The sequence below is a fragment of the Vibrio plantisponsor genome, from assembly GCF_013041605.1.
GTDB lineage: Bacteria > Pseudomonadota > Gammaproteobacteria > Enterobacterales > Vibrionaceae > Vibrio > Vibrio plantisponsor.
On sequence record NZ_JABEQC010000002.1, the window covers coordinates 1 to 230,686 of the forward strand.

At 44.1% G+C, this 230,686-nt stretch carries 202 protein-coding genes, 15 tRNA genes, 1 rRNA gene, 1 other RNA gene and 1 riboswitch (1 of these 220 cut by a window edge); of the genes, 134 read left to right on the forward strand and 85 right to left on the reverse strand.

Annotated features, from left to right (window positions below; translation table 11 throughout):
- Positions 1-165 precede the first annotated feature (165 nt).
- Both rrf and HKI82_RS03375 read left to right on the forward strand, forming a co-directional pair.
- Positions 166-281: ribosomal RNA gene (rrf, locus tag HKI82_RS03370) — 5S ribosomal RNA — on the forward strand.
- Positions 282-311: 30 nt separating this feature from the next.
- Positions 312-388 (forward strand) — tRNA-Asp (locus tag HKI82_RS03375).
- A 668-nt stretch (positions 389-1,056) separates the two neighbouring features.
- On the opposite strand, the gene HKI82_RS03380 is transcribed toward HKI82_RS03375, so the two are convergent.
- Positions 1,057-2,388 (reverse strand): cation:proton antiporter, encoded by a 1,332-nt coding sequence (locus tag HKI82_RS03380; protein ID WP_171137220.1) that lies wholly within the window; start codon positions 2,386-2,388, stop codon positions 1,057-1,059.
- Positions 2,389-2,584: 196 nt separating this feature from the next.
- Between HKI82_RS03380 and metH the strand changes: the two genes are divergently transcribed.
- On the forward strand, positions 2,585-6,265 hold the full coding sequence (gene metH / locus HKI82_RS03385; RefSeq protein ID WP_171137221.1) for a methionine synthase: 3,681 nt from the start codon (positions 2,585-2,587) through the stop codon (positions 6,263-6,265).
- Between the two features lie 70 nt (positions 6,266-6,335).
- Here the strand turns inward: metH and lysC are convergent, their stop codons facing one another.
- A complete protein-coding gene (lysC, locus tag HKI82_RS03390) occupies positions 6,336-7,688 on the reverse strand; it encodes a lysine-sensitive aspartokinase 3 (RefSeq protein ID WP_171137222.1) in 1,353 nt (450 codons plus the stop codon).
- A 117-nt stretch (positions 7,689-7,805) separates the two neighbouring features.
- Positions 7,806-7,983, reverse strand: a riboswitch (Lysine riboswitch).
- A gap of 267 nt (positions 7,984-8,250) precedes the next feature.
- Here lysC and HKI82_RS03395 point away from each other — a divergent pair.
- Positions 8,251-9,372, forward strand: coding sequence for a pyridoxal-phosphate-dependent aminotransferase family protein (locus HKI82_RS03395; protein ID WP_171137223.1), 1,122 nt, complete (start codon positions 8,251-8,253; stop codon positions 9,370-9,372).
- Between the two features lie 43 nt (positions 9,373-9,415).
- Here the strand turns inward: HKI82_RS03395 and HKI82_RS03400 are convergent, their stop codons facing one another.
- The 4 genes from HKI82_RS03400 to HKI82_RS03415 all read right to left on the reverse strand — a co-directional run bounded on the left by HKI82_RS03400 (position 9,416) and on the right by HKI82_RS03415 (position 15,929).
- Positions 9,416-11,182: a PglL family O-oligosaccharyltransferase gene (locus HKI82_RS03400; protein ID WP_171137224.1), complete on the reverse strand. Its 1,767-nt coding sequence runs from the start codon at positions 11,180-11,182 to the stop codon at positions 9,416-9,418.
- A gap of 105 nt (positions 11,183-11,287) precedes the next feature.
- The gene (uvrA, locus tag HKI82_RS03405) at positions 11,288-14,110 is read right to left on the reverse strand and encodes an excinuclease ABC subunit UvrA (protein ID WP_102942765.1); all 2,823 of its coding nucleotides are present in this window, start codon (positions 14,108-14,110) and stop codon (positions 11,288-11,290) included.
- A 155-nt stretch (positions 14,111-14,265) separates the two neighbouring features.
- Positions 14,266-15,135, reverse strand: a complete 870-nt coding sequence (gene galU, locus HKI82_RS03410; RefSeq protein WP_171137225.1) for a UTP--glucose-1-phosphate uridylyltransferase GalU — start codon at positions 15,133-15,135, stop codon at positions 14,266-14,268.
- Positions 15,136-15,281: 146 nt separating this feature from the next.
- Positions 15,282-15,929 carry a LuxR C-terminal-related transcriptional regulator gene (locus HKI82_RS03415; protein ID WP_171137226.1) on the reverse strand — a complete coding sequence of 216 codons (648 nt, stop codon included), beginning with the start codon at positions 15,927-15,929 and terminating at the stop codon, positions 15,282-15,284.
- A 291-nt stretch (positions 15,930-16,220) separates the two neighbouring features.
- Between HKI82_RS03415 and HKI82_RS03420 the strand changes: the two genes are divergently transcribed.
- The 27 genes from HKI82_RS03420 to HKI82_RS03550 all read left to right on the forward strand — a co-directional run bounded on the left by HKI82_RS03420 (position 16,221) and on the right by HKI82_RS03550 (position 47,488).
- A complete protein-coding gene (locus HKI82_RS03420) occupies positions 16,221-16,745 on the forward strand; it encodes a single-stranded DNA-binding protein (protein WP_102942762.1) in 525 nt (174 codons plus the stop codon).
- Between the two features lie 136 nt (positions 16,746-16,881).
- A complete protein-coding gene (csrD, locus tag HKI82_RS03425; protein WP_171137227.1) occupies positions 16,882-18,873 on the forward strand; it encodes an RNase E specificity factor CsrD in 1,992 nt (663 codons plus the stop codon).
- Between the two features lie 6 nt (positions 18,874-18,879).
- A complete protein-coding gene (locus HKI82_RS03430) occupies positions 18,880-20,328 on the forward strand; it encodes an MSHA biogenesis protein MshI (RefSeq protein ID WP_171137228.1) in 1,449 nt (482 codons plus the stop codon).
- Positions 20,325-20,966, forward strand: a complete 642-nt coding sequence (gene gspM, locus HKI82_RS03435; RefSeq protein ID WP_171137229.1) for a type II secretion system protein GspM — start codon at positions 20,325-20,327, stop codon at positions 20,964-20,966. Before HKI82_RS03430 ends, gspM begins: the two co-directional genes overlap by 4 nt.
- Positions 20,967-20,973: 7 nt before the next feature.
- Positions 20,974-21,303: a hypothetical protein gene (locus tag HKI82_RS03440; protein ID WP_052404631.1), complete on the forward strand. Its 330-nt coding sequence runs from the start codon at positions 20,974-20,976 to the stop codon at positions 21,301-21,303.
- Between the two features lie 14 nt (positions 21,304-21,317).
- Complete coding sequence (mshL, locus tag HKI82_RS03445) at positions 21,318-23,021, forward strand: pilus (MSHA type) biogenesis protein MshL (RefSeq protein ID WP_171137230.1); 1,704 nt, start codon at positions 21,318-21,320, stop codon at positions 23,019-23,021.
- A gap of 5 nt (positions 23,022-23,026) precedes the next feature.
- The gene (locus HKI82_RS03450) at positions 23,027-23,869 is read left to right on the forward strand and encodes an ExeA family protein (protein WP_171137384.1); all 843 of its coding nucleotides are present in this window, start codon (positions 23,027-23,029) and stop codon (positions 23,867-23,869) included.
- Positions 23,869-25,047 carry a tetratricopeptide repeat protein gene (locus tag HKI82_RS03455; RefSeq protein ID WP_171137232.1) on the forward strand — a complete coding sequence of 393 codons (1,179 nt, stop codon included), beginning with the start codon at positions 23,869-23,871 and terminating at the stop codon, positions 25,045-25,047. The genes HKI82_RS03450 and HKI82_RS03455 overlap by 1 nt, the downstream gene beginning before the upstream one ends.
- The gene (locus HKI82_RS03460) at positions 25,037-26,761 is read left to right on the forward strand and encodes a GspE/PulE family protein (RefSeq protein ID WP_171137233.1); all 1,725 of its coding nucleotides are present in this window, start codon (positions 25,037-25,039) and stop codon (positions 26,759-26,761) included. Before HKI82_RS03455 ends, HKI82_RS03460 begins: the two co-directional genes overlap by 11 nt.
- Before the next feature lie 24 nt (positions 26,762-26,785).
- Positions 26,786-28,009 carry a type II secretion system F family protein gene (locus tag HKI82_RS03465; RefSeq protein ID WP_171137234.1) on the forward strand — a complete coding sequence of 408 codons (1,224 nt, stop codon included), beginning with the start codon at positions 26,786-26,788 and terminating at the stop codon, positions 28,007-28,009.
- A gap of 117 nt (positions 28,010-28,126) precedes the next feature.
- Complete coding sequence (locus HKI82_RS03470) at positions 28,127-28,696, forward strand: prepilin-type N-terminal cleavage/methylation domain-containing protein (RefSeq protein WP_171137235.1); 570 nt, start codon at positions 28,127-28,129, stop codon at positions 28,694-28,696.
- 30 nt (positions 28,697-28,726) lie between these two features.
- Entirely contained in the window at positions 28,727-29,227 is a 501-nt protein-coding gene (locus HKI82_RS03475; protein ID WP_171137236.1) for a type II secretion system protein, read from the forward strand.
- A gap of 13 nt (positions 29,228-29,240) precedes the next feature.
- Positions 29,241-29,711 (forward strand): type II secretion system protein, encoded by a 471-nt coding sequence (locus HKI82_RS03480; RefSeq protein WP_171137237.1) that lies wholly within the window; start codon positions 29,241-29,243, stop codon positions 29,709-29,711.
- Entirely contained in the window at positions 29,711-30,253 is a 543-nt protein-coding gene (locus HKI82_RS03485) for a type IV pilus modification PilV family protein (RefSeq protein WP_171137238.1), read from the forward strand. Before HKI82_RS03480 ends, HKI82_RS03485 begins: the two co-directional genes overlap by 1 nt.
- Positions 30,253-30,951, forward strand: coding sequence for a PilW family protein (locus tag HKI82_RS03490; RefSeq protein WP_171137239.1), 699 nt, complete (start codon positions 30,253-30,255; stop codon positions 30,949-30,951). Before HKI82_RS03485 ends, HKI82_RS03490 begins: the two co-directional genes overlap by 1 nt.
- Positions 30,941-31,390 (forward strand): MSHA biogenesis protein MshP, encoded by a 450-nt coding sequence (locus HKI82_RS03495; protein WP_240956644.1) that lies wholly within the window; start codon positions 30,941-30,943, stop codon positions 31,388-31,390. Before HKI82_RS03490 ends, HKI82_RS03495 begins: the two co-directional genes overlap by 11 nt.
- 470 nt (positions 31,391-31,860) lie before the next feature.
- On the forward strand, positions 31,861-35,016 hold the full coding sequence (locus HKI82_RS03500; RefSeq protein WP_171137240.1) for a DUF6701 domain-containing protein: 3,156 nt from the start codon (positions 31,861-31,863) through the stop codon (positions 35,014-35,016).
- A gap of 149 nt (positions 35,017-35,165) precedes the next feature.
- Positions 35,166-36,209, forward strand: coding sequence for a rod shape-determining protein (locus tag HKI82_RS03505; RefSeq protein ID WP_042489310.1), 1,044 nt, complete (start codon positions 35,166-35,168; stop codon positions 36,207-36,209).
- Between the two features lie 49 nt (positions 36,210-36,258).
- Positions 36,259-37,146, forward strand: coding sequence for a rod shape-determining protein MreC (gene mreC / locus HKI82_RS03510; RefSeq protein WP_171137241.1), 888 nt, complete (start codon positions 36,259-36,261; stop codon positions 37,144-37,146).
- Complete coding sequence (gene mreD, locus HKI82_RS03515) at positions 37,136-37,624, forward strand: rod shape-determining protein MreD (RefSeq protein ID WP_042489304.1); 489 nt, start codon at positions 37,136-37,138, stop codon at positions 37,622-37,624. Before mreC ends, mreD begins: the two co-directional genes overlap by 11 nt.
- Before the next feature lies 1 nt (position 37,625).
- Positions 37,626-38,225: a Maf family protein gene (locus HKI82_RS03520; RefSeq protein WP_042489301.1), complete on the forward strand. Its 600-nt coding sequence runs from the start codon at positions 37,626-37,628 to the stop codon at positions 38,223-38,225.
- A gap of 25 nt (positions 38,226-38,250) precedes the next feature.
- Positions 38,251-39,720, forward strand: a complete 1,470-nt coding sequence (gene rng / locus HKI82_RS03525) for a ribonuclease G (protein WP_042489298.1) — start codon at positions 38,251-38,253, stop codon at positions 39,718-39,720.
- 11 nt (positions 39,721-39,731) lie between these two features.
- Entirely contained in the window at positions 39,732-43,628 is a 3,897-nt protein-coding gene (locus tag HKI82_RS03530) for a YhdP family protein (protein ID WP_171137242.1), read from the forward strand.
- Between the two features lie 29 nt (positions 43,629-43,657).
- A complete protein-coding gene (locus HKI82_RS03535) occupies positions 43,658-44,491 on the forward strand; it encodes a carbon-nitrogen hydrolase family protein (RefSeq protein WP_171137243.1) in 834 nt (277 codons plus the stop codon).
- A gap of 27 nt (positions 44,492-44,518) precedes the next feature.
- The gene (gene tldD, locus HKI82_RS03540) at positions 44,519-45,964 is read left to right on the forward strand and encodes a metalloprotease TldD (protein WP_102942745.1); all 1,446 of its coding nucleotides are present in this window, start codon (positions 44,519-44,521) and stop codon (positions 45,962-45,964) included.
- Between the two features lie 211 nt (positions 45,965-46,175).
- Entirely contained in the window at positions 46,176-46,595 is a 420-nt protein-coding gene (rraB, locus tag HKI82_RS03545; protein WP_102987659.1) for a ribonuclease E inhibitor RraB, read from the forward strand.
- A 98-nt stretch (positions 46,596-46,693) separates the two neighbouring features.
- Entirely contained in the window at positions 46,694-47,488 is a 795-nt protein-coding gene (locus HKI82_RS03550; protein WP_171137244.1) for a glycosyl hydrolase 2 galactose-binding domain-containing protein, read from the forward strand.
- A gap of 43 nt (positions 47,489-47,531) precedes the next feature.
- Here HKI82_RS03550 and HKI82_RS03555 read toward each other — a convergent pair whose 3' ends face one another.
- The 5 genes from HKI82_RS03555 to argR form a co-directional block, all read right to left on the reverse strand.
- Positions 47,532-47,918, reverse strand: a complete 387-nt coding sequence (locus tag HKI82_RS03555) for a DUF2061 domain-containing protein (protein WP_102942742.1) — start codon at positions 47,916-47,918, stop codon at positions 47,532-47,534.
- Positions 47,919-48,061: 143 nt separating this feature from the next.
- Positions 48,062-48,499, reverse strand: coding sequence for a universal stress protein (locus HKI82_RS03560; protein WP_102942741.1), 438 nt, complete (start codon positions 48,497-48,499; stop codon positions 48,062-48,064).
- A gap of 62 nt (positions 48,500-48,561) precedes the next feature.
- Entirely contained in the window at positions 48,562-51,141 is a 2,580-nt protein-coding gene (locus tag HKI82_RS03565) for a TRAP transporter permease (RefSeq protein WP_171137245.1), read from the reverse strand.
- A 142-nt stretch (positions 51,142-51,283) separates the two neighbouring features.
- On the reverse strand, positions 51,284-52,252 hold the full coding sequence (locus HKI82_RS03570) for a TAXI family TRAP transporter solute-binding subunit (RefSeq protein ID WP_171137246.1): 969 nt from the start codon (positions 52,250-52,252) through the stop codon (positions 51,284-51,286).
- Positions 52,253-52,620: 368 nt separating this feature from the next.
- Positions 52,621-53,091, reverse strand: a complete 471-nt coding sequence (gene argR, locus HKI82_RS03575; protein ID WP_042489268.1) for a transcriptional regulator ArgR — start codon at positions 53,089-53,091, stop codon at positions 52,621-52,623.
- Between the two features lie 323 nt (positions 53,092-53,414).
- On the opposite strand from argR, the gene mdh reads away from it, so the two are divergent.
- Positions 53,415-54,347, forward strand: coding sequence for a malate dehydrogenase (gene mdh, locus HKI82_RS03580; protein ID WP_102942738.1), 933 nt, complete (start codon positions 53,415-53,417; stop codon positions 54,345-54,347).
- Positions 54,348-54,415: 68 nt separating this feature from the next.
- Here mdh and ispB read toward each other — a convergent pair whose 3' ends face one another.
- Positions 54,416-55,387: an octaprenyl diphosphate synthase gene (gene ispB, locus HKI82_RS03585; protein WP_171137247.1), complete on the reverse strand. Its 972-nt coding sequence runs from the start codon at positions 55,385-55,387 to the stop codon at positions 54,416-54,418.
- A 268-nt stretch (positions 55,388-55,655) separates the two neighbouring features.
- On the opposite strand from ispB, the gene rplU reads away from it, so the two are divergent.
- From rplU to folA, 6 genes are all read left to right on the forward strand, one after another.
- The gene (gene rplU / locus HKI82_RS03590; protein WP_042489259.1) at positions 55,656-55,967 is read left to right on the forward strand and encodes a 50S ribosomal protein L21; all 312 of its coding nucleotides are present in this window, start codon (positions 55,656-55,658) and stop codon (positions 55,965-55,967) included.
- Between the two features lie 21 nt (positions 55,968-55,988).
- On the forward strand, positions 55,989-56,246 hold the full coding sequence (gene rpmA / locus HKI82_RS03595; protein WP_004409945.1) for a 50S ribosomal protein L27: 258 nt from the start codon (positions 55,989-55,991) through the stop codon (positions 56,244-56,246).
- A 222-nt stretch (positions 56,247-56,468) separates the two neighbouring features.
- Positions 56,469-57,644 carry an Obg family GTPase CgtA gene (cgtA, locus tag HKI82_RS03600; protein WP_102942736.1) on the forward strand — a complete coding sequence of 392 codons (1,176 nt, stop codon included), beginning with the start codon at positions 56,469-56,471 and terminating at the stop codon, positions 57,642-57,644.
- Between the two features lie 129 nt (positions 57,645-57,773).
- On the forward strand, positions 57,774-58,535 hold the full coding sequence (locus HKI82_RS03605) for a threonine/serine exporter family protein (RefSeq protein WP_171137248.1): 762 nt from the start codon (positions 57,774-57,776) through the stop codon (positions 58,533-58,535).
- Between the two features lie 2 nt (positions 58,536-58,537).
- Positions 58,538-59,011, forward strand: a complete 474-nt coding sequence (locus HKI82_RS03610; RefSeq protein WP_171137249.1) for a threonine/serine exporter family protein — start codon at positions 58,538-58,540, stop codon at positions 59,009-59,011.
- 44 nt (positions 59,012-59,055) lie between these two features.
- Positions 59,056-59,538, forward strand: coding sequence for a type 3 dihydrofolate reductase (folA, locus tag HKI82_RS03615; protein ID WP_171137250.1), 483 nt, complete (start codon positions 59,056-59,058; stop codon positions 59,536-59,538).
- Positions 59,539-59,594: 56 nt separating this feature from the next.
- Here the strand turns inward: folA and apaH are convergent, their stop codons facing one another.
- The 6 genes from apaH to lptD form a co-directional block, all read right to left on the reverse strand.
- The gene (gene apaH, locus HKI82_RS03620) at positions 59,595-60,413 is read right to left on the reverse strand and encodes a bis(5'-nucleosyl)-tetraphosphatase (symmetrical) ApaH (protein WP_171137251.1); all 819 of its coding nucleotides are present in this window, start codon (positions 60,411-60,413) and stop codon (positions 59,595-59,597) included.
- Between the two features lie 11 nt (positions 60,414-60,424).
- Complete coding sequence (gene apaG / locus HKI82_RS03625; RefSeq protein ID WP_171137252.1) at positions 60,425-60,808, reverse strand: Co2+/Mg2+ efflux protein ApaG; 384 nt, start codon at positions 60,806-60,808, stop codon at positions 60,425-60,427.
- A gap of 63 nt (positions 60,809-60,871) precedes the next feature.
- Positions 60,872-61,699 (reverse strand): 16S rRNA (adenine(1518)-N(6)/adenine(1519)-N(6))-dimethyltransferase RsmA, encoded by an 828-nt coding sequence (gene rsmA, locus HKI82_RS03630; RefSeq protein WP_042489242.1) that lies wholly within the window; start codon positions 61,697-61,699, stop codon positions 60,872-60,874.
- 13 nt (positions 61,700-61,712) lie between these two features.
- Positions 61,713-62,705 (reverse strand): 4-hydroxythreonine-4-phosphate dehydrogenase PdxA, encoded by a 993-nt coding sequence (pdxA, locus tag HKI82_RS03635; RefSeq protein ID WP_171137253.1) that lies wholly within the window; start codon positions 62,703-62,705, stop codon positions 61,713-61,715.
- Entirely contained in the window at positions 62,695-63,990 is a 1,296-nt protein-coding gene (gene surA / locus HKI82_RS03640; RefSeq protein ID WP_102942729.1) for a peptidylprolyl isomerase SurA, read from the reverse strand. The genes pdxA and surA overlap by 11 nt, the downstream gene beginning before the upstream one ends.
- Positions 63,991-64,036: 46 nt before the next feature.
- On the reverse strand, positions 64,037-66,391 hold the full coding sequence (gene lptD / locus HKI82_RS03645) for an LPS assembly protein LptD (protein WP_171137254.1): 2,355 nt from the start codon (positions 66,389-66,391) through the stop codon (positions 64,037-64,039).
- Positions 66,392-66,538: 147 nt separating this feature from the next.
- Between lptD and djlA the strand changes: the two genes are divergently transcribed.
- Positions 66,539-67,399, forward strand: coding sequence for a co-chaperone DjlA (gene djlA / locus HKI82_RS03650; RefSeq protein WP_102942727.1), 861 nt, complete (start codon positions 66,539-66,541; stop codon positions 67,397-67,399).
- A 137-nt stretch (positions 67,400-67,536) separates the two neighbouring features.
- Here djlA and HKI82_RS03655 read toward each other — a convergent pair.
- The 13 genes from HKI82_RS03655 to mutY form a co-directional block, all read right to left on the reverse strand.
- Positions 67,537-67,612 (reverse strand) — tRNA-Asn (locus HKI82_RS03655).
- Positions 67,613-67,647: 35 nt separating this feature from the next.
- A tRNA-Thr gene (locus tag HKI82_RS03660) sits at positions 67,648-67,723 on the reverse strand.
- 36 nt (positions 67,724-67,759) lie between these two features.
- Positions 67,760-67,835: transfer RNA gene (locus HKI82_RS03665), tRNA-Asn, on the reverse strand.
- Positions 67,836-67,876: 41 nt separating this feature from the next.
- Positions 67,877-67,952: transfer RNA gene (locus HKI82_RS03670), tRNA-Thr, on the reverse strand.
- Between the two features lie 47 nt (positions 67,953-67,999).
- Positions 68,000-68,075 (reverse strand) — tRNA-Phe (locus tag HKI82_RS03675).
- Positions 68,076-68,326: 251 nt separating this feature from the next.
- Positions 68,327-69,952 (reverse strand): methyl-accepting chemotaxis protein, encoded by a 1,626-nt coding sequence (locus HKI82_RS03680; RefSeq protein WP_102942726.1) that lies wholly within the window; start codon positions 69,950-69,952, stop codon positions 68,327-68,329.
- Between the two features lie 297 nt (positions 69,953-70,249).
- Positions 70,250-70,325: transfer RNA gene (locus tag HKI82_RS03685), tRNA-Asn, on the reverse strand.
- A 46-nt stretch (positions 70,326-70,371) separates the two neighbouring features.
- A tRNA-Phe gene (locus HKI82_RS03690) sits at positions 70,372-70,447 on the reverse strand.
- Positions 70,448-70,454: 7 nt separating this feature from the next.
- A tRNA-Thr gene (locus HKI82_RS03695) sits at positions 70,455-70,530 on the reverse strand.
- Positions 70,531-70,585: 55 nt separating this feature from the next.
- Positions 70,586-70,661, reverse strand: a tRNA-Phe gene (locus HKI82_RS03700).
- A gap of 109 nt (positions 70,662-70,770) precedes the next feature.
- Positions 70,771-71,898 (reverse strand): membrane-bound lytic murein transglycosylase MltC, encoded by a 1,128-nt coding sequence (gene mltC, locus HKI82_RS03705; RefSeq protein WP_042489227.1) that lies wholly within the window; start codon positions 71,896-71,898, stop codon positions 70,771-70,773.
- A gap of 158 nt (positions 71,899-72,056) precedes the next feature.
- The gene (locus HKI82_RS03710; protein ID WP_042489224.1) at positions 72,057-72,329 is read right to left on the reverse strand and encodes an oxidative damage protection protein; all 273 of its coding nucleotides are present in this window, start codon (positions 72,327-72,329) and stop codon (positions 72,057-72,059) included.
- 16 nt (positions 72,330-72,345) lie between these two features.
- The gene (gene mutY / locus HKI82_RS03715; RefSeq protein WP_171137386.1) at positions 72,346-73,395 is read right to left on the reverse strand and encodes an A/G-specific adenine glycosylase; all 1,050 of its coding nucleotides are present in this window, start codon (positions 73,393-73,395) and stop codon (positions 72,346-72,348) included.
- A gap of 188 nt (positions 73,396-73,583) precedes the next feature.
- On the opposite strand from mutY, the gene trmB reads away from it, so the two are divergent.
- From trmB to HKI82_RS03730, 3 genes are all read left to right on the forward strand, one after another.
- Positions 73,584-74,303, forward strand: coding sequence for a tRNA (guanosine(46)-N7)-methyltransferase TrmB (gene trmB / locus HKI82_RS03720; protein WP_171137255.1), 720 nt, complete (start codon positions 73,584-73,586; stop codon positions 74,301-74,303).
- A gap of 115 nt (positions 74,304-74,418) precedes the next feature.
- Positions 74,419-75,339: a glutaminase B gene (gene glsB, locus HKI82_RS03725; RefSeq protein WP_042489217.1), complete on the forward strand. Its 921-nt coding sequence runs from the start codon at positions 74,419-74,421 to the stop codon at positions 75,337-75,339.
- Between the two features lie 20 nt (positions 75,340-75,359).
- Positions 75,360-75,983 (forward strand): DNA-3-methyladenine glycosylase family protein, encoded by a 624-nt coding sequence (locus HKI82_RS03730; RefSeq protein WP_171137256.1) that lies wholly within the window; start codon positions 75,360-75,362, stop codon positions 75,981-75,983.
- Here HKI82_RS03730 and hemW read toward each other — a convergent pair.
- The 7 genes from hemW to HKI82_RS03765 form a co-directional block, all read right to left on the reverse strand.
- Positions 75,980-77,152: a radical SAM family heme chaperone HemW gene (hemW, locus tag HKI82_RS03735; protein ID WP_171137257.1), complete on the reverse strand. Its 1,173-nt coding sequence runs from the start codon at positions 77,150-77,152 to the stop codon at positions 75,980-75,982. The two genes, HKI82_RS03730 and hemW, sit on opposite strands and share 4 nt — an antisense overlap.
- Positions 77,152-77,751, reverse strand: coding sequence for an XTP/dITP diphosphatase (locus tag HKI82_RS03740; RefSeq protein WP_171137258.1), 600 nt, complete (start codon positions 77,749-77,751; stop codon positions 77,152-77,154). The genes hemW and HKI82_RS03740 overlap by 1 nt, the downstream gene beginning before the upstream one ends.
- Before the next feature lie 24 nt (positions 77,752-77,775).
- The gene (locus HKI82_RS03745) at positions 77,776-78,207 is read right to left on the reverse strand and encodes a DUF4426 domain-containing protein (protein WP_171137259.1); all 432 of its coding nucleotides are present in this window, start codon (positions 78,205-78,207) and stop codon (positions 77,776-77,778) included.
- Between the two features lie 66 nt (positions 78,208-78,273).
- Positions 78,274-78,564, reverse strand: a complete 291-nt coding sequence (yggU, locus tag HKI82_RS03750; protein ID WP_102955634.1) for a DUF167 family protein YggU — start codon at positions 78,562-78,564, stop codon at positions 78,274-78,276.
- Complete coding sequence (locus tag HKI82_RS03755; RefSeq protein ID WP_167413112.1) at positions 78,564-79,121, reverse strand: YggT family protein; 558 nt, start codon at positions 79,119-79,121, stop codon at positions 78,564-78,566. Before HKI82_RS03755 ends, yggU begins: the two co-directional genes overlap by 1 nt.
- Before the next feature lie 28 nt (positions 79,122-79,149).
- Positions 79,150-79,968 (reverse strand): pyrroline-5-carboxylate reductase, encoded by an 819-nt coding sequence (proC, locus tag HKI82_RS03760; protein WP_102942717.1) that lies wholly within the window; start codon positions 79,966-79,968, stop codon positions 79,150-79,152.
- Positions 79,969-80,063: 95 nt separating this feature from the next.
- Complete coding sequence (locus tag HKI82_RS03765) at positions 80,064-80,768, reverse strand: YggS family pyridoxal phosphate-dependent enzyme (RefSeq protein ID WP_102942716.1); 705 nt, start codon at positions 80,766-80,768, stop codon at positions 80,064-80,066.
- A gap of 44 nt (positions 80,769-80,812) precedes the next feature.
- Here HKI82_RS03765 and HKI82_RS03770 point away from each other — a divergent pair, with 44 nt between their 5' ends.
- Together HKI82_RS03770 and HKI82_RS03775 are read left to right on the forward strand one after the other, a co-directional pair.
- Positions 80,813-81,850, forward strand: a complete 1,038-nt coding sequence (locus HKI82_RS03770; RefSeq protein WP_171137260.1) for a type IV pilus twitching motility protein PilT — start codon at positions 80,813-80,815, stop codon at positions 81,848-81,850.
- Between the two features lie 11 nt (positions 81,851-81,861).
- A complete protein-coding gene (locus HKI82_RS03775) occupies positions 81,862-82,968 on the forward strand; it encodes a PilT/PilU family type 4a pilus ATPase (protein WP_171137261.1) in 1,107 nt (368 codons plus the stop codon).
- Between the two features lie 53 nt (positions 82,969-83,021).
- Here the strand turns inward: HKI82_RS03775 and ruvX are convergent, their stop codons facing one another.
- The 8 genes from ruvX to metK all read right to left on the reverse strand — a co-directional run bounded on the left by ruvX (position 83,022) and on the right by metK (position 89,752).
- Complete coding sequence (gene ruvX, locus HKI82_RS03780) at positions 83,022-83,447, reverse strand: Holliday junction resolvase RuvX (RefSeq protein WP_042489189.1); 426 nt, start codon at positions 83,445-83,447, stop codon at positions 83,022-83,024.
- Positions 83,448-83,519: 72 nt separating this feature from the next.
- Positions 83,520-84,083 (reverse strand): YqgE/AlgH family protein, encoded by a 564-nt coding sequence (locus HKI82_RS03785; RefSeq protein ID WP_042489186.1) that lies wholly within the window; start codon positions 84,081-84,083, stop codon positions 83,520-83,522.
- A 26-nt stretch (positions 84,084-84,109) separates the two neighbouring features.
- Positions 84,110-85,066 (reverse strand): glutathione synthase, encoded by a 957-nt coding sequence (gene gshB / locus HKI82_RS03790; RefSeq protein WP_171137262.1) that lies wholly within the window; start codon positions 85,064-85,066, stop codon positions 84,110-84,112.
- A 12-nt stretch (positions 85,067-85,078) separates the two neighbouring features.
- Positions 85,079-85,810, reverse strand: coding sequence for a 16S rRNA (uracil(1498)-N(3))-methyltransferase (rsmE, locus tag HKI82_RS03795; RefSeq protein ID WP_102942712.1), 732 nt, complete (start codon positions 85,808-85,810; stop codon positions 85,079-85,081).
- A 286-nt stretch (positions 85,811-86,096) separates the two neighbouring features.
- Positions 86,097-86,798 (reverse strand): endonuclease, encoded by a 702-nt coding sequence (locus tag HKI82_RS03800; protein WP_171137263.1) that lies wholly within the window; start codon positions 86,796-86,798, stop codon positions 86,097-86,099.
- A gap of 136 nt (positions 86,799-86,934) precedes the next feature.
- A complete protein-coding gene (locus HKI82_RS03805) occupies positions 86,935-87,438 on the reverse strand; it encodes a SprT family zinc-dependent metalloprotease (RefSeq protein WP_171137264.1) in 504 nt (167 codons plus the stop codon).
- 129 nt (positions 87,439-87,567) lie between these two features.
- Complete coding sequence (locus tag HKI82_RS03810; RefSeq protein ID WP_042489172.1) at positions 87,568-88,365, reverse strand: DUF2189 domain-containing protein; 798 nt, start codon at positions 88,363-88,365, stop codon at positions 87,568-87,570.
- A 232-nt stretch (positions 88,366-88,597) separates the two neighbouring features.
- Positions 88,598-89,752, reverse strand: coding sequence for a methionine adenosyltransferase (metK, locus tag HKI82_RS03815; protein ID WP_102942709.1), 1,155 nt, complete (start codon positions 89,750-89,752; stop codon positions 88,598-88,600).
- 319 nt (positions 89,753-90,071) lie between these two features.
- Here metK and tkt point away from each other — a divergent pair, with 319 nt between their 5' ends.
- From tkt to mscS, 5 genes are all read left to right on the forward strand, one after another.
- Positions 90,072-92,069: a transketolase gene (tkt, locus tag HKI82_RS03820; RefSeq protein ID WP_171137265.1), complete on the forward strand. Its 1,998-nt coding sequence runs from the start codon at positions 90,072-90,074 to the stop codon at positions 92,067-92,069.
- 150 nt (positions 92,070-92,219) lie between these two features.
- Entirely contained in the window at positions 92,220-93,245 is a 1,026-nt protein-coding gene (gene epd / locus HKI82_RS03825; RefSeq protein ID WP_102942941.1) for an erythrose-4-phosphate dehydrogenase, read from the forward strand.
- 147 nt (positions 93,246-93,392) lie between these two features.
- On the forward strand, positions 93,393-94,556 hold the full coding sequence (locus HKI82_RS03830; protein ID WP_102942942.1) for a phosphoglycerate kinase: 1,164 nt from the start codon (positions 93,393-93,395) through the stop codon (positions 94,554-94,556).
- 162 nt (positions 94,557-94,718) lie between these two features.
- A complete protein-coding gene (fbaA, locus tag HKI82_RS03835) occupies positions 94,719-95,795 on the forward strand; it encodes a class II fructose-bisphosphate aldolase (protein WP_171137266.1) in 1,077 nt (358 codons plus the stop codon).
- A 315-nt stretch (positions 95,796-96,110) separates the two neighbouring features.
- Entirely contained in the window at positions 96,111-96,974 is an 864-nt protein-coding gene (gene mscS, locus HKI82_RS03840) for a small-conductance mechanosensitive channel MscS (RefSeq protein ID WP_102942943.1), read from the forward strand.
- 79 nt (positions 96,975-97,053) lie between these two features.
- On the opposite strand, the gene HKI82_RS03845 is transcribed toward mscS, so the two are convergent.
- Positions 97,054-97,686, reverse strand: coding sequence for a LysE/ArgO family amino acid transporter (locus HKI82_RS03845; RefSeq protein WP_102942944.1), 633 nt, complete (start codon positions 97,684-97,686; stop codon positions 97,054-97,056).
- Positions 97,687-97,798: 112 nt separating this feature from the next.
- Here HKI82_RS03845 and HKI82_RS03850 point away from each other — a divergent pair, with 112 nt between their 5' ends.
- The 3 genes from HKI82_RS03850 to HKI82_RS03860 all read left to right on the forward strand — a co-directional run bounded on the left by HKI82_RS03850 (position 97,799) and on the right by HKI82_RS03860 (position 101,525).
- Positions 97,799-98,695, forward strand: a complete 897-nt coding sequence (locus HKI82_RS03850) for a LysR family transcriptional regulator ArgP (RefSeq protein WP_171137267.1) — start codon at positions 97,799-97,801, stop codon at positions 98,693-98,695.
- Positions 98,696-98,790: 95 nt separating this feature from the next.
- Entirely contained in the window at positions 98,791-99,486 is a 696-nt protein-coding gene (locus tag HKI82_RS03855; RefSeq protein WP_102942946.1) for an oxidative stress defense protein, read from the forward strand.
- Between the two features lie 155 nt (positions 99,487-99,641).
- A complete protein-coding gene (locus HKI82_RS03860; RefSeq protein ID WP_171137268.1) occupies positions 99,642-101,525 on the forward strand; it encodes a sensor domain-containing diguanylate cyclase in 1,884 nt (627 codons plus the stop codon).
- A gap of 421 nt (positions 101,526-101,946) precedes the next feature.
- Here HKI82_RS03860 and pykF read toward each other — a convergent pair whose 3' ends face one another.
- Positions 101,947-103,359, reverse strand: a complete 1,413-nt coding sequence (gene pykF, locus HKI82_RS03865; RefSeq protein WP_171137269.1) for a pyruvate kinase PykF — start codon at positions 103,357-103,359, stop codon at positions 101,947-101,949.
- Between the two features lie 427 nt (positions 103,360-103,786).
- On the opposite strand from pykF, the gene HKI82_RS03870 reads away from it, so the two are divergent.
- The 3 genes from HKI82_RS03870 to HKI82_RS03880 all read left to right on the forward strand — a co-directional run bounded on the left by HKI82_RS03870 (position 103,787) and on the right by HKI82_RS03880 (position 109,011).
- Positions 103,787-104,548 carry a DeoR/GlpR family DNA-binding transcription regulator gene (locus HKI82_RS03870; protein ID WP_042480695.1) on the forward strand — a complete coding sequence of 254 codons (762 nt, stop codon included), beginning with the start codon at positions 103,787-103,789 and terminating at the stop codon, positions 104,546-104,548.
- 102 nt (positions 104,549-104,650) lie between these two features.
- Positions 104,651-106,483: a glutamine--fructose-6-phosphate transaminase (isomerizing) gene (gene glmS, locus HKI82_RS03875; RefSeq protein WP_102942948.1), complete on the forward strand. Its 1,833-nt coding sequence runs from the start codon at positions 104,651-104,653 to the stop codon at positions 106,481-106,483.
- 254 nt (positions 106,484-106,737) lie between these two features.
- Complete coding sequence (locus HKI82_RS03880; protein WP_171137270.1) at positions 106,738-109,011, forward strand: penicillin acylase family protein; 2,274 nt, start codon at positions 106,738-106,740, stop codon at positions 109,009-109,011.
- Between the two features lie 95 nt (positions 109,012-109,106).
- Here HKI82_RS03880 and HKI82_RS03885 read toward each other — a convergent pair whose 3' ends face one another.
- Positions 109,107-111,695 carry a pectinesterase family protein gene (locus HKI82_RS03885; RefSeq protein ID WP_171137271.1) on the reverse strand — a complete coding sequence of 863 codons (2,589 nt, stop codon included), beginning with the start codon at positions 111,693-111,695 and terminating at the stop codon, positions 109,107-109,109.
- 164 nt (positions 111,696-111,859) lie between these two features.
- Positions 111,860-113,143: an enterochelin esterase gene (gene fes, locus HKI82_RS03890; RefSeq protein ID WP_171137272.1), complete on the reverse strand. Its 1,284-nt coding sequence runs from the start codon at positions 113,141-113,143 to the stop codon at positions 111,860-111,862.
- Between the two features lie 98 nt (positions 113,144-113,241).
- Between fes and fepB the strand changes: the two genes are divergently transcribed.
- From fepB to HKI82_RS03920, 6 genes are all read left to right on the forward strand, one after another.
- Positions 113,242-114,177, forward strand: coding sequence for a Fe2+-enterobactin ABC transporter substrate-binding protein (fepB, locus tag HKI82_RS03895; protein ID WP_240956645.1), 936 nt, complete (start codon positions 113,242-113,244; stop codon positions 114,175-114,177).
- Positions 114,178-114,182: 5 nt separating this feature from the next.
- Positions 114,183-115,202 carry a FecCD family ABC transporter permease gene (locus HKI82_RS03900; protein WP_102942952.1) on the forward strand — a complete coding sequence of 340 codons (1,020 nt, stop codon included), beginning with the start codon at positions 114,183-114,185 and terminating at the stop codon, positions 115,200-115,202.
- Positions 115,199-116,254, forward strand: coding sequence for a FecCD family ABC transporter permease (locus HKI82_RS03905; RefSeq protein ID WP_171137273.1), 1,056 nt, complete (start codon positions 115,199-115,201; stop codon positions 116,252-116,254). Before HKI82_RS03900 ends, HKI82_RS03905 begins: the two co-directional genes overlap by 4 nt.
- Positions 116,255-116,265: 11 nt before the next feature.
- Complete coding sequence (locus HKI82_RS03910) at positions 116,266-117,096, forward strand: ABC transporter ATP-binding protein (protein ID WP_171137274.1); 831 nt, start codon at positions 116,266-116,268, stop codon at positions 117,094-117,096.
- Between the two features lie 150 nt (positions 117,097-117,246).
- Entirely contained in the window at positions 117,247-119,289 is a 2,043-nt protein-coding gene (locus HKI82_RS03915) for a TonB-dependent receptor (RefSeq protein ID WP_171137275.1), read from the forward strand.
- A gap of 84 nt (positions 119,290-119,373) precedes the next feature.
- Positions 119,374-120,192 carry a siderophore-interacting protein gene (locus HKI82_RS03920; RefSeq protein WP_171137276.1) on the forward strand — a complete coding sequence of 273 codons (819 nt, stop codon included), beginning with the start codon at positions 119,374-119,376 and terminating at the stop codon, positions 120,190-120,192.
- 62 nt (positions 120,193-120,254) lie between these two features.
- On the opposite strand, the gene HKI82_RS03925 is transcribed toward HKI82_RS03920, so the two are convergent.
- Genes HKI82_RS03925 through HKI82_RS03950 form a run of 6 tightly spaced genes read right to left on the reverse strand, consistent with a single transcriptional unit; the run spans position 120,255 to position 124,960 of the window.
- The gene (locus HKI82_RS03925) at positions 120,255-121,094 is read right to left on the reverse strand and encodes a heme ABC transporter ATP-binding protein (RefSeq protein WP_102942957.1); all 840 of its coding nucleotides are present in this window, start codon (positions 121,092-121,094) and stop codon (positions 120,255-120,257) included.
- Positions 121,094-122,134, reverse strand: a complete 1,041-nt coding sequence (locus HKI82_RS03930; protein WP_102942958.1) for a FecCD family ABC transporter permease — start codon at positions 122,132-122,134, stop codon at positions 121,094-121,096. Before HKI82_RS03930 ends, HKI82_RS03925 begins: the two co-directional genes overlap by 1 nt.
- A gap of 60 nt (positions 122,135-122,194) precedes the next feature.
- Complete coding sequence (locus HKI82_RS03935) at positions 122,195-123,064, reverse strand: heme/hemin ABC transporter substrate-binding protein (RefSeq protein ID WP_102942959.1); 870 nt, start codon at positions 123,062-123,064, stop codon at positions 122,195-122,197.
- A complete protein-coding gene (locus HKI82_RS03940) occupies positions 123,064-123,483 on the reverse strand; it encodes an ExbD/TolR family protein (protein ID WP_102942960.1) in 420 nt (139 codons plus the stop codon). The genes HKI82_RS03935 and HKI82_RS03940 overlap by 1 nt, the downstream gene beginning before the upstream one ends.
- A complete protein-coding gene (locus HKI82_RS03945) occupies positions 123,483-124,166 on the reverse strand; it encodes a MotA/TolQ/ExbB proton channel family protein (RefSeq protein WP_171137277.1) in 684 nt (227 codons plus the stop codon). Before HKI82_RS03945 ends, HKI82_RS03940 begins: the two co-directional genes overlap by 1 nt.
- An 8-nt stretch (positions 124,167-124,174) precedes the next feature.
- Positions 124,175-124,960: an energy transducer TonB gene (locus HKI82_RS03950; RefSeq protein WP_171137278.1), complete on the reverse strand. Its 786-nt coding sequence runs from the start codon at positions 124,958-124,960 to the stop codon at positions 124,175-124,177.
- Between the two features lie 212 nt (positions 124,961-125,172).
- Between HKI82_RS03950 and hutW the strand changes: the two genes are divergently transcribed.
- The 4 genes from hutW to HKI82_RS03970 all read left to right on the forward strand — a co-directional run bounded on the left by hutW (position 125,173) and on the right by HKI82_RS03970 (position 130,001).
- On the forward strand, positions 125,173-126,519 hold the full coding sequence (gene hutW, locus HKI82_RS03955) for a heme anaerobic degradation radical SAM methyltransferase ChuW/HutW (RefSeq protein WP_171137279.1): 1,347 nt from the start codon (positions 125,173-125,175) through the stop codon (positions 126,517-126,519).
- A gap of 26 nt (positions 126,520-126,545) precedes the next feature.
- Positions 126,546-127,067: a heme utilization cystosolic carrier protein HutX gene (gene hutX, locus HKI82_RS03960; RefSeq protein ID WP_102942964.1), complete on the forward strand. Its 522-nt coding sequence runs from the start codon at positions 126,546-126,548 to the stop codon at positions 127,065-127,067.
- Complete coding sequence (gene hutZ, locus HKI82_RS03965; protein ID WP_102942965.1) at positions 127,064-127,639, forward strand: heme utilization protein HutZ; 576 nt, start codon at positions 127,064-127,066, stop codon at positions 127,637-127,639. The genes hutX and hutZ overlap by 4 nt, the downstream gene beginning before the upstream one ends.
- 211 nt (positions 127,640-127,850) lie before the next feature.
- Positions 127,851-130,001: a TonB-dependent hemoglobin/transferrin/lactoferrin family receptor gene (locus tag HKI82_RS03970; protein ID WP_171137280.1), complete on the forward strand. Its 2,151-nt coding sequence runs from the start codon at positions 127,851-127,853 to the stop codon at positions 129,999-130,001.
- 52 nt (positions 130,002-130,053) lie between these two features.
- Here the strand turns inward: HKI82_RS03970 and HKI82_RS03975 are convergent, their stop codons facing one another.
- The 8 genes from HKI82_RS03975 to rpsU form a co-directional block, all read right to left on the reverse strand.
- A complete protein-coding gene (locus HKI82_RS03975) occupies positions 130,054-131,805 on the reverse strand; it encodes a lysophospholipid acyltransferase family protein (protein ID WP_171137281.1) in 1,752 nt (583 codons plus the stop codon).
- Between the two features lie 197 nt (positions 131,806-132,002).
- Positions 132,003-132,440, reverse strand: coding sequence for a hypothetical protein (locus HKI82_RS03980; protein WP_171137282.1), 438 nt, complete (start codon positions 132,438-132,440; stop codon positions 132,003-132,005).
- Positions 132,437-133,897: a methyl-accepting chemotaxis protein gene (locus HKI82_RS03985; protein WP_171137283.1), complete on the reverse strand. Its 1,461-nt coding sequence runs from the start codon at positions 133,895-133,897 to the stop codon at positions 132,437-132,439. The genes HKI82_RS03980 and HKI82_RS03985 overlap by 4 nt, the downstream gene beginning before the upstream one ends.
- Positions 133,898-134,356: 459 nt before the next feature.
- A tRNA-Ile gene (locus HKI82_RS03990) sits at positions 134,357-134,432 on the reverse strand.
- 156 nt (positions 134,433-134,588) lie between these two features.
- The gene (gene rpoD / locus HKI82_RS03995) at positions 134,589-136,454 is read right to left on the reverse strand and encodes an RNA polymerase sigma factor RpoD (protein WP_102943017.1); all 1,866 of its coding nucleotides are present in this window, start codon (positions 136,452-136,454) and stop codon (positions 134,589-134,591) included.
- A 97-nt stretch (positions 136,455-136,551) separates the two neighbouring features.
- The gene (dnaG, locus tag HKI82_RS04000) at positions 136,552-138,315 is read right to left on the reverse strand and encodes a DNA primase (RefSeq protein WP_171137284.1); all 1,764 of its coding nucleotides are present in this window, start codon (positions 138,313-138,315) and stop codon (positions 136,552-136,554) included.
- A gap of 107 nt (positions 138,316-138,422) precedes the next feature.
- Positions 138,423-138,866 (reverse strand): GatB/YqeY domain-containing protein, encoded by a 444-nt coding sequence (locus HKI82_RS04005; RefSeq protein ID WP_102943019.1) that lies wholly within the window; start codon positions 138,864-138,866, stop codon positions 138,423-138,425.
- 28 nt (positions 138,867-138,894) lie between these two features.
- Positions 138,895-139,110 carry a 30S ribosomal protein S21 gene (gene rpsU, locus HKI82_RS04010; protein WP_001145625.1) on the reverse strand — a complete coding sequence of 72 codons (216 nt, stop codon included), beginning with the start codon at positions 139,108-139,110 and terminating at the stop codon, positions 138,895-138,897.
- 240 nt (positions 139,111-139,350) lie between these two features.
- Here rpsU and tsaD point away from each other — a divergent pair, with 240 nt between their 5' ends.
- Positions 139,351-140,367 (forward strand): tRNA (adenosine(37)-N6)-threonylcarbamoyltransferase complex transferase subunit TsaD, encoded by a 1,017-nt coding sequence (gene tsaD / locus HKI82_RS04015; RefSeq protein ID WP_102943020.1) that lies wholly within the window; start codon positions 139,351-139,353, stop codon positions 140,365-140,367.
- A 75-nt stretch (positions 140,368-140,442) separates the two neighbouring features.
- On the opposite strand, the gene plsY is transcribed toward tsaD, so the two are convergent.
- The gene (plsY, locus tag HKI82_RS04020) at positions 140,443-141,039 is read right to left on the reverse strand and encodes a glycerol-3-phosphate 1-O-acyltransferase PlsY (RefSeq protein WP_102943021.1); all 597 of its coding nucleotides are present in this window, start codon (positions 141,037-141,039) and stop codon (positions 140,443-140,445) included.
- A gap of 236 nt (positions 141,040-141,275) precedes the next feature.
- Here plsY and folB point away from each other — a divergent pair, with 236 nt between their 5' ends.
- The 11 genes from folB (at position 141,276) to rpoS (ending at position 148,940) form a co-directional block, all read left to right on the forward strand.
- On the forward strand, positions 141,276-141,629 hold the full coding sequence (gene folB, locus HKI82_RS04025; protein WP_102943022.1) for a bifunctional dihydroneopterin aldolase/7,8-dihydroneopterin epimerase: 354 nt from the start codon (positions 141,276-141,278) through the stop codon (positions 141,627-141,629).
- Positions 141,626-142,117, forward strand: a complete 492-nt coding sequence (gene folK / locus HKI82_RS04030; protein ID WP_102943023.1) for a 2-amino-4-hydroxy-6-hydroxymethyldihydropteridine diphosphokinase — start codon at positions 141,626-141,628, stop codon at positions 142,115-142,117. Before folB ends, folK begins: the two co-directional genes overlap by 4 nt.
- A gap of 9 nt (positions 142,118-142,126) precedes the next feature.
- Entirely contained in the window at positions 142,127-142,930 is an 804-nt protein-coding gene (locus HKI82_RS04035; protein ID WP_102943024.1) for an undecaprenyl-diphosphate phosphatase, read from the forward strand.
- 125 nt (positions 142,931-143,055) lie between these two features.
- Positions 143,056-143,337: a cell division protein FtsB gene (gene ftsB, locus HKI82_RS04040; RefSeq protein ID WP_042480612.1), complete on the forward strand. Its 282-nt coding sequence runs from the start codon at positions 143,056-143,058 to the stop codon at positions 143,335-143,337.
- Entirely contained in the window at positions 143,337-144,032 is a 696-nt protein-coding gene (ispD, locus tag HKI82_RS04045; protein WP_171137285.1) for a 2-C-methyl-D-erythritol 4-phosphate cytidylyltransferase, read from the forward strand. The genes ftsB and ispD overlap by 1 nt, the downstream gene beginning before the upstream one ends.
- 2 nt (positions 144,033-144,034) lie before the next feature.
- Positions 144,035-144,511, forward strand: coding sequence for a 2-C-methyl-D-erythritol 2,4-cyclodiphosphate synthase (ispF, locus tag HKI82_RS04050; RefSeq protein ID WP_102943026.1), 477 nt, complete (start codon positions 144,035-144,037; stop codon positions 144,509-144,511).
- Positions 144,512-144,521: 10 nt separating this feature from the next.
- Positions 144,522-145,568 (forward strand): tRNA pseudouridine(13) synthase TruD, encoded by a 1,047-nt coding sequence (truD, locus tag HKI82_RS04055; protein WP_102943027.1) that lies wholly within the window; start codon positions 144,522-144,524, stop codon positions 145,566-145,568.
- The gene (gene surE, locus HKI82_RS04060) at positions 145,561-146,328 is read left to right on the forward strand and encodes a 5'/3'-nucleotidase SurE (RefSeq protein WP_102943028.1); all 768 of its coding nucleotides are present in this window, start codon (positions 145,561-145,563) and stop codon (positions 146,326-146,328) included. The genes truD and surE overlap by 8 nt, the downstream gene beginning before the upstream one ends.
- Positions 146,321-146,947 carry a protein-L-isoaspartate(D-aspartate) O-methyltransferase gene (locus HKI82_RS04065; protein WP_102943029.1) on the forward strand — a complete coding sequence of 209 codons (627 nt, stop codon included), beginning with the start codon at positions 146,321-146,323 and terminating at the stop codon, positions 146,945-146,947. Before surE ends, HKI82_RS04065 begins: the two co-directional genes overlap by 8 nt.
- Positions 146,947-147,870, forward strand: a complete 924-nt coding sequence (locus HKI82_RS04070) for a peptidoglycan DD-metalloendopeptidase family protein (RefSeq protein WP_171137286.1) — start codon at positions 146,947-146,949, stop codon at positions 147,868-147,870. The genes HKI82_RS04065 and HKI82_RS04070 overlap by 1 nt, the downstream gene beginning before the upstream one ends.
- Before the next feature lie 71 nt (positions 147,871-147,941).
- Positions 147,942-148,940, forward strand: a complete 999-nt coding sequence (gene rpoS / locus HKI82_RS04075; RefSeq protein WP_102943031.1) for an RNA polymerase sigma factor RpoS — start codon at positions 147,942-147,944, stop codon at positions 148,938-148,940.
- 83 nt (positions 148,941-149,023) lie between these two features.
- Here rpoS and mutS read toward each other — a convergent pair whose 3' ends face one another.
- Positions 149,024-151,609, reverse strand: coding sequence for a DNA mismatch repair protein MutS (gene mutS, locus HKI82_RS04080; protein WP_171137287.1), 2,586 nt, complete (start codon positions 151,607-151,609; stop codon positions 149,024-149,026).
- 201 nt (positions 151,610-151,810) lie between these two features.
- A complete protein-coding gene (gene cysM, locus HKI82_RS04085; RefSeq protein WP_171137288.1) occupies positions 151,811-152,701 on the reverse strand; it encodes a cysteine synthase CysM in 891 nt (296 codons plus the stop codon).
- Between the two features lie 213 nt (positions 152,702-152,914).
- On the opposite strand from cysM, the gene cysP reads away from it, so the two are divergent.
- The 22 genes from cysP to luxS all read left to right on the forward strand — a co-directional run bounded on the left by cysP (position 152,915) and on the right by luxS (position 174,743).
- Complete coding sequence (gene cysP, locus HKI82_RS04090) at positions 152,915-153,916, forward strand: thiosulfate ABC transporter substrate-binding protein CysP (RefSeq protein WP_102943034.1); 1,002 nt, start codon at positions 152,915-152,917, stop codon at positions 153,914-153,916.
- Positions 153,917-153,997: 81 nt separating this feature from the next.
- Complete coding sequence (gene cysT / locus HKI82_RS04095; protein ID WP_171137289.1) at positions 153,998-154,867, forward strand: sulfate/thiosulfate ABC transporter permease CysT; 870 nt, start codon at positions 153,998-154,000, stop codon at positions 154,865-154,867.
- A gap of 14 nt (positions 154,868-154,881) precedes the next feature.
- Complete coding sequence (cysW, locus tag HKI82_RS04100) at positions 154,882-155,760, forward strand: sulfate ABC transporter permease subunit CysW (protein ID WP_171137290.1); 879 nt, start codon at positions 154,882-154,884, stop codon at positions 155,758-155,760.
- Positions 155,757-156,887 (forward strand): sulfate/molybdate ABC transporter ATP-binding protein, encoded by a 1,131-nt coding sequence (locus HKI82_RS04105; RefSeq protein ID WP_102943037.1) that lies wholly within the window; start codon positions 155,757-155,759, stop codon positions 156,885-156,887. Before cysW ends, HKI82_RS04105 begins: the two co-directional genes overlap by 4 nt.
- A gap of 128 nt (positions 156,888-157,015) precedes the next feature.
- Complete coding sequence (gene pncC / locus HKI82_RS04110) at positions 157,016-157,498, forward strand: nicotinamide-nucleotide amidase (protein ID WP_102943038.1); 483 nt, start codon at positions 157,016-157,018, stop codon at positions 157,496-157,498.
- Between the two features lie 157 nt (positions 157,499-157,655).
- Complete coding sequence (recA, locus tag HKI82_RS04115) at positions 157,656-158,705, forward strand: recombinase RecA (RefSeq protein ID WP_171137291.1); 1,050 nt, start codon at positions 157,656-157,658, stop codon at positions 158,703-158,705.
- 101 nt (positions 158,706-158,806) lie between these two features.
- Complete coding sequence (gene recX / locus HKI82_RS04120) at positions 158,807-159,262, forward strand: recombination regulator RecX (protein WP_171137292.1); 456 nt, start codon at positions 158,807-158,809, stop codon at positions 159,260-159,262.
- Positions 159,263-159,451: 189 nt separating this feature from the next.
- Complete coding sequence (alaS, locus tag HKI82_RS04125) at positions 159,452-162,034, forward strand: alanine--tRNA ligase (RefSeq protein WP_102943041.1); 2,583 nt, start codon at positions 159,452-159,454, stop codon at positions 162,032-162,034.
- 189 nt (positions 162,035-162,223) lie between these two features.
- The gene (locus tag HKI82_RS04130) at positions 162,224-163,411 is read left to right on the forward strand and encodes an aspartate kinase (protein ID WP_171137293.1); all 1,188 of its coding nucleotides are present in this window, start codon (positions 162,224-162,226) and stop codon (positions 163,409-163,411) included.
- 90 nt (positions 163,412-163,501) lie between these two features.
- A complete protein-coding gene (gene csrA, locus HKI82_RS04135) occupies positions 163,502-163,699 on the forward strand; it encodes a carbon storage regulator CsrA (RefSeq protein ID WP_021712262.1) in 198 nt (65 codons plus the stop codon).
- 181 nt (positions 163,700-163,880) lie between these two features.
- A tRNA-Ser gene (locus HKI82_RS04140) sits at positions 163,881-163,973 on the forward strand.
- Positions 163,974-164,015: 42 nt separating this feature from the next.
- Positions 164,016-164,092: transfer RNA gene (locus tag HKI82_RS04145), tRNA-Arg, on the forward strand.
- A gap of 46 nt (positions 164,093-164,138) precedes the next feature.
- Positions 164,139-164,231: transfer RNA gene (locus tag HKI82_RS04150), tRNA-Ser, on the forward strand.
- Between the two features lie 66 nt (positions 164,232-164,297).
- A tRNA-Arg gene (locus HKI82_RS04155) sits at positions 164,298-164,374 on the forward strand.
- Positions 164,375-164,756: 382 nt separating this feature from the next.
- A complete protein-coding gene (locus HKI82_RS04160; RefSeq protein WP_171137294.1) occupies positions 164,757-165,041 on the forward strand; it encodes an oxaloacetate decarboxylase subunit gamma in 285 nt (94 codons plus the stop codon).
- A 19-nt stretch (positions 165,042-165,060) separates the two neighbouring features.
- A complete protein-coding gene (oadA, locus tag HKI82_RS04165; RefSeq protein ID WP_171137295.1) occupies positions 165,061-166,845 on the forward strand; it encodes a sodium-extruding oxaloacetate decarboxylase subunit alpha in 1,785 nt (594 codons plus the stop codon).
- A gap of 9 nt (positions 166,846-166,854) precedes the next feature.
- Positions 166,855-167,985 carry a sodium ion-translocating decarboxylase subunit beta gene (locus HKI82_RS04170; protein WP_102940502.1) on the forward strand — a complete coding sequence of 377 codons (1,131 nt, stop codon included), beginning with the start codon at positions 166,855-166,857 and terminating at the stop codon, positions 167,983-167,985.
- A 160-nt stretch (positions 167,986-168,145) separates the two neighbouring features.
- Positions 168,146-169,093 (forward strand): NADP-dependent oxidoreductase, encoded by a 948-nt coding sequence (locus HKI82_RS04175; protein ID WP_102940501.1) that lies wholly within the window; start codon positions 168,146-168,148, stop codon positions 169,091-169,093.
- Positions 169,090-169,545 (forward strand): YqaA family protein, encoded by a 456-nt coding sequence (locus HKI82_RS04180; RefSeq protein WP_102940500.1) that lies wholly within the window; start codon positions 169,090-169,092, stop codon positions 169,543-169,545. Before HKI82_RS04175 ends, HKI82_RS04180 begins: the two co-directional genes overlap by 4 nt.
- 19 nt (positions 169,546-169,564) lie before the next feature.
- Positions 169,565-172,420, forward strand: a complete 2,856-nt coding sequence (locus HKI82_RS04185) for a M16 family metallopeptidase (protein ID WP_171137296.1) — start codon at positions 169,565-169,567, stop codon at positions 172,418-172,420.
- 125 nt (positions 172,421-172,545) lie between these two features.
- Positions 172,546-174,111, forward strand: a complete 1,566-nt coding sequence (gene gshA, locus HKI82_RS04190) for a glutamate--cysteine ligase (RefSeq protein WP_171137297.1) — start codon at positions 172,546-172,548, stop codon at positions 174,109-174,111.
- Positions 174,112-174,224: 113 nt separating this feature from the next.
- Entirely contained in the window at positions 174,225-174,743 is a 519-nt protein-coding gene (luxS, locus tag HKI82_RS04195; protein ID WP_042480533.1) for an S-ribosylhomocysteine lyase, read from the forward strand.
- 70 nt (positions 174,744-174,813) lie between these two features.
- Here luxS and HKI82_RS04200 read toward each other — a convergent pair whose 3' ends face one another.
- Positions 174,814-176,088, reverse strand: coding sequence for an HlyC/CorC family transporter (locus HKI82_RS04200; RefSeq protein ID WP_171137298.1), 1,275 nt, complete (start codon positions 176,086-176,088; stop codon positions 174,814-174,816).
- Between the two features lie 100 nt (positions 176,089-176,188).
- The gene (locus HKI82_RS04205) at positions 176,189-176,983 is read right to left on the reverse strand and encodes a cytochrome C assembly family protein (RefSeq protein WP_102940496.1); all 795 of its coding nucleotides are present in this window, start codon (positions 176,981-176,983) and stop codon (positions 176,189-176,191) included.
- 246 nt (positions 176,984-177,229) lie between these two features.
- On the opposite strand from HKI82_RS04205, the gene ffh reads away from it, so the two are divergent.
- The 5 genes from ffh to rplS all read left to right on the forward strand — a co-directional run bounded on the left by ffh (position 177,230) and on the right by rplS (position 180,863).
- Positions 177,230-178,615 (forward strand): signal recognition particle protein, encoded by a 1,386-nt coding sequence (gene ffh, locus HKI82_RS04210; RefSeq protein ID WP_102940495.1) that lies wholly within the window; start codon positions 177,230-177,232, stop codon positions 178,613-178,615.
- Positions 178,616-178,866: 251 nt separating this feature from the next.
- Positions 178,867-179,115, forward strand: coding sequence for a 30S ribosomal protein S16 (rpsP, locus tag HKI82_RS04215; RefSeq protein ID WP_102940494.1), 249 nt, complete (start codon positions 178,867-178,869; stop codon positions 179,113-179,115).
- 27 nt (positions 179,116-179,142) lie between these two features.
- On the forward strand, positions 179,143-179,697 hold the full coding sequence (gene rimM / locus HKI82_RS04220; RefSeq protein ID WP_102940493.1) for a ribosome maturation factor RimM: 555 nt from the start codon (positions 179,143-179,145) through the stop codon (positions 179,695-179,697).
- 25 nt (positions 179,698-179,722) lie between these two features.
- The gene (gene trmD / locus HKI82_RS04225) at positions 179,723-180,469 is read left to right on the forward strand and encodes a tRNA (guanosine(37)-N1)-methyltransferase TrmD (RefSeq protein ID WP_171137299.1); all 747 of its coding nucleotides are present in this window, start codon (positions 179,723-179,725) and stop codon (positions 180,467-180,469) included.
- 40 nt (positions 180,470-180,509) lie between these two features.
- Positions 180,510-180,863, forward strand: coding sequence for a 50S ribosomal protein L19 (rplS, locus tag HKI82_RS04230; protein ID WP_102940491.1), 354 nt, complete (start codon positions 180,510-180,512; stop codon positions 180,861-180,863).
- A 105-nt stretch (positions 180,864-180,968) separates the two neighbouring features.
- On the opposite strand, the gene degS is transcribed toward rplS, so the two are convergent.
- From degS to zapG, 3 genes are all read right to left on the reverse strand, one after another.
- On the reverse strand, positions 180,969-182,030 hold the full coding sequence (gene degS, locus HKI82_RS04235; RefSeq protein WP_102940490.1) for an outer membrane-stress sensor serine endopeptidase DegS: 1,062 nt from the start codon (positions 182,028-182,030) through the stop codon (positions 180,969-180,971).
- 308 nt (positions 182,031-182,338) lie between these two features.
- Positions 182,339-183,706, reverse strand: coding sequence for a Do family serine endopeptidase (locus HKI82_RS04240; RefSeq protein ID WP_102940489.1), 1,368 nt, complete (start codon positions 183,704-183,706; stop codon positions 182,339-182,341).
- Between the two features lie 142 nt (positions 183,707-183,848).
- Positions 183,849-184,289 carry a Z-ring associated protein ZapG gene (zapG, locus tag HKI82_RS04245; protein ID WP_102940488.1) on the reverse strand — a complete coding sequence of 147 codons (441 nt, stop codon included), beginning with the start codon at positions 184,287-184,289 and terminating at the stop codon, positions 183,849-183,851.
- Positions 184,290-184,440: 151 nt separating this feature from the next.
- Here zapG and zapE point away from each other — a divergent pair, with 151 nt between their 5' ends.
- The 8 genes from zapE (at position 184,441) to sspB (ending at position 190,734) form a co-directional block, all read left to right on the forward strand.
- Entirely contained in the window at positions 184,441-185,544 is a 1,104-nt protein-coding gene (gene zapE, locus HKI82_RS04250; protein WP_171137300.1) for a cell division protein ZapE, read from the forward strand.
- Positions 185,545-185,756: 212 nt separating this feature from the next.
- The gene (gene rplM, locus HKI82_RS04255) at positions 185,757-186,185 is read left to right on the forward strand and encodes a 50S ribosomal protein L13 (RefSeq protein WP_020330462.1); all 429 of its coding nucleotides are present in this window, start codon (positions 185,757-185,759) and stop codon (positions 186,183-186,185) included.
- Between the two features lie 15 nt (positions 186,186-186,200).
- Positions 186,201-186,593, forward strand: coding sequence for a 30S ribosomal protein S9 (rpsI, locus tag HKI82_RS04260; protein ID WP_042480501.1), 393 nt, complete (start codon positions 186,201-186,203; stop codon positions 186,591-186,593).
- A gap of 330 nt (positions 186,594-186,923) precedes the next feature.
- Complete coding sequence (petA, locus tag HKI82_RS04265; RefSeq protein WP_102940485.1) at positions 186,924-187,517, forward strand: ubiquinol-cytochrome c reductase iron-sulfur subunit; 594 nt, start codon at positions 186,924-186,926, stop codon at positions 187,515-187,517.
- Positions 187,517-188,782, forward strand: coding sequence for a cytochrome b (locus tag HKI82_RS04270; protein ID WP_042480494.1), 1,266 nt, complete (start codon positions 187,517-187,519; stop codon positions 188,780-188,782). The genes petA and HKI82_RS04270 overlap by 1 nt, the downstream gene beginning before the upstream one ends.
- Complete coding sequence (locus HKI82_RS04275; RefSeq protein WP_102940484.1) at positions 188,779-189,516, forward strand: cytochrome c1; 738 nt, start codon at positions 188,779-188,781, stop codon at positions 189,514-189,516. Before HKI82_RS04270 ends, HKI82_RS04275 begins: the two co-directional genes overlap by 4 nt.
- A gap of 99 nt (positions 189,517-189,615) precedes the next feature.
- Positions 189,616-190,251 carry a stringent starvation protein SspA gene (sspA, locus tag HKI82_RS04280; RefSeq protein WP_102940483.1) on the forward strand — a complete coding sequence of 212 codons (636 nt, stop codon included), beginning with the start codon at positions 189,616-189,618 and terminating at the stop codon, positions 190,249-190,251.
- A 12-nt stretch (positions 190,252-190,263) separates the two neighbouring features.
- On the forward strand, positions 190,264-190,734 hold the full coding sequence (gene sspB, locus HKI82_RS04285) for a ClpXP protease specificity-enhancing factor (RefSeq protein ID WP_171137301.1): 471 nt from the start codon (positions 190,264-190,266) through the stop codon (positions 190,732-190,734).
- 70 nt (positions 190,735-190,804) lie between these two features.
- Here the strand turns inward: sspB and HKI82_RS04290 are convergent, their stop codons facing one another.
- Genes HKI82_RS04290 through HKI82_RS04305 form a run of 4 tightly spaced genes read right to left on the reverse strand, consistent with a single transcriptional unit; the run spans position 190,805 to position 194,151 of the window.
- A complete protein-coding gene (locus tag HKI82_RS04290) occupies positions 190,805-191,377 on the reverse strand; it encodes a BON domain-containing protein (protein ID WP_171137302.1) in 573 nt (190 codons plus the stop codon).
- Between the two features lie 16 nt (positions 191,378-191,393).
- Entirely contained in the window at positions 191,394-191,984 is a 591-nt protein-coding gene (locus tag HKI82_RS04295) for a phosphoheptose isomerase (protein WP_102940480.1), read from the reverse strand.
- A gap of 3 nt (positions 191,985-191,987) precedes the next feature.
- Positions 191,988-192,359, reverse strand: a complete 372-nt coding sequence (locus HKI82_RS04300) for a YraN family protein (RefSeq protein ID WP_171137303.1) — start codon at positions 192,357-192,359, stop codon at positions 191,988-191,990.
- Complete coding sequence (locus HKI82_RS04305) at positions 192,331-194,151, reverse strand: penicillin-binding protein activator (protein ID WP_171137387.1); 1,821 nt, start codon at positions 194,149-194,151, stop codon at positions 192,331-192,333. Before HKI82_RS04305 ends, HKI82_RS04300 begins: the two co-directional genes overlap by 29 nt.
- 70 nt (positions 194,152-194,221) lie before the next feature.
- Here HKI82_RS04305 and rsmI point away from each other — a divergent pair, with 70 nt between their 5' ends.
- The 16 genes from rsmI to lpxC all read left to right on the forward strand — a co-directional run bounded on the left by rsmI (position 194,222) and on the right by lpxC (position 212,403).
- The gene (gene rsmI, locus HKI82_RS04310) at positions 194,222-195,085 is read left to right on the forward strand and encodes a 16S rRNA (cytidine(1402)-2'-O)-methyltransferase (RefSeq protein ID WP_102940478.1); all 864 of its coding nucleotides are present in this window, start codon (positions 194,222-194,224) and stop codon (positions 195,083-195,085) included.
- Between the two features lie 91 nt (positions 195,086-195,176).
- An RNA gene (gene rnpB / locus HKI82_RS04315) (RNase P RNA component class A) lies at positions 195,177-195,606 on the forward strand.
- A 186-nt stretch (positions 195,607-195,792) separates the two neighbouring features.
- A complete protein-coding gene (gene rsmH, locus HKI82_RS04320) occupies positions 195,793-196,743 on the forward strand; it encodes a 16S rRNA (cytosine(1402)-N(4))-methyltransferase RsmH (RefSeq protein WP_102940477.1) in 951 nt (316 codons plus the stop codon).
- A 7-nt stretch (positions 196,744-196,750) separates the two neighbouring features.
- Positions 196,751-197,068: a cell division protein FtsL gene (ftsL, locus tag HKI82_RS04325; protein WP_042480467.1), complete on the forward strand. Its 318-nt coding sequence runs from the start codon at positions 196,751-196,753 to the stop codon at positions 197,066-197,068.
- A 71-nt stretch (positions 197,069-197,139) separates the two neighbouring features.
- Complete coding sequence (locus HKI82_RS04330) at positions 197,140-198,822, forward strand: penicillin-binding transpeptidase domain-containing protein (RefSeq protein WP_390632421.1); 1,683 nt, start codon at positions 197,140-197,142, stop codon at positions 198,820-198,822.
- A 20-nt stretch (positions 198,823-198,842) separates the two neighbouring features.
- Positions 198,843-200,327 carry a UDP-N-acetylmuramoyl-L-alanyl-D-glutamate--2,6-diaminopimelate ligase gene (murE, locus tag HKI82_RS04335; RefSeq protein WP_171137305.1) on the forward strand — a complete coding sequence of 495 codons (1,485 nt, stop codon included), beginning with the start codon at positions 198,843-198,845 and terminating at the stop codon, positions 200,325-200,327.
- Positions 200,324-201,685: a UDP-N-acetylmuramoyl-tripeptide--D-alanyl-D-alanine ligase gene (locus tag HKI82_RS04340; RefSeq protein WP_171137306.1), complete on the forward strand. Its 1,362-nt coding sequence runs from the start codon at positions 200,324-200,326 to the stop codon at positions 201,683-201,685. Before murE ends, HKI82_RS04340 begins: the two co-directional genes overlap by 4 nt.
- The gene (gene mraY / locus HKI82_RS04345; RefSeq protein WP_171137307.1) at positions 201,682-202,764 is read left to right on the forward strand and encodes a phospho-N-acetylmuramoyl-pentapeptide-transferase; all 1,083 of its coding nucleotides are present in this window, start codon (positions 201,682-201,684) and stop codon (positions 202,762-202,764) included. The genes HKI82_RS04340 and mraY overlap by 4 nt, the downstream gene beginning before the upstream one ends.
- A 74-nt stretch (positions 202,765-202,838) precedes the next feature.
- Complete coding sequence (gene murD, locus HKI82_RS04350) at positions 202,839-204,167, forward strand: UDP-N-acetylmuramoyl-L-alanine--D-glutamate ligase (RefSeq protein ID WP_171137308.1); 1,329 nt, start codon at positions 202,839-202,841, stop codon at positions 204,165-204,167.
- 37 nt (positions 204,168-204,204) lie between these two features.
- Entirely contained in the window at positions 204,205-205,395 is a 1,191-nt protein-coding gene (gene ftsW / locus HKI82_RS04355; protein ID WP_171137309.1) for a cell division protein FtsW, read from the forward strand.
- A complete protein-coding gene (murG, locus tag HKI82_RS04360; protein ID WP_102940471.1) occupies positions 205,385-206,449 on the forward strand; it encodes an undecaprenyldiphospho-muramoylpentapeptide beta-N-acetylglucosaminyltransferase in 1,065 nt (354 codons plus the stop codon). Before ftsW ends, murG begins: the two co-directional genes overlap by 11 nt.
- Positions 206,450-206,459: 10 nt before the next feature.
- Complete coding sequence (gene murC, locus HKI82_RS04365) at positions 206,460-207,920, forward strand: UDP-N-acetylmuramate--L-alanine ligase (RefSeq protein WP_171137310.1); 1,461 nt, start codon at positions 206,460-206,462, stop codon at positions 207,918-207,920.
- A 215-nt stretch (positions 207,921-208,135) separates the two neighbouring features.
- On the forward strand, positions 208,136-208,885 hold the full coding sequence (locus tag HKI82_RS04370) for a cell division protein FtsQ/DivIB (RefSeq protein WP_102940469.1): 750 nt from the start codon (positions 208,136-208,138) through the stop codon (positions 208,883-208,885).
- On the forward strand, positions 208,878-210,140 hold the full coding sequence (gene ftsA, locus HKI82_RS04375; protein ID WP_102940468.1) for a cell division protein FtsA: 1,263 nt from the start codon (positions 208,878-208,880) through the stop codon (positions 210,138-210,140). The genes HKI82_RS04370 and ftsA overlap by 8 nt, the downstream gene beginning before the upstream one ends.
- A 30-nt stretch (positions 210,141-210,170) precedes the next feature.
- The gene (gene ftsZ, locus HKI82_RS04380; RefSeq protein ID WP_102940467.1) at positions 210,171-211,388 is read left to right on the forward strand and encodes a cell division protein FtsZ; all 1,218 of its coding nucleotides are present in this window, start codon (positions 210,171-210,173) and stop codon (positions 211,386-211,388) included.
- A gap of 97 nt (positions 211,389-211,485) precedes the next feature.
- On the forward strand, positions 211,486-212,403 hold the full coding sequence (gene lpxC, locus HKI82_RS04385; protein WP_102940466.1) for a UDP-3-O-acyl-N-acetylglucosamine deacetylase: 918 nt from the start codon (positions 211,486-211,488) through the stop codon (positions 212,401-212,403).
- Positions 212,404-212,499: 96 nt separating this feature from the next.
- Here the strand turns inward: lpxC and HKI82_RS04390 are convergent, their stop codons facing one another.
- Positions 212,500-212,958, reverse strand: a complete 459-nt coding sequence (locus HKI82_RS04390; protein WP_102940465.1) for a DUF721 domain-containing protein — start codon at positions 212,956-212,958, stop codon at positions 212,500-212,502.
- 332 nt (positions 212,959-213,290) lie between these two features.
- Here HKI82_RS04390 and secA point away from each other — a divergent pair, with 332 nt between their 5' ends.
- From secA to HKI82_RS04420, 6 genes are all read left to right on the forward strand, one after another.
- Positions 213,291-215,984 carry a preprotein translocase subunit SecA gene (gene secA / locus HKI82_RS04395; protein ID WP_171137311.1) on the forward strand — a complete coding sequence of 898 codons (2,694 nt, stop codon included), beginning with the start codon at positions 213,291-213,293 and terminating at the stop codon, positions 215,982-215,984.
- A 68-nt stretch (positions 215,985-216,052) separates the two neighbouring features.
- Positions 216,053-216,451 (forward strand): 8-oxo-dGTP diphosphatase MutT, encoded by a 399-nt coding sequence (mutT, locus tag HKI82_RS04400; RefSeq protein WP_171137312.1) that lies wholly within the window; start codon positions 216,053-216,055, stop codon positions 216,449-216,451.
- 99 nt (positions 216,452-216,550) lie between these two features.
- The gene (dapB, locus tag HKI82_RS04405; protein ID WP_102940462.1) at positions 216,551-217,360 is read left to right on the forward strand and encodes a 4-hydroxy-tetrahydrodipicolinate reductase; all 810 of its coding nucleotides are present in this window, start codon (positions 216,551-216,553) and stop codon (positions 217,358-217,360) included.
- 481 nt (positions 217,361-217,841) lie between these two features.
- Entirely contained in the window at positions 217,842-218,981 is a 1,140-nt protein-coding gene (gene carA / locus HKI82_RS04410) for a glutamine-hydrolyzing carbamoyl-phosphate synthase small subunit (RefSeq protein ID WP_102940461.1), read from the forward strand.
- A gap of 16 nt (positions 218,982-218,997) precedes the next feature.
- Positions 218,998-222,228, forward strand: a complete 3,231-nt coding sequence (carB, locus tag HKI82_RS04415; protein WP_171137313.1) for a carbamoyl-phosphate synthase large subunit — start codon at positions 218,998-219,000, stop codon at positions 222,226-222,228.
- A 220-nt stretch (positions 222,229-222,448) separates the two neighbouring features.
- Positions 222,449-223,228: a TSUP family transporter gene (locus tag HKI82_RS04420; RefSeq protein ID WP_171137314.1), complete on the forward strand. Its 780-nt coding sequence runs from the start codon at positions 222,449-222,451 to the stop codon at positions 223,226-223,228.
- Here the strand turns inward: HKI82_RS04420 and HKI82_RS04425 are convergent.
- The 8 genes from HKI82_RS04425 to gltB all read right to left on the reverse strand — a co-directional run.
- On the reverse strand, positions 223,179-224,024 hold the full coding sequence (locus HKI82_RS04425; RefSeq protein ID WP_171137315.1) for a LysR family transcriptional regulator: 846 nt from the start codon (positions 224,022-224,024) through the stop codon (positions 223,179-223,181). The two genes, HKI82_RS04420 and HKI82_RS04425, sit on opposite strands and share 50 nt — an antisense overlap.
- A gap of 128 nt (positions 224,025-224,152) precedes the next feature.
- Positions 224,153-224,773 (reverse strand): TRIC cation channel family protein, encoded by a 621-nt coding sequence (locus tag HKI82_RS04430; RefSeq protein ID WP_102940458.1) that lies wholly within the window; start codon positions 224,771-224,773, stop codon positions 224,153-224,155.
- A 66-nt stretch (positions 224,774-224,839) separates the two neighbouring features.
- Positions 224,840-225,664 (reverse strand): vitamin B12 ABC transporter substrate-binding protein BtuF, encoded by an 825-nt coding sequence (gene btuF / locus HKI82_RS04435; RefSeq protein WP_102940457.1) that lies wholly within the window; start codon positions 225,662-225,664, stop codon positions 224,840-224,842.
- Positions 225,665-226,618 carry a cobalamin biosynthesis family protein gene (locus HKI82_RS04440; protein ID WP_102940456.1) on the reverse strand — a complete coding sequence of 318 codons (954 nt, stop codon included), beginning with the start codon at positions 226,616-226,618 and terminating at the stop codon, positions 225,665-225,667.
- Between the two features lie 13 nt (positions 226,619-226,631).
- Positions 226,632-227,342, reverse strand: a complete 711-nt coding sequence (gene mtnN, locus HKI82_RS04445) for a 5'-methylthioadenosine/S-adenosylhomocysteine nucleosidase (protein WP_102940455.1) — start codon at positions 227,340-227,342, stop codon at positions 226,632-226,634.
- 124 nt (positions 227,343-227,466) lie between these two features.
- Positions 227,467-227,901 (reverse strand): DUF1499 domain-containing protein, encoded by a 435-nt coding sequence (locus tag HKI82_RS04450; RefSeq protein WP_315972711.1) that lies wholly within the window; start codon positions 227,899-227,901, stop codon positions 227,467-227,469.
- A 199-nt stretch (positions 227,902-228,100) separates the two neighbouring features.
- Positions 228,101-229,513, reverse strand: a complete 1,413-nt coding sequence (locus HKI82_RS04455) for an FAD-dependent oxidoreductase (RefSeq protein ID WP_171137316.1) — start codon at positions 229,511-229,513, stop codon at positions 228,101-228,103.
- 18 nt (positions 229,514-229,531) lie between these two features.
- Positions 229,532-230,686 carry the final stretch of a glutamate synthase large subunit gene (gene gltB / locus HKI82_RS04460; protein WP_171137317.1) on the reverse strand. The gene runs 3,309 nt beyond the window's last position, so the window shows 1,155 of its 4,464 coding nt (coding positions 3,310-4,464); the start codon falls outside the window, past its right edge — the gene reads right to left on this strand; the stop codon is at positions 229,532-229,534.

The window sequence follows — 230,686 nt, forward strand, 5'->3', positions numbered from 1 at the left end:
CACCCAAGGGGTTTTGTGGGCTCAAATAAGAACATAAACTTGATTGTGTATAAGAACTGAAAACAGCTTTCTAGATTTAGGAATTGAATTTATCAACTACATCCTTGTAGTTGACCCTTCGGGCCGCACTAAAGTGCGTTAAATTTTGTTCCATACAAAATTTTGCTTGGCGACCATAGCGATTTGGACCCACCTGATTCCATGCCGAACTCAGAAGTGAAACGAATTAGCGCCGATGGTAGTGTGGGGTTTCCCCATGTGAGAGTAGGACATCGCCAGGCTTTTATTTAGCACCAAGCGCTAACCAATGCGGAGCGGTAGTTCAGTTGGTTAGAATACCGGCCTGTCACGCCGGGGGTCGCGGGTTCGAGTCCCGTCCGCTCCGCCACTTATTGAGAAGCCTCGTCAGAAATGATGGGGCTTTTTTACGTCTGAAGAAAAGTGACCAATGCGAAGCGGCAATTCAGTGGGTTGCTCTTGGTTTAAAAGAAAGCCGGCTTGTCACTACAGGTGCGCCAAGCTGAGTATTAGAAAGTCCCGTCCGTTCCGCTACTTGTTCCTTAGAATAGATAGATAAGCGTCGTCAAAAATGACGGTCTTTGAAAAATATGAATCATATAGATTGTGACTTAAGCTAGCGTCACACATCGATAGAACATCAAAGTAATACATGTGAATTACTTTTTTACTTTAAATATATGTTCTCTTCTGCTCATGAGGCAGAGCGGTTGTTTTCATTATTCCTTACTCCCTCTCTCCCACACACACTCAAATATAAAGCTATGCTAAGGCTACGTACTTAAGGATGCGTTCGTTGATGAGTCTACGTGGATTAGTGCTTACTGCTCTCTATAAATAATCGCTAGTTAGACTCATACAAGCTCATAGAGCTGAGACTATTACGTGCTTATGGGGAAGGAGATGAACGGAATAAAAGTGGGGAAATTCTGGATAGTAAAAGAAGGGAGCTTAGGCAAATTCGCCATGCTGCTTTGGTGCATAACAAATGGAATAAAAAGCAGCAACCGAGGTTGCTGCTGTTCTAAAGATTAACGCTTAGACATTCTGTTGTTGGCTCTCTTGTATGTCGCTGTGTTGAGCATTCTCTTCTTCCATCTCTTTCTCTTTCAGTTTGGCTTTTTCAATCATCGGAGTGATTGTAGAACCTTGAATCAGGATAGAGAACACGACCACAGCGTACGTCATTACCAGAATCAGCTCTTTAACGTCGATAAGCTTATCTGGGATGACCATCATTCCTGAAGGAATTGATAGTGCCATCGCTAAAGCTAATCCTCCGCGTAGCCCGCCCCAAGTTAAGATCTTTACCGACCAAGGGTTATATTTACGGTAACGCTTGAAGCCTATATATGAGACAAACACGCTAGAGTAACGGGCTGCTAGTACTAGCGGTACAGCAAAAGCCATTAGGATCCAGTCTTCTTCGTGGAATTCGAAAAGAAGCATCGACATACCGATCAACAGGAACAAGACGCCGTTTAAGAACTCATCCACCAACTCCCAGAAGTGATCTAGGTGTTCTTCACTCTCTTTCGAGAAACCAATAAAGCGAGTCCAGTTACCAATCATGATTCCTGATACCACCATGGCTAATGGGCCTGACACGTGGATAACGTCTGCAAATACATAACCCGCGGTTGGTACACCGATAGTCAGTAACAGTTCCATCGAGTGGTCGTTGGTTGCGCTAATCAAGTAGTGGAACAGTAGCCCTAGTAGGAAACCGTAAATGATGCCGCCAATCGCTTCTTGAGCAAATAATGCAATTACACTTCCTACTGTTGGCGCTTCTTTGCCGAATGCGACGGTAAAGATAGTTACGAATATGACTAAACCGAAGCCATCGTTAAACAGCGACTCACCTTCGATTTGGGTCGAGATTCGTTTAGGTGCGTTGAGCTTTTTCACGATAGCCAATACTGCTATTGGGTCGGTAGGTGAAATCAACGCACCAAACAGTAAGCAGTAAACAAGATCTAAATGAATACCGATGAAGTAACAGAAGCCGTAAAGACCAAATCCGATGAAGAAGGTAGAGAACAGAGTCGCGCCTAGTGCGAGTACAGTAATCTCCCATTTTTGATCTTTTAAGTGAGGGAGTTTAATACCTAGGCCGCCAGCAAAAAGAAGGAAGCCTAAAATGCCTTTTAGCAGAAAGCTCTCAAAATTTATGCTGGTAACTGTTTCCGTTGCGATTTGAGTGAGGTGGAACCAGTCATTCTGACCAGCAATAAGGATTAATAATGAGAGCACCATAGAGCCAGCAGTAATGGCTATTGTGGTTTGCATTTTACCTATCTTGCTGTTTAAAAAAGCAATCATCATTGCAGCAGCAGATAGAAAGCACAGAGTATAGTAGACCGACATTTTCTTCTTCAAATGTAACTAAATGTGAGCGAAATTGTCCTTTGATGATGAACAAATAGCAAACACTTTTTACCTATAGATTTATCAATTTTATAACGAACGCATTTGTGGTAATTAGATGTTTTAGACGTCTAGATTTCTAATCAATGTATGATAGGATGTCGAACAAGCAATAAAGGAATAATGAGGCTGTACTGTGGGTAGTAATCTAAAGCACCAGATCGAAGCGCAATTGAAGCAACGTATTATGTTGATTGATGGTGGCATGGGCACCATGATCCAAGAGCATAGATTGCAAGAGGAAGATTATCGTGGTGAACGTTTTGCCAATTGGCATTGTGATCTAAAAGGAAACAACGATCTCTTAGTTCTCACTCAGCCTCAGTTAATTAGGGGAATTCACTCTGCTTATTTGCAAGCAGGCGCTGACATCCTTGAAACCAATACCTTCAACGCGACCACGATTGCAATGGCTGATTACGACATGCAGTCTTTGAGCGAAGAAATTAACTTTGCCGCAGCCAAACTGGCACGTGAAGTTGCGGATGAATGGACGGCAAAAACACCGGATAAACCTCGTTATGTAGCAGGTGTTTTAGGTCCGACTAACCGTACTTGTTCTATCTCTCCAGATGTAAACGATCCGGGTTATCGCAATATCGAGTTTGATCAGCTAGTCACCGCTTATTCTGAATCTACACGCGCTTTAATTAGAGGCGGCAGCGATCTGATTCTGATCGAAACCATTTTCGATACTTTGAATGCGAAAGCGTGTGCTTTTGCGGTTGATGCTGTGTTTGAAGAACTCGGCATCGAATTGCCTGTCATGATCTCAGGTACTATCACTGATGCATCAGGTCGAACTCTGTCCGGCCAAACTACAGAAGCATTCTATAACTCCCTGCGTCATGTTCGCCCAATCTCCTTTGGTTTGAACTGTGCTTTGGGCCCAGATGAGCTGCGTCAATACGTCGAAGAGCTTTCTCGAATTTCAGAAAGTTATGTCTCAGCTCACCCGAATGCGGGACTACCAAATGCATTTGGTGAATATGACTTATCACCAGAAGATATGGCGGAGCACATTGGCGAATGGGCTCAAGCTGGGTTCCTCAACCTAGTTGGTGGTTGTTGTGGTACCACCCCTGAGCATATCGCAGCTATGGCTAAAGTGGTTGAAGGAGTAGCTCCTCGCGCTATTCCGGAGATCAGCGTAGAGTGCCGACTGTCTGGTTTAGAGCCTCTGAGCATTGCCCCAGAAACATTGTTCGTTAACGTTGGTGAGCGTACTAACGTTACCGGTTCAGCTCGTTTCAAACGTCTTATTAAAGAAGAACTCTATGATGAGGCTTTAGATGTTGCTCGTGAGCAAGTCGAGAATGGCGCACAGATCATTGATATCAACATGGATGAAGGCATGTTGGATGCGATGGCGTGTATGGAACGATTCCTTAAGTTGTGTGCATCAGAGCCAGAGATCTCGAAAGTACCAATCATGGTTGACTCTTCGAAATGGGAAGTGATCGAAGCGGGTCTGAAATGTATTCAGGGTAAGGGCATCGTAAACTCTATCTCGCTAAAAGAAGGCGAGGAGAAATTTATTCATCAGGCAAAACTGATTCGTCGCTATGGTGCAGCTGTTATCGTTATGGCCTTTGATGAAGTAGGGCAAGCAGATACTCGTGAACGTAAGATAGAAATCTGTCGTCGCGCCTATCACATTCTTGTCGACCAAGTGGGTTTTCCTGCGGAAGATATTATTTTCGACCCGAACATCTTTGCCGTCGCAACCGGTATTGATGAACACAACAACTATGCTCTCGATTTCATCAACGCCGTTGCAGATATCAAACGCGAACTTCCACATGCAATGATTTCAGGTGGTGTGTCTAACGTCTCTTTCTCTTTCCGTGGTAACAACTACGTACGTGAGGCGATTCATGCGGTTTTCCTATATCACTGTTTTAAGAACGGTATGGATATGGGCATCGTAAACGCGGGTCAGTTAGAGATATACGACAACGTACCAGAGAAACTGCGTAATGCGGTAGAAGATGTCATTTTGAACCGCGATGACGGTGCCACAGAGCGTCTGTTGGAAATCGCTGAAGAGTATCGTGAGAACGCTGTTGGCAAAGAGGAAGATGCATCTTTGCTGGAATGGCGCACTTGGCCAGTTGAAAAGCGTTTAGAGCACGCGCTTGTTAAAGGTATTACCGAATTCATTGTTGAAGATACTGAAGAAGCGAGAGCTAAAGCGACCAAACCTCTTGAAGTTATCGAAGGTCCTTTAATGGACGGCATGAATGTCGTCGGTGACTTGTTTGGTGAAGGGAAAATGTTCTTGCCGCAAGTGGTGAAATCAGCCCGCGTGATGAAGCAGGCGGTGGCGTACCTAGAGCCCTACATTAATGCGCTGAAACAAGAAGGGTCGACAAACGGTAAGATCCTGTTGGCAACCGTAAAAGGTGATGTTCACGATATCGGTAAGAACATAGTTGGCGTTGTACTGCAATGTAATAACTATGAAATTATCGACCTTGGTGTGATGGTACCGTGCGAGACAATTTTGAAAGTCGCTCGCGAGCAGAAGGTCGATATTATCGGCCTGTCTGGTTTGATTACACCGTCTCTGGACGAAATGGTTCACGTAGCAAAAGAGATGGAGCGCCAAGGCTTTGAGTTACCACTGCTGATTGGTGGCGCAACAACCTCTAAAGCGCATACCGCTGTGAAGATTGAACAGAACTATCACCAGCCAGTAGTGTATGTAAACAATGCGTCACGTGCGGTAGGCGTATGTTCAGCATTACTTTCTGATGAGCGTCGTCCTGAATTTGTTGAACGTCTGAATCTTGATTACGAAAGAACGCGTGAACAGCACGCACGTAAAAAGCCGAAAAGTCGACCTGTGACTTTAGAGCAAGCCCGAGCAAACAAGGCTGCAATTGATTGGCAGACATACACACCACCGGCACCTGCGAAACCGGGTATTCATGTGTTTAAAGATTTTGATGTTTCTGTCTTACGTCAGTACATCGACTGGACGCCATTCTTTATGACTTGGTCGCTGTCTGGAAAATATCCTGCAATTCTTGACCATGAGTTGGTCGGAGAAGAAGCTCGTAAACTGTTCAAAGATGCGAATGACTGGATTGACCGTATCGAAAGCGAAGGACTTATGAAGGCAAACGGTATTTGTGGTCTGTTCCCAGCGGCAAGTGTGGATGACGACATTGAAGTGTATGCGGATGAATCACGCCAACAAGTGATTAAAGTGCTGCATAACTTGCGTCAGCAAACCGAGAAGCCAAAAGGTGCGAACTACTGTCTGTCCGATTTTGTGGCGTCTAAACACAGTGGCAAACATGACTGGATTGGTATGTTTGCTGTGACAGGCGGTATTGGTGAGCGTGAACTGGCTGACGACTTTAAAGCCAAAGGTGACGATTATAACGCTATCATGGTTCAAGCGGTTGCTGACCGTTTGGCAGAAGCATTTGCTGAATATCTGCATATGAAAGTGCGTACTGAGATTTGGGGTTATGCTCCTGATGAAAACCTAAGTAATGAAGATTTGATTCGTGAGAAGTATCAGGGTATTCGCCCAGCTCCGGGTTATGCGGCTTGTCCTGAGCATACGGAGAAAGGTGCAATTTGGGAGCTATTAGGCGTTCAAGAGAAGATTGGTATGGAACTGACAACCAGCTACGCCATGATGCCGGGTGCATCTGTTTCTGGCTGGTATTTCTCACATCCCGATTCTCGCTACTTTGCCGTTGCTCAGATCCAAGATGATCAAGTTCAGAGTTACTCACAGCGTAAAGGTTGGGATATCCTTGAAGCTGAAAAATGGTTGGGTCCTAACATTAACGGTTAGGATTACCGAACATAGAAACGAAAAAAGGTCACCGCTTGGTGACCTTTGTTTTACATGATGAGTTATCTGATTATCGGTTCTCGAACAGATCCAAATGCAGCTTCTGAATCACTGCTTTAGATTCAGGGGCATCGACAAGGAAGCAAAGGTTGTGGTCGCTTGCTCCGTAGCAGATCATACGCAAGTTAAAATCACCTAAGGTGCTGAACACTTCTTTCGCATAGCCTTTGGTTTCCATGTGGTTACCAATCAATGCTACTAGGCAAAGGTTATGTTCGACTTCTACAGTACAAAGCTCTTGTAACTCTTCTCTTGCTTCTTGTGGCAGCTCAGGCGCTCCGCCTGATGTGTCCGTTTTGTCTAGTGTCAGAGACACACTGATTTCAGAAGTGGTAATAAGGTCTACCGAGATTTTGTATTTTGCCAAAACTTCGAATACTTTTGCTAAGAAACCATACGCATGGAACATCTTCGCACTGCGTAACGTCACCATAGTTTGATTGCAGCGCAGTGCTAGCGCTCGGAACTGCGGTGAGTTCTCGACTTGTTGACGAATCCAGGTGCCACCTTTTTCTGGTTCTTTTGAAGAACCGACGAATACAGGGATTTCATGACGAAGCGCAGGCACCAGTGTTGAAGGATGTAGAATCTTCGCACCAAAGTTCGCCATTTCAGAGGCTTCACTAAAGCTGATCTCTGGAATTGGCGCAGCTTTAGGTGCAATGCGAGGATCGGTTGTGTAGATTCCTGGTACATCGGTCCAAATCTCTAAGCCGGAAGCTTTTACCGATTCAGCAATCAGCGCTGCTGAGTAATCACTGCCGCCACGACCAAGTGTTGTGGTATTACCTTGTTCATCGGAACCGATGAAACCTTGAGTAACAACCACATATTCCGCACAAAGTGGGGCAAGTTTTTCTTGAGCCAGTTTCGCGATCTCTTCGATTTGTGGTTCAGCTCGGCCGTAATGGCTGTCTGTTCTTAATACTTCACGAATATCAAAGCGAATGGCATTAACACCGCGCTCACGCATTAACTGGGTCAAGATATAGGTCGACATCAGTTCGCCGCAAGCGACCAAATGATCTGTCAGCTTTTTGCTGGACTGAAATGATGCAGCTTCGGCAGCGCTAGCGATGCTATCTAGCATCGAGTGAACTTCTTTTTCTACTTGGGTCGGTTCAGACAATTGGTCGATAATCGAATCATGAATATCAGCCAACTGTTTCATGATGCTTAATCTTTGGTCTGCATCCTGAACGCCATTAGCAAGTTCAACAAGTAAGTTCGTTACGCCAGAGCAAGCACTGCTGACGACTAATCGTGTTTGTGGGTTATTTTCGATAATTGCAGAGCAACGGCTCATTGCTTCAAAATTTGCAACACTTGTTCCACCAAACTTGGCGACATTGAATGCGCTCACTACATTTCTCCCGGACTTCCTAGAAATAAAAAAGGTTGGTAATCCAACTTCCAATGTTTTGAAGAGAGTTTCTTAGAGCAAAATAGAGGGGAGTAACAACAGGCAGGTTGTATAAAATTCCTCAGAAGCTCTTCATCAGCATAGCACCGATGACAGTTGAAGGGATTCAACCCTGACAACCGATAAACCAAATCCACAACTTTGATTTATCTCGGCACTGCTCCCCCTGAATGTTTTGTTTTGGAGTTGAGGCTCCACAAAACATCTGCCTGGGCAGTGCTCCTCTTCTGTTATCCCATCCTGCTTAGTGTTGTATCTGTGCGGTTACGATTTGTGCTCAAATCAACAGGCGCTTACAACCCTAATGAGTAAGGGATAAATAGCTCACTCATTGAACGGTTTTGTGAAACTGTTGTCAATTGTAAATTTGTGATAAATGAAAATAAATGTGTCGAAATTGTCAGGCAGCATAGACCTCTGTCGAATTGCTGTCGTCTTGATTCTGCCGTACTCTACATTTTCGTCCGTGAAAGCTTATGACTAATAATAACTGGGAGCACCTATGACTATACAAAGCTTCATCCCTCCGCACCGAATTCTTATGGGACCTGGTCCTTCGGATATCTCTCCTCAAGTATTACAGGCTCTAAGCCGTCCAACAGTCGGGCATTTAGACCCACTGTTTGTCGCTATGATGGATGAGCTAAAGGTGCTACTTAAATATGCTTTCCAGACTGAAAACGAGTTCACCATTGCGGTATCAGCACCGGGTAGTGCGGGTATGGAGGCGTGTTTCGTCAATTTGGTTGAGCCCGGCGATAAAGTAATTGTTTGCCGCAACGGTGTCTTTGGCGAGCGCATGCGTGAAAATGTTGTCCGTTGTGGCGGTATTGCTATCACAGTGGATGATGAGTGGGGAACGCCCGTCTCTGTTAGCAAAGTTGAACAAGCCATCAGCCAGCATCCCGATGCTAAAATTCTAGCTTTTGTCCATGCTGAAACATCGACAGGCGCTTTGAGTGACGCGCAAACACTTGGCGCTTTAGCTAAGCAAAATAATATGCTGACGATTGTTGATGCCGTAACTTCATTAGGTGGCGTTCCACTGCTGGTGGATGAATGGCAATTGGATGCGGTTTATTCTGGAAGTCAGAAGTGTCTTTCTTGTGTGCCGGGTTTGTCCCCTTTGACTCTGTCAGCAAAAGCGATCGAAAAGATCCAAGCGAGAACGACGCCGATCCAAAGTTGGTTTTTAGATCAGAGTTTAGTGTTGGGGTATTGGAGTGGCGGTAATAAACGCAGCTATCATCATACTGCACCCGTGAACAGCTTATACGCACTTCACGAAGCATTGCTGATTTTGAAAAATGAAGGATTGGAAAATGCTTGGTCTCGTCATCAAGCGATGCATGAAAAACTCAAGCTTGGTTTAGAACAAATGGGTTTCAAATTTGTGGTGGAAGAAGGATATCGCTTACCACAACTGAATGCGGTGTATATTCCAGAAGGTGTTGATGACGCTAAAGTTCGTAGCCATCTTCTCAATGAATACAATTTGGAAATTGGTGCAGGGCTTGGTGCGTTAGCTGGTAAGGCGTGGCGTATTGGTGTGATGGGTTATGGCGCCCGTTCTGAAAATATCGCTTTGTGTCTCAGAGCGCTGGAAGAATCTCTGACCCAATAAAACTCGGGTTGATAAAGAAAGGTGGCCATTGCCACCTTTCTTTTTATTCCACATCGGTCTCAGTTTGTTCCGAGTTATCGATTGAGCCTAGGTATTGAATATGGCTAAAATCTAATTCGGGAAACAAGAACGCGGCCTCAGTTCTTGTTTGCTCTGCTCGGCTGGTATCGCCCATCGCTTGATAAGCCAAGATCAACTTCTCATACAATCCGGGTCTCGGTTTAGTTTGAATAATCTTCAAAGACCAGTCGATATAAGGCTGGATGTATTCGTATTTCTTCTCGTTTAACCCTAGATCTAAATAAGTGCTGTACATCTCCCAATCCAATCGGTCTTTGATTAGCACTGGATTGATGACTTTATTCAAGATATCCAGTTGCTTTGGGGTAGATGTTTCAAATTTAGTGAGGTAGAAATTGGTATGCAGCACACTCACCATATAAAAACAGGTGACGATTGGCAGAATTAAACTGGTGATTCGTAATAGTGTTCTGCTGAGTTTGCTAAAACGAAACACACGATATTTCGCTACACGCTGATCAATCCAGAACAGTAAAATCATAAAGGTTAACCAGTGAATGCTCGACTGGTAGAAAGGCGCATCAACGAGGCTGTGAATGACAATTGGCAGTAACAAAGCGAACATGGCCAATCGGGTACCTTTTTTCGCTGAGTATATGCGAACTAATACAAAACTCGCCGCTAAAGCCATTCCTAGTACGGGTAATAATCCGCCTTCAATTCCCCAAAATAGAAACTCATTGTGAGGATGTTCCATTGATGGAATGCCTACTTTGTAGTTTGGATTGAGCTGATGTTGTCTGGCGGTATACAGGATATAACTCGACTCAAACTTGCCGTAACCATAGCCTGTAAATGGCTTTTCAATCAGCATATCAATGGCTTGGGGGAGAACGCTACTATAAGGAACGGATGAAAGGTAAGGCTCTAGATCGCGATTTTGATTATGGTGTAAATACAGTGCGCCTAAGCCAATGATTAATCCGCAAACAGTGGCTAAAACCCAGTTTATAAAACGCTGGCGAGGTGAAAAACGATACAGATACGGCAGAATAAGTAACACACCTACTGCCGCAGATATCCAACCAACCAGAGAATGCAATAGGATTACTAGCGGGATTGATACTACAGGTGTGATGTACAGTAAGCTTACTTCACTGAGCTTTTTATTATATTTTTTCGGTTGACGAGCCAGTAGATACCCTGAAAGCACCAGACCAGTAGTAAGGAAGCTGGCCATGGCATCAGGGTGCTGAAAGATGCCGTAAGGCAGGTTCTTTACCGTGTCATAGTTAAAGATATTGCCAGTGTGTAAGACACTGTATTGATAAATACCAAACAGCGCTTCAATGAGGCTGGCAAAGACAACGTACAGAAGTAATTTCTGTTTGCTTTTATTGCTGAAATGAAACTGTTGCAGTACTAAGAAAAGTGAAAATCCAGCCCATAAACCAATGATTCTGGTCAGTTCGCTATACCACTGTGCGTTGGCAAAAAACAACGGAAGCGTCATGATCACACAACAGACCCAAAGACCGATAGTCAGTTTGGAATATCGCAAACGTCGGTAGCTGCTCATTTGATATAAGCCGAGAGCTAAGGGAATACTGATTGCAATCCAAGTTGTGGCATTGAAGGGGAGCAACAATCCATCGCCACCTAAATTTGGCATAAAAACGTGCATTGCTATGAGATAAACAAAGCCAACCGTTATCAGGAACGGTTTGTTTTTAGGCACACTCGGTGCTTGTGGTTCAAGTTGTGTTCCGCTTAACAGCAAGGTTGCCATAGGGGGTTCAATGTCCTTTGCGAAGAAACCTGCTTTATTGGAGCAGGCAAATTAGGGCTGACAGACCCTAATTTACCGTTTTTTTTCAGTTTCTACAGATCTTTTCTATTTCAACATCGGTTTTAAGAAACGAGCGGTATGGGAAACTTTGCTTTTCGCCACATCTTCAGGTGTACCTTCCGCAATAATTTCACCACCACCTTGTCCTCCTTCGGGACCCAAATCTACTATCCAGTCTGCGGTTTTAATCACGTCAAGGTTGTGCTCAATAACCACAACTGTGTTCCCGTGGTCACGCAGACGGTGCAATACATTGAGTAGTTGTTGAATATCATGGAAATGCAAACCTGTGGTGGGTTCATCCAAAATATAAAGTGTTTTACCCGTGTCACGTTTAGACAGTTCTCGCGACAGTTTGACCCGTTGAGCTTCACCACCCGACAATGTCGTTGCCGACTGACCAAGGCGGATGTACGACAAACCTACGTCCATTAGCGTTTGCAGTTTACGTGCTATCACAGGTACAGGTTCAAAGAACTCATGAGCGTCCTCAACGGTCATGTTAAGGACTTCATCGATCGTTTTACCTTTGTAACGAACTTCCAATGTTTCGCGGTTGTAGCGTTTTCCTTTACATACATCACAAGGAACGTACACATCGGGTAAGAAGTGCATTTCGACTTTGATTACGCCATCGCCCTGACACGCTTCACAGCGACCACCTCGGACGTTAAAACTAAAGCGTCCCGGCTTGTAACCGCGTGAGCGAGATTCTTGTGTGCCTGAAAACAGCTCACGAATTGGAGTGAAAATACCGGTATAGGTCGCAGGGTTTGAGCGAGGTGTACGGCCTATAGGGCTCTGGTCGATATCGATAACTTTATCGAAATGCTCTAATCCTTTTATCGACTTGTATGGCGCAGGTGTTGATGTGGTTGCGCCATTTAATGCGATATGCGCGATATTAAAGAATGTATCGTTGATCAGTGTGGATTTACCTGAACCGGAAACCCCTGTTACACAAGTAAATAATCCGACTGGGATAGAAAGATTGACATCTTTTAGGTTGTTGCCAGATGCACCAAGAAGCTCGACGGTTTTCTTCGCGTCTTTTGGTGTTCTCTGTTTAGGTATTTCAATTTCCTTCACACCACTTAGGTATTGACCTGTAAGGGAGTTCGGGTTGTTGATGATATCCGTAACATTACCTTCAGCCACCACGCTACCACCATGTACACCAGCGCCAGGGCCGATATCAATCACATGGTCAGCCATGCGAATGGCATCTTCATCATGCTCAACCACAAGAACGGTGTTCCCCAAATCGCGCAGATGTTCTAGGGTTTTTAACAATCTTTCGTTATCTCGCTGGTGGAGACCGATGGATGGTTCATCGAGTACATACATCACTCCAACCAGTCCCGCGCCAATTTGGCTCGCTAAGCGGATTCGTTGCGCTTCACCACCGGAGAGCGTTTCTGCACTGCGCGATAAATTTAAATAGTTCAAACCAACATTGACCAAAAACTGCAAACGATCATTCACTTCTTTCATAATCTTTTCTGCAATTTGAGCTCGCTGACCTTCGAGTGTCAGAGATTGGAAAAACTGTAGAGCATCAGCGATGCTGAGTTCTACAACTTGCGGTAGTGGCGTGTCATTGACGAATACGTTGCGAGCTTCAAGACGTAAACGTGTACCCTCACAATGGCTGCACGGTTTGTTAGAAATGTATTTCACTAACTCTTCACGAACCGAATTGGATTCAGTATCACGATAGCGACGCTCGAGATTATTGAGAATTCCTTCAAACGGATGACGCTTAACTCGGATGTCACCTCGGTCATTGATATAGTTAAATTCTATTTCAGTGCGGCCAGAGCCATGAAGAATGATCTCTTGGATTTTTTTGCCCAGTTTGTTGAAAGGCGTTTGCAAATCAAAGTCGTAATGGGCAGCTAAAGAGCTGAGCATCTGGAAGTAATAGTAGTTCTTTTGATCCCAACCGCGAATTGCGCCTTCAGCCAAACTCAGTTTCTCATCCTGAATCACTCGGCTTGGGTCAAAATACTGTTGTACACCAAGACCATCACACGTTGGACATGCACCAGCTGGGTTGTTGAATGAGAACAATCGAGGCTCAAGTTCACGCATGCTGTAGCCACAATGTGGACAGGCAAAGTTGGCTGAAAATATTTGCTCTTCGCCTTCCTCATCCATTGGTGCAACCACAACGTTGCCGCCAGAGAGTTCCAGAGCTGTCTCAAACGATTCGGCTAGACGTTGTTGCAAGTCTGAACGCACTTTAAATCGGTCAACTACAACTTCAATGGTGTGCTTTTTATGCAGTTCAAGCGTCGGTGGATCGGACAAATCGCAAATATCACCATCAATTCGTGCGCGAATAAAACCTTGAGCCGCTAAATTTTCCAGAGTTTTAACGTGTTCACCTTTACGCTCTTTCACGATAGGAGCAAGCAGCATCAATTTCGAGCCTTCAGGAAGCTCTAATACTTTGTCTACCATCTGGCTGATTGTTTGAGCGGCAAGTGGAATCTTATGTTCTGGACAACGAGGTTCGCCAACACGAGCAAACAGCAAACGCAGATAATCGTAGATTTCGGTAATGGTACCCACTGTTGAACGTGGGTTGTGTGAAGTCGACTTTTGCTCAATAGAGATAGCTGGCGACAGACCTTCAATATGGTCTACGTCGGGCTTTTCCATCAAAGACAGGAACTGGCGAGCGTAGGCGGAGAGAGATTCAACATAACGTCTCTGACCTTCGGCATATAGAGTATCAAAGGCTAAAGAGGATTTCCCTGAACCAGAAAGTCCGGTAATGACGATCAGCTTGTCACGGGGAATCGTGAGATTGATATTTTTCAGGTTATGGGTTCGAGCACCACGTACTTCAATTTTGTCCATTTGATTTGCTCTGTCTTTGGCTTTGTTAAAGGCTAAGTCGAGCAAGTATTACATAGAGTGAGAAATGTGCAAGAAATACTGGATATAAAAACAGTTGATCAATAAAAAAAGAGCTGTTTGATTGCAGCTCTTTTGAAGATTACTTGCGATGAGTATTAGCTCTTATGTGTAGAGTGTTTTGCTAAAGAAACTTGTTGTTCGTTTTTCTTGTATAAATTTTCAAAACAGTAGTTTGTCGCTTCGATATAACCTTCTACGCTACCGCAGTCAAAGCGCTTACCTTTAAATTTATAGGCCAAAACGCAACCTGATTTTGCTTGTTTTAATAGCGCGTCAGTGATTTGGATTTCACCGCCTTTACCTGGCTCAGTTTGTTCGATTAACTCGAAAATATCAGGTGTCAGGATATAACGACCAATGATGGCCAGATTGCTTGGTGCTGTGCCCGGTTCAGGTTTTTCAACCATGTCATCTACGCGGAAAAGATCGTCTTTAATCATTTCACCCGAGATCACACCATACTTATGTGTTTCATCTGCGGGAACTTCTTGTACCGCAACGATTGAACAGCGGAACTGGTTGTACAGTGCTACCATCTGTGCCAGAACACCTTTCTCTTCATTGACACAAAGGTCATCCGCCAAAACAACAGCAAAGGGTTCGTCACCCACAAGCTCTCTGCCTGTGAGAATCGCGTGCCCTAAGCCTTTCATTTCTCGTTGACGAATGAAAGTAAAGTTAGCAGTTTCGATAATGTCTCGGATATCAACCAGTAGGTCTTCTTTGTTCGTTCCTTGGATCTGATGCTCAAGCTCGTAGTTCATGTCAAAGTGATCCATGATCGAATGCTTACCTCGACCCGTCACAATACACATCCCATTCATTCCCGCCTGAATTGCTTCCTCTACGCCATATTCAATTAGAGGTTTGTTTACTACAGGCATCATTTCTTTTGGCATTGATTTGGTTGCTGGTAAAAAACGAGTGCCGTAACCAGCTGCCGGAAATAGGCATTTTTTGATCATTTTGTCGCCCTGCTAAACTATCTGTTATTGTCTTAAAACGGAGTTGTTATGTTTAAACATAGATTTAATGCAGACTTTAGCATGATACTTTCGTGAGATTCAGCACATTCTGTGTCATGAAAATGAAAATGTGCTGAAAGGCGCATTTATGAAAGCAGATTTTGATTTGCCCAACTGATCGCTTGAACTCTGTTTTTCACCGATAGCTTTTTAAATATCTGATACAAATGAGACTTGACTGTAAACTCGCTGATAAAAAGACTTTCTGCCATCTGCATATTTGATGCCCCCGTCTGTAAGCAACGCAAAATCTGAATTTCTCTCGCCGTGAGGTCAACCGAAGCTTGTGCGTGGTGGGCCTGAAAATGATATCGGTAATAATGTAGAAGCTGGCTTGATGCATGACGTGGAAGCCAGTTTTGCCCGTTAATTATTTCGCCCAAGCCTTCGCAGATACTCTCGGGGGTATCATCCTGATAAAAGAGTCCTTTTAAGTTACCGAAGGTAAGTAATTCCTCTGTATGCAGCCTCTTATCAACGTTAAACAGAATCGTTTCAAAGTGAGGGCTTGTAATTTTTAACGCTTTTAAATTTTGTCGAATAAGATGATGTTCCTGATAGTTAATCAGCAAAATTTTGTGTTTATCTGTGTGATAATTTCGCAGTAACTGTTCGGGGAGTATTTGAGGGATTGGCAAAGCAAGAAGTTCTAGCGCTTTTTCCAATTCTTCAGGGACGCATGTATCGTCCATGCAAAGAAAATATATGGTTCTGGCATAGTTGTGTTTTGACATGGATTATTCCTTTGTAGGATGCGGTGAAATGCCTCAACAATGCCTAAAATTAAAAGGTAGAGCGAATTGGGATAGCGAGTTTGCGTGGGAATTCAATCGATTGAGTAAATGAGTTTTATATCAAATTGCAAATGGAAGATTTCCCCCGAAAATTAGAAGCTTAAAAGTGAAAACGGAATGAGTTTTTGATAACAATTCGACCGGACATTTAAGCTCGAGAAAAAGCGTGTTATCCTAACTGACTATTTGAAATTTTTTCAAAAATTATACGATTTAAAGACGGAGCGAAACATGGCAAGCCGTGGCGTGAATAAAGTAATTTTGGTTGGCAACTTGGGTGGAGATCCTGAAGTTCGCTATATGCCAAGTGGCGGTGCTGTTGCGAACATCACCATTGCAACGTCAGAAACATGGCGTGATAAAGCAACGGGCGAACAGCGTGAGAAAACTGAGTGGCACCGAGTTGCTCTGTATGGAAAACTTGCAGAAGTAGCGGGTGAGTACCTGCGTAAGGGTTCTCAAGTTTACATTGAGGGTCAACTGCAGACTCGTAAGTGGCAAGACCAAAGTGGTCAAGATCGTTACTCAACAGAAGTTGTTGTGCAAGGTTATAACGGCATCATGCAAATGCTTGGTGGTCGTCAACAACAAGCTGGTGGCGCGGGTCAAGGTCAACCACAGCAGCAAGGTGGGTGGGGACAACCTCAACAACCTGCGAGACAGAGCCAACCTGCATATCAGCCAGCTGCTCAACAAGCTCCTCAGCCTCAATACAATGAGCCACCAATGGATTTTGACGACGATATCCCGTTTTAATTGTCTCGATTCTAAAAAAGCCGCAATTTTGTGGCTTTTTTTATATACTTAGCGCACTGTTTGCATAGTTTTTGCGAGCAGCTTTCTTCGATGAATAATGCCACCCATCGATAAATTGAAAGGGAATTCAATTTCTATGCGCTACACGCCCACTCTAAAACTCAGTACACGTTTAGTGGTTTTCGTCACCCTGATTGTGACCAGTGCGATGTTCATTCTGTTTATCGGCGGAACTTTATCCTTTCAGCGCTTAGGGCAGGAATATCTCAACCACTACATGCAGGGCATAGTGGAAGTGGTGGACAAAGAGATGGAAGATCCAGATGCTGCCTATTCTATGCAGCGTTGGATGCCCAAGATGCTGCAAGCAAGTAATATTGTTGAGATGGAATTGTCATCTCAAGCTGGCATTATTTATCGTTTTAAAGATACCTCCTCAAAAATCGACCCCGCACGTCTTTATCAAGCGGATTTTCCTTTGCAACGCATTCAAGGTTATTCGGTGCACTTTAAAGTCGTACCGCCTTATGTTGGCTTTAGCTATTCCATCGGTGCTATGTGGTCGATAACAGTCGCTGTTTTATTCATTGTTTTCTGCTTGGTACAGAGTGTTAAGTGGTTGCGTTTTCAGCTTTTGGGATCGGAAATGCTGGAAGAGCGTGGGCGAATGATCTTGGCCGGCAGAGTTGAGCAATATGCAAAAGGCGATGACAGAGAGTGGCCATATACCGCCAGTGAAGCTCTAGATGTTCTGATCGAAGAGTTACAAGATGCACGTCAAGAACGTAGCCGTTTTGATACTTTTATCCGCACACAGACATTTCTTGACCAGTTAACGGGTACGGCAAACCGAGTCCTGTTCGACAGCAAATTAGAATCAGCGTTGCAGGAGAGTGGCGCTCAAGGTGGCGTTCTGATGCTACGTATTGATGATCTTGATGTAGCGAAAGAAGAAAACGAGAAACGCGTCATTGACGATTTTGTGGTTGAAGTCGGTCAGTGTATCTCAAACGTCATTGCTCGCTATCCAGACGTAATTTTGTCTCGTTACTATGATTCTGTATTTGCTCTCTTTATGCCACACCAAACGGCAAAAGATGTCTCTCATGTTGCTTCTCAATGCCTGAAGTTTATTGAACGTCTAACGCCGCCAGAGCCACTAGATAAAGATAATTGGTTCCACATCGGTGTGAGTATGTACAAGGAAGGTGAGCGTAGAGGCCGAATTATTGATGAAACAGAAACGGCTTTGAAAAGTGCTCAGTTGCAGAGAGTCAATGCTTGGAGTCGCTTTGAAAAAGCGGCGGTTGCCGAAGACAGAGGCAGCGTACGCTGGCGGACTCTATTCGATAAGGCTCTTATTGATGACAATATCATCCTATTCCGACAGGCTTGCTATTTGTCCGGTCGTTCTAATCAATTAGAATTATTGCATAACGAATTGTTCGCTAGAATTAATGACCCTGACAAAGGTGTGTTGAAGGCGTCTCGATTTAGTTCAGCTATAGAAACCGTTGGCTATGAAGCTGTCCTAGATAAAGCTGTGATGAGAAGAACGTTACAACTGATTAAATCTTCAGTTAACGAATCCGCATTGTCGGTAAACCTGTATGTACTTCCTTTTTCTGATAAACAATATTTTCGCTGGTTCCGTAGTGAGTTAATGCAGTTAACTTTCCGCCAGCGTGGTCAGTTATCGTTTGAATTTACCGAAGGGCATTTAGTTCAACATCTGGATTATATGCGCCCGGTACTTAGAACAATATCCGCACTCGGGTGCGAGTTGATAGTCGGACAAGCAGGGCGAACAATCGTTGCAACCCACTATATCAAAGACTTAAAGATCAACTATCTTAAATTACATCGAAGCTTGATAAAGCAAATCGATCAAAGACATGAAAATCAGTTGATAGTGCGCAGCCTGTTAGGGGTCTGCAAAGGAACACAAACAAAAGTCATTGCCGTGGGGGTTGAAAACCAGTCAGAGTTACAGGTTTTGCATAATCTTGGGGTTGATGGTGTTCAAGGGCGGTTATTTGATACTGAACAACCACTAAATCCGAGCAAGTTGCCTGTGGCGGAACGTCAAGTTAAACCCGGTAAACGAAACCGATGGCGCACAAAGTAGAGATAAATGAAGATTGAAGCATTGTTAAAGCGGTTCACCAGAAAAAAATCTAAGCAGATGGCAGTGTTTGCGGTGGTTCAACCTGATGCGATTTATTTCTCGTCATCAGAATCCCTTGCCTTGCCTGAACATTATCCTTTGGCCAATAATACTTGGCCTCATGCCTTAGTGAATGCACTTCTTACCGCCGGAGCGAAAGGGTTGAGTGTTCACGTGGTGTTGCACGCCCAACTGTTTCAAAGCTATCAAATTGATAAGCCATCTATTCCTCAGCAAGAGTGGTCAAGTGCGCTGCCATTCTTGTTAAAAGACCTGATTACCGAAAAATCTTCAGAAGTAATTGCGGATGCGTATCCGCTCGAAGGCGGCAATAAAGCGCAAGCCTACGTGATTAACAAAAAGGTCGTTTTAGAAGCGAGCAGTTTACTTGAGAGTATGGGGTGTAGCCTTGAGAGTGTTGTTCCTGAACAAGAAGTTTGGGGTCGAAACAATGGTGAGCTGAAAAACTACTTATTAGTGCAACGCAGCAAAGGCAGCCATTTTAAATTAGAAGCCTTCGTCAATGAGCGTTGTATTTTCCAACGTACACTGCGTGGTGTTGTCGCTCCGATTACAGGCGTTGCCAGTACAGCGCTGCAACTTGACGGTCTTGCATTAGAGCTGCAACGTTCAATCGACTATTTGTCTTCTCACTTCAAAGGCACCTCTCTGCATCAGCTAAAAGTGTGTTGTGATGAAGAAGAACACGCTGAACTCGTCCAAGCATTGGGTGAGCGTTTAAGTGTCAAGGTTGCCCCTCTGGTTGAAGGTGCTGAGCATATCGTTTCTGGCCAAGTGTTGGCAGAAAAAGCACCGTTTGTTCCAGCTGATGCGATCAACTTTTATCAAGAGCACCTGAAGCCAAAGAAAGAGTTGATGACGTTATCATCCATCACTGCTTTCTGGGGGGCTGTTGCTGTTGTTATGCTATGCTTCTTCGCATGGTTTCAATTTCAAAATATTCAATATCAGCAACAACTTAAACAAGCCAATCAACAAAATACCCAACTGACGGCGCAACTTGGAGAGCTGAAACAAAAGCATGCGGCGCATCTGCCTTCAGCAGAAAAAGTGGCGGCTTCAGCTCGTTTAAAGAAAGAGATTGAATCACAGCAAGCATCACTAGTTGCGATTGGTCAGTATGACGCTTCTCGACAGTTGGGCTATTCCGGAGTGATGGATGGTTTAGCAAAACTTTCCCGCCGTGATATTAGCTTAAGTGAGATTGAGATAAATGAAGCAACGTTGGATGTAAAAGGTATGGCGAGAGATGCCAACGTAATACCAACATGGATTGCGCAATTTAAAGATGAAGTGAGTTTGACCGGACGTAGTTTCGAACAACTCACAATTGGTCGTGACGAGCAAGACATAGTGACGTTTGAATTGAAATCAAAGCGAGGTGTGGAGAAATGAACGAACGCTGGCAGAAATGGAGTCAACAGTTCGAAGGCAGAGCTCCGCGCGAAAAGTGGTTAATCGCCATTTGTGGTTTGATTGTGATTACGATGGTGTTGCAGACACTGTTAATCGACCCACTATTGCAGCAGAGAAAAGACGCCCAACAGAAGTTAATGTCGCAGCAATCCGCTAATCAGCGAATGGAAAGTGAAATCATCATTTTGCAGCGCGAACTGGCTAAAGATCCTAACGCAGAGATAAATAAAGAGTTAGAACAACTGCAACAGCAGAGCCAGGAGCTGTCTATGCAGCTTTCTGAAGTTATGAGTAATTTGGTCTCACCATCACAGATGGCTAATTTGCTACAAAACGTATTGGATCATAGTGCTAAATTGAAATTAGTGAGCTTGACATCATTGCCAGCTAGTCCAATTAATGAGACAGATAGCAATGCCGAATATTTCCTACATCCGGTTCGGATGGAACTGAATGGCACTTATTTCGCTATCAGGGATTATTTGCACGCGTTAGAAAGCCTGCCAGTGAAATATTATTGGCGTAGTTTTCACTATCAAGTTGAAACCTACCCTAATGCCAAGTTGGTATTAGAAGTCTACACACTTGGAACCCGTGAGGAGTTTATCGGTGGCTAGGATATCGATGCTAAATAAGGCATGGTGGTTAATGATACTTGCTGCAGTTTCGGTTTCTGTCTCGGCGAGCCAAGAACAAGATCCAACCGCGCCATTAGGTTGGATGAAAACAGAACAAGTTAAAAAAGCAAAAAGAAACGTACCTGTACCTGAACTGCAAAGCATTGTTTGTAAAGATGATAATCAATGCTATGCCATTTTAAATGATAAGGTCGTGGACAAGGGCGATAGTGTGTCAGGCTATAAAGTGTCTAAAGTCACGCCATCGCAGGTCGAACTTAAGCAAGGCAGTAAAAGTTGGACTTTGAAGCTGTTCTCTCTGGACATTAAGAAATAAGGTTAAGAATTCATATGCGTAATATGATCATCGGCGTAGTGATGGTGAGTTTAGTGGGCTGCTCTATGGGGCATCGTGACCCAGTGGAAGCCAAACAATCGCTGAATCAGGCTATTAATGAAGCGAATAGCCGCAATTTAGAAAATCTACCGCCATCGGTAGAAGCGGATCTTATGCCTGAAATGGACGGAGCTATTGCAACCACAGAGCACAATCTAAAGCGTTTTCGAATTCAGGCCAATGGTGTTCAAGCAAAAGCGTTTTTTGCCAGCTTAGTGAAAGGTACTGAATACAGCGTTGCTATTCACCCAATGGTAGAAGGCACAGTCACGGTCAATTTATCTGAAGTCACACTTGATGAAGTGTTAGATGTGGTTCGCGATCTTTACGGTTACCAAATTGAAAAAGTCGGCAAGGTTATCCAAGTTTATCCTGCGGGCTTGCGCACTGTGACTATACCCGTTGATTACCTGCAATTTAAACGAAGTGGTCGCTCACTGACGACTATAACTACAGGTACGATTACCAATACCGACACCAGTTCAAGTGATAGTTCATTGTCGAGTAATCGTTCAACTAGCTTCAGTCGTACAAGTGATGGAAGTAATGTTAATTCTGATAGTAAAACAAGTAGTGACCGTGGTGGTACAGAGATTGAAACGCTGAGCGAGAGTGATTTCTGGCCTCAGCTACAAACCGCCGTTGCTCAGTTGGTTGGTTCTGGTCGTGGTCAAAGCGTAGTTGTAACACCGCAAGCGAGTGTGATTACGCTGCGTGCGTATCCAGATGAGATTCGCGAAGTTCGCCGCTTTTTAGGTATTTCTCAAGAGCGTATGCATCGCCAAGTGATTATGGAAGCGAAGATTCTAGAGGTCACTTTAAATGACGGCTACCAGCAAGGAATTAACTGGAACAAGATGTTCACTTCAAACGGTGTAAATTACAGTATTGGTGTAGGAGACACATCGTCGGCGGGTACTGTCGTGAACTCTGGTTTAGGTAGTTTGGGCAGCACAGTTGCGGCTCTACCCGGTATTGGCACCATTGGCACGCTACTCGGTGGGCAAACCAACATTGTGATGTCGAGTGGCAGCTTTGAGTCGGTATTGAGTTTTATGGCAACGCAAGGCGACCTGAATGTGCTATCAAGTCCTCGCGTTACCGCTGCAAATAACCAAAAAGCCGTGATCAAAGTGGGGACGGATGAGTACTACGTTACTGATTTATCCAGTGTGGTAGGCAGTGGCGATAATTCTGAAGCGTCTCCTGATGTGGAACTAACACCATTTTTCTCGGGTATTTCACTGGATGTGACCCCTCAAATCGATGACAAAGGCCACGTGCTATTACATGTGCATCCTGCGGTTATTGAAGTTGAGCAACAAAATAAGACCATCACATACAACGACAAGGTGATCTCTCTGCCTTTGGCGAGAAGTTCGATTCGTGAATCAGACTCTGTAATTCGTGCCAAAGATGGTGATGTGGTGGTGATTGGTGGTTTGATGAAAACCAATACCTTGAACCAAACATCGAAAGTCCCGTTTTTAGGCGACATACCCGTGTTAGGCCACGCGTTTCGCAACACATCTCAAGTGACACAGAAAACTGAATTGGTCATCTTGCTAAAACCTACGGTAGTTGGTGTCAACACGTGGCAAAAAGAGTTGGAGCGCTCACGTGATTTGTTGCAGGAGTGGTTCCCTGACTCTGAGTAATGAATATGTATTTGGAGCACTTTGGTCTTACACAACAGCCTTTTCAATTAACGCCTGATACTGGTTTGTTTCTGGGGCTAGACCCGCATTATGAAGCAATTCAAACCGTCAGCGCGGCTCTGCAGATGGGTGAAGGTGTCATTAAAGTAACCGGTGAAATCGGAACCGGTAAAACCATGGTGTGTCGAATGCTGCTCACTCATCTCAAAGAGTATGTCCAGCTGATATATTTACCCAATCCAGCCTTGAGTGGTGACGATTTACGTACGGCGATAGCAAAAGAACTGAACATTAATGAATGTTCTAAAGTGGGTTTGGTTGAAGCTATTCAGGCGCGACTTATTGAATCCCATCTCAGTGGAAAACGAGTGGTAGCTTTGCTGGATGAAGCCCAAGCGCTATCAGACGAAGCGCTTGAAGTGCTGCGGCTGTTCGGCAATTTGGAGACAGAGCAAACCAAGTTATTACAACTGGTATTGATTGGGCAACCAGAGTTGGATGAAAGACTCGAACAATACCATTTAAGGCAGTTTCGTCAGCGAATTACCTTTAGTGCCAAGTTAAGACCATTAGATATGGCGGAAACCGTTGCTTATATTGACAATCGACTGTCTAAATCAGGCTATCAAGGTGAGCTGTTCAGTTTGAATCAGAAGAAAGCGATTTGGAAAGCGTGTCAGGGAACCCCTCGCCTTATCAATCAGGTGTGTCATAAAACCCTGTTGCTTGCTTTCTACGAAAAGACCCTGCGGGTGAGAAACCAGCAGCTATACGCCGCTATTCACGATACGTACGATACTTGTAAACCCAAACATAAAACTCCAGTTATCTGGGGATGGAGCCATTGATGAGTGTTATGAACAAAGCTTTATCTCAACTTGCCGATAAGCAGCAATCATCACTTGACCCGATCGAGAAAGCGCACGTTGAGCCAATCAAAACACGTCCAATTTGGGTATGGATGATGGCAGGGTTTGGTCTGAGTTTAGCGGTTGGCGGTTGGGCTGTGTCGCAGCAAGCGCCGGAAGTACAGAATGCCCAAGTCAGCATTCAACCAATGCAAGTAAAGGCGTTTGTTGAACCTGCTCCCGTTGTTGCTTCACCAACACAGAAAGTAAATCAGGCATCAGTGGTGGTTTATCACTCCGCGCCGATTGAAGAGCCTCTATTGGAATCTCATCTAGTTAGAGAAGAAGCAACAGACGCTACCAATTTTGCACAGCCTGTTGAACCAGTAATCACAACGCCAAAGGTCATTGCTTCAAATGAGGCGGCAGGGAATCAAACACGCATTCAAAAGCCTGTGTTGTTAGCGAGCAATACCACTTCTGCACCAGTGAACTCAGGTTCAGCAACTCAGGCGCCTGTAACGGTTTCTTCAGAATCGAAAAGCGTACAAGAGAACACAGTAACCATTGAGCAGGTAGAAATGAGCCCTGAAAAACTGGCAGAAAAAGCAATTTCCCGAGCAAATAAAGCAATGGATTCTAGCGATTTTCAAAATGCGGTCAGTGCTTACAGCGAGGCTCTTCGTTATACGCCGGATAATGAATCTGTACGTCAAAAATTGGCGGCGTTGTATTACGGTAAAGGTGAAGTGCGCAAAGCATTTGATCTGATGCAGCGTGGTATCGAACTAAACCCTGAAGGTGAAACTTTGAGAATTGCGCTGTCAAAATTGTTGATGAAAGAGCAGCAAGCAGAAGCGGCATTAACACCGCTCGCTTATTTACCTGCATCGGTAAGTGTGGAGTATCTTTCATTACGCGCGGCGTTGGCGCAAAAAGTGAAACAGAATGAAATTGCACTAGAAAGCTATCAGAAGCTAACTGAGAAAGAGGCGAACAATGGCCGCTGGTGGCTGGGTTTAGCGATTCAGCAAGAGCGTTCGTTTTTGTTAGAAGAGGCGAAAGCGTCTTATCAAAAGGCGTTAACAAAGGTTGGGGTATCGATTCAGTCACAAGCCTTTATTCGTAATCGTCTAGATGTGCTGAATCACCTAGAGGAGAACAACAATGCAAATTAAGTTAAGAAAACGACTGGGTGACTTGCTGGTCGAAGAGGGCATTGTTACTGACGAACAGATTGGGCAGGCATTGTCAGCTCAGAAGAATACTGGTCGTAAGCTGGGTGATACCTTAATTGAGTTAGGCTTCTTATCTGAACAGCAAATGCTGAGCTTTTTGTCTCAGCAACTGGCGATTCCGCTGATTGATTTGAGCCGTGCGACGGTCGATATTGACGCGGTACAGCTGCTTTCCGAAGTTCATGCACGCCGTCTGCGTGCACTCGTGATTGGCCGCAATGGCGATACTCTGCGTGTCGCAATGAGTGACCCTGCGGATTTGTTTGCTCAGGAGTCCCTCCTCAACCAACTGTCTCAGTACAGCTTTGAGTTTGTTATCGCACCAGAGAAGCAACTGGTGGATGGTTTTGACCGTTATTACCGCCGTACCAAAGAAATTGCCTCTTTCGCTGAACAGTTACAGGCTGAACACCAAGTTACAGAAGCGTTCGACTTTGATATTGCTAATGATGACAGTGAAGAAGTGACGGTTGTTAAGCTGATTAACTCGCTGTTTGAAGATGCGATTCAGGTGGGGGCGTCGGATATTCACATCGAGCCAGATTCAAAGATATTGCGTATTCGTCAGCGTGTGGATGGCATTCTTCATGAAACGGTTTTAAACGAAGTGGGTATCGCATCAGCGCTCGTTTCGCGACTAAAGCTAATGGCTAATCTCGATATTTCTGAAAAACGTCTGCCGCAAGATGGCCGATTTAACATCCGAGCTAAAGGACAGTCGGTTGATATTCGTATGTCGACAATGCCTGTGCAATATGGTGAATCGGTTGTAATGCGTTTATTAAACCAGTCCTCTGGTATTCGGGAGCTGGATAAATCAGGTATTCCTGACGAGCTGTTACTGCGCTTCCGACGTCAGCTTAAGCGCCCGCATGGTATGATCCTCGTCACAGGGCCGACAGGTTCGGGTAAAACAACCACTTTGTACGGCGCGCTAAGTGAACTGAATGAAGTGGGCAAAAAAATTATTACGGCAGAAGACCCTGTGGAATACCGACTGCCGCGAGTCAACCAAGTACAGGTGAACTCTCGAATTGGTCTGGATTTCTCGACTTTATTGAGAACCTTCTTACGTCAGGATCCCGATATTATCCTGATCGGTGAGATGCGTGACCAAGAAACCGTGGAGATCGGTTTGAGAGCCGCACTAACTGGTCACTTGGTTTTGAGTACCTTGCACACCAATGATGCTGTGGAAACCGCATTACGTTTAATTGATATGGGGGCTCCTGGCTATTTAGTCGCGAGTGCTGTTCGAGCTGTGATTGCTCAGCGATTGGTACGTAAAGTCTGCCCAGATTGTAAGACGCATGATGAGTTGGATGAAGCTCAGAAGCAGTGGCTTGCGGTTCGTTTTCCTAACCAAGTTAATTCACAATTTGTGCATGGTCGAGGCTGTCAGAACTGTAACCTAACGGGTTATAAAGGTCGTATTGGTGTCTTCGAAATGCTGGAGCTTGAGCACCATATGATGGATGCATTGCGCGCTGATGATTCTATCGGCTTTGCCAAAGCCGCCCGAGCTTCAGAGAACTATAAGCCATTGCTCGCATCAGCGATGGAGCTGGCAGTTAAAGGTATCGTCAGTATTGATGAAGTCATGGCGTTGGGTGAAGGTGAAGCTCACGCAGCCGCTGAGCCTATTTATCTGTAAGGCCAATTATCTGTAAGGAAAGGTATGCCGACTTATCAGTACCAAGGACGCAATTTAGATGGCAGCGTTACGAAAGGCAGCTTAGAAGCCGTTAACGAAGATGTTGCTGCTGAAACATTGATCAATAAAGGGATTATCCCTACTTCTATTAGTGAAGGGGCATCCGGTGTTGGTATGGCCACTATTGATTGGAAAGAGTTGTTTGCTCCAGTTGTCCCACTGGAAGTATTGGTGATTTTTTGTCGCCAGCTGTACAGCTTAACCAAAGCAGGCGTGCCTTTACTGCGTTCAATGAGAGGTCTGGCGCAGAACTGTGAAAACAAGCAGTTAAAAGATGCATTGGAACAGATTTGTAGTGAAGTGACCAATGGTCGCAGTCTTTCCGCTGCGATGCAGATGCATACGAAAGTGTTTAGCTCACTGTTTGTATCTATGGTTCATGTGGGCGAGAACACAGGTCGATTGGATCAAGCTCTGCTGCAATTGGCGAACTACTATGAACAAGAAGTGGAAACCCGTAAGCGAATTAAGACTGCAATGCGTTATCCCACTTTTGTTATTGGCTTTATTGTTATTGCTATGTTCATTTTGAACGTCAAAGTAATACCGCAGTTTGCGACTATGTTTAATCGCTTTGGTGTGGACTTGCCTTTGCCAACCAGAATTTTGATTGGTATGTCGAACTTTTTCGTCAACTATTGGATGTTTATGCTGGTAGCAATGGCGATAGCGTTTTTCGGTTTTCGATCTTGGTTGGGGACATCAAAAGGAAGAGAGCGCTGGGATAAGTTTCGTTTGCGAATGCCGATAGTTGGTGGAATCGTCAATCGAGCACAGTTATCTCGATTCTCACGTACGTTTTCTCTGATGTTGCATTCAGGCGTTCCGTTAAATCAGTCTTTGGCATTGTCAGCTGAGGCTTTGGATAATAAATTCCTCGAAGCTCGCTTAATGGAAATGAAATCTGCAATTGAAGCCGGTAGCAGCGTTTCATCAACGGCCATTAATGCCAATATTTTTACGCCTCTGGTGATTCAAATGATCTCTGTAGGCGAAGAAACGGGACGAATTGATGAGTTGTTGCTGGAAGTCTCGGATTTTTATGACCGAGAAGTGGATTATGACTTAAAAACCTTAACCGCTCGGATTGAGCCGATTTTACTGGTGATTGTTGCTGATATGGTATTGATTCTGGCTTTGGGTATTTTCTTACCTATGTGGAACATGATGGATGCGATGAAAGGATAACTTATTTAATAAAAATCCTTTAAAAACATTGGCTTTAATGTTTTATTGACGTAGCGCATGCGATATTCCGTATGAGGGTAGGTATAATTCCTCTGCTGAAGAGGTATTGGTTCTAAAATGAATAAGAGAGTGCCGGGTTTTTCTTTACTCGAATTAATCATTGTTGTCGTTATTGTCGCCTTATTAGCTGTGACGGCTTTACCTAGGTTATTAGGTACGATTGATGATGCAAGAGAGGCGAGTATTCAAGGTGTTGCCAGTGGTTTTTTATCTGCTGTTATGGCTGCGCGAACTCAATGGGAAGCTCAGGCAAGGCCGTCGGTAATATCTGGTGGTGAAAAATATAACCTCGTCGACTATGACGGTGTGGAGTTTTGGCTCACTCGTTCAAAAACGAGTGCAGGCAGCAGTACGGGATTCAGTGATGGTTATCCGCTAGCTTTAAGACAAAGCGTTTATTCGGAAACGATTACTGATCAAACCTGTGTGGATTTGATGGAGAACTTGCTTCATAGCTCTCCAAAGGTAGGGACAGCCGCTGAAGTAAGTAGTGATGCCTCACTGCAATATTCAGCCATCGCTGATAATGCCAATGCTAGTTGTACCTATATACAACAAGAAAAGAGCAGTGCACATCAGTTTGTTTACAACATAAAAACTGGTCGCGTAGCGGTCACTTTCAATTAATTTTTAGCTTGTTAGAAAGAGAGATAGTTCATGAAAAGACAAGGTGGTTTCACCCTTATCGAATTGGTCGTAGTCATTGTAATTCTGGGTATCCTTGCAGTGACAGCTGCTCCTCGTTTCCTAAACCTACAAGGTGATGCTCGCGTTTCTGCGCTACAGGGGTTAAAAGGCGCAATGGATGGTGCAGCTGGTATTGTTTATGGTAAAGCAGCGATAGCTGGAATAGAGAATCAGGCATCAACAGCGACTACTCCACCTACTGTTGGTGATGAAAATATCACTACTAACTATGGGTATCCTACTGCTGATGAAGATGGAATTGTAGCCGCTGTTAAAGGGTTTGATGACGATTGGGCTTATGCACAGGTGGGTGATCCTGCAACGAGTTTAGTTGCAACATTTTTAACAGATAGCATTACTGATAGCTCAGATTCTGCCGCCATTATAGCGACAAAATGCTATGTTACATACACTGCTGCAACATCTGCTTCTGAAGCCTCAACAGCTGTCACGGACACTGATGGCTGCTAATATTGGTGAGTAAATGCAAAGAGATCAAGAGGGTTTTACATTAGTTGAACTGATAGTCGTGATCCTTTTGGTCTCTTTTCTTTCTATCTACGCTGCCAGCCGTTTTTCCGGTGTTTCCAGTGTTTCTGCGTTTGCCGCACAAGAGCAAATCATCTCTATTATTCGTCAAATTCAAATTGACCGAATGCAATCCAACTTATCTTCCACTTCGGCAAACAGTGATTATGCTTTGCAAATAACCAACCACTGTATCGGCTCAGTACAGGCATGCAGCTCTGCTAATGATGACCGAAGAAGTGACTTGTTGCGGAATGATGAACTCACATTCACCAGCTCGCCTTCTCTTTCCGTTATTGAATTTAGCTTGTTGGGCAATCCTTTAGGTGGTGCGTCTAATGGCGTGACAATCAATATTGCCTCATCTGCAAACTCGACATCACTATGTTTGAACTCGGAAGGCTATGTGGCGAAAGGAAGTTGCTGATGAAACGTAGCAACGGATTTACGCTGGTTGAAAGTATTATGGCTATGGTGATCCTTGGGTTTGCCATGGTGACTCTCGTGAGTTTTCTTTACCCTCAAATTGAGCGTTCTGCGACGCCGCATTATCAAACTCGTGCTGCTAACTTAGGGCAAAGTCTGATGAGTCAAATTCTTGCACGAGGCTTTGATAACAACAGCGATTTTGATGGTGGGCAATATCGCTGTGATGAACCGGATAGGAATGGGGTAGTTAACCCATGTTCTACTACATTGGGACGTGATTCAGGCGAAAGTAACCCCGCTCAGTTCAACGATGTTGACGACTACATCGGTTGCTGGTGGACAGACAGCACGAACGATTGTGGAGGTTCAGGGTACCCTCTTAGCAATATTCTGGGCACTGAGATAGCGAGTAAGTATGCGCATTTCACGGTAACAATCGATGTTAGCTACGACACCGCGACCATGAAGAAAATCCAGATCAAGATTGATACTGGGCGTTACGGTGAGTTCGATTTCACTGGTTTTCGAGGAAACTACTAATGAAAGTTCGTGGTTTCACTCTGGTTGAAATGGTCTTGACCATGGTGGTGGGCGCTATTTTGGTTTTGGGTATTGCGGGGTTTGTGGAACTGGGCAGTAAAGGCTATTCCGATACCGTAGCAAGGCAAAGATTGCAGACTCAAGCCAAATTTGTATTAGAAAAAATGACCCGTGAAATTCGCCACGCAGTACCAAACAGCTTTGCTGTTAGTAGTTCTGCCGGACAGCAATGTTTATCGTTTTATCCTATTGTTTATTCTGGTTTTTATGCTTTGTCCGGCAGTGACAATAAGATTCTGAGTTTTATTGTCGGAAATACACCGGCTCCCTCTAGTTTTGATGGGCTAAGGATGATTATTAATCCGTCGAGACAAACGGATTTTGCTGTGGGGCAAAATACGAACTTCCCATTGAGCGGTAGCAACACCACTTTTACTCTTTCTTCTCCGTTACCGAGTCAGTCGGTTGCCCAAAGGCTGTTCATATACAAAGATTTGGTGAGTTATTGCTTAGACTTTTCTGCACAAAGCGTGACTCGTAATGGTATCCAAGTCGCCGATAGCGTTAATTCGGGAGAGTTCAGTTACGCACAACCCACTCTGCAAAGAGGTGGCGTGGTGTATCTGGCATTAACTTTTGCTCAAAATGGCGAATCCAGCCACTTTGATATTGATGTGCAGGTGCTGAATGTTCCATAGAAAACGTATGTTCCCTAGCGCTAAAAAGCAGGCTGGCAATCTCTATATCGTCGCTATCTTTGTGATTGTGGTGATGGGCTTTCTTGCCAATGCGCTTGCTCGTATGGAATGGTCAAACCGAGATGCATTATCGAAAGATCTTTTGGGAACAAGAGCATGGTTTGTTGCTCACTCAGTTAATGAGTTAGCACTTACTCAGTTGTATCCATTGAACACAGCTAACAGCGTGGTTGCTAATGTGTGTCTTAGCAATTGGGGAAATGTGCAAACTAAGGCAAATAATTTGATGACTCAATTTGCAGGTTGTTCTGTGAATACTCAGTGCTATTCACTAATCCCATTAGATTCAGTGAATTATTACAAAGTTGAGAGCGTCGCTGTTTGTGGCAGCGGGCAATATCAGGTTGAGCGTAAGCAAGAAGTTTGGGTGAAGGAGTGATCAGAGTGAGATTAGGACGAATATTGAACTCTCTACTTGTATTGTTTGCATGTTGGTCTAGTTTTGCGATGGCTTTTGATGCTGCTACGTGTTCAGCTTTAAAGTCGAATAATAATTTCAGTATAAAATATTCTATTTCAGAGGCTAAGCTCCGAGAAGTTATCTATGTGGAGAAAGGTGTGGGGAATGCTAAGGCTTCAGCATCTCCTATTGCATTGTGGACTAATAGCCAGCTAATTTCCTCTCCTGTTATAAAGGATAAAGTCACTGAAAAAGATAAAAGTTATAATATCTGGTTAACTTATGACACCGAAGATACAGCCAATAAACAGGGTATACTTTATTATTATCTTCTTCAGGACGGTAGTTGGCAATTAATTGAGAGTACCCTTGCGGATTTAACGGATTTAGACTCTGTTAATATAGATATTCTTGGGTCTCAAGTATCAAACTTGGAATGTGAATCAGCTTTGACCCTTCCCCCACTACCAGAAGCACCAACTCCTCTCGGAGTATGTGATTTTTTCCCGCAACCAGTTCAAAGTTGGATTACAAAAGATACTAATTATTCTGTGTATGACGATTATCCTTCAAGTGAGCTGAACTTATCGGACGTCACTGCTTCTATTTCCGGATGGTCTGACAATTATTTAGCCGATAGCCAAAATATATATACTCACAGCCAAGACTGGCCTTGGCCAGATGGACTGTCATGGCCTAATTTGAGGGTCGGTTTTGATAAAACCACGGATACTTGGATCTCTTATGTAAATTCTGAAGCTAGTGGTTGTCAGGGGATGGGGTGCTATCCGGGAGATGATGATGGTTATTTATCGCAGCGTAAAGCGGCAACACCTGAACCCTTAAATGTTACTTTTGACGCTTCAACGTCTTTAGAGATGATTAGCCCCGATAACTATCGAAATTTATGTGATGGTGATGTGTGTGATTATGACGATAGTGGTAGTCAAATAGTAATAACGATTAAACGCGATCTAAACAATTTATCGGTTAATGCCCATACCGGAAAGCCGATAGTATTTAAGTTTTATGGCGGCAGAAAAGTCACCAAACTAACTCTAGGCAATAATTCTGGGCTTTATCTTACTGAATCTGCGAATGTTTATTTTGGTCAAATTATTGTCGACGGGGGTGGAGATACGACTCTGTCTTTCGAAAGCGGAGTGCGATTAAATATCGTTGGAGATGGAACTGATGCTGTCAAGGTAGAAGACGCAGATTTTCAAATGGGTAACCCTATAACATTCAGTTATATAGGGGCTGGCAGTGATTATGTTATTCCCACTTTTTATGGTCCTACGGCAAGTATGCACCTTAAATCTAAAGGTGTATTAAAAGCGTTTATCTTAGCGAAACAAGCGTATTTTGACGTTGATGTATCGATCGAAGGCTCGGTCACTGCAAACTACCTCTGGGTGAACAGTGGTATTCGTGTATCCAGAACTACTGTATCGAAGGATTGTTGGCAGTCCGAAGATCCAGAAGATGACTACACTTTGGTTCTTTCTCCAACCTCAGATATTGCCCTTGTATGTAAGGAGCTTTCGCCAACACTCTCAGTCTTGTCTGATGGCGTTGTTGCCACTGATTTTAATGGTACAGCTAAGGTCAATATTGATGGGATTGTAACCAGTGTTTCTTTTATTAATGGTAAAGCAACGATAGACCTATCCAGTGGAGGGGCGAGTAAGACGATCTCCATCAATGCAAGTTTGGATGGTTATTCGGATGTCAATTCTGTATCAGGCAGTTACCAGTTCGTCCCGTTTAAATTTGCAGTTGAAGATCAATTCGTCATTGCCAATAAACAACAACTGGCCACTGTATCCACGTTGGCGTGTAGTAGCGGAGAACAAGTGGATGTTGGTTTTAATGGACAACCTAATGTGAGCTGGCAGTGGGAAGAACCTAGCAACGGCGTAGGTGTTTTAACTTTCTCTCCAGTTCTGGAGGAAGGCATTTCAACTGCATCAAGTAGTGGTTTGATGCTAGAAGATTCAGGCACAGTGACTGTAACTCTTACCGATGATAGTTTTGATTGTGCCGAATTGGATGATTGCCCAATTGACGGAAATGGTACGCTAAAAGGCCAGTTTACGGTTTACTCCCGTCCTTGGACATTCGCAATTTGTTCGCCAAATAATGCGCCCATGAACGGTAATATTAGTAATGCTTCCAGCGCTGGCTTTACCTCAGCGGGTAATGCGTTTGCGCTAAATGTTCGACCACTGCGTTGGGTTTCAACGGGCAATGACAGTGATCCCGTCAGTGGTATCGAAGCCATAGAAACGTCGAGTTACTGTAGTTCTCCCGTTACACAGAATTTTTTCATTGCAGGTAGTGAGCTGAAATCCACTGTTGAACTAACTCATGCTGTTGCCCAACCAAGTGGCGGGGTCGATGGAACATTGTCAGGAAAGCTCGTGCTTAGCAATAGTGAAAGCGTTAGCAATAGTTACTTGCCATTTAGCGGTTTAGCGTGGAGTGAAGTCGGTGTTCTACGTGTAAATGCTGATACTCAGGCAAGCTATTTTGGCATGAATATCAATCAGGGATATCGAGACATTGGCCGTTTCTATCCAGCGTGGTTATCGCTTATCAGCAACAACTGGAACTACTCATCAAACCATGATGAATTTATGTATATGGGACAGCCCATTGCCTATGATTTTGTCGTTGAAGCACAAAATATGCAGGGCGGGGCGACGACCAACTACAGCAGTTTTAGTCCGAGCCTGATTGCGGATGTGAAGCTTCTTTCGGTTAACACTTCTGATGACAACAGTGAATTCGGTTCTCGTGTCGAAGATTATGATCTGCATTTCTGGGATGGCAGCAGTCAATGGTCTGGTGCTCAGTTGCAGGTGAGTGATGCACCATTTCAATTTAATAAGTTACAAACTACCTCTAGTCCTTTAATTACCCGTGCAGACGGCCCGTATGAAGATGGTTTTGGACTTCGTGTGACTGCAAATTCATCAGGTGTGAAAGTCGATGGCGTGGATTTCAAAACATCAGAAGCACCTAATTTAGAGCTCAACAGTTCAGGCGTTACCTTGGACACTGGTAAGCCATTTTCAGCTCAACCCGATATCCGTTACGGTCGCATGGTACTCGATGATGTGGGCGGAACCTCAACCAGTACCATTTATATTCCTCTGCGCACCGAATTCTGGAATGGCTCACGGTTTATCGAAAACGAGCAAGACTCCGGTTCTACGTTTGTCTCTCTGGGCGGGTATGTGTGTCAGCAAACGGTTTGGTCCGGTTCTGGCTCTGCTTCGAGTGCATCACTTCAAGGTGCGGATTCTGCCGTTGCGGTAACAAATGGTGTTAGCAATAAGCTTTCTGCTAAGCCGCATTCTAATGTGGATGCCAGCTCTTTGAGGGAGCAAATCCGTTTTTGGCTCAGAATGTCAGATACTTCACCACAATTATCAGAAATGAATGTAAGCTGTGGTACAAGTTATACAAATCAACCTTGGTTACAATACAACTGGCGCGATCGGGGCGATGAAGATCCGTCCGCCGTTGTAACTTTTGGGGTCTATCGTGGCAATGACCGCATTATTTTCCGAGGTGAAAGTGGGCTAACAGGACAATAGCAAGCAATTTTTCTTAACCTAAGTTAGGAATATGTTAGAAATTGCGTGTTTGAGTCCATGTTTATGCGTCAATGCCTTGCTGTGACGGCAAGGCATTGGTACATTTAGTGCAATTTTTATCTTCAATTCTTGCAGGATGAACGAAGAATATGTTCAAAAAACTTCGTGGCATGTTTTCAAACGACCTATCAATTGACTTAGGTACTGCCAACACTCTTATTTATGTTAAAGGTCAAGGCATTGTCCTTGATGAACCATCTGTAGTTGCTATTCGCCAAGACAAAGGCCGTGGTGGAAAAACTGTAGCGGCTGTCGGTCATGCAGCTAAGCAAATGTTAGGTCGTACGCCGGGTAATATCTCTGCAATTCGTCCAATGAAGGATGGTGTTATTGCTGACTTCTACGTGACTGAAAAAATGCTTCAGCATTTTATCCGTCAAGTGCATGACAACAGTTTCCTAAAACCAAGCCCACGCGTGCTCGTTTGTGTTCCTTGTGGTTCCACTCAAGTTGAGCGCCGTGCGATTCGTGAATCTGCACTAGGTGCAGGCGCACGCGAAGTGCACCTTATTGATGAACCAATGGCAGCAGCAATTGGTGCTGGCCTACGAGTTTCTGAACCAACAGGTTCAATGGTGGTCGATATCGGTGGTGGTACAACTGAAGTTGCAGTTATCTCATTGAACGGTGTTGTTTACTCTTCTTCTGTTCGTATCGGTGGTGACCGTTTTGATGAAGCTATCATCAACTATGTTCGTCGTAACTACGGCAGCTTAATCGGTGAAGCAACCGCTGAGAAAATTAAGCACGAAATCGGTTCGGCTTACCCTGGCGATGAAGTGATGGAAATTGAAGTTCGTGGTCGTAACCTAGCTGAAGGTGTTCCACGTAGCTTTACTCTAAACTCAAACGAAATTCTGGAAGCGCTGCAAGAGCCGCTAACGGGTATCGTTTCTGCTGTGATGGTTGCGCTTGAGCAATGTCCACCAGAACTGGCTTCTGATATCTCTGAAAACGGTATGGTTCTGACTGGTGGTGGTGCACTGCTAAAAGATCTTGATCGTCTATTAACTGAAGAAACCGGCATTCCAGTTGTTATCGCTGAAGAACCCCTAACTTGTGTGGCTCGTGGCGGCGGTAAAGCTTTAGAAATGATCGATATGCATGGCGGTGATCTGTTCAGCGATGAGTAATGGCTTGTCAGGCACCTTGTAATGAGGTGCCCAATAGGATTGTTATAAGATGAAGCCAATATTTGGTCGAGGACCATCTCTCCAACAACGACTGTTCTTCGCAGTCATGTTATCAGCCAGCCTCATGCTGGCTGATAGTCGTTTAGGAGCATTCGCAAATGTACGTTATTTGCTCAATAGCCTAGTAGCGCCTATTCAGTATGCTGCGGATTTGCCGCGTACCATGTTTAACGATTTTTACTCTCTGTTCAGCACTCGTGATCAACTGTTGAGTTCGAATCAAAGTCTGAAACGTGAAGTAATGACGCTTAAAAGCGACTTAATCCTGCTTGATCAATACCGTGAAGAAAACCAGCGTTTACGTAAATTGCTTGGTTCTGAGTTTGTCCGTGATGAGAAGAAAGTTGTTACAGAAGTAATGGCTGTTGATACATCACCATATCGCCATCAGGTGGTGATTGATAAAGGCAGAACGGACGGTGTCTACGAAGGTCAGCCTGTTATCAATGAAAAAGGTATTGTCGGACAGGTGACGTTTGTTGCCGCACACAACAGCCGTGTATTACTGCTTATCGACCCGAACAATGCTATTCCGGTGCAGAATATCCGTAACGATATTCGAGTGATCGCTTCCGGTAACGGACAAAGTGACGAAATCCAGTTAGAGCACATTCCAACCAGTACTGATATCGATGTCGGTGACATGCTGGTAACGTCTGGTCTTGGTGGTGTCTATCCGGAAGGATATCCGGTGGCTTACATTACCGATGTTGATAAAGATACACGTCGCGAATTTGCTTCGATAAAAGCGAAGCCAGTGGTCGATTTTGATCGCTTACGTTACTTGTTATTGATTTGGCCGAATGAAGACCGCCAACAAAAAGTATTACTCGCAAACCCAGAAGATATTGAAGAGGGCGTAACAGATGGGCAGTAGTGATTGGGGAGGCCGATTTGTTATTTGGGGCTCTTTCCTGTGTGCCTTAATTTTCCAAACGATCCCTTGGCCGGGTTCCCTTGATCTGTTGAGGCCATCATGGATCTTGTTGGTGACCTGTTATTGGGTTCTTGCTCTGCCTCACCGTGTCAATGTGGGTTCTGCTCTGGTGCTAGGGCTTCTCTGGGATTTGTTATTAGGCTCGACTCTCGGTATCCGAGGGATGATGATGTCCATCGTGATTTACATTGTCGCCATGAACTTCCTAGTGATGCGAAATATGGCACTTTGGCAGCAAGCTTTTGTGGTTGGTCTGCTTGCTATGGCGCTTGAAGTGTTGATTTTCTTTGGAGAGTATCTCATTCAGGATGTCACATTTAACCCATTATCTCTCTGGAGTGGTTTAATTAGCTGTATACTTTGGCCATGGATGTTTTTATTGCTGCGTCGAGTTCGACGTCATTGGCACATAAAATAGAATGAACAAACAACGATTAATTCTGGCGTCTGGTTCACCTAGACGCCGAGAACTACTCTCTCAATTGGGATATCAGTTTGATGTGTTAGTCCCAAATGTTGAAGAGAAGCGTTTAGACGGTGAATCTCCCGTTCAATATGTAGAACGTTTGTCCCGCGATAAGGCTTTAGCTGGCCTAGAACTGGCTAAGCAAAACGCGGCTAATCTTAATGTGAACGAGCAGGACTATGTGGTTTTAGGCTCGGACACAATAGTGGTTCAAGACAATCGCGTATTAGAAAAGCCACAAAACTTTTCTCACGCCAAAGAGATGCTTGAGTATCTTTCGGGGACTCAGCATCAAGTAATGACGGCCGTGACGGTCGCTGCAAAAGAAAAACATCGTTCTGTGGTCGTGACCACAGATGTATGGTTCAAACCCTTGTCAGAGCAAGAAATAGAACAATATTGGCAAAGTGGTGAGCCTTGCGATAAAGCTGGCAGTTATGGCATTCAAGGATTGGGTGGGCGATTTGTAACTAGGATTGAAGGTAGCTACCACGCAGTGGTGGGATTACCGCTCTATGAAACTGATCAGCTCTTGCACGAATTTATATTTTAGTATTATTAAAAATTGAGGTGCGCTCATGAGTGCAGAGTTGATCTTGAATGTCACACCGAGTGAAACACGGGTGGCAATGATCGAAGGTGGAGTCCTTCAAGAGATCCATATTGAACGTGAAGCAAAAAGAGGCATTGTCGGAAACATCTACAAGGGTAAAGTCAGTCGAGTTCTACCCGGTATGCAAGCGGCTTTTGTGGATATTGGCCTAGACAAAGCAGCTTTTTTACACGCTTCAGATATCGTTCCTCACACAGAATGTGTGGCGGAAAACGAAAAACAACAGTTCCAAGTACGCGATATTTCTGAATTGGTTCGCCAAGGTCAGGATATTGTTGTGCAAGTCGTGAAAGATCCTTTGGGAACCAAAGGTGCCCGTTTAACCACAGATATTACTTTACCATCGCGTTATTTGGTCTATATGCCGGGTTCTGCGCACGTAGGTGTTTCTCAGCGAATTGAAAGTGAAGCTGAACGTAATCGCCTAAAAGCAGTGGTGGCACAGTATTGCGACGAGAATGGTGGATTCATCATTCGTACCGCGGCTGAAGGTGCTGACGAAAAAGAATTGGCGCAAGATGCGGCTTTCCTTAAACGCCTCTGGGTTAAAGTGATGGAGCGTCGTGCGAAATACAAAACTCGTTCAACGCTGTACGGTGAACCAGGGCTGTCTCAACGTATTATTCGTGATTTTGTCGGCACAGAACTGACCAGCATCTTGGTTGATTCACGTCTAGAGTTCGAAAATCTCAAAGAGTTCACGTCTGAATTCGTTCCAGAGCTGACCGACAAACTTGAGCTATACGAAGGTGATAAACCCATTTTCGATATGTACGACACGGAGAACGAAATTCAACGTTCTTTGGAGCGTAAAGTCGAGCTTAAATCTGGCGGCTATCTGATTATCGATCAGACAGAAGCCATGACCACGGTTGATATCAACACCGGCGCTTTTGTCGGCCGCCGTAATCTCGAAGAGACCATCTTCAATACCAATATCGAAGCAACACAAGCGATTGCTCGTCAGCTGCGTCTGCGCAATCTTGGCGGAATTATCATTATCGATTTTATCGATATGGCTTCCGATGATCACCGCAAGCGAGTACTTGCTTCGCTGGAAGCAGCGCTCAGCAAAGACCGAGTCAAAACGAATATCAACGGATTTACGCAGTTGGGATTAGTTGAGATGACTCGTAAACGTACACGAGAAAGTATTGAACATGTTCTGTGTTCTACTTGTCCAACTTGTGAAGGTCGTGGAGCGGTGAAAACCGTTGAAACGGTTTGCTTTGAAATACTGCGTGAAATTACGCGAGTGAACCGAGCCTACGACTCAGACAAGTTTGTTGTGTACGCATCTCCGGCAGTGGCAGAGACTTTGCAAGGAGATGAGTCTCATGCGCTTGCTGAGCTGGAGCTGTTTATTGGTAAAGAAGTTCGTATTCAAGCGGAACCTCTGTATATCCAAGAACAATTTGATGTTGTGATGATGTAAAAGGATATTGAGTGAGCTCAACCTTTACCCGCCTTGGGCGATTTATTTTATGGCTTATTGTTAGCCTATTGGTGTTATTGGCTGTTGTGGTAACTGCTTTGCGGGTACTGCTGCCTGAAATGAATCGCTACCAAAGTGAAATCGAGCGCTGGGCGACTCAGCAAACCAACATACAGTTTAAAGTGACCGATGTGCGTGGTTTTTGGAAAAACACGCACCCTTCACTCGCTCTTAAAGCAGTAAGAGCGGAACTTCCTGTAAGCAGTAAAATCCACATATCTACTCAGCAAATTGATATCGAATTTGACTTATTTCAGTCTCTGCTCAATCGCCAGCCGGTGATAGCGGATATGAACATTCATGGCATGAAGTTGGATATCAGCGCCATTGACTGGAACCGTATTGCTGATTCTGAGCGCGACGATAGTTCTGACGCAAACTCTGAGGCGAGCAATGAAGGACAAGTTGTGCAGCTGTTGGACGACCTGTTCCTACGCCAGCTTGATAATTTTTCGCTTCTTAACTCAACCATTTTGTACCAGACAATGGCCGGCGAAATTCGTCAGCTTGATATCGCTAAGCTGCGTTGGCGAAACAAAGGCTCTCACCATTTTGCCGAAGGTGAAGTGAGCTTGGCGGACGCCAATATCAACTCTCTGTTAGTGAATGCTGACTTTGAAGACCATGGCTCGCTGCTTGATATTTCTGGTGATTTCTACGCCAGTGCCGACAATCTTCGTGTTACCCCTTGGTTAACTCGATATCTGAAGGAAGAAACAGGTATTGAGCGCGGAAGAGTAAGCTTTAACGCGTGGATGACCCTGAACCACAATCAACCTGTTGATGGGTATGTTGAACTGAAACCGTCAGAGCTTATCTGGGGGGAAGAAGGCAGTTCCAACGAACTATTGCTGGAGTCAGGCATAGTTAAGTTAATGCCTGCTGATAAAGGGTGGCAGGTTAATGCCCACTCTTTACAGCTACGTACCAATGATACGGCTTGGCCAGACCTCGATGTTGCTCTTGATTGGCAACCAGAAGGCTGGACGTTAAATCTTTCTCAAATTGATGTAGAAACGCTCTTGCCTCTGGCGGCTTTGATGCCAGATTCTCAGCAATCAACCAAGCTAATTCATGACCTGAAACCGGGCGGACTATTGGAAGATATCCGAGTTTCTATGGGGAAAACCATAGACTCCCTGCGTTATTCAGCGCAGCTGACAGATGGCCGAATCGCACAATGGTACTTACTTCCTGAAGTGCATCAACTTCAGGCAAAGATTAGCGGTTCTGCCGATATTGCAAACATCCATGCTACCTTGATTGATGATACCTTGCCGTATGGTGATGTATTTCAGGCGCCACTGAACATTCGCCATGGTGATGTGAATTTGGTTTGGCAAATGGGCAGTGACGGTTGGTCGCTTTGGGCTGATAAAGTCACTGTTGCGACTCCTGACTTGCAGGCATTAGGCGCATTTCGTCTCGATTTCCCACACGATAAAAGTCCATTCCTGTCATTTTATCTAGAAGCGGATGCTTATAACGCGGGTGAAACTTGGCGTTATTTGCCAACTCTTGCGCTGGGCGATGATTTGACTGACTACTTGTCTACCGCCATTCAAGGTGGGCGAGTCGATACCGCCAAACTGATTTGGTATGGCGATTTAGGCTCATTTCCATATCAGGATAATAATGGTGTATTTCAGGCATGGGTCGGGCTGAAAGAAGGTAAGTTTAGTTTTGACACCGCTTGGCCGACGATCACTAATCTACAATTGGATTTGTTATTCGAAAACGATGCCATGTATTTAGATTCAAATGCGGCAACGTTAATGGATGTGAACGCCAAACGAATCACAGGGCGCATCCCAAGTTTAGCGCCGGATGGTCATATCGAGATTGAAGCCAGTGCTGTGGCGGAGGGGAATGCCGTTCGAGCGTATATGACGGCGACCCCGTTGGTTGATTCTGTGGGTGCGGCGCTTAACGCCGTTCAAGTGAGCGGTGAAGTTACTTCTGAATTTCAGTTAAATATTCCGTTTACCCGAGACAAAGAACCTCGCGCTTGGGGTTGGGCTGAGTTGTCAAAAAATCATGTGGATATTGATGCTCCACCAATGATGTTGGATTCGGTATCCGGTCGCATTAACTTCGACAACGATGTGATTACCGCTGCGGGCTTGTCATCCAAGTTGTTAAAGCAACCGATCTCCTTTGATTTTCAGGGTGAGAGTACGCCTCAAGGTTATGCGGTAAACATTGATGTTATCGGTGACTGGGATGTGAAACCTCTGGTGCCTTATGTTGGAGAACGTTGGCTCAAGCGTCTGAAAGGTCACGCACCGTGGCAAACCAGTGTGGCTTTGCAGTTAAACGATGTTGGCTTTACTTACCAGATAGACAGTACCGCAGACCTGAAAATGGTTGCGAGTGAATACCCGTACCCATTGGCAAAGAAAACGAAAACAGCGGGCAAAGCGCATCTGCAGGCTTCGGGAAATCAGGAGTCGATTACTGCGCGTCTTCAGCTTCCTCAAGCCAAGTATCAGGCTGAGATTGATATCAGACCTAAAACCCCGGTGTTAACAGCGACCAACTTGGTGCTTGGACAAGGTGGTTTTAAAATCAGTCCCGTGGTTGGGCACCATGCTCAGGTTCGCCTTGACCGATTTAATTTAGATGAATGGATCGCTGTGATGAATGATGTGCCTGTTGCTAAAGCAGGCAAGTCAAGTCTAGATAAAATGAACACTCCGGAGATTCCAGTTCCGCAACGTGTCGATCTAAAAACTCAAGAACTGACCCTTGCCGAGATTGAGTGGCACGATGTTGATTTTAATGCTCGCCAGAAAGGCCTGGGCTGGGTTATGAACTTGGAAAGCCAAGAAGCAAAAGGGCAAGCCAATTATATTCAGCCTTATGATCTATCAGTCTCATTTGACCGCCTGCATGTATTCGTTCCATCTTTGGATGAAGAAAAGCCGAAGCCTTTGCTGACATCACACACTAAACAATCTGACCCTCTGATTTCCGAGTTTGATCGCGAGTTTCATCGCCTGATGCCGAATCTAACTCTGGTGATTAACGACTTTTGGCTGCAAGGTTATAAAGTTGGCAAAGTGAATATGGATTTCCAGCGCAGAGGCAACACTCTGGAGTGGAAAAAAGTGGATGTGGTGAGTGGTACCAATACCGTTCATATGAGTGGCGACTGGACACTGACTGACACAACCAGCCACACTAAGCTAAAGTTTGAAGTTCAGGGTGAAAACAACAGCGACCTGATGGAACGATTCGGTATCAGTTCAGGAATTCAAAAAGCCTCGTTCAACATGTGGAGCGATTTGCAATGGGATGGCGCTCCTTGGTCGATGAAGGTTAACACCGTTCAAGGCAGTGTAAAAACAGAGCTGGGTAAAGGGGTGATATCCGATGTCAGCGGCGCTGCGAAGCTCTTGGGTCTGTTCAGCTTAGACTCTATCATTCGTAAAATGCAGCTCGACTTCAGTGATGTATTCGATAAAGGTATGGCCTTTGATTCGATCACTGGCAGCGGTGAAGTTGATAAAGGTATTTTTGTTACTAATGATATAAAGATGGATGCCATTGCTGGTGACATGACCATTAAAGGATTAGCGGATCTCAACACTCGTACCGTAGATGCAGAAGTTAACTTTGTACCGGACATTACTTCTGGTATTCCGGTACTGACCGCATTTGCGGTAACGCCGCAGACGGCGTTATATGTGTTGGCGATTACCACTGTGATAGCACCTGTGGTCGAAGTTTTCACCGAAGTAAATTATGAGGTGAAAGGTCCGATGGATTCACCGACAGTAAAAGAACTCTCTCGTAGTCGCGGTGAATTTAAGCTGCCGAAAAAACTTAGAGATCTCGCAAAATAAGTCAGACAAAAGTAGGTTGGGCTATTTACATGGAACGTATTGGTTTAATTCAAATGACATCCAGCTCGGATGTGAATGAGAATCTCACTTATATTGAACAGCAAACCACGCTACTGGCAAAGCAAGGCGCTAAATGGGTGGTTACCCCAGAAAATGCGGTAGTGTTTGGTAACAAAGAGAATTACCACAACAGTGCTGAAGAACTGGGTGATGGGCCTGTTCAGGAAAGAATTTCGCGCTTAGCTACAGAGCAGCAGGTTTGGATTCTTATCGGTAGTATGCCGATTCGCCGAACTTCAGCGGAGAATCAAGGTGTGACTACCACATCTGTTCTGTTTAATCCGCAAGGTCAAATTGTGGCTCACTATGATAAGCTGCACATGTTTGATGTTGATGTTGCTGATGGCCACAAGCGTTATCGTGAATCAGAAACGTTTACGCCGGGTAACGATATCGTTGTGGCAGAAACGCCCTTTGCTAAGCTGGGATTGTCCATCTGTTACGATGTTCGATTCCCTAATCTGTATGCAGAATTACGTCGATTAGGAGCTCAGATATTGTTGGTACCTGCGGCGTTTACAGCCGTAACCGGTAAGGCGCATTGGGAAGTGCTTCTAAGAGCTCGTGCGATAGAAAGCCAGTGTTGGGTTATCGCAGTTGGTCAAGGTGGCCATCATGCTTGCGGACGAGAAACGTGGGGGCACTCAATGGTGATCAGCCCTTGGGGTGAGATCATTGCTTCATTAGATCAGGATGCCGCAAGTCTGGTTGTTGATATCGAGTTAGAACAAATAGAGAGTGTGCGTGCTGCTATGCCTATTAGTGCTCACACACGCTTTCGCAATCAATTTATTCTTTCATAAGCAATTTATAGAGAAAAAGAGCTAAACATGAGTATAACCCGCATTGAAGAAGCATTATTAAAACCGGCAGGGCTTACTGAGCAAGACATTGCCGATACTCTGTCGAGCATCGCAACCCGCCAGATTGATTATGCAGATATTTATTTCCAGTCTAGCTGGCATGAGTCTTTGGTTTTGGAAGACAGCATTATTAAAGATGGTTCATTCAACATCGACTGTGGTGTGGGGGTGCGAGCTGTCACTGGCGAGAAAACAGGTTTCGCCTATTCCGATCAAATCCAGTTAGAAGGTTTGCAGCAAAGCGCGATTGCTGCGCGCGGTATTGCGCAACAAGGGCAGAATGCATCGGTACAAGCCTTTAAACGCAATAGTAACCAAACCTATTATGCGGCTGTTAACCCATTAGAAAGCTGGGAAAAACAGAAGAAAACAGAATTACTACAGCAGATAGATGCTTACATCCGCACCAAAGAACCACTCGTTCAAGAAGTCTCTGTAAGCCTGAGTGGCGTGCATGAACAAGTATTAGTTGCGGCGACAGACGGTACTTATGCTGGCGATATTCGTCCATTAGTTCGTTTATCTATCAGCGTATTAGCGCAACGTGGCGATCGCCGAGAACGTGGCAGTGCTGGTGGCGGTGGCCGTTTTACCTACGACTATTTCTTAAATGAAGAGAACGGACAGAAGATCGTTTTTGCTTATGCAGATGAAGCGATCCGTCAGGCGTTGGTTAACTTAGAAGCCGATGCAGCACCTGCGGGTACTATGCCAGTGGTATTAGGCTCTGGTTGGCCGGGTGTTCTACTGCATGAAGCGGTAGGCCATGGTCTAGAAGGCGACTTCAACCGTAAAGAGTCATCAGTATTCTCTGGCAAAATCGGACAGAAAGTGACCTCCGATCTTTGTACTATTGTTGATGATGGCACTTTGAAAGATCTTCGCGGTTCCCTGAACGTGGACGATGAAGGTGTGAATGGTCAATACAATGTTCTTATCGAGAACGGCGTTCTTAAAGGCTATATGCAAGATAAACTCAACGCGCGTTTAATGGGTGTTGCACCTACGGGTAACGGCCGCCGTGAGTCTTACGCGCATCTGCCAATGCCTCGTATGACCAACACTTACATGCTGCCGGGTCAACATACGCCTGAAGAGATCATCTCTACGGTGAAGAAAGGGGTCTATGCGCCTAACTTTGGTGGTGGTCAGGTTGATATCACTTCCGGTAAGTTCGTGTTTTCAGCATCAGAAGCTTACTTAATTGAAAACGGTAAAGTTACTCGCCCAATTAAAGGTGCAACCTTAATTGGCTCTGGTATTGAAGCGATGCAGCAAGTTTCAATGGTAGGTAATGACCTGAGCATTGACCGTGGTGTTGGTGTGTGCGGCAAGGCTGGACAAAGTGTGCCAGTAGGTGTTGGTCAGCCAACACTGAAATTGGATGCGTTGACCGTAGGTGGCACGGAATAACCGTGTCTCCCAACTAGAAGCATTACAGCAAAGCTTATGGATGCTGTAGGCTTTGTTGCTGGTTAGCATAGAATGACTTGTTAGCAGTACAGTGGTTATTACCAGAAAGATCGTTTTAAGATCGTCATGCAGGTGGTAATTCACAACGATCCGTGCGATATTGCGCGCAATTAAATTGATACCCTTTTTGTACACTTTGGAGCACATTTTTATGCCTCAACAAGATGATTATCTATCAGTGGAAGACTTCCTAGAAATTCAAAAGGAAGATACTCGCGAAATCATTCAAGCACTGCTGGAAGATGGCAGTGATCCTGAAGCGCTGTATGAGATTGAACACCACTTTTTCGCTGAAGATTTCGATAAGCTAGAAAAAGCTGCTGTTGAAGCTTTTAAAATGGGCTTTGAAGTTCTTGAAGCTGAAGAAGCTGAAGATGAAGACGGCAGCAAGCTACTGTGCTTTGACGCAACAATGCAGTCTGCTCTTGATCCAGTAGCGATCGATGCTCAAGTTGAAAAACTGGTTAATCTGGCTGAAAAATACGACATCATCTATGACGGGTGGGGTACTTACTACGAGGGCGAAGATGCCTTGTACCCTGACGAAGATGAAGACGATGATGAAGAGTAAGTCTTAATATAGATACCAGCCTAGGCTGGTATTTTTTATTGTCACTATGTTTAAATAGTCACAACTCTTCTAAAAGAAAATCATTCAATAAGAATATTATGCAGCTTTCTCTCGCCGGTTTATGGCAACTTTCACCGCTCACCGATTTATCTATACCTCAGGACGATATCACGTTTCCGTCACCACTCAGTGCAGTGTTACCGCAAACTTTGTCTGAAGACGAGATTGCACATCAGGAATGGCACCTCATGCACGATGTTGAAGTCGATGAAAGCATGTTGAACTTCGGAGCCGTCGACCTTGTTCTGGAAGGTATCGATTACCATGCGGAAGTTCGTTTGAACGGTGTCGCTCTGTTTGACTGTGACGGCTCTCAGAAGGTCTATAGAAAAGATATTCTTCCGCAACTGACACTGGGAAGAAACCGTTTTGAGATCCTCTTTCTGGAACAAGATGAAGATTGGCTGTTGGATGAAGAAGACGTTGAAGTCTGTTTATTGAGTGAAGAAGTGAAAAAGTACGATGACAGAATTGGCATATGGCGTGAGCCTTATTTGCAGTTCATCCGCCACGTACGTTTAGGTGCTGTTACTACAGAACAAATCTGGCACTACGGTGGTGGTTGTGAGTTGCTGGTGAATTTGCACTTCACTCCGTTCTCTCCGGGCCTAGTTTCAGCAGCGGTTAAGTTTGATGGCATGACGTATCAGTTGCCAATTGATATCCGTAGTGACCATGTCAGTGCACTGTTTCAGGTCGATGCCCCGAAGTATTACGATAAAGCTAATCCAAATCCGAAAGATCTTTATGAGTTAAGCATCCAGTTAGATGGGCAGAGAAAAGTGTGTCAACTCGGTCTATCTAGAGAGTTCTGCGTGACTCACTTCGTATAGAGTAGAAACCAAAAGCCCCAGCTCTCAGAGTTGGGGCTTTTTCTTAGTGAGCACATTGCCAATGATTATGATGGGCTTTGTTCTGCCAGAATTTTTCATGGAAGTAGTAAGCACAAGTATTAAAACTTGGTTCAATCAGTGCCATCACTCCACCAATTAACCAGCTGCCTGTTAGCATGTATGCCACATTAAATGCGACTGTGTAGTGAATAACAGCAAAACTCATGGTTTTGATTCTTGGGTTATGAGCATAGCGCTGTAGCGGAGCGTATCTGTCCCAAACTTTCTCGTGGAAGTAGAATGCTACAGTGTTCACCATTGGCTCAAGCATTGCGATCAGGCTGCCTAGAATGATGTCGCCTGTCAGTACGTATGCAACGGTAAAAGCAATGCTGAAGTGTAATGCTGCAAAACTGATAGTCTTTTTCATAATGTGCCCAACCTTGTTTCTCTTTGTTGGGGTTATTATTGATAACTATTCGCATTATCGCTAGTGGTATTTTTGAATTATTGTGATAGGTAAAAACTAACAAAAAAGGCACATTAAGCGCCTTTATCAATTTTAAGCTTTTATCAACCTGCTGGTTTTATAACCAGAACATTGACTGGTGAGTTCTCAACAACTTTGCTTGCAACAGAGCCTAGTACCACTTTATCGATTCGAGAGCGTTTGTGACTTGGCATGATAATCAAATCTGCGTGAACCTTTTTAGCGTAATCAAGAATGGTGCTGTAAGGTTTACCTTCCGCAACATACACTTCAAATTCAACGCCGTCAGTGCTGAACTGTTGTGCAAATTTTTTCAGTTGCTGTTTCACATCTTCTTTCATTTGCTTTGCTGCTTCTTTAGGGAAGTAGGTAGCAACCATCGACATGTGGATGCCAGGCAGAACATTAAGCAGATGAACTTTAGCGTTGTTCTGTTTTGCATGCCAAACCGCATGTTCAACAGCCTTGTCACAGAAACCGTGTTCATTTAAATCAACAGGAACAAGAATGTGTTTATACATAATGTTATTTCTCTGAGTGATAATGTCTGGCTATTCCCTTATTGGACTAGCCAGACGAAGGGTTAGGCTATAACTTGCTCTTTTTTCGCTCTTCTTCGTTGATTCCAGCCAAGTAGCACTGTCAGTAGTAGAGCAGGAAGGAATACCCATTCTTTCATTGGTCGTTCACTATCAATAATGATCGATTCAATTTCCCATCCAAAATCGATACCCGCTGATTCTGCTGGGCTGCCGAACTCCACCATATCAACGATCATTTTCTCACCATCATTGTTGAGCATTAGACCCATAGAAGAAATGCGTTCTTCTGGAGTCGCTGCTCTGTCATCAAATGGCAGTAGCACCGTCTTAGATACGAAGTCACCGTCAATGGTCTCACCGGCAACCAGCAGCTGTACAGGTTCACCAATAGGCGTTTGTTCTACGATTTGAGCAAGCTCAACACCCGGATGCACTTCTTGTGCAGGGTAAACCATATCCCACCAGAAACCAGGGCGGAAGAAAGTAAATGTTAAAGCTAGCAGAGCAACAACTTCCCACCATTTTGTCTTGGTAAACCACCAACCTTGTGTCGCGGCTGAGAACAGCAACATAGCAATAATGGATGAGATGATGGTTAACCCTAGATGCCACCAAGTATCAATCCCCATTAGCAGTAGCTGGGTGTTGAACACAAACATAAACGGCAAAATGGCGGTTCGTATGTCGTAGGTAAAACCTTGAATACCGGTACGAATTGGATCGGATTTCGCAATCGCAGCGGCGGCAAACGCTGCCAGACCTACAGGCGGTGTATCATCAGCCAAAATACCGAAATAGAACACAAATAAGTGAACGGCGATAAGTGGGATGATTAATCCGTGCTGAGCACCAAGGGTGACGATAACCGGAGCCATCAGCGTTGAAACCACAATGTAGTTTGCCGTTGTTGGTAAGCCCATACCTAAAATCAGGCTGATCACAGCAGTAAACAGTAGCATCATAATCACGCTACCGCCTGAGATGAACTCAACGAAGTCTGTCATCACAAGGCCAATACCTGTCAGCGTTACCACACCAACAACCGTGCCGGCAGCTGCTGTTGCAACCCCGATACCAATCATGTTTCGAGCACCAGAAACTAAGCTTTCAAGTAAATCGACAACACCTACTTTTGCTTGTTCAGCCGCATCATTTGATTGGTTAAATACAGCCATCAATGGGCGCTGTGTCAGCAGAATGAACATCATAAAGACGGTTGCCCAAAATGCCGATAAGCCCGGAGAAAAACGTTCAACGGTTAAACACCAAACTAAAACAACAATCGGCAATAGAAAGTGCAGGCCAGATTTTACTGTTGGGCCCACATCAGGGATCTCCTGAATATCTTCATCAAGATCAAACCCGCCTTCTTTGGCATGCTTTGCCGATACCTTAACCAGTGCAACATAGGAAGCAAGTAAGGCGATGCCCACTAGCACTGTCGCTGCTGAGCCGAAAACATCTTTTGTCCAACCAATTCCGTAATAAACCACCGCACTAATGACGCAGATAGCCAGAATAGTTCCGGTGAAAGAGAGCATGCTTTGTAAGAATGTCGAAGTGTGTCGTCTTGGCAGACCTTGCATGCCTGCTTTACACGCTTCTAAGTGAACAATGTAGATCAAAGCGATATAAGAGATTAGTGCAGGTAAAAGTGCAGCTTTGATAACTTCTACATAAGAAATGCCGACGTATTCCACCATTAAGAATGCAGCCGCACCCATGATTGGCGGCGTGAGCTGACCATTAGTTGAGGCCGCAACTTCTACAGCACCAGCTTTTGACGCCGGGAAGCCGACTTTCTTCATTAGAGGAATAGTAAACGTACCCGTTGTCACAACGTTGGCAATCGACGAACCAGAAACCAATCCAGATAAACCTGATGCAACAACCGCCGCTTTCGCAGGACCGCCACGCATGTGTCCTAATAAAGAAAAGGCAACTTTAATGAAGTATGCACCGGCACCTGCTCTTTCCAGCATTGCACCAAACAATACAAATAAGAATACGAATGACGTTGAAACGCCTAAAGCAACACCAAATACACCTTCGGTGGTTAACCACAGGTGTGACATCGCTTTATTTAAACTCGCGCCTTTGTGAGCGATAACCTCTGGCATATATGGGCCAGCAAAGGTGTAGAGCAAGAATACTGCAGCCACGGCCATTAAAGGTGGACCAAGCGCTCGTCGAGTGGCTTCCAAAAGCAATAGCATACCGGCAGTTGCGGTAACTACATCAAGCGTTGTTGGTGCACCAGAGCGGCCAGCTAACTGTGCGTAAAACAAATAGATGTATGCAGCACAAAAGCTACCTAAAAGAGCGAATACCCAGTCAATAAGTGGGATTCGATCTCGAGAGGAGTTCTTTAAAGCCGGGTAGGCGGTAAAGGCAAGAAAGACAGCAAACGATAAATGAATCGCTCTTGCTTGAGTATCGTTAAGTACGCCGAAATTAAAAACGAACGGTAACGGAGATGCGTACCAAAGTTGGAACAATGACCAACATAGTGGCACAAACCACAAAATGCGACCCGGAATACCACTTGGGTTTCTGGCGCCTGTATCCGCTTGTGCGACCATCTCTTGCACATCTTGAGACGGAGAATTTGTCTGCGTCATGTACATTATCCTTTTAATGATGGTAAAGAGTTACAACGAAGAGAGGTTTTCTAAATTTGAGTGAAAACCCAAAATATTGAACGTAAATAGTGATTAACAATAAGGAGGCACTAAGCCTCCCTATTGTCGGAGTTGCCAGTAATTATTTTAGCAGACCGATTTCTTTGTAGTACTTCGCAGCACCTGGGTGAAGAGGGATAGAAAGACCCGCTTTAACCATGTCTTCTTTCTTCAAGTTTGCAAATGCAGGGTGCAAACGAGTGAAAGTTTCGAAGTTTTCGAATACTGCTTTTGCAACGTTGTAAGCGACTTCGTCTGAAACATCAGAGGTTGTTACTAGAGTCGCTGCTACACCGAAGCTCTTCACATCTTGCTCTGTACCACGGTACATACCAGCTGGAACTGTGCTGTAAGCGTAGTATGGGTTGCCCGCAACGATCTTGTCGATCTGTTCGCCAGTTGCTGGAACTAGCTTAGCGTCACATGATGTTGTTGCTTCTTTGATTGAGCCATTTGGGTGACCAACCATGTAGATGAATGCGTCTATTTTGTTATCGCACAATGCTTGAGAACGCTCAGAGCCTTTTAGCTCAGAAGCCAATGTGAAGCTATCGTTCGTCCAGCCAAATGCATCCATAACCACTTGCATAGTCGCACGGTCACCAGAACCTGGGTTACCAATGTTTACACGTTTACCAGCAAGATCGGCTACACCATTAATGCCAGAATCAGTGCGAGCGATGATGTTAAAAGGTTCTGTGTGAAGAGAGAACATCGCGCGTAATTTTTTGAATGGGCCTTGTTCTGCAAATTCACTTGTTCCGTTGTAGCCGTGATATTGCCAGTCAGACTGTACGATACCGAAATCAAGCTCGCCTGAGCGAATTGTATTTACGTTGTAAATAGAACCGCCGGTAGATTCTACAGAGCAGCGAATGTTGTGTTCTTTACGGTCTTTGTTAACAAGCTTACAGATTGCTCCACCAGTTGGGTAATAAACACCAGTGACAGAACCAGTACCTATTGTGATGAACTCTTGCGCGTTAACAGCGCCTGCACCAAGGATTGTTGCAGCAATAGCGCCGACCTTTATAATTTTATTCAATGCCATGAATTTCCCTTCCTTCATTCATAATTACCCAAAACAAGTGTAGCTGCTTTGGTCGTTTCTTCATGAGAAACAGTAGCTTTTTCAATCCTTATGTTGAAAAAGTGTCAGGATAATAGCAAAAAAACATCACATAATAATAGTGATGTTTAAAAATGTAGTCATAAAAGCTAAGTATTACCACTAACTTAGAATGAATTGTTTCATCATGTTTCAATTTTGTAATTCACGGGTTGCATTAGTTTTGAGTGAGCAAACAATTGTTGATTTTGAGGATTACAGATAGAAAAAAGTCACGTACTGATCCCAGTACGTGACTTCTAGAAAAGTAATAATGTATAGCGATTAATGAGTTACACTCAGATAGCTATTTAACCAGCGTACTCAAACAGTTCACAAACAGAGGTAAATAGCTGCTTAGTTGTAATGTTTAGTGTAGGGGTAATGAAGATAGTATCGTCACCAGCGACAACGCCAAGGATACCTTCAGATTTACCTAGAGAATCAAGTAAACGAGCGATAAGTTGAGCAGCGCCTGGGCCTGTATGGATAACCACGAGCGCATTGTTGTAGTCAACATCCAGTACGAGTTCTCTCAGAGAGCTTGATACAGTTGGGACGCCTAATTCAGCAGGTAAGCAATAGACCATCTCCATTTTTGCGTTACGTGTGCGCACAGCACCGAACTTGGTAAGCATACGGGAGACTTTAGATTGGTTAATATTGTCAAAGCCTTCATTTTTAAGAGCGTCAACGATATCGCCTTGAGAGCCAAATCGTTCTTCTTTTAATAAAGCTTTAAAAGCGCGGACTAGGTTGTCTTGTTTATCTGCACTACGCATATTTTTTGTTACCACTAATTCAATAATGGTGCATATTCTCGCATAGATATTCACTTGCAGGCAAATTAAGGTTTAAAACTGTCTAAAAGGTCACTTTAAATAAATACAATTTGGGCTCAGGGACAGAGAAAAAGGAAGATTTAAGGGCGCAAGGGATATGCCATTACTCAGATAACGATTTGCGAATTGGCTAGGAAGTGTTCGAGGTCGCAAAGCTAGCGTTAACTGTTTGTAATCAACTTGTGATTACTATAATTTTTTGGTCAGATATTACACTACCCTACAAAACATAAATAAGACAAAAACTCACAAGGAGAACGATAATGAAAGTCTCTGTAATTGGCGCCGCTGGCGGCATTGGTCAAGCCCTCGCTTTATTGCTTAAAAACCGTTTACCGGCAGGATCAGATCTTGCCCTGTATGATATTGCTCCGGTAACACCTGGTGTTGCTGCGGACTTAAGTCATATACCAACCCCTGTATCTATCAAAGGCTATTGTGGTGAGGATCCAACTCCTGCCCTTGAAGGCTCTGATGTTGTTTTAATTTCCGCTGGTGTTGCTCGTAAACCGGGTATGGATCGTGCGGATCTATTTAATGTGAATGCTGGCATCGTAAGATCTCTGGCTGAACGCATTGCAGTAGTTTGTCCAAATGCGTGTGTGGGTATTATTACCAACCCAGTGAATACTACTGTTCCTATCGCTGCTGAAGTTTTGAAAAAAGCAGGTGTCTACGACAAGCGTAAACTGTTTGGTGTTACTACTCTGGACGTTATTCGTGCTGAGACTTTCGTTGCTGAACTGAAACAGAAAGATCCAGGTGATGTTCGAGTTCCTGTGATCGGCGGCCACTCTGGTGTGACGATTCTTCCTCTTCTTTCTCAAGTAGAAGGCGTTGAATTCACAGATGCAGAAGTGGAAGCATTGACTAAGCGCATTCAAAACGCGGGTACAGAAGTTGTAGAAGCAAAAGCGGGTGGCGGTAGTGCAACGCTATCTATGGGACAAGCGGCTTGCCGATTTGGTTTGTCTCTAGTGAAAGCTCTACAAGGTGAAGATGTTATTGAATACGCGTACGTTGAAGGTAACGGCGAACATGCACCTTTCTTTGCTCAACCAGTTAAGTTGGGTAAAAACGGAATAGAAGAAGTCTTGAGCTACGGTCCGCTTAGCCAGTTTGAAAAAGCTGCGTTGGATGGCATGTTAGAAACACTTAACGGCGATATTCAAACTGGTGTTGAGTTCGTTAAGTAGTTCTGTGTTTAAACTATTTTCTAGCCGCTCCTAGATGGAGCGGCTTTTTTATGGCTACTTATTTATGATTATTTACTGCGATTTACTGCCATATGGGCAAGAGTAACTAATGCTTGCTTATATTCGCTCTCTGGTAGAACTTCTAATTGTGCAATCGCTTTATCCGCTTCTTCCAATGCTTTGTTCACTGTATAAGTGAGAGAGCCTGCTTCTTCCATTGCAGCGAGAATGTCATTCAGACGTTCCATACCGTTTGCATGCTCAATTGCGTCGCGAATCATTTCAGCTTGCTCAGCAGTACCATTGCGCATTGCATGTAGTAGTGGAAGGGTAGGTTTGCCTTCTGCTAGATCGTCACCAACATTCTTACCCATTTCTTCGCCGTCAGAGGTGTAATCCATGACGTCATCAATAAGCTGGAATGCGGTACCTAAATATTTACCGTAGTTCTGTAAAGCTGTTTCTACTTCTTCAGGTGCATCAACTAAAATCGCGCCGATTTGAGTTGCCGCTTCGAACAGACGGGCAGTTTTAGAATAGATGACCTGCATATACAGTTCTTCAGTGGTATTAGGATCGTTACAGTTCATTAGTTGTTGAACTTCACCTTCCGCAATCACGTTTACTGCATCGCTCATAAGCTTAAGGATCTTCATTGATCCTAGCTCTGTCATCATCTGAAATGAACGAGTGTAGATAAAATCGCCCACTAACACGCTAGCTGCGTTTCCAAATGCCGCATTAGCGGTTTCTTTACCGCGGCGCATGTCCGATTCATCGACGACATCGTCGTGCAACAGGGTCGCTGTATGGATAAATTCAATAAACGCTGCTGCAGTTGTGTGAGCAGTCCCTTCATAGCCAAGAGCTTTTGCTGATAACACAGCTAGCAAAGGTCTTAGACGCTTGCCACCACTACCGACAATGTAGAAGCCGAGTTGATTGATCAAAGAGACATCAGAGTTGAGTTGAGCTTGAATTGTTTCATTCACTTTTGCCATGTCATCGGCAGTAAGCGCTTGGATAGCTTTAAAATCCATTGTACATCCGGCTGAAGTTAGAGCTTGTAAGGCATTTTGTCTTCTAGAATTGTTGAATAATACACTAAAAAGCATTGATTAATACACGCCATAAAGGCATGATTGCGGCACTTTTGTTTGGCGATTAGCTTTTCGCCAATTTTTTTAAAATATGGCTTGTCATAGGACCATCATTCACGTAGAATCTGCGCCCTATTGATGATTAGTTTAGCGCACACCCTCATTGCTCACATATGGCATAGGCTGTGCGGAAAGAGCGGAGTAAAATATGTACGCTGTTTTCCAATCTGGTGGTAAACAACACCGTGTAAGCGAAGGTCAAACTCTTCGTTTAGAGAAATTAGACGTTGAAACTGGTGCAACTGTTGAATTTGATAAAGTTCTTCTAGTTGCTAACGGTGAAGAAATCACTGTTGGTGCACCTCTTGTTGAAGGCGGTAAAATTACTGCTGAAGTAGTACAACACGGCCGTGGCGATAAAGTTAAAATCGTTAAGTTCCGTCGTCGTAAGCACTCTCGTAAACAACAAGGCCACCGTCAGTGGTTCACTGAAGTGAAAATTACTGGCATCAACGCTTAAGTAACTTAGGAGAGTTTAACAATGGCACACAAAAAAGCTGGCGGTTCTACTCGTAACGGCCGTGATTCAGAAAGTAAACGTCTTGGTGTTAAGCGTTTCGGTGGTGAATCTGTATTAGCAGGTAACATCATCGTTCGTCAACGTGGTACTAAGTTCCACGCTGGCACTAACGTTGGTATCGGTAAAGACCACACTCTTTTCGCTCTTACTGAAGGTAAAGTGAAATTTGAAGTTAAAGGTCCTAAAAACCGTAAATTTGTTAGCATCGAAGCTGAATAAATTTAATACCTAACTGAATTCAAAAGCCCTACCGTTACGGTGGGGTTTTTTATTTATGCAGAACAAAAAAGAAGGGGTTCTTCAGTCGAAGAATTAGAGTCTCTCCTTATCTGTTCCAATATGTAGGTTTAGATCTCTCGTCAACGCGATGAATCTGGATCTGCTAAAATTTATATCACTGGTAATAAGTGATATTGCAACGCAAGTAATGCGGAGTAAGTAATGAAATTCGTTGATGAAGCGGTAATTAAAGTCGAAGCGGGCGATGGCGGTAACGGCGTTGTTAGCTTTTGGCGTGAAAAATTCGTAACGAAAGGTGGCCCTGACGGCGGCGACGGCGGCGATGGTGGCGATGTCTACATCGAAGCTGATGAGAACTTGAATACACTGGTTGACTATCGTTTCCAGCGTTTTTACGCAGCTGAACGTGGCCAAAATGGTGGTGGCGGTAACTGTACTGGTAAACGTGGTAAAGATATTACTCTGAAAGTACCTGTAGGTACTCGCGCAGTGGATATTCACACTAACGAAATCGTTGGTGAAGTAGCTGAACACGGCAAGAAAGTGATGGTCGCTAAAGGTGGTTGGCACGGCCTTGGTAACACTCGTTTTAAATCATCTGTAAACCGTGCTCCACGTCAAAAGACCATGGGTACGAAAGGTGAGGTTCGTGAACTTCGTCTTGAGCTATTGCTGCTTGCTGATGTAGGTATGCTAGGTTTACCAAACGCAGGTAAATCGACCTTTATTCGCTCTGTATCAGCTGCGAAACCGAAGGTAGCGGATTATCCGTTTACGACATTGATCCCAAGCTTGGGTGTAGTGAGTGTTGTACCTGAGAAGAGCTTTGTTGTTGCTGATATCCCAGGACTTATCGAAGGTGCAGCAGAAGGTGCTGGTCTAGGTATTCGTTTCTTGAAACACCTAGAGCGTTGTCGCGTACTGCTTCACATGATCGACATTTTACCTATTGATGGAAGTGAGCCTGCGCAAAATGCTCTGACCATTATGGATGAGCTTGAGCAATACAGCGAAAAACTAGCGAAGAAGCCAGTTTGGTTAGTGTTTAACAAAGCGGATCTGATGCTTGAAGAAGAAGCGGATGAAAAGATCCAAGAGATCTTGGAAGCGCTAGCTTGGGAAGGTCCATACTTCAAGATTTCAGCAGTAAACAAACAGGGCACTGCTGAGCTTTGTCGCGAACTTGCTGACTTTATGGAAACTCTACCTCGTGCAGAAGAAGAGTTAAGCGAAGAGCAAAAAGTTGAGTTTATGTGGGATGATTACCACAAAGACGCAATGGCAGGTCGCAATGTTATCACTGAAGATGATGATGACGATTGGGATGACTGGGACGACGAAGAAGATGACGGCCACGTTATCTACGTACGTGAATAGTTCTGCTTACTGACATTAGCCGCAATGATTTATTGCGGCTTTTTTGTGTCTAAATCATATTTCACGATATGATTTTCATGCACACTAGTGCTTCACAGTTTTTACCCTTAGGACGTTAGGAAAGGAATCATGGCATCCAGACAGAGAGCCGTATCGAGGTTAATCGCACAAGCAGGTCAAATGTTACTGGCTCACGGCGCTGAAAGCGCCTTAGTGGTTGGGATCATGGAAAGGATGGGGCGTGCCTGTGGCATGACAGAGGTGGAAGTTTCACTCTCAGCGGGATCTTTGGTTGTCACGACACTGGAAAGTGATCACTGTATTACGACCACCAGACGCTGCGCTGATCGCGGTATCAACATGCGCGCTGTAACTCAGATTCAACGTATTTGCATCATGATGGAAAAAGGTCTTCTGGATCACTCCTTAGCGCAGAAGAAACTTAACCAGATTAGCCCTGAACGCTACAACCGTTGGTTAGTGGTGTTGATGATTGGCCTGTCCTGTTCCTCTTTTTCCCGCCTCGCCGGCGGTGACTGGACGGTATTTGCTATTACCTTTGTTGCTTCCGCTGTCGGTATGTTCGTTCGTCAGGAAATCGGGCATCGTCATTTCAACCCGCTGTTGAACTTTGCGGCGACCGCTTTTGTCACGTCAGTCATTTCCGCTCAAGCAGTGATCTATCAACTCGGTAATAAGCCAACCATCGTTATGGCATCTTCGGTGTTGATGCTGGTACCCGGCTTCCCGTTAATAAACTCAGTTGCTGATATGCTCAAAGGCTATGTAAACGTCGGTATTGCCCGTTTTGTTATGGCAAGCTTGCTGACGTTAGCAACTTGTCTGGGAATCATTGCTGCCATGAGTATTACTGGCGTGTGGGGGTGGTAGAGATGTTAAGTTGGCAATTACTGTTTGGTCTTATTAACGACATGTTCTTTGCTGCCATTCCGGCGGTTGGTTTTGCTCTGGTTTTTAACGTCCCTGTTCCGGCACTGAAATATTGTGCACTGGGTGGCGCTATAGGCCATGGCTCTCGCTATTTAATGATGCAGTTTGGCATTCCTATTGAGTGGGCAACCTTCTTTGCTGCCACAATTGTCGGCATGATAGGTGTTCACTGGTCGCATAAGTTTCTGGCGCATCCTAAAGTGTTTACTGTCGCCGCACTTATCCCAATGGTGCCCGGTGTTTTCACTTATAAAGCGATGATCGCTATGGTGGAAATCAACCATTTAGGTTTTCGACCAGAACTGTTAGAGACTTTATTTGAGAACTTTCTCAAGGCGATGTTCATTATCGCCGGCCTAGCGGTTGGTCTTGCGGTGCCGGGGCTGTTATTCTATCGCCGAAAACCCGTGGTTTAACAAACGGACAGTTTGAAGAAGTAATCGTCTAATAGGGAAGAATAATGATCATCAGTATGATTGCCGCGATGGCAAATGATCGAATTATTGGCAAAGATAACCAAATGCCTTGGCACTTACCTGCTGATTTCGCTTGGTTTAAGCGTTGTACTTTAGGTAAGCCCGTTATCATGGGGCGTAAAACTTACGAATCGATTGGACGCCCTCTACCGGGACGGCAGAATATTGTGATCAGTCGTGATCCTAGCCTGAACATTGAAGGTGTAAAGGTGACTACTTCAATTGAAGAAGCGATTAAGCTAGCTGGTGACGTTGAAGAGGTGATGATCATCGGTGGTGGCAGTGTGTATGCGACTTGTCTGCCTAAGGCTGACCGTCTGTATGTTACCTATATTGATGCTGATATCGAAGGGGATACGCAGTTCCCAGATTGGGGAGATGGTTGGCTGGAAAGCCATAGCGAAACCTATTCGGCTGATGAAAAGAATGCCTACAATATGAAGTTTGTGATTCTAGAACGTCACTAAATCATTGGATAAAAAACAAAGCCCAGCATTATCGCTGGGCTTTGTTTATTTGAATTCTATTCAACGGCGGCGCTGAGTGCATCCTGAGTGAAGAATTTCTTTTCTTCCCAGTGCAGCAGGGTCAAATGTCCACCCCACACACATCCTGTATCAAGTCCAATCACATCTTTGCCGTGATAGCCTTCCAATGCCGCCCAGTGCCCAAACAGAACGGTCTTTTCAATTGGTACTCTGTTTTTGAGGTCGAACCAAGGTTGTAGCAGATTACCGCTGACTTCCGACGGAGGAAGTTTACACTTCATATCCAGTCTTCCATCGATAAAACAGAATCTCATGCGAGTATAAGCGTTAATGATATAGCGATAGCGATCCAGATCTTTAAGATCAGATCGCCATTGATCTGGTTGGTTGGAATACATGTTTTCAATCAGCCACATCCAACGATCACTTTGCAGTATGGATTCGATCTCTTTTGCACATTCACGCGCAGTGTCTAAATCCCACTTAGGTGAGATACCCGCATGACAAACAACAAACTCATCGTGCTCTAAAAGCAGTGGCTGTTCACGTAACCAGTGCAGGAGTTCATCTCTGTCTTCTGCTTCTAATATTGGTCGTGTTTTATCTTTGCTTTTAATTGGATGAATGCCACAGGCGACAGCCAGGAGATGCAAATCGTGATTGCCTAAAACGACTTTTGCTGCATCACCCAACGAGCGAATGAAGCGCAACGTTTCTAAAGACTTAGGACCACGAGCAACGAGATCACCCGCTACCCACAAGATATCTTCTTGCGGATCGAAATTAACTTGTTCAAGCAGTAACTGAAGTTCGTCAAAACAGCCTTGGATATCACCAACAATATAATTCGCCACTGTTACTCCGGTTAGTTTAAAACGTTAGGGACGGCCAAACGGAAAGGCTCGATATTGGCGATGAACTCTTTACCCTCATGATCTTGCATGATGTAGTGCCCTTGCATTACGCCAACAGGTGTTTCAATTGCCGTTCCACTGGTATAGGTGTACTCATCGTTGGCATCAATAAAAGGTTGTTCGCCGACCACGCCATCACCTTCTATAACCAGTTGCTTGCCATTGGCATCGGTGATTAACCAACGACGGCTGATGAGTTGTACAGTTTCAGGGCTCAGGTTTTTAATGGTAATCAGGTACGCGAATACGTAGCGCATCTGCTCAGGAGTCGATTGTTCAGGGATATATTTGGTATGAACTTGAATCTTAATACAAGGCGCAGAGACATCATCCATGTGAACTCCTTATCAAGATAGGAAAAACAACAGGACGAGCTATGTCGTCCTGTTTTTAGTTTACTACTCGTCGCTCTTATTGCTATCAGAAGCATTTGCGTCTAGCCAGTTTGCCATCGCAACAAACTGAGGCAGAGTCAGGTTTTCTGGACGCATGGAAGCGTTCACTCCGAGCTCTTCTAATACTTCAAGCGGCATTAGTGCTTTGTAGCAGTTACGTACAGTCTTACGACGCTGGTTGAAACCTTCACGAACTACGCGGTCTAGCCATTTCAGGCTCGTCGCTGGGTGAGGCAATTCTTCATAAGGAACCAAGCGTACAACTGCTGAATCTACTTTTGGTGGCGGAACAAATGCTGTTGGTGGCACTTCAAGTACTGGCACAACTTTGCAGTAGTACTGAGCCATAACTGTTAAGCGGCCATACGCTTTGCTACCTGGGCCTGCTGCAAGACGGTTCACCACTTCTTTTTGTAGCATAAAGTGCATATCTTGAATGTCTTTATGATATTCAAACAAGTGGAACATCAGTGGGGTAGAAATATTGTATGGCAGGTTACCAAAAATACGCAGTTTGTTGTTTGGCTTTACTAACTGAGTAAAGTCAAAACGCATGGCATCACCTTCATGAATGGTCAGTTTATCTGCCAATTCAGGATGGTTACGCAGACGTTCGGCCAAGTCACGGTCTAGCTCGATTACTGTGAACTTATCTACTTCACGACCAACGGGCTCTGTGATAGCGCCAAGACCCGGACCGATTTCAACCAAGTTTTGACCCGGACGTGGATTTATTGCTGAAACGATACCGTCGATAATATAAGGATCGTTTAGAAAGTTTTGACCAAAACGTTTACGCGCTTTGTGTCCTAAGTGGACATCATTTCTCATAGTGTTCTCGAAGTTAATTCGTTTTCTTATCAACTAATTCAATAGCTTGAGCGAGTGCTGTTCTGAAACTACCAATATCGGCTGTACCTGTAGCAGCAAGGTCTAATGCTGTGCCATGGTCGACAGACGTTCGGATAAAAGGCAGACCTAATGTGATATTCACCGAGCGACCAAAGCCTTTGTATTTCAATACAGGGAGAACTTGATCATGGTACATACCTAAAACGGCATCCGCTTTTTGCAAGTATTTGTCGTTGAAGATGGTGTCTGCTGGCAGTGGACCAATCAGATTTATGCCATCTTGCTGACGTAATTTTTCCAATGTTGGAGTAATGGTATCGATTTCTTCTCGACCCAACACGCCATCTTCACCTGCATGAGGATTAAGGCCGCATACATATATAGTAGGCTGCTCAATCGCAAATTTCTCAACGAGATCCTTGTGGAGAATATGAATGATCTTTTCTAGACGCTCACTGGTTACCGCTTTAGAAACGTAAGCCAATGGTATATGCGTGGTTACAAGTGCAACTCGTAATCCTTCCGTTGCCAGCATCATCACCACCAGTGGTGTATTAGATTGCTCGGCAAAAAACTCAGTGTGGCCACTAAAGGCAACACCGGCTCGGTTGATCACCCCTTTGTGTACAGGGCCGGTGACAATAGCATCAAATTCATTATTCATACAGCCCAAAGCGGCTCTTTCTAATGTTTTTAATACGTAATGTCCGTTTTGTTCATCGAGCTGACCTGCAACAACAGGCGCTGTGGTCGCGATGTGGTCAACAACCAGTGTGCCTGCTTTTTGCGGTTGTGGCGTTAGTTCAGCATTGTAATCAAGCAGTTCAACATTGATGCCGAGCGCTGTCGCTCTTTCCGCCAACATGTTTTTATCCGCACAGACAACGATTTGATGTGTCCAGTCTTCTTTGGATAGCGCTAAAACAAGATCGGGGCCAATACCCGCAGGCTCACCAGCGGTAACCACGATGCGTTTAATTTTCATCCTGATCACCTTTTAACTCTTCAACAAATGCACTTGCTCGCAGTTCTTGTATCCAAGCACCGGCTTCTTCGTTGAATTTACGGTTGAACAGAATACCGTAGGCTTTGTTCTTCAACGCAGAGTCTGTTCGGTCTACTTCGCGTCTATCAAGGACTTCTACTATGTGCCAGCCGTGTACAGTTTTAAACGGTTCACTGATTTGTCCGACTGGTAGTGTTTCAACCTGATGTTTAAATTCTGGAACGTACAGATCTGGCGTTTGGTAACCTAGCTCACCGTGTTGTGCGGCAGAGCCTGGGTCTTGGCTGTATTGCTGTGCTAGGTCGCCGAAGTTGGCTTTACCCGCTTTAATCTGCTCGATAAAGCCTTCAAGTTGCTTCTTCGCGCCTTCATCACTCAGAATAATGGTTGGCTTGATCAAAATATGGCGAGTATTTACTTCAGTTACCGCAACGGTTTCTAAGCCTTTTACATCATCGATTTTTAAGATATGAAAACCAACACCGCTGCGGAATGGTCCGATAATGCTACCTTTGTTTTGCATCTTGATTTGGTCGGCAAAAATGGTTGGCATCTCTTCTTTACGCATCCAACCCCAGTTACCGCCTTCCAGTGCTTTTGGCCCTTTGGAGTAGCTGTACGCCATTTTACTAAAGTCAGCACCGGAATTGAGTTGTTCAACCAGTTCATTAGCTTGCTTTTCTAACTGAGTTTTATCTTGGTTATCATTGAAGCGCAGTTGAATATGGCTGATTTTATATTGAACGGTTGCGTTGGTTTCTTGAGCAAGGAGCTCAGCTAATGTATCGACTTCTGCTGGCAAAATATTGATACGACGGCGAACCATGGCATTTCGGGCTTCACTGACCGACATCTCTTTTCGCACTTGTTCGCGAAATTCAGCATAGGTGAGGCCTTGTGCGCTTACTGAAGCTTGCAGCTGTTCTAATGTTTGATTGTTTTGTTTGGCAATATTACCAATAGCATCGTTTAGTCGAGCATCGTCAATACGCACGCCAATGCGCTCAGCTTCTTGTTGTTGTAGCGTATCAATGATGAGTTTTTCTCTTACCTGATCACGCAGAACCGATTCTTCTGGCAAAGATTGATCATTACTACTGGCATTTACTTTGACCGTTTTTAATGCACTGTCGATGTCACTTTGTAAGATAACACCACCGTTTACAATGATGGCAACGCGGTCGAGTTCTACTGGTGCAGCATTAACATTGCTCATGCTTAGAGCTGCGACTAAACCTAAGAGGGTGTGTTTCCACAAGTTCATTTAAATTCCTATTATCTTAATAACTTATCGTTATCTAAGTCGTAAATTAGTTATTCAAGAAGAATGGACGACCATAGCTTAGAGAACTACTCGCACCAGAGAGACCTGTTGAATCTGACCCTGCACCAGTTTTGGTTCCAAATCCTATGATTCCGAAATTAAAAGTGAAGTTATTCTCATAAAATGGGTCGCTATAGTATCTGGTTTTCCCTTCAGTGGTTATGGTATCCCAATATTTGAGTTGTTTACTGTAAGTGAATCCCATATACCAGCAGTCTGAGGTGTATGTGAGGCTAGCTAGCCATTCGAGTGCTTCGTTAGTTGTTAAGTCGTGAAAATACTGCGCTTTAGTTGACCATTTGGGGGAAAGTTTATACGCGCCTAATATGCCTGCTTGTGATATTCCATCCTGAGTTAAGTTGGAAACATTTAAGCTTTCACCTACAGTATCTTCAATATAATCTTTTGTTACATAACGATAGTTAGTTTGAATGTAACCACCGGTGAACTGATATTCCAACGTACTATTAGCTAATTGTAATGCACTACTATCAATATCATACTGAACCCCACCGTGATAAAAGAGGAAATCATCATAGTTGAAATCCATTTCAACAGCCCAAGCCGAGTAATTAGTTTGTTCATCATTATCTGTTGAGTTATCAGGATCTTTTAAACTTTTGTCTAGATAGAATATTTGACCGAAAGAGATGTTTAGGCGTTCTTTATAAGCTTCATCAAAGAAGCGACTAGAAGCACCGTAACTAAATTGGTTTGCTGACACGATCCTATCAACGCCACTATATTTGCGACTCCGAAATAAGCCATAATAATCTGTTTGCAATAGGGTTGTATCATAGCTAGCTATATTATTCTGATTTTTATCTGGAACGTATAAGTACTGCACTTGTGGTTCAAGCGTCTGAGTATAGTCATCAAACAAGACTGTATCTCGTTCTAAAACGATGCCGGCGTTTGATCTAAATTCAGGAATGACACGAGTAACAGATTCGTCATAATCTGTTGAAGTTACACCATCAAGATCTTGTTGATAATATGTGCCTAATAAGCGAGCTTCCGTAGTCCAGCTGCCCCAAGTATTAGCCAGTGGGATCTTGAATCCTGGCTCAATGTGTAAGCGAGTGGCCGATGGTTTTCCTTCACCGTCGGTCTCGAAACGCGAGATATGGCTTTTCAGATCAAAGTCCAAATAGCGCATTAGTTCAGGAGCATAGTAGTTAAATGCTATCTGAGGCATTAAACGATAAGGCTGGTTAGCGCTGGTTTGGTCTGCCAGTAACAATTGGAATTGCCTCACCAGAATGGACGTATCCCAGTTTTGACTGCGATAAGTTACTTGGCCTTCTTGAATAAGCTGACCATCCTCACGGTTACCAATGCTGGAATCCAAATCTGAGAAGTAATCTGTATCACTGACTTTTGAATAATCAACCTCAAATTTCCAAGCTTGTTGGAAAATACCACTGTGTTGATACTGGTAACCCCAGCGAGCCCCTTGTTCTAAGTACAACTTATCTCGGTTCATATATTCAGATTTTATCGAGCCCACGCCCAAGTCTGTCAGGTAACGGAGCTCGCTGTTGAGTTGATGCCCTCGATTTTCCATAAAGTGGTAGGTTGTTCTTAAGTCGTAATTAGGAGCTAGGTTCCAATAAACAGGTACCTCATACTCTAAACCGTCACGTGTACCAAAAGAGACTGTTGGATACAAGAAACCTGTTTTACGCGTATCACCAATTGGAACGGTTAAGAACGGCAAATAAAAAACGGGAACGCGTTGAATTTCTAAACGAGGGTTATAGAAGGTTGCTTGTTCTTCGTTTTGGTCGATATCAATACTGGATGCGCGTAAACGCCAAGAGTTATCATCTTCAGGACAAGAGGTGATAGAACCGTCTTCGATTTCATAAACCGCTTTACCTGTTTTGGCTACATATTTAGCATCACCACGGCCTGGCTCACACAGGAACTTATATCGAGTGTTTTCTAGCGTCATCTCATCATTGTTGAGATTATTGACCGCCTTATCCGCTACGGCTTTAACTTCACCATCACTGAAATTCACGTTTCCTTCAGCAACCGCGATGTTGTCTTTTTGGTGCAGAGTGACGTTATCCGCTTCTATGCGCTTCTTACCTTGCACAACCACGACGTTACCAGAATAAGTCGCTTTATCGCCATTAATTGCTTCTAGATTATCCGCTTCGACATTGATAGGCTGTTCGTTCGGATTAACCGGTTCAGGTTCATTGATAAGACACTGATCGATAGCAGGCAACTTTTGCGCACTGTCATCTAGCGTATCTTCTGCATGGATTTGTGGTGCAAACAGTGCAGCGCTAATGGAAACAGCTAAAAATGAGCGGGAAAAAAGTGACATTGAATTGTACTATCCTGTTGAACTTGTGTAATTCCAATATTGGGAGCAAATGCTAAATGATAACGTTCGATATCATAAAGGAAATTCACTCTCCCGGCACTATCAGACCGCTTTACTCCTAAAAAATTCATAGATTGAGAGCACATAATGCATATTTTTGGCAAAATTCTTGGCGCTTTCTTCGGCTTTCTGTTCGGAGGACCCGTTGGCGCCATTTTTGGTCTATTTCTTGGACATCAATTTGATAAAGCTAGACGTTTAAATCAAGCGGGTTTTCATACAGGATCGTTTGGTTCTGGTCCAAGCCAAGCAGAAAGACAAGAAGAGTTCTTTAAAGCGGCATTTTCCGTGATGGGACATGTTGCGAAAGCAAAAGGCAAAGTCACAAAAGAAGAGATCCAGCTCGCGAGCATCATGATGGATCGCATGAGTCTGCATGGTGAACAAAGGTTGGCGGCACAGAATGCTTTCCGTGAGGGGAAGGACGCAAATTTTCCTTTGGAAAATGTTCTCGAGAAAGTGCGTATCTCCACTGGTGGCCGATTTGATTTAATGCAGTTCTTCTTGGAACTACAAATATCAGCTGCTTTTGCTGATGGAGATATTCATCCAAGCGAACGAAATGTACTGCATAAGATTGCGCGAGGCTTAGGGTTTTCTTCCGAGCAACTAGAAAGTCGCTTACGTATGCAAGAAGCGTCTTTCCGTTTCCAGCATGGTGGTGGATTTGGCGGGCATCAACATCAGCAACATTCTTCTGGGGGAGGGCAGTGGCAACAAGCGTCAACTAAAGATAGATTGGCGGATGCCTATTCTGTGCTTGGTGTGAGTGAAAGTGCCGATGATAAAGAGATTAAGCGCGCTTATCGTAAGTTGATGAATGAACACCACCCAGACAAATTGATGGCTAAAGGCTTGCCACCAGAGATGATGAATGTTGCCAAAGAAAAGTCTCAGGAAATTCAACAGGCTTACGATTTAATCAAAAAAGAAAAAGGCTTTAAGTAAATTGAATCGAAATCAAAAGGGTAAGCAGAGCTTGCCCTTTTTTTACCGCTATTGGAAGCTGTCGCTATCTTAAATGACAGACAGACAAACAAATTGCAGATAGAAAAAAGCCAAGTCTTTCGACTTGGCTTCAAAAGTGGCTCCCCCTGCAAGACTTGAACTTGCGACATACGGATTAACAGTCCGCCGTTCTACCGACTGAACTAAGGGGGAATTGCTTTTACATATCTTAGATATGTTTTTAATAATGGTGCCGACTACCGGAATCGAACTGGTGACCTACTGATTACAAGTCAGTTGCTCTACCTACTGAGCTAAGTCGGCTTTATCAACAAGTATAAATATACTCATCAATGAAAGTGGCTCCCCCTGCAAGACTTGAACTTGCGACATACGGATTAACAGTCCGCCGTTCTACCGACTGAACTAAGGGGGAATTGTTTTTTTTTACTTATCGAGGTGACAAGTTTGAAAGAATGGTGCCGACTACCGGAATCGAACTGGTGACCTACTGATTACAAGTCAGTTGCTCTACCTACTGAGCTAAGTCGGCCCAAATTTTCTTTCTGTTGCTCGTTCTAAACACCAACAACTTAAATATGGTGCCTCGAGGCGGAATCGAACCACCGACACGAGGATTTTCAATCCTCTGCTCTACCGACTGAGCTATCGAGGCAACGGGGTGTATTAAAAGGTTTTTCGCATTTAACGTCAACACTAAATTGCAAAAAAAATATCGTTTGTTGCTTTTCTATACTTAGTGGCTTGTTTTTGCCCATTTTCGTTAATAAATAGCGGGGATATCTGTTAATAAAGCCTTATTAGTGAAGGGATGATGTGGTGGGTATTTGCGGCTTAGAATAGGTAGAAGCTTTGAAGAGTAAAAGCTTCTACCGTGACTATTTAGATATTGCTAAGTAAGACGGATCAATGCTTAACAGTGAATTTGTTCACCCACTGTTCAAGTTCGTTTGAGAGTGTGTCCAAAGTTTGGGTACTGCTGTTACTTTCGTTTACTACTCGACTTAGTTGTACCGAGCTTTCTTCTATCATATTAATTCGTTTAGCGATGTCATCACCGACTTGTGTCTGCTCTGCCGCTGCCGTTGCAATCTGGTGAGTCATTTGCGAAATTGATTCCAGAGCAATGACGATCTGTTGTAGCGCATCTGAGGCATGTTCTGATTCTACAACGGTGTTTTGGCTTGTTTCAGCACAGATTTGCATTGCTTTAATGGCATTCTGGGAACCTGATTGTAAATTGCTGATCATTTTTTGAATTTCTTTCGTGCTTTCTTGCGTTCTTCCTGCAAGGTTGCGAACTTCGTCAGCAACTACAGCAAATCCTCGTCCTTGTTCGCCAGCCCTAGCTGCTTCAATAGCAGCGTTTAATGCTAGAAGGTTGGTTTGCTCAGCTATATCACCTATAACATCCAGCACTTTAGCAATGTTATTTACATCATGGTCTAGTTCTGAAACGGCATTACTTGCACTTTCAAGCTGTTTTGCCAGCCCTTGAATATTATTTACAGTGTGATGGATTAGTTCTTGGGTGTGCTGGCTCTGCTGATCGGCTTGATCTGTGTTTACTGCTGTATCTTTTGATGATTCTGCCACGTGATTTGCCGATGAAGCCATTTCAGTCATTGCAGTTGCAATCATCGCTGTAGATTGGTTTTGTGTGTCAGTTAGCTGTGTAATGGATACAGAGCGTTGTTCTAGATTAGTGAGCTCATTGCGTAATGCATTCATTGATGTTTCTAAGTTATTGACGAGAAGAGCAAGAGACTGGCTCATTTGTTGAACGGCTTGATAGATGCTTCCTGCTGGGGCATCTTTTTCGAAACTGGTTTGAATACTGCCTTTAGCAACGTCTTGAACAGCATTGAGTACATCTTTTGGTTCTCCGCCAAGAAGTAGCAGCATTTTTCGAATTGCGTAGATAAGCAGTGAAAGAATGAAGGCTGCAATAACAACACAAAGCGTCAGCTGCCATTGGGCCGTTGACCAAAAACGAGCATTTGCTTCATTAAAGCCGATACCTGTCCCAACAACCCAACCCCAGTGCGGTGTTTTTTGGGCAATAGAGAGTTTTTCTTCGATGGAGCCGTCTGCTTGCTTTTGAGTCCACGTGTATTCGACTATGCTTTTCGTTTGATTACCCAAGACTTTTTGAATCAAAGCGCCAACACTCTTTCCATCCCCATCTTTAAAGTCGTTGAAACTTGTTCCATGCAGCTGTGGGTCAAGTGGTGTCGCCACAAAATTCATTTTTTCATCAGCAACATAAACGTACTCATTGTCTTTATAGATATTGTTACGAAGAAGACGTGTAGCGAGTTGTTTGGCTTCTGTTTCTGGCATTAAGCCTTCTTCTGCCATCTTTTCTACTTCACGCAAAATGCTGTAGGCACTTTTAAACAATTCAGTTACGCGAGCTTTGTTGTCTAAGTTACTCGCTACTTTCAACGTCCATAAGCCTGAAATTGTTAGAGCTAAAAGCGCGGCGAGGATAATTCCAGACAAAAAGTAAGCTTGTGTTTTTAATTTCATGAATAGATTCTCATCCAGTTGAGTAGCAAGATAACTGACATAAAAGTTGATTATTGGTATTCGTGAATCATAGACGGTTAACATCTATGTGGGTAAGCCCAAATGCTCAAACTATGAGATTGATTAAATTTTCGGCGCAAAATAAGTTATGAACGAATGGACGAATAGTATTGGTTAAGCAGATCACAGAAAAACCTATAGTGCTGTCGTGAAAGGAATGGAAGGGGAGATTAGGGGGAATCGATTTATAAATGACAAAAATGAAAAAAGCCAAGTCTTTCGACTTGGCTTTAAAAGTGGCTCCCCCTGCAAGACTTGAACTTGCGACATACGGATTAACAGTCCGCCGTTCTACCGACTGAACTAAGGGGGAATTATTTGTGTGTATTCCTAACTAAAGGAATAATCGCACCAAATAATGGTGCCTCGAGGCGGAATCGAACCACCGACACGAGGATTTTCAATCCTCTGCTCTACCGACTGAGCTATCGAGGCAAAAGAATGGTGCCGACTACCGGAATCGAACTGGTGACCTACTGATTACAAGTCAGTTGCTCTACCTACTGAGCTAAGTCGGCACACTAATATTCTTTGCTAACGTATTGATGTCTTAAGACACCAACAATCAAATTGTGGTGCCCGGAGGCGGAATCGAACCACCGACACGAGGATTTTCAATCCTCTGCTCTACCGACTGAGCTATCCGGGCAACGGAGCGCTATTAAACGGATTTTCCCTCTCTGCGTCAACCTGTTTTTTATAAAAAAACTAAAAATCGTGTTGATCGCTGTTGTTTTGAGCTAATTGACCGTTTTTTATCACTGTGCGTTGAATTCTTTCTTATATTTCGTCACTTTTTCCAGATAACGGCGCGATTCAGAATTAGGATGTTTTTTTGTCAGCGCCCAATAAACTTGATTTGGTTGCAGTGAATTCAGATCAGACATCGCTCTTTTTCTGTCTCTGCTAAAGGTGTTAAGCACACCACCAGTGCCACCGTTGTAGGCAGAAATCATGCTGTATTCAAGAGACGTAGGGTTGCGAACATCTTTTAAATAACGATTTTTTAGGATGTAGAAATACGCAGTACCCGTATCAATGTTGTTTTCCGGATTAAACAAATACTCTGGCGATGGCTGACCAGACTTGTTTTTCACCAGTTTATACACGTCTCGCCCAGCCGTTTTGGGTACCACCTGCATCAAGCCATACGCATTGGCCCAGCTGACTGCGTAAGGGTTAAAACTGCTTTCTGTTTTGATGATGGCGTAAATGAGATCCTCTGGAATGTCATATTTGCGCGACGCCTTTTGTACTATGTTGGCGTATTGATAACTTCGGATCTGAATCTGATCCTCCACCATAGGAATCTCAACGTAGTAGGCTTTTTTGAAATCTACTTGCTTCACTTTGATCTTGTTCGCAATCAGATAATCGGCAAAACGGTTCGCCCGCCAGCCCCATTGGATAGGCTGTTTGTCTTGATCTAATACTTGATTGTATAGAAATGGTTGTCCTTTTAATTCAATCTCTTGCGAAGAAAAAAGGTCAACGTTCATTGGATCATCTGGGGTGAGTAAGGTCGTAACAATCGCTCGTTTTAAGTGCCCTTCAGGATCTGTCGGGGAGACAGTCTCAACAATAATTTTGCCTTGTTGGAAGTTTACTTCGGCTCGGCTGAGATAATTATCTATATATTTTACGTAGTTACTTTTACCGGCAACTTTAATTTCTCGGCTACCCCAACGCTTTTCAATGTTGCCAGAAAAGCTACTGATGAGCGCATCAAGTGCTGCTGTATCTTTTTCAAACTGCCCCGGAAGCTGGGCTAAATTTTTTGCGAAACGGTTAGTTGGTTCATAGTTCACATCGTAAATACTTTCGACGAATTCGCGACTACATCCAACCAGCATTAGGGCAATAACACAGTAAGCAAGCTTTCTCATGCGCTCCTCATAGCAGCCTCAAACTGATTTCTATTCCGTTTGATGGGCTTAAATAAAAATGACATCTCAACCTAGAATCGACAGACTCCGAGCTAATGATGTCATTTATTTTCCTTCGATAAAATAGGGTTTTTCTTTATCTACTGTTGGCCAATCGGTTATTTGCTTGGCGGAGTATAGCCTTCGATATGGACATCTTTGCCTTCGAACAAGAAGTTCACCATCTCTTGTTCAAGTAATTTACGATGCTCAGGATCCATCATGTTGAGCTTTTTCTCGTTGATCAACATGGTTTGTTTTGCTTGCCATTGACCCCAAGCTTCTTTGGAAATGTTGTCGAAAATACGTTTACCGAGTTCACCTGGGTAAAGCTGAAAATCCAAACCATCAGCTTCTTTTTCTAGTCGAGCACAAAATACCGTGCGGCTCATAAGGATTTCCTCTTAGTTAAATCTCATACAGAAGGCTTTGTAATAACTGTTTTACTGGTGCAGCTAAGCCAACTTGTTCAGGTTTGTTTAAGTTATACCAAAGACCTTTGCCAGCTTCCATTATCATCTCCGGTTTGGAGGATAACTCTAGCAAAACAGGGGTGATATCGAGGTGATAGTGACTAAAAGTGTGGCGAAAAGCGATAAGTTGCTTCTTAGATAGAACTTGCTTGTCGTGAATAGCTCTTTTATCCAAAGCGTTTTCAATCTTTGAATCACTGTTTTCTGGAAAGCAAAAGAGTCCACCCCAGATACCGCTTTGAGGACGTTGTTCAAGCCACACTTCGTTGCCATGACGTAGAATCACAAACCAAGTCTCTTTTTCAGGTTTGGTTGTTTTGGGTTTTTTACCCGGATAATCCAAAGGATTACCTTGTTGTTTTGCCTGACAAAACTCTTCAACTGGGCACAAGCTGCATTTCGGCTTTGAGCGAGTGCAGATCATCGCCCCCATATCCATCATGGCTTGATTGTATTTGTCGACATCTTGCTTTGGCGTATGCATTTCAGCGTATTGCCAAAGTTGATTTTCGACGTTTTTCTTTCCAGGCCAACCTTCAACAGCGAAGCTGCGGGCCAAAGTACGCTTCACGTTTCCGTCTAGAATAGCGTGTGGCTGTTTGTGAACTGACGATAGAACAGCGGCAGCGGTAGAGCGACCAACACCGGGCAGAGCATTCATTGCTTCAATATCCGTTGGAAATTCACCGTTGTATTGCTCAGCCACCGTTTTGGCTGCTTTATGAAGATTACGAGCTCGCGCGTAGTAACCAAGCCCTGTCCAGTAATGGAGAACTTCATCTTGTTCTGCATTCGCCAGATCTGTCACCGTAGGAAAGCGCTGCATAAATCGCTCGTAGTAAGGGATCACGGTAGCAACTTGCGTCTGCTGGAGCATAATTTCCGACAGCCAGACGCTGTATGCGGTTTTATTTTGCTGCCATGGCAGATTTTTACGACCGTAGCTGTCATACCAAGTGAGAATTGCCTTAGCGAAAGGGGTCACGACTTTACTCATCTATATTTATTAAAATAATGGGGCAAAATTGCACCACATAATGCTCAGGATGTAAAACAGACAAAAACTACGGGTATTTGTGTTGATTTGAGCAACAATAATGCTTGCACCTAAAGTAATTCTTTGGATAATCACAGCCCTCAAACTCAAGACTAAATTTTATACAGGCAATATCAATGAGTGAAGTAACCACTAACGAGTTCACAGAAGATGGCAAAATCGTTCGTCGAATTCGCAGTTTTGTTCGTCGCGAAGGTCGTCTGACTAAAGGCCAAGAAGCAGCGATGAAAGAATGCTGGCCAACTATGGGTATCGAATATCAAACGAGCCTGCTCGATTGGAATCAAGTATTTGGCAATAACAACCCAGTGGTTTTAGAGATCGGTTTTGGCATGGGCGCATCTTTGGTTGAGATGGCAAAGAATGCTCCAGAGAAAAACTTTATTGGTATTGAAGTTCATAGCCCAGGTGTTGGTGCATGTTTGTCTGCTGCTCGTGAAGCGGGTGTAACTAACCTGCGTGTTATGTGTCACGACGCAGTAGAAGTGTTCGCGCATATGATTCCTGACGACAGCCTGCATACATTACAGCTGTTTTTCCCAGATCCTTGGCACAAGAAACGTCACCACAAACGCCGTATTGTTCAGCTGGAGTTTGCTGAAATGGTTCGTCAAAAGCTGATTGTGGATGAAGGTATCTTCCATATGGCAACTGACTGGGAAAATTACGCAGAACACATGATTGAAATCATGAATCAAGCACCTGGTTTTGCAAATATCGCCCAAGAAGGTGATTATATTCCTCGTCCAGATGAGCGCCCACTGACAAAATTCGAACAACGTGGACACCGTCTTGGTCACGGAGTTTGGGATATTAAATACAAGCGTGTGAGCTAGTTTTTTATATCCATTCAATGAATCTTGAAAATGCCAACATTGCTGCAATGTTGGCATTTTTTAACCTTTGCGTTTGGATATCGATCTGGCGCTTTGACACCGATAAGTGGATTCGATGAAACCGACATCAGAAATACTTACAAACATACTGGATGACGTTCGACATTTGATTGGCCAAGGAAAAGTCGCTGACTATATTCCTGCGTTGGCAGAGGTACCAAACACCAAATTAGGTATCGCAGTCTATACCAATCAAGGTGAAGTGATTAAAGCTGGAGATGCCGATGAAGGTTTCTCAATTCAATCCATTTCAAAAGCACTGAGTTTGACGCTGGCGATGGGGCTTTATCAACCCGATGAGATTTGGAGTCGCGTTGGCAAAGAACCTTCAGGCCAAGCATTTAACTCTCTTATTCAGCTCGAAGTTGAACAAGGCATACCTCGCAATCCGTTTATTAATGCCGGCGCGATTGTGGTCGCCGATATGCTCAGCAGTCGCCTGTCTGCGCCTCGTCAACGTTTGCTCGATTTCGCACGTCAACTTAGCGGTGAACAGCATATTCTTTACGATAAGGTCGTTGCCGCATCGGAAATGATGCATAGCGATCGTAATGCGGCCATTGCTTACCTTATGCGCTCGTTTGGTAACTTCCACAACGATGTATTACCAGTGTTGAACAACTACTTTCACGCTTGTGCGCTTAAAATGAGCTGTGTTGAACTGGCAAAAACCTTCAGCTATCTTGCCAATAAAGGGGTATCCGTTCACACCGGTGAAGAGATTATTAGCCCGACGCAAAGCAAACAGGTTAATGCGCTGCTGGCAACGTGTGGCTTGTATGATGGGGCGGGTGAGTTTGCTTACCGTGTCGGAATGCCGGGTAAATCTGGCGTAGGTGGTGGTATTGTGGCTATCGTTCCGGGGGAGATGACCATTGCAGTCTGGTCTCCAGAGCTGGACGCTTCCGGCAACTCATTGGCAGGAACACGGGCGCTTGAGTTGTTAGCGCAACGTATCGGCCGCTCAATATTCTAATACTCTGAGAGGTAAGGAAGATGTCACAAGCCGTTCATCAAACATTATTGCAGCAAACAAGTGCGCTTCCTTACTTACAACAATTACTGCAAGCTAATGGTATTCAACAACTCGCCCAGCAAGGTGAAGAGGACTTCTTTCCCTACTTGGCTCGCTCAGTCGCAGGGCAGCAACTTTCGAATACTGCCGCTCGCACTATATGGCAACGGGTTGAATCTTTGTTAAGGGCAGAGCAGCAGCTATACGATTTATTTGTGGAGTCGAACCGCGAAGCGCTGCGCGGGTGTGGTCTGTCGAACGCCAAAATCAAAACGATTTGTGGTGTGAGAGAGGCGCTGGAGCAGAGAGTGATTGTTCCTGAAGAACTCGCCATAATGCCGGAATCTGAGATAGTTAAAACACTGACTCAGCTTTGGGGGATTGGTCCTTGGACAGCCGAAATGACGGCGATTTTCTTTTTTGGATTACCGGATGTGTGGTCAAAAGGGGATGTGGCATTAGCCAGAGGTCTTGCTTTGATTGCAGAAAAAGAAGGTGTGAGTGAACAAGAGATTTTGTCGACAGTCACACCTTATCGTTCTTATTTTGCGCTACATGTATGGCAGAGTCTGGATACCGACCTTTTCACTACAATGGCGAATTAATCTTCTTCTGTCATAAATGCTTCAAGCAGATCATTGAGGAACAATTTGCCCTTTTCTGTGATTTGCCAGTGTGTAGCATCTTCGCTCAAATAACCTAAATCCAAAGCCCAGTTAATGGTGGGTTGAATCACGTCCAGTTCTAAGCCTGTGGTTGTGACGAAGTCGGCTTTCGGACATGGCTCCATTAATCTGAAGCGATTCATAAAAAACTCAAAAGGACGGTCTTCGTCGGCCACTAGCTGCTCTGAATCCAAGTATGGCTTGGTCAGGTTCTGGAATGCCGCCAGATAGCCTTTCGGGTGCTTCACTTTAGTTGTGCGAACAATGCGCCCATCACTAAAGCTAAGCTTGCCGTGAGAGCCACAGCCAATCCCCAAGTAATCGCCAAAGCGCCAGTAATTCAGGTTGTGCTGACACTGATACCCCGGCTTGCTGTAGCCAGATATCTCATATTGCACGTAACCCGCTTCAGTGAGCTTCTTATGCCCTAATTCAAATATGTCCCACAGGGCATCGTCATCGGGCAATGTAGGCGGTTTGAAATAGAATAAGGTGTTTGGCTCAATGGTGAGCTGATACCAAGATAAGTGCGGCGGATTCAATGCAATCGCTTGATCAAGGTCTGCCAAGGCTTCTTCAATGGTTTGATCGGGTAAACCATGCATCAAATCTAAATTGAAGCTTGTGAGTCCAATGGTATGCGCCAGATTCGCCGCACGCAAAGCTTCATCTTTACCGTGAATCCGACCTAAGCGTTCTAATTTTTCAGGTGCAAAACTTTGCACACCGATGGAGATACGAGTAACACCTGCTTTTCTGTATCCGGCAAATCGTTCAGCTTCAATCGTGCCCGGATTGGCTTCCATGGTGATTTCAATATTCGGTTTAAACGCTATTCGCTCTTCAATACCTTGCAGTAAGCGCTTTATCCCCTCAGCAGAGATCAAACTTGGTGTACCACCACCAATAAAGATCGAATGCAGTTTACGAGGATTATCCGCAAGCTTATAACGCTCGATATCGGTATCAAGATCTTCAAGCAGAGCATCAATGTAGTGATCTTCTGGGATCTCAGCTTTTAGTGCGTGAGAGTTGAAATCACAATATGGGCATTTTTGTACACACCAAGGGATGTGTACATAAAGGCTAAGATCAGGAGGTGTCAGCATTATTGATTTTGCTCTTCGATCGCTTGGAACAGTTTCTTCAGTGCTTTGCCACGGTGAGAAAGCTGCTTTTTACGGGCAGGCTCTAATTCAGCGGAAGCGCAATTGTCTTCAGGGACAAAGAACACAGGATCGTAGCCAAAACCGTTGGTGCCGTGTGCTTGCTCTAAAATGCGACCTTCCCATTTACCATGGCAGACAATCGGTGTTGGATCGTTTTCATGGCGCATCAGAACCAATACGCAGTGGAAACGTGCAGTACGCTCTGCTTCAGGAACCCCTTGCATTGCGTTAAGCAGTTTTTCTAGGTTCTCTTGGTCAGATGCGCCTTCGCCAGCGTAGCGAGCGGAATAAATGCCCGGTGCGCCTTTTAAGAAATCAACTTCTAAACCAGAATCATCAGCAATCGCTGGTAAGCCAGTTTCTTTCGCCGCATGGCGTGCTTTGATAATCGCATTCTCAATGAAAGTGGTGCCTGTTTCTGCCACTTCAGAAACATTAAATTCGCTTTGAGCGACAACGTCGAAACCAAAATCAGCCAGCAAGTCAGCCATTTCACGAACTTTGCCTTGGTTGCCAGTCGCTAATACAATCTTTTTCATTTTCTGTTATCTCTATGTTCGACGTTATTCTTCAACATAAAATTTTTGGGTGAATTTAACTTTGCCAGCGCCTTTATTGCCAGCATTAACGTCGATATCAAACATTAAATCTTCTTCGTTGTTAATCGGAAATTCAGCCAAGTAGTAGATGGCTTCGCCTTCCTTGATTTCAGTAAACTCAAGGTCGCGAATGTTACCTAATAAACTTCTCACATTCCCTGACACTTTTGCCTCAACTGCTGGTTTGCCAAGAGATGAAGTGTCTAACACGCTAATATTCAGAATGGCAGAATAACCATTGCGAGTGAGTTTATAGCTGCGTGCGACTTGAGGGGTTAAAAACGTCGAATTAAAAGCAGAGTAGTGCACTTCAATATCTTTGATGTTGTGAAACTGCTCTGCTGAGCTTGGCAGAGCGACAAAGGTAAGTAGCAGAGCTATCATCCACTGGCGCATGGTCGTTTCCTTGTTGATCTAGACTAAAAACATTCCCCACATAGGAGTGGGGAATGAAAAGTTTGGTTATTGAATAATGGCTTGAATTTCTTTAGGTATTTCAGCAGGCGAAATAATTCTGATCTGTTTATGCCTGCCAAGTTCGCCTTTTTCTATTTCTATCAGCCCTTTAGCCACTTTGCATTGTTTGGCTAAATACTTGGTGAGATGGGCATTGGCTTTACCGTCAACGGGTGGAGCTGTTATTGCGATTTTTAGCTCTTCACCATGCAGACCAACAATGCTGTCACGACTGGCTTTTGGCTGAATATAGAGCCGTAAAATTAAGTCGTCACCATCAAACCAAGCTGCTTTCATTATAGTTGATACCAGATAGGACCGATGATATCGCCCATCAGGAAGTTGGCAAACTGCAACACAATAAACAGTACTAACACGCTAAGATCGAAGCCACCCATAGGAGGCAGAATACGACGAATTGGTGCCAGCATTGGTTCTGTCAGTTGATGAAATACATACTCAATTGGGCTACGACCTTGGCTAACCCAGCTTAGAATCGCGCGAAGTAGTAGTACCCAGAACAGTAAACCGCCCGCTGCTTTTATCAGCGACAGAAGCCCAAGGAACAGGAAGTCAGTACTGAAGCTGACTGCACCGCCTGATGCGATAAGAATCATTGCCACAAATTTCAAAACACACAGTACGTAGGCAAACAGCACTGTCGCCAAATCAACACTACCTACTGATGGAATAACACGGCGTAGTGGAGCTACGACAGGTTGGGTTGCTTTAACAATAAATTGAGAAAATGGGTTGTAGAAATCTGCACGTGCTGCTTGTAGCCAGATACGTAGGATCACGACCATGATATAAAGGTCAAACACTGTGGAGATTAGAAAACTCATAGAATTCATAGAGAGCCCTTAGTTTGAGTTGCGCTAATTAAAATAGTTTTTCCATCTCTTCAGCTCTTGAAACCGCAGCTTGCATCGCTTTGGCAACAATCTCTGAAAGATGATTTTCGTTAAATGTACGGATAGCTTCAGCTGTCGTGCCACCTTTAGATGTCACTTGTTCGCGTAGTGTTGCCAGTGACACATCAGGGTTGGCTTGTACCATTTCCGCAGCGCCCAGAGCCGCTTGTTGGACAAGCAGACGCGCTGTTTGTTCATCAAAGCCTTGAGCCATAGCTTCTTCTTGCATCGCTTGCATGAAGAGGAAGAAATAAGCTGGCGCACTACCTGCCGCAGCAATCACACTGTTGATGCCAGACTCTTGTTCTACCCAACACACTTCGCCTACCGCAGACATCAGTTCTGACGTGAAATCCTTGTCTTTTTGAGAAACAGATTGTGCTGCATACAGACCTGCCATGCCTTTGTTTACCAACGATGGCGTATTCGGCATCACGCGAACAAGTTGCAGTTCAGTTGCCAGCATTTCATTGAAACGTGCCACTGAAATACCCGCAGCAATGGAGATCACCAATTTGTTTGAATAGTCTACCGCTTGTAGAGGTGCGCACACATCAGCCATTAACTGAGGTTTAACCGCCAACACAACCACATCCGCTTCATTTGCTGCTGCAAGGTTATCGCTGGTGGTACGAATGCCGTATTTCTCTTCCAGTGGCTTGCGACGCGTCTCTGACGGCGCTGTTGCAATGATTTTCTTTGCATCATAACCGCTGGCTACAAGACCTGCGATAATCGCATGAGCCATATTACCCGCACCAATAAAAGCGATTGTTCTCTGTTCCATGTCTGCTCTTCTATCCAAAAATTTTAGTGTTAGTTTTTTTGTTAGCGATTGCCATTTTTGTTAATGGCTGTCTTTTGTTTACGGACTGTCTTTTGCTAATGACTATAGTCACGCTGACCAAATACAGCGGTACCGATACGAACTATGGTGCTGCCTGCTGCAATCGCTGCTTCCATATCGCCACTCATCCCCATAGATAGGGTGTCGATATTAGGGAATCGTTCAGCCAGTTTTACTTTTAAATCCGCCAGTTTCTTAAACGCAGCAAACTGGGATTCATAGTCTGAAACGTTCTCAGGAATCGACATCAATCCTCTTAACATGAGGTTTGGTAAGCCAGAAATCAATTCAGCCAGTTCAAATACTTCATTTTCGGAAATGCCTGATTTGGAAGCTTCTCCGCTGGTGTTAACCTGAATCAATACTTGTAATGGCGGTAGATTCGCTGGTCTCTGCTCACTGAGGCGTTGCGCAATTTTGGCTCGGTCAATGGTATGCATCCAATCGAAATTTTCAGCAATAAGACGAGTCTTATTCGATTGCAGCGGTCCAATGAAGTGCCATTCTAGCTTAAGCTCGGGATGATTGTGCTGAAAATACTGAACCTTTTCGACGCCTTCTTGCACGTAGTTTTCACCGAAACTGCGTTGCCCGGCTTGCGCCGCTTCTAGAACTGCCTCGACAGGTTTGGTTTTACTCACTGCGAGAAGTTGCACTGAGTCTGGAGTACGTCCACACTTTTGTTGTGCGCGCTCAATTTGTGAAATGATATCTTTGATATTTTGTTGAATACTACTCATAGCCTGACTTTATTTGGTCTACAGACCCTAAGGAAAATAAATAAATGAATATCGCTGAGTTACTGGATTTTAGTGTAAAGCATAATGCGTCAGATCTACATCTTTCTGCAGGTGTTCCGCCTATGGTACGTATAGATGGCGAAGTAAGAAAGCTTGGCGTGCCTGCTTTTACCCATGCAGATGTTCATCGTCTAGTGTTTGAAGTGATGAATGATGCTCAGCGCAGTGAGTTTGAAGAAAAACTCGAAGTGGATTTTTCTTTTGAACTGCCGGATGTAGGGCGCTTTCGTGTGAATGCATTCCACCAAGCCCGCGGCTGTTCTGCTGTGTTCCGTACTATCCCGACAGTCATTCCAACTCTTGACCAGTTAGATGCTCCCGAGATTTTCAGAAAAATTGCCAACTATGAGAAAGGTCTGGTTCTGGTGACAGGCCCAACAGGTTCTGGTAAATCCACCACTTTGGCTGCGATGGTCGATTACATCAACAAGAATCACAACAAGCATATTTTGACCATTGAAGATCCAATCGAGTTCGTTCATAGCAACGATAAGTGTTTGATCAACCAACGCGAAGTTCATCGCGATACGCACAGTTTCAAGAATGCACTGCGTTCAGCACTGCGTGAAGATCCAGATGTCATTCTGGTCGGTGAGTTGCGTGACCAAGAAACCATTAGCTTAGCTCTGACAGCTGCGGAAACAGGACACCTTGTCTTTGGTACGCTGCACACTAGTTCGGCAGCAAAAACCATTGACCGTATTATTGATGTGTTTCCGGGCAACGATAAAGATATGGTGCGTTCTATGTTGTCTGAATCCTTACGCGCGGTGATTGCACAGAAACTGCTAAAACGTACTGGCGGAGGTCGAGTTGCTTGCCATGAGATCATGCTGGCGACACCTGCAATTCGTAACTTGATCCGCGAAGACAAAGTGGCTCAGATGTATTCGATCATCCAAACCGGTGCTGCTCACGGAATGCAAACCATGGATCAAAACTCCAAACAGCTGATTGCTCAAGGTTTAGTGGATCCCGCTGAAGTACAGAAGAAGATTGAGTCTGAAATCTCTACCTTTTAAGAGCGAATGAAATGGAATTGAATCACTACCTTGAAGCGATGACCTCGCTCAAAGCGTCGGACTTATATATTACTGTCGGTGCACCGGTATTGTTGCGTGTCGATGGCGAGATGCGTCCGCAAGGGGAGAAGCTTTCACAGCAAGAGGTACTTTCTTTATTACATGAAATGATGGATGAAGAGCGTAAGGCTGAGTTTAACGCATCGCACGAAGCGAACTTTGCCATCGTAAGAGGAAATGGACGTTTCAGGGTGAGTGCTTTTTTCCAACGTGAGCTGCCGGGTGCAGTTATTCGACGTATCGAAACGCAAATTCCGACATTTGAAGAATTGCACTTGCCTGCTGTTTTGCAGGATCTTGCGATTGCAAAGCGAGGCTTAGTGCTGGTCGTGGGGGCTACGGGTTCGGGTAAATCCACCACCATGGCAGCTATGACGGGGTATCGTAATCGTCATCGCAGTGGACATATCTTAACGGTTGAAGATCCGATTGAGTTCGTACACGAACATCAAAAATGCATCGTCACTCAGCGAGAAGTGGGGTTAGATACCGAAAGCTACGAAGTGGCACTGAAGAACTCTCTTCGCCAAGCGCCAGACATGATTTTGATTGGTGAAATCCGCAGTCGTGAAACCATGGAATACGCGATGACCTTTGCTGAAACAGGGCACTTGTGTATGGCAACCCTGCATGCGAACAATGCTAACCAAGCGTTAGAGCGTATTCTTCACCTAGTACCTAAAGAACAAAAAGAGCAGTTCTTGTTTGATTTGTCGATGAACTTACGTGGCGTGGTAGGGCAGCAACTGATTCGTGATAAAAATGGTAAAGGTCGCCACGGTGTGTTTGAGATCTTACTCAATTCACCTCGCGTTTCAGATTTGATTCGCAAAGGAGAGTTACACGAGTTGAAATCGACGATGGCTAAATCGAAAGAGATTGGTATGCAGACGTTTGATCAAGCGTTGTATCAGTTACTAGTGGAAGACAAGATCACTGAACAAGATGCAATGCACAGCGCCGATTCTGCCAATGATTTGCGCATGATGTTAAAAACTCAGCGTGGAGACACTCCGAGTTCAAGTTCACTGGCTAATGTGAAAATCGATATGAACTAATAAAAAACGCGCTGATGAAGCGCGTTTTTTGTCTCTGCTTTCAGCGTAGAGTTTTATTCACCCCACTGGCTTTCAAACCAGCTTTCTAAGATGATTACCGCGGATTGGCAGTCAATATTGCCTTTACTGAGCGCTTTGTATCCGCCCATCGAGAAAAGCTCAGCTCGCGCTTCCGCTGTTGATAAACGCTCATCGTGCAGTTCAACCTGAACGCCAAAGCGGCCATGAAGACGCTGAGCAAACTTTTTAGCTCTTGGGGTAATGGTTTCTAGATCTTTACCATGTAAGTCGGTCGGCAAACCAACCACGACAAGATCAGGTTTCCACTCTTTAAGCTGCTTTTCGATATCATCCCAATTCGGAATACCATCATTGGCTTTGAACGCTTTCAGTGGTGAGGCGGTGCCAGTAATTTCCTGACCGATGGCGCTACCAATACTTTTGGTGCCGTAGTCGAAGGCCATAATAGTTCGCGACATGTAAAACTCTTTTGAAACTTTGTTTAAATAAAAACAGAAGCGCTCAATTGACATTGAGCGCTGTTAATTGGGCTAGGCGTGACCAGCTTCACCAGATAACTGGATAGGGTCGATTCCCAGTTTTTGAATTGCTTTGTTCCATTTATCTCGGGTCGGAGTATTGAAAATCAGATCCGAGTCAGCCTCGATGGTCAACCAAGAGTTTTCCGATAGCTCGCTTTCTAGTTGACCCGCTTCCCAGCCCGAATAGCCAAGGGCGACGAGATAACCTTTGGGTTCTGCGTCAGTACCTAAAACCGTTAGGATATCTTTGGAAGTGGTCACTGCGATATCGTCTGTCATGCGAATGCTGGATTCATAATGATCTTTGGGTCTGTGTAAAATAAACCCGCGATCTTCTGAAACCGGACCGCCATTGAAAACAGGCTCTTTAAGGCTTTTACTTTGCGACTGTGGGTAAGCAGGCTCTATCTCAACCTGCTTCAACATTCCGCCGACAGTAATATCTATGGGCGCATTAATAATAAGCCCCATAGCACCTTCTTCATTATGTTCACAGATGTAAATCACACTGTGTTTGAAGTAAGGATCTTTCATACTCGGCATCGCAACGAGAAAATGATTTGTAAGATTCATAGTGTCTCCAACCTCAAAGATTGGTATTACATCGCCATTGCTTTTATGCGTGTCTCAATGGCATCCATTAACTTGCCAGTGATAGAAATATCGTAAGCCGCTTCAATTTCACGAATACAGGTCGGGCTGGTTACGTTAATCTCAGTCAGCTTGTCTCCAATCACATCTAGGCCTACAAAAATTAGACCCTTTTCTTTTAGTGTTGGTGCCACGGCAAGTGCAATTTTTTTATCCGTATCACTCAGTGGACGAGGTTCACCACGACCGCCTGCTGCCAAGTTACCGCGCGTTTCCCCTTGTGCTGGAATACGAGCTAAACAGTAAGGCATCGGCTCACCGTCTACAACCAGAATACGCTTGTCGCCATTGCTAATATCTGGAACGAAGGTTTGCGCCATACAGTAGTTTTGGCCGTGATTAGTCAGTGTTTCGATAATCACAGAGACGTTTGGATCGCCTTCTTTCACTCGGAAAATTGATGCACCGCCCATACCATCTAGCGGTTTTAAGATCACATCACCATGTTGTTCTCTGAATTGCTTAATTTTTTCCGCTTTACGAGTCACGATTGTGGTTGGAGTCAGCTCTGGGAACCATGCAGTAAACAATTTTTCGTTACAGTCACGAAGACTCTGTGGCTTGTTGACGATCAGCGTACCTTCATCTTCTGCACGCTCTAGAATGTAAGTTGCGTAAATGTATTCAGTATCAAAAGGTGGATCTTTACGCATTAATACAGCATCTAGCTCAGATAACTTAATAGTTTGCTCAGATTTGAACTCGTACCAACCGTTTGGATCTTCTTTCAGAGTGACGATTTTTGTATCTGCGATAGCCACACCTTGATCTAAGTTTAGATCATTCATCTCCATATAATGAATTTCGTAGCCGCGACGCTGCGCTTCTAACATCATCGCGAAGCTAGAATCTTTCTTGATATTAATGGATGAAATTGGATCCATTACGATGCCGAGTTTAATCATTGGAAGTCTCCGTTATCCAAGATCGCCAAAACGAACTTGTAAAGCTGTAATTGCGGTTAACGCTGCGGTTTCTGTACGCAGGACGCGAGGTCCAAGCAACGTTTCTTCAAAGTTGTATTTGGTGGTCATATCGATTTCTTTTTCAGAAAGACCACCTTCCGGACCGATTAACAGACGCACTTTAGTAACCGGTTCAGGAAGTGTATTAATTGAGTATTGAGCGCGAGGGTGCAGGTTGAGTTTCAGTGCATCACTTGGCTCTGCACACCACTGTTCTAATTCCATCACAGGACGAATTTCGGGTACCACGTTTCGACCGCACTGCTCACAAGCGCTGATGGCGATTTTTTGCCATTGCTGAAGTTTCTTCTCAAAGCGTTTCTCATCCAGCTTTATGCCACATCGCTCTGACAACAATGGAGTGATTGTGTTTACACCCAACTCAACAGATTTCTGAATGGTGAACTCCATTTTGTCGCCACGCGAAATCACTTGCCCTAAATGCAAATCAAGTGGTGATTCGCTGCTGGATTCGACACGCTCTGTAACTTCAACCGTCACATGTTTTTTGCCACTTTCGCTGATGACTGCTGGAAACTCTGCACCGCTACCATCAAACAGAAGGATTTGCTGTCCTTCTTTCATGCGCAGTACTCGACCGATGTGGTTTGCTGCATCATCATCGAGGTTAATTTTGCCTAACTGCGTAATGGGCTGCGGATGATAGACTCGGGGAATACGCATGTGTTGTTTCCTAATCAAAATATACTCTTCCTACTTGAAGCTGCAGCGGTGTTGACTACGCTCGTTCACCCCAATCACATAGTTTATCTATGCTCATGGGGATTCACTCACTTGCCGCCTACCTGCAACTTCAAGTAGCTTGAGTATTGCTATTCAATAGCGTGGGATATCTCGCACCTAACATGGATGCTTTGTGCCGAAAAAACAAGGGGGAAATGTGAATCCCCCCTCATTTATCGGTCTGGGTTTATATGCCTAGATAGGTTCTGATAGTTATCGTCAGGCTTTACTTTGAGCACTGTTCATAGACAAATGGGTTTCTGTTGCCTTGAACTTTGAATATTCGCCTTTCTCTTTCGCATTCCCACTCATCGACGGGGTAGGTTTTGTTCCACGCCTGCATCAATTTGGTTTGTGAGCTGGAAAGTTTAAAACCATGCTCAGCACTCATATAAAGGTAAGTGCGTGCAATGGCACCGCGAGCTCTTTCGGGAGGCATCGCTTTACGCCCTTTGAAGTTGACCTGCATTTCGCATTGTCCATAAGTGACGCCATCTAACCCGTTCCACTGACTAAAGTTAAAGTTTGAACGGTCGCCGTTAACTTCACCAATCGCTGGAGTTAAATTGTGTAGATCTGCTTCCATGCGGCGAAACACTGCATCGCTGTTGCTACAGAGTTTACGTCCGCCTTCTTGCCAGCATTGACGCTGGTGGCCAAATTGCCAGGCTGGCACAACGTGCTCCCATTCGATTCGGCTAGCTCGGGTTTGTTGTTTGCGGACTTTATATCCACAGCTCTCTAAGTCAGGAATGCCTTTCTTACCCTGCCACGAAATATCGCAGCCGCAGTAAAAAGAGGTTGGGTGATCTTTATAAATTTTCAAAGCTTCGTTTTTAGCGCTGGAAAAAGAGCTTGGAAAATCGGCGAAAGAAGTGTGAGAAACAAGCAGCAAAGCTGCCGTGAGCAGAAAGCGATAATTAAGCATATGTTGAACTGTATTTTATTATTTTTTACAGTCTAACATTCTCTAAGTTGAAATCTAGTTGAGAAATTTATCGCTATCTATGGTTAAAAATCTATGGGTGACTCGCAGTTGGTTGGCCACGATTTTTCATTCGCACTTATCCGGTGAGCTGAATGCCAGTAAACGTGAGCGTTTGTTTACACTGTTGGCAGCGGTAAGTGGCCTGTTTACGCAATACTTTATTGTGGCGACGAACGGATAGAGGATATTGGCTACAGGAGCATTGGTAGGCAAAGGTTTTTCCCTGAACCGATTCAACAGACATCTTGTGAGTGGTTTCAGCAGGCAAATTGAATACTTGATTCATGACTGTTTGCCACTCAGCGCCATGAGGTTTTACTCGTCCATAGATAGCATAAGTGATGAGATGGGCTATTTCGTGGGGGATCACTTCATTCAAAAAAGCTTGTTGATTTTCTTTGAATAAAACGGGATTTAAGCGGATTTCCCATAGTTGCAGATAAGCTTTACCCGCAGCTTTCCCTCTGAGTCGGTAGCTGATTTCTGGCAGATCGAACTGGCGATTGAAGTATCGAGAAGCAATGTCTACACACTTTTTTACTTGTGATAATGCTTGGTATTGCAGTTGAAAATCGGTCAAGTCTGGCTCCAAAAAATATCCCCACTATTACCTATAGAGTCAGGTAATAGCGGGGAGATTATAACATCAAACCTCTTTTTATCATTGAGTAGAACTTCGAGCCAAGATGATAAAAAGAAGGAGGAGACCCTATGGTTGATGTTTTCTCTTAATCGTTGCTTGGTAACCATGCCATGTGGCATATCCGAGTATCGGCATAGTAAAGAGCATGCCGATTCCGTAAGTTGCAAAGCCGATTAAAATACCGCCGCAGATAATTGCAGCCCAGACAATCATGGCTGAGATGTTGGATTTTACTGCGTTAAAACTGCTGAAAATGGCTGTCATCACATCGACACGTCTTTCCATCATTAAAGGAATTGAAAACGCGGAGATGCTGAAAATGACACTGGCAATAATGAAGCCAATAAGAGAGCCGATGACTAAGAATGGGAGGAAGTCGGTCAGTGGGGCTCCTTGCACCGATGGATAGAGTGCGTGCAAGAGCGCAGCGATTCTCATCCAGAAAATCATCGCAACAGCCAGTGCGACCGCAAACATCCACTGTGATGTGCTATTACGCGTAATAGCTTTCATCGAATGTAATAAGCTACTTTCTTTGCCTCGTTCTCGCTGCCAAGCTGCATCATAAAGGCCAAGTGCTAGGAAAGGGCCAATTAACATGTAAACCACTAGAGCTGGCATCACGACAAGATGAGTGCCTTGCCATTGAATAAGCAGAACAATGCCAACAGCAGCAGCCATAAAGCAGAGTCCATAAAAGGCGCTGATTAAAGGTAAGCGAATAAAGTCGTGTAAGCCAAGAGCAAGCCAGTGAAGAGGTGCGGAGATTTCCACTTTATTGCAAGGCAGTGTGCGAGCATATTCCTGATGACTGACTTCTTTGTCTTTTTGCTTGAAGTCAGAAGGGTCTATTGTACGAGGCATAAATCCTCCCAAAACAATATGGCAGTGAATTAAGAAGTTGAGCCTTTCCTAGGATCCCTAAGAAAACGACCGTGTTTGTAACATTTTATTAACTATTACTTTATTAACTATTGTAGATAAGGTTGGAAAATACAAATCGCCAGATGGAAATTTAAACCGCAACGGATTTAGGAAGGTTGAAAAAGAAAAGCCCCCGCCAGTTGGCGAGGGCTTGTCAATAAAGCATTTTGAATTACTTGATGTTTGCGAAATCGCGTAGTAATTCAACTTTGTCAGTTGCTTCCCAAGGGAATTCTTCACGACCAAAGTGACCGTAAGCAGCTGTTTTCTTATAAATAGGTTGAAGTAGGTTCAACATCTCTTGCAGACCGTATGGACGTAGGTCGAAGAATTGGCGAACTGCTTCGATGATGATGTCGTGAGATACTTTTTCAGTACCGAACGTTTCAACCATGATAGATGTTGGATCTGCAACACCAATTGCGTATGAAAGTTGGATTTCACAACGATCAGCCATACCAGCAGCGACAATGTTTTTCGCTACGTAGCGCGCTGCGTATGCTGCAGAACGGTCAACTTTTGATGGATCTTTACCAGAGAATGCACCGCCACCGTGACGAGCTGCGCCGCCGTAGGTATCAACAATAATCTTACGACCAGTCAAACCACAGTCACCCATTGGGCCACCGATTACGAAACGGCCAGTTGGGTTGATGAAGAATTTAGTCTCTTTGCTCAACCATTCTGCAGGAAGTACAGGTTTGATGATCTCTTCCATCACGGCTTCACGAAGATCTGGAGTAGAGATTGAATCACAGTGTTGAGTTGAAAGAACGACTGCATCGATACCAACAATCTTACCTTGGTCGTATTGGAAAGTTACCTGAGATTTTGCATCTGGACGTAACCAAGGTAGCGTGCCGTTCTTACGAACTTCAGCTTGTTTTTGAACAAGTAGGTGAGAGTAAGTAATTGGTGCTGGCATCAATACGTCAGTTTCGTTTGTTGCGTAACCGAACATGATACCTTGGTCACCTGCGCCTTGCTCTTTAGGATCAGCTTTATCAACACCTTGGTTGATGTCTGGAGACTGTTTACCAATGGTGTTTAGAACTGCACATGAGTTAGCATCGAAGCCCATATCTGAATGGACATAACCGATTTCACGAACAGTCTCACGAGTTAGTTCTTCAATATCAACCCATGCTGAAGTTGTGATCTCACCACCAACCATAACCATGCCGGTTTTTACGTAAGTTTCACAAGCAACACGTGCTTTAGGGTCTTGTTCCAAAATAGCATCTAGAACCGCATCTGAGATTTGGTCTGCGATTTTATCCGGATGTCCCTCTGATACTGACTCAGAAGTAAACAGGTGCTTAGCCATGATAGCTCCAATATAAATAGTCAAAAAGTAGCAAAGAATTCGTCCTTCACTACTTTGAAAAGTGTTCATTATGTAGGCGTTTCTACATCTAGACGGCTATTTTAGTTTTGAATGCTTAAATTACAAGCTCTTTTTCACTTTTAGATATAACCAAACGTTTGCTTGTGTTCTCTCTTTAACTTGCAATCTTATCCGTGCACATCCGACAAAATTGCTTCAACGGTCAAGTAAACGATTGCAGTGAACTAGGGGCTTTGTAACAATACCTCCCATTATAGATGGGTATATTTCACTTCGCTTAAATCAATCAGGAGCTGACATGGCGTCTCGCAAACAATTGGCAAATGCAATCCGTGCTCTGAGCATGGACGGTGTTCAAAAAGCTAACTCTGGCCACCCAGGTGCCCCAATGGGTATGGCGGATATCGCTGAAGTACTTTGGCGTTCGCACCTAAACCACAACCCACAAAACCCTAACTGGGCTGACCGCGACCGTTTCATCCTTTCTAACGGTCATGGCTCGATGCTGATTTACTCACTGCTTCACCTGACTGGTTACGAGCTTTCAATGGAAGATTTAAAGAACTTCCGTCAGCTTCACTCGAAAACTCCGGGTCACCCAGAATACGGTTATGCACCAGGTGTTGAAACTACGACTGGTCCTCTAGGTCAAGGTATCACTAACGCTGTAGGTATGGCGCTGGCTGAGAAGGCTCTTGCTACTCAGTTCAACAAAGAAGGCCATGAGATTGTCGACCACTACACGTACGCGTTCATGGGCGACGGCTGTATGATGGAAGGTATCTCGCACGAGGCGTGTTCTCTTGCGGGTACTCTAGGTCTGGGCAAACTGATTGCATTCTGGGATGACAACGGTATTTCTATCGATGGTCATGTAGAAGGTTGGTTCGCTGACGATACACCAAAACGTTTTGAAGCGTACGGCTGGCACGTTATTCCTGCGGTTGATGGTCACGATGCTGACGCAATCAATGCAGCGATTGAAGCGGCAAAAGCAGAAACAGGTCGTCCAACTCTAATCTGTACTAAAACCATCATCGGTTTTGGTTCACCAAACAAAGCGGGCTCACACGACTGTCACGGTGCTCCACTAGGCGCTGATGAAATCAAAGCTGCACGTGAATTCCTAGGTTGGGAATACGCACCGTTTGAAATCCCAGCAGATATTTACGCGCAGTGGGATGCAAAAGAAGCGGGCGCAGCGAAAGAAGCAGCATGGGATCAAAAGTTCGCAGCGTACGCAGCGGCATACCCAGAACTAGCAGCAGAATTCAAACGTCGTGTGAACGGCGACTTACCAGCAGAGTGGGAAGAAAAAGCAAACGCGGTTATCGCTGAGCTTCAAGCTAACCCAGCCAACATTGCATCACGTAAAGCATCGCAAAACGCACTAGAAGCGTTTGGTAAAATGCTACCTGAATTCATGGGCGGCTCGGCTGACCTTGCACCTTCAAACCTAACCATGTGGTCTGGCTCCAAGTCAATCACGCCAGAAGATGCATCAGGCAACTACATCCATTACGGTGTTCGTGAATTCGGTATGACGGCTATCATGAACGGTATCGCGCTACACGGCGGTTTCGTTCCTTACGGCGCAACCTTCCTGATGTTCATGGAATACGCACGTAACGCACTGCGTATGGCGGCACTGATGAAAGTGCAAAACATCCAAGTGTACACGCACGACTCTATCGGTCTTGGCGAAGATGGTCCAACTCACCAACCGGTTGAGCAAACCGCTTCTCTGCGTCTGACTCCAAACATGAGCACATGGCGTCCATGTGACCAAGTTGAATCAGCTGTTGCTTGGAAACTGGCTATCGAGCGTAAAGATGCGCCAACAGCGCTTATCTTCTCTCGTCAAAACCTAGCACAGCAACCACGTTCAGCAGAACAAGTGGCTGACATCGCTAAGGGTGGTTACATCCTGAAAGATTGTGCAGGCAAACCTGAGCTAATCCTGATTGCAACAGGCTCTGAAGTTGAACTGGCTGTGAAAGCGGCTGAGCAACTAACTGCTGAAGGCAAACAAGTACGCGTAGTTTCAATGCCATCAACAGACGCATTCGACAAACAAGACGCGGCTTACCGTGAAGCAGTACTTCCTGCTGACGTAACTGCTCGTATCGCTATCGAAGCAGGTATTGCGGATTACTGGTACAAGTATGTTGGTCTAAACGGCAAAATCATCGGTATGACCACATTCGGTGAGTCTGCACCAGCAGACCAACTGTTCAAGATGTTCGGTTTCACTGTTGAAAACGTCGTTGAGAAAGCAAACGAGCTGCTTGCTTAATCAAATACGATAAAGAATAGAAATCCCCGTCATTGTGCGGGGATTTTTTTGAGGTGAAATAAATGGTTGGATCACCTCTGTTAAGGGTGCGCTTTACGCTGTCATCGGTTAATATCTGTGCCACGAAATTTTAGTCGGTTGATGGTACGGATGTTAAGAGTCGCAATAAATGGATTCGGGCGAATAGGGCGTAACGTTTTACGCGCTGTTTACGAAAGTGGCAAAGCTCAGCAGATAAAAGTGGTTGCTGTGAATGAGTTGGCTCAGCCTGAGGCTATGGCGCACTTATTACAGTACGACACCAGCCATGGTCGTTTCGGTAAAAAGATTTCTCACGACCAAGAACACTTATATGTTCATCATGATAATGGTGAGTTTGATAGCGTTAGAATTCTTCACTCTTCAGACATTCATCTATTGCCTTGGCGAGATCTTGAAGTCGATATCGTTTTAGATTGTACAGGCGTCTATGGATCCAAAGCCGATGGTGAAGAACATATTGCTGCGGGTGCGAAAAAGGTACTGTTTTCTCATCCAGGTTCGGCCGATCTTGATAACACTATTATTTACGGTGTGAACCATGAAACGTTGACCGCACAGCATCATATTGTTTCCAACGGTTCCTGTACCACTAACTGTATTGTCCCGATAATTAAAGTGTTAGATGAAGCCTTTGGCATCGAATCTGGCACGATTACAACGATTCATTCTTCTATGAATGACCAACAAGTGATCGATGCTTACCACAGCGATTTGCGTCGTACCCGATCGGCAAGTCAATCTATTATCCCTGTTGATACAAAATTACATAAAGGGATTGAAAGAATATTTCCGAAATTTTCTAACAAATTTGAGGCGATTTCGGTACGAGTTCCAACAGTAAATGTTACCGCGATGGATTTGAGTGTCACTATTAACGCAAATGTGAAAGTTAATGACGTAAATCAAACCATGATAGAGGCATCTCAGTGTACATTACACGGCATTGTTGACTATACTGAATCACCACTCGTATCCATCGATTTTAATCACGATCCACACAGTGCGATTGTTGATGGCAGCCAAACTCGAGTGAGTAACGGACATCTAGTGAAGATGCTCGTTTGGTGTGATAACGAGTGGGGATTTGCTAACCGAATGCTTGATACCGCGTTAGCAATGCAGGCTGCAAAGTAGTTACTCTTTGGCGGCAAAATTATTTATTTTATAACTTGAAATAAATATCTAGTGCCCCATATTAGTATGCAGTTTATGATTTTACAGGCTCGGCAGGATAGCCGGGCTTACAGAAACTTTTCTTTTTAATATTTGAGAGGACAAACCATGTCTGTAATCAAGATGACTGACCTGGATTTAGCAGGTAAACGTGTATTTATCCGTGCTGACCTAAACGTACCTGTTAAAGACGGCAAAGTAACGTCTGATGCACGTATTCTAGCTTCACTGCCAACTATCAAACACTGTATTGAAGCTGGCGCTAAAGTAATGGTGACTTCTCACCTAGGTCGTCCAACTGAAGGCGAATATGCTGAAGAGTTCTCTCTACTACCAGTAGTTAACTACCTAAAAGATGCACTAGAGTGCGAAGTGAAACTTGCTAAAGATTACCTAGATGGCCTAGAGCTAAACGCTGGTGAGCTTGTTGTTCTTGAAAACGTTCGCTTTAATAAAGGCGAGAAGAAAAACGAAGAAGAACTATCTAAGAAATACGCTGCGCTATGTGACATTTTCGTAATGGATGCATTCGGTACAGCACACCGTGCTCAAGCTTCAACTCACGGTGTTGGTATGCACGCACCTGTAGCTTGTGCTGGTCCTCTTCTTGCTGCTGAGCTTGAAGCATTAGGTAAAGCAATGGACAAACCAGAGCGTCCACTAGTTGCTATCGTTGGTGGTTCTAAAGTTTCTACTAAACTAACAGTTCTAGAATCTCTTTCAAAAATTGCTGACCAACTTGTTGTTGGTGGTGGTATCGCGAACACATTCATCGCAGCAGCTGGTCACAACGTAGGTAAGTCTCTATACGAAGCAGACCTTATCGAAACAGCTCAAAAACTAATGAAAGAGTGTTCAATCCCAGTTGCTACTGACGTTGCATGTGCGAAAGCATTCGACGAAAACGCAGAAGCTGAAATCAAGAACGTTGCTGATGTTCAAGATGACGACATGATCTTCGACCTAGGTCCAGATTCAACTGCTGCTCTTGCTGAAATCATTGGCAATGCTAAAACTATCCTTTGGAACGGCCCTGTAGGTGTATTCGAGTTCAAGAACTTCGAAGCAGGTACTAAAGGCATTTCAGAAGCTATCGCTAAATCTGCAGGTTTCTCTGTAGCAGGCGGTGGTGACACGCTAGCAGCTATCGACAAGTTCGGTATCAAAGCTGACGTTTCTTACATCTCAACTGGTGGCGGTGCATTCCTTGAGTTCGTTGAAGGTAAAGTGCTTCCTGCAGTAGCGATGCTAGAAGAGCGCGCGAAAGCTTAATCATCATGATTTATTAATAAAGCGGAAATTAGTTTTCCGCTTTATTGTTTGCTGCGCAACTAGCTTGGTTCTGTTAAACTTCAAGTGTTGTGAGCAGACGTATGAAAGAATTCAAACTCACCGTTTTTATTTATTAAAACGACAGAAAATAGGATCAAATCCATGTCTAAGATCTTCGATTTCGTAAAACCTGGTGTTATCTCTGGTGATGACGTACAAAAAGTATTTCAAGTAGCTAAAGAGAACAACTTCGCTCTTCCAGCAGTTAACTGTGTTAACACAGATTCTGTGAACGGCGTACTAGAAGCGGCTGCTAAAGTTAAAGCTCCTGTTATCGTTCAATTTTCTAACGGTGGCGCTGCTTTCTTTGCAGGTAAAGGCGTTAAACTAGAAGGTCAAGGTGTACAAATTCTTGGCGCTGTAGCTGGTGCAAAATACGTTCATGCTGTTGCTGAAGCATACGGTGTGCCTGTAATTCTTCACACTGACCACGCAGCTAAGAAACTACTACCTTGGATTGACGGCCTACTAGACGCGGGTGAAGAGTTCTTCGCTCAAACTGGTAAGCCACTATTCTCTTCTCACATGCTAGACCTTTCTGAAGAGTCTCTAGAAGAGAACGTTGAAATATGTGCTAAGTACCTAGAGCGCATGGCTAAAATGAACATGACAATCGAGATCGAACTTGGTTGTACTGGTGGTGAAGAAGATGGTGTTGATAACTCAGATATGGATTCTTCTGAGCTATACACTTCTCCTGAAGATGTTGCATACGCATACGAGAAACTAAACGCTGTTAGCCACCGTTTCACTATCGCAGCTTCTTTCGGTAACGTACACGGTGTTTACAAGCCTGGTAACGTTGTTCTTACTCCAACTATCCTACGTGACTCTCAAGCATACGTTTCTGAGAAATTCGGTCTTCCAGCGAACTCTCTAAACTTCGTATTCCACGGTGGTTCTGGTTCAACTGAAGCAGAAATCAAAGAGTCTATCTCTTACGGTGTTATCAAAATGAACATCGATACAGATACACAGTGGGCAACTTGGGACGGTATCCGTAAGTACGAAGCAGAAAACCACGATTACCTACAAGGTCAAATCGGTAACCCAACTGGTGAAGATGCTCCGAACAAGAAATACTACGATCCACGCGTATGGCTACGTGCTGGTCAAGCTTCTATGGTTGCTCGTCTTGAGAAAGCATTCGCTGACCTTAACGCTGTAGACGTACTGTAATCTGAATTGATTATTTGAAAAGCCCGCTCATTGAGCGGGTTTTTTTTGTTTCTCGGTTCTGGAACAGAAAAAGCTATTTTTTTCAAAGCACTGGCAGAATGTGTATTTATTGCTTAATCTGATACAGGATCTAAGTAGATGGGGTAACTTTTTGCTTTGTTGTTTGCAAAATGCTGACTTTGCAAAAAGTTATACGTCATATCATATAAAGCCCACAATGAGTGAAAATTAGCAGTGCAGTTTTGTAATGCCAGACAAACTCAGTGAGTCAAATAGTCGGTTGTTAAAATTAAGAGTTTTAGAGGGTAAGAAAGTATGGCTGGTGAATCGTTGGATATGGATGCTCCAATTGCTGATGGATTAAATAAAATGAGTGATTGGCTTAGTAGTAATTCAGATTTGTTAATTCAGTACGGGGTAAATATTGTTTCGGCAGTTCTTATCCTGATCATTGGTAATATGATTGTTAAGGCTGTAGCGGGCAGTGTCGCGAAAGTTCTTAAGAAGAAAGAGATGGATAAGGCGGTTGTCGAGTTTATCCATGGTCTTGTTCGTTACGTTTTATTCGTAATCGTATTGATTGCAGCATTAGGCAGAGTAGGTGTAGAAACCGCTTCAGTGGTAGCTGTTATCGGTGCAGCTGGTTTAGCGATTGGTTTAGCTCTACAAGGTTCTCTTTCTAACTTTGCTGCAGGTGTATTGATTGTTGGATTCCGTCCGTTTAAATCTGGTGACTATGTTGAAGTTGCAGGTGTGGCTGGTTCTGTAGAAGCGATTCAAATCTTCCAAACGATTTTAAAAACACCAGATAACAAAATGGTCGTAGTGCCAAACGGTGCGATTATCGGTGGTTCAATTACAAACTATTCTCGCCATTCAACTCGTCGTGTTGATTTGGTGATTGGTGTGTCTTACAAGTCTGATTTGAAAAAGACCAAGCAAGTTATTCGTGAAACTTTAGAAAAAGACTCACGTATTTTGAAAGATCCAGATATCACGATTGGGGTGTTGGCACTAGCAGATTCTTCAGTGAACTTCGTGGTTCGTCCTTGGTGTAAAACTGAGGAGTATTGGGGTGTGTACTTCGATTCAATGCAAGCAATTAAAGAAGCGTTGGATGCGAACGGTATTGAAATTCCATTCCCACAGATGGACGTTCATCTCAACAAAGTCGATTAATATCGATGATGAATTTAAAAGCGGAGGCAATAGCCTCCGTTTTTTTATGCCTAAATTTTTCACATAAGTTGCTAGTTTTTTAGCTGAACCATTGAGTATAAAGACTTTTGGCTAAAGCAAAGGCGATGATAAACATCATGGTAGCAACGATTAAATCGATGATTTTCTTTGTTTTAGGTTTGGATAGTACAGGAGCTAGTTTAGCTGCGCCGATAGATAATCCATAGAACCAAACAAAAGAAGCCATCATGGTGCCCAAAGCAAAGGAGATGCGATCGCTTCCCTCAAATTGTCCGCCTATTGAACCCAGAATCACTACTGTATCTAAATAAAGATGTGGATTCAGTACGGTAACCGCTAGAGCACCTAATATCACCGCTCGTCGGCCTCGTGCCAGTTTTTGAGGTTGGCTCTCCTGCTGGTCAGAATGTTGAAGAGCTGCTCGAAGTGAGAGCCAGCCATAAAAAGTCAGAAATGCAATTCCACCCAGAGTAACCACGGTCAGTAGCGTCTCATTCTGAGAAAGTAGCGCACCACCACCAAAAATACCTAAAGAAATAAAGAACACATCCATCACGCTGCAAATTGTTGCTGTAGTGAGGTGATGGTTTCGCTTGATGCCTTGGTTCAACACATAAGCATTTTGTGCCCCGATGGGGATAATCATTGTTGCACCTAGGCTAAACCCTTGTAGCAGTATCCAAAAATTCATAGTCGTTCTTTAAGGTCTAAGTTAATAAATGTTGCATGAAAAATACGCCATAGATAATTAGAAATAAAACTAATAATATTAATGTGTCATTAGATTAACTTATGGTGAAGCGGTGCGTGGATTAGATTACCGATGGCTTGAAGCTCTAGATCAGATTATTTTGCAAAGAAGTTTTGAGAAAGCTGCAGCCGTATTATGCGTCTCGCAATCAGCGGTCTCACAAAGAATTAAGCAGCTAGAAAAATGGCTTGCTCAGCCTGTACTTGTAAGAGAGAACCCGCCAAGAGTAACACCTGCAGGGCAGAAGTTACTTGGGCTCTATCGTCAGGTTTGTGTTTTGGAGCAGGATATTTTGCCAGATCTCAGCAACGATATTGGTGAAAAGCCCATTTCCATTTCAATTGCAACCAACGCAGACAGCTTGGCTACATGGTTATTGCCTGCTATTGAAGAGGCAATGAAACAAAGTAATTTGGAAATTCATCTGGTTGTCGATGATGAACGTAGAACACTGGACAAGCTGAAAAACGGAGAAGTGATTGGCGCGATCAGTCAGTCACCTAGAACTTTGCCTGGTTGTAACGCAGTTTTGCTCGGTGATATGCCTTATTTGTGTGTGGCTTCGCCTGATTTTTATCGTCGCTATTTCCCTCTAGGAGTCAGCATACAAACCTTACAAGCGGCACCAGCAGTTGCTTTCGACAGGCAAGACTTCATCAATGAACGCTTTGTTTACGACAATTTTGGTTTTGAAATGGTCAGTGAAATTAAACATACCGTGGGTAGTTCTGAAGCCTGTGTAAAAGCTGCAGTAGCAGGATTCGGTTATTGTATGATTCCGAAGATCCAAATCGCTGAAGAGCTGGAAAAAGGGTTACTCATGGATATCACGCCAGGGATGTATATAGACCAGAAACTTTACTGGCATCATTGGCAGTTAGAAACAGGAAGTTTGAAGAAATGTTCACAGGCTTTGGTTGAGTATGCGAGAAAAAACTTGCCACAGTGAGCATGTCAAGATTGTGTGATTTACATACACTGACGCTGGGACTGAAATATTTTTCATCTATTATTGAGCAATAGGTTTTGAATTAGGGGAATGAAATGAAAGCACTTTCTGTAATAGTTCTAGCGGTATTGAGTATGTTTTCAATGGCGGCACAAGCTCAGGAATTCGACTTTCCGCATGTGGCAACGTCTGGTTATGGTGAAGTTATCGCGACGCCAGATATGGCGGAGTTTTCGGTAAAGGTCGTCGAAATCACAATGAATGCGGAACAAGCGAAAGAGAGTGTCGATAATATAGTCACTTCGTTTATCAAGCGCCTTACTCAAGCAGGTGTCAAAGAATCTCAAATAACCAGTTCAAACCTCTACTTAACTCCCCAGTATCATTATCCTAAAACGGGTAAGCCTGAACTAGTAGGGTATCGTGCCATTAGAAATGTCTCTGTTGAAGTGGATGATTTGTCTAAGTTGAATGAGTACTTGGATATCGCTTTGGAAGAGAAAATTAACCAAGTCGACGATATTCAGTTGAAAGTCCGCGATGAAGAAAAATATCAGCAACAAGCACGTATGGCTGCCATTAAAGACGCTCAACAGAAAGCGCAATCTTTAGCTGAGGGTTTTGGGCGTAAATTAGATGGTGTGTGGCGTATCGACTACAATGCACCAATGAGAAAAGCGGTACTGACCCGAGCAGCAACATTTAGCGAAGACTCAGCAGTTAGCAACAGCTACCAAGATTCTACATTGATCATTCGAGATAATGTAAGCGTTATCTATAAGCTGAATTAAATAGTAACTATTTGATAATTATCGTAATAATATGCGACGTTTTTAACACTTTTTATTCTGTGTATTTTATTTAGGCGCTACTTTTTTATTCAGATTACTAGCAATGGTGATATAATGCGCGCCTTTGCTTTTGCCGCTATTTGTCAGTCTGGGTTATGAGATATTCTAAAATTATTGTCGCTTTTCTCATAACCTGTGCCCTTATCACAGCTGGTATCGTCACGTTTTACTCTTATCGATACGATCAAGTTCAGGCGGCAAGCAATCAACGTTCTATACGTGAAGCCATTAATCAACTCTCTTATAGCGAACAAGAGTATCGCAATTTAAGAGATCAGGTCTTTTCGACTATCTCTCTCTTAAGCCATGGGCGTAGCGCGTATAACTATGTAGAATCGCCAAACTTAGTTACTCGTAATCAGTTACAGCTAGCTTTAGCGTCAGCAGCTAATGGCCAGAAGTGGTTTGATGGTGTTGGCTTTATTGATGTTAAAGGCATCGATACTGTTCATGTTGATTACCTACCAAGCATTCATAAAACCAAAGCGTTAGATGGCGTGGTAGACATTTCACAAACACCATTTTTCCAATACGCACAGTCGCTAGAGGAAGAGCAAATCGGTGTTTGGGCCGCAGAGTTGGTCAACGCCCCAGACTCTTTTACTAAGCCATATACACCAATGATACAAGTCATCGCTCCAGTCTCTGTGCTTGGTGTTCGGAAAGGATATATCGTGATTTCAGTCGATATGTCGATGATGGTTGATAAGCTGAATTACTCTCCGAAAAATGATTTAACGCCAGCTATCGTCGGTAGTAACGGCTATATGGTGACAGGTAAGAATATGTTGCCTTTTTATGGTGATGTGTCCAATCAGTATCACGGATTCGACCTCGCTACTTTTTTCCCGAAAACTTGGGAAATAATGCAAGCTCAAACACCGGCTCACAACTATCTGATGGAAGATATGAATCTTATCGTCTTTAAGCCGATCGATAAGTTTTTTGGCCAAAGCATCCATCTGGTGATTCGTTTTACCCCTAAGCAACTCAATGACCGAGCGAGACATGAGCTGAATGATGTGGTCAAAGAGGGCTTCTTCGTCTTTATGATCATGTTGGTCTTTGCTCTGCCGACGATATCCATGTCACTGCATTATTATCACCGCAATATCGAAAGTAAGCTCGCTAGAGCTGCGCTGGATGGTATGACTGCGGTGATGATCTCAGACAAGTCTCATCAAGTTATTATGGTTAACAAAGAGTTTGAAGCCATGATTGGCTTAACCAGTAAAGAAGTTCGTGGACACAACGCTCTTAAAACCTTGCTCAGCCACAATGGCATGGAGTTTATTCTTAATGTCCTCGAGCAAGTTGATCAGAATAACCTTTGGGAGGGTGAAGTTGAGTGTGTGACTCCTGAAGGGCAGATGCTGACAACTATTATGCGGATTCAGGCGATCATTGAAGCCGGAAAAGTCAGCTACTATATCACCTCGATTGTAGATATTTCCGAGCGCAAAGAGCTGGAGAACAGACTCAGAGAATTGAGTGAGAAAGATTCACTTACTCATCTCTGGAATCGCCGAAAATTCGAAAGAGAACTGATGCTACAGACTCAGCTGGTTGAACGATACCCAAATGATTATTCGGTCTGTCTATGCTTAATTGATATTGATTACTTTAAACGAGTCAATGATGAGCAAGGACATGATCAGGGGGACAAAGTGATCGTAAAAGTCGCAGATGTGCTCTCTGAAAAACTTCGAGCGACAGACTTTCTTGCTCGAATCGGCGGAGAAGAGTTTGCAGTGATCATGCCTCATACTTCAACCCCTGAGGCGCAGGTGGTTGTTGAACGTTTAAGACAAGCTATTGAGTTAGACGAAGGTCTAACTATTACCATAAGTGCCGGTATTTCTGACCTTTCTCAAGACAGCACTCGTTCTTATAAATGTGCCGATATTGCCCTTTATGAGTCTAAAACATTGGGTCGAAATCAAGTTTCTCTCTGCCTCACCACTGATGAGGTGGCTTGATGTCACGTTTTTATTACGCTTAGACTAAAGTCTAATTTTATTTTTTACTTGAGCTAAACTGTACAATAAGTAAACTGTTGTTTTTTTCATCAGTAGTGATCCGGTTTTCCTCTTAATGGTTTTTACTCAGCTTGACTCAGTAAAAATAAGGAAGCTAAAACACTCTGGCAACATGAGGCAGGGTATGGTTAATCATTTTCTAGTGAGGCTAACAATTAGCTTTTTATTGGTACTCGGAATTAAATTAAGCGCGCTTTATTTTCTTCCTATGGTGTTACTGCTTAACACTCACCATAAAGAGTTTTTTGGCTGGTAATTTTCAGCGTGAATTAGCGAACGGATAAAGCTAAAAGCGTTAAAAATATGAGATATAAAAAAACCAGAGCCTAAGCTCTGGTTTTTAGTATCTGGGGTTCTGTTATTAAAGAACGTGAACAGATGCAGTGTTAGTAGTACCTGAAGCAACTAGTGCACCAGAAACCATAACAATGATGTCGCCTTTCTTGCCTAGGCCAGAAGATAGAGCGATTTCTTTACCTTGGCGGTAGAAATCATCAGTACTTTCGTAAGCATCAACAACAACAGGAGTAATACCTTTAGAAAGAACAAGCTGTGCAGCAGTCTTAGCGTTAGTTGTTACAGCGATGATGTTCGCAGTTGGGAAGTATTTACGAACTGAACGAGCAGATTTACCAGCTTCAGTAGCTACAACGATAAGTGGTGCAGCTAGTTTTTCAGCTGTATCTACAGCACCTTTACAAACTGCTTCAGTGATACGTAGACGTGGGCTGTCTAGACGAGAACCTAGTTCAGCTTTAAGTACAGAATCAGTACGTTTAGCGATTTGCGCCATGATAGTTACCGCTTCAACTGGGTATTTACCTTTTGCTGTTTCGCCAGAAAGCATTACTGCGTCAGTACCGTCCATGATTGCGTTCGCAACGTCACCCGCTTCTGCACGAGTTGGACGAGGGTTTTTGATCATAGAATCAAGCATTTGAGTTGCAGTAATTACAACTTTACGTGCACGGTTACATTTCTCGATCATCATCTTCTGAGCGAAGATTACTTCTTCAGCTGGGATTTCAACACCTAGGTCGCCACGTGCAACCATGATGCCGTCAGATAGCTCAAGGATTTCGTCAAAATTGTCCACGCCTTCTTGGTTTTCAATTTTAGAGATGATTTGGATGTTTTCGCCGCCGTTTGCAGCAAGAACTTCGCGGATTTCTTTTACGTCAGATGCTTTACGAATGAAAGATGCTGCTACGAAGTCAACGCCTTGCTCACAACCAAACTTAAGGTCGCCTTTATCTTTCTCAGATAGAGCTGGTAGGTTAACTGAAACGCCAGGTAGGTTAACACCTTTGTTTTCACCTAGTGCGCCGTTGTTCAGAACTTTACAGATAACGTCAGTATCAGTTGTAGAAACAACTTCCATCTCGATTAGACCGTCATCAACAAGGATAGTGTTACCCACGCTTAAGTCTTTTGCGAAACCTGCGTAAGTTACTGCTACTTTATCTTTGTTACCAACTACAGAAGTATCAGTTGTAAAAGTGAACTCTTGACCAGCTACTAGCTCAACATCATCACCGTTTTCTAGCTTGATAGTACGGATTTCTGGACCTTTAGTATCCAAAAGGATTGCCAGTTGTTTACCAGTGTTTTCCATAACTTTACGGAAGTTAGCGATACGAGTACCGTGCTCTACGAAGTCTCCGTGAGAAAAGTTAAGGCGCATTACGTTCATGCCTGCATTAACAAGTTCTGTTAATTTTTCTACAGATTCAGTTTTAGGGCCAATCGTACATACGATTTTGGTCTTTTTCATGGAAGAGTCTCTCCGGTGAATATTATCAATTTGAAAGTTAATATATAGCTTAAGAATGGCCTCGATGGCGGCAAATTTATCTCTTCGTTACCACATTTCTTTGTCGAGTACTGCGCACTCCAAAACTGAAAGTCTTACAACAGGTTTAGTCATTTTATGACTACCTATTGATGGCGTATCTTCGTTTTAGTGTGATCTATGTCACCATGATTGGTGAAAATTACAAAAGTATCACACACCATTCTGTAATTTTTTTTCTTTAGGGTGCGAATTCTAACACCTAATCATTACAATATCACTGCTTAAGAATTGTCTTAGGACAAGGTTTTAGCCAGAAATATTAATTTTTTAGATCGAAATAAATAGACGAAAAACTTTCGTTTTGAATAGAATATCTTTCGTTTCGTAACTTATTCTTGTGGATGTCATGTCAAAACGTAATACTCAGCTAAGAAGACACACGATTGTTAACCTAGTTAATCAATTAGGTGAAGTCAGTGTTGAAGAGTTATCTACTCAGTTTGAAACTTCAGAAGTCACTATAAGAAAGGACTTAGCATCACTAGAACAGAATGGCCTATTATTGCGCCGTTATGGTGGAGCGATTGCTTTGCCTAAAGAAGTGGTGAATGACGAACTGAATTCAAAAGTTTCAGTTCGAAAGGAAGCGCTAGCCAAAGCTGCTGCAAAACTGATTCGAGACCATAACCGTATTGTTATTGATAGCGGAAGTACAACCGCAGCACTGATTAATCAGCTCAATGATAAGCATGGGTTAATCGTGATGACCAACTCTCTGAATGTCGCGAATGCGTTAAATGAGCTTGAAAGTGAACCTACACTGCTCATGACCGGCGGTACTTGGGATACACATTCTGAGTCATTTCAAGGCAAAGTGGCTGAATCTGTTCTTCGTTCCTATGATTTTGATCAGTTGTTCATCGGTGCGGATGGCATCGATCTAGAACGTGGTACTTCGACATTTAATGAATTGGTCGGTTTGAGCAAGGTCATGGCTGAAGTGTCCAGAGAAGTGGTTGTTATGGTTGAGTCCGACAAAGTCGGCAGAAAGATCCCGAACTTAGAACTGCCATGGGACGACATTGACGTTCTGGTAACCGATAAAGGGTTGTCTGACGAACTGGTTGCAAAAATAGAATCTCATCAGGTTCGAGTAATTCGAGCCTAGACTGGGTCATTAAGACCCCAAAAAATTTAAATCCGCCTCTACTTTAAGGCTTTGCTTGCAGCCGTAGAGTGCACTAGATAAAAAAGAAATTGGAGTAATAACATGTGTGGAATTGTTGGCGCTGTTGCGCAGCGTGATGTAGCTGAAATTCTGGTAGAAGGTTTACGTCGTCTAGAGTATCGCGGTTACGACTCAGCGGGTGTTGCGGTTGTTGATGCGCAGAGCAACTTAACCCGTATTCGCCGTTTAGGTAAGGTTCAAGAGTTAGCCGACGCTGTTGATTCTGCACAAGTTAGCGGTGGTACTGGTATTGCACATACTCGTTGGGCAACCCACGGTGTTCCTTCTGAAGTGAATGCTCACCCACATGTTTCTGGTGATATTGCTGTTGTACACAACGGTATTATTGAAAACCACGAAGAGCTTCGTACTTTGCTTCAAGAGCGTGGTTACGTATTCGTATCTCAAACCGATACAGAAGTTATTGCTCACCTTGTTGAATGGGAATTACGCACATCAGAAACTCTGTTAGAAGCACTACAAAAAACAGCTACTCAGCTTGATGGCGCTTACGGTACTGTGGTTCTTGATCGTAAAGATCCAAGTCGTATTGTTGTTGCGCGTTCAGGAAGCCCAATTGTTATCGGTTTAGGTATTGGTGAAAACTTCCTAGCTTCTGACCAACTTGCTCTTTTAAGTGTTACTCGTCGCTTTATGTTCCTAGAAGAAGGTGACGTTGCTGAAATAACTCGTCGCAATGTGACAATTTACGACCAAGCGGGCAAGCTTGTTGAGCGTGAAATCATCGAATCAAACATCGAACACGATGCTGGTGATAAAGGTCAATACCGTCACTTCATGCAGAAAGAAATTTTTGAGCAACCAATGGCGCTGAAAAGCACAATGGAAGGTCGAATCACACATAACTCTGTAATCACTGAAAGTATTGGCGTAAATGCAGTTGAGATTCTGAAGAAAGTAGAACACGTACAAATTATCGCGTGTGGTACCTCTTATAACTCAGGTATGGCTGCTCGCTATTGGTTTGAGGACATCGCAGGTGTTAGCTGTGACGTAGAGATCGCTTCGGAGTTCCGTTACCGTAACTTTGTTACTCGTCCAAACAGCTTGCTCATTACGCTTTCTCAATCAGGTGAGACGGCAGATACACTTGCTGCGCTGCGCATTGCTAAAGAGAAAGGCTATATGGCGGCAATGACCATCTGTAACGTATCTGGATCTTCGCTAGTTCGTGAATCAGACATCGCATTTATGACTCGCGCAGGTACTGAAATTGGTGTGGCGTCTACGAAAGCATTCACTACTCAACTTGCAGCAATGTTGATGCTGGTTACCGCGATTGGTAAAGAACAAGGTCGCGTTGATGCAGCTAAAGAAGCGGAAATTGTTGAAGCAATTCATGCACTGCCAGTGCAGATCGAAAGTGCATTAGCATTTGATAAACAGATTGAAGCATTAGCAGAAGATTTTGCTGATAAGCACCACACCTTGTTCCTAGGTCGCGGTGAGTACTACCCAATTGCTATGGAAGCAGCACTTAAGCTGAAAGAGATCTCTTACATTCACGCTGAAGCTTATGCTGCTGGTGAACTGAAACACGGTCCATTGGCTTTGATTGACGCTGATATGCCAGTTGTAGTTATCGCGCCAAACAACGATTTGCTTGAAAAGCTTAAATCAAACGTTGAAGAAGTACGCGCTCGTGGTGGTCTGCTATATGTATTTGCAGATGAAAAAGCAGGCTTTGAAGCGGACGATACTTTGAAAATCATCCCAATGCCGCACGTTAGCGAAATCACAGCACCAATTTTCTACACAGTGCCAATGCAGCTACTTTCTTACCATGTAGCGCTAATTAAAGGCACCGATGTTGACCAACCTCGTAACCTTGCAAAAGCGGTTACTGTTGAGTAATCAATAGGTTAATTAAGTTTATCTATAAATGGCAGCCAGACTCACGTCGCTGCCATTTTCTTTTTCTATTCCAGCAATATCCCAGCTTTTCTCTAGTTTTCATTTCTTAACGTTGTCCATAAATTGATGTAGGTCTTTACTTGTTTTGAATTGTTTATGTAATAATGCAAATCATTATTATTACTATCTGTAGGCGCTTTTCTTGGATATATTACGTTGCAAGAACAGCCTATCGATCAAAACAGGCGTTATACATGCTCAAAAATGACTTAGCAGCTGCCAAAATCCGTTGGACAGAAAATGATGTTCCCCATATTGAAGCTGACAATTATGAATCTCTTGGTTTCGGTTATGGTTATGTTCATGCTCGAGATCGTTTAGCCGAAATATCGGCACAAGCTATAGTGCTGCGTGGCGAACGCTCCAAGTATTACGGCGCAGAGCAGTTTTCGACGATTGGCTTTCTAAAAACGACTAACTTGAATTCAGATTTGATGTTCCGCTTACGTATGCCAACGGAATGGGCAAAAGAAGAGTTAGCAAATCTCAGCGATGATGCGCGCGCCTATGTTTGTGGTTATGTGAAGGGCTTAAATCACTTTGTTCAATCTATGACAAAGGATGAATGGAATGAAAGAAACAGTGCTGAGCCTTTGATTACTTTTGAGCCAGAAGATGTGATTCGTTCTGCAATGCGATTTGGCATTATGAAAGAGTTAATTGAAATCGGTCCTTACCTTGTTGCCTCTTCTGGGGCATGGCGAACTGATTTGGGTACTAATCATCACTCCTGCCACGGTGAAGATGTGGTAGTTGAAGGCGGTTTTGGTAGTAATGCATGGGCATTCGGAGGCGATGTCGTAGAAGGTGAGGGATCTATTTTGTTGGGGAATCCTCACTCAGCTTGGCAAAGAACTCCACATCAGCAGCGTATTTACATGCACCAGTATCATCTTACGATTCCCGGTGAATTGGATGTGGCTGGCACTTCATTTCTTGGCTTCCCACTTCCTCTTACTGGTTACAATGGCGATGTATCATGGTCTATTCTGGATGCGGCAACAGTCACCTCATTTGTTCTTCAACTGATGAAGATTCAAGAATCGGCGCTCAACCCCACTTATCTTATGGATGGTGAGCAGAAGCCACTTGAGATAAAAGAGATCAGCATTGATGTACTTGAAGATCATGGAGACGTTGAAACTCGCCGCTATCATTTCTTGCACTCCGAACTTGGTTATTTGTTCAAGCTTCCGCAAAGACCGGGTAAGCCTGAGGGATGGTATGCAATTACTAACCCTGGCGAGCGTAATGCTCGTGGTATTAATCAGTTTTTAGCGGCTGCGAAAACTTCAACTACGAAAGAATTTGTTGAAGCAATATCGTCTCATCGAGGCATTTTATGTCAGTTGATTGTTGCGGATCGACACGGTGACATCGCCTACGTGATGGCTGGAAATGTACCACCGATGACTGATGAACAAATGTCACAAGGTCATATAGGTGATCAGCAAGTCGCATTTAATGTGCTGGATGGTACTCGCAGTGAATATTCATTGAGAGGGAAGGATCAAAGACCATTAACTGCGCCGAAGTCTTTTTATCCGAATGTGTTTTCTCGTGGAATTATTCACAACGCGAACAATAGCTATAAATACACGGAATATGGTGTTTGTCAGCCAGATTTTCCTTCTGTGTTTGGTCAGCATAAGCCTGAGCATCAAGTCGCGAAAAGTATCGCCGCTGGTCTTAGATATGACCCTCGACTAGCTATGTCGGCAATTCGAATGAAAGAGCTAACCAAAGCGCCTGCTATTATGATATCGAATGCATTGGAGGTGCTGTTTGATAACCGAAACTATGCTGCTGAAACTTTCTTGTCCGATATTCTTATACATTTGCAACCGACTTCATCGGCTTCTGTCCAAGCAGCAGCGAAGGTATTAGCTAATTGGGATAGAAAGAATAACTCGGATAGCCGTGGAGCTCTGCTATTTCATCTTTTCTGGAGTAAAGTGGTACAACTGAATTTGTTGACTGTGCCAAGTAGCGGCGATCCTGCTCTAGGGACTCAATTAAACATCAATGCCGATAGTATTGAGAAAATTCAGCAAGCATTGAATGAGAGCATTGCAGAATTACAGCAGTTTGGCTTTGAGTTAGATACAGCTTGGGGACATGTTCTATGTAAGACCGAAAATGGTGAGACAATTCCACTTCATGGCGGTTCATATTTAGAAGGTGTACTCAATGGTGAAATGCCCGCACCTTTAGAAAAATCAGGATTTCCTTATATCTTATTTGGAACCGCTTATATTCAGCTTTCACGTTGGGAAAAAGGGGAAATCATCGTAGAGGGTTTATTGAGCCACGGGCAAAGAGATGGTGTTATTTCTGAAGGTAGGACAAGACAATTAAAGATGTTTTCCAATAAAACGTTGGGTGTGATTCCCTTCTTACCTCATCAGCTAAAATCATATAAACAATATGGGCTACTGACTCTGTATCCAGCGAAAGCGAACCATTGAGTGTTCAGTTTTATGTGAAACTCAGTTCTAGCCAAAACAGCCACTAGATAGTGGCTGTTTTGCTATAGGTTAAACTGACTGAGGAGAGGTAAAAATTACTTAGCAATCACTTGGCTCAATTTAGACAGTGATTTCTGAGCTTTGATCTCTTCTAACACTAAATCAGCAATAGCTTCAGCACCTTGTTTTTGGAAGTGTGTGACGTCTGGCTTTTCAATTGAGCCAGTTTTCCCTTGATAATACGGGTACTGATTAGGATCGACCGCTAACCATAGGTTTTGCCACTCTCCAGCCACCTTGTTGTTCGCCATCTCGATAACACTGGTTTGCATGTCGAGAAGTGGAACTTTGTTGGCTTGAGCTGTTTGACGAACGGTTGCGGTGTAATCACCAAAGAAGCGGTAGCCGTTATCGCCGTTTTGCGCTGTAGTGTGTTGTTCTGTGTTAATTGGCGTGCCTGCTTTATTGTCTGCGGTACGAGCTCTTGGTACTGAAGTTAGCATCACCGGAGTTAGCTGGTGTTGTTTTGCAAAGCTTAAGTAACGTTCAAGTGAGTATTGGAAAGAGTATTCCTGCTCACCTTGAGGGAACTGAAGCTTGCCATCAGCACTGTTAGGGTAAGTACACAAAGTACCGACATCTAGCGGACCACGTCCTTTAGCGGCGCCATTACATTTTTCATCATTGTGACTGAACTGAATAAACAGATAATCGCCCGGTTTAACCAAAGGCTCGATGAAACTCAGCCATCGCCCATTGATGAAGTCACGAGAACTACGACCTGATTGAGCAGCGTTCACAACCACAAATTGCTCATTGTTGAACTTAGCTGCAAAAGCTTGCCCCCATCCCATGCGAGGAAACACATCTTGCGAGTAGTTCGATGCTGTTGAATCACCCACAATGAACAAACGAGTTTTCTTCTCAGCGACGGCTTTAGCTGCTTGAGCTAATTGTCCGTCTTTAAGCTCGTAGCGAGGAATGGTGTCTAGGCTGACAATAGGATTGAAAGCTAAATCAGATAAGAAGGTTTTGGAAAGTTGTCCTGTACGAGTGTTGTGTCCAAGGTTATGAATAACTTGAGACGCTAACTCATTCATCACTGGTTGGTAATTGCTGCTGTAGTTAACAGGGTTCCACTCTTTTGTAGCATCTAACCCATGAGCTTTAACAACGCTTTGGAATGCTTTGCTGAAGTTGCTGTTTGCATCTAGCCAAGCTTGATGTGAAAGAGCCGGAAGGCGCGGTAAAGCTGCAAGAATTTGTGGTCCATCAATGTTCTCGTTATCTGCCAGGCCGGAGACAATAAGGTCAGTGAAAGGGTTTACGTTCGCGATTGTTACTTCGTTACTATGTGCTTCAGCTACTAACGCCGTTACACACACTGAGCGTTTGGTGTCACTGTTGATACAGGTGTTGCCACTTTGATCATCCACAGACACTAACAACGGAGGAGTCATTGAAGCGATGGATAGCTGATAGTGACCTTTATTGTCGGTATTAGTTGTTGCTACCTTGCCTAAGCTGTCTTTGACATTGACCACTGCTGGGAAACTCACGCTTCTATGAGTGACTTGACCAGTCAGTTGACTATTTGCTCCAAGAGAAATGTCCGGCTCCCAGTCAGATAGAATATTTTTAGTGGTGTAGTTTGCTGCTTCGGATTCCGCCAACTGTGGGCGCTCTGTTGTTTTTGTTCCGCTACCTGTATTAGCAAACTCCCAGAAGCGTGAATCTTTTGGATAGAACCAAATTTTCTCGCCTTTGATGTCCTTACCACTCATGCGATCCCATCCGTAGATATGATCGTCCATTTGGCAATTGATGAACGCCGCATGTCCAATAGCATTAGGATCGGCATAACGACCGTCAGCAAATGTGGTGGTTGGGTGCCAAGGGCGGCCTAAGCCATAGCTACCAGCCGGTACTTGATCTTCTTTGGTGAGACGACAGTTTTTAAAGACCAGACCAAATGGTGAATTAATGTCTGTTGCCGGAGCGCTAATGTAGCCAAGCGGTTCATTTTCTTCGTTGTCACTTCGGTAGCGAGCAATGATGTCGCTGTTTTCTATCAAAGCAGTCCCGTGTCCAAAAATGAAGTCGACAGTGCCACTGACTTGAGATTGATCGAAGTAAGAGCGACCTGCACGAAGATATAAGGTGTCTTGGTAGCTAACGAGGTTAACGTTTTTAAACTGAGCTTTGTCACCGTTATGTGAAACAAGCAAAGCCACTGCTTGAGTGCCTTTTTGACGAGTAGGATCATCGACTGCTTTGGCTTGGTTTGCTGGGAAATCAAAACCGTTTTCAATCGTTAGCGAGCGAGCTTTGAAATCAACGGCATCGACGCTAACGGTTCGGCTACCGAAAGTTCCGAAGTTTTTCCCATTCTCATCTTTCATACTGTTCGCAGTTGTTGCTGTAATGATCGTTTTGTCACGATCTTCGCCAATCAGGTAGATATTAGGACGAGTAATATGCAGTTTCTCTTGATAAACACCATTCTTGATATAGATAACGAATGGTTGGTTATTGTCAGGAGCACTGTCGATAGCTTGTTGAATAGAAGCGTAATCAGCAGAACCATCGAGAGAAACTTTCACATCGTAAAGAGAAGTGGCAGAGGCAGAAGAAAGGTAGAGTAAAGCTGCAATCCCTAGCCCGTTTGCTACAGACTTATTCATTTTATTTTCCTTTATGAAATATCGAATCTTTTAAATAGAAACGCGGTTTCATTATAGGAATTAGAAGTTGTTAAACAGTGATCTGATTATAAAAAGGATATATGCATCCGTTTAGATAATGGAGGCAGGTCACTGTTTTGCAAATTATCTAACAGGTGATGAGGTTATTTGTTCATTAACCAAATCAGTCCTTTAATAATGCCTTCTCGCCAAATCAAACGGTCATGTCCTCCGTCATATAACTCTATGATCGTATTGTGATTATTCATTTTTAGTTTGCTGTGAATATGTTCGGCAAGAGGAACCATCACTTTTTCTCTTATTCCCACTTCCATGTAAATATTGAGCCGATATTTTTCTCCGAGCGCTTCTATATCGTTATCAAGATAAAGAGTCTCTGGTATAGATTGAATAATGTCTGCTTGATGTGAATTGTGCATTAAAGACATATTCGGCCACCAAAATGATCCTGATTGAGATAGAGCATTACTGAAATGTTCTGGCCAGTTAAGCGCAGCATAAAGAGCAGATAAACCGCCATAGCTCTGACCAACAACCGTGACTTTATCTTTGTTCGAAGATACAGAGTAGTGCTCGGCAACCATTGGAATGATCTCTTCGATCACAGCTTGCCAGAATATCGGGCTACAGGTGAGATCTTCGCCTCTTTGTTGAACTGAAATGGCGTCGATCATCACATAGACCGCTGGGGGAAGAAGATCATGTTCAGTACAGAAATTAAGTGGGCCCATCACTGGCATCGACTCAACCCAAAACTCACCATCCAACAGAATGACTAAAGGTAGATCATCATGATTTTCCTCAGCTGTTGAATAGGTCCAAAACCGTCGATTCTGTTGTAACAGCTTACTTTTATATAGATGCGTTCGACACAAAGATGCCCAATCTTGGCTGGCACTGTTTTGGTCGTAATCCGTCCATGCTGGATGTATTACACTTGGGGCAAGGTAAGATCTAGAGTGTGATGTTGCCCATTGACCATAATGAAGATTCATTTTATTGAAAGGATCAGCAATATGATGTTCTCGACGTTTCATGATCCAGTCACGGTGCTGAGTTATTTGTTGTTGTTTATCCCCTAGATAAGCGGGCTGCATCGCTTCTTGGAACACTGGGATTAGTGCATATGTTCCGTTCCAACTGCTTTCAATGTTGCAAACATAGTAGTAAACATCGGTGCCCAAATAACGAGTAAGTTCGGCGGCATTAAAATCGTGATGATTTACCACGCCATTGATTTCAATATAAATCGCTTTGTGTTCTGACTCATGACGTTGTTCCTGCCATAAAAAAATCAGGTCAGTGGTGCCGTTGCTACGAGGGATTTGTATGGGCGTCCCAACAGAAGAAACATGTTCCCACCATTGAGCACTACCGATGACAAATTGATTGAGTTTGGTGTGTCGAAGTAAAACTTGCAGATCCACGCTTATCTCCAGAAGTTGTCTCTTTCAGATAATACTGAGTGTTTATCTGAACAAATTATGTGTTAGGATACCGAAAAATCTTACTAATGGTAATTATTATGATACGTATTATCATTTGCTTGCTGGTGTCTGTACTGAGTGTGACGAGTTCATTTACGACGAACGCGAGCGATGAGCAGTGGCCTAGAACCTTTGTTAATTCGGATGGAACGACTACTGTCATTCCACATAAACCGAAAAAAATTCTTTCTACTACGACAACGGTAACAGGAACACTCATCGCTATTGATGCTCCTGTTGTGGCAAGTTCAGTTGCGGGTGATGGGCGTTTTTTCGCTCAGTGGGAAAAAATCGCTAAACAGAGAGAAATTCAGCCACTTTGGGCCGTAGGTAGTGTTGATACAGAAATGGCATATGCGGTAATGCCTGACCTGATTGTGGTTGCGGCGACGGGGGGCGACTCTGTTTATGATCTTGTATCTGAACTTCAGCTAATTGCCCCTGTAATTGTTGTTGATTACGGAGCACAAACATGGCAACAGTTGGCTGAAAAGCTCGGTTTTGCGACAGGGAGAGAAGCTTTTGTCGCACAAAAAATTGCAGAATTTAATGACTACTTGAAAGACGTTCAGCTCAAGTTACCAGACACTAAAGCCAACATCATTGCTTACAATGGTCCAGGAATCGCAAATGTGATTGCAAAAGTAACAGGACCACATAGCGAGCTGCTGCATGCACTTGGTTTCGAGATTGAAGGTGCGAAAGATGAATGGGAAACTTTTAGTGATAAACGCAGTGACTTTGTACGAGTGCATTTTGAAACGCTGACGATGCTTAAAGCTCCTGTCACTTTCGTCATTGTTGCAGATGAGAGTAAAGCTCAGAAAGTGATGAATGATCCGGTTTTAGTCAATCTGCCTTCTGTGCAAAACCACCAAGTTTACCCGTTGGGTTTGAACTCTTTCCGTATTGATTACTACAGCAGTATAGAGATTGTTGAGCTATTGAAACAACAGTTTGGTGTGGTTAAGTAGTCCCAATGCCAGTGTTAAACCACCATAAATCCTCAACCTGCTATTGGGGATTGGCGTCATTGCTCATTGCTACGGTTATTTGTGCGTTTATTGGATTGTTCTTTGGTTCGAGAGATATCGCTCCTGAGGTGACTTGGCAAGCCCTCACTCATTATTCCGCAACCAATAGTGAGCATTTAATCGTCCATCACCTTCGATTACCAAGAGCCCTGCTCGCTATTGTTGTCGGTTTGGCTATCGGTGGGGCTGGCGTATTGATGCAAACTCTCACTCGTAACCCATTGGCTGAACCAGGTTTACTTGGCGTGAACTCGGGAGCAACGTTCGCAGTAGTCGTAGCGATTGCGGTATTCGGTCTCACTGATGTTCATCACTATATGTGGTTTAGCATTATTGGAGCAGCCATCGCAGGAGCTATCATTTATTTGCTAGCAGGTTTGAGCCGTGGCGTTAACCCTGTAAAAGTTGTTTTATCCGGCATAGCTCTGTCTGTGATACTGCTCTCGCTGACGCAAATCATTACCGTCAATAGTCAAGAAGAAGCCTTCAACCAATTTCGTCATTGGGCGGTGGGGTCGTTGCAAGGTCGTGGATTTGATGTGCTTTATCCCATTTCTATCGTGGTATTGATAGGGTTAATTTACACCCTTTTCTTATCAAAGGAATTGAATACTGTTTCATTGGGGCGCGATGTTAGCCAATCGCTTGGCGTCAATCAGCGAAGTGTTTGGTTGCGCTCATCTATCGCAATTACAGTTTTAGCTGGTTCTGCAACCGCTGCGGTAGGTCCATTAAACTTCATAGGATTAACCGCACCGCACATTGCTCGTTTTTTCGTTGGCACTGAACATAAGTGGTTGTTACCGTATTCCATGGTGATATCAGCTTTACTTGTTTCTATTGCGGATACTGCGGGCAAGATTCTGGTCTCTCCTGATGAAATTAGTGTTGGCATTATGACAGCATTGCTCGGTGGTCCTATTTTTGTTCTGTTGGTCAGAAAATGGAGGATTACTGAACTATGAGTAAGTCTTTTAATTCAGCGGTGCTCAGTGATCAACTGTTTCAGTTTAAAGGAGTTACTCTTCGCTATTCACGTCGGGAATGGTTGTTTGTTGGCGGGGCTATTATTGCTTTGGTTTTGATGAGCTTATATCTGCTGACGGTTGGCTCATTCCCACTGACTTTTGAAAAGTTGTTCACTGTTCTTTCTGGTCAAAGTAATGAACCTATCGCTGAACGCATTGTATGGAACATTCGTCTACCAAGAGTCGTGACAGCCCTATTTGTCGGCATTGCGTTAGGTGTATCAGGTGCTGTTTTTCAATCTGTATCTAAAAACGCCTTAGGTTCTCCAGACATAATTGGTTTCACAACTGGTGCGGCGAGTGGTGCACTCATTCAAATTATTGTATTTCAAAACTCAACTCAAGCAGTGATGCTATCCGCTGTGCTTGGGGGAATGGCAACAGCCGTAGTAGTGTATTTTCTTGCTAGAAAGCATGGAGTCGTTGGAGGCTATCGACTCATTTTGATTGGTATTGGTATCGGCTCAATTTTAAATGCACTGAACGGTTTAATGTTAGTTAAAGGCAATTTGGACCAAGCAGTGATTGCCAACTTATGGTTAGCTGGTTCTCTAAATGCGAGAAACTGGAATCATGCGATACCCGTGATGGTCGGCGTGCTCGTCATCGTGCCTATTGTTATCTATAAAGCAAGAACACTGCATTTGCTTGAAATGGGTGACGATATGGCGGCACAAATTGGTGTATCTGTTGAAAGAGAAAGATTAGTCATGACTTTTCTTTCAGTAGCATTATCAGCATTAGCTGTGGCGGCTGCGGGTCCTATTGGATTCATCGCTTTAGCTGCTCCTCAGCTGGTGGTTCGAATTCTGCGAGTTGGTCATATACCTGTTGCAGCTTCGGCTGTAATGGGGGCTGGACTACTGCTGCTGGCTGATATGATTTCCCAAACCAAACCCTTTGGTTTCAATTTACCAATTGGGCAGTTAACCAGCCTTGTTGGTGGTGCATATCTACTTTGGTTACTTACTCGAAGTAAGAGTTTTTAAGTCGTTACTTTATGAATAATAAACAGAAATTTGATTTGGTTGATTTAAAGGTTCAAGACGATCATGCTCGTCTGTCTGGTTTTGATTTGAGCTTAAGTTATGAATCCGCACAAATTTTTTCCTCGTTGGATGTGTCCATTCCAGACAATAAATTTACCGTTATTATCGGTCCAAATGGTTGTGGTAAATCGACACTGCTTCGTATGTTGTGTCGCTTGTTAAAGCCAAATGCAGGGAAGATTGAATTAGATGGAAAGGACATTTATTCATTGCATCCTAAAGCGCTGGCAAAGCAAATTGGTCTTCTCCCTCAAAGGGTTAATGCTCCTGAAGGCATTAGAGTGAAAGACTTAATTTCTCGTGGTCGCTATCCATATCAAAAGCTGTTTCAACAATGGAGCCCTGAAGATGAGCAAGCTGTCCGTGAAGCGATGCAGCTTACTGATACTGAGCACTTATCTGAAAGGTTGATTGAAGAATTATCTGGCGGTCAACGCCAAAGAGTGTGGATTGCTATGGTATTAGCGCAACAGACGCCAATACTGTTTCTTGATGAACCGACGACTTATCTCGATATAGCACATCAAATTGATCTTCTGGAGTTGTGTCGCGATTTGAACCGACGTAAAAATTTCACGATAGTGGCTGTACTGCATGAGCTGAACCAAGCGTTTCGCTATGCCGACCATATTATCTTGATGACAGAGGGCAATATTGCGGCTCAGGGGAGCCCGAAAGATATCGTTTCTAGCGAAGTCATCAAGCAAGTCTTTGACTTGGATTGTTTGATTATGGATGACCCGGTTTCACACACACCGATGGTTATTCCTTATGGTAAGTAGTCTATTTGAACCCACTTAATCTACTATCTTAAGCCTTGTTTCCTTGTAATTAGTTATGACTCTTTAAAATTAAATTGAAATTACAAATGATAATTAATATCATTGTGATTAAGTTTTAAAGTAAAGCTCATTATAAAATTAGGGAACAGGATGAAATCGTTACAAGCAAAAAGGATGAATTACCTCAGCTATAGCATCGCAGTGGCTATCGGCATGACAGTTTCTTTACCAGCAGTAAGCGCAGAAAACTCTCAAACAGAAACAATCGTGGTGACTGGTGAGAGAATGGATAAGAGCCTGAAAGATACCACAACGGCAGTCACTGTCATTGGTGAAGATCAGCTAGCTAATGGCGAGAAAACATCAATCAACGACATCGCAACGTCAGCGCCAAACGTGGTTACCGCTGGATTTGAATCAATTAGTATTCGCGGTATTGATGGCGCAGGTGTTGCGACGGGCGGTAATGCATTTTACAGCGGTGGTAAAGCTCGTGTTTCTACTATCGTAGACGGTGTTGCTCAAGCTTGGCTTGGACAAGGATATACGCCAAGCAGATCATGGGATGTTAAGCAGGTTGAAGTATTACGAGGTCCTCAATCAACCAGTCAGGGTACAAACTCGATTGGTGGTGCGCTCGTGGTTCAAACTAATGACCCGACTTATTACTGGGAAACTAAGTTGCGTGCAGGTTTTGAAACCTACGAAAACGGTAATGTGAAAAATAACTTAGCGATTATGACGTCTGGTCCTCTAATTCAAGATGAGCTTGCATTTCGTTTAGCACTTGATGGCAATAAAGGTGATGGCTGGATGAATTATACCCAGTCAACAAATGAACTCGAAGGTGCTACTGATGTGGAAGAGGCTGAAAATATCAATGCTCGATTAAAGCTACTGTGGGAACCATCGGCAATACCTGGCTTAAGTGCTAAGTTGACTTACAACCGCCATACCTATGAAGGCGAGTATCTGTCTTTTGCTTCTGTAGATTATGTTAATGATCCAGCGTTGATTTTAGGGGCTGAAAACACACGACTACAGGATTCTCTGGCACAGAGTGTAGCGCTCGATATTGATTATGATTTTGATAATGGTATCAGTAACTCTCTACATATTGCTTACCTAACTTCTGATGTTGAGTTTGATCAGTACCCTTCAGCCTTCAATGTGGTTTCGGATGTGGATAACCTCACAGTAGAAAACCGCTTGCTCGTACAAAACCCCGGCTCGGATTTCTCGTCTGTATTAGGACTTTATTATTCAAAGGCTGATACTAAAACAGAACTGAGTACAGGAACTGATATTGATGGGACAACAACAACCTCAGCGGCTTATGGTGAAACAACATACACGTTAAACCCTGCGTTTAAACTTGTTGGTGGTGTTCGTTTTGAAAATGAAGATTTTGAACACAGAGGAACTGATGTTCAAAGTCGAAACGGTTTATTTGATGTCGAAGATAACCGCAACAACAATATCTTCTTACCAAAAGTTGGCGCAATTTATTACTTCGATGACACAACTACGGTTAATGCTTCTGTCCGTAAAGGTTACAACTCGGGTGGTCATGCGCTAGATTTTACTGCGCAAGAGTATTATGACTACGATCAAGAGACGGTTATCGCTTATGAAGCTGGACTGCTTAAAGAGTTCAAGGGTGGCCAGTTTAGTACTAACTTGTTCTACAACGATTACTCAGGTTATCAAGCTTATGTAGACAGCCGTTTCGATAATATCGAAGAGTCTCGAACCTACGGTGTTGAACTAGCTGGCTCTATCTGGGTAACTACAAGCACACAACTTCGTGCAAGTGCTGGTTACCTAGAAACGAAAATTGTTAAAGATGACGTAGCAGAAAGTGGTTTAGAACTACCGAATGCGCCAAGTTCTAACTTGTCTGCAGGTTTCACTCAATATATAGGTCAAAACTTCTCCGTAGGTGCTGACGTGACTTACGTAGGTAAGTACTACTCTGATTTAGAGAACAGCGAAGATTACACCGCTGGTGATTATGTTACTGCTGATGCTCGTCTTCAGTACACGATTGGCGATTTTACTCTTGATGGCTACGTGACCAACTTAACGGATGAAGATGTGGTTTACCAATATCAAGTGAGTTCAAGAGGCACAACCAAAGCGTCTGTTGGTCAAACAAGAACCTTTGGTCTAAATGCAACTTACCGCATGTAGTTTCAACCATAGATAACATTATTGAGCTCGGCTTCTTCTAGAGAAGTCGAGCTTTTCTGCTTTTATCAAAAACGAGTCAGTCGTATGAGCGAACAAGTAATCTATCCAATCAAAGCTAAACTAATTGTTTGCAAGCGTAAGCAATACATAACCCCACATCTTATTCGAGTTACTTTTACTGGTGATGAACTTATCGGTTTTGCTGAAAATCGAAATGGTGCACACATTAAAGTGTTTTTCCCTAATCAGGAATCAGGCATTTTACAACTTCCTGTTCGCTATGAAGACCGTGTTGAATATCCAGAGCACAAACCTGTGCCACGTGCATATAGCGTAAGAAAGTACCATCCTGAGAGCAATGAGCTTGATATCGATTTTGTCGCGCACGGTGAAGACAGTGTTGGTTCTGGTTGGGCTATTGCTGCGCAAGAAGGTGATGCATTAGGTTTGATTGGTCCAGCCGGTCCCGATCCGCTACTTCAGCCTTCAGATTGGCATATTTTAGCGGGTGATCTCACGGCTGTTCCTGCGATCTGCGCCATTTTAGAAGAGATGCCAGCCGATGCGAAAGGCGCTGCATTTATTGAAGTGGAGTCATTCGATGACGTTCATGAAATAAACCACCCACAAGGTGTCTCTTTAACGTGGTTGAAAATTGATGATGAACAAGGTTCATCGGTTTTAGTTAATGCGATTAAAACAACAGGTCAGCCAGAAGCTGAATGTTCAGTTTCTGCATTTGTCGCAGGGGAAAACCGCAGTGTGATTAACTGCCGCAAATATTTGGTGGATACATTTCAACTGACGAAAAAAGAGCTTTATGCCGTACCTTATTGGAAACGAGGCAATACGGAAGAGGCTTATCATGAAGAGCGTCATCGTATTATGGATGAGCAAAACTGATAAACAAAAAACCTCCCGAAAGGAGGTTTTTGCTTTTAGAGCCCTGCTAACATCGAATCGAATTAACAAGCGATAACAACTGGATGGCCATAAGTCGGATGCGCAATGATATCGACTTTATGGTGGTAAACCGCTTCTATGATTTCAGGTTTAAGAGCCTTCGCCGGAATATCGTCTGCGGCAATTTTGCCTTGGTTTAGAATAACGATTCTGTCAGCGTATTGAGCCGCCAAATTAAGATCGTGCAGTACAGCGATAACCGTAGCGCCTTCATTTGCTAACTTGCGTGCTAAAGCTAATGTTGTGTGCTGGTGGTGAATATCTAACGCAGAGGTGGGTTCATCCAGTAGCAAAATTTTGTTGTGATCACTTTGCTCCAGTTGGGTGAGCACACGAGCGAGATGCACTCGCTGTTTTTCGCCACCTGAGAGAGTAGGGTATGAGCGAAAACGTAAGTGTTCAACATCCGTTTTACGCATATGTTTTGCCACCACATCTTCAAGTTGCCGATTAGACATTGTTAACCCAATACCGCCCAACTCAATTACTTCTTTAGCCATAAAGTTGAACGACAAAGAACTGCTTTGCGGCAGTACACCCAAATGTTTTGCTAGCAAAGGTGCTGGCCATGAATCTCGGTCTTGACCAAAAAGTGCAAACTCGCCTTGTGTGTTTATTTCACCGGTTAGTGCTTTTAACAAGGTACTTTTACCAGTGCCATTAGGGCCAAGCAGAACCGTAAACTCGCCACGATTCAGTGTAAGGTCAATATTATCCAGTACGGTTTTATCACCAAGAGTCACAGACAAATGGCGTATTTCGACCGTTTTAATACCGGAGTATTCAATCGATTCTTGCGTTGCGTTTGATGAGGCAAATTTCGAAGATAAGAGAGACAGCATCAGATTCGCCCCTTTTGCTTAATCAAAAGCCAAACAAAGAAAGGTGCGCCAAGCAATGCGGTGACAATACCAACGGGCATATCTAAAGGCGCGACCACCGTTCGAGCTAGCATATCGGAAATCAGTAATAACAGTGCGCCGAGAAAGAGGGTTACTGGCAATAGTGAACGATAGTTTGGGCCAATGATCATACGGGCTAAATGAGGAACGATAAGTCCGATAAAGCCAATCATACCGCTCAATGCGACGGTGACTCCGACACCAAAGGCTGCCAACACAATCAAACGGCGCTTTAATGCCTGAACATTAATACCCATATGACGCGCTTCCGCTTCACCTAATAACATGGCGTTGAGCTTATCGGCATCACGATAGTAGGCGATGAACAAAATGATGAGCGTGGCAAAAGCGAGCCATAGACCTTTTTGATTGGCGCCCGCCAATGATCCCATAGTCCAAAGAGACAGGTCTCGCAGAGCTTGGTCATCGGCATAATAGTTAAGCAAACCCAATGCCGCACCTGCCAGTGCTGAAATAGCGACACCGGAAAGTAGCATCATAGTGACGGAAGTTCCGTTACTGCTAGTACCAAGGCGATATACTGCAAATGTCGTAAAAGCACCGCCGATACAGGCGAAGATAGGGACAGTGCCAAAGAGTAATAAGTTTGGATATTGGTGAGCAAGATCGCCAAACACTACGATTGCTAACGCCGCACCTAATGCAGCGCCAGAAGAGACACCAATAATGCCCGGATCAGCGAGTGGGTTGCGAAATAGTCCCTGCATTACAGCACCACTAATCGCTAGAATCCCTCCAACAGCAATGGCCAACAAAGTACGAGGTAAACGTACTTGTTGAACAATCATAGTGACATGCGCGGGAAGATCATGGCTGCCAAGTGGTAAAAGGGATTTCAAGCTGTCAGATAAACTGATGTTCATCGCACCCATACTTATGGAAGCAACAGTCGCGCAGTAAAGCGCAATCGCCGCCACTATGCACAGAGTTTTAGCCGAAACCATTCTTGAATCTGTCATCGTTTAATTTTTACCTATTCTTTTGGTGGATAGGATTCTGGTTGTTATCTGTGAAAATGCTTAGTTGATCTTTTGGAAGGCTTTATATAACTCGTCAGTCAGTTCTAAACTTTCAAGTCCAAAGCCGCCAATGATGGCGCTACTACTTACAGGGATAATGCGGTCTTTGCCAGCAACAGGTGTAGCAGCCAGAAGAGGGAATTCTTTCAGAATGCCTTCATGCCCACCTAATGCTTCCCAAGCGCGAGCACTGACTAATAAGACATCAGGCTGCATTTGTACGATGGCTTCCGGAGATAGTGGTTTGTATGAACTCATTTCTGATTTTGCCGGATTTTGACCGCCAGCAAGGTTGATGATCACATCGATAGTGGTTTTATCTCCAGCGATAGTGGCTGGTCTGCCTTTGGTCAGCATAGCAAACAGCACTTTTGGTGGATGTGCGAGTTTACGAGCTTTCATTGCGTTCAACTGCTCATCAATCGATGCTTTAAGTTCTTTCGCTTTCTCCTGCTTTCCTGTGATTTGCGCGATTTTATCGATACGGCCAAACAGGTCTTCTTCTGTATCTCCAGAAGGCACTGTCTCGACTTTTATTCCGCCACTTTTTAGTAGCGTTAAAGTATTCTCAGGTCCCATTTCATGTGAGCCAATTAAATGAGTCGGTGAAAGTGCCATTAAGCCTTCAGCAGATAACTGGCGGTGATACCCTACTTGCGGCAAGGCCTCATCAGTGTTGTATTTTCGGCTTGTCACATCCACAGCGATAAGCTGGTCTTTCGCGCCTAGCGCAATCAGTAGCTCGGTAATGCTTGAGCCTGCACTAATGATGCGATTGTTTGTCTGTGTTTCTTGTTGAGCGTAAGCCGATTCCACTGTTAAAAAAGGAATCGATAAAAATAGACTGAATGCCAAAGCGAGTTTTTTCATTATTGTTCTTCCATAACGATATTAGTGGCGAAAATTTGGTGTTTTTGCATAAATGCAAAGAGGTTGAGCATGGATTCCACATCGGCTTTCTTGTCTGCGGCAATCACAAAAGGTTTATCTGGGTAGGTGCTGCGAGTTTTCAGTAGTTCTGTAGTGAAAGCGTTCCAATCACTAAATTTCACGCCATCTAATGCCCACTTTTCCTCTTCACTGTGTAAGATGCCGATTGAGATAACGGGTTTATCTGGCGAGGAAAGCTGGCTGGCTTCTTCCGTTTTTGGGATGTCGACATTCAGTGTTTGAACACTGACATTTGCAGTAAGCAGAAGAAACACCATCACAATAAAGATGATGTCGATCATCGGTGTGAGATCTGGCTTAAATTCGTCTTCGCTATAACGAGAGTGTGACTGGATCATTACAGCACCTCGTCAGTGGTAACGGTATATGCGCTTTGAGTGCCAGAGAAAGGATCAACCACAATACCTTCAATATGCAGATTGCTGTGATTTAGAGTGTACTCAATCTTGGCAAGCGTCTTTTCAACCCACATGCCTAGAAGTTGTGCACCTGTAATTGCAGGTAACGCGATGATCAAACCTGCGGCCGTGGTGCTCATAGCGAGACCTAAACCATCCGCTAACGTCGCTGGTGAAATAACGGCAGTGGCATCTGTCATACCACTAAACATTTCCATTAATCCCAGTACTGTACCAAGTAATCCAATCAACGGGCTGATGACACCTATCATCGACAGCAATCGAATACCTGAACGAAACTGCTGACGTTTTTTAAATAGCCAGATACCAACCGCTTCTTCTCTAAGTGGTTTTGTGAAGTGTCTATGTCCTAGCAGCATTCGCATGGATTGGAAAATCAGTTGTCGACCTTTTAGCTCGTTTTGGATGAAGGCATCCACTTCCTGAGGGCGAGAAAAATCCAGTTTATGGATGCTTCTAAGTATCGCTGTTGTATGTGTGCGGCTGTTAAGCAGCATGTAGATAGTACGCTCGATCAAGATAGCGATAGTAAGGAATGACATGATGATGAGTGGCCATGTCATGATGCCGAGCTGACTATGTATATTGGTTAATATTTGCATGATAGCGACTACTGTAATTGGAAATTAATCGGAATTTGTACGCGATGAGCAATGGCTTGCCCTTGCTCAACTTGATGTGAAAAACGCCATTCTTTGATTGTGCTAAGTGCACGTTCATCAAGGACGCTGTGACCACTCGATTCAAGCAATAGTTGCTTGATTTGATTGCCTTGTTCATCTAGCCAAACCTCGATAAGCACTTTGCCTTCTAATCCTTGTTTTCTTGCGATTCTTGGGTAGCTCACTGGCGTTGGTTTTGCGCTGAACTTAGGTTTTTTTACTAGCATCGGCTTACTGTCTTGCGCACTCACTTTGGCTGGTGGCGCTGTCTCTTGTTGTTCAGTTTTACTTGTTTCTACTTTCTTTTTTTCTGTTTTGGCTACAGCTGGCTCTTCGATCTTGGCGATCGTTTTTTGTGGTTCTATTTCTGTATTCTGTTCAGCGATTGGCGCCTTTGGTTTTGTCTTGGAAAGCTCTTTTTTAGGCTGAACCTTTTTTAGTGGCTCTTTATCCGGAGCTACGGTTTTACTCTTTTTCTCTACAGGTATGGATTCTTGTTGAACAGGTTTCTGCTCAAGTGGTTTAGCTTCAGCTTTAAGTTCTTTAGCAACCTTTTTCTCGATGACGGGTTCTACCGGTTTACTTGCCGAGATGGTCATAAGCTGAATTTGAAGTGACTGAGCACCATCCTCGGTTGATACATTGATGGTGTTTTTCTGTGGGGTATACGACAGCGCAATACCATGTATTAGGCATGCGATTAAGCCAGCGATGAGATAACGAAGCCTTGTCATTTTTGTCCACTAATCAGTATATTTTTCAACCATTTTTTTCACAGCCTTACAAATAATAATGAGATCGAATATCATTTGCATTATCGTTTGTGATCGGTATTATATCGAACAAAATCCTAATTACAATTTTATAAGCTAATAATTTGTTGCTGATTTGAAGGTCATTGATGAAAGCTCGGCAGCGATATTTTTAATTAAGGCATGAGTGATTTATGAAGCCGGTGATTTTTGACAGTACGGATGAATTGATTGTTGGTAAGGACACGCCAGATCCTTTGCGTTTTGCATTTGCTGCCAAGCGCGGTGCTCACGCCGGTGGAGCGATGAAGCCTGTAAATCCTACGCTAACTCAATCGGTTTTATCAGGAGCGTTGAGTCTCTCTGGCGAAGCGAGCGGACGTTGCTTATACATTCATATTCCGTTTTGTCGTGTTCGTTGCACTTATTGCAACTTTTTCCAATACGCTTCGAGCGAAAAACTGATTGCAGATTATTTCCAAGCGTTAGTGACGGAAATAAAGAGAAAGTCAGCATTAAAGTGGACACAAAGTTATCCATTTCAAGCTGTCTATGTGGGTGGCGGTACGCCAACTGACCTCAACGCAGCGCAGTTGAAACAGTTAGGTGAGTTGATTCGTCAGTATTTTCCTTTAACACCTGATTGCGAAATCACGCTTGAAGGTCGTGTAAATCGTTTTAATGAATCGAAGTTTGAAGCGGCACTAGAAGGTGGATTCAATCGTTTTTCTTTTGGTGTGCAGAGTTTTGATAGCAAAGTCCGCCGTAGTGCCAAGCGTCTGGATGATGGCGAAGTGGTGATGAACACTTTGCAAAAACTAGTGCGTTATAACGCAGCTCCGATAGTGATCGATCTTTTATATGGATTGCCTCATCAGACACTAGACGTTTGGCAGAAAGATTTAGAAGCCTACATTGAATCGGGTGTTGATGGTGTCGATCTCTATCAGTTGCTTGAGTTGCAAAATTTGCCAATGGCGCGTCTGGTGGAACAAGGCAAATTGCCCAACCCTGCTGACACTGCAACTAAAGCCACTATGTATGAGATGGGGGTGGCATTCATGGCAAAGCATCACCAGAGACGTTTAAGTGTTAATCACTGGGCTTCGGGCAACCGTGAGCGCAGCATTTATAACAGCCTAGCGAAAACCAATGCACAGGTATTACCTATAGGTGCGGGTGCAGGAGGCAACTTTAATGGTATTAGCACTATGCAGCATCGTGAAATGGATGCTTACATTAAAGCAATAGAAGCGGATGAGTTTCCAAGTGCCATGGTGTTTCAATCAACATCTAGTGAAAGCATTCAGAGTGATCTTAAAGCGTCTTTTGACCGTGGTGTCTTACTCAAACATGAATTAGGTGAGTGGTTTGAAGCACTTATGCCTCTATTCACAGTGTGGCAAAAAAGAGGATTAGTAAATATCACGCCTTTCGCTGTTGAACTGACTCTGGCCGGACAATTTTGGTCTGTGACTTTAGCGACGAATGCGATTCAAGTGATTCAGAATCAAACTCAAGCGATGCTTAAAAGCGCTTGAATAAAACAAAAATATTAGGAGTAACTATGTACACCACTTGTTCAGAGACAGAAGTACAACAAAAAGTGACAGCGGCGTTAGCGGAAGATTCAGCAACACCTGTCTCAACAATGTCTGAGCAACTAGGCTTATCTGAAGGTGCTATTACATTAGCTTTGCCAGACGAAATGATGACTCGTATCGATGGCAAACATGCGCAAACCGTTTTAGAACAACTACCAGAGTGGGGACCAGTAACTACGATAGTTCACTCTTTCGGTTCTATTTTTGAAACGAAAGCCAATTTCCCTAAGGGCAAAGAAGCACACGGCTACTATAACCTGATGGGGAGAGACGGCGAACTGCATGGTCATCTACGCTTAGATTTAGTGGAACACATTGCTTTTGTTAGCAAGCCATTTCGAGCTATGGAAAGTCACTATATCGGTTTCTTCAATGCGAATGGTGATTGTGTTTTTAAAGTATACGTAGGCCGAGATAAGAAACGTCAGCTTTTCCCACAGCAGGTAGAAGCGTTTATGCAAATGAAAAAGGAGTTTGCCGCGTGAATATAGAAAGTCAGCCACAAGAAAATGCTCAACGAGAAGAAGTTCGTCGCGAACGATTACAAGGCCGATTAGAGCCTGAGGTTCGTGAATTCCGAGATTCCCGTAAAACGTTGCAGTTAGCAACGATCAACGCTGCTGGTATTCCAAACGCCACATACGCTCCATTCGCTTTTGATAGCAAAGCTTATTACATCCTCGTGAGTGACATCGCCGCTCATGGGCAAAATTTAAAAACGAACCGTAATGTTTCGATTTTAATGATCGAGGATGAAAGCGAATGTAAGAACATTTATGCACGTAAACGACTGACTTTCGATACACGTGCTGAACTCGTTGAAAAACAAACACAAGATTGGAGCCAAGGCGTTGCCGCGCTAAAAGCGCGATTTGGTGAAATTATCGATAATTTAAGCCAGCTTGGTGACTTCAATCTTTATCGCTTAGTGCCTGAGTCAGGACGTTACGTCAAAGGATTCGGACAAGCGTTTGTCATTTCCGGTGATGACATGCTCGATTTTGTTCATTTAACAGAAGGGCACGTTAAAGCTGAAAAAGAGCGTATGGAGCAATAACCACTACTTAATAACAAGCGTTTAATAACCAGTGTTTAATAAATGCTGATTAAGTAAAAATTTAACCTAAGAATCAGCTCAACTAATAACAATATCCTCATCGATTTGATGCTTCAAAGCGGCTCGCATGCGAATGCCGCTTAGATTCTTGCACTTCAAATTTGAGGCAAAACCATTGAGCTCACTTAAACATTTAAACATGGATATGATAATGATTAAGCAAACTCCGCTTGCCATAGTTATTGGCGCGTTGCTATCAGCGCCAGCAGTCGCTGAAGAAACTACCTACTCATTTGATGAAGTTGTTGTGTCGGCAACTCGTATTGAACAGGATAAAAAGGACGTATCTTCATCTGTTGAAGTTGTTGATCGTGAAGAACTTGATGAAACGATGACTTCAAATTTGAAGGATACGTTCAAATATACACCAGGTGTTGATGCACAAGCTGATGGTCGATTTGGTGTTTCAGGTTTCAATATTCGTGGTATGGAAGATAGCCGCGTGAAAGTGATGGTTGATGGCGTTCAACAGCCAGTACCTTACAACCCAGGTGCTAGTCAGCAGCGTAAATATCCTAATACCATTGAGCTAGATACCTTAACATCGGTAGAAGTGAATAAAGGACCATCTTCAAGTTTGTTTGGTTCCGATGCGCTTGGCGGTGTGGTGTTGTTCCGTACTAAGAATCCAGAAGATGTTTTAGTTACAGAGGGCGATGAGCACCGTTTTGGTATTAAGAGTAGCTACTCATCAGTGAATAGTGAGTTCAAAAATACCCTGACTTGGGCTATGCGCAAAGGTGACTGGGAAACGATCACTATGCTGACTTATGCCGATGGCAGTGAATACAAGACCCATGGTGATGGAGCGGATGTTGAAGGTACCGATCGTGGTGCTGCAGATCCGGCTGATACACAATTGATGAATGGTTTAGCGAAAGTCTTTTACCAAGCAAACGAGGCTCATCGCTTTGGTCTAACGTTTGAATATTATGACTATCAGAATGATTCATACCTAGCGTCTCAGGAAGGTTCTGGAATTAACATGGGGGCAATGGGGACGTTAGTTTATAACGACTCATCAGTACAAGATGAGAATACCCGCATGCGCGTTGGTTTTGAGCACGACTGGAAAATGGATGCAGCGTTGGCTGATGAGTTATTGTGGAAATTGAGCTACCAAGCGACAGAAAGCGAATCTGATAACTATGATACAACCAACTGGGGAAGTATTTATGTTGACCGTATGCGTAATCGTCAGCGTATTTCTAGTGATGATTCCATCCAGTTCGATGCCCAAGTCAACAAACTGATTGAAGCTGAAACGCACTATCATCAGTTAACCTATGGGGCGAGTTATCTTCAGAATGATTTCTCATTAGAGAATACAGACTATATTCTGAGCAGTGGTACACAATCTTCAGGTAGTACTGGTTTGCCGAATGCAGACGTGCGCCAATGGGGTATGTTTATTCAAGATCAGCTATTCCTATTTGATGAAAAGTTAGTCCTTTCAGCGGGTCTTCGTTACGACTCCTTTAAAACAACACCTGAAACCACAGAAGGTTATGATACTGAACAGGTTGGCAGCAGTAATGATGCTGTAACAGGTCGAGTTGGTGCTGTTTATCATGTTGCTGATATGTTCAGCCCGTATGTGCAAATCAGTCAAGGCTTTAAAGCGCCAACGGTTTATGACTTGTACTACAGCTACAGTGAAGGGGTTATTTTCGAAGGTAATCCTAATCTAGAAGCAGAAACCAGCCTGTCTTATGAGCTTGGTTTCCGTGGTGAGAATAAGTTCCTCCAATACGAAGCAAGTGTTTTCTACAACGACTACAAAAACTTCATTACTGATGAAGTAGTCGGTGAAGATGCAAGTACAAGTAAAGACATCATTACGATGAAAAATATCGATGAAGCACGTATTTACGGTGCTGAACTTGCTGCAACTGTGCTTGGGCCAAAAGGTATCTACAGTCGTTTAAGCTTGGCATATGCTGATGGTGAAGATAAAGCTACTGGTCGCGAGCTAGATTCTATAGCTCCATTTACTGCAAATGTTGGCTTAGGTTATAACTCAGCAGATCAAAAATACGGTGCGTTGGTTAACTACAAGTTTGTTGCTAAGAAAGATGACTGGGAAGATGAAGATAATATCGAAGCGCCTTCTTACAACATTGTTGATTTAACGGCTTATTACCGTCCAATCAGAGACATGACTGTTCGCGCAGGATTGTTTAACGTGTTTGACGAGAAATACTGGGTATTCTCTGACCTAAGTGGTGAAAGTGATGGTTTAAGTGATTTTGATTCACAAGCCGGTCGTAACTGGGGTGCAAGCGTGGAATATAACTTCTAACCGTGAACTCTAGTTGAAAAAAGGGCGCTTAGCGCCCTTTTTTATTGTTAGTCTAGTTAGCTACTTTTAAATACTCTTCCGCTTCTTTCACACCCATATAGCGACCTAAGGTTTTCATCGGTACATCATGTAAGTCCACTACGATCAAACCATCTAAGGCATCGTTGAAGGCAGGGTCAACGTTGAAGCTGACCAATTTTCCATTCAATCCTAAATACTGACGTAATAGCACAGGAATGCCTTTGCCTTCATCAATACGAGCAATCACTCGCGAGAGCAGTTGTAAGTCGGCTAAAGAAGTTAACAAACTGGCATTCCATTGTGCTTGCATCATAGGTAATGGGTTGGAAGCTGCGACAAAGTTTGCTTGCTCGTTGTCGTAGAAGTGGAGTGTCATGGTGTCTGCCAGCAAACGTCTGGCTTGTTCGCTGTAATCATTGCTGATACTGACCGGTCCAAACAGGTGAGTGTATTGAGGGTTTTTATGAATAAATGCGCCAATCCCTTTCCATAGCAGAAGCAATGGAGCCATGCTTTTCTGGTAGTACTCATCAATGACTGAGCGCCCTAGCTCTATGGCGTTACCCATATTTTCTAGAAAGCGTGGGTCGTAGTTAAACAATGTACTTGAGTAGAGACCTTGAATACCTTGGGTTGCCACAATTTTGTCTACTAAGCCTAGGCGATAAGCGCCAACCATTTCATCGCGTTCTCTGTCCCAAATGAAAAGATGCAAATACTCGCGGTCAAACTCATCCACATCTAACGCCATCCCTGTCCCTTCGCCTACTTGGCGAAAGTTCTTCTCACGTAAGCGTCCAATCTCATGCATTAAAGAAGGGATATTCTCGGAATGAGTACAGTAAACATCAAACTCATTTAGACTGAGCAGGTGTGCTGATGAAGGAAGTGCTTCAAGATCTTCAAGCAGTTCAACAAGCGGTAATCTGTCCGCAATAGCTTGTGAAGTGTCATCTAAGTTAGTTTTATCTCGGGAAAGTGTTTTTTTTGCACCAAGCAGATAGGTGTTCAAGCGCAAGTAATTGACCAGCTGTTGATCGCAAAGATGTTGCATCTCTTTGTAGTGAATTGCGTCGCTAATAGAGATGTCGATACAGGTTTGTTTTTTATTCAGTAATTCGCGGCCGAGCATTACAGTGCGGAGCAGCGGATGTATTTTCCCTGCCATATAAAAACGAGTCGAGTTGTGACCTTCGATATAAACGGGTACTGCTGCCGCTTTATGTTTTTTGATCAAGCGGCTGACCGATTGACTCCACTCTTTATCTTCCAATCGATGTTGTTTGCTGTCTACCAATTGGGAGACTTCACCAGCAGGGAACATGAGTAACAAACCGCCTTGCTCTAAATGTTTATGAGCCTGACGCATCGCTTGAAGGTTTGCTTTCCGTGATTTATCCGTCTCAAAGACGTCAACGCCGATAAAGAGGGAATCCAGTTCAGGAACAGTTTTTAAGTATTGGTTTGCCAGTATTTGTACATCAGAACGAATCGTGAGTAGCATCTCTGCCAATATCACGCCTTCAACACAGCCTAGTGGGTGATTGGCAACTACAACGGTTGGCCCCATAACCGGAACATTGTTGAGAGAGCCTTTAATAAGTTGGTAATCAATGCCTAAAATTTCGAGCGTAAAGCGAAGAAATTGGCGAGTGTCGCACCCAGCAGGGCGCTGTGCGTAGAATTTATCAAGTTGACTTAAACCCGTTGCCCATTCCGCTAGGTTTTCACCTAAACCAAATGGTGTTTTTCGTGGCAGTTTAAAAGGGCTCTTAGACAGCATGTTAACCTCACAATACTTGTATTATGAGCCCATGCTAGAAGGCGAATATTTCACCTACGCTGCAGTTATATGAGTCTTTGATGGCGGATTTTTTGCAAAATGATGAATGTGGGATGGGGTAGGAAGGAAAGGTATAAAGAAGGCACGGTTATGACGAGCCTTCTTAAATAATCACATCCGCTATTGTGAAGAGAAAATCAACTGAGTTGAGATAGGTTATTAATTACTAGTCCTTTTTGTGTGCTGCTATCGATTATAATTATCTGCATCACAGGATTTCCACAGTAGGGAATGAGTACTTTATGTAGATTGGGAGCATTCTCCATTCTTTGGCTGATGATGGTGCCAAAAATCTCATCGTCAGAGGTGATCAATACTTCTGACTGGATGTAATTGTCGTCTTTAGTAAGCTGGAAAGTTGTTTGTTCCATGGTGGAAAAAGTACCTTTAACCAACTCCAGCTTATAGCCCTGCACTAAGCATTGATTGTTAATCAGCGTACAGTCGAGTCGCTCATAGTTATCCTGTGTCTGAGTAAACTGCATCTTGTTTTCGAATTGCAGCAGGCTTGGAATCAAATAGCCTACTGCAAAAATAACAGCGACAACGGCAGTTTTAATTAGGATGGATTTCACAACACAAATCGCTGGGTTAATTCAGACAGTTGATTCATCGATTCGGATAACTCTCTGATCGACATCTTCTGACTTTCTGATTTCTCTTCCATGATTTGAGTCGATTCTTTCACACCGGTCATATTCTGATTGATTTGATCAAGTGCCGAACCCTGTTGCTGAATTGCAGATGCCACATAATCCATTTGCGAACTTACTTGACTGATATTCATAGAGATCTGTTCTGTGACTTCAATAATGGTATCAACCGCAGAGGACACATCATCAGAATAGTCCGCCATATTGCTAATGTTGTCGGTCGAAAGCTTGATATTTCGATCTAAAACGGCGAGAGAGCGAGTTATTTCTTCAACACTGCTACTGGTTCTGTTTGCTAGCTGACGCACTTCATCAGCCACAACTGCAAATCCGCGTCCGGCTTCACCTGCTCGAGCCGCTTCAATTGAAGCGTTAAGAGCAAGTAAGTTGGTTTGTTCAGAGATCCCAGTGATCGCTTGAAGGATTTTATGAATGTTTTGCGTATCCCCTACAACGTTTTCGACATTGTTTCGAGTTTCAGAAACAGCTTGCTTGAGCTTAGCAAGGTTATCTTGGCATCGAGAAGATTGTTCCAAAGCGTGTCTGCTTAGCTGGTTGGCTTGCTGTGTACCTTCATTACATACTCGTGTTGAATCGGAAACATTATTAAATGAAGAACCCAGTTCACCGATAGCTCCCGCGACCATTTCTGTATTTGATGCGTTGTGGGAAATCTCGTTATCAACCGATTCAACGTTTTCAATAAGGTTATTTGAAACCATTTTGAGGTTTGATATCGCTTGGTTTTGAACTTGTGCTGTGTTTTGCAACTGCATGATGATCTGGTTGAAACGAACAAAAAACTCGTCATTAGACTTGAGCTCAACATTCAAATGCAATTTGTCTTTTTTAACGATGTTCGCCACCATTTCATTCACATAGTTCATTCTCTTCATGCTTTTATCCAATACTAAACAAGCATAGATAGAGACACTGGCTTGAAAAATGGCGTATAAGCAGTGCTCGATAACCAAGGTATAACTGCTGTTTGGCGGGAAGATGAAGATAGGCATTCCCGACGATTGCATCCAGAAAAAGAAAATATGATGCAAAGCAGCAGCAACCAGACCGTGCAGTACCATCAGCCAGTCGTTATACAACATCAAAAGTGCCAACATTATGAACACTTCAAAGTGCAACATGATATCGCCATAGGCTTGGTGGATATGCAGAGCAACAAAACCATAAAGCACATAAGGTAGAACGACTCTAAAACTGCGTTTGTTCAGTAAGAATGAAAGTGCTGCCAGTGCAAGAGTGATAAGCAGATCTGCAGTCGCATAGCCGTAACGGGCGAAATAAATAAAAGAGAGCAGTGTCATTGGAATACTGATGACATAGGTCTTCTCTGAAAAAGATAGTTCTCGGTCAAATTGCATATCAGTACTTCTATATTGGTTATTAGGAATTTTTATGTTGTTGAATTGGCGTTTAAAAGATTCAAACATCATTCATCTAAATGCTTATTTTTTAAACCGACAAGGAGTTAAAGCTAAAAAGTGCCTTAGGACGGTGATGAACCATGTTGTTCTAACGTCTGGGTTAAAAGGATTTGTTGGCTGAAGAGAAACATATTTGCCTCATACTTATTTTGTTGGGAGGAAGTGAATGACAAATAATATGATTAGCGACATTCTGAACGGTCGCTTTTAATGAACGATACCAACTGTGCCGTACGGTAAGTGTACATCATTCTTATCTGAATAGACAAAATATTTGTACAATATTTTTATTTGTATCGATATTTGTTGTTATCGATGAAGAAGACTGTGAATCTTCCAACAAGGTGAACAAATGAAAAAAGCCTGATGAGTTTCCTCATCAGGCTTTCTGATATCTGGTGGCCCCTCCCAGACTTGAACTGGGGACCAATCGATTATGAGTCGACTGCTCTAACCACTGAGCTAAGGGGCCGAATAGGTCAATGATTATAGGTGAAGGGGTGGGGTGTGTCTAGACGCAAAGTAGGGTAATAGCGCTTAGTTTTTATCCACTTAGAACTACAGATAATAAAAAAGGCGAGCTGTCGCTCACCTTTTATTCAATGCTTTATGAAAGTTTGCTGTTCCGTTATTCGTCTAGGAAGCTGCGCAGGGTTTCTGAACGGCTTGGGTGACGAAGTTTACGCAGCGCTTTAGCTTCGATCTGACGGATACGTTCACGAGTTACGTCGAACTGCTTACCAACTTCTTCCAAAGTGTGGTCAGTGTTCATATCGATACCGAAACGCATACGAAGTACTTTTGCTTCACGAGGAGTTAGACCACCTAAAACGTCACGAGTTGCTGCACGTAGGCTTGTTGCCGTTGCAGAATCTAGTGGTAGTTCTAGTGTTGTATCCTCGATGAAATCACCTAGATGCGAATCTTCGTCGTCACCGATTGGTGTCTCCATTGAGATTGGCTCTTTAGCAATTTTCAGTACTTTACGAATCTTATCTTCCGGCATTTGCATACGTTCTGCCAATTCTTCTGGCAGAGGCTCGCGCCCCATTTCTTGTAGCATTTGGCGAGAGATACGATTCAGTTTGTTGATCGTTTCAATCATATGAACAGGGATACGGATCGTACGAGCTTGGTCTGCAATTGAACGAGTAATTGCCTGACGGATCCACCATGTTGCATAAGTCGAGAACTTGTAACCACGACGGTATTCAAACTTGTCTACTGCTTTCATCAGACCGATGTTACCTTCTTGGATTAGATCTAAGAACTGTAGACCACGGTTTGTGTATTTCTTAGCAATAGAAATAACCAGACGTAAGTTCGCTTCAACCATCTCTTTCTTCGCACGGCGAGCTTTCGCTTCACCGATAGACATGCGACGGCTGATATCTTTAATACGGTTTACCGTTAAAGATGTTTCTTGTTCGATAATACGTAGTTTCTGAATTGAACGACGAATATCTTCTTCATCTTCACGGATCTTCGCTACGTATGGCTTGTCAGATGCAAGAATTTGGTCAAACCAAGCTTCATCAGATTCATTGCCAGTAAATACCGAGATAAATGATTTCTTCGGCATCTTAGCTTTTTCAACAACAGCGCGCATGATCAAACGTTCTTGTGTACGTACGCGATCCATAGAATTGCGTAGCGTATTTACAAGATGGTCGAACTGTTTTGGTGTTAGACGGAATTCACGGAAAACCGTTAATACAAGTTCAGTCGCTTCTTGAGCCTTACTGCTTGTATCACCATGTTCGTTGATCGCAAGTTGAAGATTTTGGTACTGATTACGCAGTTCCGTGAACTTCTCTAAAGCAAGTTCAGGGTCGATACCAACTTCTTCTTCATCGCTGCTATCGTCGTCGCCATCTTCATCTTCGTCTTCATCGTCATCGGTATCGTCTTCGTCATCTAGGTCTGAACCTGTTAACTCTGAACCGATGTGCGTTGCTGTTGGTGCTTCACTTTCCATATCATCTGGGTTTACAAAACCACTAATGATATCGGTTAGGCGAAGTTCTTCAGCTTGAACTTTGTCAAATTGCTCAAGAATGTATGGAATAGTTCCAGGGTATTCAGCAACTGCACTTTGTACTTGGTTAATACCATCTTCGATACGCTTCGCGATATCGATTTCACCTTCACGAGTTAGTAGTTCTACTGTACCCATTTCACGCATATACATACGAACAGGGTCAGTTGTTCTACCGATCTCGCTTTCTACGCTAGACAGCGCAGCAGCAGCAGCTTCAGCTGCATCTTCGTCGGTGATGGTTTCATCATCATTAAGAGCTAGATCATCAGCGTCAGGGGCAGTTTCTACAACTTTGATACCCATGTCGTTGATCATCTGAATAATATCTTCTACCTGTTCAGAATCTACGATTTCTGCTGGTAGGTGGTCATTTACTTCGGCGTAGGTCAGATAGCCCTGCTCCTTGCCGCGAATGACAAGTTGCTTAAGCTGTGACTGCGGATTTTGATCCATAGACGGTATCCAACTTCGTATCTGGTGAAGGAATAGTATGCGAAATGCAAACCACGGATAATAACAAATTAAATTGTTGCTGACTATTCAAACTGGGTTACGCTTTAAATTCTAGCATTAACGCTACTAGCTCCCTTTTTTCGTCGCTTGATAAACCGACGTTTCTTTCTTTAACCAGCAATTGTTCAATTTGTTTTTCTACGCACTGGGCAAGAATTTTGTCCAATGAGTCATAAAATAGTTCTTGTTGATCTTCAGCAAACGGGATCTCCCAGCTTGCAAGGCGAGACAACAGTTCCTGTGTTTTTGTACCGCGCCAATGCTCTAACAATTGACCCGTTTTTATATGGGGTTGTTGTCTGCATTTTTCAAGCACTTCTGTCAACAATTTCAACCCTGGAATCTCCAAACCTTGAGTAGTTGAAAGGTCTGGCACCATATCAGCATAGCTCGGATTCTGTAGAAGCAAAGCAATGACATCTCTCATCGGTGTTCGCTTTATTTCTTTATGCGGCTGAGGCTTTGTTTCATTTGTTTTTAATAACGAGTTTAAAAACTTTTCTAGTTGAAAGTCGCTCCACCCAGTACCTCGTAATATCTCACTCCATATATATGCTTTTAAAGATGCTTCAGTTGTTTTGTTCAATAACGGAGCAGCGTTTGTCGCTACATAGACCTTCCATTTTGTAGTGTCACCATCTGGAGCATCTTTCTTGATTTCAGAAAGCAGGAAATCAATAAGAGATAAGGAATTATCTATTTCGGCTTCTAGGCCATCCTTCCCATATTTTCTAACAAAGCTATCAGGATCTTCACCATCAGGCAGAAATAGCACCTTGAGAATTTTATTTGGGTTTAGATATTCAAGTGCATTTTCCATTGCGCGTCTTGCCGCTTCGCGCCCCGCTCGGTCACCGTCGTAACAGCAAATTATAGTATTGGTTTGACGGAAGAGAGTTTGAATATGGTCGCCAGTGGTTGATGTTCCTAGAGATGCAACGGAATAATCAATGCCATATTGCGCCAGAGCCACGACATCCATATAACCTTCGACCACGAGGATTTGTGGTGGTTCACGGTAGGCCTGTAAAACTTCATAAAGCCCATACAGCTCTTTGCCTTTATGGAAAATAGGTGTCTCTGGTGAGTTCAGATACTTAGGTGTACCTTCACCAATAACACGGCCACCAAAACCAATCACTCGGCCTCGACGATCCCGAATAGGGAACATAACGCGGCCACGAAAACGGTCATAGCGTTTGCCGTTGTCGTTTTCAATCAACATGCCGCCTGAAACCAACATGTCTTGGGCATGTTTTTGTTGTCCGAAATTCTTACGAACTAAATCCCATTCGTCAGCCACATAGCCAATACCGAACTTCTGAACTATCTCGCCGGATAAACCACGATTTTTTAAATATTCAATGGCATGACGGTTAGCAGGAACTTTAAGTTGTTGACGATAAAACTGAGCAATGCTGCCCATTAAATCGTAAAGATTACGTTTTTCGTCGCTGCTAACTTTTGGTGTATTACTTTTGAAACCACTATTTGAGCGTTCTTCTCTGGGTACTTCTAGTCCGAGAGAGGAAGCTAACTCTTCAATCGCTTCAGGAAACTCAAGACGCTCATACTCCATCATGAAGTCGATGGCGTTACCATGCACGCCGCAGCCAAAACAGTGATAGAACTGCTTTTCTTGGCTTACGCTAAATGACGGGGTTTTTTCATTGTGGAATGGACAACATGCACCGTAGTTTTTGCCCTTTTTTTTAAGTTTCACACGTGCGTCGATAACATCGACAATATCAAGTCGAGCTAGGAGGTCATCGATGAAGCTACGAGGGATCTGTCCTGCCATAAAACCTAAAAAAAAGATAAAAACGAATGTGCAAGGTCAACAGACCTTAGATACAAACAAGCCGTGCATTCAAAGAATAGCACGGCTTGCTGCAATAGAGTTCTGGATTAAGCCAGTTTAGCGCGAACTAAACCGCTGACTTTACCCATATCTGCACGCCCTTGAATTTGTGGTTTCAAGATAGCCATCACTTTACCCATGTCTTGCATGCCCGCTGGAGAGGATTCTGCGATTGCACTTTCAATCAGTGCTAACACTTCTTCTTCGCTCAGTGGTTGAGGCATAAATTCCTCAAGGATGGTGATTTCTGCTTGCTCCACTTCAGCTAAATCTAAACGATTTGCTGCTTCATATTGCGATACAGAATCGCGACGTTGTTTAACCATTTTGGTCAGCACAGCAACGATATCGTCATCGGTCAGAGTAATCTTCTCGTCAACTTCACGTTGTTTGATTGCTGAAAGGGCTAAACGAATAGTGCCAAGGCGCGCTTTGTCCTTGGCTTTCATCGCTAATTTTTGCTCTTCTCTGAGATTATCAATAAGAGCCATAACTTAATCCTTAATTAGGAAAAAGCTATTAGTACAGGCGAACGCGACGAGCGTTTTCGCGAGCAAGCTTCTTAGCGTGACGCTTTTGAGCTGCTGCTTTAGCGCGTTTGCGAACTGTAGTTGGTTTTTCGTAGTGCTCACGACGACGCACTTCAGAAAGGATACCTGCTTTTTCGCAAGAGCGTTTGAAACGACGTAGTGCAACGTCGAACGGTTCGTTTTCACGTACTTTAACTACTGGCATATGCCTTTCACCTCAGGGGTTATTCGTTAATGCTGATATTCAGTGACCAAATCAACAAGGTTTCTTATTCGTTTGGTCTTTAATCAGCTAGATCAAAAATGGTGCGGAATTTTAATCCGATCGTTGTGCCTTTGTAAAGTACTTTGTCGTTTAGCCTCTGTACAAAATTTGTTTGTGAAGCGAAGCCGTTGTAACATTGCGCCAATTTGAAATTTTAGATGGCAGTGTGCTGAGAAAAATATGCGTATTATTGGTATTGAAACCTCTTGTGATGAGACGGGTATAGCGATTTACGATGACGAGAAGGGATTGCTGTCACATAAGCTTTATAGCCAAGTTAAACTTCACGCTGACTACGGCGGTGTTGTGCCAGAACTGGCTTCGCGTGACCACGTTAAGAAAACCATTCCACTGATTAAAGCAGCAATGGCTGAAGCGAATTTAACGCCGAAAGACATTGATGGGGTCGCTTATACAGCAGGACCCGGTCTTGTTGGAGCTCTATTAGTTGGCGCAACTATTGGACGCAGTATTGCTTATGCTTGGAACGTTCCGGCTGTTGCGGTACACCATATGGAAGGACACTTACTCGCTCCGATGTTGGAAGACAACCCACCTCCGTTCCCATTTGTTGCACTGCTTGTTTCAGGCGGCCACAGCATGATGGTTGAAGTAAAAGGCATTGGTGAGTACCGCATTCTTGGCGAATCTATTGATGATGCGGCTGGTGAAGCGTTTGATAAAACTGCGAAACTCATGGGGCTGGATTACCCAGGTGGCCCTTTGCTTTCACGCTTAGCTGAAAAAGGTACTCCGGGGCGCTTTAAGTTTCCGCGTCCTATGACGGATCGACCAGGGCTGGAAATGAGCTTCTCTGGTCTGAAAACTTTCACGGCTAACACGATTGCTGCAAATGGTGACGATGAACAAACTCGTGCTGATATTGCCTATGCATTCCAAGATGCTGTTTGTTCAACGCTGGTGATTAAGTGTAAACGTGCGCTGGAAGAAACTGGCATGAAGCGAATTGTTATTGCCGGTGGTGTAAGTGCAAATAAACAGTTACGCGCAGATTTAGCTAAGCTGGCAGAAAAAATCGGTGGTGAAGTGTATTACCCACGTACTGAGTTTTGTACCGATAATGGCGCTATGATTGCGTTTGCTGGTATGCAACGCTTGAAGAATGGTGATGTGACAGATTTGAGCGTTGAAGCTCGTCCTCGCTGGCCAATTGATCAATTGACTCCTATTGAGTAATTAAAGCCGAATAAGAAAAACGGTCGCAATAGCGGCCGTTTTTTTATGTTTGGAGTTTGTGGAATCGCTAAGTGATTAAGCTTTCTTTTTCTCGCCGACTTTAGGTTCTGTTCCGGCAAAAAGACGCTTAATGTTTTGATGATGGCGCAAGATAATTAAGCAGCAGAGCATGGCTACTGGCAGAGTGTATTGGGGTTTGACCAGCCATGTATAAAGAGGGGCAAGCAACACGGTGACTATCGCGGCCAAAGATGAATAACGGAAAATGACAGCCACAAATAGCCAAGTCGCCATAATCATGGTTGTTAAATCTAATCCGATAGGGGCGATAGCACCTAAAGCGGTAGCGACCCCTTTCCCACCTTTAAAGTGGAAGAAAATAGGGTACATATGACCAAGGCATGCCGCGATGGCAACCAAACCCAAAATAAGAGGATCTATTTTTAGAAAGTAACCCGCCCAAACCGGAATTGTACCTTTGAGCATGTCGCACAGTAACACAGCCGCCGCTGCTTTTTTGCCACCAATTCGTAAGACGTTTGTCGCACCCGGATTATTTGAACCCACACCTCTAGGGTCTGGCAGGCGTAATAAACGACAGATCAGCACCGCACTGGAGATCGAACCCAGTAAATAAGCGGAAATTATCATTATTAGTGCCAATGGCGTCATTATTGCCTCAATACGGTGAGTTTTTTGAACTGGGCTTTACATTGTTTTGTTATACCCATGCGACTAGTAACTTCAAGCTGGCATGAGTGTCTTTAAGTAAAAATTCTGTTTGGTTTACCCATCTAAACGCGGTTTCGTATATGATATCGCGATTGGCGACGATAGTACGTTTTTTTACTCAATATAGGTATCCGACCTGTAATTGAGTTTAACTGTTGGAAGGAATTCGATAGAAGATGGATAAAGTCTTTATAGAGCAGCTAGAAGTCATTACCACAATAGGGGTTTATGACTGGGAACAGACCATTAAACAAAAACTGGTTCTCGATTTGGAAATGGCTCATGACAATAAGCCAGCAGGCAACAGCGATGATGTTGCGCATGCTCTAGACTACGCTCAAGTCAGCCAAGCTGTGATTGAACATATTGAATCAGGCCGTTTCTTATTGGTTGAAAGGGTGGCAGAAGAAGTCGCTAGCTTAATCATGCAACGCTTTAGTGTGCCTTGGATTCGTATTCGACTAACAAAGCCGGGTGCAGTTCCGCAGGCGAAAGGTGTAGGAGTGATCATCGAAAGAGGATCATTATGATCACTGCCTATGTTGGCGTAGGTTCTAACATAGAACGACGCCGTCATATTGAAGCTGCAATTCAAGAGCTGAGCTTAGTGGGAAGCGAATTACGTCTTTCAACGATATATGAGTGCCCAGCTCAAGGGTTTGATAGTCATCCTTTTTTCAATTTAGTGGTGGAGTTAAAAACTTCATTGTCTCTACACGATTTTCAGCAGTGTTTAAAAGACGCAGAGTATCGTTGGGGGCGCGATATTGATGCGAAAAAGTATCAAGATCGAACTCTGGATATGGATATTATTCTGTTTGGTGATGTCATATCCCCAAGCTCACCTGTTGTCCCGCGTCCGGATATTTATCAATATCCATTTGTGATACAGCCTTTGTATGAGTTATGCCCCGAACTCAATATTCCGGGAACAGATTTGTCTATCGAAAAGGTCTGGCAAAACGCTGAACTTTTAGAACAACTAAAACCAGTTCCCCTCTGGTTTAGTATCAAGTAAGAGAAAATAATGAGTTATTTCGAGTCTTTTATGTTGGCTTTAATTCAGGGTTTTACTGAATTTTTGCCAATTTCCAGCTCTGCACATCTTATCTTGCCATCGGCAGTATTAGGTTGGGCTGATCAGGGTTTAGCGTTTGATGTGGCGGTTCATGTCGGCACCCTAACTGCGGTTGTGATTTACTTTAGAAACGAAGTTAAAGCACTGTTAAGCGCATTTTTTGCTTCTATTTTCAAAGGAGATCGAAGCAAAGAAGCCAACTTAGCTTGGTGCATTATTTTAGCGACTATCCCAGCTTGTATCTTTGGCTTAGTGATGAAAGACGTCATTGAAGTCTACTTGCGTAGTGCATGGGTGATTGCCGCTACTACCATTATTTTCGGCATTCCTCTGTGGTACGCCGATAAAACGGCTAAACAGAATATTAATGAGTATCAAGCGGGTTGGAAGAAAGCGCTCTTCATCGGTTTCGCACAAGCGGTAGCCATGATTCCTGGAACTTCACGTTCAGGAATTACCATTACTGCGGCTCTTTATCTTGGTTTTACTCGTGAAGCGGCAGCGCGTTTTTCGTTTTTAATGTCGATTCCGATTATCGTACTGGCGGGAAGCTACCTAGGTTTGAAGCTGGTTACCAGTGGTGAACCAATCCATCTAGGATTCTTGATGACAGGTATTTTGACGTCATTTGTTAGCGCCTATATCTGTATTTTCTTTTTCTTAAAGCTTATTTCTCGAATGGGTATGACCCCATTTGTAATTTACCGTTTGATTTTAGGTGTCGGGTTATTTGCCTTTCTATTAAGCCGTTAGTCGCCTGAAAAGGGGGCTTATGGTATAAATAGGGCGTTTCTACCCAAATTGACAAAAAGGCCGTTTTTATTCGGCCTTTCTTCTATATACACCGATTTTTATCAATATTGACGAGTGTGAAAGTAATGCGAGTACTTGCGGTGACCTTAACCCTGCTGCTTGGTTTTCTACAATACAGCTTATGGCAGGGGAAGAACGGAATATCTGATTATCATGCTGTTGCGGCAGAGATAGAAGTTCAAGAGCAAGTGAATACTAACTTACATCAACGTAACCAAGAGATGTTCGCGGAAATTGATGACTTGCGACAAGGGCTTGATGCGATTGAAGAAAGAGCTCGTCACGAATTGGGAATGGTGAAAAGTGGAGAAACTTTTTACCGTATTACCGGAGAGGATAATCGTTAATGGATAAATCAATCATTGCGGTTGTACCTGCTGCGGGCGTTGGCAGTCGGATGCAGGCCGACCGTCCGAAACAATATTTAAAACTTTTGGGAAAAACCGTACTTGAGCACACCGTGTCCAAACTACTGGCACATCCTAAAGTCTCTAAAGTGGTTGTTGCCGTCAGCGAAGATGATCCTTACTTTTCTACGTTAGCACTTGCTAACCACCCTCAAGTTATCCGAGTTAACGGCGGCAAGGAACGAGCAGACTCCGTTCTTTCAGCATTGAATTACATCTGTAAACATGAAGTCAGCGAATGGGTTCTCGTTCATGATGCGGCTCGCCCCTGTTTCACAGAGCAGGATGTTACACGACTCATCGAATGTGCTGAAATACATTCTGTTGGCGCCATTCTCGCGGCTCCAGTCAGAGATACGATGAAGCGTAGCGATGAGCTGCAGAATATAGACCATACGGTTGAACGTTCGAATCTCTGGCATGCTTTGACGCCACAAATGTTCCGCACTCTACCTTTGCGCGAAGCTTTGATTGATGGGTTAGCGAGTAAAGCGAATATCACCGATGAAGCATCCGCATTTGAACGACTGAATTTAAGCCCGGCTCTAGTTAATGGCCGAGCAGATAACATAAAAATTACTCAGCCAGAAGATCTCGCGTTGGCTGAGTTCTATTTGAGCCGAAATAAGGAATAAGCATGATACGAATTGGCCATGGTTTTGATGTGCATAAATTTGGTGGTGAAGGCCCTGTCATTATTGGCGGAGTTGCCGTTCCTTATGAACAAGGTTTAATTGCGCATTCTGATGGTGATGTTGCTTTGCATGCGTTATGTGATGCGCTGCTCGGCGCGATTGCTGCGGGTGATATTGGTAAGCACTTTCCGGATACTGATGATAAATGGAAAGGAGCAGATAGCCGTGAACTGTTGAAAGATGTTTATCGTCGAGTAAAAGAGTCGGGCTATCGCCTAGGAAACGCTGACGTCACCATTATTGCTCAGGCACCTAAAATGGCTCCTCATATAGAAGCGATGTGTGCGTCTATTGCTCAGGATCTAGAGACTGATATTGGTAATATCAATGTCAAAGCAACGACTTCTGAACGTTTAGGTTTCACTGGCCGCAAAGAAGGCATTGCGTGTGAAGCCGTTGTACTACTGATGAAAGCATAAAGAGTCGAAAATGACAGATATTTTATCTTCACTCGCTTACCTGTGCGGTAAACCTACAGCGAAAGGCAAAATAAAAGCTAAACCAGAAGATTTTAAAGTGGTTGAAAATCTGGGGTATGAGTTTACGGGTAGCGGTGAGCACCTCATGGTTTCTATTCGTAAGACGGGTGAAAATACCAGCTTTGTTGCCAATGAACTGGCGAAAGCGTGTGGCGTAAAGTCAAAAGATGTTAGCTGGGCAGGTTTGAAAGACCGTCATGCTGTGACAGAACAATGGTTAAGTGTTCATTTACCTAGCGCGGGATTTCCGAATCTTGCGCTGTTTCAATCACAACATCCGAGCATTGAAGTGCTAGCGATGACTCGCCACAACAAAAAGTTACGTCCGGGTGACTTAGCGGGTAACTACTTCGAAGTCACTATGTCAGAAGTCACTGATGTTGAAGAAGTGGTTAAACGTTTGGAAGTGGTGGCACAACAAGGTGTGCCCAATTACTTCGGTAATCAGCGTTTTGGTAAAGATGGTAACAACTTAGAAGAATCTCGCCGTTGGGGGCGTGAAAACGTCCGTACTCGTAACCAGAACCAACGCAGTCTTTATCTGTCTACTGCTCGTTCATGGATATTCAACCGCATTGTTTCTTCGCGTATTGAGCAAAACTGTTTCTATCGTTTCATCGACGGTGATATCGCTCTGGTTAACGGTGAGCAAACGTTGGTGAGTGCAGATAAGACTTCTGAATTCAACCAATTACTTGAGCAAGATAAAGCGCAGATTTCTGCGGCGTTAGCTGGTGATAACGAACTGCCGACACAAGCAGAAGCGCAGAAGATTGAACAGCACTTTATCGATGCTGAAGAAGACTTGATGAAGCTAATTCGCGGTAATCGCATGCGTCATGATCGCCGAGCAATAGCGTTGAAAGCCCAAGATTTGAGTTGGCAAGTGGACGGTGATTCTATTACGTTAAAATTCGCTCTTGATGCGGGCAGTTTTGCGACTTCGATAGTGAGAGAACTAATAGAAGAGATTCCTGTAGAGCGTGTTTATGAGTGATAAAAAACTAAAAATACTATTAAGCAATGATGATGGCGTGTTTGCCGATGGTATTCATGCTCTAGCGGCTGCCATCTCGGATCTCGCAGAAGTAATTATTGTTGCGCCAGACAGAAACCGCTCTGGAGCGTCGAACTCGCTGACATTGGAACAGCCACTGCGTGTTTCTCAAGTCGCGCCGAATACATACTCAGTTCAAGGTACGCCAACGGACTGTGTCCATTTCGCTTTGAATGAACTGCTCAAAGACTCAATGCCGGATCTGGTGTTAACCGGAATCAACCATGGTGCGAACCTTGGCGATGACGTTCTTTACTCTGGTACTGTTGCCGCTGCAATGGAAGGTCACTTCCTCGGTGTTCAGTCGATTGCTTTTTCATTAGTTGGAAACCAACACTTTTCTACAGCAGGAAAAATTGCCCGCCAATTGGTAGAGCAACATCTGCGTCGACCTATTCCAACTAATCGTTTATTGAACGTGAATGTTCCAGATGTCCCATTTGAAGAGCTTACTGGTACGCAAGTGACGCGTTTAGGTGCTCGTCATCACGCAGAAAGCATGATTAGGCAGAAAGATCCTCGAGGTCATGATATTTATTGGTTAGGTCCTCCGGGCAAAGAGCAAGATGCCGGTGAAGGTACCGATTTCTATGCTATTGAGCATGGATTTGTTTCACTGACTCCATTGCAAGTGGATCTCACTGCGCATGAGTCTTTAGGTAGTATGGATCATTGGTTAAAGGACAGAACTGATGGCTAATCCAAAAGCCGATAAATTAATTCAGTTTTTATTAGCAAACGGTATTACTGATCAGCAAGTGTTGCAGGTAATACATCAATTGCCTCGTGAATACTTCGTTTCTCAAGCTATGGTTCATCAGGCGTATGACAACAATGCTCTGCCGATTGGCCAGGGGCAAACTATCTCTCAGCCGTATATTGTTGCAAAAATGACTCAAATGTTGGAATTGCAGCGAAATAGTCGAGTGTTGGAAGTAGGGACTGGCTCTGGTTATCAGACGGCTATCTTGTCTCACTTAGTTGAGCATGTGTTTTCTGTTGAACGGATTAAATCTTTGCAATGGGAGGCGAAACGTCGTCTCAAGCAGCTCGATATTTATAACGTCTCGACGAAACATGGCGACGGATGGCAGGGCTGGGCAGCAAAAGCCCCATTTGATGCGATCATAGTGACGGCTGCGGCTCAGAAAGTGCCACAAGCTTTGCTCGATCAGCTTGCTGACGGAGGACGTTTAGTTATTCCTGTCGGTGAAGATGAACAGCAGCTCTATAAAATAATTCGTAAAGGTGATGAGTTTATTTCTCAGTTAATAGAAACGGTACGGTTTGTACCTTTAGTCGCTGGTGACTTAGCGTAATGAAGGGTTTTCAGCTAAAGACATTGTTAGCGTGTGGACTGTGTGGCCTATTGTTAGGCTGTGCAGCAAGCTCTCCTGCGCCAGTGTCTGGGTTGAAGAAAGACTACCGAGATATACAACGAGGCAGTTATCGCGGCAGTTACTATGAAGTGAACCGTGGCGATACGCTGTATTTTATAGCTTATGTCACAGACAAAGATGTAAATGACATCATCAGTTACAATAAATTAACCCCGCCTTACACCATTCACCCAGGTCAGAAGTTAAGACTTTGGCGTCCTGCATATACAGCACCTGCTTACGGTGGTACAGGGGCTGGAGCAGTGGTTGCTACTACATCTAGTGTTCCAACAGTGGCAGCAGCCACATCAACCTCGGTTTCTCCCCCGAAATCGAGCAAAAATTCTAATGCTGCTCAAGCTAACAAATCGGCAAATTCGGTCAAAAAAGATCCAAATAAGGCGATTGATCAATCGAAAACAAAGGAGTATGTTGGTTCTAATACTCAACAAAACGTTAACAAAACTGTAAGTAAACCTAAACCACAGAACGATAAAGTCGACAAGTGGTTATGGCCAACGAAAGGGAGAGTTGTTAAAAACTTTTCAGCAGGAGATCAAGGAAATAAAGGTATCGACATTGCAGGACAGCGAGGTCAATCCATTACTTCTACTGCTGCAGGAACCGTGGTCTATTCGGGTAATGCATTACGAGGTTACGGCAACTTAATCATCGTGAAGCATAATGAGCATTATTTAAGTGCTTATGCCCATAATGACCGGCTGTTGGTTAAAGAAGGACAAAGTGTTAAAGCTGGCCAAAAAATAGCAACAATGGGCAGTTCCGGTACGAACAGTGTTCGTCTGCACTTTGAAATTCGTTATCAAGGTAAGTCTGTGAATCCAAAACGGTATTTACCTTAAATATACTTGTTAAGAGTTATGTAGTGACATATTGAGTAGTAATGTCTTGCTAGCTCGCCGGGGGAGGCGCTATGAGTATCAGCAATACAGTAACCAAGGAAGAAGAGTTTGACTTAGATATTGATTCAACAGATGTTGTTGAAGTGGATGCTAAGCTAACTGCCGAAGACGATGACATTGACCAAACGGAAGATATCCGTGAAGAGTTCGATGCGTCAACCAAAAGCTTAGATGCAACGCAAATGTATCTCAGCGAGATTGGTTTCTCACCTCTTTTAACCGCCGAAGAAGAAGTTCTTTATGCTCGCCGAGCACTTCGTGGAGACGAAGCTGCAAGACGACGCATGATAGAGAGCAACCTGCGTCTGGTGGTGAAAATATCCCGTCGTTATAGCAATCGTGGTCTCGCTTTACTGGATCTTATTGAAGAAGGTAACTTGGGCTTGATCCGTGCGGTTGAAAAATTCGATCCAGAACGTGGATTCCGCTTTTCAACCTACGCTACTTGGTGGATCCGTCAAACGATTGAACGTGCGCTGATGAATCAAACTCGTACGATTCGTCTACCAATTCACGTAGTTAAAGAGCTCAATATCTATCTACGTACCGCACGTGAACTTTCGCAAAAACTCGACCATGAACCAACAGCGGAAGAGATCGCCTCTGAACTGGATAAACCGGTTGATGATGTCAGCAAGATGCTGCGTTTAAATGAACGCATCAGCTCTGTAGATACACCTATTGGTGGTGACGGGGATAAAGCGCTACTCGATATTATTCCAGACATTAACAACTCCGATCCTGAAGTTTCGACTCAAGACGATGACATCCGTGATTCATTGATTGCGTGGCTTGAAGAGTTAAATCCTAAACAAAAAGAAGTGTTAGCACGACGCTTTGGTTTGTTAGGTTATGAGCCATCAACGTTGGAAGAAGTTGGACGTGAAATCAACTTGACTCGTGAACGTGTTCGTCAGATTCAAGTAGAAGGTTTACGCCGTTTGAGAGAGATTCTGATGAAACAAGGTTTGAACATGGAATCTTTGTTCAACGTGGAAGTGGAAGCTTAATTACCTCATTTTTAAGCACAATTTTTATTTAGTAAAAAGGCACTCTATGAGTGCCTTTTTGTTATTGAATCCAGCAAAGATAGTTACAGCAATTTCTTCAGACGATACAACTCTTCTAACGCTTGGCGTGGGGTTAAATCGTCAGGATCTATGGCAGCCAATGCATTCTCAACTTCACTTGGCTCAGGGATCAAACTTAGTTGGTTGGCGATATCCACTCTGGAGCTTGATGCCGAAGAAGGTTGCCCCGTTTGCTGTAGACTGTGCTGCTCTAATTGAGTCAGCTTGCTGCGCGCATTTTTGATCACCGTTTTCGGTACACCAGCCAAACCTGCAACGGCCAAGCCATAAGATTTGCTGGCAGCGCCTTCTTGTACCGCGTGCATGAAGGCAATGCTGTCACCATGCTCAACCGCATCTAAGTGAACGTTCGCCAAATTCGGCAACACATTCGGCAGTTCAGTGAGTTCAAAATAGTGAGTCGCAAACAGGGTTAAAGCACCGATCTGTTTTGCCAACCACTCGGCACTTGCCCAAGCCAGTGAAAGACCATCATAAGTACTGGTTCCACGGCCTATTTCATCCATTAACACTAAGCTTTTCTCTGTTGCGTTATGCAGGATATTAGCTGTTTCTGTCATTTCCACCATGAAGGTTGAACGTCCAGAAGCGAGATCATCCGAAGCGCCGATACGGGTGAAGATTCTGTCTAACAAACCGATTTGCGCCGATTCCGCCGGAACATAGCAGCCAATGTGTGCAAGCAGCGCAATTAACGCTGTTTGGCGCATATAAGTGGATTTACCGCCCATGTTTGGACCTGTGATGATCAACATTTTACGCTGAGCGTGCAGTTCTATTGGGTTAGCAATAAACGGATCATTCATTACTTGCTCAACCACAGGATGACGACCTGACTGGATATGAATCCCCGGTGCTTCGGTAAGAGTTGGGCGGCAGTAATCTAAACTTTCTGCGCGCTCAGCTAAGTTTTGCAGTACATCCAGTTGTGACAAAGCGGATGCAAGGTTCTGCATTTGTTCAAGATGAGGCTGTAATAAATCGAACAGTTGATCCCAAAGTTGCTTCTCCAAAGCCAGTGCTTTCGATTTTGAGTTCAGCACTTTATCTTCGTGTTCTTTCAACTCTGGAATGATGTAGCGTTCAGCGTTCTTCAAGGTTTGGCGACGCACATAATGTGGCGGAACAAGGTGACTTTGTCCTCGGCTTACCTGAATAAAGAAACCATGAACCGCGTTGTAACCGACTTTAAGCGTGTCGATACCGTGACGGTCACGTTCATCCGCTTCCAGTTTTTCCAGATATTCGGTTGCGCCAGTGGCGAGATCTCGCCATTCATCAAGTTCAGCGTTATAGCCTTCTGCAATCACTCCGCCATCACGAATGACCACTGGTGGGTTTTCCTTGATAGCTCTTTCTAGCAGGTCACACAGTTCATCCATAGGTTGGGTGTAATCGCGTAACTTCGCCAGATAAGGATGCGACAGCTCAGTCAATGTATCGCTCAGTTCAGGAAGCTGCTGCATGGCATTACGCAGGCGAGCCAAATCTCTTGGTCGGGCAGAGCGTAGTGCCAGACGCGCTAAAATGCGTTCTATGTCGCCGATTTGTTTCAATACAGGATGAAGATCGGCGAATAGACCTTGTTGCTTGATCTCACCAATCGCATCCAGACGTTGGTTCAGTGTCTTAATGCAACGCATAGGCTGGTGGATCCAACGCTTGAGCATACGACTGCCCATAGGTGTTGCACAGTGATCAAGCACTTCCGATAATGTGTTGTCTGTACCGCCGGCGAGGTTTTGCGTCAGCTCTAAATTGCGGCGTGTTGCTGCATCGAGAATCACCGACTGATCTTGGCGATCAAACGTTAGTGAACGGATATGCGGTAGCGCAGTGCGCTGAGTATCTTTGACGTACTGGATCAAACAGCCCGCAGCACATAATCCCAATTTTGCATTTTCAACCCCAAAGCCGACCAGATCACGAGTGCCAAATTGTTGGTTAAGTTGCTGTTTCGCGGTATCAAGTTCAAATTCCCAAATAGGGCGACGACGATTAGCCTTGCGGCTCGCCATTAGCTGAACTGGTGTGAAATCTTCAGGGAAAAGCAGTTCACGAGGCGCGGTTCTTTGTAACTCTGCCGCCATTGCTTCTTCGGTTTCAGGTTCACTCAGTTGGAAACGACCAGAAGTGATATCCAAAGTGGCGTAACCAAACTTGCCGTCGTGGTGATAAATCGCAGCCACAAGGTTATCAAGGCGTTCAGATAGCAGTGCTTCGTCAGTGACTGTACCCGGAGTAACAATTCGTACTACTTTACGTTCAACAGGACCTTTGCTGGTGGCAGGATCGCCAATCTGTTCGCAGATTGCGACAGACTCACCCAACTGAACTAATTTCGCTAAGTAACCTTCAACCGCGTGGAATGGAACGCCCGCCATTGGAATCGGTTCTCCGGCAGATGCGCCTCGTTTGGTCAGAGAGATATCCAACAGTTGCGACGCGCGTTTAGCGTCATCGTAGAAAAGCTCATAAAAATCCCCCATACGATAGAACAGTAATATCTCAGGGTTTTCAGCCTTGAGTTTCAGGTACTGCTGCATCATTGGAGTGTGGTGCGAAAGAGACTCGCTCGATTGATTCATGGCGTTACATCACTTGTTGGTATCGTTGGCAGTCCTTTTGCTCTAACTATCAGATAAATAGTCATGAGCTAAGTCACGCGTAAGGTCACTTGAAAACGGTGAGTGATGATAACAAATCAAACAACGACAGAGCAATTATCCCCTTACATCGCGAATGATAAGGGGATGAATACGAGACAAAAGCTACGAAAGGAAGAGGCGCTAAGAGAAAAGACCTGAAGAGAGGTAACGATCGCCGCGATCACAGATGATCGCAACCACCACCGAGCCCGGATTTTGTTTTGCAATTTCAATCGCTGCGAATACTGCACCACCAGAGCTTACGCCTGCACAGATGCCTTCTTCACGCGCCAGTGTTCTGGCTGTATTTTCTGCATCTTGTTGATCAATATCTATCACTTGGTCAACGTCAGCGGCATTGAAGATGCCCGGTAAATACTCTTGCGGCCAGCGGCGAATACCCGGAATAGCACTGCCTTCTGAAGGTTGCAGACCAACAATATTAATTTCAGGGTTCTGGATCTTTAGGTAGCGAGATACTCCCATAATGGTTCCCGTTGTTCCCATGCTTGAAACAAAGTGAGTGATCTTGCCTTGGCTTTGTTGCCAGATTTCTGGACCCGTAGAGTGAAAGTGCGCATCAGGATTGTCTGGGTTGTTGAACTGATCGAGAACCTTACCTTTGCCTTCACTTTGCATTTTCAGAGCTAAGTCGCGTGCACCTTCCATCCCTTGCTCTTTACTCACCAGAATCAGCTCTGCGCCATAAGCACGCATGGAATCCTTGCGCTCCTGAGTAGAGTTATCCGGCATGATAAGAATCATCTTGTAGCCTTTGATCGCAGCCGCCATCGCCAGAGCGATACCTGTGTTGCCGCTTGTCGCTTCAATAATGGTGTCACCTTGTTGAATAGTGCCACGAGCTTCGGCTTGGATAATCATATTCAGTGCAGGGCGATCTTTAACTGAACCAGCAGGGTTATTTCCTTCCAGTTTCACGAGCACGGTACTTTGGCTGCCCGCTGCTAGACGTTGTAGTTTCACCAGAGGCGTTTGGCCTACATAAGCTTCAATGGTTGGAAAGTCAGACACGTTATCAGCCTTTTATTGTTAGTCTTTTAAGTGCTGCTATTGTCTAATTCTTCTCCACTCCAACACAAGTCTCTATTAGTGATGAGCATACAATTTATTGTTTGATATTATTCCAAAAGGTTCTATTTATAACCTTTGTTATAATCGTTTTATGCACATACTCTAGTCTAAAAGGAAGCCATATCGGCAAGATGATTTTGGAGTATGAACATAATGAAAAAGATGAAGTCAGCACTCGCAGCTTTATTAATTGCGGGATCATTCAACGCCTCAGCAGCAGATCAAACAATCTTGAACTCTTCTTACGATATTGCTCGTGAGTTGTTTGCTTCATATAACCCGTTGTTTGCAGAGCACTGGAAAGAAAAAACAGGCAAAACGATTGAGATTAAGCAATCTCACGGCGGTTCATCTGCGCAAGCTCGTTCTATTCTGCAAGGTCTGTCTGCGGATGTGGTGACTTTTAACCAAGTTACAGACGTACAAGTACTGCACGACAAAGGCAAATTAATCCCTGCCAACTGGCAAGATTTGCTACCAAACGCAAGTTCACCTTATTACTCAACAACGGCATTCTTGGTGCGTAAAGGCAACCCTAAAAATGTACAGGATTGGGGTGATTTAGCACGTGAAGATGTATCATCTGTTTTCCCTAACCCGAAAACTTCAGGTAACGCACGTTACACATATCTTGCCGCTCTAGGCTACGCTCAGAAAGCGTTTGGTAAAGATAACGAAGCGAAACAAGATGAATTCCTGAAGCAATTTCTAGCAAACGTTGCGGTATTTGATACAGGCGGTCGTGGTGCAACAACTTCTTTCGTTGAGCGTCAGTTAGGCGACGTTCTTATCACGTTCGAATCAGAAGTAAACAACATCCGTAAACAGTACGGTGAAGATAACTACGAAGTTGTAGTACCGAAAACGTCAATTCTTGCAGAGTTCCCTGTGGCAGTAGTTGAGCGTAATGCAAAACGTAACGGTACAACTGACGTAGCAACTGAGTATCTTTCATACCTATACAGTGAAGATGCACAACGTATGTTGGCTGGCTTTAACTACCGTGTACACGATGAAACAGTAAAAGCAGAATTTGCTGACCGTTTCCCTGAAGTAGAACTACTGACTGTTGAGCAGATCATCGGTGGTTGGGATCAAGCAATGAAAACCCAATTCGCTAATGGTGCTAAGTTAGATCAATTACAACGTCGTTAATCGATAAAGGCCGTCTCTTCCTCTGCTAAGCAGGGCTGAGAGGCGGTTATCTTCCTGTTTGATAAGTTAGATTGAGAGTTTATGAGCGGATCTGTTGTGACATCTCGCCCGAAACATCATGGAGTACCTAAGAAAACCCGTGTTTTACCGGGATTTGCAATTAGCTTAGGTATCTCATTGTTGTTTGTTAGCTTGATTTTGTTGCTCCCAGCAACAGGTCTGGTAATGCAAACCAAGGGAATGTCTTTTAGTGAATATTGGCAGGTGATTGCTGACCCTCGCGTGGTAGCAAGTTACAAAGTGACCGTGATATCCGCATTTGTCGCATCACTGTTTAACGGTGCTTTTGGCCTATTACTGGCTTGGGTTCTGGTTCGCTACACCTTTCCGGGTAAACGAATTCTTGATGCACTAGTTGACCTGCCTTTTGCGCTGCCTACAGCGGTTGCAGGTATTACCCTTGCAACATTGTATTCAAGCCACGGTTGGATAGGCAGTGTACTGGAAAGCATAGGTTTGAAAGTGGCGTATACCCCTTTGGGCATTATTGTCGCTATGGCGTTTACCAGCATTCCTTTCGTTGTTCGTACGGTACAACCAGTGCTCGAAGAAATTTCCCGTGAGGAAGAAGAAGCGGGTATGACGCTTGGCGCTTCTGACAGCGCAGTATTCTGGCGTGTGATAATGCCTTCGCTTTGGCCTGCTTTGTTGGTGGGCGTTGCTCTGTCATTCACTCGTAGTTTAGGCGAGTTTGGCGCGGTGATATTCATTGCGGGCAACATGCCTTATGTCAGTGAAATTACTTCTCTGATGATCTTTGTTCGCTTACAGGAATTTGATTTCCCTGCGGCGAGTGCGATTGCTTCAGTCGTCCTTCTTACCTCGTTGTCACTTCTGCTAGTGATTAACCTGTGGCAAGGCGCGTACTTACGCCGAATTCATGGTCGATAGGGAGTCTATTCGTTATGTCTAGTCAAAGAGCAGCAAATCAAAGACCTTTACGAGTCGGTGAACAGCCTTGGGTTAAATGGAGTTTAATCTCTCTGGCGTTATTTTTTGTGGCAGTGTTGTTGTTGATTCCACTGCTAAGCATTTTCCAGCAAGCCTTTGCCAGTGGCCTAGAAACTTACATTACTAACCTTAGTGAGCCAGATACTTTACATGCAATCGGCTTAACCTTGGTGGTGGCGTTACTGACGGTGCCGATTAACTTAGTTTTTGGTGTGATGCTCGCGTGGTCTGTAACTCGTTTTGAATTTACAGGGCGTAAATTTCTTACGACGTTAATTGATATTCCATTCGCGGTATCGCCTGTTGTTGCAGGTCTGCTTTACCTGCTGCTTTATGGCAGCAGCGGTTGGCTCGGTGAATGGTTGTATGAACACGATCTGCAAATCATGTTTGCTTGGCCGGGCATTGTACTTGTAACCGTGTTTGTGACCTGTCCGTTTGTTGCCAGAGAATTGATTCCTCTGATGCAACAACAAGGTCGTAGCGATGAAGAAGCGGCGGTGATCCTTGGAGCCTCTTGGTGGCAACTGTTTCGTCGAGTCACACTGCCAAACATTAAGTGGGCATTGATTTACGGTGTGATCCTAACTAATGCACGAGCTGTGGGTGAATTTGGGGCAGTGGCGGTTGTGTCAGGTAATATTCGTGGTGAAACCAACACATTACCTTTACATGTACAGCTTCTTTATGAGGATTACCAATCAGAAGCGGCATTCGCGAGTGCGTCACTTTTGGCTTTTATCGCTTTATTAACTTTGATTTTGAAAGCCTTTGTTGAATGGCGACAAGAACGAAATCATGTCATTGAACAAGAGCAGCAAGGAACGTTATGAGTATTCGTTTAGACAATATTTCGAAGCATTTCGGAAAATTTCAGGCACTTTCGCCACTCTCCTTGCATATTGAAGATGGCGAAATGATTGGCTTACTTGGACCGTCAGGTTCAGGTAAAACAACGCTACTGCGTATTATTGCGGGTTTGGAAAGTGCCAATTCTGGAACGATTCATTTTCGCGATCGCGATGTGACTAACGTACATGTACGTGACCGCCGAGTCGGCTTTGTTTTCCAAAACTATGCACTGTTCCGTCACATGACAGTGGCTGACAACGTGGCGTTTGGTTTACAGGTAATGGAACGTTCACAACGTCCTTCTCAAGCTGAAATCAATAAGCGAGTAAAGCAACTGCTGGAAATTGTGCAGCTTGGGCATTTAGCCGGTCGCTACCCTGAGCAGCTTTCTGGCGGGCAAAAGCAGCGTATTGCACTTGCGCGAGCGCTAGCAACCAAGCCAGAAGTACTTTTACTTGATGAACCTTTCGGTGCATTGGACGCAAAAGTACGTAAAGACTTGCGTCGCTGGTTACGCAGTCTGCACGATGAGCTGGGCTTTACCAGCGTATTCGTGACTCACGATCAGGATGAGGCGTTAGAGCTATCTGATCGCGTGGTGGTGATGAGTAATGGTCGTATTGAGCAGGTAGATTCACCGGTTGAACTGTATGCACATCCGAATAGCCGTTTTGTGTTTGATTTCTTTGGTAACGTCAACCAGTTCAAAGCGAACTGGCAGCAAGAACAGTGGAAGAATGGCGAAGCGTTTGTTTTGCCACCATTTAATGAAGCAACACAGAAAAACGGTCAGCTTTACATACGTAGCCATGAGCTGAGCCTATCGACAAAAGAAAACAGCCAAGCATCATTGCCTTGTGAAGTGGTGTCTATCAACCCTGTTGGGGCTGAAGTGCGTGTTGAATTATCACCAATTGGTTGGCAAACCGATGAACTTTGGGAAGCGAAACTTTCTCACCGTTCTCTCAATGAGCAATCTTTAAAGCGTGGCGATCAGGTTTTCGCTTTGCCTCAAGTAGGGTACTTTTTTGCTGATGATTCCCATCAAGCACCGGAAGTAATACGCTGGCCGTTCTTGGCTCCGGGCAACTTAATGTTCGAGATTTAATTGTTCTATATGTCTGAACAAACGCTAAAGATAAGAGTGCCTGTTGGCACTCTTATTGTTTCTGCGGTTGGCAATTGGTTGACTATCAGTTAGCTTTATCTGATTGATAAAAGGTTAGGTGTTTTCTCATGAATTCCGTAGAACAATTAAGCCAACAACTGGGCGAGTTATTACTTAAGCACAAACAGGTTTTAGTGACGGCTGAGTCTTGTACCGGTGGTGGCGTCGCCAATGCAATTACTGAAATTGCAGGAAGTTCTGCATGGTTTGATCGGGCTTTTGTTACCTATAGCAATGAAGCAAAACAAGAAATGATTGGCGTTGAAGGGCAAACACTCGCGGAGTTTGGCGCGGTATCTGAACCCGTTGTGATTCAAATGGTGCAAGGAGCTCTTAACAATTCCAATGCTACTATCGGTGTTTCGATTAGCGGCATTGCTGGCCCTACGGGTGGAAGTGAAGAGAAACCAGTAGGGACAGTGTGCTTTGCTTGGGCAGATAAATCGGGCTGGCTTAAAGTAGAAACTCAACACTTTGCTGGCGATCGCAGTGCAGTTCGAACCCAAGCTGTGATCCATGCCTTAGAAACAATTAAGGAGCATTTGTCTTAAGTCTCTGACTTTTCGGCAAGTGACAACTTTTTTCCATACAGGGGTGGACACTGTATGAATCAACAGTATAATGAGCAGCATTCGACGTAATTAAGTCAAACCAATTTCCAGGGTCAACGAACCCTAACATCACGCAAGTGACAGTCTGGAGAAAGTAATGGACGAGAACAAACAGAAGGCGCTAGCCGCAGCCCTAGGTCAAATTGAGAAACAATTCGGTAAAGGTTCGATTATGCGCCTTGGTGACAACCGTACTATGGATGTAGAAACCATCTCTACGGGTTCACTTTCTTTGGATATCGCGTTAGGTGCTGGTGGCTTACCAATGGGTCGTATCGTAGAAATCTACGGTCCAGAATCTTCAGGTAAAACAACGCTGACTCTTGAACTGATTGCCGCTGCACAACGTGTAGGTAAAACTTGTGCCTTCATCGATGCTGAGCACGCGCTAGACCCAATCTACGCTCGTAAGCTAGGCGTTAATATTGATGAGTTATTGGTTTCTCAGCCAGACACTGGTGAGCAAGCGCTTGAAATCTGTGATGCATTGGCTCGTTCTGGTGCGGTAGATGTTATGGTTGTCGACTCAGTTGCAGCACTAACACCGAAAGCAGAAATTGAAGGTGAAATGGGCGATAGCCACATGGGTCTTCAAGCTCGTATGCTTTCTCAAGCGATGCGTAAGCTAACGGGTAACCTGAAGCAGTCAAACTGTATGTGTATCTTCATCAACCAAATTCGTATGAAGATTGGTGTGATGTTCGGTAACCCAGAAACAACAACGGGTGGTAACGCTCTTAAATTCTACGCGTCTGTACGTCTAGATATTCGTCGTACCGGTTCTATCAAAGAAGGCGATGAAGTTGTCGGTAACGAAACACGTATCAAAGTGGTTAAGAACAAGATCGCTGCACCATTTAAACAAGCAGATACGCAAATTCTTTACGGCCAAGGCTTTAACCGTGAAGGTGAGCTGATTGACCTAGGTGTTAAACACAAGCTGGTTGAGAAGTCGGGTGCTTGGTATAGCTACAACGGTGACAAGATCGGTCAAGGTAAAGCTAACGCATGTAAATACCTACGTGAGAACCCAGAAGCAGCAGCAACAATTGACGCTAAACTTCGCGAGATGCTACTAAACCCTAGCTTAGAAGCACCTGTATCGGCTGATGTAGCTGAGCAGTCTATCGAAGAAGAAGAGTTTTAATCACTACTGGTTTTTAACCGATACGGTGATAGTGGTTTCAGAGCCCTGCTGATTAGCGGGGCTTTTTATTATTGAGATTTAGTTGTGAGCTTTGAGGTGATATGTATTCAAGCCCCAATAAAATGAGCTGTAAAGAACGCGCTTTGTATCTGCTGACAAGACGTGATCATGGCGAGTTTGAACTTTGGCAAAAGTTACTGTTGAAAGGCTTTGAAGAAGAGGAAGTTCAACAAGCTGTCATCTATTGTAAAGAGCAAGGTTACTTGGATGATCAACGTTTTGCTCGAAGCCAAGTTAGACAACATATTGCAAAAGGGCATGGTGAAAGGCGAATTCGTCAGGAACTGCAACAAAAACGTGTTGAAAATAATGCGGTTAATAGCGCATTAGAACAAGAAGAAGTCGATTGGTTTGAGTTAGCGAAGCAAACGGCAGAAAAGAAATTCAAATACGTTATGACTCAAGACCAAAAAGAGTACGCGAAGAGAGTAAGATTCCTTCAGTACCGTGGCTTTAACTTCGACCAAATAAACTACGCTTTGAGTAGCGATGAATAAGGTGGTCACTGAGAACTAATTGTTCTACCGCTTGCTGTCACTCGTCTCAATTCTATTCGTCATTTAACTTCATGACATTCCGCTAAATTTCAATTCTTGTTCGTCTTTTCTTTAAGAAAACTAGGCGAACTCTTATCCATGCTTTACAATAGCGCAAAATTCTAACTTGAGTATTTCAGGAAGAGCTGCATGTACATGAGCACGGATGAGGTTCGCCGCGCGTTCCTCTCATTCTTTGAAAGTAAAGGCCACCAAATCGTCGAAAGTTCGTCTTTGGTGCCTGCTAACGATCCTACCTTGCTGTTCACTAACGCAGGGATGAACCAGTTTAAAGATTGTTTCCTAGGTTTAGAGAAACGAGCATACACTCGCGCCACAACAGCTCAACGCTGTGTTCGTGCTGGTGGTAAACACAATGACTTGGAGAACGTGGGTTTCACTGCACGTCACCACACATTCTTTGAAATGTTGGGTAACTTCAGCTTTGGTGATTACTTCAAAGAAGATGCCATCAAATTCGCATGGGAATTTCTGACTGAAGTTCTGCAACTACCAAAAGATCGCCTGCTAGTAACGGTTTACCAAACTGACGATGAAGCATTCGATATCTGGAACAAACAAGTTGGTATTCCTGCTGATCGCATTATTCGCATTGGCGACAAGCCAGGCGGTAAAGCGTATGAATCAGATAACTTCTGGCAGATGGGCGATACTGGTCCATGTGGTCCATGTACAGAAATTTTCTACGATCACGGTGATCATATCTGGGGCGGTCCTCCGGGCTCTCCAGAAGAAGACGGTGACCGATTCATCGAGATTTGGAACAACGTATTTATGCAGTTCAACCGTCATGCTGATGGCACGATGGAACCACTACCTAAGCCATCTGTGGACACGGGTATGGGTATTGAGCGTATCTCTGCAATTATGCAAAACGTACACTCAAACTACGAAATCGATGTATTCCAAACACTAATTAAAGCAGCCGCTGAAGTGACAGGTCATGAAGATCTTTCTAACCAGTCATTGCGCGTTGTTGCGGACCATATCCGTTCATGTGCATTCTTAATCGTAGATGGCGTTATGCCTTCTAACGAAGGCCGTGGTTATGTACTGCGTCGTATCATTCGTCGTGCAGTTCGTCATGGTAACAAACTGGGTGCTCAAGGCTCTTTCTTCTACAAACTTGTTTCTGTACTGGCTGATGTTATGGGTACAGCAGGTGAAGAGCTTAAGAAGCAACAAGCTGTGGTTGAGAAAGTACTTCGTATTGAAGAAGAAAACTTCAGCCGCACACTAGATCGCGGTATGGCAATTCTAAATGAAGCACTGGATAACCTAGAAGGCAATGAGCTTGACGGTGAAACAGTATTCAAACTGTATGACACTTACGGTTTCCCTGCTGACTTAACTAACGACGTTGCTCGTGAACGTAACTTCACAATCGACGAAGCTGGCTTTGAAGCGGCAATGGAAGAACAACGCCAGCGTGCTCGCGAAGCGGGTCAATTCGGCACTGATTACAACACGCTAATCAAAGTTGATGGTAGCACTGAGTTCTGTGGTTATAGCGCGACAGAAGGTCAAGGCACTATCACTGCTATGTTCGTTGAAGGCAACGAAGTTGATTCATTGTCTGCGGGTGACAAAGCGATTGTTGTACTAGACGAAACACCTTTCTATGCAGAATCTGGTGGTCAGTGTGGAGATGCTGGTGTTCTAAAACTTGAATCAGGTTTGTTCAAAGTCGAAGACACTCAGAAACTAGGCAATGCTTTTGCTCATCACGGTGTGCTTGTTGAAGGTGTATTTGCTAAAGGCGATAAAGTTACTGCGGTTGTCGATGCTAAACGTCGTCAAGCAACGTCTCTTAACCACTCAGCGACTCACCTGTTACACGCAGCACTACGTCAAGTATTGGGTGAACACGTAACGCAGAAAGGTTCTTTAGTGAAACCTGAAGGCCTGCGTTTTGACTTCTCTCACCTTGAAGCGGTAACTGCTCAAGAGCTGAAAGAAGTAGAGCGTTTGGTTAACGAACAAGTTCGTCGTAACCACGTGATTGAAACGAACATCATGGACATCGAATCAGCGAAGAAGAAAGGTGCAATGGCACTGTTCGGTGAGAAATACGATGACCAAGTTCGTGTGCTTTCAATGGGTGAATTCTCAACTGAGTTGTGTGGTGGTATTCACGCATCAAATACGGGTGATATCGGTCTGTTCAAGATCACATCTGAAAGTGGTATCGCAGCTGGTATCCGTCGTATTGAAGCGGTTACTGGTGAATCAGCACTAGATGTTATCGATGCTCAAACACGCAAGTATGAAGAGAAGCTTGTTGAAGCGGCTAACAAAGCGAAAGCGTTAGAGAAAGAAATCCAGAAGCTGAAAGATAAAATGGCAGCGGCTGAAAGTGCCAACATCATGGGCAAAGCTCAAGTGATCAACGGCACTAAAGTTCTTATCGCTGGTCTTGAAGGCGCAGACAGTAAGAATCTAAGAACCATGGTTGATGATATTAAGAATCAACTTGGTAGTGGTGTTGTTCTACTGGCCAATGTGGCGGACGATAAAGTCGGCCTTATTGCTGGTGTAACTAACGACCTGACTGGCAAAGTTAAAGCAGGTGATTTAGTTAAAATGGTTGCAGAACAAGTTGGCGGTAAGGGCGGCGGTCGCCCTGATATGGCTCAGGCAGGTGGTACCGATGTATCAGCTTTACCTGCGGCTATGCAAACTGTTCAGCCTTGGCTAGAAGAACGCTTATAAATTAATTAGCTACGTCAGTTTCATCTTAAACTGGCGTACGTTTAATTCCATTGACCAAGTGGTTTAATTGGGTGGAGTTTTCCGCTCAGTTATCTGCTTGGTTTTGTTTTTGTTATTACTAAACGAATTTATCGGTTGGATAAACGAGTTGGTGCGTATGAGACTTCGGTCTTGGGAAGGTGAATACTGGTGAAAAAGTCCCTTATCGTGCAAAAGTTTGGCGGAACTTCTATGGGTTCAATTGAAACAATCCATATTGTAGCTGAACACATCATAAAGGCGAAAAATGATGGTAATCAAGTTGTTGTAGTTGTATCTGCAATGGCGGGTGAAACGAATCGATTAGTGGCATTAGCCCAACAAATCGATAGCGTACCAACTGCAAGAGAACTTGATGTTTTGCTCTCTGCTGGTGAACAAGTGTCTATGGCACTGTTAGCAATGACTTTAAATAAATTAGGTTTTGCTGCCCGTTCACTAACCGGAGCTCAAGCGAACATAGTGACAGATAACCTGCACAATGACGCGACGATTAAGTACATTGATACACGAACGATTAACGAGCTACTAGAACAAGATCAAATCGTGATAGTAGCTGGTTTTCAAGGTGTTAATGACAATGGGGACATCACCACGTTAGGGCGCGGTGGCTCAGATACAAGTGCTGTGACACTTGCCGGAGCTCTCAAGGCTGACGAATGCCAAATCTTTACTGATGTAGATGGTGTGTACTCTTGTGATCCAAGAGTAGTACCTAATGCTCAAAAACTAGATGTTGTAGATTTCCCATCTATGGAAGAAATGGCTCGTAAAGGTGCAAAAGTTTTACATTTACCATGTGTTCAATACGCATGGGATAATGCGGTTCCACTTCGTGTCTTGTCTACTTTCGATGTTAATGAAGGTAGTCTGATTAAAGGGGAACAGGGAACCAAACCTGTCTGTGGTATCGCCATTCAAAGAGATATGGCTTTAATTACCATTGAACATGAAGCGCTTTCAAGCCTGCAGAAACATTGCCAAATGTTAGGTATTGAGGTGTGGAGTGTGATCGAGGATACAGATTGGGCAGGAGTGGTCATAAAACTTGATGCTTGTGCTAAGTTGAAGCTGGTGTTCAGTGACAAAATCCGTAATAGTGAGCATGTGAGTTTATTGACCACAGTAGGTTTACAAGCCCCGAGCTTCGTTGACCGTTCTTTTGCATTACTGGCTGAACACGACATAAATATTCATTATGTTTCAACGACTTCACAATCATTCATGCTTATGTTAAGTCCAGAAAGTGTTAATTCAGCAGCTAATATTTTGCATGAGGCTTTTATAACTTCTGACGAACTATTAGATTTTCAACCTAGGCAAGTATCTTTAGGTTAATAAACTGTCGACAGAGTTTACCAAAATATAACTTCTGTTGGATAATTGTGTAACTGCAAGATAATTCAGAGATTACTCAAGGAGCAAAGAATGCTAATTTTGACTCGTCGTGTTGGCGAAACTCTAATGATCGGTGATGAAGTCACTGTTACTGTTTTAGGCGTAAAAGGTAACCAAGTACGTATTGGTGTAAATGCGCCGAAAGAAGTATCTGTTCACCGTGAAGAAATTTACATGCGCATTCAAGCTGAAAAGGGCAATGGTAACGTTGCAACTGGCAACTACTAATTTTCAAAAGAGCTGGCTTATTCGCCAGCCTTTTTTGTTTTTAAGAGATGCTTTTTTTAATAAAAGTGTAATTTCATAGCGCTTTGATTAAATAGGCAACGATTGACTTGGTTTTTGCTATTTTTGCCAAGAAAATGTTTGACATATTTTTGGTAAATCGTAATATGTGCCTCCGCAAGACGGTGAGGTGGCCGAGAGGCCGAAGGCGCTCCCCTGCTAAGGGAGTATGCGGTTTGTAGCCGCATCGAGGGTTCGAATCCCTCCCTCACCGCCATTCTTGCCTTGTTTGGGTTAGCAGCCAAACAAAGAACAAAGTGCGTCCTTAGCTCAGCTGGATAGAGTACCTGGCTACGAACCAGGCGGTCGGAGGTTCGAATCCTCCAGGACGCGCCATATTCTTTTCCTTGTTTTATAACAAGTTATTGAATGTGAATAATGCGGTGAGGTGGCCGAGAGGCCGAAGGCGCTCCCCTGCTAAGGGAGTATGCGGTTTGTAGCCGCATCGAGGGTTCGAATCCCTCCCTCACCGCCATTTATTGACCAACGGTCAATTTTTTTGTTCTGAAATAAACTTAGTGTGATATGCTTCACACCCTGCGCGTCCTTAGCTCAGCTGGATAGAGTACCTGGCTACGAACCAGGCGGTCGGAGGTTCGAATCCTCCAGGACGCGCCACTATATAAAGCCTCGCATCACGCGAGGCTTTTTCTTTTCCTCAAAAACAATTCTTGTTTATCTGTAAGTAGTAAGTCACTGTTCTATATCGAAGCTGGATGACTTTACCCTCTGAATTCCAAATTTCATTTCAATATTTCACTATTCCAATCGTAATTGACACAAACACATTGCCTATACGCTGACTCGCTTACAATCGGTTTGCGTGGTTTTGTTAGCTATGCCATAAATCTGACACTCAATATGTGTTGCTTCTAGAAGAGTCTCTTCAACTAAATTGACAATTTTTAATCAATTGAGATAATTTTTGCTCACTTGTCATAACGAGGAATCTCGTATTTTTTGACGATTGTTGTCAGGATGACAAAAGAAAGGAAGCAACATGACAAACATTGGAAGCCTGCTAGTAGACGCGGCCACCCTGATGATTACAGGGATGGGCTTCGTTTTTCTATTCCTAACCCTATTGGTCTATCTCGTTCGGTTAATGTCAAATTTGGTACCCCAAGAAGTACCTCAACCGATCAGTACACCTATCAAAAATAAAAAAGTACCAGTGAAATCTGGGGCGTCAAACCAACAAACGGTTAGCCCACAGGTAGTTGCGGCTATTTCTGCTGCGGTACATCAACACCGTACTCTAGCTGCTGCGAAAGGTAGTAAATAATTAAAAGGAGTTAATAAGCATGTCTAAACCACTTGCCATAACCGATGTGGTTCTTCGCGATGCCCATCAATCTTTATTTGCTACGCGCATGCGTATCGAAGATATGCTGCCGATTGCAGCAGAGTTGGACAAAGTTGGCTACTGGTCTCTTGAAACTTGGGGCGGAGCAACATTTGACGCCTGTATTCGATTCTTGGGCGAAGACCCATGGGAGCGTCTACGTGAGCTGAAAAAAGCAATGCCTAATACACCAATGCAAATGCTTTTGCGTGGTCAAAACTTGCTGGGTTATCGCCACTATGCCGATGATGTGGTGGAGAAATTTGTTGAGCGAGCGCATAGCAACGGTATGGATGTATTCCGTATCTTTGATGCGATGAACGATGTTCGTAACTTTGAGAAAGCGGTAAAAGCAACGATTGATGTCGGTGCTCATGCTCAAGGTACGCTCTCTTATACCACCAGCCCTGTTCACAACGCCAATACTTGGGTTGACCTTGCTAAGCGATTGGAAGATTTAGGTTGTCATTCTTTGTGTATCAAAGATATGTCTGGCCTACTAAAACCATATGAAGCTGAAGAGCTGATCACTCGCATTAAAGAATCTTGTAATGTTCCGCTCGCACTTCACTGTCATGCAACTACGGGTTTATCAACCGCTACGGCTGTAAAAGCAGTGGAAGCTGGTATCGACATTCTTGATACTGCAATTTCTTCAATGAGTCAGACTTACGGTCATACGCCAACAGAAACGGTTGTTGCGATGCTGCAAGGTACTGAACGCGATACTAATTTGAAGCTTGAGCAGATCGAACCGATAGCGGCTTACTTCCGTGAAGTACGTAAGAAATACGCGAAGTGGGAAGGGCAGCTAAAAGGCGTCGATTCTCGTATCCTTATTGCTCAAGTTCCTGGCGGTATGTTGACCAATATGGAAGGTCAGCTTAAAGAACAAGGCGCGGCTGATCGTATCGATGAAGTTCTCGAAGAGATCCCTCGTGTTCGTAAAGATCTTGGTTACATTCCTTTGGTAACACCGACATCACAAATCGTCGGTACTCAAGCTGTAATCAACGTTCTGACTGGCGAGCGCTATAAGAGCATCACTAAAGAAACGGCGGGTTTATTGAAAGGCGAATACGGTGCGACTCCTGCTGAAGTAAACACGGAACTGCAAGCTCGTGTTCTTGACGGTGCGGAAGTGATCACCTGTCGTCCTGCAGATCTACTGCAAGACGAGATGGAACACCTGACGACTGAACTGCTAGAGAAAGCAAAAGCGGAAGGTATTTCTTTGGCAGAAGACACCGTTGATGATGTTCTGACATATGCGCTGTTCCCTCAGGTTGGTTTGAAGTTCCTGAAAAACCGTCACAATCCAGAAGCTTTCGAACCAGCACCGGGTAAAGAAGTGGCTGCTCCAGTTGCAGCTAAACCAGCTGCGGCTGCGGTTGGTGGCATCGAAACTTACAGTGTTAAAGTTGATGGGCATGTGTACGATGTGGAAGTCGGTCCTCAAGGCCAGCTTACTTCGGTTACGCCAGCGCAAGCTAAACCTGCGGCTGCGGCTCCAGTTGCTAGTGCAGATAACGCTGAAGATGTTCCAGCGCCACTAGCCGGTACTATTTTCAAAGTAAACGTAGCGGCTGGTGAAGAAGTTGCTGAAGGCGATGTACTCATTATTCTCGAAGCAATGAAGATGGAAACGGAAGTCAGAGCAGCTCGCTCAGGCTTAGTTCAGGATCTTCATGTTAAAGAGGGTGATGCTGTTGCTGTTGGTTCACCACTACTGAGCTTGGCGTAAGGGAGTACCATGGACGGATTAATAACCTTATGGCGTGAAACAGGTATAGCTAACTTTGAACTAGGCCAGATCATTATGATCATGGTTGGTTGTTTGCTGCTGTTCCTTGCTATTCGTAAAGGTTTTGAACCCTTGTTACTTCTGCCAATTGGCTTTGGCGCGGTTCTGGCAAATATTCCAAATGCTGGTTTCACTGAACCGGGAGGTTTGCTTTACTACGTTTACCACGTAGGGATCGAATCGGGTGTATTCCCGTTGTTGATCTTTATGGGTGTAGGGGCAATGACTGACTTTGGCGCTTTGATCGCAAACCCAAAAACATTGTGGTTAGGTGCTGCAGCGCAGTTAGGTATTTTTGCTACTTTATTTGGCGCAATTTTCCTTAACTATGTTCCGGGAATGGAATTTACCATGGCAGATGCGTCATCGATTGCGATTATCGGTGGTGCAGATGGTCCGACAGCGATTTTCTTAGCGAGTAAGCTGTCGCCGGATCTGCTGGGTGCGATTGCTGTAGCTGCATACAGCTACATGGCATTGGTACCTATTATTCAGCCGCCAATTATGAAAGCACTCACGACTCCCGAAGAGCGTCAAATTAAAATGGCTCAGCTTCGTCATGTAGGGAAAACTGAAAAAATCATTTTCCCACTGATTGTCCTTCTGATGACCATTTTGTTCCTACCGTCAGCGACTCCACTTGTTGGTATGTTCTGTTTAGGAAACTTGATGCGTGAAGCGGGTGTCGTTGAGCGTTTGTCTAAGACTGCGCAAAATGAGTTGATCAACATTGTCACTATTTTCTTAGGACTTGGTGTCGGTTCTAAGTTGCAAGCGGATAAGTTCTTAAATTTGGAAACTCTGGGTATTTTGGCTTTAGGCGCCGTGGCTTTCAGTATCGGTACTGCTGGTGGCGTGATTATGGCTAAGATTCTCAACAAGTTCTCTAAAGAAGATATCAACCCGCTTATCGGTGCAGCTGGTGTATCTGCGGTTCCTATGGCGGCGCGCGTAGTTAATAAGGTTGGCTTACAAGCTAACCCTCAAAACTTCTTGTTGATGCATGCAATGGGACCAAACGTAGCTGGGGTTCTTGGCTCTGCCGTTGCCGCTGGTGTGTTACTCGCATTAGTAGGCTAACTGCGGTCTGATGAAACCAACTGGTTGAGCGTACCAATAGAGGACACTATCTTTGCTTAACGCTTTCGCGGTATGAAACTGTAGTGTTTGCAAATATTGGTATATATTCAAAGGGATGCTGCAGCATCCCTTTTTTATTTGCGCTATAGGGACAGTTGAAATGGAAAACAAGCAAATTGCTATTACCCAGTTTGGTGGGCCTGAAGTTCTTTCAATATTATCGTCACCAATTCCTGAGCCGAAAGCAGGCGAAGTATTAGTTCGTGTTGCTTATTCTGGAATCAATCCGATCGATGTAAAAACACGGGCAGGTTTAGGTTGGGCTGCAGCTCAAAATAAAGACAATTTACCTTGGGTGCCAGGCTATGATGTCGCAGGGCAGGTTATAAAAGCTGGCGAGGGTGTATCTCGATTGCAAGAAGGCGATAACGTTGCTGGTTTTATCGGTTTTCCTACCCAAGGTGGAGGTTATAGCCAATATGTTTGTGTCCCAGAAAAAGAACTGAGTCTGGTGCCAGAGGCTGTTACTTTAGAAGCCGCTGCCGTGCTTCCTCTTGCGGGGCAAACGGCTGCTCAGGCGTTGAATAAAGCGGAAGTGAAAGAAGGCGATGTAGTACTGATTTTAGCGGGTGCTGGTGGTGTTGGACATTTGGCGGTGCAAATTGCGATTGCAGCAAAAGCAGAGGTTTATACCACTTGCAGCGAAAGTAATCTGGATTATCTGGCTACTCTTGGTGCCCATGCGATTAACTATCAGTTTGCACCTGTATCGCAGCGTATTGAAAAAGTGGATGTATTGATCGACCTTGTCGGCGGAGATGCCGCTTTGGATGCGTTGAAGTGTCTGAATGACAATGCTCGTGTCGTCACTGTTCCAACATTAAGTGCGGAACTGATTTGCGAGAAAGCGAAGATGTTGGGCTTTCAGGCCACAGGTATGTTGGTTGATCCAAATCCTGAGCAATTAGACACTATGTTATATATGGTTAGCGTTGGATTGCTCAAAACTGAAATTCAACATATTTATCCTATGGATGAAGTTCAACAAGCCCACAAACAAATAGAAACGGGTCATACACGAGGCAAGGTTTTGTTAGATATGAAATGATTGAGTTTTTTAACTCTCTTTTTACCCAATTTGCGCAGCTATTCTCTGATTCAGCATTATGGGTTCTCTTTTTTGGCGGCTTTCTTAGTGCAACTCTGCTTCCCGGTGGGTCAGAAGCCGCTTTACTCGCTACTTTAGCGCTTAATCAATATTCCGTATTTTCTGTCATTACAATCGCAACTTTGGGTAATACCCTTGGTGGCTTAGTCAACTATTGGTTAGGTTTATGGCTGCCGAACAGAACTCAGCAGCAAAAACATGGTCATAAAGCTTTAGCTTGGTTAACTAAGTATGGTTACTGGTCTTTGCTGTTTAGTTGGTTACCTATTATTGGCGATCCGCTGTGTTTGGCTGCCGGCTGGTTAAGAATGAAATTTTTACCTTCATTTGTCATGATTTTGATTGGCAAAGCGCTTCGATATTCCATTCTAGCCGTTCTTTTCTTTTTCTAAGATTTTCTAAGGAGATGTTATGAGGAAAATCTGGGCTGGAGCCTTCTCGTTAATCGCCATCAATGGCTGTAGTACTCAAACCAAACCAGAGACTGACCTCTCCTCACTTCCTCAAGGCATTCACTTGGTTGAACAAGTTGATTCAGCGACAGGTAAAGTGATGATCCCTTATTCTAAATACCGATTAGATAATGGATTAACCGTGATTCTTTCTCCGGATCATTCTGATCCGTTAGTAAATGTAGACGTTACTTATCATGTTGGTTCGGCTCGCGAAGAAGTGGGCAAATCAGGCTTTGCTCACTTTTTTGAGCATATGATGTTCCAAGGCTCCAAGAATGTGGGTGACCAAGAACACTTTCGACTGATCACGGAAGCGGGCGGTTCCTTGAACGGCACAACTAACCGAGACCGAACGAACTACTATGAAACGGTACCGGCTAATCAACTGGAAAAAGTGCTGTGGTTAGAAGCGGATCGTATGGGTTTTTTACTTGATGCCGTTTCTCAACGTAAGTTCGAAATCCAGCGCGATACAGTGAAGAACGAGCGTGCGCAGAATTATGACAACCGTCCATATGGTCTGATGTGGGAGAAAATGGGAGAGGCCATTTATCCGCAAGGACACCCATACTCTTGGCAGACCATCGGATATGTCGAAGATTTGGATAAAGTTGATGTTAACGATTTAAAAGCGTTTTTCCTGCGCTGGTACGGTCCAAACAATGCTGTTTTGACCATCGGTGGTGACATTGACGTCGATGAAACTCTTCAATGGGTAAACAAATACTTTGGATCTATTCCTAAAGGTCCGGAAGTGAAAAAGGCCAAAAAGCAGCCTGCGATTTTGCCTGAGAACCGCTTTATCACTATGGAAGACCGCATTCAACAACCTATGGTGGTGATTGGTTGGCCGACGTCATATCGTGGTGCCGATGACCAGATGTCGCTGGATGTTATGGCCAGTGTTCTTGGTAGTGGTACCAACAGCTATTTGTATCAAAACTTAGTTAAAACACAGAAAGCGGTCAGTGCTGGTTCTTTCCATGACTGTTCTGAGCTAGCGTGTAATTTCTATGTGTTCGCTATGGCCCCTGCTGGTAATAAAGGTCAGTTAGCGCCTTTATACAAAGAGCTTATGCAGACAATTGATGAGTTCAAATCGAAGGGCGTTGCGGCTGAGCGTTTAGAACAAATCACAGGAATGGCTGAAGCGAACTCGGTATTTGCTTTGCAGAGTGTGTCAGGAAAAGTGGCTCAGTTGGCGGCAAATGAAACCTTTTATGGTCAACCGGATCGTATTGAAGATCAGTTGGAACAACTTCGCCATGTATCACCGAAGAGCCTCACAGCGGTATATAACAAGTACATTAATGGCAAAAATAAAGCCACGCTTAGTATTGTCCCACAAGGCAAGACAAGTTTTGCCGTGAAGAAGGCGACATTTGTTACACCTGAACGTGATTTGCCAGAGCATCAAAAAATTTCTGAACAGCAGCTGACGTTCCGTGAAGTCAAAGATAATTTCGACCGTTCAGTTATGCCGAAAGTCGCCGATGCGGTCCAGGCTCGTTTACCGACGCTGTATGACATTTACTTCAACAACGGTGCTGAACTGCTTGGAACCAAGACATCTGAAACTCCGACTGTCGTCATTCAATTTAAACTTCCGGCCGGTGAAAGACATGTGCCGAGAGGTAAGGAAGGCTTAGCAAATTTAACCGCAGCCATGATGGAGCAGGGCTCAGCATCAAGGAATGTAGAAGAGATTCAAGCGCAGTTGGATAAATTGGGCTCAACCATCAGCGTGAATGCGAATACCTATTCAACAAGCGTTGTGGTTTCTAGTTTAGAGAAGAATCTAGCTGAAACCTTGTCGGTGATCGAGGAAGTGTTATTCCAACCGGGCTTTAAACAAGATGATTTTGACCGAATCAAGCAGCAAATGATTCAAGGAATGGTCTATCAGCATCAGCAACCGGAATGGCTAGCATCGCAAGCAACTCGCCAAGTGTTGTTTGGTTCCTCGATTTTTGCTCGTTCCAGTGATGGTACTAATGATTCTATCGCCAGTTTGACCTTGGATGATGTGAAGCATTTCTATCGTAAACATTACACACCGAATGGTGCTCAAATCGTTGTCGTTGGGGATATCTCAAAGCAGGATATTCGCAAGCAGCTTAACTTTTTCGCCAATTGGAAGGGAGATGCTTCGCCTCTGATTGATCCTCAAATCGTTCCCAACTTAACCAGCAAGAAGGTTTACTTGGTCGACAAACCGGATGCGCCTCAATCTGTCGTTCGTCTAGTTCGACGTGGTTTACCGTTTGACGCTACGGGTGAACTTTACCTGAGCCAGCTGGCAAACTTTAATCTTGCTGGTAATTTCAATAGCCGCATCAATCAGAATTTGCGTGAAGATAAAGGTTTTACATACGGAGCAAGCAGTTACTTTTCCAGCAACCGAGAAGTCGGTGCTGTAGTGTTTAATGCTCAAGTCAGAGCGGATGCCACCTTATATTCGATTATTGAGTTGCAGAATGAAATGGCGAAGTTCAGTGAGAATGGCTTAACTGACCAAGAAATGGATTTCTTACGTCTGGCTGTGGGACAACAAGATGCATTGAAGTATGAAACTCCAGGACAAAAGGCTTCCTTATTGAGCAGTATATTGACCTACAGTTTGGATAGAGATTATCTACAAGTTCGTAATGAGATAGTCAAAAGCGTTGATAAAGTGACACTAGATCGTTTAGCTGCGAAGTGGTTTAATCCGAATGATTACCAGATTATCGTGGTCGGTGATGCAAAAACACTCAAGCCTCAACTAGAAAAATTAACAATTCCCGTAGAAGAGCTTGAAATCATCCGCTAGAGTACACATAAAAGAGGAGGCGACGTTCGCGTGCCTCCTGTCTGTCTTCGTAGATTCTTCCACTAAACAAGGTTGAACCGCTAGGGGATTAGGCCGACTCACAATACATATAAGCGAATTTCAATTTGACTAATTTTGCCGAGCGACTTGAACGAGTTGCAAATAAATCTAAAGTATTTCAGCAGTTTGGCCGTGGTGTTGAACGTGAAACATTACGCTATACATCAGATGGTGAGCTGGCTTTGACGCCACATCCTCAATCACTTGGCAGTGCTTTGACGAACCGTTGGGTCACCACCGACTTCTCTGAGTCCTTGCTGGAATTTATAACGCCAGTTTCTAATGATGTTGCAACCTTAATGTCACAACTGAAAGACATTCATCATTTTGCCCAATCTAAGCTCAATGATGAGAAATTGTGGCCGTTATCTATGCCTTGCTATGTGGGTAGTGAGGATGACATCAATCTTGCTCAATACGGCTCGTCGAATACCGGACGAATGAAGACTTTGTATCGTGCAGGTCTTAAAAAACGTTATGGCAGCCTGATGCAGATTATCTCCGGCGTTCATTTCAATTTCTCCTTCCCTGATTCGTTCTGGGACGCTCTGTATGGTGAGCAAGATGAAAGCACTCGTCAGGAAACAAAATCGGAAGCGTACTTTGCGTTGATCCGTAATTACTATCGATTTGGATGGTTGATCCCGTATTTCTTTGGCGCATCTCCAGCTCTTTGCTCATCCTTTATTCGTGGTCGCGAAACCAAGCTGCCATTTGAGAAAGTTGGTGGCACTTTGTACCTTCCACACGCCACGTCTTTGCGTTTGAGTGATTTAGGTTATACCAACAGTGCTCAGAGTGGCCTGAAAATCGGCTTCAACGGTTTAAATCAGTATCTTGAAGGATTGAACCGAGCAATTCGCACGCCTTCCACTGAGTTTGCCGAAATTGGCGTCAAAGTGGATGGTGAGTATCGCCAGCTCAACAGCAATGTTTTGCAAATTGAGAATGAACTGTATGCACCAATCCGCCCTAAACGTGTCGCGAAAAGTGGTGAGAAACCATCAGAAGCGTTAGCTCGAGGTGGTGTTGAATATATTGAGGTTCGCTCTCTGGATGTGAATCCATTCAGCCCAGTAGGTGTAACAGAACAGCAAGTCCGATTCTTAGATCTGTTCTTAACATGGGCAGCACTTTCTGACTCTGATCCTATGGACAGTTGTGAACTGGAATGTTGGAGAGACAACTGGAACAAAGTCATTGTTCAAGGTCGTCAAGTTGGTCTTGAACTACAGATTGGCTGTCATGGTGAAAAGTTATCACTGCAAGACTGGGCGAAGCGTGTGTTTGCTGATTTACGCCAAATTGCAGAAGTGATGGATGCTGAGATTGGTGGTGATGCTTACCAACAAGTGTGTAATGAGTTGGAAACGTGGATCGATAATCCTGACAAAACGCTGTCGGCACAACTGCTAGAAATCGTAAAAACGGCTGGTGGTTTAGGTAAAGCTGGCTGTGAGTTAGGTACGCAATATCGCCAGCAAAACCTTGAACATCAATACCAAGTTTATTCTGAATCGATGATGGAAGAAGAGGTCATTCGTTCCGCTCAAGAACAGCTCAGTATTGAACAACAAGATACGTTAAGTTTTGATGAGTATCTTGAACAGTATTTTGCTTATCTGAAATAAGCGGCTTCACGATTGATGGTTAGATAGCTATCATTAGCAAATAACAATAGTTAGACACGATTTATCTGTGCCGGAATAACGTTAGATTCCAGCACCATTGGAGAGAAAGAACAATGCCATTACTAGACAGCTTTACCGTTGACCATACTCGAATGAATGCACCTGCGGTACGTGTAGCTAAGAAAATGCAAACCCCTAAGGGCGATACCATTACTGTTTTTGACCTGCGCTTTACTATGCCAAACAAAGCGATCTTGTCTGAAAAAGGTATTCATACCCTTGAGCATCTTTATGCTGGTTTTATGCGTGCGCACCTAAACGGTTCAAATGTTGAGATTATTGACATTTCACCAATGGGTTGCCGTACCGGTTTCTACATGAGCCTGATTGGTACGCCAACGGAGCAAGAAGTGGCTGATGCTTGGCTTGCTGCAATGCAAGATGTACTAAAAGTGGAATCTCAAAACAAGATCCCTGAACTTAACGAATACCAATGTGGTACAGCGGCAATGCACTCGCTAGAAGAAGCGAAGGAAATTGCTAAAACTGTTATCGCTGCGGGTATCAGTGTTAACCGTAACGATGAATTAGCTTTGCCAGAAGATATGCTGAAAGAGTTGAAAATCGACTAATTGCTGTCAGATTGCAGAGATTAAAAAGGCTTGGTTTACCAAGCCTTTTTTGTGTTCGTAGGAAAGAGGTTTACACTTTCTTCTGTTTGCGAGGATGCACTCGAACCAGCTTAATTCGGTTCTCTTCCAGCTCAACAATTTCCATCGGATGATTGGCTACTTTGACGCTAATTTGGCTTTCTGGGATCTCTTCAAGATGCTCCAGAATCAAACCGTTAAGTGTTCTTGGGCCGTCAGTAGGAAGTTTCCATTTTAGACTCTTGTTTATATCACGAATGTTTGCACTGCCTTCAATCAGGAAGCTACCGTCACCTTGTGGCGTAATTTCTTCTGATAAGCTCGGTGCAATAGATGTGGTAAATTCACCCACAATCTCTTCCAAAATATCTTCTAGAGTAATCAAACCGATAATGTCGCCGTATTCATCAACCACCAGACCGATACGCTCTTTATTACGTTGGAACTTAAGTAGCTGAACGTTTAACGGTGTACTTTCGGGAATGTAATAAATTTCATCAGCAGCACGCAGGATGATCTCTTTGTTGAGTTCGCTTTTTTCTAACATAAAGCGAGAGGCTTCACGCAAACGCAGGATACCAACAGCTTCATCAATTTGGTCACGATACAGCACCACGCGTCCGTGAGGAGAGTGGGTTAGCTGACGAACAATCGACTTCCAATCATCATTGATGTTGATTCCCGTAATTTCATTACGTGGAATCATAATGTCATTCACAGTGACGTGCTCAAGGTCAAGAATCGACAACAGCATATCTTGGTGACGACGAGGAATAAGGCCGCCCGCTTCGTTTACGACTGTGCGAAGCTCTTCAGAACTGAGGTGATCATCACCGCTACTTAAGTTCTTTACACCCAATAGACGAATAAAACCATTGGTAATGAAGTTAACGAACACGACCAATGGTGCAAAAACTTTCATCAGTATTGTCAGTAACACACTGCTTGCGTAAGACACCTTCTCAGGGAATAACGCGGCTAATGTTTTAGGCGTGACTTCAGCAAAGACAAGTACCACAAGAGTCAAAATACCAGTTGCAATCGCAACTCCGTAGTCACCGTATAGACGCATACCGATAATCGTCGCGATCGCAGAAGCGAGAATGTTGACGAGGTTATTACCGATAAGAATTAGGCCAATAAGACGATCTGGACGACTAAGTAATTTCTCAACTCGTTTTGCACCTTTGTGCCCAGTGTTGGCGAGGTGCTTTAAACGATAACGGTTGAGAGACATCATGCCTGTCTCAGAACCGGAAAAATAGGCAGAAATAACGATAAGACACGCAAGCAGCGCAAATAAAATACCCGTAGAGATATCGTCCAAAACGATCTTTTTCCTTATAACAGATTTAGGTAAATAAAATTTAGTAATTAATGGATTACGACAAGCGGGAAGTCAAATAAGACAACTCGCGAATGTTTACTCAGCTCAGGATTATTTCTCTGACAAATCGGCTACCAAAGTAAGCCAAAGTCAGTAGTGTTGCGCCAGCAACTGCAAACCAAGTGACTTTTCTTCCTCGCCAGCCTTTCTGGTAATGACCCCAAAGTAAAATGGAGTAAACCACCCAAGCAATAAAAGAAAGTATCGCCTTATGAGCTTTGCCTTGGGCAAACATATCCTGAACAAAAAACCAACCAGTGATAAGAGTACCAGTTAGTAGCAAGTTGCCAATCAGAATTATCTTAAACAGTTGGCGTTCAACCATCAGCAATGGTGGCAAATTAGGGTTAATTGCTAAAGCTTTTTTCTTTTTCAATTTGTAATCAAGCCAAGCTAGCTGCAACGCATAGAGTGCACCAATAGACAGTGTCGAGTACGAAAACAGAGCCAGTGATATATGAACAAGCAGTTTAGGATCGTTTTCCAAGTGTGTAATGAAAGTGCTTGGTAGGAACGTGGCAGCCGATACATTGATGGCTGAGAAGCTATACACAACAGGCAACAAGAACCATAAGCGAGTTTTAAACATCGCTACGCTCATGACTAGAGAGATAATAAAACTGATCAGTGAAGCAACGTTGAGCATACTCAAGTTTTGCCCAGAGGCGTTGATAATCAGATCTCCGAGCAGCCAAGCATGAAAAACAAGTGCTAAGAAAGCAGAAACAAAAACCGATTTTGCTCTTATACCTGTGTGGTTGACTAGGCTAGGCACTATGGTTGCGATCGATAAAACGTACATTAGAGTGGCAACGATAGCGATTAAGTTATCCATACTTCTCACATAAATGGCTGCTGAATTAACGAATTATACATTGCATAACCCTAATGAGCTACGGTGGATCTTGATTGATTTTTGAGAGTTGAGATCTCACAAAGTTAACCCAATCTAGAAGACAAACCTCAATGTTCCCAGTTATAGAGATGTCTGCGTTCCCAGTTGTGGGGATTAGGGTATGCCTATGGACTTGGCTAAGGTATACTCACAACAATTAATCGCCGTACCGCGAAGAGAATAAAGATGTTTGAGAATTTAACGGATCGACTATCCAAGACGCTGAAGAATATCAGCGGCAAAGGACGTCTTACAGAAGACAATATTAAAGAGACCCTGCGAGAAGTTCGTATGGCGCTATTGGAAGCTGACGTTGCACTTCCTGTAGTTCGTGATTTCGTAAACCGTGTTAAAGAAAGCGCGGTAGGTGTCGAAGTTTCTAAATCGCTGACCCCAGGCCAAGAGTTCATCAAGATCGTACGTAGCGAACTTGAAAAGGTTATGGGTGAATCCAACGAAGCGCTTAACTTAGCCGCTCAGCCACCGGCTGTTATTCTGATGGCGGGTTTACAAGGTGCAGGTAAAACAACCAGCGTTGGTAAACTGTCTAAGCTATTAAAAGAGCGCGATAAGAAGAAAGTGCTGGTGGTTTCTGCCGACGTTTACCGCCCTGCGGCGATCAAACAGCTAGAAACTTTGGCCACTGATCTTGGTGTTGATTTCTTCCCGTCTTCCGCAGACCAAAAGCCAATTGATATCGCGAATGCGGCTATTGATCATGCGAAGAAAAAATTCTATGACGTATTGATTGTCGATACTGCCGGTCGTCTTGCTATCGATGAACAAATGATGGCGGAAATCAAAGACCTTCATAAAGCAATCGATCCTGTTGAAACGCTGTTTGTTGTCGATGCCATGACTGGTCAAGATGCGGCAAACACGGCTAAAGCATTCGGTGATGCACTGCCATTAACGGGTGTGATTCTTACCAAAGTCGATGGTGATGCTCGTGGTGGTGCAGCTCTGTCTGTACGTCATATCACAGGAAAACCAATTAAATTCTTGGGTGTGGGTGAAAAAACTGACGCTCTAGAACCATTCCACCCAGATCGTGTTGCTTCCCGAATTCTAGGTATGGGTGACGTACTGTCACTGATTGAAGACCTACAACGTAATGTTGACCAAGAGAAAGCAGAAAAACTGGCTAAGAAGTTTAAAGAGAAAAAGGGCTTCGACTTAGAAGACTTCCGTGAACAACTTGGCCAAATGAAAAACATGGGTGGCATGATGGGAATGCTGGACAAGCTTCCAGGCATGTCTCAGCTTCCAGCGGGTGTTAAAGATAAAGTTGACGATGGTATGTTCAAACAGATGGAAGCCATCATCAGCTCAATGACGATGAAAGAGCGTCGCAACCCTGATTTGATTAAAGGTTCTCGTAAGAAACGTATAGCGTCAGGTTCTGGTGTTCAGGTGCAGGACGTTAACCGCCTATTAAAGCAATTCACTCAGATGCAAAAGATGATGAAAAAAATGCAGAAAGGCGGCATGAAAGGCATGATGCGCAACATGCAAGGCATGATGGGCGGAATGGGAGGCATGGGCGGAGGCGGCGGTTTCTTCGGTCGCTAAATGAGTCCTTACCTCGATTTGTTAAGTTGAGAATATTGATTGTTTAAAAATCGTTCTCAATTTTTCAAAGTGTTATCAAGGTCACGGTAATTTATCCCTGCTTTTGGTGGTGAAAAATTAGCTAAAAACCTTGCAATGCCTCGGAATAAGAGTAAAATTCCGGGGCTTTATTTTGGCACGAGACCCCAAGCTGTTTTATCTAAGACGGTTACTGGGGTTAATTTTATTTTTGAGAAAGCAAAGAGGACGACATGGTAACCATTCGTTTGGCACGTCACGGCGCTAAGAAGCGTCCATTCTATCAAATCGTTGTTGCAGACAGCCGCAACGTAGCTACTGGCCGCTTCATCGAGAAAGTAGGTTTCTTTAACCCTACTGCTACTGGTCAAGAAGAAGGTCTACGTCTAGATCTAGATCGCGTGAACCACTGGGTTTCACAAGGCGCATCTCTATCTGACCGCGTAGCTAAGCTAGTTAAAGACGCTCAAAAAGCGGCTTAATTCTTACATTTAGTGAGTAACTAGTTTATGTCGATGAAAGGTAAAGAAACAATGAGCAAACAAAACGAGAGAATTGTTGTAGGCAAGTTTGGAGCTACTTACGGCATTCGTGGTTGGCTTAAGGTTTTTTCCTATACAGACAATCCGGAAAGTATTTTTGATTACGCCCCGTGGTTTGTTAACCACAAGGGTGAATCAGTTGAATACAAAGTTGAAGGTTGGAAGCGCCACAATAAAGGTCTTGTAGTAAAACTAGAAGGTCTTGATATTCGTGAAGATGCGCATCTGCTGACTAACTTTGAAATCTCAATTGATCCCGCTGTACTACCTGAATTGCCAGAAGATGAGTTCTACTGGCGCGAATTGTTCGGCATGCAAGTGGTAACCACTCAAGGCTACGACCTTGGTAAAGTTACTGACATGCTAGAAACAGGCTCGAACGATGTTCTCGTAGTTAAAGCAAATCTGAAAGATGCTTTCGGACAAAAGGAACGATTAATTCCGTTCCTTGAAGAGCAAGTGATCAAGAACATTGATCGCACTGCTCAACGGATCGAAGTTGACTGGGATCCAGCGTTTTAACTCTAAAATATAAGGCAAAGAACACATGTGGGTTGGCGTTATAAGCCTATTTCCTGAAATGTTCCGCAGCATTACAGATTTTGGAGTCACAGGCCAAGCGGTTAAAAAAGGGTTGTTGTCTGTTGATACATGGAATCCTCGCGATTTCACTCACGACAAACGTCGCACTGTCGATGATAAACCCTACGGTGGTGGTCCTGGTATGTTGATGATGGTACAGCCTTTGCGCGATGCCATTCATGCTGCCAAGCAAGCCGCACCGGGAAAGACGAAAGTCATTTATCTCTCTCCTCAAGGTCGAAAACTCGACCAGAAGGGAGTTGAAGAGCTGGCTACAAATGAAAACCTTGTTCTTATTTGTGGTCGTTACGAAGGGGTAGATGAACGCATTATTGAAGCTGAAGTTGACGAAGAATGGTCAATTGGTGATTTCGTAATGACGGGTGGGGAAATCCCAGCCATGACGTTGATTGATTCGGTGTCTCGGTTTATTCCGGGTGTACTTGGAGATTTCGCGTCAGCAGAAGAAGATTCTTTTGCTAATGGCTTGTTAGATTGCCCGCACTATACGCGTCCTGAAGTGTTAGATGGAAAAGAAGTACCTTCGGTACTGAAATCCGGTAATCACGAGGACATTCGTCGCTGGCGACTGAAATCGTCGCTAGGCCGAACTTGGTTAAGACGTCCGGAGCTCCTGGAAAACCTAGCTCTGACTGACGAACAGGAACAATTACTGGCTGAGTTCATTAAAGAAACTCGGGATAACCAGTAACCTATTAAATTTAGTATCAGTTTATTCTAGGAATTTAAAAATGAGTAACATCATCAAAGCTCTTGAGCAAGAGCAAATGAAACAAGACCTACCTAAATTTGCACCAGGTGACACTGTTGTAGTTCAAGTTAAGGTAAAAGAAGGTGATCGTGAGCGTCTACAGGCATTCGAAGGTGTTGTAATCGCTATCCGTAACCGTGGTCTACACTCAGCATTCACTGTACGTAAGATTTCTAACGGTGAAGGTGTTGAACGTACGTTCCAAACTCACTCTCCTGCTATCGGCGGAATTGAAGTTAAACGTCGCGGTGCAGTACGTCGTGCCAAGTTGTACTACCTGCGTGAGCGTTCTGGTAAGTCTGCTCGTATTAAAGAGAAACTTGCTAAGAAGTAATACTTCATATCGCATTCTCATAGAAAAAGCGGAGCCAATTGGCTCCGCTTTTTTATGTCTTAAATTCTAAAAGATAAAACAGAAGCGAATCGCATCGAGGCTTCGCTATTCACGGGTGTCTTCTGAAATGGTAACAGGCACGGTTATTTCCTCGCCTTTACGCAGTAACGTAAAGTTGGCAACCGTTCCCGGTCTAAGATTCGTAACCAGATCCATCACGCTCTGGCGGCCATTAATTTTTTGATCGTCAATCTTCAAAATAATATCTCGTGGTTCAAAGCCAGCTTTGGCAGCAGGGCCATTAGGATCAACGGCCAAAATGACGATTCCACCAATATGTTCACTTCCCAATAAACGCGAGGTAACAGAGTTAATGTCTTGGCCATCAACACCTATGTAGCCGCGTATTACACGTCCATCCGCAATAATCTTTTCCATGATGGTATTGGCAAGGGAATAGGGGATAGCAAATGAAATTCCATAGGTTTCTAAATCTGTAGCCTGTTGAAAAGACGCGGTATTGATACCAACCAGTTCACCCTGCGTATTCACAAGAGCACCACCTGAGTTACCTTCATTGATAGCGGCGTCTGTTTGAATAAAAGCTTGGCGACCATCAGCGCTGATTGAAGAGCGGCCAGTAGCGGAGATAATGCCAAATGTGGTGGTTTGCCCTAAGTTGTATGGGTTACCTATAGCTAGTACAACATCACCTACTTTGGCTTGATAATTCGGGTTAAGTGGAATTACAGGTAGGTTATTACCTTCAACGCGCAACACGGCGATATCGGTTCTTCTGTCTTTACCTACCAGTTGAGCTGCTGCCACTCGACCATCTTGCAGCGCAACGATAATTTGGTCTGCTTGAGCGACAACATGATAGTTAGTAATGATGTAGCCTTTATCACTGACGATAACCCCTGAGCCCAGCCCTTGAGTCGATAACTTATTGCGATCATTTTCTGAGTATTTACGGCTATAAATATTAACCACAGCGGGGGCCGCTTTGCTGACTGCACCGTTAAATGAGATTTGCAGTGAAGTAATATCGACGGATGCGTTACTGCGTTTAGGAAGGATGTTTTCACGTAAAGATGGCATTGCGGCAATGATGATAGCAGCAGTAACCAAGCCTATCACAACAGAACGAAGCAGAACTTTAAGCATAAATTCCCCAAAATCAACGCAGCTATATCCTTGTTTCTTGAATGTACAGTGGTGCTAATTATGTTCATTTTCCCGATAACATTATGGTTCATGGTATTAGGGAATCATTCACTTGCTGTGTACCTGCAATATCAAGTTGTTTGGTTATAATCGAGTGAGTTTTAAATAGTTGTATCCCAAGGTGTTTGGGTTCGAGATCTAGAAACGAAGAATAGCATTACCAAGCTAAATAACAAAAGGACCACATCAAATTGTGGTCCTTATAAGTATTGTATTAACAGTTGTGCTTTAGGTTTTATCGAACCTTCTTATCGAACAACTAGGTAGATTGTGCGATCACCTCGTTGAATGTTTAGAGCAAGGATACTTGGGTTTTTATCCATAATTGCTCGTAAATCCGCGATATTTTTTACACGTTGTCTGTTCACACCAATAATGATGTCATCGGTCTGAAGTTGATAACTTGCCGCTGGAGAGTCTTTCGCAACACTTGTTACTTTTACACCCTCTATAGAGTCGCTTGCTGTAGTGTTACTTAATTCAGCACCTTGTAACCCATGGTGTAGATTGTCTGCCTTAGTTTTCGCGTTGGTTGCTTCGCCTAGCGTCACTTCGTAAGTTTTTTCTTTACCTTCACGAATGACACCCAGTTTGATGGTTTTTCCTGCACCCAATGTAGCTACTTTCGCACGTAATTCAGAGAAGGTTTCTATCTTCTTACCATTTACAGAAACAACAATATCACCCGCTTTAAGACCGGCTTTATCTGCCGCACTGTCTGGCACTACTTGGCTAACGAAAGCGCCTTTAGTTGATGAATAGCCCATTGCTTCAGCGAGTTCAGAAGTGACTTCACCACCTTGAACACCGAGCATGCCGCGTTTCACCTCACCGAATTCAAGAATTTGGCTGGTGAGGTTTTTCATCATATTAGACGGGATGGAGAAACCGATGCCCACGTTTCCGCCGTTAGGACCAAGAATCGCAGTATTAATACCAATCAGTTCACCATTGAGGTTTACTAATGCGCCGCCTGAGTTACCGCTGTTGATCGCCGCATCGGTTTGAATGAAGTTTTCGAAGTTTTCAATATTCAAACCACTTCGACCAAGAGCTGAAACAATACCTGAGGTAACTGTTTGACCAAGACCAAATGGGTTACCAATCGCCACCGCAAAATCGCCGACGCGCAATTGATCCGAATCTGCAATCTTAATTTGCGTTAGGTTTTCTGCTTTTTCTAGTTTCAGTAGCGCAATGTCAGACATTTCATCGCCGCCAACAAGCTCTGCATTCAGTTCTCTGCCATCGTGCAGCTTGACGCGAATTTTTTCTGCATTGTTTATTACGTGGTAATTAGTCACAACATAGCCTTTACCCGCGTCAATAATGACGCCAGAACCTAGCGCTCTAAACGGGCGCTCCTGCATCTGTTCAACGGGGAAGTCTGGACCAAAGAAAAATCGGAACTGTTCTGGAACTCTTTGTCTAGAGACTTGAGTACCTTCTACGGCAATGCTTACCACTGCTGGTGTGACTTTCTCGAGCATTGGTGCCAAGCTAGGCATTTGCTCTCCGTTCACAGATAAAGGCAGTGCTGCAGTAGCAGGCATTGGTGCAATGATAGAACTTAAGCTTAAGGATAGGACCGTTAAAGCAAGCAAAGGTTTTTTCATCATGAAACTCCTCATTGATAAGTATCTGGTCGTGATTAATATTTGTGCTAAATATCAAACTTCAACAGACTCAGTGAGAGTTATGACTCAAAAACCTTTTTAAAGTTCACTAGAGATTGGTTGTTATCAATATGAGTGTCAATTAGCTCGCTTTGACATCGATAACATCTGAAGAACGGAGAATGGTTTTTTCTTCATTCTTTAATAGGCCAGTAGCACCTAAAGCGTAATCTTTTGGCTGCTCTTCTAACGTATCATCTGAGCTGCTTTCATCTTTTTGTTGAGCAATCTGTTTAACAAACGGATTATCTTGCTCAGGAAGATTTGGAAGTAACTCGCTAGAGGTCTTAGACATATGCTGATAAAGCTTGGTGTAGTCTTTACCAAGTGTATCGAGCATTTCGGCAGTTTGGGCAAAATGATCAGCGAGTTCTTGACGTTGTTGTTCAAGTGCATACTTTGCACTGTCTAAATCTTTCTGTAAGGATTTCTGTGCCTTATATTGAGGCGTGGTTAAACGAGAAATCACAACGCCGGCTACAAGACCGACTAACAATCCAACAATCGCATAAATCCAAGGCATAACAGCTCCTTATTGTTGTTATTTAACATGTTTTTCACCAGCTGGTTACACATGCGCACGTCTCATGGTACTATGACTCCCCGAATGGATAAAGCAAAAAGCATGTGCTCTACATTGCAGTTTCTTCCCCTCTTTCTTTGAGCAGATAGTCATGACTCCGAAGCAGCGATACGAACAAGATTTAAAAAGGTCTGATTTTCAACAAGATGAAGCGCAAGCTATGGCTGTAAATGCCCTAGATAACCTTTATCACCAGCTTATTGATTACCTGAACACGCCAGTGGTCAAACCATCTCGCTGGCAAAAATTACTGGGAAAAAAGGAAGAGAAACCCGAATTACCGAAAGGTTTGTATTTTTGGGGAGGAGTAGGGCGCGGTAAAACGTATCTGATGGATACATTTTTTGATGCTTTGCCAACAGATAAAAAAATGCGAGTGCATTTTCATCGCTTTATGTATCGGGTACACGATGAATTAAAACTGCTTGATCATGTCAGTGACCCACTGGAGTTCATCGCGGATAAGTTCAGCAAAGAAGCTGTGATTATCTGCTTTGACGAGTTTTTTGTATCTGATATTACCGATGCAATGATATTGGGCACTCTATTTCAAGCCTTGTTCCAGCGTGGCGTTGTATTAGTCGCAACGTCAAACATCCCACCTCATGACCTATATAGAAATGGCCTGCAACGTGCCCGTTTCTTACCTGCTATCGCTCTGATTGAAAAACATTGCCATGTTTTGAATGTTGATAGTGGAGTGGATTATCGTCTAAGAACATTGCAACAAGCTGAAATTTACCATTATCCGCTCGATGCCAAGGCTTCAGAGAACCTTGATAAATATTATGGGCAGTTAGCGGGCAGTGAAAAGCCGAAACAGCATCAGATAGAGATTAACCACCGCACCATTGATGTGATTGAAGCTAATGATGGTTTGCTCTATGCATCATTTGAACAACTGTGTCAGACGGCTCGAAGTCAAAATGATTATATTGAGTTGTCAAAACTCTACCACACAGTGTTACTTGCTGAAGTTAAACAGATGGATCGCACCATTGATGACGCGGCGCGACGCTTTATTGCATTGGTTGACGAGTTTTATGAACGAAATGTAAAGCTGATTATTTCTGCTGAAGTTCCACTTGAGGAGCTTTATACTCATGGTCAGCTAGAGTTCGAATTTAAGCGTTGCCAGTCTCGTTTAATTGAGATGCAAAGCCATGATTACCTAGCTCAGGAACACTTAGCGTAAGCCTTACCAAATTGATAAGGAAAAATGACTTTTTTGTATAAAAAGAGGTGATTTTTCCTTCACTCTTCTTTATAATCCTGCGACCCACCGTTACTGCAGGTCTTTTTAGGCCGGGAGTACCACCCACTCGAAGGGGTGTTGTCTGGGCTCTTAGACAGTGGGAGCAATTTGCTCCTTTAAGTGTAAATTTTAATTAACGGGTTATTATTAGCATGAAAACATTCGTTGCTAAACCAGAAACTGTAAAACGCGACTGGTATGTTGTAGACGCTGAAGGTAAAACTCTAGGCCGTCTAGCAAGTGAAATTGCATCTCGCCTACGTGGCAAACACAAAGCTGAATACACTCCACACGTAGACACTGGTGATTACATCATCGTTGTTAACGCGGAGAAAGTTGCTGTAACTGGTAACAAAGCTAAAGACAAAATGTACCACCGTCACACTGAATTCCCAGGTGGCCTAAAATCTTTCAGCTTCGAGAAGCTGATCGAGCGTAAGCCTGAGATGGTACTTGAGCTAGCGGTTAAAGGTATGCTTCCAAAAGGTCCTCTAGGCCGTGCTATGTACCGTAAGCTTAAAGTTTACGCAGGCGCTGAGCACAACCACGCTGCTCAACAACCTAAAGTACTAGACATCTAATTGGGGATATCGGAAATGGCAGAGAATCAATACTACGGCACTGGCCGTCGCAAAAGCTCAGCTGCACGCGTTTTTATTAAACCAGGCAGCGGCAACATCGTAATCAACAAGCGTAGCCTTGATGAATACTTCGGTCGTCCAACTTCTCGTATGGTTGTTAAACAACCTCTTGAGCTAGTTGAGATGGTAGAGAAACTAGATCTATACATCACTGTTAAAGGTGGCGGTATTTCTGGTCAAGCAGGTGCTATCCGTCACGGTATCACTCGCGCTCTTATGGAATACGATGAATCACTACGTCCTGCACTACGTGCGGCTGGCTACGTTACTCGTGACGCTCGTTGCGTTGAACGTAAGAAAGTTGGTCTACGTAAAGCACGTCGTCGTCCACAGTTCTCAAAACGTTAATCTTTCTTTATTGGAAGATGTTCGTTGGTCCAGTTTTACTGGATTGGGAAAAAAAAGCTCGGCTTATGCCGGGCTTTTTGTTTTTCTTCGCCTATGAAAAATTTCATTTATCAATAATCACTTCCGAAACTTTTACAGCCTTACTCCCTTTTGTGACGCAACTTAGGGTTTGCTTCACGAATGTTACAAAAAGGTAGCTTTATCTTGTCAAAAAGTAGGGTTTTATTTATCATTTGCCGTCAAATAAATACAACTAAATTAGTATTTTGTTAGCCATGCTCTTAAGCGGAATAACAGCAATCCACAAGGAGCAAATGGGAGAATGTCTGGATGAGCAATGCGCCTTTGAACAACAGTCGCAGACGTTTCTTAACTGCGACAACTGCGGTTGTCGGTGGGTTAGGAGCGGCGGCAGTTGCTGTACCTTTTATAAAATCTTGGAACCCAAGTGCGAAAGCAAAAGCGGCCGGCGCCCCTGTCGAGGTTGATGTAAGCAAACTCGAGGAAGGGCAAATGGTTCGTGTTGAGTGGCGAGGTAAACCTGTATGGGTTGTTCGTCGTTCGCAAACAATTGTTGATGCTCTTAAAGAGCACGATAATCAATTACGTGATCCGAACTCTGGTGAAGAGCAACAGCCGGATTACGCTCAAAACACTTATCGCTCAATTAAGCCTGAATATTTCATCGCTGTGGGTATCTGTACGCACTTAGGTTGTTCACCAAGCTATTTGCCTGATTCTTTCAGTGAACAAGTCCAAGGCGTTAAGTCAGGTTTCTTCTGTCCTTGTCACGGTTCGAAGTTTGACATGGCTGGACGAGTGTTCCAGGGCGTTCCTGCACCACTGAACCTGGTCATTCCGAAGCATATGTATTTAAGCGATACAAGAATTGTCATCGGTCTCGATGAAACAGGGGAGGCATAATGCAAGCTCTACTTGATTGGGTAGAAAAACGTCTACCCGCGATGAACGCGTATAAAAAGCACCTTTCTGAATATCCAATGCCAAAGAACTTCAACTTTTGGTACCTTTTTGGTTCCTTGGCGATGCTGGTGCTTGTAAACCAGATCCTAACGGGCATTTGGTTGACGATGAACTACGTTCCTTCTGGTGAAGGTGCCTTTGCTTCTGTTGAATACATCATGCGTGATGTGGAGTTCGGTTGGTTGCTACGTTATATGCACTCAACGGGCGCTTCTGCATTCTTCGTGGTTGTGTATCTGCATATGTTCCGTGGCCTCATTTACGGTTCATACCAAAAGCCTCGTGAACTTCTTTGGTTGTTCGGCATGCTAATTTTCTTAGTGCTGATGGCTGAAGCATTTATGGGTTACTTGCTACCTTGGGGACAAATGTCTTACTGGGGTGCACAGGTAATCATTTCTCTGTTTGGTGCGATTCCTGTCATCGGTGATGACTTAACGCTATGGATTCGTGGTGACTACGTAATCTCTGGTGCAACGTTGAACCGTTTCTTCGCACTGCACGTAATCGCTTTACCAATCGTGTTACTGCTGTTGATTGTTCTGCACATTCTTGCTCTGCATGAAGTGGGCTCAAACAACCCTGATGGTATCGAAACTAAATTGCCAAAAGGCTCTATGGGTGACGATTACCAATCACAGTTCAAGTTCCACGATTACTACTCGAAGAAATACGACATCATTGATTCTATTCCTTTCCATCCTTATGGAACGGTAAAAGATATGGTTGGTGTTGCTGGCTTCTTGTTCTTGTTTAGCTATGTGTTGTTCTTCAACCCAGAGATGGGTGGATACTTCCTTGAGCCGCCTAACTTTGAAGCAGCAAACCCACTGAAAACACCAGCGCACATCGCGCCAGTTTGGTACTTCACTCCGTTCTATGCGATTTTGCGTGCGGTTCCAGATAAGCTGATTGGTGTTGTTGCGATGGGTGCATCGATTGTCGTGCTATTCCTATTGCCTTGGTTGGATCGTTGTAAAGTTCGTTCTTACCGCTACCGCAGTAAGTTGCATTTAATCAACATTATTCAATTCACCATTTGTTTCATTGCTTTAGGTATCCTTGGTGCTCTACCAGCTACGCCAACTTATACCTTACTAGCTCGAATCTTTAGTTTAGGTTACTTCATGTTCTTCGTATTGCTGTTCTTCTACAGCAAAAATGAAGCAACCAAGCCACTACCAAAGAGGGTGACATTCAAATGAAGAAATGGATTGTAATTTTGTTTGCATTGTTGCCTTCATTGGTGATGGCAGCAGGTGGAAATGTACATTTAGATAAAGCAGAAAATGATTTAACTGATCAAGCATCTTTGCAACGTGGTGCTAAGTTATTCATGAACTACTGTTTTGGATGTCACTCTACGCAATACCAACGTTATGAACGTGTTGCGACGGATTTGGGCATTCCAGCAGATTTAATGAAAGAGAATCTTATTTTCAATCCAACCACTAAGATTGGTGAGTTGATGGAAAATGCGATTCCTGACAAATCAGCAGCAAAATGGTTTGGTGCTCCACCGCCAGATTTGACTCTAGTCGCACGAGTTCGTGGCGCTGATTGGTTATATACCTACTTGCGTTCATTCTATGCGGACCCAAGCCGTCCATTTGGCGTAAACAACATCGTTTTCCCAAGCGTTGGTATGCCACATGTGCTTGAAGAGCTGCAAGGTACTCCGGAACCGATCTTCGATACTCATGTAGTCGATGGTGAAGAAGTTAAGGTTGTGGTTGGTACTAAGTCTCAAGGCAACGGTGAGTTAAGTGCTGGGGAGTATGACCAAGCTGTATTGGATTTGGTTAACTTCCTAGAGTACTCGGGCGAACCTGTTAAATTGGAACGCCAAGCTATGGGTTGGTGGGTATTTGCATTCTTAGTTGTGTTCACTATCGTTGTAGTGGCACTTAAGAAAGAATATTGGCGTGATGTGCACTAATTGTGCTATTATACCGCGCTAAATCCTAGTATTTAATTCTGCAATGGGGGCTTAGCCTCCATTGTTTTTTGTATCTGTGTAAGTGTGCTGGAGGGCTCCATGGCTGTAGCTGCCAATAAACGTTCTGTGATGACTCTATTTTCAAGTGCATCTGATATGTATAGCCATCAGGTTCGTATTGTGCTGGCTGAAAAAGGTGTCAGTGTTGAGGTTGAGTTGGTTGATGAAGATAACTTACCAGCTGATCTAGTTGAGCTTAACCCATACAAAACGGTACCTACTTTAGTCGATCGTGAGCTTGCGCTTTATGATTCAAAAATCATCATGGAATACCTTGATGAACGTTTTCCGCATCCACCACTAATGCCTGTATATCCGGTAGCTCGTGGTAATAGCCGTTTGATGATCTATCGTATCGAGAGAAACTGGTATTCACTTGCTGAGAAAGTAGTAAACGGTAAAGCTGAAGAAGCAGAATCTGCACGTAACAAACTACGTAACGACTTACTAACTCTAGCACCAGTATTCGCTGAATATGAATACTTCATGAGCGAAGAGTTCAGTCTAATCGATTGTTACTTAGCACCACTATTATGGCGTCTACCAGTTCTAGGTATTGAGCTAGTTGGCCCAGGTTCGAAAGAACTTAAAGTTTATATGAACCGTGTGTTTGAGCGCGATTCATTCCTAGCTTCTCTAACTGAAGCAGAACGCGAGATGCGTCTTGCTCGTTAATGGTTGTATTTGATGGATATTGATCAAATGACACCTCGCCGACCATATATGCTGAGAGCATTTTATGATTGGTTGCTAGAAAACGATTTAACTCCTCATCTTGTTGTAGACGCGACAATGCGTGGCGTTCGAGTTCCGATGGAATACGTACAAGATGGGCAAATCATCCTCAATGTGGCACCTCGTGCTGTCGGCAACTTAGAGCTGGGTAACGATGAAGTTACGTTTAATGCTCGTTTTGGCGGCCGACCACAAGTTGTTGTTGTTCCGTTGTATGCCGTACAAGCAATATATGCTCGTGAAAACGGTGCCGGAACCATGTTTGATCCAGAGCCTGCTTACGAGCAAGAACTTGATTCAGATATGATTGTGGAAGATGTGACAGACGAAAACATCGAAGTTGAAACTTCTGTTGAAGATGGTCCGTCAGATGATGAGCCACCTCGTCCAAAAGGCAAACCAAGTTTGCGAGTTGTGAAGTAACAGTTCGTGAAGTAATACTAAAAAAGCAGCTCAATGAGCTGCTTTTTCTTTTTGAACTTTTTATTCAGTTTTATTCATTGCCATACTCGAAGGCTCTGATGACCTGTTTCACGCCAGAGATGTTACGGGCAATTTCTGTTGCTTTATCAGCATTCTCACGAGACACGTAGCCAAACAGATACACTTCTCTCGCTTCTGTAATCACTTTAATCTTGGTGCCGTTGAGGTCTGAATCCGCTATCAGAGCAGATTTTACTTTGGTTGTGATCCAACTGTCGTTACTTATCGCACTCACAGATAAAGGCTCGGCAATTTTGACCTGATTATGCAGCTCTTTAACGCCTTTGACTTTCTGTGCTTGGGTAATAAATTGGTCTAGCAGCTCGGCGTTTCTCGCTTGGCCGAGAAGAACGACGGTTCCTTGATATGAACTAGCGACAAAGCGAGCCGCGCCTCTGTAAGGGGGTTTGTTACCAAGACCTGCTACTTCAAACTCAATTTGGTTATCGTTCCAAATCTGCTGTGTCGTTCGAGGATCTGTGACCAAATTCGCGGTTGTAGCAGCGCCTGCGATAAATAACCCGGCACACCCTGACAAACTCATTGTGGCACTTAACATTAAAGCAAGGCGGAGAGACTTCATAACAAACCTTCTACTGTTATTCTTCGTGGGATGGGAATAGCACTTGATCAACCAAATCACACAAGCAATGCAGAGTCAGCATATGGACTTCGTGAATGCGTGCAGTGCGATGAGATGGGATACGAATTTCCACATCATTCTCACCCAGTAAACCAGCCATTTCACCACCATCTTTGCCAGTCAGAGCAATGATTGTCATATCACGAGTTACCGCTGCTTCCATCGCTTTGATGATGTTTTTACTGTTACCACTGGTTGAAATCGCAAGTAAGATATCGCCCGGTTGACCGAATGCGCGAACCTGTTTAGAGAACACTTCTTGATAGTGGTAGTCATTAGCTACTGCTGTAAGAGTGGTGATATCTGCCGTTAAGGCCATGGCTGGTAAACTAGGACGCTCAGTTTCAAAACGGTTAAGTAAACATGAGACAAACTGCTGAGCGTTAGAAGATGAACCGCCATTACCACAACAGAGAATTTTGCTTCCGTTAAGTAGGCTAGCAACCATCGCCTGTGAGGCATGTAAAATAGCATCTGGCAGAGCTTCTGCTGCTGCGATTTGAATTTGAATACTTTCAGTGAAACTGTCTTTAATGCTTTCTAGCATTGATTATCCTTCGGTAATTGCGTTTTTTATCCACTCGATATGGCTACCATTGCTATGAATAGCGACCACATCAAATCTAAAATCTGTAGCATCAGCGTTTAAGCCTTGCTTGAGCATCCACCAATTGGCCGCTTTGATCAAGCGGTGCTGTTTTTGTCGGGTCACACTTTCTGCTGCGTGACCATAATTCTGACTGTTGCGATACTTAACTTCGACAAAAACGATGGTACTGCTTTCTTTCATTATCAGGTCTAACTCACCACCTCGAGCAAGGAAGTTTTTACCAATTAGAGATAGACCTTGGCGGCGTAGATATTCCGCCGCCATCTGTTCAAACTGTTGGCCTTTACTGCGCTTGCTCAGAAGTAGCGCCATGCTCTGCCCAACTGATTTCGCGTTGTACTACACATTGGTCATCAATGCTGAGTACACCTGTTTGACCATCAATGGTATATCCTTCGACGGTTTTCATCTGTGGAAGTTCAACCATTAAACGATAAGCATCCATACCCAGCGCCTGTAATCGGCGTTCTGCGTTTGAATCTTTAGGCCACAAACGCTCCATCTGTTCAGCAATTTCTGCTTTAGGATGGATAAGAAGAGGAATATCACTGTAGCTGACGCCTGTCAGGTCTTCATACTGACGACCACCGCCGTTACTTTTAGAATTTGAGTAAAGTTTTGGTGGGCGAGTGTCCGGGTTAATCGCTACTTCAATAAATGGCTTAATCAGAGTGAGTTCATCACTGCTTGCAACAATGTATACCGCATCGATATCGCGACGGCTACGAGGCTGACTCTCAAGCTTAATGTTGAGTAAGCCTTCCATCTGAGCAATGTTTTGCTGGCTATCTTGCAAACCAAATACATTGTTAATATTGCGTTGAAGCTGGCGTTTGTCACCAAACAGGTTCACAGCCACCTTGTTATTGCTGTATTTACGCCATTCGTCATTGAAAGCTTCAACAACGCGTTCACCATAGCTGCTTTGAGGCGCAAGAATCAAAGGATATTGTACGCCTTCAGCTGCGAGGTGCTTAGCCGCTTGTGCTACTTCCTGCTCAGGAGACAGTGCGAGGTAACAAATGTCAGTGCCTTCGATCAACTCATCTGGAATGTTCAAAGCCAGGCTTGGGATCGTGCGTTCTTCAGTTCTGTGTTGCTGCTGCATCTGCGCGATATTTTCTTTAAGCAGAGGACCAACGATGAAATCAATCTGTTTCTCTTGGATTTTGGCTTTAATTGCATCTAAAGATTCAGTATTGGTATCGATGATGGTAAGTGTTGCGTTATCTTCACGCTTTTCGTCATTCATCATAGCCATGATGAAACCGTCACGAATTAACTGAGCCTGTTTATCAAATTTCCCTGTTAGTGGCAGCAGTAACGCCGTATTTACAGGTTGGATAATGGTAAGACTTAAGATGTCGGTAATCGATTTAGGCGTATATGTTGCCGCAGGATGATCGGCATTTTCTGCCAGCCATTTCTCAAGAGTGTTTTTCAACTGTGGAACATCATTGCCGAATGTCTTCACGTAGACAGCCAGTTGTAACCAACCATCTAAAATTTCTTCTTCTGGTTTCGTCGTCAGTTGAGTGATGGCTTGAGCTGAATAACGTTGCAAATTAGCCCAGATTTGATCTGAAATAGCTTCTTCTTGATCGCTTGGGATTAAACCATACAAAGCTGAAAGTTCGCGGCTAGTTTCAAAAGGACGGTCAAGCGCGGTGAAAATGTCTGCTCTCATTTGATGGTATTGAACCCATTGAGAATCCGCTAACGTCCATTGCGCGTTAAAGTTAAGCTGATTTAGGGCTTGGCTGTACTGTTCAGCATTCATAGAAAGCTGAGCTTTGCCCATTTGCCATTCGGCTTGTTGAACTTCACTAAGATTCTGCTTTGACAGTCGATAAATGAGTAACTGAGCTTGCTCAGTGTTGTTACTCTCGATAGCCGTTTTCATGGCCATAATTAACCAGTCATTCTGCAAACTACCCTGACTGCTGTCTGCTTTCATAAGATAATTTTGTGTCGGCTGGTTCGCTTCAGCTGTGATATCAACGTATTGAGGTGCTGAAGGTTTAGACGAACAAGCTGCTAACGTGATTGCTAATGCAACTGGAGCGAGTAAGCGTGGTACACTGATTCTCTGATGGTTATTTATAGCCATGAGTTCTTTTCATTATCCCGAGTGAAATTGTCTCTATATTAATCGTTGAAGTGATGGTAAACAAATGACAGATAACAAAACCTTGCCGGCAGAGGTCCCAACTTTATACATTGTTCCTACTCCGATAGGCAATTTAGGGGATATTACCCAGCGCGCCTTAGACGTGCTCTCAAGTGTTGATGTTATCGCAGCAGAAGATACTCGCCATACAGGCAAATTACTTTCTCACTTTAATATCCAAACCAAAACCTTCGCTTTGCATGATCACAACGAACAACAAAAAGCTCAAGTATTAGTTGAAAAATTGTTAGCTGGAGAATCAATTGCGTTGGTTTCAGATGCTGGAACACCACTTATCAGTGACCCAGGATACCACTTGGTGACCCAATGTCGTCAGGCGGGAGTTAAAGTTGTGCCACTTCCTGGTGCGTGTGCGGTAATCACAGCGTTAAGTGCCTCTGGTCTGCCGTCAGATCGTTTTAGTTTTGAAGGCTTCCTACCTGCAAAAAGCAAAGGTCGTAAAGACAAATTTATGGAAATTGCAAAGGTTGAACGCACGTGTATTTTCTATGAATCACCGCATCGTATTACGGAATCGCTGCAAGATATGTTGTCCGTTCTTGGTCCAGAGCGAGAAGTGGTATTGGCACGTGAGTTGACGAAAACTTATGAAACGATTCAAGGCATGCCGCTTGGCGAGTTGATTGAATGGATTGAAGAAGACGAAAACCGCAAACGCGGTGAAATGGTGCTGCTTATCCACGGACATAGAGAGCAAGCAGACGAAGCTCTCCCTGATGAAGCATTGCGTACTCTTGCTATTTTGACTAAAGAATTACCGCTAAAGAAAGCAGCGGCGCTTGCTGCTGAAATCTACAACTTGAAGAAAAATGCCCTTTATAAGTGGGGATTGGAAAATCTCGATTAATCGTCTGGATTTTAAGCACCTGAGTGTTAATTACCGTGCAAAAGGCATTCTTCCTAGACACTGAGTTGAGTTATCTATAGAATTCGCGCTCGGAGTTGACTGGGTAGTCGCTGCTTTGTTGATGTCCTTCGGGAGACTGGCGTTGAAGTCCTTTGGGAGACTGACGTTGACGTCCTTCGGGAGACTGACAAAGGGGAGGAAAGTCCGGGCTCCATAGAGCAGGGTGCCAGGTAACGCCTGGGGGGCGCAAGCCTACGACAAGTGCAGCAGAGAGAAGACCGCCGATGGCCCGTAAGGGATCAGGTAAGGGTGAAAGGGTGCGGTAAGAGCGCACCGTGCGACTGGCAACAGTTCGTAGCAAGGTAAACTCCACCCGGAGCAAGACCAAATAGGCCTCCACATTGCGTTGCTCGCGTAAGGAGGCGGGTAGGTTGCTTGAGCCAGTGAGTGATTGCTGGCCTAGACGAATGGCTACTGCCGCGCAAGCGGAACAGAACCCGGCTTATACGTCGACTCCACCTATTTCAGACCCATCATAACTACCTCGTTATGATGGGTTTTTTGCTTTATATTGACTTAGTCGATAGCAAAACCACTAAACTTAGTACAATGTCACGCCCTGTAAGCGCTTATGGGTAGCAGTAGTGTAAGAATTCGGTACACTACAGGATGATTATGTACGGGCTGGCCCGCAGAACGAGAAACTTATGACTGACACTTTCCAACATATTTCTGTCCTTCTTCATGAATCAATTGATGGCTTAGCGATCAAACCTGATGGTATCTATATTGATGGAACTTTTGGCCGTGGTGGCCACAGTCGTACCATTCTGTCCAAACTGGGTGAAAACGGTCGTCTATACAGCATTGACCGCGATCCACAAGCAATCGCAGAGGCACAGAAAATTGATGATCCTCGTTTCACTATCGTACATGGTCCATTCTCTGGTATCGCAGAGTACGCTGAGCGTTATGATTTGGTTGGAAAAGTTGACGGTGTGCTGTTTGACTTAGGCGTGTCGTCACCGCAACTTGATGATGCAGAACGAGGCTTCAGTTTTATGAAAGATGGCCCTCTGGATATGCGTATGGATCCAACTTCAGGCATCCCTGTTTCTCAGTGGCTGATGGAAGCTGACCTTGATGACATTACTTGGGTGATTCGTGAGTTTGGTGAAGACAAACACGCTCGCCGTATCGCTAAAGCCATTGTTGCTTATCGTGAAGAGGAAGAGAACGAGCCGCTGACGCGTACCAGTCAGTTAGCGAAGCTAATCTCTGATGCAGCACCAAAAAGTTTTAAAGAGAAAAAGCACCCAGCAACTCGCGCTTTCCAAGCATTTCGTATCTACATTAACAGCGAACTGGAAGAAATTGATACGGCATTAAAAGGTGCGGCATCAATACTCGCTCCTGAAGGCCGCCTATCGGTGATCAGCTTTCACTCCCTAGAAGATCGCATGGTGAAACGCTTTATTCGTAAAGAGAGTAAAGGTCCGGAAGTTCCTCATGGTATTCCCCTTACTCAAGACCAAATCAAAGCTTTGGGTAGCGCAAATTTAAAAGCGATAGGCAAAGCGATTATGCCTTCGAAAGAAGAAGTTGAAATGAATCCACGCTCACGCAGTTCGGTTCTGCGTATTGCTGAGAAACTTTGATCTGTTTATGCCTCAATCTAAAACTAACCTTGCCAAACTGATCGTCGTTGACCTGTTTACTGTGGGTCGAGTGCCGTTAGTGTTATTAATCTTGATCTTTGCGAGTGCAATGGGCGTGGTATTTACCACCCATCACACTCGCCAAGCTATTTCCGAAAAAGATCAGGCATTTATGGAAAGGGATAGGTTGGATAATGAATGGCGAAACTTGATTCTCGAAGAAACTGCCCTCGCTGAACACAGCCGAGTTCAAGAACTTGCTCAAAAAGATCTGGAAATGAAACGTCCGGATGCGGATAAGGAAGTTGTGGTTAACCTGAAATGAAAAAAAAGCCAGTTCAAGCAAAAGCTAAACCTAACAAATCCGCCACTAAACCTGCTCCATCTAAAGAAGCGATGCCAGCTCCAGTTTTCATCCGCTGGCGTTTCTATCTGCTTATTTTCTTTCTTCTGGCCGCTATGGCTGCGCTTATCGGGCGTGTCGCTTTTATCCAAGTTATCGAGCCTGACAACTTAATCCGCGAAGGGGATATGCGCTCTATTCGTGCAAAAGAGCTGCATTCGGCGCGCGGAATTATCTCAGACAGAAATGGTGAAGCGATCGCCGTTAGTGTTCCCGTGGAAGCAGTCTGGGCAGATCCGGTAGCCATTTTTAAAAATGGCGGGTTGCAGGAAAAAGATCGCTGGCATGCGCTTGCTGATGTGTTGGGGTTAGACCGCAATGCGCTGTTGAAAAAAATATCAGACAACAGGACGCGTCGTTTTATCTACCTTCAACGCCAAGTGAGCCCGGCGATGGCGAAATATATTCGCGAGTTAAAACTCAATGGTGTTGGTCTAAAAGCTGAATCTCGTCGCTATTATCCGGCTGGTGAAGTCAGTGCTCATCTTATCGGTGTAACAGGGATCGATGGTCATGGTTTGGAAGGTGCTGAGCGCAGTTACGATAAGTGGCTGACGGGTGAATCAGGTAAAAGCATTATTCGTAAAGACAGATATGGCCGCGTGGTGGAAAACATCTCACTAGAAGAGAGTGAGGAAGGTAAACCGCTACAACTGACGATTGACCAACGTCTGCAAGCAATTGCTTTCCGCGCGGTGAAACAGGCGATGGCCGACTATCGAGCAACGTCTGCTTCCGCTGTGATGTTAGATGTGAAAACAGGCGCTGTACTGGCGATGGTTAATGCGCCGTCTTACAATCCGAATAACCGTAATGACTGGCAAAGTTTCAAAATGCGTAACCGTGTGATTACGGATGCGTTTGAACCGGGTTCAACAGTGAAGCCTTTTGTGGTTCTTGCTGCTATGGCAAATGGCATTGCAGATAAAAACACCATTATCGATACTGGTGATGGCGTGTTGCAGATCGGTGGTAGCCGTGTACGCGATACCTCGAAAGTCGGCAAAGCTAATCTACAAATGATTTTGAAAAAGTCGAGTAACGTCGGCGTGACGAAACTTGCACTGCAAATGCCGCTTGAAGCGATGTTGGGTATGTATAACTCTGTTGGTCTGGGAGAAATGTCTGGGCTTAACCTAGTCGGTGAAACCGCGGGTATTTTCCCAAGCCGCAACCGCTGGTCTCAATTTGAAATTGCCACACTCGCTTTTGGTTACGGCTTGGCAATTACCCCAATTCAGTTAGCTCATGCTTATGCCACTTTAGGTAATCTCGGCGTTTATCAACCGATACATATTATTGAGAGTCACCAACAAGATCTGTCGCATCGCGTTGTAGAAGCTAAGTACGCCAAACAGGTACTGGAAATGTTGGAAACAGTGACTCAGCCGGGCGGTACAGCGGTTCAAGCTGCGGTTCCGGGGTATCGTATTGCAGCGAAATCAGGAACTTCCCGTAAAGCCATTGCTGGTGGCTATAGTGATGAATATTTTGCTTATACAGCAGGTGTTGCACCGGTCAGTGACCCGAGAATTTCGCTGGTGGTGATGGTGAATGAACCGCAAGGTGATTCTTACTACGGCGGTGCAGTTGCAGGTCCTGTTTTCTCAGAGATCATGAAAGGGGCATTGCAAATTCTGAACATTGTCCCTGACGAAAACAAATTTCAAGAATAACAATTAGTGTGAGAATCCGTATGAACACTAGTAAGGCTTTATCTGAACTTATCTCTCCTTGGCTTCAAGCAAATCCTGCTTGGGCCAATATCTCCGTTACGCGTTTAGATCTCGACAGCCGTAAAATTCAGGCTGGTGATACTTTTGTTGCCATCGTTGGCCATGCCGTTGATGGCAGGAAATTTATCGATACTGCCATAGAACGTGGCGCGAATGCCGTGTTAGCTCAAGCGTGTTCGCTCAACAATCACGGCCATGTTGAATGGAAATCGGACGTTCCAGTTATCTATATTGATCAGCTTGATCAGCATTTGTCGCAACTGGCTGGAAATCTATATGGATCTCACCAGAGTCGTTTAGTGGGCGTTACCGGAACCAACGGTAAAACCACCATCACTCAGCTCATCGCACAATGGATTGATTTATTGGGGCAAAAAGCGGCGGTGATGGGAACAACAGGTAATGGTTTCCTTGCTAATTTAGCTCCTACAGCAAACACCACTGGCAGTGCGATTGAGATTCAGGCTCAGTTGCATCAGCTTGCCGAGCAAGGTGCAGACTTCACCGCTTTAGAAGTTTCTTCCCATGGTTTGGTGCAAGGGCGAGTGAAAAAGCTCAATTTTGATGTCGGCGTATTTTCGAACCTAAGTCGTGATCATCTGGATTATCACGGCACCATGGAAGAGTATGCGAAAGCTAAATTCTCTCTCTTTACCGAACACCAATGTAAAAATGCGATTATCAATGTTGATGATGCAGTCGGCTTGGAGTGGAGCGCTAAGCTGCCTCACGCTGTTGGCATTTCTCTGAAATCAAAACCTAATACAGAGCGAGCGCTTTGGGCAACACAAGTCAATTATGCAGAAACGGGAATTACCCTTAATTTTGACGGTAGTTGGGGCGCTGGCGAACTGCACGTTCCTTTGATTGGTGAATTTAACGCGTCGAATGTCATGCAAGCTTTTGCGACGATGTTATCGCTGGGTTTTGCGAAAGAAGAGCTAATCAAAACCGCGCCACAATTAAAACCAGTGCTTGGCCGCATGGAACTGTTCCAAGTGCCGAATAAAGCAAAAGTTGTAGTGGATTATGCCCATACTCCTGACGCATTAGAGAAAGCGCTGCTGGCGCTTCGAGTGCATTGCAGCGGTAAGCTTTGGGCAATTGTTGGCTGTGGCGGTGACCGAGATAAGGGCAAACGCCCTATGATGGCTTCAATTGCTGAAAAGTTTGCCGATCGTGTCATCCTCACCGATGACAATCCGCGTAGCGAAGATCCGGCCGCAATTGTACAAGATATGCTGGCAGGCTTAGACAAACCGGATGAAGCTCAGATTGAGCACAGCCGTTATTTGGCAGCAAAATTTGCGGTTGATAATGCTGAAGCGGATGACATCATCCTGCTGGCCGGAAAAGGCCATGAAGATTATCAAGTAATGGCGAATGAAACCGTTCATTATTCAGACCGAGAGTCTGCTCAAACCTTATTGGGGTTAGCATTATGATTAAGACATCTTTATCCCAGTTAAGTGAAGTTTTAAGTGCGCGTTTAGTTGGCCAAGACTGCAATATCGAAGCGGTGACTACTGATACTCGTCAGGTGCCAGAGATGGCGCTATTTGTTGCTTTGGTCGGTGATCGTTTTGATGCGCACGACTTTGCCCAGCAAGCTTTGGATAATGGTGCTTGTGCGCTTTTGGTGGAAAGAGAGTTAGATATTGCTTTACCGCAGTTAATTGTTGCTAATAGCAAATTAGCATTGGGTAAGCTCGGTGCGTGGGTTCACCAAGTATGCGCTACTCCGACAATTGCGATTACTGGCAGTTGCGGTAAAACCACCGTTAAAGAGATGGTAGCGAGTATTTTATCTTCCAAAGGACAGGTGCTTTTCACTTCGGGTAACTTTAACAATGATATTGGTGTACCTCTGACTCTGCTTCGTTCGACTGAGCAAGATGATTATGCGGTCATCGAACTAGGTGCAAACCACATTGGTGAAATCGCTTATACCACCGAACTTGTTCAACCAGACGTTGCCTTAGTGAACAATGTGGCTGCTGCACACTTGGAAGGTTTTGGCTCTATTGATGGTGTGAAACGAGCCAAAGGTGAAATTTATCAAGGTTTAAAAGCAGCAAGTACAGCGATGGTCAATCTTGAAAGCAACGGTGGCGAACTGTGGCAATCTGTATTGGCAGACAAAACAGTGAAAACCTTTTCAGCCCTGAACGCGAGTGCAGATTTTCATGCGAAGAACGTTCAACTGGATTCAGCCGGTCAAGCTTCATTTGATATGGTGACACCAGTCGGTGAGGTCAATGTTTCTTTAAACATTGTTGGTCAGCACAACGTGTCGAATGCGTTAGCAGCATCGGCTCTGGCTATTGAAATGGGCGCGACGTTAAACGAAATTCAATTTGGTTTGTCTCATTTACCTAAGGTAAAGGGCAGAGTAGATGTGCAAAAGTTAACCGACAACATCACCTTAATTGATGACAGCTACAACGCAAGCGTTCCGGCGATGAAAGCTGCAGTTGACTTGTTGGCGAGTTTTTCTGACAGCCGTTGGTTAATTTTAGGCAATATGGCGGAGTTGGGTGATGAAAGTCTTGCACTTCACCAACAAGTCGGAGAACATGCTGCACCATTCAATTTTGAATTTGTCTTGACCTATGGCGCTGATGCGAAAGTTATTAGCGATGTTTGTCATGGTAAGCATTTTGAAAGTCATCAAGAGATGATCAGTTTCATCGAGCAGGTTCTAGAACAACAACAGAATCGTTCTCATGTGCTGTTAGTCAAAGGCGCTAATAGTGCAGGTATGAGTAAGATTGCTGCTGCTCTTAAGGAGAATTACTCATGATTATTTGGCTAGCGGAGTTACTCCAGCCATATTTTTCGTTTTTTCGTTTGTTCGAATACCTATCATTTCGAGCAATTGTGAGCATTTTGACGGCACTTGCACTGTCGTTATGGATGGGACCTCACTTAATTAAGCGCTTACAACTTCTGCAAATTGGTCAAGTCGTTCGTAATGACGGACCTGAATCTCACTTTAGTAAGCGTGGTACACCGACTATGGGCGGTGTGATGATCTTAGCGTCTATTTTTGCCACGGTTCTGCTTTGGGCGGATCTTTCCAACCCTTACGTATGGGCTGTATTAGCGGTTCTTGGTGGTTATGGCGCCGTCGGATTTGTTGATGACTATCGTAAAGTGGTGCGTAAGAACACCGATGGTTTGATCGCGCGCTGGAAATACTTCTGGCAATCAGCCATTGCTCTGCTTGTCGCTTTTGCCTTGTATGCACATGGTAAAGATACAGCTGCGACTCAACTGGTTGTGCCTTTCTTCAAAGACATCATGCCTCAGCTAGGTATGCTCTATATCGTTCTGACTTACTTTGTGATTGTTGGCACCAGTAACGCTGTTAACTTAACAGATGGCTTAGATGGATTGGCGATCATGCCGACCGTTCTTGTATCAGCGGGTTTCGGTGTGATTGCATGGGCGACAGGTAACGTTAACTTTGCAAGTTACCTTCATATTCCATACATCCCTTACACCTCAGAACTGGTGGTTGTGTGTACCGCCATTGTTGGTGCTGGCTTAGGTTTCTTATGGTTTAACACTTACCCAGCACAAGTGTTTATGGGCGATGTCGGTTCGTTGGCTCTTGGTGGCGCTTTAGGTACCATCGCGGTACTGGTTCGTCAAGAATTTGTGTTGGTTATCATGGGCGGTGTATTCGTTATGGAAACCATTTCCGTGATCCTACAGGTGGGTTCATACAAACTCCGTGGTCAACGTATTTTCCGTATGGCACCAATTCATCACCACTATGAACTGAAAGGTTGGCCAGAGCCGCGCGTAATCGTTCGTTTTTGGATCATCTCAATTGTGTTAGTTTTAATTGGCTTAGCAACACTTAAAGTACGTTAATAGCTAAAGTACGTTAGTTACCAGCTAAACAGAAATAATGATTGGGGAATATCCCCAAAGGATATGGATTTAAAATGGACCGTTGGCAAGGCATTCAGCATGTTGTGGTCGTAGGGCTCGGTATTACCGGGCTCTCTGTCGTTAATTATCTGCGAAAGTTTCATCCTCAAATTGAGGTGAAAGTGATTGATACTCGCGATAATCCGCCAAGCAAGGAGCAACTGCCGCAAGACGTTGCTCTGCATAGCGGTGGCTGGAATGTGGATTGGTTATTAGCTTCTGATTTGATTGTGGCAAATCCAGGTATTGCCTTGGCAACACCACAAATTCAACAAGCTATCGCCGCGAACATTCCTGTTGTCGGTGATATTGAGCTTTTCGCTTGGCACGTTGAAAAACCAGTGGTCGCGATTACAGGCTCAAACGGCAAAAGTACCGTTACTGACCTGATGGGTGTGCTAGGCAACGCGGCTGGAATTAAAACTTCGATTGGTGGCAATATCGGTGTTCCAGCGCTCGATTTGCTCTCTGAAGATTCTGACCTTTATGTTCTTGAACTGTCGAGTTTTCAACTTGAAACGACTTCCAGCCTAAAGCTTAAAGCGGCAGCATTTTTAAATCTTTCTGAAGATCATATGGATCGCTATGACGGTATGGAATCTTACCGCCAAGCAAAATTACGCATCTTTGAACATGCTGAAACCTTAGTTGTGAACGCCGATGATCGTCAAACCTATCCAGATTCAAACAGCGCCAATCTGGTGAGTTTTGGTTTGGATAATCCTGCGGATTTCTACACTAAAGAGAACCAAGGGCAAGAGTGGTTAATGGCTGTTGATGAAGCTGTATTACCATCGGTAGAGCTGAGCTTAGTCGGGCGTCACAATGTAGCCAATGTATTAACTGTTCTGGCGTTACTTAAAGCGGCGGGTATTGAGTACAGTGACTCACTGCTCAGTGCATTGAAGTCTTACACCGGATTGACGCATCGTTGTCAGGTGGTTGAAGACAAAAATGGTGTTAAGTGGGTAAATGACTCTAAAGCCACAAACGTAGCAAGTACGCTAGCGGCGCTGTCAGGTTTATCTCTGGAAGGGCGTTTGTATCTGTTGGTTGGCGGCCTCGGTAAAGGCGCAGATTTCTCCTCGCTTAAGCCAGTATTCGCAACTTTACCTCTGAAACTTTGTTGTTTTGGCGCAGATGGTGATCAGTTTATGCCTCTTCACCCATCGGCACGTCGATTTGAGACAATGGAACAGGTAGTTAAAACCATTCATTCTGAGCTAAAACAAGGCGATATGGTGTTACTGTCACCGGCTTGTGCCAGCATGGATCAGTTTAAAAACTTTATGGACCGAGGCGAGCAGTTTGCCGCTCTAGCTAAACAATTTGCAGACAAGTAACTTGCACCTAAGAGTCAAGTAATCGAAAGGTAATGTTTTGGGACGATTTAAACCAATAAATTCTATTCATAAATGGCTACGAACACCTTCCCCAGAGGCTTTGTTTGATCGTCAGCTCGTCTGGATAGCATTAGGTTTAATGTTGATTGGTCTTGTGATGGTGACATCTGCATCGTTTCCGATCAGTTCAAGGTTAACGGATCAACCGTTCCACTTTATGTTTCGTCACGCTCTGTTCCTTTTACTCGCAATCATTACCTCATCGGTCATTTTGCAAATACCTATCCAGCGCTGGTCTCAATATAGCTCGGTATTACTGGCCGTCTCATTCTTGTTGCTGGTGGTGGTATTAATTGGCGGTAAATCGGTTAACGGTGCATCTCGCTGGATTCCTTTAGGTCTATTTAACTTACAGCCAGCAGAGGTCGCAAAGCTCTCTCTGTTCATCTTTATGGCGGGTTACTTGGTTCGTAAGCAGGATGAAGTTCGAGAAACTTTCTTTGGCGGTTTCATCAAACCTATTTTGGTGTTTATGGCCTTAGCTGTATTGCTACTATTGCAACCAGACTTAGGTACTGTGGTTGTGATGCTGGTGACTTTGTTCGGCATGTTGTTTATTGCTGGTGCGAAGCTCTCTCAGTTTCTCGCTCTAATGGTGGCCGGTATCTTGGTGATTGTCGGACTCATTGCCGCAGAACCTTATCGTATTCGCCGCGTAACCTCATTCCTTGACCCTTGGGATGACCCGTTCGGAAGCGGATATCAGCTAACTCAGTCACTGATGGCGTTTGGCCGTGGTGAGTGGTTTGGTCAGGGGCTAGGTAATTCCATTCAGAAGCTGGAATACCTTCCTGAAGCGCATACCGACTTTGTATTTGCAGTGGTGGGTGAAGAGCTTGGCTTTGTTGGTGTAGTGCTTATTTTAATGTTGATATTTAGTCTGGTTCTCAAAGCGGCTTTCATCGGTAAAAAGGCATTTGAACATGACCACCAGTTTGGTGGCTATCTGGCTCTTAGTATCGGTATCTGGTTTGCTTTCCAAACCTTAGTTAACGTTGGTGCCGCAGCAGGTATGGTGCCAACCAAAGGTCTTACTTTACCGCTGATTAGTTACGGTGGTTCCAGTTTAATTGTTATGTCGGTGGCAGTCTCTATTTTGCTTCGTATTGACCATGAATGCCGAGTAGAACGAATTCGACAGATAGAAGAAAATGCGGATGAAGAATAAGAAACGTTTAATGGTGATGGCTGGTGGTACTGGCGGTCACGTTTTCCCTGGATTGGCTGTGGCTAAGAAGCTTCAACAGCAAGGCTGGGAAATTCGTTGGTTAGGTACGGCAGACCGTATGGAAGCCGACTTAGTACCCAAGCATGGTATTGAGATTGATTTTATCCGTGTAAAAGGGCTGCGCGGGCAGGGTATTGCTCGTTTGATTAAAGCGCCATTTCAAATCATCAACGCTATTTTGCAAGCCAAACGCCACATGAAAGCTTGGCAACCTGACGCTGTACTTGGTATGGGCGGATATGTTAGCGGGCCGGGTGGTATCGCTGCTTGGTTACAAGGCATTCCCGTTATTCTGCATGAACAAAATGCGGTTGCTGGATTAACCAATCAATGGTTATCGAAAATTGCATCGCGGGTGTTTCAGGCTTTTAATGGTGCATTTCCGAATGCGCCTGTGGTCGGAAATCCTGTTCGTACAGATGTCGTTGAACTGCCTGAACCGAATCAACGCCTTGCTGAACGCAGCGGCCCTATCCGTGTCTTGGTCATGGGCGGTAGCCAAGGTGCCAGAATTCTCAATCAAACATTACCAGAAGTGATGGCGAAATTAGGCGAAGGCTATGAAGTGCGTCATCAGGCTGGTAAAGACAATCAAGCGGAAGTTGAGCAAGCTTACCAAGTTGCCGGTGCGAAGAATTTTCAGGTAACCGAATTTATTGATGATGTTGCACAGGCTTATGCATGGGCGGATTTATTAGTTTGCCGCTCAGGTGCGTTAACGGTTTCAGAAGTTTCAGCAGCAGGTGTTGCTGCTATTTTTATCCCATTTATGCACAAAGACAGACAACAAGCGCTGAATGCCGATCATCTAGTAGAATGTGGCGCAGCGAAAATGATAGAACAACCGCAATTGACGGTTGAAAAGCTCAGTCAAACTATTGCTCAACTCGAACGTACCCAATTATTAGATATGGCTAACAAAGCTCGTCAAGCAGCAAAATTAGATGCAGACCAAGTGGTTGCTGATGCCATTATCGCTATTACTGAGAAATGAGAACCTATTCATGAAGATCAAACATACTCAAGACTTAGCTCAAATCCGAGCAATGGTGCCTGAAATGCGCCGAGTTAAATGCATACACTTTATCGGCATAGGTGGTGCAGGTATGAGCGGTATAGCGGAAGTGTTGCTGAATGAAGGTTATCAGATCACAGGCTCTGATATCGCGGCTAATGCGGTGACCGAACGTTTGGAAAGTATCGGTGCGTCTGTATTCATTGGTCATCAAGCGTCGAACATTGACCAAGCAAGCGTGGTGGTGGTATCAACGGCGATCAATGAGCAAAACCCAGAAATTCAAGCGGCTCGTGAAAAGCGTATTCCAATTGTACGTCGCGCTGAAATGTTAGCTGAGTTGATGCGTTTCCGTCATGGCATCGCAGTTGCTGGCACGCACGGCAAAACAACTACAACTGCTCTAGTGACTCAAATTTATTCAGAAGCAGGTATGGATCCGACTTTTGTTAACGGTGGTTTAGTGAAAAGTGCGGGCACAAATGCTCGCTTAGGCTCAAGCCGCGTACTAATTGCTGAAGCTGATGAGAGTGATGCATCATTCCTACATTTGCAGCCAATGGCAACAATTGTAACCAATATCGAAGCTGATCATATGGATACCTATGGTGGTGACTTCGAAACGTTGAAGCAGACGTTCGTCGACTTCCTGCACAATCTGCCATTTTACGGTCAAGCCATTTTATGTATTGATGATCCAGTGGTGCGTGAACTGATTCCACGAATTAGCCGTCAGGTTATCACTTATGGTTTCTCTGAAGATGCGGATGTACGTATTGAAAACTACCTCCAGCAAGGACAACAAGGTCAATTTACCGTTGTTCGTAAAGGAAAAGAGAACTTAGATATTACGCTGAATATCCCTGGTCGCCACAATGCTCTTAATGCTTCTGCTGCGATAGCGGTTGCGACAGAAGATGACATCAGCGATGAAGCTATTCTCAAAGCATTGATTAGTACGCAAGGTACAGGCCGTCGCTTTGACCATCTAGGTGAGTTCGAAACCGGTAATGGTGTTGCAATGCTGGTGGACGACTACGGTCACCATCCAACAGAAGTGGATGTTACCATCAAAGCTGCTCGTAGCGGCTGGACTGATAAGCGTCTGGTGATGATATTCCAGCCACACCGTTACACTCGTACTCGCGATCTCTATGATGATTTTGCTAATGTGCTTGAGCAGGTTGATGTGCTGATTATGCTGGATGTTTATTCTGCCGGTGAAAAGCCAATTGCAGGTGCAGATGGTCGTTCGCTTTGTCGAACCATTCGCAGTCGAGGAAAAGTTGATCCTATCTTCGTTTCAGACAGCAAAACTTTACCAGCTGTGTTAGCTAACGTATTACAAGATGGTGACTTAGTCCTGACTCAAGGTGCTGGTGATGTGGGCAAAGTAGCCAAACACTTACAATCTTTGCAATTGAATATTGAAAAGATGCAAAAATATTAAATTTGTTGCTTATGGGTGTACCATTCGTGATATTGGTGGTACTCCTACCAGTTTTATTTATTTGAGTGTTTGATACTTTTAGTGTCCTCAGTATAATCCTTAGGTTAAAGTTATTGCTTTTGCCTCTATTGTACATTGAAATAGGGAATTAAATTGCCAGCCGTCAACAGGAACAACGAACTTTGATAAATAGTACATTTTCTCAAGGTCGTATTATGTCCCGTTCACCATTAGTCAGAGAGCACATAGTTGGTGCTAGCTTTTTATTTATGGTGTTGTTGTTGGTTGGTGTTTTGCTGTATTCAACGATCAGTTGGATGTGGGATGAAGAGAGGCTACCGCTCTCAAAGATAGTTTTGCAAGGTGACTTACAATACGTATCCGCGTTTGATGTTCAGCGTGCATTTGGTCAACTTGATCATATTGGCACATTTATGTCGCAGGATATTAACGAGCTGCAATCCAGTGCTCAGTCAATTCCTTGGGTATCTCATGCTTCAATCCGCAAACAGTGGCCAGATACAATAAAAGTATTTTTAACTGAATATCAGGTTAAAGCTATTTGGAACGGTAATTCGTTGCTTGATGATAAAGGTGTTGTCTTTAATGGCGATATTGCTCAAGTAAATGAAGAACACGTAAAACTATATGGGCCTGATGGCAGTGCACCTGAAGTTTTAAATATCTGGAAACAATACAGCCCTAAATTTCAGCAGATAGGCTTAAATATATCCTCTCTGGTATTAAACGAGCGTCGAGCTTGGCAAATTATTTTAGACAATGGAATTCGCTTAGAATTAGGAAAAGAGTCTTTAGAAGAGCGAATTAACCGTTTCTTTTTACTCTACAAGCAGCTAGGTAATGATGCTGAACGAGTGAGTTATATCGATCTCAGATACGATACCGGAGCGGCCGTTGGTTGGTTTCCTGATCAAGAATTAGCGCAAGAGAGCACAGATGAGTAAAACAGCTGATGACAAATTAATTGTTGGTCTCGATATAGGCACAGCCACCGTTTCAGCCTTAGTTGGTGAATTACTTCCTGACGGTCAAATTAATATCATTGGCGCAGGCACCAGCCCTTCCAGAGGAATGGATAAAGGCGGCGTAAATGATCTAGAGTCGGTGGTTAAATCGGTTCAGCGTGCAATTGACCAAGCTGAATTGATGGCTGAGTGCCAAATTAGTAATGTGTTTTTATCGATCTCTGGTCGACATATTACAAGTAGAATTGAAAAAGGCATGGGAACTATTTCTGAGGGCGAAGTTTCTCAAGAAGATATGGATCGTGCTATTCATACCGCGAAGTCGATTAAAATTAGTGAGGAACAGCGTATTTTGCATGTCATTCCTCAAGAATTTACGATTGATTATCAGGAAGGTATAAAAAATCCGCTAGGATTATCGGGAGTACGCATGGAAGTCAGCGTGCACTTGATTACCTGCCATAGTGATATGGCAAGAAATATTATTAAAGCTGTTGAACGTTGCGGATTGAAAGTTGAGCAGTTAGTGTATTCAGGGTTAGCGGCAAGTAATGCTGTTATCACTGAGGACGAGCGAGAGCTTGGCGTGTGTGTTATTGACATTGGTGCAGGTACGATGGATATCGCTATTTGGACTGGTGGTGCTTTAAGACACACAGAAGTATTCTCGTACGCTGGCAATGCGGTTACAAGCGATATAGCGTTTGCTTTTGGCACCCCAGTTAACGATGCTGAAGAGATAAAAGTTAAGTACGGCTGTGCGTTAAGTGAGTTGGTGAGTAAGGATGATACGGTAAATGTACCAAGTGTTGGCGGAAGACCATCACGAAGTTTACAGCGTCAAACCTTGTCGGAAGTGATTGAGCCTCGCTACACTGAGTTAATGGGCTTAGTTAACCAGACGATCGATACTGTCCAAGAAAATTTGCGAAAAGAAGGCATTAAACACCATTTGGCTGCAGGTGTAGTTCTAACTGGTGGTGCTTCGCAAATTGAAGGTTTAGTGGAATGTGCAGAGCGTGTATTCCGCAATCAAGTTAGGGTAGGTAAGCCGCTCGAAGTGAGTGGACTTACTGATTACGTTAAAGAGCCGTATCATTCTACGGCAGTTGGTTTACTTCATTACGCGAAAGACAGTCAAATTAATGACGACATTGAGTTTCAAGAGCCTAAGCGCCAATCAGTGTCTAGTGTGTTTGGTCGTTTGCGTAATTGGATACAAAAAGAGTTTTAACCTGAGTTGCAGGAAAAACGGAGATAACACATGTTTGAACCGATGATGGAAATGTCTGACGACGCGGTAATTAAAGTTGTTGGAGTTGGTGGCGGCGGCGGTAACGCTGTAGAACATATGGTGCGTGAGTCCATTGAAGGCGTGGAATTCATCAGTATCAACACGGATGCACAAGCACTTCGCAAAACCAGCGTAAGCAGCGTCATTCAAATCGGTGGTGATATCACTAAAGGTTTGGGCGCGGGTGCTAACCCTCAAGTGGGACGTGATGCAGCTCTAGAAAGCCGAGATCGAATTAAAGAATTACTAGCTGGTGCCGATATGGTGTTTATCGCAGCTGGTATGGGCGGCGGTACCGGTACTGGTGCTGCTCCTGTTATTGCTGAAGTGGCAAAAGAACTGGGCATCTTAACCGTTGCTGTAGTGACTAAGCCATTTAGCTTTGAAGGTAAAAAACGTCTTGCGTTTGCTGAACAAGGAATTGAAGAGCTTTCTAAACATGTTGACTCTTTGATTACTATTCCAAATGAAAAACTGTTGAAAGTACTGGGTCGTGGTATCACTTTACTTGAAGCCTTTGCTAGCGCGAATGACGTACTTAAGAATGCAGTACAAGGGATTGCAGAGCTAATCACTCGCCCTGGCATGATTAACGTGGACTTTGCAGACGTACGCACAGTAATGTCTGAAATGGGCCACGCTATGATGGGTAGTGGTATTGCTAAAGGTGAAGACCGCGCTGAAGAAGCCGCTGAAATGGCAATTTCAAGCCCTCTACTAGAAGACATTGATCTTGCTGGTGCTCGCGGCGTATTGGTCAATATCACTGCTGGTCTGGATATGCGTCTTGATGAATTCGAAACGGTTGGTAACACTGTTAAAGCGTTTGCTTCTGACAATGCAACTGTCGTTATCGGTACATCGTTAGATCCAGATATGGCTGATGAAATTCGCGTAACGGTTGTGGCTACAGGTATTGGTAACGAAAGAAAGCCAGATATCACTCTAGTCGCAGGTGGTAAAGCGAAAGTTGCAGCAGTCGCTCAACCACAAGTTGCAGTAGCAGCAAAAGTGGAAGAGAAACCGGCACAGCCTTTGCATGAAAAGACAGAAGTGAAAGTACAGCCTTCACCGACGTCAAATGTCTCTTCTTCTAGTTCTAGCCAAGGGCAGAATGTTGCGCCTAAGCCAGAAAAGGAGAGCGGATACCTGGATATACCTGCGTTTTTACGTCGTCAGGCTGATTAAAATACCGCCACAATTTGACAGTGTTCAAAATTTTGGTAATATGTCGGTCGGTAAAGCTACCGGCCGAGCTTTGTGGCATTGATTTAGAGGCAAACAGATGATCAGACAACGTACTCTGAAAGAGATAGTGAAAACAACTGGTGTGGGTCTCCACTCTGGTCGTAAAGTTACGCTTACTCTTCGCCCAGCCGCTGCAAACACAGGTATTATTTACCGTCGTACTGACGTAAATCCACCAGTTGATTTTCCAGCTGACCCAGAATCTGTACGCGACACTATGCTGTGTACTGCATTAGTTAACGATGAAGGCATTCGTATCTCTACCGTAGAGCACTTAAGTGCAGCTCTTGCTGGTATGGGTATTGATAACGTCATTATCGAAGTGGATGCACCAGAAATTCCAATTATGGATGGTAGTGCGAGTCCATTTGTATACCTACTTCAGCAAGCAGGTATCGAGACTCAAAACGCGCCTAAGCGATTCATCCGTATTAAAAAGCCAGTTCGTTTTGAAGATGGTGATAAATGGGCTGAAATGCGTCCACATAACGGCTTCAAAATGGATTTCCAAATTGAGTTTGACCACCCAGCAATCGATGGTGACGATCAACGCTTAGTGTTTGATTTTTCAACTCAAGGTTTTATCAAAGAGATTTCTCGCGCTCGTACTTTCGGTTTCATGCGTGATATCGAGTACTTGCAATCGCAAAACCTATGTTTAGGTGGCAGCTTTGACTGTGCTATCGTTTTGGATGATTACCGCATTCTTAACGAGGAAGGCCTGCGTTTCGCTAACGAGTTTGTGACTCACAAAGTACTTGATGCAATTGGTGACTTGTACATGTGTGGTCATGCGATTGTTGGTGAGTTCAGTGCTTATAAATCAGGTCATGGTCTGAACAACCAATTACTACGTAAAGTATTGGCAGATCAAGAAGCTTGGGAATGGGCGACTTTCGAAGAGGAAGTTGGTTCACCAGTAGCGTTTGCAGACCCAAACATGGTTCTAGCGTAAAACATCAAGATTTTGAAAAGCCAGACTAAGTCTGGCTTTTTTTATACCTGTCATTTTATTAGCTATCGTTGGTAAAACGACGGTACTTTCGGTAAGTTACTTTTTCGCAAGTTTTGCGATGTTTTCCAATCGCTGTTTAACCTTAGGGTTGGCGTTTTGAGCAACCATTAACAGCGATGACGCGGCATTTTCTGAAAGAGGGGGGCGAGGAATTGCCTCTTTTTGATCCTTAATTGAACCTTTTTGGGTGCGATAAATCGCAGGGTTGATCTTTATTTCAATACTGATCAGTTTGCCGAATCCCTGATTTCTCAGTTGGTTGAGAATATTTAGCCGCTCATAGTCCACTTTCATTTTGATCGATGCACTAGCCGCTTCCAAAACTAAATGTCCACCACGAACGTTTGCCGCTCTTATATGTGGTTCAATGCCTTTAGGTAACAGAGTTTGCAATATTAGGTTGATCTGGATGATCTCTTTCGCGTGCTGTTGTAACTTACTCAGCCGAGATGACTCAATCAATTCGTCTGTAGATGTGGGGCGATGATCTCGCATTCCGCACTCCTTTTATAAAGTTCTGCAGCATTCTATAACGATTCGTTGCTGACTGAAATGAGCGATTGAAGATGTATTCTTTAGTGCCTGATAGCCTAAAACATTGGGCTTAGTGCACAAAATACAAAGCTCAAAGCAAACAAGTCCTAATGTTATTGGTTGTTGAACGAAAAATTACTTAAACTATGCGCCACTAGTGTCTTGAAAATAAACGTCATCATCACAATATCAGAAGATACATGATTTATCTCAGTATCCTTAGTTGAAAACAGGTAGAGACTGAAGGCATTAAGAGATCGCGGACGATCTAAGCAAAGAGAGATTCACAAGAAATGATAACTAAGCTACTGACAAAAGTGGTCGGCAGTCGTAACGACAGAACACTTCGCCGTCTAAGAAAAATTGTAAAAGAAATTAATAATTATGAGCCTGCATTTGAAGCTCTGTCCGATGAAGAGCTAAAGGCTAAAACGGTAGAGTTTCGTCAACGTCTTGAGCAAGGTGAAAATCTAGACCAATTACTACCAGAAGCGTTTGCTACTGTTCGTGAAGCTTCGAAGCGTGTATTCGGTATGCGTCATTTCGACGTTCAGCTTATCGGCGGTATGGTACTAAATTCTGGTCAAATCGCAGAGATGCGTACAGGTGAAGGTAAAACTCTGACTGCAACGCTTCCAGCGTACCTGAATGCTTTGCCAAGCAAAGGCGTTCACATTGTTACAGTGAACGACTACCTAGCTAAGCGTGACGCAGAAACAAACCGCCCACTATTTGAATTTCTAGGTCTGACAGTTGGTATCAACGTACCTAACATGTCGCCACCTGCAAAGAAAGAAGCTTACCAAGCAGACATCTTATACGGAACAAACAACGAGTTTGGCTTCGACTACCTTCGTGACAATATGGCATTCCGTCCTGAAGACCGCGTGCAACGTGAACGCTTCTTTGCTGTTGTCGATGAAGTTGACTCGATTCTTATCGATGAAGCGCGTACGCCACTGATTATTTCTGGTCCGGCTGAAGACAGTTCAGAGCTCTACACTCGTATCAATACCCTTATCCCGTCTCTGCAGCTTCAAGATAAAGAAGACTCTGAGGAGTACCGCGGTGATGGTCACTACACTGTAGACGAGAAATCTAAGCAGGTTTACCTCACCGAAACTGGTCAGGAATTTGTTGAAGAGTTGCTGGTTAAGAATGGTTTAATGCAAGAGGGCGATACACTTTACTCTCCTGCGAATATCAGCCTTCTGCACCATGTGAACGCGGCGCTGCGTGCTCACGTTCTATTTGAGAAAAACGTCGACTACATTGTGACGGAAGAAGGTGAAGTGGTCATCGTTGATGAACACACTGGTCGTACTATGCCTGGTCGTCGTTGGTCTGATGGTTTGCATCAAGCTGTTGAGGCAAAAGAAGGCGTTAAGATCCAGAACGAGAACCAAACTCTGGCATCGATTACCTTCCAGAACTACTTCCGTTTATACGAAAAACTGTCAGGTATGACAGGTACAGCGGACACAGAAGCGTTCGAATTCCAACAAATCTATGGTTTGGAAACAGTAGTTATTCCAACTAACAAGCCTATGATTCGTAACGATATGCCGGATATGGTGTACCGGACAGAAGCTGAGAAGTTTGCTGCTATCATCGAAGATATCAAGATTTGTGTTGAAAAAGGTCAGCCAGTACTGGTTGGTACGGTTTCGATTGAAAAATCTGAATTGCTGTCTAATGCATTGAAGAAAGCGAAGATCAAACACAGCGTACTGAACGCGAAGTTCCATGAAAAAGAAGCGGAAATCGTTGCTGAAGCGGGTAAACCGGGTGCAGTGACAATCGCGACTAACATGGCTGGTCGTGGTACGGATATCGTGCTTGGCGGTAGCTGGCAGATGCAAGTTGAGTCACTAAACAACCCAACTCAAGAGCAAATTGACGCAATTAAAGCGGAATGGCGTAAGGTTCACGATCAAGTTTTAGAGGCTGGTGGTTTACATATCATTGGTACTGAGCGTCACGAATCACGCCGTATCGATAACCAGCTACGTGGTCGTTCAGGTCGTCAGGGTGATGCAGGTTCTTCTCGTTTCTATCTTTCAATGGAAGACACACTGCTACGTATTTTCACTTCAGACCGTATGGCAAGCTTGATTCAAAGCGGTATGGAAGAAGGCGAAGCGATCGAATCTAAGATGCTTTCTCGCTCAATTGAAAAAGCTCAACGTAAAGTTGAAGGTCGTAACTTCGACATTCGTAAACAGCTTCTAGAATATGATGACGTTGCCAACGATCAGCGTCGCGTTGTTTACGAACTTCGTGATGAGTTGATGAGCACTGATGATATCAGTGAAATGATCGAACAAAACCGTGCTGACGTAATGACAGCAGTGATCGATCAATACATTCCGCCACAATCACTTGATGACATGTGGGATATCGCTGGTCTACAAGATCGCTTGAAGCACGACTTCGATCTTGATCTGCCTATTCAGTCTTGGTTGGATGAAGACGACAAACTGTATGAAGAAGCACTTCGCGAACGTATTCTTGAAAACTCGGTAGCGGTTTATAAGAACAAAGAAGAAGTGGTTGGCGCTTCAGTGATGCGTAACTTTGAGAAATCTGTAATGCTACAGACTCTTGATACGCTGTGGAAAGAGCACCTTGCTGCTATGGACCACCTACGTCAAGGTATCCACTTACGTGGCTATGCACAGAAGAACCCGAAACAAGAGTACAAGCGTGAATCGTTTGAGCTGTTTGAAGAACTTCTAGAGTCACTAAAATCAGACGTTATCTCGATTCTTTCTAAAGTACGTGTTCAACAGCAAGAAGAAGTTGAGCGTATGGAGGAGCAACGTCGTGCTCAAGCAGAGCAAGCGGCTCGTATGAGTCAAGCTCAGCACGCTAATGCGAATGGTGAAGAGTCTGAATCTCAAGCTGAACGTAAAGTGGGTCGTAATGAACCTTGTCCTTGCGGTTCAGGCAAGAAGTATAAACAGTGTCATGGCAAAATTGCCTAATAAAAACAAATAGAAAAGAGTCGCTTAGGCGGCTCTTTTTTTAAGTAAAGAAAGACAAAGGAACACAGATGAAACGAATTCATATCGTGGCGGGCATTATCTTCAATCAGGATAAATCGCAAATCTTTATCACTAAGCGCCCAGGCAATTTGCACAAAGGTGGTTTCTGGGAATTTCCGGGTGGCAAAGTTGAAGAAGGTGAAAGCGTTGAACAAGCCATGACTCGGGAGCTTGAAGAAGAAGTTGGCATTGAAGTGACTGAGCAGCATTTGTTCGAGCATCTGGAATACGATTACCCAGAAAAATCACTCAAGTTTGACTTCATTGTCATCAGCAACTTCAACAACGAACCATACGGTAAAGAAGGGCAAGAAGGACATTGGGTAGACATTGCAAAACTCGCAAATTACCAGTTTCCAGAAGCCAATGTACCAATCCTCGAACGTGTTATTAAAGAGTTTTCTTAAGTGCTAGCTATCAACCTCGATAGTTGGTAGTTTAAAAAGCGTAAATCGGAATAACACTATGCAGGACTGCGTAGTCACGAGTAAATGGAGAAATTTGCAATGGTAAGAATTGCAATTGCAGGCGCAGCTGGACGTATGGGCCGCAATCTGGTCAAAGCAGCACATCATAATTCAGAATCAACAGTGGGTGCAGGATCTGAGCGTCCTGAGTCTTCGCTAGTCGGAGTGGATGTTGGTGAGTTATGTGGTGTTGGTCGATTTGATGTCGCTTTGGTGGATAATCTGGAGTTAGCGGTCGATAACTTCGATGTCATCGTGGATTTTACAGCACCAGCGAGCACACTAGCGAACATTGAACTGTGTAAGAAGTACGGCAAGAAGCTGATCATTGGTACTACAGGATTTACTGATGAAGAGCGCGAGCTGATCAATGAAGCCGCGAAAGTCATCCCTATTGTGATGGCTCCAAACTACAGTGTAGGTGTGAACCTTGTATTCAAGCTGCTAGAGAAAGCCGCCAAAGTGATGGGTGATTACTGCGATATCGAAATTATCGAAGCACACCATAGACACAAAGTTGATGCTCCATCGGGTACGGCTATTGGCATGGGCGAAGCGATTGCCGGAGCCATGGGTAACAAGCTCAATGACGTCGCTGTGTATGCGCGTGAAGGTATCACTGGTGAACGTACCAGAGATGAAATTGGCTTTGCTACTATTCGTGCTGGCGACATTGTTGGTGAACACACTGCTATGTTTGCTGATATTGGTGAACGCGTAGAGATCACGCATAAAGCGACAGACCGAATGACATTTGCCAACGGCGCTATTCGTGCCGCAGTATGGTTGAATCAAAAATCAGCGGGTTTTTACACCATGACTGATGTACTTGGTTTGAACGAACTGTAATTACATAATTATGCGTCAGGTTCGCTTGGCGCATAAGAAATTCTCTAACATTTCTTAATCAAATTTTCTTTCCTATAATTTGGCTTATCCTTTAACTTTTTAAGTGCTTTTGTCATGTTGAGGTTGATTTCTCCAACTTTTCTCTGTTTTTGACAATAAAAAAATAATATTAACGTTTGCTTATTTTTTTTGCGCTAATTTCGATTGTTAACAAACAATTTTTGCCTATTTTAAAATCAAAGCCTCATAATTATTGTTTTTGAATGAGTAAAACATGCTTTTTTGATGGGTTTGAGCTCTTTTTTATCTCTAAGGTAATAAATTTGAGTTTAATTTATCTGCTAACGTTGACATGGGTCACAGCGATCTCTAAAATACCGCCAATTTGTCAAAATTAGCCTAGAGCATGATTTTCACGCGAACAGGAAGGCAAATTTGCAATTTAATTTAAATTTTATGCATTTTTATTCTGGAGGTTGTCTTGAGTAAATCAGCACTGTTAGTCCTAGAAGATGGGACAGTGTTCCGCGGAGTGTCCATTGGGGCAGATGGTTCATCCGTTGGTGAAGTCGTTTTTAATACCTCGATGACGGGGTACCAAGAAATCCTCACTGATCCTTCCTATTCTCAACAAATCGTTACACTAACTTATCCTCACATTGGCAATACTGGTACTAATACCGAAGACGAAGAATCTTCTTCAATTCATGCACAAGGCCTTGTGATTCGCGATCTTCCTCTTATCGCTTCTAACTTCCGTAGTGAACAATCTCTTTCTGATTACCTTAAATCACAAAATATCGTCGGTATTGCAGATATCGATACGCGTAAACTTACGCGCATTTTACGTGAGAAGGGCGCCCAGAATGGTTGCATTATGGCTGGCGATAACCTAGATGAAGCTCTTGCGTTGGTAAAAGCTAAAGAGTTCCCAGGTCTGAAAGGCATGGACTTAGCGAAAGTTGTAACGACGAAAGAAGCGTATGAATGGAAACAAGGTTCATGGACACTGGAAGGTGGTCTACCTGAACCTAAAGATGACAGTGAGTTGCCATACCATGTAGTGGCTTACGATTTCGGTGCGAAACGCAATATCCTACGTATGTTGGTTGACCGTGGTTGTCGTCTAACTGTAGTACCTGCAGAAACTTCAGCTGAAGAAGTACTAGCGATGAATCCAGATGGCGTATTCCTATCGAATGGCCCTGGTGACCCAGAGCCATGTACTTACGCGATTGAAGCAACGAAAGTGTTCCTTGATAAAGCTCTGCCGGTATTTGGTATCTGTTTAGGTCACCAAATCCTAGCGTTGGCTTCAGGTGCTAAAACAGTAAAAATGAAGTTTGGCCACCATGGTGCAAACCATCCGGTTAAAGATATTGACCGTGATGTGGTTATGATTACTTCTCAAAACCACGGTTTTGCTGCGGACGAAGCAACGCTACCTGAGAACCTACGTGCAACGCACAAGTCTCTATTTGACGGTTCTCTACAAGGTATTCACCGTACGGACAAACCGGCATTCAGCTTCCAGGGGCACCCTGAAGCGAGCCCTGGTCCGCACGATGCTGCACCGCTATTTGACCACTTCATTGAATTGATTAAACAACACCGCGCTTAATTTGGAGTAGTAGATAATGCCAAAACGTACTGACATTCAGAGCATTCTTATTTTAGGTGCAGGTCCAATTGTTATCGGTCAGGCTTGTGAGTTTGACTACTCTGGCGCTCAAGCGTGTAAAGCACTACGCGAAGAGGGCTACCGAGTTATTCTTGTGAACTCAAACCCTGCAACTATCATGACTGACCCAGAAATGGCTGATGCAACATACATCGAGCCAATCCACTGGGAAGTTGTACGTAAGATCATCGAGAAAGAGCGCCCAGATGCGATTCTTCCAACAATGGGTGGTCAAACGGCTCTTAACTGTGCGCTTGCTCTAGAAGCAAATGGCGTTCTCAAAGAGTTCGGCGTAGAGATGATTGGTGCGACTGCAGATGCAATCGACAAAGCAGAAGACCGTTCTCGCTTTGATAAAGCAATGAAGTCTATCGGTTTAGAATGTCCACGCGCTGATACTGCCAAAACAATGGAAGATGCTTACCGTGTCCTAGATATGGTTGGTTTCCCATGTATTATCCGCCCTTCGTTCACTATGGGTGGTACTGGTGGTGGTATCGCTTATAACAAAGAAGAGTTCGAAGAAATCTGTCGCCGTGGTTTGGATCTTTCTCCAACTAACGAGCTGCTTATCGATGAATCTCTAATTGGTTGGAAAGAGTACGAGATGGAAGTTGTTCGTGATAAGAACGACAACTGTATCATCGTTTGTGCGATTGAAAACTTTGACCCAATGGGTATTCACACAGGTGACTCTATCACCGTAGCACCAGCTCAAACGCTAACGGATAAAGAGTACCAGCTAATGCGTAATGCATCGCTAGCAGTACTGCGTGAAATCGGTGTAGAGACTGGTGGTTCAAACGTTCAGTTTGGTATCAACCCGAAAGATGGCCGTATGGTTATCATCGAGATGAACCCACGTGTATCTCGTTCTTCTGCTCTTGCTTCGAAAGCAACAGGTTTCCCAATTGCGAAAATCGCAGCGAAACTGGCAGTTGGTTTCACTCTTGATGAGCTAATGAATGACATCACTGGTGGCGCAACGCCAGCATCATTCGAACCAACTATCGACTACGTTGTGACTAAGATTCCTCGCTTTAACTTCGAGAAATTTGCTGGCGCAAATAGCCGCCTAACGACACAGATGAAGTCTGTTGGTGAGGTAATGGCAATCGGTCGTAACCAACAAGAATCGCTACAAAAAGCACTTCGTGGCCTAGAAGTAGGTGCGAACGGCTTGGATGAAATGGTTGACCTAGATGCACCAGATGCTTTGACTAAAATCCGTCACGAGCTAAAAGAAGCTGGTGCTGAGCGTATTTGGTACATCGCAGACGCATTCCGCGCGGGTATGTCAGTTGATGGCGTATTCAATCTAACCAATATTGACCGTTGGTTCCTAGTTCAAATCGAAGAACTGGTTAAATTGGAAGAGCAAGTGAAAGCGGGTGGTTTCGCTGGTCTGACTAAAGATGTGCTGAAACAGATGAAGCGTAAAGGCTTCGCTGATGCTCGTCTGTCTAAACTGCTAGGTGTTGCTGAAAGCGAAATTCGTCGCCTACGTGACCAGTACGATATTCACCCAGTTTACAAACGTGTGGATACTTGTGCTGCTGAATTTGCTTCAGATACCGCATACATGTACTCATCTTACGATGAAGAGTGTGAAGCGAACCCAACAGATAAAGATAAGATCATGGTTCTTGGCGGCGGTCCAAACCGTATCGGTCAAGGTATCGAATTTGACTACTGTTGTGTACACGCATCTCTAGCACTTCGCGAAGATGGCTACGAAACTATCATGGTTAACTGTAACCCTGAGACAGTTTCTACAGACTACGACACTTCAGACCGTCTGTACTTCGAACCAGTAACACTGGAAGACGTACTAGCAATCGTACGTGTTGAAAAGCCAAAAGGCGTTATCGTTCAGTACGGTGGTCAAACTCCACTGAAACTCGCGCGTGCTTTAGAAGCGGCTGGCGTGCCTATCATTGGTACTAGCCCAGATGCTATCGACCGTGCAGAAGACCGTGAACGCTTCCAAGCTGCTGTTGAACGTTTAGGCCTGCTACAGCCTGAAAACGCAACAGTAACAACAATGGAACAGGCGATTGATAAATCTAAAGAGATCGGCTTCCCACTCGTTGTGCGTCCTTCATATGTACTGGGTGGTCGTGCGATGGAAATCGTATATGACGAGCAAGACCTACGTCGTTACTTTAACGAAGCGGTAAGCGTGTCAAACGAGTCTCCTGTTCTACTTGACCGTTTCCTAGATGACGCAACTGAAGTGGATATCGATGCTATCTGTGACGGTGAGCGTGTGGTTATCGGCGGTATCATGGAGCACATCGAGCAAGCAGGTGTTCACTCAGGTGACTCAGCATGTTCGCTTCCAGCATACACGCTAAGCCAAGAAATTCAGGACAAGATGCGTGAACAAGTAGAGAAACTGGCTTTCGAACTTGGTGTACGCGGTCTGATGAATACTCAGTTTGCTGTTAAAGATAACGAAGTTTACCTCATCGAAGTAAACCCACGTGCTGCACGTACAGTACCATTCGTATCTAAAGCAACTGGCGCACCACTAGCGAAAATCGCTGCGCGTGTTATGGCTGGTCAAACTCTTGAGCAACAAGGTTTCACGAAAGAGATCATCCCACCATACTACTCAGTAAAAGAAGTGGTACTGCCGTTCAACAAGTTCCCTGGCGTTGACCCACTATTAGGCCCAGAAATGCGCTCTACTGGTGAGGTTATGGGTGTCGGTGCAACATTTGCTGAAGCATACGCGAAAGCTGAGCTAGGCTGTGGCTCTGTTTACCCAGAAGGTGGTCGTGCACTACTTTCAGTACGTGAAGGTGATAAAGAGCGCGTTGTTGACCTAGCTTCTAAGCTAGTGAAACTGGGTTACCAACTAGATGCAACTCACGGTACTGCTGTGATTCTAGGTGAAGCTGGTATCAACCCACGCTTGGTAAACAAAGTTCATGAAGGCCGTCCACACATTCTGGACCGTATCAAGAACAATGAATACACCTACATCGTGAACACGGCATCCGGTCGTCAAGCAATTGAAGACTCTAAAGTACTACGTCGTGGTGCTTTGGCTGAGAAAGTGAACTACACAACAACGCTAAATGCAGCGTTCGCAACCTGTATGTCTCACACTGCTGACGCGAAAGCATCAGTAACATCAATTCAAGAACTTCACGCGAAAGTGAAAGCTAGCTTAGCGTAATGAATAATAAATTGATAAACCTAAGGTTTATCTGACAACCTCATTGCCCGCTCATTTGAGCGGGCTTTTTTATGCATGAAACTTGGGGCAAAGCCTATGAACAACCGACTAATTTGATTATTGATGAAATATTGGAATAGATTGTGTTCTTTCGTTTCACTATTGCTATCGGTGCTCCAGTGATACTTTAACCATCCAGTCGTATTGGTAGTGGAATGTCATGGAAGTCTCGTTCGATATATTAGTCATTTTGTTTTTTGTTGCAGGTGCTGCAGGTTTTATTGATGCCATGGCGGGTGGTGGTGGCTTGTTAACACTTCCGGCGCTTTTGGCCGCAGGGGTTCCACCAACCAATGCTTTAGCTACCAATAAATTGCAAAGCTCGTTTGGTAGTTTTTCTGCCAGCTTGTACTTTGTTCGAAGTGGTATCGTTAATCTTAAAGAGATGCGACTTGCGATTTTGTGTACTTTCATTGGTGCGGCAACGGGCGCAGAGTTAGTACAGACATTTGATACCTCATTTCTCACAAGCTTAATTCCCATTCTATTAGTCGCGATTTCCCTCTACTTTCTATTCGCGCCGCAGACTAGGGCTGACTCCGGTAAAAAGCCGCTCTCTGAAGCGGCATTTGCATACAGCGTTGGTACTTGTGTTGGTTTTTACGATGGCTTTTTTGGACCGGGAACTGGCTCAATATTTACAGTCTGTTTTGTCGTTTTAGGTCATTTTACTTTGGTCGAAGCAACCGCTAGGACCAAAGTTCTTAACTTCACATCAAACATTGCTGCGCTGCTTTTCTTTGTGATGGCAGGCTTACCTATTTGGAAGCTCGGTTTGGTTATGGCGGTCGGGCAGTTTCTTGGTGCGCGCTTTGGTGCCAAAGTGGTGATATCGAAAGGACAAAAGTGGATACGTCCACTGGTGATCCTGATGTCAATTCTGATGGCGTCTAAGCTTTTGTGGGAACAGCACTCACAATGGTTTCTATCAATTTTTTAATCCGCTCTGTGCGGTAGATGCTTGCTCTGAGACAAATGTGAATAGGGCGAATTAACGGCGCGAGCTCGGTAAAGCTAAAACAGTACCGTGAATCAATCTTCAATGTGTTAACAATGGAGAGCGGCACTAGCGCTGGAGCAACACCTTCCAGAGCAAGTTGGGCTGATGCCATATAGGAGTCCATTTCCATTACGGGTGTGACGCCTAATTTATCTAAAAACGCTGCCTGATAGGTGTTCGCCGTGTTGGTGAGGTCGTTGGTAATGATCTCATCGGGCAAATGCGTTAGGTGATGATTACTGACAATACAGAAAGGCTCATCATACAGATGGAAGGTCATCAGGCCATGATTGCCGGGTAGATATCCAGCACAAAAACCTATGGTGGCTTTGCCTGACTGAACATGCTCGACGATACGTGGCGTATGGTTGGTGGTAATGGTGAAGTGAGGATCTTTCTTACGGTAGTCAGCCATCACTTTCGTTAAGTAACCTGCCACAAGGGTTTCGGAACAATCAATTCTGATCAGCGTATTGTCTTCAAGATCTTGATGTTCGTAGATCATACCTCTGAGTTCATTGAATGTTGGCTCAATATTATCAATGAGTTGCTGACCTTCGGCGGTTAGTTTTATATGTCGACCTGAAGGAGTAATGAGTTTTTTTCCTAACTTGCTCTCTAAGTTCGCAATACGTTTACTGACGGCTGACTGGCTAATATAGAGTTGGCTGCCAGTTCGGCTCATGGTTTTTTGTTTGCTAAGAACCAATAGTGTTTCAATGCCTTCCAATAGCATATTTTGTCCAATGAAAGTTAGGAATAGATTGGTTGAGTTTATACCATTTTATCGATGGAGGCAGTGTTTCGAGTCGCTTAGATGTGAACCGATGAGAATGAAAAAGAGCCACCTAGAGTGGCTCTTTATTATTTGGTGAGGGCGAAGGTTGGTAGCGATAAGTGCCAACGGATAGCACCAAGGCGGATGATCAGCGTTGACGCAACGCCTGAAAGAAGCGCGACCGAGTTGTCATAACCCATAGCTAATGCGGTTGTATGGAATACACCGCCTACAATACAGGCTGTTGCGTACACTTCACTACGCAGCACCATCGGGATTTCTCTTGCCAGTACATCGCGGATGATGCCGCCGCCACAGCCTGTAATCACGCCCATAATAATGGCGATTACCGCTGAATCTTGATACATCAGTGCCTTTTCAACACCGATACCGACGAAAAATGCCAAACCGACAGCATCGCAAACAGGCAGAACCCACCAAGGGATTCGTTTGGGTCTGCGCACCAGCGCCATGGTTAAAATACAAGTCACGATAATGACCCAGATATAGGTCGTGTCTTTTATCCAGAATACCGGTGTTGCTCCAAGCGCCATATCACGGATAGTTCCGCCACCAATTGCGGTAACACTCGCCAATACAGTGACACCGAAAGGATCCATTTTTAAACGACCAGCTAGCAATACGCCTGAAATAGCGAAAATAGCCGTGCCAAACATATCGATTAAATAGAGTAGTGAGGTATCCAATTTATGTGCTACCAAAAGTAGGTTTATCGTAAAGGTGGTGGATTGTAAGACTTTTTTATCAAGCTGTTAATTGTTTCTTACTTGTTCAAAGTAGTGACAAACTTCTTCAATCGCGTTGAGTGTGCGAGGCGTTGAACGGTTAATCCAGTCGGCATTCAACGACCATACATGGCCTTGCTCAACTGCTGGTATTTGGTCTTTCCAGCGCAGCCACATGCTGCCGTTTGCAATGGCATGCTCTGAAGTGAAAATGACGTCTGGCTTGGCGATAAGAACTTGCTCAATACCCACCTGAGGATAAGGAGTTGAACTGTTCTCAAAGATGTTTTCTCCGCCACAAAAACGAAATACCTCACTTGGCCAACTGTCTTGTGCCAACGTGATGATCGGTTTTTCACTGAGTTGATAAAAATAGCGTACAGGTGTTAATCCTGAGTGTTGAGACTTCAGCGCATTTAAACGTTCACGGAATGCTTCGGCTGCCTGTTTACCTTGCTGTGGGTCATCTGCATATTGGCTGAGCGCTTCAATATTGGTGGCAATATCGTCGAGTGTATTGACTTCAGAATTGTAAAACTTGAAACCGAGCTGCTTAAGTTTGGCAATCTCTTTCGCTGGGTTACCTTTCGGCCAAGCGATAATCAGATCCGGTTTGAGAGCCATGATCCGTTCTAGTTTGATACCTTGGTAGTTGGCCACTCTTTCAATATTTTTGGCTTCCTCTGGGTAATCACTGTAATCCGTCGCACCGACAAGTTTATTGCCTAAGCCAGCAGCAAAGGCTAATTCTGTCGCATGTGGAGCAAGGCTGATAATGCGCTGAATCGATTGGTCTGCTTGAGCTGGTGGTAAAAGTAATAAAGCAGTGAAGACGAATGACCAAAAACGCATTTATATCCCTTTATGAATGATAAGAAGCAGAAGGCTTTCAATGAAAATCCACAGAAAGAGTCTCCATGCTAGCAAGCTATGTATTTGAGATAGGTGCAGTGCAGAAGGAACAATGCGACCACCAATTTTGGCTCGCACAACTTTTTGTTCGCCATAGATGGCTGGGCCACCCAAAGCCAATTCTAGTTTTCCACCGATTGCACACAGTAGCCAAGCTGGGCCGGGTAGTGGCCATGAACGGCTTTGGCTCTTGATGGTTTGCAGAGCTTTCCCTGAATTATTGCCTAACGTAATGAACAAGCTAAACAGTCTCAGAGGTAAAAATTCTAGTATTGCGATAGCGCGGACGATAGGCAGCCCAAAAGGATTGAACTGAGAACGAGAAGGTGACCAAGCACGAGCCAGTTCAGCCATTAATCGATAGATAAAAGCACCCGTTGCGCCTAATAAAGCGTACCAAAACAGCACCACAGCAACGTTACGTCCATATCCCATAATAATGGTTTCAGCACCTGCTTTGCCCAGCCCTACAGTAGACAAGGTACTGGTTTCTCTATTCACAAAAGGCTCAAGCAGTTTACGTGCACCGACTTTGTCCTCTTTTGCTAATGCTTTGCCCAGTTTGTTGGCGAGCTGGCCATTGTTACGCCAGTCTAATGCCAGAATCAAAAGAGCTAATTCATAGAGTTGTGGCTGCCAGACTAGAGGTTTTAAAGCGATGCAGAACAGGATTGCGGGGATAATCATTAATAACCAAGCCAGCGTACCGGAAATGATGCTCTGAGAGTAATTACTGTTGGTGTTAACTTTGTCAGCGAGAACTTCAGCAAATTTGTGCCACAAAATCGCCGGATGTGAAGCTCTAGGGATAGGTAAGATGTAATGCAGCAAAAGAGCGCCCCACATAATGAGGAGCGCACCTTCAGCATAAACGGTCGAAATGATTTCGTTCATGGATGTGAGTTGGTTACTTTAACAACTCAACCATTTTTAACACCATTTCAGATGAGCTTTGCGCTGCTAGCGGCAGGAACTCATCAAATGACATTGGCGACTCTTTGTCTGCCACATCAGAAATCGCACGAACCACAACAAATGGCACTTCGAATTGGTGACAAGTTTGTGCAATCGCAGACGCTTCCATTTCAACGGCAATAACAGAAGGGAAGTGCTTACGGATAAAGTCTTGGCGCTCCGCCGTGCAAACGAAAGCATCACCAGTACAAATCAAGCCGCGCACCGCGTGTTTGTCTGTGTTGGTTTCGCTAGAGATAGCTTCAAGAGCCTTCTCTGCTACTGCCATCAGTTTCTCGTCAGCCGTAAATGCTGCTGGTTGGCCTGCCATTTGACCCATCTCGTAGCCAAATGCGGTTACGTCTGCATCGTGATGACGAACTTCCGTTGAGATAACCACATCACCCATAGTTAGGCTAGAGTCAAAGCCACCCGCAGAACCTGTGTTAATAACCACGTCTGGTTGGTACTCATCTAAAAGAATCGTTGTACCAATCGCAGCGGCTACTTTACCGATACCAGATTGAAGCAGAACGACATCAACGCCGTGAATTTTACCTGAGTAGTAAGTACAGCCGCCTTTGCTGACTTCCTGACATTGCTCAAGAGCGTCTTTTAGAATAGCGACTTCTTGTTGCATCGCACCGATGATGCCAATTTTCATGGGGTATCTCTTTTATAAGTTGTTAATTGAAAAACAGCCTGAAGTTTATCATGAGATTAGACAATTTATCGAGATTCGGCTGCTCATCTTATCGCTCGTAAGCAAGTGACTGGAAAAGAGCTCTTTATGGTTCGAATATCAATCCAGCAAGATTGAGCTTTTCTCTTAGTTCTGCTGCTCTGCGGCGGTTGACTCCAAAATCGCTATAACCGACTCGAGATTCAGAACGAACCAGCAAATGGTCATCTTCGATTTTTAGTTCTAAGTCATCGACAAAGCGCATGATGCGCGAGGTGCATTCTATGCGCAGATAATCGTCCGTTTTCTCGGCGGTTTGAGCACCAGACAGCGTTAAAGCGACACGTTCAACCTGATCCAGTGTCACTCCTGAGCGCAATATGAATGGAGCAAGCATATATTTTTCTCGTGTTTCAACGGTTGAAACACAATTGGGTTTGTTGCCACAAGGAGTATGTGTGCGATCGACCATTGGAGGAATACCTTTGCTACAAGCACTCAAAAGTACAGTTGAAAGAATAACAATTAGAACTTTATACATCTGCAAAACCTATTTGTCTTATCCCCGTGGCTGGATCGTACTCTCCTAACTCTTCGGGGGAGAGCTATTCTACATATTAGACTCATTCACGCTGTTTCGTTTCTAGGCTTATGAATGGCTATTGAACAATAATTTGCGATTATATAAATAAAAAAGGATCCGTGTTGAGAGGGATCCTTTTTTTGTTGAATCAGATTTCTTAAACGCCTAAGTAATCCAAAATACCGTCAGCGGCTTTGCGACCTTCATCGATGGCGGTTACCACTAGGTCTGAGCCTCGAACTGCGTCACCACCAGCAAAGATCTTCTCGTTCGTTGTCTGGAACTTAAATGATTGCTCTGAAGGGGCTTTGATTCGACCCCATTGATCCAGTTCTACGCCGTGTGGTTCTAACCAGCTCATTTGATGAGGTTGGAAACCAAATGCCATGATGACTGCATCAGCTTCAAGTACATGTTCACTGCCAGCTACCGGCTCAGGTCGGCGACGACCCGCTTCATCAGGCTCTCCTAAAGCAGTCTGAACCACTTTTACGCCGGTTACTTTGCCTGATGCGTCAACTTCAATGCCAAGAGGCTGAAGGTTGAACATGAATTCAACTCCTTCTTCTTTGGCATTTTTCACTTCGCGGCGAGAACCCGGCATGTTCTCTTCATCACGACGGTAAGCACAGATAACGCGTGAAGCATTTTGACGAATGGAAGTTCGAACACAGTCCATCGCTGTATCACCACCACCCAGAACCACGACTTTCTTACCTTGCATGTCGATAAATGGGTCTGTGTTTTCTAAGTTCATCACTTTATAGGTGTTCGAAATCAGGAACGGCAATGCGTCAAATACGCCTTGTGCGTCTTCGTTCTCCAGACCGGCACGCATGTATTTGTATGTGCCTACGCCAAGGAACACAGCATCGTATTCGTTGATCAGATCTTGTAGCTGAACATCTTTACCGACTTCGACATTCAAGCGGAACTCAACACCCATTTCAGTGAATACACGGCGACGGTTTTCCATCACCCCTTTTTCAAGTTTGAAAGAAGGGATACCGAAAGTTAGCAAACCACCAATTTCAGGGTAACGGTCAAACACAACTGGTTTAACGCCGTTACGAACCAAGATATCAGCAGCGGCAAGTCCAGCAGGACCTGCACCGATAATGGCAACTTTTTTATCCGTCCACTCAACGTGAGACATGTCAGGTTTCCAGCCCATTTCAAATGCAGTATCGGTAATGTATTTTTCAATATTACCTATGGTTACTGCGCCGAAATCGTCGTTCAGAGTACATGACCCTTCACACAAGCGGTCTTGCGGACACACGCGACCGCACACTTCAGGCAAGCTGTTGGTTTGGTGCGCAAGGTCAGCGGCTTCCATAATGCGACCTTCATTGGCAAGTTTCAGCCATTGTGGAATGTAGTTGTGAACCGGACATTTCCACTCACAATATGGGTTACCACAATCCAAGCAGCGGTCAGCTTGCGCTGTTGCCTGCTGCTTAGTGAAAGGTTCGTAAATTTCTACGAATTCAATTTTACGGATGTTGAGCGGCTTTTTTGCCGGATCAACACGGTTAACATCAATAAATTGGTATACGTTCTGGCTCATAAATCTGGCTCCTTCCAATTATTGTGCTTGAACACGTAGTTCTGCAGCGCTACGGCTTTGGTGACCCAATAGGGTTTGTAGATCCGCTGCCTGTGGTTTGATTAAGTAGAACTTCGGAATCCATTCATCAAAGTTCGCTAAAATGCTTTCTGCGTGAGCAGAACCTGTCTCTTCTAAGTGCTCCGCGATAAGTCCACGCAGATGCTCTTGATGGATATAGAGATCTTTCAGTGATAGAGCTTCAACAGATTCTTCGTTGACACGACCTTGGAAATCACCGTTCTCATCAAGAACGTAGGCAAAACCGCCCGTCATACCAGCGCCAAAGTTCACGCCAGTTGCGCCAAGAATCGCGACGATACCACCTGTCATATATTCACAAGCGTTGTCACCAGCGCCTTCAATTACGCTGATGGTGCCTGAGTTACGTACTGCGAAACGTTCGCCAGCTTTACCCGCAGCAAACAGTTTTCCGCCTGTCGCGCCGTATAAACAAGTGTTACCGATAATAGTGGCTTCGTTACAGCTAAATGCTGTACCTAAATGCGGTTTGATGACAATCTTACCGCCAGCCATGCCTTTACCTACGTAGTCGTTTGCATCACCAGTGAGATACAGTTCTACACCGCCAGCGTTCCACACACCGAAAGATTGACCCGCAGTACCGTCTAGTACCACTTTGATTGGCGAGCCAGCTAAACCAGCATTACCGTAGCGTTTAGCAATTTCACCCGACAGACGAGCACCCACAGAGCGGTCTGTGTTGATCACATCGTAGTAAAGCTCGATGGATTGCTGTTTCTCTACTGCTTCAATCGCATCTTCAACGATTTTCTGGTTCAGTACGCCTTTATCAAACGGTGTGTTTGGCTCTGTGCAGCTTAGTGGTAACCCTTGAGGAGACACAGGAGCTTCTAGAATGCCAGACAAATCAAGTTTACTTTGCTTCGCTGTTAATCCTTGAACTGCTTCTAGCAGGTCAGTACGACCAATCAGATCTGTTAGTTTCTCAACACCGAGTTCGGCCAAGTATCCACGTACTTCTTCAGCAATGCCTGTGAAGTAGTTGATTACCATTTCAGGCAGACCTTTGAAGTAGTCTTTACGCAGAGTTTCGTCTTGCGTTGCTACACCAGTCGCACAGTTGTTTAGGTGACAGATACGCAGGAACTT

Excerpts from the sequence above, each read along its gene's own strand:
- fepB (WP_240956645.1), top strand. The coding sequence starts at position 113,242 with ATGATACGTATTATCATTTGCTTGCTGGTGTCTGTACTGAGTGTGACG.
- HKI82_RS04330 (WP_390632421.1), top strand. The coding sequence starts at position 197,140 with ATGCCAGCTCCAGTTTTCATCCGCTGGCGTTTCTATCTGCTTATTTTC.
- HKI82_RS03900 (WP_102942952.1), top strand. The coding sequence starts at position 114,183 with ATGCCAGTGTTAAACCACCATAAATCCTCAACCTGCTATTGGGGATTG.
- HKI82_RS04035 (WP_102943024.1), top strand. The coding sequence starts at position 142,127 with ATGAGTTATTTCGAGTCTTTTATGTTGGCTTTAATTCAGGGTTTTACT.
- HKI82_RS03565 (WP_171137245.1), bottom strand. The coding sequence starts at position 51,141 with ATGACGCAGACAAATTCTCCGTCTCAAGATGTGCAAGAGATGGTCGCA.
- alaS (WP_102943041.1), top strand. The coding sequence starts at position 159,452 with ATGTACATGAGCACGGATGAGGTTCGCCGCGCGTTCCTCTCATTCTTT.
- HKI82_RS03535 (WP_171137243.1), top strand. The coding sequence starts at position 43,658 with ATGGAACGTATTGGTTTAATTCAAATGACATCCAGCTCGGATGTGAAT.
- folB (WP_102943022.1), top strand. The coding sequence starts at position 141,276 with ATGGATAAAGTCTTTATAGAGCAGCTAGAAGTCATTACCACAATAGGG.
- HKI82_RS04270 (WP_042480494.1), top strand. The coding sequence starts at position 187,517 with ATGCAAGCTCTACTTGATTGGGTAGAAAAACGTCTACCCGCGATGAAC.
- cysW (WP_171137290.1), top strand. The coding sequence starts at position 154,882 with ATGTCTAGTCAAAGAGCAGCAAATCAAAGACCTTTACGAGTCGGTGAA.
- HKI82_RS03920 (WP_171137276.1), top strand. The coding sequence starts at position 119,374 with ATGAGCGAACAAGTAATCTATCCAATCAAAGCTAAACTAATTGTTTGC.
- HKI82_RS03415 (WP_171137226.1), bottom strand. The coding sequence starts at position 15,929 with ATGTCAAAACACAACTATGCCAGAACCATATATTTTCTTTGCATGGAC.
- lpxC (WP_102940466.1), top strand. The coding sequence starts at position 211,486 with ATGATCAGACAACGTACTCTGAAAGAGATAGTGAAAACAACTGGTGTG.
- murG (WP_102940471.1), top strand. The coding sequence starts at position 205,385 with ATGAAGAATAAGAAACGTTTAATGGTGATGGCTGGTGGTACTGGCGGT.
- HKI82_RS03605 (WP_171137248.1), top strand. The coding sequence starts at position 57,774 with ATGGCATCCAGACAGAGAGCCGTATCGAGGTTAATCGCACAAGCAGGT.
- HKI82_RS03765 (WP_102942716.1), bottom strand. The coding sequence starts at position 80,768 with ATGAGTAGTATTCAACAAAATATCAAAGATATCATTTCACAAATTGAG.
- uvrA (WP_102942765.1), bottom strand. The coding sequence starts at position 14,110 with ATGGACAAAATTGAAGTACGTGGTGCTCGAACCCATAACCTGAAAAAT.
- HKI82_RS03550 (WP_171137244.1), top strand. The coding sequence starts at position 46,694 with ATGCAGCTTTCTCTCGCCGGTTTATGGCAACTTTCACCGCTCACCGAT.
- HKI82_RS03505 (WP_042489310.1), top strand. The coding sequence starts at position 35,166 with ATGTTCAAAAAACTTCGTGGCATGTTTTCAAACGACCTATCAATTGAC.
- metK (WP_102942709.1), bottom strand. The coding sequence starts at position 89,752 with ATGGCTAAGCACCTGTTTACTTCTGAGTCAGTATCAGAGGGACATCCG.
- HKI82_RS03470 (WP_171137235.1), top strand. The coding sequence starts at position 28,127 with ATGAATAAGAGAGTGCCGGGTTTTTCTTTACTCGAATTAATCATTGTT.
- mscS (WP_102942943.1), top strand. The coding sequence starts at position 96,111 with ATGGCTGGTGAATCGTTGGATATGGATGCTCCAATTGCTGATGGATTA.
- glmS (WP_102942948.1), top strand. The coding sequence starts at position 104,651 with ATGTGTGGAATTGTTGGCGCTGTTGCGCAGCGTGATGTAGCTGAAATT.
- ftsB (WP_042480612.1), top strand. The coding sequence starts at position 143,056 with ATGCGAGTACTTGCGGTGACCTTAACCCTGCTGCTTGGTTTTCTACAA.
- HKI82_RS03555 (WP_102942742.1), bottom strand. The coding sequence starts at position 47,918 with ATGAAAAAGACTATCAGTTTTGCAGCATTACACTTCAGCATTGCTTTT.
- HKI82_RS04185 (WP_171137296.1), top strand. The coding sequence starts at position 169,565 with ATGAGGAAAATCTGGGCTGGAGCCTTCTCGTTAATCGCCATCAATGGC.
- tldD (WP_102942745.1), top strand. The coding sequence starts at position 44,519 with ATGAGTATAACCCGCATTGAAGAAGCATTATTAAAACCGGCAGGGCTT.
- HKI82_RS03730 (WP_171137256.1), top strand. The coding sequence starts at position 75,360 with ATGTCACAAGCCGTTCATCAAACATTATTGCAGCAAACAAGTGCGCTT.
- zapE (WP_171137300.1), top strand. The coding sequence starts at position 184,441 with ATGACTCCGAAGCAGCGATACGAACAAGATTTAAAAAGGTCTGATTTT.
- HKI82_RS04440 (WP_102940456.1), bottom strand. The coding sequence starts at position 226,618 with ATGAACGAAATCATTTCGACCGTTTATGCTGAAGGTGCGCTCCTCATT.
- folA (WP_171137250.1), top strand. The coding sequence starts at position 59,056 with ATGATCATCAGTATGATTGCCGCGATGGCAAATGATCGAATTATTGGC.
- oadA (WP_171137295.1), top strand. The coding sequence starts at position 165,061 with ATGTCTAAACCACTTGCCATAACCGATGTGGTTCTTCGCGATGCCCAT.
- HKI82_RS03855 (WP_102942946.1), top strand. The coding sequence starts at position 98,791 with ATGAAAGCACTTTCTGTAATAGTTCTAGCGGTATTGAGTATGTTTTCA.
- folK (WP_102943023.1), top strand. The coding sequence starts at position 141,626 with ATGATCACTGCCTATGTTGGCGTAGGTTCTAACATAGAACGACGCCGT.
- HKI82_RS04300 (WP_171137303.1), bottom strand. The coding sequence starts at position 192,359 with ATGGCGCTACTTCTGAGCAAGCGCAGTAAAGGCCAACAGTTTGAACAG.
- trmB (WP_171137255.1), top strand. The coding sequence starts at position 73,584 with ATGAGTGAAGTAACCACTAACGAGTTCACAGAAGATGGCAAAATCGTT.
- rsmA (WP_042489242.1), bottom strand. The coding sequence starts at position 61,699 with ATGAGAAATGATGTCCACTTAGGACACAAAGCGCGTAAACGTTTTGGT.
- HKI82_RS03830 (WP_102942942.1), top strand. The coding sequence starts at position 93,393 with ATGTCTGTAATCAAGATGACTGACCTGGATTTAGCAGGTAAACGTGTA.
- trmD (WP_171137299.1), top strand. The coding sequence starts at position 179,723 with ATGTGGGTTGGCGTTATAAGCCTATTTCCTGAAATGTTCCGCAGCATT.
- mraY (WP_171137307.1), top strand. The coding sequence starts at position 201,682 with ATGATTATTTGGCTAGCGGAGTTACTCCAGCCATATTTTTCGTTTTTT.
- HKI82_RS03490 (WP_171137239.1), top strand. The coding sequence starts at position 30,253 with ATGAAAGTTCGTGGTTTCACTCTGGTTGAAATGGTCTTGACCATGGTG.
- HKI82_RS04005 (WP_102943019.1), bottom strand. The coding sequence starts at position 138,866 with ATGGCTCTTATTGATAATCTCAGAGAAGAGCAAAAATTAGCGATGAAA.
- rplU (WP_042489259.1), top strand. The coding sequence starts at position 55,656 with ATGTACGCTGTTTTCCAATCTGGTGGTAAACAACACCGTGTAAGCGAA.
- HKI82_RS03925 (WP_102942957.1), bottom strand. The coding sequence starts at position 121,094 with ATGCTGTCTCTCTTATCTTCGAAATTTGCCTCATCAAACGCAACGCAA.
- HKI82_RS03475 (WP_171137236.1), top strand. The coding sequence starts at position 28,727 with ATGAAAAGACAAGGTGGTTTCACCCTTATCGAATTGGTCGTAGTCATT.
- HKI82_RS03915 (WP_171137275.1), top strand. The coding sequence starts at position 117,247 with ATGAAATCGTTACAAGCAAAAAGGATGAATTACCTCAGCTATAGCATC.
- HKI82_RS03785 (WP_042489186.1), bottom strand. The coding sequence starts at position 84,083 with ATGAATCTTACAAATCATTTTCTCGTTGCGATGCCGAGTATGAAAGAT.
- HKI82_RS04170 (WP_102940502.1), top strand. The coding sequence starts at position 166,855 with ATGGACGGATTAATAACCTTATGGCGTGAAACAGGTATAGCTAACTTT.
- petA (WP_102940485.1), top strand. The coding sequence starts at position 186,924 with ATGAGCAATGCGCCTTTGAACAACAGTCGCAGACGTTTCTTAACTGCG.
- ftsL (WP_042480467.1), top strand. The coding sequence starts at position 196,751 with ATGCCTCAATCTAAAACTAACCTTGCCAAACTGATCGTCGTTGACCTG.
- HKI82_RS03905 (WP_171137273.1), top strand. The coding sequence starts at position 115,199 with ATGAGTAAGTCTTTTAATTCAGCGGTGCTCAGTGATCAACTGTTTCAG.
- murC (WP_171137310.1), top strand. The coding sequence starts at position 206,460 with ATGAAGATCAAACATACTCAAGACTTAGCTCAAATCCGAGCAATGGTG.
- rpoS (WP_102943031.1), top strand. The coding sequence starts at position 147,942 with ATGAGTATCAGCAATACAGTAACCAAGGAAGAAGAGTTTGACTTAGAT.
- rpsP (WP_102940494.1), top strand. The coding sequence starts at position 178,867 with ATGGTAACCATTCGTTTGGCACGTCACGGCGCTAAGAAGCGTCCATTC.
- HKI82_RS03430 (WP_171137228.1), top strand. The coding sequence starts at position 18,880 with ATGAAGATTGAAGCATTGTTAAAGCGGTTCACCAGAAAAAAATCTAAG.
- plsY (WP_102943021.1), bottom strand. The coding sequence starts at position 141,039 with ATGACGCCATTGGCACTAATAATGATAATTTCCGCTTATTTACTGGGT.
- HKI82_RS03480 (WP_171137237.1), top strand. The coding sequence starts at position 29,241 with ATGCAAAGAGATCAAGAGGGTTTTACATTAGTTGAACTGATAGTCGTG.
- murE (WP_171137305.1), top strand. The coding sequence starts at position 198,843 with ATGAACACTAGTAAGGCTTTATCTGAACTTATCTCTCCTTGGCTTCAA.
- HKI82_RS04455 (WP_171137316.1), bottom strand. The coding sequence starts at position 229,513 with ATGAGCCAGAACGTATACCAATTTATTGATGTTAACCGTGTTGATCCG.
- HKI82_RS03885 (WP_171137271.1), bottom strand. The coding sequence starts at position 111,695 with ATGAATAAGTCTGTAGCAAACGGGCTAGGGATTGCAGCTTTACTCTAC.
- zapG (WP_102940488.1), bottom strand. The coding sequence starts at position 184,289 with ATGCCTTGGATTTATGCGATTGTTGGATTGTTAGTCGGTCTTGTAGCC.
- tsaD (WP_102943020.1), top strand. The coding sequence starts at position 139,351 with ATGCGTATTATTGGTATTGAAACCTCTTGTGATGAGACGGGTATAGCG.
- HKI82_RS03440 (WP_052404631.1), top strand. The coding sequence starts at position 20,974 with ATGCTAAATAAGGCATGGTGGTTAATGATACTTGCTGCAGTTTCGGTT.
- rpmA (WP_004409945.1), top strand. The coding sequence starts at position 55,989 with ATGGCACACAAAAAAGCTGGCGGTTCTACTCGTAACGGCCGTGATTCA.
- mtnN (WP_102940455.1), bottom strand. The coding sequence starts at position 227,342 with ATGAAAATTGGCATCATCGGTGCGATGCAACAAGAAGTCGCTATTCTA.
- rsmI (WP_102940478.1), top strand. The coding sequence starts at position 194,222 with ATGACAGATAACAAAACCTTGCCGGCAGAGGTCCCAACTTTATACATT.
- secA (WP_171137311.1), top strand. The coding sequence starts at position 213,291 with ATGATAACTAAGCTACTGACAAAAGTGGTCGGCAGTCGTAACGACAGA.
- rsmH (WP_102940477.1), top strand. The coding sequence starts at position 195,793 with ATGACTGACACTTTCCAACATATTTCTGTCCTTCTTCATGAATCAATT.
- HKI82_RS03520 (WP_042489301.1), top strand. The coding sequence starts at position 37,626 with ATGAACAAACAACGATTAATTCTGGCGTCTGGTTCACCTAGACGCCGA.
- HKI82_RS03460 (WP_171137233.1), top strand. The coding sequence starts at position 25,037 with ATGCAAATTAAGTTAAGAAAACGACTGGGTGACTTGCTGGTCGAAGAG.
- HKI82_RS03770 (WP_171137260.1), top strand. The coding sequence starts at position 80,813 with ATGAATATCGCTGAGTTACTGGATTTTAGTGTAAAGCATAATGCGTCA.
- gspM (WP_171137229.1), top strand. The coding sequence starts at position 20,325 with ATGAACGAACGCTGGCAGAAATGGAGTCAACAGTTCGAAGGCAGAGCT.
- yggU (WP_102955634.1), bottom strand. The coding sequence starts at position 78,564 with ATGAAAGCAGCTTGGTTTGATGGTGACGACTTAATTTTACGGCTCTAT.
- mutS (WP_171137287.1), bottom strand. The coding sequence starts at position 151,609 with ATGAATCAATCGAGCGAGTCTCTTTCGCACCACACTCCAATGATGCAG.
- glsB (WP_042489217.1), top strand. The coding sequence starts at position 74,419 with ATGAAACCGACATCAGAAATACTTACAAACATACTGGATGACGTTCGA.
- HKI82_RS03455 (WP_171137232.1), top strand. The coding sequence starts at position 23,869 with ATGAGTGTTATGAACAAAGCTTTATCTCAACTTGCCGATAAGCAGCAA.
- rpoD (WP_102943017.1), bottom strand. The coding sequence starts at position 136,454 with ATGGATCAAAATCCGCAGTCACAGCTTAAGCAACTTGTCATTCGCGGC.
- HKI82_RS03800 (WP_171137263.1), bottom strand. The coding sequence starts at position 86,798 with ATGCTTAATTATCGCTTTCTGCTCACGGCAGCTTTGCTGCTTGTTTCT.
- HKI82_RS04340 (WP_171137306.1), top strand. The coding sequence starts at position 200,324 with ATGATTAAGACATCTTTATCCCAGTTAAGTGAAGTTTTAAGTGCGCGT.
- csrD (WP_171137227.1), top strand. The coding sequence starts at position 16,882 with ATGCGCTACACGCCCACTCTAAAACTCAGTACACGTTTAGTGGTTTTC.
- apaG (WP_171137252.1), bottom strand. The coding sequence starts at position 60,808 with ATGGATGATGTCTCTGCGCCTTGTATTAAGATTCAAGTTCATACCAAA.
- HKI82_RS04275 (WP_102940484.1), top strand. The coding sequence starts at position 188,779 with ATGAAGAAATGGATTGTAATTTTGTTTGCATTGTTGCCTTCATTGGTG.
- proC (WP_102942717.1), bottom strand. The coding sequence starts at position 79,968 with ATGGAACAGAGAACAATCGCTTTTATTGGTGCGGGTAATATGGCTCAT.
- mreD (WP_042489304.1), top strand. The coding sequence starts at position 37,136 with ATGGGCAGTAGTGATTGGGGAGGCCGATTTGTTATTTGGGGCTCTTTC.
- HKI82_RS03910 (WP_171137274.1), top strand. The coding sequence starts at position 116,266 with ATGAATAATAAACAGAAATTTGATTTGGTTGATTTAAAGGTTCAAGAC.
- pdxA (WP_171137253.1), bottom strand. The coding sequence starts at position 62,705 with ATGAAAATTAAACGCATCGTGGTTACCGCTGGTGAGCCTGCGGGTATT.
- gshB (WP_171137262.1), bottom strand. The coding sequence starts at position 85,066 with ATGATTAAACTCGGCATCGTAATGGATCCAATTTCATCCATTAATATC.
- HKI82_RS03755 (WP_167413112.1), bottom strand. The coding sequence starts at position 79,121 with ATGAATTCTATGAGTTTTCTAATCTCCACAGTGTTTGACCTTTATATC.
- HKI82_RS04290 (WP_171137302.1), bottom strand. The coding sequence starts at position 191,377 with ATGAAGTCTCTCCGCCTTGCTTTAATGTTAAGTGCCACAATGAGTTTG.
- recA (WP_171137291.1), top strand. The coding sequence starts at position 157,656 with ATGGACGAGAACAAACAGAAGGCGCTAGCCGCAGCCCTAGGTCAAATT.
- ispB (WP_171137247.1), bottom strand. The coding sequence starts at position 55,387 with ATGGATTTTAAAGCTATCCAAGCGCTTACTGCCGATGACATGGCAAAA.
- surE (WP_102943028.1), top strand. The coding sequence starts at position 145,561 with ATGAGTGATAAAAAACTAAAAATACTATTAAGCAATGATGATGGCGTG.
- HKI82_RS03680 (WP_102942726.1), bottom strand. The coding sequence starts at position 69,952 with ATGAAATTAAAAACACAAGCTTACTTTTTGTCTGGAATTATCCTCGCC.
- fbaA (WP_171137266.1), top strand. The coding sequence starts at position 94,719 with ATGTCTAAGATCTTCGATTTCGTAAAACCTGGTGTTATCTCTGGTGAT.
- HKI82_RS04370 (WP_102940469.1), top strand. The coding sequence starts at position 208,136 with ATGTCCCGTTCACCATTAGTCAGAGAGCACATAGTTGGTGCTAGCTTT.
- lptD (WP_171137254.1), bottom strand. The coding sequence starts at position 66,391 with ATGTCACTTTTTTCCCGCTCATTTTTAGCTGTTTCCATTAGCGCTGCA.
- ruvX (WP_042489189.1), bottom strand. The coding sequence starts at position 83,447 with ATGTCGCGAACTATTATGGCCTTCGACTACGGCACCAAAAGTATTGGT.
- HKI82_RS03845 (WP_102942944.1), bottom strand. The coding sequence starts at position 97,686 with ATGAATTTTTGGATACTGCTACAAGGGTTTAGCCTAGGTGCAACAATG.
- HKI82_RS04105 (WP_102943037.1), top strand. The coding sequence starts at position 155,757 with ATGAGTATTCGTTTAGACAATATTTCGAAGCATTTCGGAAAATTTCAG.
- rsmE (WP_102942712.1), bottom strand. The coding sequence starts at position 85,810 with ATGCGTATTCCCCGAGTCTATCATCCGCAGCCCATTACGCAGTTAGGC.
- ftsZ (WP_102940467.1), top strand. The coding sequence starts at position 210,171 with ATGTTTGAACCGATGATGGAAATGTCTGACGACGCGGTAATTAAAGTT.
- mdh (WP_102942738.1), top strand. The coding sequence starts at position 53,415 with ATGAAAGTCTCTGTAATTGGCGCCGCTGGCGGCATTGGTCAAGCCCTC.
- rpsI (WP_042480501.1), top strand. The coding sequence starts at position 186,201 with ATGGCAGAGAATCAATACTACGGCACTGGCCGTCGCAAAAGCTCAGCT.
- HKI82_RS03930 (WP_102942958.1), bottom strand. The coding sequence starts at position 122,134 with ATGACAGATTCAAGAATGGTTTCGGCTAAAACTCTGTGCATAGTGGCG.
- luxS (WP_042480533.1), top strand. The coding sequence starts at position 174,225 with ATGCCATTACTAGACAGCTTTACCGTTGACCATACTCGAATGAATGCA.
- HKI82_RS04295 (WP_102940480.1), bottom strand. The coding sequence starts at position 191,984 with ATGCTAGAAAGCATTAAAGACAGTTTCACTGAAAGTATTCAAATTCAA.
- HKI82_RS03985 (WP_171137283.1), bottom strand. The coding sequence starts at position 133,897 with ATGCAATTTGACCGAGAACTATCTTTTTCAGAGAAGACCTATGTCATC.
- dapB (WP_102940462.1), top strand. The coding sequence starts at position 216,551 with ATGGTAAGAATTGCAATTGCAGGCGCAGCTGGACGTATGGGCCGCAAT.
- HKI82_RS03400 (WP_171137224.1), bottom strand. The coding sequence starts at position 11,182 with ATGGCAACCTTGCTGTTAAGCGGAACACAACTTGAACCACAAGCACCG.
- btuF (WP_102940457.1), bottom strand. The coding sequence starts at position 225,664 with ATGCGTTTTTGGTCATTCGTCTTCACTGCTTTATTACTTTTACCACCA.
- hutW (WP_171137279.1), top strand. The coding sequence starts at position 125,173 with ATGAAGCCGGTGATTTTTGACAGTACGGATGAATTGATTGTTGGTAAG.
- HKI82_RS03495 (WP_240956644.1), top strand. The coding sequence starts at position 30,941 with ATGTTCCATAGAAAACGTATGTTCCCTAGCGCTAAAAAGCAGGCTGGC.
- HKI82_RS04160 (WP_171137294.1), top strand. The coding sequence starts at position 164,757 with ATGACAAACATTGGAAGCCTGCTAGTAGACGCGGCCACCCTGATGATT.
- ispD (WP_171137285.1), top strand. The coding sequence starts at position 143,337 with ATGGATAAATCAATCATTGCGGTTGTACCTGCTGCGGGCGTTGGCAGT.
- HKI82_RS03745 (WP_171137259.1), bottom strand. The coding sequence starts at position 78,207 with ATGCGCCAGTGGATGATAGCTCTGCTACTTACCTTTGTCGCTCTGCCA.
- mshL (WP_171137230.1), top strand. The coding sequence starts at position 21,318 with ATGCGTAATATGATCATCGGCGTAGTGATGGTGAGTTTAGTGGGCTGC.
- HKI82_RS04180 (WP_102940500.1), top strand. The coding sequence starts at position 169,090 with ATGATTGAGTTTTTTAACTCTCTTTTTACCCAATTTGCGCAGCTATTC.
- HKI82_RS03950 (WP_171137278.1), bottom strand. The coding sequence starts at position 124,960 with ATGACAAGGCTTCGTTATCTCATCGCTGGCTTAATCGCATGCCTAATA.
- recX (WP_171137292.1), top strand. The coding sequence starts at position 158,807 with ATGTATTCAAGCCCCAATAAAATGAGCTGTAAAGAACGCGCTTTGTAT.
- hemW (WP_171137257.1), bottom strand. The coding sequence starts at position 77,152 with ATGCTGACACCTCCTGATCTTAGCCTTTATGTACACATCCCTTGGTGT.
- pykF (WP_171137269.1), bottom strand. The coding sequence starts at position 103,359 with ATGAAAAAGACCAAAATCGTATGTACGATTGGCCCTAAAACTGAATCT.
- HKI82_RS03880 (WP_171137270.1), top strand. The coding sequence starts at position 106,738 with ATGCTCAAAAATGACTTAGCAGCTGCCAAAATCCGTTGGACAGAAAAT.
- HKI82_RS03775 (WP_171137261.1), top strand. The coding sequence starts at position 81,862 with ATGGAATTGAATCACTACCTTGAAGCGATGACCTCGCTCAAAGCGTCG.
- HKI82_RS03450 (WP_171137384.1), top strand. The coding sequence starts at position 23,027 with ATGTATTTGGAGCACTTTGGTCTTACACAACAGCCTTTTCAATTAACG.
- rimM (WP_102940493.1), top strand. The coding sequence starts at position 179,143 with ATGTCGATGAAAGGTAAAGAAACAATGAGCAAACAAAACGAGAGAATT.
- HKI82_RS03970 (WP_171137280.1), top strand. The coding sequence starts at position 127,851 with ATGATTAAGCAAACTCCGCTTGCCATAGTTATTGGCGCGTTGCTATCA.
- HKI82_RS03975 (WP_171137281.1), bottom strand. The coding sequence starts at position 131,805 with ATGCTGTCTAAGAGCCCTTTTAAACTGCCACGAAAAACACCATTTGGT.
- galU (WP_171137225.1), bottom strand. The coding sequence starts at position 15,135 with ATGATCAAAAAATGCCTATTTCCGGCAGCTGGTTACGGCACTCGTTTT.
- rng (WP_042489298.1), top strand. The coding sequence starts at position 38,251 with ATGAGTGCAGAGTTGATCTTGAATGTCACACCGAGTGAAACACGGGTG.
- HKI82_RS04450 (WP_315972711.1), bottom strand. The coding sequence starts at position 227,901 with ATGTATAAAGTTCTAATTGTTATTCTTTCAACTGTACTTTTGAGTGCT.
- argR (WP_042489268.1), bottom strand. The coding sequence starts at position 53,091 with ATGCGTAGTGCAGATAAACAAGACAACCTAGTCCGCGCTTTTAAAGCT.
- HKI82_RS04390 (WP_102940465.1), bottom strand. The coding sequence starts at position 212,958 with ATGCGAGATCATCGCCCCACATCTACAGACGAATTGATTGAGTCATCT.
- HKI82_RS04240 (WP_102940489.1), bottom strand. The coding sequence starts at position 183,706 with ATGAAAAAACCTTTGCTTGCTTTAACGGTCCTATCCTTAAGCTTAAGT.
- HKI82_RS04420 (WP_171137314.1), top strand. The coding sequence starts at position 222,449 with ATGGAAGTCTCGTTCGATATATTAGTCATTTTGTTTTTTGTTGCAGGT.
- HKI82_RS03810 (WP_042489172.1), bottom strand. The coding sequence starts at position 88,365 with ATGCCTCGTACAATAGACCCTTCTGACTTCAAGCAAAAAGACAAAGAA.
- HKI82_RS04070 (WP_171137286.1), top strand. The coding sequence starts at position 146,947 with ATGAAGGGTTTTCAGCTAAAGACATTGTTAGCGTGTGGACTGTGTGGC.
- cysP (WP_102943034.1), top strand. The coding sequence starts at position 152,915 with ATGAAAAAGATGAAGTCAGCACTCGCAGCTTTATTAATTGCGGGATCA.
- truD (WP_102943027.1), top strand. The coding sequence starts at position 144,522 with ATGACAGATATTTTATCTTCACTCGCTTACCTGTGCGGTAAACCTACA.
- HKI82_RS03560 (WP_102942741.1), bottom strand. The coding sequence starts at position 48,499 with ATGTATAAACACATTCTTGTTCCTGTTGATTTAAATGAACACGGTTTC.
- HKI82_RS03945 (WP_171137277.1), bottom strand. The coding sequence starts at position 124,166 with ATGCAAATATTAACCAATATACATAGTCAGCTCGGCATCATGACATGG.
- HKI82_RS03940 (WP_102942960.1), bottom strand. The coding sequence starts at position 123,483 with ATGATCCAGTCACACTCTCGTTATAGCGAAGACGAATTTAAGCCAGAT.
- HKI82_RS03710 (WP_042489224.1), bottom strand. The coding sequence starts at position 72,329 with ATGAGCCGCACGGTATTTTGTGCTCGACTAGAAAAAGAAGCTGATGGT.
- HKI82_RS04175 (WP_102940501.1), top strand. The coding sequence starts at position 168,146 with ATGGAAAACAAGCAAATTGCTATTACCCAGTTTGGTGGGCCTGAAGTT.
- rplM (WP_020330462.1), top strand. The coding sequence starts at position 185,757 with ATGAAAACATTCGTTGCTAAACCAGAAACTGTAAAACGCGACTGGTAT.
- csrA (WP_021712262.1), top strand. The coding sequence starts at position 163,502 with ATGCTAATTTTGACTCGTCGTGTTGGCGAAACTCTAATGATCGGTGAT.
- epd (WP_102942941.1), top strand. The coding sequence starts at position 92,220 with ATGTTAAGAGTCGCAATAAATGGATTCGGGCGAATAGGGCGTAACGTT.
- rraB (WP_102987659.1), top strand. The coding sequence starts at position 46,176 with ATGCCTCAACAAGATGATTATCTATCAGTGGAAGACTTCCTAGAAATT.
- murD (WP_171137308.1), top strand. The coding sequence starts at position 202,839 with ATGGACCGTTGGCAAGGCATTCAGCATGTTGTGGTCGTAGGGCTCGGT.
- tkt (WP_171137265.1), top strand. The coding sequence starts at position 90,072 with ATGGCGTCTCGCAAACAATTGGCAAATGCAATCCGTGCTCTGAGCATG.
- HKI82_RS03870 (WP_042480695.1), top strand. The coding sequence starts at position 103,787 with ATGTCAAAACGTAATACTCAGCTAAGAAGACACACGATTGTTAACCTA.
- pncC (WP_102943038.1), top strand. The coding sequence starts at position 157,016 with ATGAATTCCGTAGAACAATTAAGCCAACAACTGGGCGAGTTATTACTT.
- surA (WP_102942729.1), bottom strand. The coding sequence starts at position 63,990 with ATGAACTTGTGGAAACACACCCTCTTAGGTTTAGTCGCAGCTCTAAGC.
- sspA (WP_102940483.1), top strand. The coding sequence starts at position 189,616 with ATGGCTGTAGCTGCCAATAAACGTTCTGTGATGACTCTATTTTCAAGT.
- HKI82_RS03380 (WP_171137220.1), bottom strand. The coding sequence starts at position 2,388 with ATGTCGGTCTACTATACTCTGTGCTTTCTATCTGCTGCTGCAATGATG.
- HKI82_RS03740 (WP_171137258.1), bottom strand. The coding sequence starts at position 77,751 with ATGAAAAAGATTGTATTAGCGACTGGCAACCAAGGCAAAGTTCGTGAA.
- HKI82_RS03465 (WP_171137234.1), top strand. The coding sequence starts at position 26,786 with ATGCCGACTTATCAGTACCAAGGACGCAATTTAGATGGCAGCGTTACG.
- djlA (WP_102942727.1), top strand. The coding sequence starts at position 66,539 with ATGCATATTTTTGGCAAAATTCTTGGCGCTTTCTTCGGCTTTCTGTTC.
- cysT (WP_171137289.1), top strand. The coding sequence starts at position 153,998 with ATGAGCGGATCTGTTGTGACATCTCGCCCGAAACATCATGGAGTACCT.
- HKI82_RS03860 (WP_171137268.1), top strand. The coding sequence starts at position 99,642 with ATGAGATATTCTAAAATTATTGTCGCTTTTCTCATAACCTGTGCCCTT.
- carB (WP_171137313.1), top strand. The coding sequence starts at position 218,998 with ATGCCAAAACGTACTGACATTCAGAGCATTCTTATTTTAGGTGCAGGT.
- ispF (WP_102943026.1), top strand. The coding sequence starts at position 144,035 with ATGATACGAATTGGCCATGGTTTTGATGTGCATAAATTTGGTGGTGAA.
- HKI82_RS03485 (WP_171137238.1), top strand. The coding sequence starts at position 29,711 with ATGAAACGTAGCAACGGATTTACGCTGGTTGAAAGTATTATGGCTATG.
- HKI82_RS03935 (WP_102942959.1), bottom strand. The coding sequence starts at position 123,064 with ATGAAAAAACTCGCTTTGGCATTCAGTCTATTTTTATCGATTCCTTTT.
- rplS (WP_102940491.1), top strand. The coding sequence starts at position 180,510 with ATGAGTAACATCATCAAAGCTCTTGAGCAAGAGCAAATGAAACAAGAC.
- degS (WP_102940490.1), bottom strand. The coding sequence starts at position 182,030 with ATGCTTAAAGTTCTGCTTCGTTCTGTTGTGATAGGCTTGGTTACTGCT.
- mutT (WP_171137312.1), top strand. The coding sequence starts at position 216,053 with ATGAAACGAATTCATATCGTGGCGGGCATTATCTTCAATCAGGATAAA.
- sspB (WP_171137301.1), top strand. The coding sequence starts at position 190,264 with ATGGATATTGATCAAATGACACCTCGCCGACCATATATGCTGAGAGCA.
- HKI82_RS04205 (WP_102940496.1), bottom strand. The coding sequence starts at position 176,983 with ATGGATAACTTAATCGCTATCGTTGCCACTCTAATGTACGTTTTATCG.
- HKI82_RS03570 (WP_171137246.1), bottom strand. The coding sequence starts at position 52,252 with ATGGCATTGAATAAAATTATAAAGGTCGGCGCTATTGCTGCAACAATC.
- ftsA (WP_102940468.1), top strand. The coding sequence starts at position 208,878 with ATGAGTAAAACAGCTGATGACAAATTAATTGTTGGTCTCGATATAGGC.
- HKI82_RS03395 (WP_171137223.1), top strand. The coding sequence starts at position 8,251 with ATGACTATACAAAGCTTCATCCCTCCGCACCGAATTCTTATGGGACCT.
- cgtA (WP_102942736.1), top strand. The coding sequence starts at position 56,469 with ATGAAATTCGTTGATGAAGCGGTAATTAAAGTCGAAGCGGGCGATGGC.
- HKI82_RS03420 (WP_102942762.1), top strand. The coding sequence starts at position 16,221 with ATGGCAAGCCGTGGCGTGAATAAAGTAATTTTGGTTGGCAACTTGGGT.
- HKI82_RS04065 (WP_102943029.1), top strand. The coding sequence starts at position 146,321 with ATGGCTAATCCAAAAGCCGATAAATTAATTCAGTTTTTATTAGCAAAC.
- HKI82_RS03610 (WP_171137249.1), top strand. The coding sequence starts at position 58,538 with ATGTTAAGTTGGCAATTACTGTTTGGTCTTATTAACGACATGTTCTTT.
- rpsU (WP_001145625.1), bottom strand. The coding sequence starts at position 139,110 with ATGCCAGTAGTTAAAGTACGTGAAAACGAACCGTTCGACGTTGCACTA.
- ffh (WP_102940495.1), top strand. The coding sequence starts at position 177,230 with ATGTTTGAGAATTTAACGGATCGACTATCCAAGACGCTGAAGAATATC.
- HKI82_RS04425 (WP_171137315.1), bottom strand. The coding sequence starts at position 224,024 with ATGCTATTGGAAGGCATTGAAACACTATTGGTTCTTAGCAAACAAAAA.
- hutX (WP_102942964.1), top strand. The coding sequence starts at position 126,546 with ATGTACACCACTTGTTCAGAGACAGAAGTACAACAAAAAGTGACAGCG.
- mltC (WP_042489227.1), bottom strand. The coding sequence starts at position 71,898 with ATGAGAAAGCTTGCTTACTGTGTTATTGCCCTAATGCTGGTTGGATGT.
- dnaG (WP_171137284.1), bottom strand. The coding sequence starts at position 138,315 with ATGGCAGGACAGATCCCTCGTAGCTTCATCGATGACCTCCTAGCTCGA.
- mreC (WP_171137241.1), top strand. The coding sequence starts at position 36,259 with ATGAAGCCAATATTTGGTCGAGGACCATCTCTCCAACAACGACTGTTC.